This is a genomic window from Brachybacterium sp. AOP24-D1-21 (genome assembly GCF_052378665.1).
Taxonomy (GTDB): Bacteria; Actinomycetota; Actinomycetes; order Actinomycetales; family Dermabacteraceae; genus Brachybacterium.
The window spans coordinates 2,879,422-3,107,417 of sequence record NZ_JBQSXX010000001.1 but is presented as its reverse complement, the minus strand read 5'-3'; the positions used below and the strand labels follow the sequence as shown (position 1 = coordinate 3,107,417).

At 69.8% G+C, this 227,996-nt stretch carries 201 protein-coding genes and 3 tRNA genes (2 of these 204 only partly in view); 48 read left to right on the top strand and 156 right to left on the bottom strand.

All coding sequences use genetic code 11. From position 1 onward, the window contains the following. Positions 1–550: the 5' portion of a PHP domain-containing protein gene (locus ACT3UF_RS13950; protein WP_441444171.1), read on the bottom strand. Its footprint begins 335 nt before the window's first position; 550 of the gene's 885 nt are visible here — the first part of the coding sequence; its start codon is at positions 548–550; its stop codon lies off the left edge, out of view. 97 nt (positions 551–647) lie between these two features. Here ACT3UF_RS13950 and ACT3UF_RS13945 point away from each other — a divergent pair, with 97 nt between their 5' ends. Genes ACT3UF_RS13945 through ACT3UF_RS13930 form a run of 4 tightly spaced genes read left to right on the top strand, consistent with a single transcriptional unit; the run spans position 648 to position 5,345 of the window. Beyond that, positions 648–2,138, top strand: coding sequence for an aminopeptidase P family protein (locus ACT3UF_RS13945; RefSeq protein WP_441444204.1), 1,491 nt, complete (start codon positions 648–650; stop codon positions 2,136–2,138). Beyond that, positions 2,135–3,484: a magnesium transporter MgtE N-terminal domain-containing protein gene (locus tag ACT3UF_RS13940; protein WP_441444172.1), complete on the top strand. Its 1,350-nt coding sequence runs from the start codon at positions 2,135–2,137 to the stop codon at positions 3,482–3,484. Before ACT3UF_RS13945 ends, ACT3UF_RS13940 begins: the two co-directional genes overlap by 4 nt. 2 nt (positions 3,485–3,486) lie before the next feature. Next, on the top strand, positions 3,487–4,089 hold the full coding sequence (locus ACT3UF_RS13935) for a DUF1003 domain-containing protein (protein WP_441444173.1): 603 nt from the start codon (positions 3,487–3,489) through the stop codon (positions 4,087–4,089). Further along, positions 4,086–5,345: an Mrp/NBP35 family ATP-binding protein gene (locus ACT3UF_RS13930; protein ID WP_444501740.1), complete on the top strand. Its 1,260-nt coding sequence runs from the start codon at positions 4,086–4,088 to the stop codon at positions 5,343–5,345. Before ACT3UF_RS13935 ends, ACT3UF_RS13930 begins: the two co-directional genes overlap by 4 nt. Positions 5,346–5,529: 184 nt before the next feature. Here the strand turns inward: ACT3UF_RS13930 and ACT3UF_RS13925 are convergent, their stop codons facing one another. Further along, positions 5,530–5,943: a twin-arginine translocase TatA/TatE family subunit gene (locus ACT3UF_RS13925; RefSeq protein WP_441444175.1), complete on the bottom strand. Its 414-nt coding sequence runs from the start codon at positions 5,941–5,943 to the stop codon at positions 5,530–5,532. Positions 5,944–6,072: 129 nt separating this feature from the next. On the opposite strand from ACT3UF_RS13925, the gene ACT3UF_RS13920 reads away from it, so the two are divergent. Continuing rightward, positions 6,073–6,726 carry an O-methyltransferase gene (locus ACT3UF_RS13920; RefSeq protein ID WP_441444176.1) on the top strand — a complete coding sequence of 218 codons (654 nt, stop codon included), beginning with the start codon at positions 6,073–6,075 and terminating at the stop codon, positions 6,724–6,726. A 150-nt stretch (positions 6,727–6,876) separates the two neighbouring features. Here the strand turns inward: ACT3UF_RS13920 and ACT3UF_RS13915 are convergent, their stop codons facing one another. The 3 genes from ACT3UF_RS13915 to dapE form a co-directional block, all read right to left on the bottom strand. Continuing rightward, complete coding sequence (locus ACT3UF_RS13915) at positions 6,877–7,044, bottom strand: DUF3117 domain-containing protein (protein ID WP_010551467.1); 168 nt, start codon at positions 7,042–7,044, stop codon at positions 6,877–6,879. 342 nt (positions 7,045–7,386) lie between these two features. After that, entirely contained in the window at positions 7,387–8,214 is an 828-nt protein-coding gene (locus ACT3UF_RS13910; RefSeq protein ID WP_441444177.1) for a TIGR00730 family Rossman fold protein, read from the bottom strand. Positions 8,215–8,230: 16 nt separating this feature from the next. Next, positions 8,231–9,334 (bottom strand): succinyl-diaminopimelate desuccinylase, encoded by a 1,104-nt coding sequence (dapE, locus tag ACT3UF_RS13905; protein ID WP_441444178.1) that lies wholly within the window; start codon positions 9,332–9,334, stop codon positions 8,231–8,233. Positions 9,335–9,403: 69 nt separating this feature from the next. Here dapE and ACT3UF_RS13900 point away from each other — a divergent pair, with 69 nt between their 5' ends. Beyond that, entirely contained in the window at positions 9,404–10,300 is an 897-nt protein-coding gene (locus tag ACT3UF_RS13900) for a hypothetical protein (RefSeq protein WP_441444179.1), read from the top strand. 12 nt (positions 10,301–10,312) lie between these two features. On the opposite strand, the gene ACT3UF_RS13895 is transcribed toward ACT3UF_RS13900, so the two are convergent. Beyond that, positions 10,313–12,073 carry an FAD/NAD(P)-binding protein gene (locus tag ACT3UF_RS13895; protein WP_441444180.1) on the bottom strand — a complete coding sequence of 587 codons (1,761 nt, stop codon included), beginning with the start codon at positions 12,071–12,073 and terminating at the stop codon, positions 10,313–10,315. Between the two features lie 90 nt (positions 12,074–12,163). On the opposite strand from ACT3UF_RS13895, the gene ACT3UF_RS13890 reads away from it, so the two are divergent. Then, entirely contained in the window at positions 12,164–13,060 is an 897-nt protein-coding gene (locus ACT3UF_RS13890; RefSeq protein ID WP_441444181.1) for a hypothetical protein, read from the top strand. Positions 13,061–13,081: 21 nt separating this feature from the next. Here ACT3UF_RS13890 and ACT3UF_RS13885 read toward each other — a convergent pair whose 3' ends face one another. Then, positions 13,082–14,362, bottom strand: coding sequence for an MFS transporter (locus ACT3UF_RS13885; RefSeq protein WP_441444182.1), 1,281 nt, complete (start codon positions 14,360–14,362; stop codon positions 13,082–13,084). A 118-nt stretch (positions 14,363–14,480) separates the two neighbouring features. On the opposite strand from ACT3UF_RS13885, the gene ACT3UF_RS13880 reads away from it, so the two are divergent. From ACT3UF_RS13880 to ACT3UF_RS13870, 3 genes are all read left to right on the top strand, one after another. Beyond that, positions 14,481–15,167: an ArsR/SmtB family transcription factor gene (locus tag ACT3UF_RS13880; protein ID WP_441444183.1), complete on the top strand. Its 687-nt coding sequence runs from the start codon at positions 14,481–14,483 to the stop codon at positions 15,165–15,167. Between the two features lie 88 nt (positions 15,168–15,255). Further along, positions 15,256–16,239 carry a 2,3,4,5-tetrahydropyridine-2,6-dicarboxylate N-succinyltransferase gene (gene dapD / locus ACT3UF_RS13875; RefSeq protein ID WP_441444205.1) on the top strand — a complete coding sequence of 328 codons (984 nt, stop codon included), beginning with the start codon at positions 15,256–15,258 and terminating at the stop codon, positions 16,237–16,239. Between the two features lie 22 nt (positions 16,240–16,261). Further along, on the top strand, positions 16,262–17,212 hold the full coding sequence (locus ACT3UF_RS13870; protein ID WP_441444184.1) for a hypothetical protein: 951 nt from the start codon (positions 16,262–16,264) through the stop codon (positions 17,210–17,212). Between the two features lie 66 nt (positions 17,213–17,278). On the opposite strand, the gene pflA is transcribed toward ACT3UF_RS13870, so the two are convergent. The 6 genes from pflA to fdxA form a co-directional block, all read right to left on the bottom strand. Then, entirely contained in the window at positions 17,279–18,130 is an 852-nt protein-coding gene (pflA, locus tag ACT3UF_RS13865) for a pyruvate formate-lyase-activating protein (protein ID WP_441444185.1), read from the bottom strand. A gap of 4 nt (positions 18,131–18,134) precedes the next feature. Then, positions 18,135–18,395, bottom strand: coding sequence for an autonomous glycyl radical cofactor GrcA2 (gene grcA2, locus ACT3UF_RS13860; RefSeq protein WP_441444186.1), 261 nt, complete (start codon positions 18,393–18,395; stop codon positions 18,135–18,137). 59 nt (positions 18,396–18,454) lie between these two features. Further along, positions 18,455–20,581, bottom strand: a complete 2,127-nt coding sequence (locus ACT3UF_RS13855) for a pyruvate formate lyase family protein (protein ID WP_441444187.1) — start codon at positions 20,579–20,581, stop codon at positions 18,455–18,457. Positions 20,582–20,788: 207 nt separating this feature from the next. Continuing rightward, on the bottom strand, positions 20,789–22,141 hold the full coding sequence (locus ACT3UF_RS13850; RefSeq protein WP_441444188.1) for a citrate synthase: 1,353 nt from the start codon (positions 22,139–22,141) through the stop codon (positions 20,789–20,791). A 55-nt stretch (positions 22,142–22,196) separates the two neighbouring features. Then, positions 22,197–23,396, bottom strand: a complete 1,200-nt coding sequence (gene dapC / locus ACT3UF_RS13845; protein ID WP_441444189.1) for a succinyldiaminopimelate transaminase — start codon at positions 23,394–23,396, stop codon at positions 22,197–22,199. 3 nt (positions 23,397–23,399) lie between these two features. Beyond that, on the bottom strand, positions 23,400–23,729 hold the full coding sequence (fdxA, locus tag ACT3UF_RS13840) for a ferredoxin (protein ID WP_441444190.1): 330 nt from the start codon (positions 23,727–23,729) through the stop codon (positions 23,400–23,402). Between the two features lie 161 nt (positions 23,730–23,890). On the opposite strand from fdxA, the gene ACT3UF_RS13835 reads away from it, so the two are divergent. Next, positions 23,891–24,163: a putative acetyltransferase gene (locus ACT3UF_RS13835; protein WP_441444191.1), complete on the top strand. Its 273-nt coding sequence runs from the start codon at positions 23,891–23,893 to the stop codon at positions 24,161–24,163. Here ACT3UF_RS13835 and ACT3UF_RS13830 read toward each other — a convergent pair. From ACT3UF_RS13830 to ACT3UF_RS13795, 8 genes are all read right to left on the bottom strand, one after another. Then, a complete protein-coding gene (locus ACT3UF_RS13830) occupies positions 24,102–24,689 on the bottom strand; it encodes a CDP-alcohol phosphatidyltransferase family protein (RefSeq protein ID WP_444501738.1) in 588 nt (195 codons plus the stop codon). The two genes, ACT3UF_RS13835 and ACT3UF_RS13830, sit on opposite strands and share 62 nt — an antisense overlap. 4 nt (positions 24,690–24,693) lie before the next feature. After that, a complete protein-coding gene (locus tag ACT3UF_RS13825; protein WP_441444193.1) occupies positions 24,694–25,134 on the bottom strand; it encodes a hypothetical protein in 441 nt (146 codons plus the stop codon). A 4-nt stretch (positions 25,135–25,138) separates the two neighbouring features. After that, on the bottom strand, positions 25,139–27,061 hold the full coding sequence (gene typA / locus ACT3UF_RS13820; protein WP_444608390.1) for a translational GTPase TypA: 1,923 nt from the start codon (positions 27,059–27,061) through the stop codon (positions 25,139–25,141). A 94-nt stretch (positions 27,062–27,155) separates the two neighbouring features. Further along, positions 27,156–28,172 carry a hypothetical protein gene (locus ACT3UF_RS13815; protein WP_444608389.1) on the bottom strand — a complete coding sequence of 339 codons (1,017 nt, stop codon included), beginning with the start codon at positions 28,170–28,172 and terminating at the stop codon, positions 27,156–27,158. A 103-nt stretch (positions 28,173–28,275) separates the two neighbouring features. After that, positions 28,276–30,186, bottom strand: coding sequence for a dipeptide ABC transporter ATP-binding protein (locus tag ACT3UF_RS13810; protein ID WP_444608388.1), 1,911 nt, complete (start codon positions 30,184–30,186; stop codon positions 28,276–28,278). Continuing rightward, complete coding sequence (locus tag ACT3UF_RS13805) at positions 30,183–31,136, bottom strand: ABC transporter permease (protein ID WP_444608387.1); 954 nt, start codon at positions 31,134–31,136, stop codon at positions 30,183–30,185. Before ACT3UF_RS13805 ends, ACT3UF_RS13810 begins: the two co-directional genes overlap by 4 nt. Then, entirely contained in the window at positions 31,126–32,055 is a 930-nt protein-coding gene (locus ACT3UF_RS13800) for an ABC transporter permease (protein WP_444608386.1), read from the bottom strand. The genes ACT3UF_RS13805 and ACT3UF_RS13800 overlap by 11 nt, the downstream gene beginning before the upstream one ends. Positions 32,056–32,162: 107 nt before the next feature. After that, positions 32,163–33,824 (bottom strand): peptide ABC transporter substrate-binding protein, encoded by a 1,662-nt coding sequence (locus ACT3UF_RS13795; protein ID WP_444608385.1) that lies wholly within the window; start codon positions 33,822–33,824, stop codon positions 32,163–32,165. Positions 33,825–34,022: 198 nt separating this feature from the next. On the opposite strand from ACT3UF_RS13795, the gene pgi reads away from it, so the two are divergent. Then, entirely contained in the window at positions 34,023–35,720 is a 1,698-nt protein-coding gene (gene pgi, locus ACT3UF_RS13790) for a glucose-6-phosphate isomerase (protein ID WP_444608384.1), read from the top strand. A gap of 159 nt (positions 35,721–35,879) precedes the next feature. On the opposite strand, the gene ACT3UF_RS13785 is transcribed toward pgi, so the two are convergent. Next, positions 35,880–37,298 carry an MFS transporter gene (locus ACT3UF_RS13785; protein WP_444608383.1) on the bottom strand — a complete coding sequence of 473 codons (1,419 nt, stop codon included), beginning with the start codon at positions 37,296–37,298 and terminating at the stop codon, positions 35,880–35,882. Positions 37,299–37,757: 459 nt separating this feature from the next. Between ACT3UF_RS13785 and ACT3UF_RS13780 the strand changes: the two genes are divergently transcribed. The 3 genes from ACT3UF_RS13780 to ACT3UF_RS13770 all read left to right on the top strand — a co-directional run bounded on the left by ACT3UF_RS13780 (position 37,758) and on the right by ACT3UF_RS13770 (position 41,485). Next, on the top strand, positions 37,758–38,489 hold the full coding sequence (locus ACT3UF_RS13780) for a carbohydrate ABC transporter permease (protein ID WP_444608382.1): 732 nt from the start codon (positions 37,758–37,760) through the stop codon (positions 38,487–38,489). A 113-nt stretch (positions 38,490–38,602) separates the two neighbouring features. Beyond that, positions 38,603–40,195 carry a flotillin family protein gene (locus ACT3UF_RS13775; RefSeq protein WP_444601187.1) on the top strand — a complete coding sequence of 531 codons (1,593 nt, stop codon included), beginning with the start codon at positions 38,603–38,605 and terminating at the stop codon, positions 40,193–40,195. Positions 40,196–40,456: 261 nt separating this feature from the next. Further along, a complete protein-coding gene (locus tag ACT3UF_RS13770; RefSeq protein WP_441443499.1) occupies positions 40,457–41,485 on the top strand; it encodes an ATP-dependent 6-phosphofructokinase in 1,029 nt (342 codons plus the stop codon). Here the strand turns inward: ACT3UF_RS13770 and ACT3UF_RS13765 are convergent. The 8 genes from ACT3UF_RS13765 to ACT3UF_RS13730 all read right to left on the bottom strand — a co-directional run bounded on the left by ACT3UF_RS13765 (position 41,482) and on the right by ACT3UF_RS13730 (position 56,543). After that, positions 41,482–42,069 carry a DUF1731 domain-containing protein gene (locus ACT3UF_RS13765; RefSeq protein ID WP_441443500.1) on the bottom strand — a complete coding sequence of 196 codons (588 nt, stop codon included), beginning with the start codon at positions 42,067–42,069 and terminating at the stop codon, positions 41,482–41,484. The two genes, ACT3UF_RS13770 and ACT3UF_RS13765, sit on opposite strands and share 4 nt — an antisense overlap. Positions 42,070–42,093: 24 nt before the next feature. Next, positions 42,094–42,405 (bottom strand): NAD-dependent epimerase/dehydratase family protein, encoded by a 312-nt coding sequence (locus tag ACT3UF_RS13760; RefSeq protein WP_441443501.1) that lies wholly within the window; start codon positions 42,403–42,405, stop codon positions 42,094–42,096. An 8-nt stretch (positions 42,406–42,413) separates the two neighbouring features. Further along, a complete protein-coding gene (locus tag ACT3UF_RS13755; protein WP_444501735.1) occupies positions 42,414–43,664 on the bottom strand; it encodes an acyl-CoA dehydrogenase family protein in 1,251 nt (416 codons plus the stop codon). A gap of 40 nt (positions 43,665–43,704) precedes the next feature. Continuing rightward, positions 43,705–49,866, bottom strand: a complete 6,162-nt coding sequence (locus ACT3UF_RS13750; protein ID WP_444501734.1) for an Ig-like domain-containing protein — start codon at positions 49,864–49,866, stop codon at positions 43,705–43,707. Positions 49,867–50,066: 200 nt separating this feature from the next. Continuing rightward, complete coding sequence (locus ACT3UF_RS13745; protein WP_441443504.1) at positions 50,067–50,945, bottom strand: endonuclease/exonuclease/phosphatase family protein; 879 nt, start codon at positions 50,943–50,945, stop codon at positions 50,067–50,069. 4 nt (positions 50,946–50,949) lie between these two features. Then, positions 50,950–54,519 carry a DNA polymerase III subunit alpha gene (gene dnaE, locus ACT3UF_RS13740; RefSeq protein WP_441443505.1) on the bottom strand — a complete coding sequence of 1,190 codons (3,570 nt, stop codon included), beginning with the start codon at positions 54,517–54,519 and terminating at the stop codon, positions 50,950–50,952. Positions 54,520–54,639: 120 nt separating this feature from the next. Next, entirely contained in the window at positions 54,640–55,689 is a 1,050-nt protein-coding gene (locus ACT3UF_RS13735) for a hypothetical protein (protein WP_441443506.1), read from the bottom strand. 116 nt (positions 55,690–55,805) lie between these two features. Then, entirely contained in the window at positions 55,806–56,543 is a 738-nt protein-coding gene (locus ACT3UF_RS13730) for a hypothetical protein (RefSeq protein ID WP_441443507.1), read from the bottom strand. 32 nt (positions 56,544–56,575) lie between these two features. On the opposite strand from ACT3UF_RS13730, the gene ACT3UF_RS13725 reads away from it, so the two are divergent. Further along, positions 56,576–57,154, top strand: coding sequence for a GNAT family N-acetyltransferase (locus ACT3UF_RS13725; protein WP_441443508.1), 579 nt, complete (start codon positions 56,576–56,578; stop codon positions 57,152–57,154). Here the strand turns inward: ACT3UF_RS13725 and ACT3UF_RS13720 are convergent. The 22 genes from ACT3UF_RS13720 to ACT3UF_RS13615 form a co-directional block, all read right to left on the bottom strand. Next, a complete protein-coding gene (locus ACT3UF_RS13720) occupies positions 57,090–58,016 on the bottom strand; it encodes an RluA family pseudouridine synthase (protein ID WP_441443509.1) in 927 nt (308 codons plus the stop codon). The two genes, ACT3UF_RS13725 and ACT3UF_RS13720, sit on opposite strands and share 65 nt — an antisense overlap. Continuing rightward, positions 58,013–58,705 (bottom strand): signal peptidase II, encoded by a 693-nt coding sequence (gene lspA, locus ACT3UF_RS13715; protein ID WP_441443510.1) that lies wholly within the window; start codon positions 58,703–58,705, stop codon positions 58,013–58,015. Before lspA ends, ACT3UF_RS13720 begins: the two co-directional genes overlap by 4 nt. After that, positions 58,702–59,400 (bottom strand): DivIVA domain-containing protein, encoded by a 699-nt coding sequence (locus ACT3UF_RS13710; RefSeq protein WP_441443511.1) that lies wholly within the window; start codon positions 59,398–59,400, stop codon positions 58,702–58,704. The genes lspA and ACT3UF_RS13710 overlap by 4 nt, the downstream gene beginning before the upstream one ends. A 96-nt stretch (positions 59,401–59,496) precedes the next feature. After that, positions 59,497–59,787 carry a YggT family protein gene (locus ACT3UF_RS13705; RefSeq protein ID WP_441443512.1) on the bottom strand — a complete coding sequence of 97 codons (291 nt, stop codon included), beginning with the start codon at positions 59,785–59,787 and terminating at the stop codon, positions 59,497–59,499. Between the two features lie 8 nt (positions 59,788–59,795). Then, the gene (locus tag ACT3UF_RS13700; protein WP_441443513.1) at positions 59,796–60,284 is read right to left on the bottom strand and encodes a cell division protein SepF; all 489 of its coding nucleotides are present in this window, start codon (positions 60,282–60,284) and stop codon (positions 59,796–59,798) included. Positions 60,285–60,434: 150 nt separating this feature from the next. Continuing rightward, entirely contained in the window at positions 60,435–61,169 is a 735-nt protein-coding gene (gene pgeF / locus ACT3UF_RS13695; protein WP_444501733.1) for a peptidoglycan editing factor PgeF, read from the bottom strand. Beyond that, the gene (gene ftsZ / locus ACT3UF_RS13690; protein ID WP_441443617.1) at positions 61,166–62,506 is read right to left on the bottom strand and encodes a cell division protein FtsZ; all 1,341 of its coding nucleotides are present in this window, start codon (positions 62,504–62,506) and stop codon (positions 61,166–61,168) included. Before ftsZ ends, pgeF begins: the two co-directional genes overlap by 4 nt. Before the next feature lie 215 nt (positions 62,507–62,721). After that, a complete protein-coding gene (locus tag ACT3UF_RS13685; RefSeq protein WP_442331811.1) occupies positions 62,722–63,459 on the bottom strand; it encodes a cell division protein FtsQ/DivIB in 738 nt (245 codons plus the stop codon). A 404-nt stretch (positions 63,460–63,863) separates the two neighbouring features. Next, positions 63,864–65,384: a UDP-N-acetylmuramate--L-alanine ligase gene (gene murC / locus ACT3UF_RS13680; RefSeq protein ID WP_442331810.1), complete on the bottom strand. Its 1,521-nt coding sequence runs from the start codon at positions 65,382–65,384 to the stop codon at positions 63,864–63,866. Positions 65,385–65,419: 35 nt separating this feature from the next. After that, positions 65,420–66,508: an undecaprenyldiphospho-muramoylpentapeptide beta-N-acetylglucosaminyltransferase gene (murG, locus tag ACT3UF_RS13675; protein ID WP_444501732.1), complete on the bottom strand. Its 1,089-nt coding sequence runs from the start codon at positions 66,506–66,508 to the stop codon at positions 65,420–65,422. Beyond that, complete coding sequence (ftsW, locus tag ACT3UF_RS13670) at positions 66,508–68,067, bottom strand: putative lipid II flippase FtsW (RefSeq protein WP_441443517.1); 1,560 nt, start codon at positions 68,065–68,067, stop codon at positions 66,508–66,510. Before ftsW ends, murG begins: the two co-directional genes overlap by 1 nt. Next, positions 68,064–69,572, bottom strand: a complete 1,509-nt coding sequence (gene murD / locus ACT3UF_RS13665; RefSeq protein WP_441443518.1) for a UDP-N-acetylmuramoyl-L-alanine--D-glutamate ligase — start codon at positions 69,570–69,572, stop codon at positions 68,064–68,066. The genes ftsW and murD overlap by 4 nt, the downstream gene beginning before the upstream one ends. Continuing rightward, entirely contained in the window at positions 69,569–70,669 is a 1,101-nt protein-coding gene (gene mraY, locus ACT3UF_RS13660) for a phospho-N-acetylmuramoyl-pentapeptide-transferase (protein ID WP_444608381.1), read from the bottom strand. Before mraY ends, murD begins: the two co-directional genes overlap by 4 nt. Next, the gene (locus tag ACT3UF_RS13655) at positions 70,666–72,138 is read right to left on the bottom strand and encodes a UDP-N-acetylmuramoyl-tripeptide--D-alanyl-D-alanine ligase (protein ID WP_444608380.1); all 1,473 of its coding nucleotides are present in this window, start codon (positions 72,136–72,138) and stop codon (positions 70,666–70,668) included. The genes mraY and ACT3UF_RS13655 overlap by 4 nt, the downstream gene beginning before the upstream one ends. Positions 72,139–72,140: 2 nt before the next feature. Further along, positions 72,141–73,718 (bottom strand): UDP-N-acetylmuramoyl-L-alanyl-D-glutamate--2,6-diaminopimelate ligase, encoded by a 1,578-nt coding sequence (locus tag ACT3UF_RS13650; protein WP_444501754.1) that lies wholly within the window; start codon positions 73,716–73,718, stop codon positions 72,141–72,143. A gap of 2 nt (positions 73,719–73,720) precedes the next feature. After that, on the bottom strand, positions 73,721–75,556 hold the full coding sequence (locus ACT3UF_RS13645; protein ID WP_441443522.1) for a peptidoglycan D,D-transpeptidase FtsI family protein: 1,836 nt from the start codon (positions 75,554–75,556) through the stop codon (positions 73,721–73,723). A 2-nt stretch (positions 75,557–75,558) separates the two neighbouring features. Continuing rightward, entirely contained in the window at positions 75,559–76,077 is a 519-nt protein-coding gene (locus tag ACT3UF_RS13640; RefSeq protein ID WP_441443523.1) for a hypothetical protein, read from the bottom strand. A gap of 1 nt (position 76,078) precedes the next feature. Then, complete coding sequence (gene rsmH, locus ACT3UF_RS13635; RefSeq protein ID WP_441443524.1) at positions 76,079–77,074, bottom strand: 16S rRNA (cytosine(1402)-N(4))-methyltransferase RsmH; 996 nt, start codon at positions 77,072–77,074, stop codon at positions 76,079–76,081. A gap of 214 nt (positions 77,075–77,288) precedes the next feature. Further along, positions 77,289–77,720, bottom strand: a complete 432-nt coding sequence (gene mraZ / locus ACT3UF_RS13630) for a division/cell wall cluster transcriptional repressor MraZ (protein ID WP_299299844.1) — start codon at positions 77,718–77,720, stop codon at positions 77,289–77,291. A 543-nt stretch (positions 77,721–78,263) separates the two neighbouring features. Then, on the bottom strand, positions 78,264–78,662 hold the full coding sequence (locus tag ACT3UF_RS13625; RefSeq protein ID WP_441443525.1) for a DUF3040 domain-containing protein: 399 nt from the start codon (positions 78,660–78,662) through the stop codon (positions 78,264–78,266). A gap of 134 nt (positions 78,663–78,796) precedes the next feature. Continuing rightward, on the bottom strand, positions 78,797–80,089 hold the full coding sequence (gene dinB / locus ACT3UF_RS13620; protein ID WP_441443526.1) for a DNA polymerase IV: 1,293 nt from the start codon (positions 80,087–80,089) through the stop codon (positions 78,797–78,799). 55 nt (positions 80,090–80,144) lie between these two features. Beyond that, the gene (locus ACT3UF_RS13615; protein ID WP_441443527.1) at positions 80,145–80,630 is read right to left on the bottom strand and encodes an SAV_6107 family HEPN domain-containing protein; all 486 of its coding nucleotides are present in this window, start codon (positions 80,628–80,630) and stop codon (positions 80,145–80,147) included. Between the two features lie 157 nt (positions 80,631–80,787). Between ACT3UF_RS13615 and ACT3UF_RS13610 the strand changes: the two genes are divergently transcribed. After that, positions 80,788–81,630, top strand: coding sequence for a spermidine synthase (locus ACT3UF_RS13610; RefSeq protein ID WP_442331809.1), 843 nt, complete (start codon positions 80,788–80,790; stop codon positions 81,628–81,630). Positions 81,631–81,859: 229 nt separating this feature from the next. Here the strand turns inward: ACT3UF_RS13610 and ACT3UF_RS13605 are convergent, their stop codons facing one another. Then, positions 81,860–82,063 carry a cold-shock protein gene (locus tag ACT3UF_RS13605; protein WP_193104230.1) on the bottom strand — a complete coding sequence of 68 codons (204 nt, stop codon included), beginning with the start codon at positions 82,061–82,063 and terminating at the stop codon, positions 81,860–81,862. Positions 82,064–82,338: 275 nt separating this feature from the next. After that, a complete protein-coding gene (locus tag ACT3UF_RS13600; protein ID WP_441443529.1) occupies positions 82,339–83,313 on the bottom strand; it encodes a proteasome assembly chaperone family protein in 975 nt (324 codons plus the stop codon). Between the two features lie 153 nt (positions 83,314–83,466). On the opposite strand from ACT3UF_RS13600, the gene ACT3UF_RS13595 reads away from it, so the two are divergent. Continuing rightward, entirely contained in the window at positions 83,467–85,710 is a 2,244-nt protein-coding gene (locus ACT3UF_RS13595; protein WP_444501731.1) for a HelD family protein, read from the top strand. Positions 85,711–85,924: 214 nt separating this feature from the next. Here ACT3UF_RS13595 and nrdR read toward each other — a convergent pair whose 3' ends face one another. After that, on the bottom strand, positions 85,925–86,404 hold the full coding sequence (gene nrdR / locus ACT3UF_RS13590) for a transcriptional regulator NrdR (protein WP_442331807.1): 480 nt from the start codon (positions 86,402–86,404) through the stop codon (positions 85,925–85,927). Between the two features lie 28 nt (positions 86,405–86,432). Continuing rightward, positions 86,433–86,828, bottom strand: a complete 396-nt coding sequence (locus ACT3UF_RS13585) for a peptidoglycan-binding protein LysM (protein WP_441443532.1) — start codon at positions 86,826–86,828, stop codon at positions 86,433–86,435. A gap of 170 nt (positions 86,829–86,998) precedes the next feature. Between ACT3UF_RS13585 and lexA the strand changes: the two genes are divergently transcribed. Further along, positions 86,999–87,694, top strand: a complete 696-nt coding sequence (gene lexA / locus ACT3UF_RS13580; protein WP_441443533.1) for a transcriptional repressor LexA — start codon at positions 86,999–87,001, stop codon at positions 87,692–87,694. Between the two features lie 43 nt (positions 87,695–87,737). Here the strand turns inward: lexA and ACT3UF_RS13575 are convergent, their stop codons facing one another. Next, the gene (locus tag ACT3UF_RS13575; protein ID WP_441443534.1) at positions 87,738–89,759 is read right to left on the bottom strand and encodes an ATP-dependent DNA helicase; all 2,022 of its coding nucleotides are present in this window, start codon (positions 89,757–89,759) and stop codon (positions 87,738–87,740) included. A gap of 69 nt (positions 89,760–89,828) precedes the next feature. Beyond that, entirely contained in the window at positions 89,829–91,403 is a 1,575-nt protein-coding gene (gene hflX / locus ACT3UF_RS13570; RefSeq protein WP_441443535.1) for a GTPase HflX, read from the bottom strand. A 157-nt stretch (positions 91,404–91,560) separates the two neighbouring features. Between hflX and ACT3UF_RS13565 the strand changes: the two genes are divergently transcribed. Then, on the top strand, positions 91,561–92,178 hold the full coding sequence (locus tag ACT3UF_RS13565; RefSeq protein WP_441443536.1) for a class I SAM-dependent methyltransferase: 618 nt from the start codon (positions 91,561–91,563) through the stop codon (positions 92,176–92,178). A 40-nt stretch (positions 92,179–92,218) separates the two neighbouring features. On the opposite strand, the gene dapF is transcribed toward ACT3UF_RS13565, so the two are convergent. Beyond that, a complete protein-coding gene (gene dapF, locus ACT3UF_RS13560) occupies positions 92,219–93,067 on the bottom strand; it encodes a diaminopimelate epimerase (RefSeq protein WP_441443537.1) in 849 nt (282 codons plus the stop codon). 44 nt (positions 93,068–93,111) lie between these two features. Next, positions 93,112–94,092: a tRNA (adenosine(37)-N6)-dimethylallyltransferase MiaA gene (gene miaA / locus ACT3UF_RS13555; RefSeq protein ID WP_442331805.1), complete on the bottom strand. Its 981-nt coding sequence runs from the start codon at positions 94,090–94,092 to the stop codon at positions 93,112–93,114. A 176-nt stretch (positions 94,093–94,268) separates the two neighbouring features. Between miaA and ACT3UF_RS13550 the strand changes: the two genes are divergently transcribed. Then, positions 94,269–94,730, top strand: a complete 462-nt coding sequence (locus tag ACT3UF_RS13550) for a YbjN domain-containing protein (RefSeq protein ID WP_441443539.1) — start codon at positions 94,269–94,271, stop codon at positions 94,728–94,730. 112 nt (positions 94,731–94,842) lie between these two features. On the opposite strand, the gene miaB is transcribed toward ACT3UF_RS13550, so the two are convergent. From miaB to ACT3UF_RS13490, 12 genes are all read right to left on the bottom strand, one after another. Next, positions 94,843–96,453, bottom strand: coding sequence for a tRNA (N6-isopentenyl adenosine(37)-C2)-methylthiotransferase MiaB (miaB, locus tag ACT3UF_RS13545; protein ID WP_444608379.1), 1,611 nt, complete (start codon positions 96,451–96,453; stop codon positions 94,843–94,845). A 189-nt stretch (positions 96,454–96,642) separates the two neighbouring features. After that, complete coding sequence (locus ACT3UF_RS13540; protein WP_444501728.1) at positions 96,643–97,341, bottom strand: regulatory protein RecX; 699 nt, start codon at positions 97,339–97,341, stop codon at positions 96,643–96,645. Positions 97,342–97,344: 3 nt separating this feature from the next. Continuing rightward, positions 97,345–98,463 carry a recombinase RecA gene (recA, locus tag ACT3UF_RS13535; protein ID WP_441443542.1) on the bottom strand — a complete coding sequence of 373 codons (1,119 nt, stop codon included), beginning with the start codon at positions 98,461–98,463 and terminating at the stop codon, positions 97,345–97,347. 257 nt (positions 98,464–98,720) lie between these two features. Beyond that, entirely contained in the window at positions 98,721–98,945 is a 225-nt protein-coding gene (locus ACT3UF_RS13530; RefSeq protein ID WP_441443543.1) for a DUF3046 domain-containing protein, read from the bottom strand. A gap of 1 nt (position 98,946) precedes the next feature. Beyond that, positions 98,947–99,252: a helix-turn-helix domain-containing protein gene (locus ACT3UF_RS13525; RefSeq protein WP_441443544.1), complete on the bottom strand. Its 306-nt coding sequence runs from the start codon at positions 99,250–99,252 to the stop codon at positions 98,947–98,949. Positions 99,253–99,432: 180 nt separating this feature from the next. Then, positions 99,433–100,059, bottom strand: a complete 627-nt coding sequence (locus tag ACT3UF_RS13520; protein ID WP_444501727.1) for a CinA family protein — start codon at positions 100,057–100,059, stop codon at positions 99,433–99,435. Continuing rightward, the gene (pgsA, locus tag ACT3UF_RS13515) at positions 100,056–100,646 is read right to left on the bottom strand and encodes a CDP-diacylglycerol--glycerol-3-phosphate 3-phosphatidyltransferase (RefSeq protein WP_441443546.1); all 591 of its coding nucleotides are present in this window, start codon (positions 100,644–100,646) and stop codon (positions 100,056–100,058) included. The genes ACT3UF_RS13520 and pgsA overlap by 4 nt, the downstream gene beginning before the upstream one ends. A 159-nt stretch (positions 100,647–100,805) precedes the next feature. Further along, positions 100,806–103,706: a DNA translocase FtsK 4TM domain-containing protein gene (locus ACT3UF_RS13510; protein WP_441443547.1), complete on the bottom strand. Its 2,901-nt coding sequence runs from the start codon at positions 103,704–103,706 to the stop codon at positions 100,806–100,808. Positions 103,707–103,807: 101 nt separating this feature from the next. Beyond that, positions 103,808–105,502, bottom strand: coding sequence for a ribonuclease J (locus tag ACT3UF_RS13505; protein WP_441443548.1), 1,695 nt, complete (start codon positions 105,500–105,502; stop codon positions 103,808–103,810). Positions 105,503–105,537: 35 nt separating this feature from the next. Continuing rightward, positions 105,538–106,446: a 4-hydroxy-tetrahydrodipicolinate synthase gene (gene dapA / locus ACT3UF_RS13500; RefSeq protein ID WP_441443549.1), complete on the bottom strand. Its 909-nt coding sequence runs from the start codon at positions 106,444–106,446 to the stop codon at positions 105,538–105,540. Positions 106,447–106,501: 55 nt separating this feature from the next. Continuing rightward, positions 106,502–109,279 (bottom strand): asparagine synthase (glutamine-hydrolyzing), encoded by a 2,778-nt coding sequence (gene asnB, locus ACT3UF_RS13495; protein ID WP_442332495.1) that lies wholly within the window; start codon positions 109,277–109,279, stop codon positions 106,502–106,504. 172 nt (positions 109,280–109,451) lie between these two features. Further along, complete coding sequence (locus ACT3UF_RS13490; protein WP_441443551.1) at positions 109,452–110,183, bottom strand: HAD-IA family hydrolase; 732 nt, start codon at positions 110,181–110,183, stop codon at positions 109,452–109,454. Between the two features lie 74 nt (positions 110,184–110,257). Between ACT3UF_RS13490 and ACT3UF_RS13485 the strand changes: the two genes are divergently transcribed. Both ACT3UF_RS13485 and ACT3UF_RS13480 read left to right on the top strand, forming a co-directional pair. Then, positions 110,258–111,109, top strand: a complete 852-nt coding sequence (locus tag ACT3UF_RS13485) for an AzlC family ABC transporter permease (RefSeq protein ID WP_441443552.1) — start codon at positions 110,258–110,260, stop codon at positions 111,107–111,109. Further along, entirely contained in the window at positions 111,106–111,420 is a 315-nt protein-coding gene (locus ACT3UF_RS13480) for an AzlD domain-containing protein (protein WP_441443553.1), read from the top strand. The genes ACT3UF_RS13485 and ACT3UF_RS13480 overlap by 4 nt, the downstream gene beginning before the upstream one ends. Positions 111,421–111,529: 109 nt before the next feature. Here the strand turns inward: ACT3UF_RS13480 and ACT3UF_RS13475 are convergent, their stop codons facing one another. From ACT3UF_RS13475 to ACT3UF_RS13445, 7 genes are all read right to left on the bottom strand, one after another. After that, positions 111,530–111,958, bottom strand: coding sequence for a hypothetical protein (locus ACT3UF_RS13475; RefSeq protein ID WP_441443554.1), 429 nt, complete (start codon positions 111,956–111,958; stop codon positions 111,530–111,532). Between the two features lie 13 nt (positions 111,959–111,971). Continuing rightward, entirely contained in the window at positions 111,972–112,757 is a 786-nt protein-coding gene (gene dapB / locus ACT3UF_RS13470; protein ID WP_441443555.1) for a 4-hydroxy-tetrahydrodipicolinate reductase, read from the bottom strand. Between the two features lie 136 nt (positions 112,758–112,893). After that, positions 112,894–114,228, bottom strand: a complete 1,335-nt coding sequence (locus ACT3UF_RS13465) for a M16 family metallopeptidase (protein ID WP_441443556.1) — start codon at positions 114,226–114,228, stop codon at positions 112,894–112,896. Between the two features lie 59 nt (positions 114,229–114,287). After that, on the bottom strand, positions 114,288–116,237 hold the full coding sequence (locus ACT3UF_RS13460) for a serine/threonine protein kinase (RefSeq protein WP_441443557.1): 1,950 nt from the start codon (positions 116,235–116,237) through the stop codon (positions 114,288–114,290). Between the two features lie 356 nt (positions 116,238–116,593). Then, the gene (locus tag ACT3UF_RS13455; RefSeq protein ID WP_441443558.1) at positions 116,594–118,849 is read right to left on the bottom strand and encodes a polyribonucleotide nucleotidyltransferase; all 2,256 of its coding nucleotides are present in this window, start codon (positions 118,847–118,849) and stop codon (positions 116,594–116,596) included. Positions 118,850–119,062: 213 nt separating this feature from the next. Then, the gene (gene rpsO / locus ACT3UF_RS13450; RefSeq protein WP_441443559.1) at positions 119,063–119,332 is read right to left on the bottom strand and encodes a 30S ribosomal protein S15; all 270 of its coding nucleotides are present in this window, start codon (positions 119,330–119,332) and stop codon (positions 119,063–119,065) included. Positions 119,333–119,485: 153 nt separating this feature from the next. After that, positions 119,486–120,502: a bifunctional riboflavin kinase/FAD synthetase gene (locus ACT3UF_RS13445; protein WP_441443560.1), complete on the bottom strand. Its 1,017-nt coding sequence runs from the start codon at positions 120,500–120,502 to the stop codon at positions 119,486–119,488. A gap of 393 nt (positions 120,503–120,895) precedes the next feature. Between ACT3UF_RS13445 and ACT3UF_RS13440 the strand changes: the two genes are divergently transcribed. Then, positions 120,896–122,431, top strand: a complete 1,536-nt coding sequence (locus tag ACT3UF_RS13440) for a L,D-transpeptidase (RefSeq protein WP_441443561.1) — start codon at positions 120,896–120,898, stop codon at positions 122,429–122,431. Positions 122,432–122,544: 113 nt separating this feature from the next. Here ACT3UF_RS13440 and truB read toward each other — a convergent pair whose 3' ends face one another. From truB to rimP, 7 genes are all read right to left on the bottom strand, one after another. Beyond that, on the bottom strand, positions 122,545–123,498 hold the full coding sequence (truB, locus tag ACT3UF_RS13435; protein ID WP_442331946.1) for a tRNA pseudouridine(55) synthase TruB: 954 nt from the start codon (positions 123,496–123,498) through the stop codon (positions 122,545–122,547). Beyond that, positions 123,495–123,995, bottom strand: coding sequence for a 30S ribosome-binding factor RbfA (gene rbfA / locus ACT3UF_RS13430; RefSeq protein ID WP_442331945.1), 501 nt, complete (start codon positions 123,993–123,995; stop codon positions 123,495–123,497). Before rbfA ends, truB begins: the two co-directional genes overlap by 4 nt. After that, positions 123,992–124,162 carry a hypothetical protein gene (locus tag ACT3UF_RS13425; protein ID WP_442331944.1) on the bottom strand — a complete coding sequence of 57 codons (171 nt, stop codon included), beginning with the start codon at positions 124,160–124,162 and terminating at the stop codon, positions 123,992–123,994. The genes rbfA and ACT3UF_RS13425 overlap by 4 nt, the downstream gene beginning before the upstream one ends. Positions 124,163–124,223: 61 nt before the next feature. Next, the gene (gene infB, locus ACT3UF_RS13420) at positions 124,224–127,118 is read right to left on the bottom strand and encodes a translation initiation factor IF-2 (protein WP_442331943.1); all 2,895 of its coding nucleotides are present in this window, start codon (positions 127,116–127,118) and stop codon (positions 124,224–124,226) included. A 95-nt stretch (positions 127,119–127,213) separates the two neighbouring features. Then, positions 127,214–127,519, bottom strand: coding sequence for a YlxR family protein (locus tag ACT3UF_RS13415; protein WP_442331942.1), 306 nt, complete (start codon positions 127,517–127,519; stop codon positions 127,214–127,216). 140 nt (positions 127,520–127,659) lie between these two features. Further along, positions 127,660–128,646, bottom strand: a complete 987-nt coding sequence (gene nusA / locus ACT3UF_RS13410; RefSeq protein WP_441443567.1) for a transcription termination factor NusA — start codon at positions 128,644–128,646, stop codon at positions 127,660–127,662. Position 128,647: 1 nt separating this feature from the next. Beyond that, positions 128,648–129,274 (bottom strand): ribosome maturation factor RimP, encoded by a 627-nt coding sequence (gene rimP, locus ACT3UF_RS13405; protein WP_441443568.1) that lies wholly within the window; start codon positions 129,272–129,274, stop codon positions 128,648–128,650. 125 nt (positions 129,275–129,399) lie between these two features. Between rimP and ACT3UF_RS13400 the strand changes: the two genes are divergently transcribed. Then, positions 129,400–130,482 carry a DUF4439 domain-containing protein gene (locus ACT3UF_RS13400; RefSeq protein ID WP_441443569.1) on the top strand — a complete coding sequence of 361 codons (1,083 nt, stop codon included), beginning with the start codon at positions 129,400–129,402 and terminating at the stop codon, positions 130,480–130,482. 24 nt (positions 130,483–130,506) lie between these two features. Here ACT3UF_RS13400 and ACT3UF_RS13395 read toward each other — a convergent pair whose 3' ends face one another. After that, positions 130,507–132,291: a proline--tRNA ligase gene (locus ACT3UF_RS13395; RefSeq protein ID WP_441443570.1), complete on the bottom strand. Its 1,785-nt coding sequence runs from the start codon at positions 132,289–132,291 to the stop codon at positions 130,507–130,509. 150 nt (positions 132,292–132,441) lie between these two features. On the opposite strand from ACT3UF_RS13395, the gene ACT3UF_RS13390 reads away from it, so the two are divergent. After that, a complete protein-coding gene (locus ACT3UF_RS13390) occupies positions 132,442–133,893 on the top strand; it encodes a hypothetical protein (RefSeq protein WP_444601204.1) in 1,452 nt (483 codons plus the stop codon). An 87-nt stretch (positions 133,894–133,980) separates the two neighbouring features. Here ACT3UF_RS13390 and ACT3UF_RS13385 read toward each other — a convergent pair whose 3' ends face one another. The 13 genes from ACT3UF_RS13385 to rpsB all read right to left on the bottom strand — a co-directional run bounded on the left by ACT3UF_RS13385 (position 133,981) and on the right by rpsB (position 146,349). Then, a complete protein-coding gene (locus tag ACT3UF_RS13385) occupies positions 133,981–134,706 on the bottom strand; it encodes an AAA family ATPase (RefSeq protein ID WP_444608378.1) in 726 nt (241 codons plus the stop codon). 138 nt (positions 134,707–134,844) lie between these two features. Further along, on the bottom strand, positions 134,845–135,696 hold the full coding sequence (locus ACT3UF_RS13380) for a GNAT family N-acetyltransferase (protein WP_441443573.1): 852 nt from the start codon (positions 135,694–135,696) through the stop codon (positions 134,845–134,847). 3 nt (positions 135,697–135,699) lie between these two features. Continuing rightward, a complete protein-coding gene (gene ispG, locus ACT3UF_RS13375) occupies positions 135,700–136,860 on the bottom strand; it encodes a flavodoxin-dependent (E)-4-hydroxy-3-methylbut-2-enyl-diphosphate synthase (protein ID WP_441443574.1) in 1,161 nt (386 codons plus the stop codon). 116 nt (positions 136,861–136,976) lie between these two features. Next, positions 136,977–138,320 (bottom strand): M50 family metallopeptidase, encoded by a 1,344-nt coding sequence (locus tag ACT3UF_RS13370; protein ID WP_444501722.1) that lies wholly within the window; start codon positions 138,318–138,320, stop codon positions 136,977–136,979. 2 nt (positions 138,321–138,322) lie between these two features. Continuing rightward, positions 138,323–139,528, bottom strand: coding sequence for a 1-deoxy-D-xylulose-5-phosphate reductoisomerase (gene dxr, locus ACT3UF_RS13365; protein WP_444608377.1), 1,206 nt, complete (start codon positions 139,526–139,528; stop codon positions 138,323–138,325). Beyond that, complete coding sequence (locus tag ACT3UF_RS13360) at positions 139,525–140,073, bottom strand: DivIVA domain-containing protein (protein WP_441443577.1); 549 nt, start codon at positions 140,071–140,073, stop codon at positions 139,525–139,527. The genes dxr and ACT3UF_RS13360 overlap by 4 nt, the downstream gene beginning before the upstream one ends. A gap of 97 nt (positions 140,074–140,170) precedes the next feature. Beyond that, positions 140,171–140,614 (bottom strand): DivIVA domain-containing protein, encoded by a 444-nt coding sequence (locus tag ACT3UF_RS13355; RefSeq protein WP_441443578.1) that lies wholly within the window; start codon positions 140,612–140,614, stop codon positions 140,171–140,173. A gap of 18 nt (positions 140,615–140,632) precedes the next feature. Next, positions 140,633–141,949 (bottom strand): 23S rRNA (adenine(2503)-C(2))-methyltransferase RlmN, encoded by a 1,317-nt coding sequence (rlmN, locus tag ACT3UF_RS13350; RefSeq protein WP_441443579.1) that lies wholly within the window; start codon positions 141,947–141,949, stop codon positions 140,633–140,635. Beyond that, positions 141,946–142,845, bottom strand: coding sequence for a phosphatidate cytidylyltransferase (locus tag ACT3UF_RS13345; protein ID WP_441443580.1), 900 nt, complete (start codon positions 142,843–142,845; stop codon positions 141,946–141,948). The genes rlmN and ACT3UF_RS13345 overlap by 4 nt, the downstream gene beginning before the upstream one ends. A 38-nt stretch (positions 142,846–142,883) precedes the next feature. Further along, positions 142,884–143,450: a ribosome recycling factor gene (gene frr, locus ACT3UF_RS13340; protein ID WP_441443581.1), complete on the bottom strand. Its 567-nt coding sequence runs from the start codon at positions 143,448–143,450 to the stop codon at positions 142,884–142,886. Between the two features lie 133 nt (positions 143,451–143,583). Next, positions 143,584–144,336, bottom strand: a complete 753-nt coding sequence (pyrH, locus tag ACT3UF_RS13335; protein ID WP_441443582.1) for a UMP kinase — start codon at positions 144,334–144,336, stop codon at positions 143,584–143,586. Between the two features lie 133 nt (positions 144,337–144,469). After that, complete coding sequence (gene tsf, locus ACT3UF_RS13330; RefSeq protein ID WP_441443583.1) at positions 144,470–145,294, bottom strand: translation elongation factor Ts; 825 nt, start codon at positions 145,292–145,294, stop codon at positions 144,470–144,472. A 101-nt stretch (positions 145,295–145,395) separates the two neighbouring features. Next, a complete protein-coding gene (rpsB, locus tag ACT3UF_RS13325) occupies positions 145,396–146,349 on the bottom strand; it encodes a 30S ribosomal protein S2 (protein ID WP_441443584.1) in 954 nt (317 codons plus the stop codon). A 568-nt stretch (positions 146,350–146,917) separates the two neighbouring features. On the opposite strand from rpsB, the gene ACT3UF_RS13320 reads away from it, so the two are divergent. Further along, a complete protein-coding gene (locus ACT3UF_RS13320) occupies positions 146,918–147,652 on the top strand; it encodes a peptidoglycan DD-metalloendopeptidase family protein (protein ID WP_441443585.1) in 735 nt (244 codons plus the stop codon). An 81-nt stretch (positions 147,653–147,733) separates the two neighbouring features. Here ACT3UF_RS13320 and ACT3UF_RS13315 read toward each other — a convergent pair whose 3' ends face one another. The 25 genes from ACT3UF_RS13315 to ACT3UF_RS13195 all read right to left on the bottom strand — a co-directional run bounded on the left by ACT3UF_RS13315 (position 147,734) and on the right by ACT3UF_RS13195 (position 172,026). Further along, positions 147,734–148,723, bottom strand: a complete 990-nt coding sequence (locus tag ACT3UF_RS13315; protein WP_441443586.1) for a tyrosine recombinase XerC — start codon at positions 148,721–148,723, stop codon at positions 147,734–147,736. 136 nt (positions 148,724–148,859) lie between these two features. Continuing rightward, positions 148,860–150,092, bottom strand: coding sequence for a DNA-processing protein DprA (dprA, locus tag ACT3UF_RS13310; protein WP_441443587.1), 1,233 nt, complete (start codon positions 150,090–150,092; stop codon positions 148,860–148,862). After that, positions 150,089–151,630 carry a YifB family Mg chelatase-like AAA ATPase gene (locus tag ACT3UF_RS13305; protein ID WP_441443588.1) on the bottom strand — a complete coding sequence of 514 codons (1,542 nt, stop codon included), beginning with the start codon at positions 151,628–151,630 and terminating at the stop codon, positions 150,089–150,091. Before ACT3UF_RS13305 ends, dprA begins: the two co-directional genes overlap by 4 nt. Continuing rightward, positions 151,630–152,160, bottom strand: a complete 531-nt coding sequence (locus tag ACT3UF_RS13300) for a YraN family protein (RefSeq protein WP_441443589.1) — start codon at positions 152,158–152,160, stop codon at positions 151,630–151,632. Before ACT3UF_RS13300 ends, ACT3UF_RS13305 begins: the two co-directional genes overlap by 1 nt. Positions 152,161–152,350: 190 nt before the next feature. Beyond that, a complete protein-coding gene (locus ACT3UF_RS13295; protein WP_441443590.1) occupies positions 152,351–152,653 on the bottom strand; it encodes a DUF2469 domain-containing protein in 303 nt (100 codons plus the stop codon). Further along, positions 152,650–153,492, bottom strand: coding sequence for a ribonuclease HII (locus tag ACT3UF_RS13290; RefSeq protein WP_441443591.1), 843 nt, complete (start codon positions 153,490–153,492; stop codon positions 152,650–152,652). Before ACT3UF_RS13290 ends, ACT3UF_RS13295 begins: the two co-directional genes overlap by 4 nt. Continuing rightward, a complete protein-coding gene (lepB, locus tag ACT3UF_RS13285; protein WP_441443592.1) occupies positions 153,489–154,262 on the bottom strand; it encodes a signal peptidase I in 774 nt (257 codons plus the stop codon). Before lepB (ACT3UF_RS13285) ends, ACT3UF_RS13290 begins: the two co-directional genes overlap by 4 nt. Positions 154,263–154,292: 30 nt before the next feature. Further along, a complete protein-coding gene (lepB, locus tag ACT3UF_RS13280) occupies positions 154,293–154,871 on the bottom strand; it encodes a signal peptidase I (RefSeq protein WP_441443593.1) in 579 nt (192 codons plus the stop codon). A gap of 8 nt (positions 154,872–154,879) precedes the next feature. After that, positions 154,880–155,230, bottom strand: coding sequence for a 50S ribosomal protein L19 (gene rplS, locus ACT3UF_RS13275; RefSeq protein ID WP_010551346.1), 351 nt, complete (start codon positions 155,228–155,230; stop codon positions 154,880–154,882). Between the two features lie 332 nt (positions 155,231–155,562). After that, positions 155,563–156,285 (bottom strand): tRNA (guanosine(37)-N1)-methyltransferase TrmD, encoded by a 723-nt coding sequence (gene trmD, locus ACT3UF_RS13270; RefSeq protein ID WP_441443594.1) that lies wholly within the window; start codon positions 156,283–156,285, stop codon positions 155,563–155,565. Between the two features lie 8 nt (positions 156,286–156,293). After that, positions 156,294–156,878: a ribosome maturation factor RimM gene (gene rimM / locus ACT3UF_RS13265; RefSeq protein WP_441443595.1), complete on the bottom strand. Its 585-nt coding sequence runs from the start codon at positions 156,876–156,878 to the stop codon at positions 156,294–156,296. Further along, the gene (locus tag ACT3UF_RS13260) at positions 156,875–157,693 is read right to left on the bottom strand and encodes a hypothetical protein (protein WP_441443596.1); all 819 of its coding nucleotides are present in this window, start codon (positions 157,691–157,693) and stop codon (positions 156,875–156,877) included. Before ACT3UF_RS13260 ends, rimM begins: the two co-directional genes overlap by 4 nt. 208 nt (positions 157,694–157,901) lie before the next feature. Further along, positions 157,902–158,144 (bottom strand): KH domain-containing protein, encoded by a 243-nt coding sequence (locus tag ACT3UF_RS13255; protein ID WP_345082588.1) that lies wholly within the window; start codon positions 158,142–158,144, stop codon positions 157,902–157,904. Position 158,145: 1 nt separating this feature from the next. Then, positions 158,146–158,625 carry a 30S ribosomal protein S16 gene (gene rpsP, locus ACT3UF_RS13250; RefSeq protein ID WP_441443597.1) on the bottom strand — a complete coding sequence of 160 codons (480 nt, stop codon included), beginning with the start codon at positions 158,623–158,625 and terminating at the stop codon, positions 158,146–158,148. Between the two features lie 293 nt (positions 158,626–158,918). Beyond that, positions 158,919–160,031: an amidohydrolase family protein gene (locus tag ACT3UF_RS13245; protein WP_442331935.1), complete on the bottom strand. Its 1,113-nt coding sequence runs from the start codon at positions 160,029–160,031 to the stop codon at positions 158,919–158,921. Positions 160,032–160,147: 116 nt separating this feature from the next. Next, on the bottom strand, positions 160,148–161,059 hold the full coding sequence (locus ACT3UF_RS13240) for a DUF559 domain-containing protein (RefSeq protein ID WP_444598963.1): 912 nt from the start codon (positions 161,057–161,059) through the stop codon (positions 160,148–160,150). A 541-nt stretch (positions 161,060–161,600) separates the two neighbouring features. Continuing rightward, positions 161,601–163,211 (bottom strand): signal recognition particle protein, encoded by a 1,611-nt coding sequence (ffh, locus tag ACT3UF_RS13235; protein WP_441443600.1) that lies wholly within the window; start codon positions 163,209–163,211, stop codon positions 161,601–161,603. 176 nt (positions 163,212–163,387) lie between these two features. Further along, a complete protein-coding gene (locus tag ACT3UF_RS13230; protein ID WP_444598961.1) occupies positions 163,388–165,733 on the bottom strand; it encodes an HD domain-containing protein in 2,346 nt (781 codons plus the stop codon). Continuing rightward, the gene (locus ACT3UF_RS13225) at positions 165,723–166,061 is read right to left on the bottom strand and encodes a P-II family nitrogen regulator (protein WP_441443602.1); all 339 of its coding nucleotides are present in this window, start codon (positions 166,059–166,061) and stop codon (positions 165,723–165,725) included. Before ACT3UF_RS13225 ends, ACT3UF_RS13230 begins: the two co-directional genes overlap by 11 nt. Further along, the gene (locus ACT3UF_RS13220) at positions 166,058–167,440 is read right to left on the bottom strand and encodes an ammonium transporter (protein WP_441443603.1); all 1,383 of its coding nucleotides are present in this window, start codon (positions 167,438–167,440) and stop codon (positions 166,058–166,060) included. The genes ACT3UF_RS13225 and ACT3UF_RS13220 overlap by 4 nt, the downstream gene beginning before the upstream one ends. Positions 167,441–167,763: 323 nt before the next feature. Continuing rightward, positions 167,764–169,323 carry a signal recognition particle-docking protein FtsY gene (gene ftsY / locus ACT3UF_RS13215; RefSeq protein ID WP_444501718.1) on the bottom strand — a complete coding sequence of 520 codons (1,560 nt, stop codon included), beginning with the start codon at positions 169,321–169,323 and terminating at the stop codon, positions 167,764–167,766. Between the two features lie 166 nt (positions 169,324–169,489). Then, positions 169,490–169,645, bottom strand: coding sequence for a hypothetical protein (locus tag ACT3UF_RS13210; RefSeq protein ID WP_441443605.1), 156 nt, complete (start codon positions 169,643–169,645; stop codon positions 169,490–169,492). A 123-nt stretch (positions 169,646–169,768) separates the two neighbouring features. Next, positions 169,769–170,194 (bottom strand): nucleoside-diphosphate kinase, encoded by a 426-nt coding sequence (gene ndk, locus ACT3UF_RS13205; protein ID WP_441443606.1) that lies wholly within the window; start codon positions 170,192–170,194, stop codon positions 169,769–169,771. 63 nt (positions 170,195–170,257) lie between these two features. Further along, positions 170,258–170,677, bottom strand: coding sequence for a DUF4233 domain-containing protein (locus ACT3UF_RS13200; protein ID WP_444591943.1), 420 nt, complete (start codon positions 170,675–170,677; stop codon positions 170,258–170,260). After that, positions 170,677–172,026 (bottom strand): bifunctional folylpolyglutamate synthase/dihydrofolate synthase, encoded by a 1,350-nt coding sequence (locus tag ACT3UF_RS13195; RefSeq protein WP_442331921.1) that lies wholly within the window; start codon positions 172,024–172,026, stop codon positions 170,677–170,679. The genes ACT3UF_RS13200 and ACT3UF_RS13195 overlap by 1 nt, the downstream gene beginning before the upstream one ends. Positions 172,027–172,255: 229 nt before the next feature. On the opposite strand from ACT3UF_RS13195, the gene ACT3UF_RS13190 reads away from it, so the two are divergent. Together ACT3UF_RS13190 and ACT3UF_RS13185 are read left to right on the top strand one after the other, a co-directional pair. After that, entirely contained in the window at positions 172,256–173,035 is a 780-nt protein-coding gene (locus tag ACT3UF_RS13190) for a hypothetical protein (RefSeq protein WP_444501715.1), read from the top strand. Continuing rightward, on the top strand, positions 173,032–174,642 hold the full coding sequence (locus ACT3UF_RS13185; RefSeq protein WP_442331920.1) for a WXG100 family type VII secretion target: 1,611 nt from the start codon (positions 173,032–173,034) through the stop codon (positions 174,640–174,642). The genes ACT3UF_RS13190 and ACT3UF_RS13185 overlap by 4 nt, the downstream gene beginning before the upstream one ends. Positions 174,643–174,694: 52 nt before the next feature. Here the strand turns inward: ACT3UF_RS13185 and ACT3UF_RS13180 are convergent, their stop codons facing one another. Both ACT3UF_RS13180 and ACT3UF_RS13175 read right to left on the bottom strand, forming a co-directional pair. Continuing rightward, a complete protein-coding gene (locus tag ACT3UF_RS13180) occupies positions 174,695–175,138 on the bottom strand; it encodes a hypothetical protein (RefSeq protein WP_441443611.1) in 444 nt (147 codons plus the stop codon). Positions 175,139–175,194: 56 nt separating this feature from the next. Beyond that, on the bottom strand, positions 175,195–176,619 hold the full coding sequence (locus ACT3UF_RS13175) for an S-layer homology domain-containing protein (protein WP_442331919.1): 1,425 nt from the start codon (positions 176,617–176,619) through the stop codon (positions 175,195–175,197). A 233-nt stretch (positions 176,620–176,852) separates the two neighbouring features. On the opposite strand from ACT3UF_RS13175, the gene ACT3UF_RS13170 reads away from it, so the two are divergent. Next, entirely contained in the window at positions 176,853–177,272 is a 420-nt protein-coding gene (locus ACT3UF_RS13170; protein WP_444608376.1) for a hypothetical protein, read from the top strand. A 54-nt stretch (positions 177,273–177,326) separates the two neighbouring features. Here ACT3UF_RS13170 and ACT3UF_RS13165 read toward each other — a convergent pair whose 3' ends face one another. From ACT3UF_RS13165 to ileS, 3 genes are all read right to left on the bottom strand, one after another. Then, complete coding sequence (locus tag ACT3UF_RS13165) at positions 177,327–178,802, bottom strand: hypothetical protein (RefSeq protein ID WP_442331917.1); 1,476 nt, start codon at positions 178,800–178,802, stop codon at positions 177,327–177,329. Continuing rightward, the gene (locus ACT3UF_RS13160; protein WP_442331916.1) at positions 178,799–179,560 is read right to left on the bottom strand and encodes a hypothetical protein; all 762 of its coding nucleotides are present in this window, start codon (positions 179,558–179,560) and stop codon (positions 178,799–178,801) included. Before ACT3UF_RS13160 ends, ACT3UF_RS13165 begins: the two co-directional genes overlap by 4 nt. Before the next feature lie 207 nt (positions 179,561–179,767). Further along, positions 179,768–183,064: an isoleucine--tRNA ligase gene (ileS, locus tag ACT3UF_RS13155; protein ID WP_444591942.1), complete on the bottom strand. Its 3,297-nt coding sequence runs from the start codon at positions 183,062–183,064 to the stop codon at positions 179,768–179,770. 483 nt (positions 183,065–183,547) lie between these two features. Here ileS and ACT3UF_RS13150 point away from each other — a divergent pair, with 483 nt between their 5' ends. Both ACT3UF_RS13150 and ACT3UF_RS13145 read left to right on the top strand, forming a co-directional pair. Next, positions 183,548–183,805: a hypothetical protein gene (locus tag ACT3UF_RS13150; protein ID WP_444501711.1), complete on the top strand. Its 258-nt coding sequence runs from the start codon at positions 183,548–183,550 to the stop codon at positions 183,803–183,805. Between the two features lie 156 nt (positions 183,806–183,961). Beyond that, positions 183,962–184,234, top strand: a complete 273-nt coding sequence (locus ACT3UF_RS13145) for a 2Fe-2S iron-sulfur cluster-binding protein (RefSeq protein WP_441445107.1) — start codon at positions 183,962–183,964, stop codon at positions 184,232–184,234. Between the two features lie 69 nt (positions 184,235–184,303). Here the strand turns inward: ACT3UF_RS13145 and ACT3UF_RS13140 are convergent, their stop codons facing one another. The 6 genes from ACT3UF_RS13140 to ACT3UF_RS13115 form a co-directional block, all read right to left on the bottom strand. After that, positions 184,304–184,528 (bottom strand): hypothetical protein, encoded by a 225-nt coding sequence (locus ACT3UF_RS13140; protein WP_441445106.1) that lies wholly within the window; start codon positions 184,526–184,528, stop codon positions 184,304–184,306. A gap of 208 nt (positions 184,529–184,736) precedes the next feature. Then, positions 184,737–186,668: an ABC transporter ATP-binding protein gene (locus ACT3UF_RS13135; protein ID WP_442331914.1), complete on the bottom strand. Its 1,932-nt coding sequence runs from the start codon at positions 186,666–186,668 to the stop codon at positions 184,737–184,739. Beyond that, positions 186,668–187,474, bottom strand: coding sequence for an SDR family oxidoreductase (locus ACT3UF_RS13130; RefSeq protein WP_441445104.1), 807 nt, complete (start codon positions 187,472–187,474; stop codon positions 186,668–186,670). Before ACT3UF_RS13130 ends, ACT3UF_RS13135 begins: the two co-directional genes overlap by 1 nt. A 53-nt stretch (positions 187,475–187,527) precedes the next feature. Further along, positions 187,528–188,436 carry a cation diffusion facilitator family transporter gene (locus ACT3UF_RS13125; protein ID WP_442331913.1) on the bottom strand — a complete coding sequence of 303 codons (909 nt, stop codon included), beginning with the start codon at positions 188,434–188,436 and terminating at the stop codon, positions 187,528–187,530. After that, on the bottom strand, positions 188,433–188,828 hold the full coding sequence (locus ACT3UF_RS13120) for an ArsR/SmtB family transcription factor (RefSeq protein WP_444605741.1): 396 nt from the start codon (positions 188,826–188,828) through the stop codon (positions 188,433–188,435). The genes ACT3UF_RS13125 and ACT3UF_RS13120 overlap by 4 nt, the downstream gene beginning before the upstream one ends. Positions 188,829–188,945: 117 nt before the next feature. Next, a complete protein-coding gene (locus ACT3UF_RS13115; protein WP_444608375.1) occupies positions 188,946–190,226 on the bottom strand; it encodes a dicarboxylate/amino acid:cation symporter in 1,281 nt (426 codons plus the stop codon). Between the two features lie 181 nt (positions 190,227–190,407). Between ACT3UF_RS13115 and ACT3UF_RS13110 the strand changes: the two genes are divergently transcribed. The 5 genes from ACT3UF_RS13110 to ACT3UF_RS13090 all read left to right on the top strand — a co-directional run bounded on the left by ACT3UF_RS13110 (position 190,408) and on the right by ACT3UF_RS13090 (position 195,575). Beyond that, positions 190,408–191,202, top strand: coding sequence for an ABC transporter permease (locus ACT3UF_RS13110; RefSeq protein WP_441445092.1), 795 nt, complete (start codon positions 190,408–190,410; stop codon positions 191,200–191,202). An 82-nt stretch (positions 191,203–191,284) separates the two neighbouring features. After that, positions 191,285–192,070: an ABC transporter permease gene (locus tag ACT3UF_RS13105; protein ID WP_441445115.1), complete on the top strand. Its 786-nt coding sequence runs from the start codon at positions 191,285–191,287 to the stop codon at positions 192,068–192,070. Continuing rightward, positions 192,067–193,068, top strand: coding sequence for an ABC transporter ATP-binding protein (locus tag ACT3UF_RS13100; protein WP_444608374.1), 1,002 nt, complete (start codon positions 192,067–192,069; stop codon positions 193,066–193,068). Before ACT3UF_RS13105 ends, ACT3UF_RS13100 begins: the two co-directional genes overlap by 4 nt. Positions 193,069–193,178: 110 nt before the next feature. Next, a complete protein-coding gene (locus ACT3UF_RS13095; protein ID WP_441445090.1) occupies positions 193,179–194,474 on the top strand; it encodes a hypothetical protein in 1,296 nt (431 codons plus the stop codon). Positions 194,475–194,516: 42 nt separating this feature from the next. Continuing rightward, complete coding sequence (locus ACT3UF_RS13090; protein WP_442331922.1) at positions 194,517–195,575, top strand: lipoyl protein ligase domain-containing protein; 1,059 nt, start codon at positions 194,517–194,519, stop codon at positions 195,573–195,575. Positions 195,576–195,598: 23 nt separating this feature from the next. Here ACT3UF_RS13090 and ACT3UF_RS13085 read toward each other — a convergent pair whose 3' ends face one another. Beyond that, the gene (locus tag ACT3UF_RS13085; protein WP_444501708.1) at positions 195,599–196,369 is read right to left on the bottom strand and encodes a metallophosphoesterase family protein; all 771 of its coding nucleotides are present in this window, start codon (positions 196,367–196,369) and stop codon (positions 195,599–195,601) included. 107 nt (positions 196,370–196,476) lie between these two features. Between ACT3UF_RS13085 and valS the strand changes: the two genes are divergently transcribed. Then, a complete protein-coding gene (valS, locus tag ACT3UF_RS13080; RefSeq protein WP_441445088.1) occupies positions 196,477–199,149 on the top strand; it encodes a valine--tRNA ligase in 2,673 nt (890 codons plus the stop codon). Positions 199,150–199,299: 150 nt separating this feature from the next. Then, entirely contained in the window at positions 199,300–199,791 is a 492-nt protein-coding gene (locus ACT3UF_RS13075; RefSeq protein WP_441445087.1) for a hypothetical protein, read from the top strand. A 211-nt stretch (positions 199,792–200,002) separates the two neighbouring features. Here ACT3UF_RS13075 and ACT3UF_RS13070 read toward each other — a convergent pair whose 3' ends face one another. Beyond that, positions 200,003–201,301, bottom strand: a complete 1,299-nt coding sequence (locus tag ACT3UF_RS13070) for a WXG100 family type VII secretion target (RefSeq protein WP_441445086.1) — start codon at positions 201,299–201,301, stop codon at positions 200,003–200,005. A 157-nt stretch (positions 201,302–201,458) separates the two neighbouring features. On the opposite strand from ACT3UF_RS13070, the gene ACT3UF_RS13065 reads away from it, so the two are divergent. Beyond that, a complete protein-coding gene (locus ACT3UF_RS13065; protein WP_441445085.1) occupies positions 201,459–201,935 on the top strand; it encodes a hypothetical protein in 477 nt (158 codons plus the stop codon). A gap of 91 nt (positions 201,936–202,026) precedes the next feature. On the opposite strand, the gene selB is transcribed toward ACT3UF_RS13065, so the two are convergent. From selB to ACT3UF_RS13050, 3 genes are all read right to left on the bottom strand, one after another. After that, entirely contained in the window at positions 202,027–203,814 is a 1,788-nt protein-coding gene (selB, locus tag ACT3UF_RS13060) for a selenocysteine-specific translation elongation factor (RefSeq protein WP_441445113.1), read from the bottom strand. Further along, positions 203,814–205,157: an L-seryl-tRNA(Sec) selenium transferase gene (gene selA / locus ACT3UF_RS13055; RefSeq protein WP_441445112.1), complete on the bottom strand. Its 1,344-nt coding sequence runs from the start codon at positions 205,155–205,157 to the stop codon at positions 203,814–203,816. Before selA ends, selB begins: the two co-directional genes overlap by 1 nt. A 58-nt stretch (positions 205,158–205,215) precedes the next feature. After that, positions 205,216–205,310 (bottom strand) — tRNA-Sec (locus tag ACT3UF_RS13050). A 75-nt stretch (positions 205,311–205,385) separates the two neighbouring features. On the opposite strand from ACT3UF_RS13050, the gene selD reads away from it, so the two are divergent. Continuing rightward, positions 205,386–206,411 (top strand): selenide, water dikinase SelD, encoded by a 1,026-nt coding sequence (gene selD / locus ACT3UF_RS13045; protein ID WP_441445084.1) that lies wholly within the window; start codon positions 205,386–205,388, stop codon positions 206,409–206,411. Between the two features lie 63 nt (positions 206,412–206,474). Here the strand turns inward: selD and nrfD are convergent, their stop codons facing one another. The 8 genes from nrfD to ACT3UF_RS13005 form a co-directional block, all read right to left on the bottom strand. Continuing rightward, a complete protein-coding gene (gene nrfD / locus ACT3UF_RS13040) occupies positions 206,475–207,590 on the bottom strand; it encodes an NrfD/PsrC family molybdoenzyme membrane anchor subunit (RefSeq protein WP_441445083.1) in 1,116 nt (371 codons plus the stop codon). Continuing rightward, positions 207,587–208,588, bottom strand: coding sequence for a 4Fe-4S dicluster domain-containing protein (locus tag ACT3UF_RS13035; protein WP_441445082.1), 1,002 nt, complete (start codon positions 208,586–208,588; stop codon positions 207,587–207,589). Before ACT3UF_RS13035 ends, nrfD begins: the two co-directional genes overlap by 4 nt. Beyond that, positions 208,585–211,881: a formate dehydrogenase-N subunit alpha gene (gene fdnG, locus ACT3UF_RS13030; RefSeq protein ID WP_441445081.1), complete on the bottom strand. Its 3,297-nt coding sequence runs from the start codon at positions 211,879–211,881 to the stop codon at positions 208,585–208,587. The genes ACT3UF_RS13035 and fdnG overlap by 4 nt, the downstream gene beginning before the upstream one ends. A 122-nt stretch (positions 211,882–212,003) precedes the next feature. Next, complete coding sequence (locus ACT3UF_RS13025) at positions 212,004–212,918, bottom strand: hypothetical protein (RefSeq protein ID WP_441445080.1); 915 nt, start codon at positions 212,916–212,918, stop codon at positions 212,004–212,006. A 203-nt stretch (positions 212,919–213,121) separates the two neighbouring features. Further along, positions 213,122–213,490, bottom strand: a complete 369-nt coding sequence (locus ACT3UF_RS13020; RefSeq protein ID WP_441445079.1) for a chorismate mutase — start codon at positions 213,488–213,490, stop codon at positions 213,122–213,124. Next, positions 213,487–214,827 carry an ATP-dependent Clp protease ATP-binding subunit ClpX gene (gene clpX, locus ACT3UF_RS13015; protein WP_441445078.1) on the bottom strand — a complete coding sequence of 447 codons (1,341 nt, stop codon included), beginning with the start codon at positions 214,825–214,827 and terminating at the stop codon, positions 213,487–213,489. Before clpX ends, ACT3UF_RS13020 begins: the two co-directional genes overlap by 4 nt. A 335-nt stretch (positions 214,828–215,162) precedes the next feature. After that, a complete protein-coding gene (locus ACT3UF_RS13010; RefSeq protein WP_441445111.1) occupies positions 215,163–215,810 on the bottom strand; it encodes an ATP-dependent Clp protease proteolytic subunit in 648 nt (215 codons plus the stop codon). Positions 215,811–215,907: 97 nt separating this feature from the next. Next, complete coding sequence (locus tag ACT3UF_RS13005; RefSeq protein ID WP_441445110.1) at positions 215,908–216,483, bottom strand: ATP-dependent Clp protease proteolytic subunit; 576 nt, start codon at positions 216,481–216,483, stop codon at positions 215,908–215,910. A gap of 477 nt (positions 216,484–216,960) precedes the next feature. On the opposite strand from ACT3UF_RS13005, the gene ACT3UF_RS13000 reads away from it, so the two are divergent. Continuing rightward, positions 216,961–217,806, top strand: a complete 846-nt coding sequence (locus ACT3UF_RS13000; protein ID WP_441445077.1) for a C40 family peptidase — start codon at positions 216,961–216,963, stop codon at positions 217,804–217,806. A gap of 68 nt (positions 217,807–217,874) precedes the next feature. Here ACT3UF_RS13000 and ACT3UF_RS12995 read toward each other — a convergent pair whose 3' ends face one another. From ACT3UF_RS12995 to ACT3UF_RS12985, 3 genes are all read right to left on the bottom strand, one after another. Further along, positions 217,875–218,456, bottom strand: a complete 582-nt coding sequence (locus tag ACT3UF_RS12995) for a dihydrofolate reductase family protein (protein ID WP_441445076.1) — start codon at positions 218,454–218,456, stop codon at positions 217,875–217,877. Positions 218,457–218,589: 133 nt separating this feature from the next. Beyond that, positions 218,590–220,185: a trigger factor gene (tig, locus tag ACT3UF_RS12990; RefSeq protein WP_441445075.1), complete on the bottom strand. Its 1,596-nt coding sequence runs from the start codon at positions 220,183–220,185 to the stop codon at positions 218,590–218,592. Between the two features lie 83 nt (positions 220,186–220,268). After that, positions 220,269–220,342, bottom strand: a tRNA-Pro gene (locus ACT3UF_RS12985). Positions 220,343–220,480: 138 nt separating this feature from the next. Between ACT3UF_RS12985 and ACT3UF_RS12980 the strand changes: the two genes are divergently transcribed. After that, positions 220,481–220,554, top strand: a tRNA-Gly gene (locus tag ACT3UF_RS12980). 95 nt (positions 220,555–220,649) lie between these two features. Here the strand turns inward: ACT3UF_RS12980 and ACT3UF_RS12975 are convergent. Both ACT3UF_RS12975 and ACT3UF_RS12970 read right to left on the bottom strand, forming a co-directional pair. Then, on the bottom strand, positions 220,650–221,294 hold the full coding sequence (locus tag ACT3UF_RS12975) for a response regulator (RefSeq protein WP_441444713.1): 645 nt from the start codon (positions 221,292–221,294) through the stop codon (positions 220,650–220,652). Beyond that, a complete protein-coding gene (locus ACT3UF_RS12970; RefSeq protein ID WP_444598955.1) occupies positions 221,291–222,025 on the bottom strand; it encodes a sensor histidine kinase in 735 nt (244 codons plus the stop codon). Before ACT3UF_RS12970 ends, ACT3UF_RS12975 begins: the two co-directional genes overlap by 4 nt. 119 nt (positions 222,026–222,144) lie before the next feature. Between ACT3UF_RS12970 and ACT3UF_RS12965 the strand changes: the two genes are divergently transcribed. The 5 genes from ACT3UF_RS12965 (at position 222,145) to ACT3UF_RS12945 (ending at position 227,109) form a co-directional block, all read left to right on the top strand. Further along, positions 222,145–222,891, top strand: coding sequence for an ABC transporter ATP-binding protein (locus ACT3UF_RS12965; RefSeq protein WP_442332145.1), 747 nt, complete (start codon positions 222,145–222,147; stop codon positions 222,889–222,891). After that, the gene (locus ACT3UF_RS12960) at positions 222,888–223,682 is read left to right on the top strand and encodes an ABC transporter permease (protein ID WP_441444717.1); all 795 of its coding nucleotides are present in this window, start codon (positions 222,888–222,890) and stop codon (positions 223,680–223,682) included. Before ACT3UF_RS12965 ends, ACT3UF_RS12960 begins: the two co-directional genes overlap by 4 nt. Positions 223,683–223,807: 125 nt before the next feature. Beyond that, positions 223,808–225,364: an Ada metal-binding domain-containing protein gene (locus ACT3UF_RS12955; RefSeq protein WP_444608373.1), complete on the top strand. Its 1,557-nt coding sequence runs from the start codon at positions 223,808–223,810 to the stop codon at positions 225,362–225,364. Beyond that, a complete protein-coding gene (locus ACT3UF_RS12950; protein ID WP_441444719.1) occupies positions 225,361–225,873 on the top strand; it encodes a methylated-DNA--[protein]-cysteine S-methyltransferase in 513 nt (170 codons plus the stop codon). Before ACT3UF_RS12955 ends, ACT3UF_RS12950 begins: the two co-directional genes overlap by 4 nt. Positions 225,874–225,885: 12 nt before the next feature. Next, positions 225,886–227,109, top strand: a complete 1,224-nt coding sequence (locus tag ACT3UF_RS12945) for an aminotransferase-like domain-containing protein (protein WP_441444720.1) — start codon at positions 225,886–225,888, stop codon at positions 227,107–227,109. Here ACT3UF_RS12945 and ACT3UF_RS12940 read toward each other — a convergent pair. After that, the gene (locus ACT3UF_RS12940; protein WP_441444721.1) at positions 227,084–227,827 is read right to left on the bottom strand and encodes a class I SAM-dependent methyltransferase; all 744 of its coding nucleotides are present in this window, start codon (positions 227,825–227,827) and stop codon (positions 227,084–227,086) included. The genes ACT3UF_RS12945 and ACT3UF_RS12940 overlap by 26 nt on opposite strands. 61 nt (positions 227,828–227,888) lie before the next feature. Further along, positions 227,889–227,996, bottom strand: partial view of a hypothetical protein gene (locus tag ACT3UF_RS12935; RefSeq protein WP_441444722.1) — the 3' portion only. Its footprint extends 1,404 nt past the window's final position; the window shows 108 of its 1,512 coding nt (coding positions 1,405–1,512); its start codon lies beyond the right edge, outside the window; it ends in the stop codon at positions 227,889–227,891.

Here is a 227,996-nt window from a genome sequence, read left to right as displayed (position 1 = left end):
GCGGCGAGGGGGCATAGTAGGGCACGTAATAGGGGCCGGAGGGACGCAGCACCTCGGTGAAGGCCGCAGAGCGGTCCGGGACCACCCCGGCGGCCACGAGCGCGTCCGCGATGTGCGGGCGACCGATCACGGTGGTCTCGCCGGCGACCTGGGCGGTGACGTCCTCCCAGCTGAGCGGGTGGTCCACGGAGATCAGCTCGACCATCCGCCGCGCGCGCTCGACCCGTGAGGCGCGGGCGCTGGCCATCTCCTCAGCCAGGTCGGAGTCCGGCGAGGGGTCCACCAGCAGCGCGAGGATGTGCACGCTCGAGCTCTCGTGCTCGCTCGAGACCTCGATCCCCGGCACAGCCGCCAACCCGCTGGCGGCCACCGCCGCCGGCAGCTCGGACCAGCCATCCACGGTGTCGTGGTCCGTCAGAGCCAGCACGTCCAGGCCTGCTGTGCGGGCCTGCGCGAACAGCTCCCCCACTCCCGTGGTGCCGTCGGACCACGAACTGTGGGAATGCAGATCGATGCGCTGGCTGTCTGGGGAGTCTGACCTCTCACTCATACGACCAGGGTAGACCGCGACATGAGAACATCGTGGTGTGAACACCGAGAGCGTCAAGAGCACCCAGAACACCGAGAGCGCCGAGAGCGCCGAGCGGATGAGGGACCTCGCCTGCCGAGGAGATTCCCGCTCCCAGCGCCCCAACAATGAAGCCTTCCGAGAGTTCATCTCCTCCGGCTGGGACGAGACCGTCCCCGATGCCGCCCGCCTCGAGTCTGCGGACGCCACCCCGGCGCGCCGGGATGCGCTGGTGCGCCGCCTGCCCGGTACCCGCCTGGTGCTGCCTGCCGGTGTGCTCAAGGTGCGCTCCAACGACACTGACTACCCCTTCCGGCCCGATACCGCCTTCGCGTACTTCTCGGGCCTCGGCACCGATGAGGAGCCGGACAGCGTGCTCGTGGTCGAGCCTTCTGCCGAGGACCCCGAGACTGCGGAGGCGACCTACTTCTTCCGTCCCCGCGCCGGGTTCGACACCGATGAGTTCTATGCCGATTCCCGCTATGGCGAGATGTGGGTGGGACGTCGGCCCACTCTCGTCGAGGCCTCGCAGCGCCTGGGCATCGAGGTCCGTCACATCGAGGATCTGCGCGATCACCTTGCGAAGGATGTCGGCGCCCAGCTGTCGCTGAGCGTGATGCCGGGCGTGGACGCCGCCGTGGAGTCGATGGTCGAGGAGATCCGCGGCCAGAACGGCCTGCCCGGCGGGGACGAGGCCCTGGGCGAGCATGCCGCTCTCAAGGAGGCCGCGAGCGAGCTGCGCCTGGTCAAGGACGAGTACGAGATCGGGCAGCTGCAGAAGGCGGTCGACGCCACCATCCGCGGCTTCGAGGACGTCATCCGCCACCTGCCGGAGGCCGTCGGCCATCCGCGCGGCGAGCGCGTGATCGAGGGAGTCTTCGCCGCCACCGCACGGGCCGACGGCAACGGCGTCGGCTATGACACCATCGCCGCCGCCGGCGACCATGCCTGCACCCTGCACTGGACACGCAACCACGGCGTCGTGCGCGGGGACGAGCTGGTGCTGATCGACGCCGGGGTCGAGGTCGATTCGCTGTACACCGCCGACATCACCCGCACCCTGCCCGTCGCCGGCACCTTCTCACCGGTGCAGCGGAAGATCTATGAGGCGGTGCTGGCAGCCTCGGACGCCGCCTTCGCAGTGGCCCGTCCCGGGCTGCGATTCCGTGAGCTGCACGCCGCGGCGATGGAGGTCCTCGCCCATACGCTCGAGGAGTGGGACCTGCTGCCCGGCACCGCGGAGGAGTCACTCTCCCCCGAGGGCCAATGGCATCGACGCTGGATGCCCCACGGCACCAGCCACCACCTGGGGATGGACGTGCACGACTGCGCCCAGGCTCGCCGCGAGATGTACCTCGACGCGGAGCTCGAGCCGGGCATGGTCTTCACCATCGAGCCCGGGCTGTACTTCAAGGAGAACGACCTGCTGGTCCCCGAGGAGCTGCGCGGCATCGGGGTGCGCATCGAGGATGACGTGCTGGTCACCGCCGACGGCGTCCGGAACCTCTCCGCCGCCGCACCTCGCGGCGCCGACGAGGTGGAGCGCTGGATCGCCGAGCTGCGGCAGTGAGCACCACGGCTCAGCCGCGCTTCTACGCGGCCCGGCTCGCCGGCACCTCGGTCTTCGATCCCATCGGAGACGTGGTGGCGACGGTCCGTGACGTGGTGGTGGTGCCGCAGTCCCGCACCAGCGCGCGGGCCGTCGGCCTGGTGGTCGAGGTGTCCGTCAAGCGCCGGGTGTTCCTCCCGATCACCCGGGTCACCTCCATCTCCCCCGGCCAGGTGATCTCCACCGGGGTGCTCAACGTGCGACGTTTCGAGAAGCGCACCGGCGAGCTGCTGGTGATCGGTGAGCTGCTGGATCGGGCGGTGACGCTCCTCGACGGCACCGGCGAGGCGACGGTGCTGGACATCGCGCTGGACCAGAACCGTCACCGCGACTGGGACGTCTCCCGACTGCACCTGCGCCGCCGCCGCGTGGGCAGCTCGCTGAGCCGGCTGGTCACCCGCGGCCAGACCCTCACCGTCGAGCTGTCCGAGGTCTCGGGGCTCTACGGCACCCAGGCTGAGCAGTCCGCGCATCTGCTGGCCGCGTCCTATCAGGATCTGAACCCTGCCGACCTCGCCGAGATCATCCAGGAGCTCGAGCCCAAGCGCCGGATCGAGCTCGCCGGTGAGCTGGCCGACGAGCGCCTCGCCGACGTTCTCGAGGAGCTCCCCGAGGACACCCGGGTCGAGGTGGTCACCGGGATGGACGCCACCCGCGCGGCGGACATCCTCGATGCGATGGATCCCGACGACGCCGCGGACCTCGTCCAGGAGCTCCCCGAGCATGTCGCTGCGCACCTGCTGAACCTGATGGAGCCCGAGGAGGCGGAGGACGTCCGCCGCCTGCTCGCCTATGACGAGTACACCGCCGGCGGCATGATGACCACCGAGCCGCTGATCGTCGCGCCGGAGACCCCGGTGGCGCACTGCCTGGCGATGATCAGCCGCGAAGCGGTCCACGCCGCTCTCGCCTCGACCGTGCACGTGTGCCGCTCCCCGCTCGAGACACCCACCGGGAAGCTGCTCGGCATCGTCCACTTCCAGCAGCTGCTGCGGGAGCGTCCGGACCGCCCTGTCGGCGAGATCATCGATCCCGACCGGGTCGCGGTCGAGCCCTCCGCCCCGCTGTCCACCGTCACCCGCGAGATGGCGACCTACAACCTGGTCTCCATCCCGGTGATCGATGAGGACGGCCGCCTGCTGGGCGCGGTCACGGTCGATGACGTGCTCGACCATGTGCTGCCCGATGACTGGCGCGAGCAGGACGAGCCGCCGCCCGCCACCGGACAGATCGATCTGTCGGAGATCGCCCGGGCCACCGCCCGGGACGCCGAGGCCGCCGCCGCGGACCGCACGAAGGGAGAGTGAACATGGCAGAGCGCAACCCCGCCCCGCTCGATGATCCGGCACCCCGGCGCCGGCCGCTGCTGCGCAACCCCTTCCGCGGAGACACCTTCGGGCGCGGTGCGGAGGGCTTCGCCCGGATGATGGGCACCCCGGCGTTCCTGGTCGGCATGACCATCTTCTGCGCGGTGTGGCTGACCTGGAACTCGCTGATGCCGGAATCGGCGCAGTTCGATCCCCGGGCCCTGAATTTCACCCTGCTGACGCTGATCCTCTCCCTCCAGGCCTCCTACGCCGCGCCCCTGCTGCTGCTCGCGCAGAACCGTCAGGACGACCGTGATCGCGTGCAGGTCGAGCAGGATCGCCAGTCCAACGAGCGCAACCACGCCACCACCGACTTCATCACCCGAGAGATCGCCTCGCTGCGCCTGGCGCTGAACGATGTCGCCACCCGCGACTTCGTGCGCGGCGAGCTGCGCGATCTGCTCGACGATCTCGAGGCGCCTCCCGCGCCCGCCCCCGACGCCGACGCTCTGCGCGCGATCCTCCGTGAGGAGGTCGAGGCGGCGCTGGTCCGCCGTGACGCAGGCGACGGCGCCACGTCATCGAAGGAGCAGCATCCTCAATGAACGCTTCCGACCCCATGAATGCATCAGACCCAGTGAACGCGTCCGACCCCCGGAACGCCTTCGAACAGCCCGCTCCCGCGCACACCACCGGCGAGCAGCCCACCGAGCATCCCGGTGACGGACAGAGCGCTGAGGATTCGCGCGTCGCGCAGATCCGCGAGGCCCTGAACGGGGTGATCGACCCCGAGATCCGCCGTCCCATCACCGAGCTCGGCATGGTCGGCTCCGTCGACGTCGATGCCGAGGGCGTCGCGAAGGTTCATGTGCTGGTCACGATCGAAGGCTGTCCGATGCGTGATCGCATCGAGCGCGAGACTGCGGAGGCGACCGCGACCGTGCCCGGACTCTCGCGGGTCGAGGTCTCGACCAGCGCGATGACCGAGGAGCAGCGCAGCGAGCTCACCAAGCGGCTGCGCCAGGGCCGCCGCCAGATCCCCTTCAACCAGCCCGGCTCGCTGACCCGGATCTTCGCGATCTCCTCCGGCAAGGGTGGGGTCGGCAAGTCCACGGTGACCGCGAACCTCGCCGCGGCGATGGCGGCCGACGGACTGCGCGTGGGGGTGATCGATGCAGATATCCATGGCTTCTCGATGCCCGGCATGTTCGGCATCACCGACCAGCCCACCAAGGTCTCCGATCTGCTGATGCCTCCGGAGGGCCACGGGGTGGCGGTGATGAGCATCGGCATGTTCGTGCCCGAGGGGCAGGCGGTCGTCTGGCGCGGACCGAAGATGCACCGGGCGATCGAGCAGTTCGCCTCGGACGTCTTCTGGGGTGACCTCGACGTGCTGCTGCTGGACCTGCCGCCCGGCACCGGAGATGTGGCGATCTCCGTGGCCCAGCTGCTGCCCAGTGCCCAGATGGTCGTGGTGACCACGCCCCAGCAGTCCGCCTCGACGGTGGCCGAGCGGGTGGGCTCGCTGTCGACCTCGACCGAGCAGGAGGTCGCCGGGGTGGTCGAGAACATGGCCGGGCTGACCCTGCCCGACGGCACCGTGATGGATGTCTTCGGCACCGGTGGCGGGGATCGCGTCGCCGCGACGCTCGCCCGTGCCGTGGGGCACGACGTGCCCGTGCTGGGCCGGATCGCGCTGGATCCCGCGCTGCGCGAAGGCTCGGACCGGGGCGTGCCGCTGGTGGTCTCCGACCCCGATTCGCCGACCGCGATGGCACTCAAGGGTGTGGCCCGAGCGCTCGTGCGCAAGCCTCGCGGGCTGGGTGGGATGAAGCTGCCGCTGACGGTCGCCCGGTCCTGACAGGGGCACTCGGTCTTCAGGCCCGGGGCCGTCGGCTCCGGGGTGTCAGTTCAGGGGCGTCAGTTCAGGGGCGCCAGATCCGGCTGCGGAGTCCGCTCAGGTGGATGCTGCCGTCAGCTCAGGCGGCTGCCGCCGTAGGCTCAGGTGGATGCCGCCGTCGGCTCAGACGGATTCTGCCGTCAGCTCAGGTGGCTTCGTCGTCGAAGGGCGCCCGCTTCGGGGCCTTGTCCTTCGCCGACTTCGAGCCGGACTTCGCACCCTTCTTGGCGGCACCTGCTGCGGCGCCCCCGGCGGCGATGCTCATCGCCTCCTTGCCGGGCAGCAGCTCCTCGAGGTCGGTGTCACCCCAGGCCTCGCGGATGATGCGGCGAGGATCGTACTGGCGGGGGTCGTACTTCCGGAGGTCCTCGATGGCGATGCCCATCTCGTCCTCGACGGTCGAACGTGAGTCGTCCACCCAGCGGCGCGCCTGGCGCACCCACGAGATCAGCTGCCGGGTGACGTCAGGAAGACGCTGCGGCCCGACGAACACCAAGAACACGATGAGCAGGACGACGAGCTCCCACCCACCGAGGCCGATGAATCCGGTGCCGCCCATTGTCCACCTGTACGTCTCGAGGTCCGCTGATGCCTGACATTATTGCATCGCGCACCGCGCGGGGCTCACAGGAGCGGCGGCTGTCGTAGGATCGGCCAGAACATAAGAGTGAACGGAGAGGATGCACAGATGTCGTCGGGAAAGGTGGCCAGCTGGGCCCATGGGGAGGAGTTCGTCGATGAGGCGACCCTCTTCTCCGACGATGGCATCCTCGCCCGAGCCAGGGATCGTGGCGCCGAGCTCGGCGCCACCCCGGTGCTCCCGGGCGCCGGGGCGCTCATGCGGGTGCTCGCCGCGGCGGTGCATGCACGCTCTGCAGTCGAGATCGGCACCGGCAGCGGCGTCGGCTCCCTCTATCTGCTCTCCGGCATGCACCCGGAGGGAGTGCTCACCACGATCGACCCCGAGGTCGAGAACCAGCGCGCGGCCCGCGAGGCCTTCGCCGAGGCCGGGATCCGCTCCCCCCGGGTGCGGACCATCGCCGGGCGTCCCCGTGACGTCGTCGGCCGCCTCACCGATCATGCCTACGACCTGGTGAGCTTCCCGGCCCATGCCCCACATGCGCTGGACCTGCTCGAGCACGCCCGCCGGCTGCTGCGGCCGGGCGGCGTGCTTGTGATCCCCCATGCGCTCTACCACGATCGAGTTGCCGACCCGGCGGCGCGGGATGCGACCACCCAGGCGGTGCGCGCACTGCTGAAGGGGATCACCGATTCCGAGGACCTGGTGGCCACGCTGACCGGCAGCGGGGACGGGGTGCTCGCCGCAGTGCTGCGCGGCTGAGACCCGACCGCAGGCTCCCGTGTGAACGCCCGTCCCCGGAACGCACTGCACCGCACGGCACGGCACCGCACGGCCTGATGAACACCGCCTGAGACAACAACAACAGCCCCGCACCGAATGGTGCGGGGCTGTGGTCTGGGATGGCGAGTTCTACTTGATGACGCCCTCGAGGGCATCCCGCAGCTCCACGGCTTCCGACGCGGCGATCTCGACGACCAACCGGCCGCCCCCCTCGAGCGGGACTCGCATGATGATGCTGCGTCCCTCTTCCACGACTTCGAGCGGACCGTCCCCGGTGCGCGGCTTCATAGCAGCCATCGCGTGCCTCCTTGGTGTGTCACTGCCCTTGCATGGCTCCCCCGGACGGGGCCTCGGGCAATGCGCGTACGGTGGCCATTATCTCAGGTCTCGGGACCTTTTCGCACGTCGGGTCCGGCGAGGCCTCGCCGGGAGGTCGATACCGTCCCCGAACCGGCCCATGGCGACCCCCACCATGAGCGCTCCCACCAGCACTGCGACGAGCAGCAGGAGCAGCACCATCGGACTCGCTGCACTCATGCGCCAGCCCCCTCCCGCTCGTCCCTCGCAGTTCGTCGACCGACGGAGTTCATGAGTCGGTCTCCTCCCACTCGTCCCTCGCAGTTCGTCGACCGAAGGTGTTCATCCCTCCGCTACGACCTGACGCGCAGCCTCTGCGCGGGCGACGTGCGTGGCGGCCGATCGCCGGAGGGCCTCCTGCTTGTCGGCGGACTCGACCTCCGCCGCCTCGCGCAGCACCTCGAGCGCTTCCTCGGGAGTGTCCACCACGCGCATCAGGTCGATGTCGGCAGGATTGATCATCCCGCCCTCCGCCACCGCCGTGCGCAGCCAGTCCAGCAGCCCCTGCCAGTAGGAGCGGCCCACCAGGACCACGGGGAACAGGTCGACCTTGTGGGTCTGCATGAGGCACAGGGCCTCGAACAGCTCATCGAAGGTGCCGAAGCCTCCCGGCATCACCACGAAGCCGCTGGAGTACTTCACGAACATCGTCTTGCGGGCGAAGAAGTAGCGGAAGTCGACACCGAGATCGACGTACTGGTTCAGGCCGGTCTCGTAGGGCAGCTCGATCCCGAGCCCCACGGAGACGCCTCCGGCCTCCTTCGCGCCCCGGTTCCCCGCTTCCATGATGCCCGGGCCGCCACCGGTGATCACCGCGTAGCCCAGGTCGACCACGCCCTTGGCGATCTCCACCGCGCACTGGTAATAGGGGTCGTCCTCGCCCAGCCGGGCGGAGCCGAAGATGGAGATGGCGGGGCCGAGCTCGGCCAGTGCCCCGAAGCCCTCGACGAACTCGGACTGGATCCGCAGCACCCTCCAGGGATCGGAGTGGACCCACTGGCCGTTGCCACCCTCTTCCAGGAGCCGCTGATCGGCGGTCCGGTCGGGTCGTTGGGAGCCGCGCATCGTGATCGGGCCCTTGCGGTATTGCTCTCGTTCCTCAGGCGTCATGGAGCGAGCGTAGCTCTCAGACGGCCAGGAATCGGCGCAGCCCCACCAGGGCCGCCTCGAGATCCTCCAGCGGCACGTGTTCGTCATCGGTGTGGGCGAGCAGCGGATCGCCGGGGCCGAAGTTCACCGCAGGGGTGCCCAGCGCGGAGAAGCGGGCGACGTCGGTCCAGCCCTGCTTCGCGGCCAGCGACACGCCCTCGCCGAGAGCCGCGAGGAATCCGCGAGCCGCATCGTTGTCCAGACCGGGCAGCGCGCCCCCGGCCGCATCGATCACGACGATCTCCAGGTCCAGGCCTTCGAGGACCTCCTGCACGTGCGCCTCGGCCTGCTCGACGGAGGTGTCCGGGGCGAAGCGGTAGTTCAGCACGGCGCTGGCCCGATCTGGGATCACGTTGCCGGCGATGCCGCCGGTGATCGAGACGGCGTTGAGGCACTCGCGGTACTCGAGCCCATCGATCACGGCGCGCCGTGCCTCGTAGGCGGCGAGGCGTTCGAGCACGGGGGCGAGATGGTGGATCGCGTTGTCGCCGACCCAGTCCCGGGCGGAGTGGGCGGCGACGCCGCGGGTGGTGACCTCGAGCTTCATCGTGCCCTTGCAGCCTCCCTCGACCCCGGCCGAGGTCGGTTCGCCGAGGATCGCGAAGTCCGCCTCGAGGTAGTCGGGATGCTCTACGGCGATCCGGGTCAGGGCGTTGTCCGCCGCCGCGACCTCCTCGTGGTCGTAGAAGATCCAGGTGAGATCCACAGGGGCGGTGGCTGCTTCGACGGCGAGCTTGAGGAACACCGCGACCCCGCCCTTCATGTCGCAGGTGCCCCTGCCCACCAGCTCCTCGCGACCCTCACGGACCCGGCGGGTCGAGGGCAGGTTGTCCGCGAGCGGGACGGTGTCGAGATGGCCGGCCAGCAGCACGCGCTGGGCAAGGCCCCGGTGGGTGCGGGCGATGACGGTGTCTCCATCACGCAGCACCTCGAGATGGGGCGCGTGCACGCGCAGCGCCTGCTCGACGGCATCCGCGAGCGCCTGCTCGTTCCCGGAGACGGATTCGAGGTCGACGATCGCAGCGGTGAGGTCGACGATGTCGGCGCGGGGGTCGAGGGCAGGGGCGGCCTGGTTGCTCATGGCGGTCATCGTGCCACGTCCGGGTATGGCAGGATCGCTGCGGTCATCCACCCACCGCGAAGGAGTGCTGTGCAGCTCGACGGCGAGGAACTGCGCACTCGCGCGGAGTCGGACGGCAGGGTGATCGCCGGGCTGCTCGACGTCTCGCAGCGCACCCGCTGCGCCGGCTCGAGCGACGAGCAGATCGCTGCGGGGAACCTCGCCGCCGCGCGGCGGGCAGTGCTCGAGTCCCGACCCGTCCCCCAGCCGGAGGAGCTCGAGAGCGCGGAGGCCGTGATCACCGCTGATTCCCGCACGCAGCGCCTCACGGGACATGCCTCCCGCGCCGAGTGTGCGCTCATCCTGGTCGGCGCGGTGTTCCTGGTCGCCGGTGGGCTCGGAATCCTGTTCAGCTCGGAAGTGCTCTTCGCCCTCGGTGCGATCGGGCTGGTCCTCGGCGGCGTGATGCTGCTGGTCCAGTGGTGCTGGCGCCGGCTGATCGCACGGCGACGGGTGACGGTGCTGATCGACTGGGCCGCGGGGCGGGACGGGCAGCTCGCACGCGGGCTGCCGCCGGTCGGGACCGTCGATGCGCCCTCCCTCTGGGAGAGCCGAGCCGCCCGGTCCGTCATGGCCTGGACGACGGCGTTCGGCGGGCTCCTGCTCGTGATCCTGGCGTGGGACGCCTGGCCCGGGTTCTCACGGGCGATCGCCGATGGGAGGGCGCCGGGCTGGGAGGAGCTCGAGGTCGAGAGTTTCCTCCTCTGGCCTGCGCTGCTCATCACGGTGCTCGGCGCCGCGTATCTCCTGGGGCGGCGTCCGATGCGCATGATCGTGGGCCGCCGTCGACACGCTCTGGAGTGGCTGCCGACCTCGGATCATGCCCGGCCGGATGACGACGAAGACGATGCTGATGAGGCTGCTGAGTGGGATGACTCGGACGACTCAGAGGAATGGGACGACACAGAGAGCCTCGACGACGAGTAGGTCACGCAGCGCTCAGTCCTCGGCGAGCGCTCCGCCGGCCCGGGCCAGCCTCAGCGCGATCGCCTCGGCATGGCGCAGCAGCTGGGCGCCGGTGCCGGGCTCGGCGGTGATCGAGGAACCCGGCTGGGCGGTGCTGACGGGGACTCCGACCAGGAGCCTGCGTTCGTAGACCGTGCCATCCACCCCGACCGGCGCATACAGACCATCCACGGCGATCGAGCCGGTGAGCATCCGGCGCCGGGTGCCGCGGGAGGCCCAGAAATCCTTCTGCGCCTCCCCCCGCTCGCGCCAGGCGCCCAGCAGGGCGCTGCGGTAGGCGGGCAGATCCACCGGCGGCAGGTGCGCCTCGAGCACCCCGTCGCACAAGGTGGTCTCACCCTCGGCGCCGTGCACCGCGAAGCGGCCCGCCTCGTCGTCGATGTCCAGGTGCATGCGGGGGCCGGTGAACTCCAGCAGTCCCGCCTCGGCCAGGGCGAGCACCTGCCGTGCCCGCAGCACGGGCGGGCCCGAGGCCCAGGAGGCGAAGGCGTTGCGCAGATGGCCGTCGATGTCCTGCCGTACGGACTCGGTGGTGTAGGCGCCGAGATCGGTGAGCCGGTTGACCTGGATCCGCAGGGCGATCAGCACCCGATAGATCAGCACCCAGGCGGGATCGGGCTCGGCCGCGGCTCGCAGCGCCTCCTCGAGCACCTCCCGGGTGCTGCGCGCGGGATGCGGGTTCTCTCCCCCGCGTCGGCCGAAGGGGAACAGCAGCGGGAGCAGTGCTTCGTCGCGGGCGAGCTCGGGGAATCCGCCTCTGTGCAGTGCTCTGCGCAGCTCCGCGAACATCAGCGGCATCACGTCGTGCTCGTGGTCCACGCCGGCGGCGCGCACTGCGAGCTCGAGCACCCGCTCCCCCGTGAGCACCTCGGGAAGGTAGGGCTCGGGCATCTGCGCGCCGAGATCGGGCTTGGGCCGGTAGACCATGCCGGAGCGGGAGCCGACCACCAGGAGCGGCTCGCCGCCCCCGGGCACATAGCGCAGGCCCGACGGGGCGGTGTGATCCGACTCGAAGCGGCCGCCGGCAGCGGCGGTGAGCATCCCGATCGCGTCGTAGAAGTTCAGGCCCATGCCCTGGACGGCGACGGCCTCCCGTCCCAGCAGCGAGGCGTAGTCCACCTCGAGCGGGTTCGCGGGACCGAGATGGACCAGGCCGTGACGCTCCGCGGCGTCGGCCAGCTGCTGCGAGCGGGGGCTGAGCGCGGTGGGAAGGTGCCCGAGCGCGAGCGCGACCGCGTCGGCGCGCAGCACGCGCCCGTCGGACAGCCGCACGCGCTGTGGCCCGTCAGCCTCCCCGGTCACGTCGACCGCTTCGGCGGCGTGCTCGACGATCCGCAGCCGGGCGGGATCGGCGTCGGCCTTCGCCGTCTCGAGCACATGGGCGAGGTAGCGGCCGTGGGCTGCGCGGGAAGCGAAGTCAGTGGGCGCGAGCCCCTCACCGGCGAGGTGGTCTGCGAGAGTCTCTGTGCGTGAGGCAGGGAGCACCGCGTGGCACGATTCGTCGGGGTACATCGTGGTCTGGCGGGTGGTGGTGTTCATCAGCAGCACCTCGGACTGGTCGTGCCGCCAGACCGCACCGCCGCGCCCCACCAGCGGGTCGATCAGATGCACCGTGAGCGCGCCGCGCCACTCGGAGCTGGTCGAGGCCGCGACCAGGCGCTCGATGATGGCGGTGCCCCGCGGTCCTGCCCCGACGACGGCGACGGTACGGACGGGATCGGTGGCTGCGGTCATCCCTCAAGTATGGCGCGGCCAGCACACGGCTCTGGACGAGATTCCGTCCTCATGGCCCCTGCGGGTCCGCCGATCTGGGACCATGTCGGCATGTCCACTCCCGCGCCACCGCCGAGGCACCTGCCTCGATCCGAGCCGGCGAATCCCAGCGGTCCGTTCGGCGGGCGTCAGGCTGCGAGGCTCCGGGCGATCGTCAATGCCGATCTGCTGCCCGAGGAGCGCGCTTCGGCCGACGCACTGGTGATGACCGCCTGGCTCACCACCGCACAGCGGGCGCAGTACGCGCCGTCACTGCGCGCCGGCCAGCACACCGAGGAGTTCGTCCAGCGCCTCGCCGATGAGCGCCGGGTGGTGCTCGAGGAGGGCGCCGATCCGGTCGCCGATGAACTCGACTCTGCGGCCCAGGCCGAGCAGGACGCCCGGCAGCTGCCGCTGCGGCTGGTCGAGGCGGTGCTGCTGCTGGTGGTGCTGGGGTGCTTCGTGGCCACGGTCGTGCTGAGCATCCGCTCCGAGGGGTCCGGGATCTCGGATCGTCTCCCGGATCAGGCGCTGCCGCTGCTCGGGACGCTCGTCGTGGCCGCGCTGCTCGCTGCGATCATCGGGAAGATCGCGACCCTGCGACGGGACCGGATCCTGCTGGACTGGGCGGCCTCGCGCCCCGGACAGCTCGGCCGGGGGCTGCCGCTGCGCCGCCCGCTGCAGGGCGAATCTGCCGGACCCGCGCTCGTGCAGGCCCTGGGCCCGGCTCTCCTGGTCGGCGCCGGAGTGCTGGCGATCGTCAGCGGAGCGGCGATCCTGCTGATCACCCTCATGCTCGGAGACGAACAGGGACTGGGCGAGTACGCACCCTGGATGCTCGGGGGCGGGGTGGTCGCGCTGGTCGCCGCGGTGCTCACGATCTATCTGCGCCATCGTCGGCTGCTGAAGGTGGCCCGTCGCGCGCGGGCCGCGGAGTGGATCGGGCAGACCTCCGAGCTCGACGCCTGACCGGTCAGGGAGCCGACGCCGTCACTCCTCAGCGGCCAGTCCCTGTTCGCGGGCATAGCTCTCCCACTGCCCGGCGACCGGGATCCGGCGCAGATCGCGTCCCAGCAGCGAGATCAGCGCCCCCAGCAGGGTGATGCTCGCGAACATCAGCATCGTGGGCAGGGGCCCGACGACCTCGAGGCCCCAGCCGGCGAGCACTGGCCCCAGCGGCATCAGCCCCATCGAGACCAGGCCCATCAGCGCACCGATCCGCCCCTGCATCGCCACCGGGGTGAGGTGCATGAAGAAGCCTTGCGTCGCAGCGTTCAGCGGGGCCAGGCCGAGTCCCATCAGCGCATACGCAGCTGCGATCCAGAGCATCCCCGGGGCGAAGGGGATGAATGCCCCGACCATGGCCATCAGCAGCAGCGGCGTGATGACCACCGCCCCGGTGGGAACTCGGTCCACCAGGCGCGGTGCGGCGATGGCTCCGAGCAGAATCGACGCGGCAAGCACCGTATTCAACAGGCCGATCCGCGCCGCTGACACACCCCCGGAGGCGAGGTTCAGCAGCACTGCGAGGATCAGACCGTTCAACCCGAGGTTCACAGCGACGGCGACCCCCATCAGCTGCAGGCGGATGCGCTGGGAGAGCACCCAAGAGACGGCCTCGCGCAGCTCATCCCGTACTCGGGTCGGTGGCGAAGGCTCAGTGCGGGGGTAGTACTTTCCGCGCATCGAGAGGGTGGCGAGGACGGAGCCGAGATTGCCCAGCAGCTGCATGAGCGGCGGGCAGAGAATCGACAGGCCCAGCAGCGCGCCGCCGAGCGGGCCGGCCCCCATCTCCACTGCGGCTTCGCGACCTTCGTTCACCGCGAAGGCGCGGGGCAACAGGGCCGGCGGCACGATCTGCTTGAGCATCGCGTTCGAGGCACTCCCGAACAGGGTCCCTCGGAGCCGATCCGCGAACGCGAGGGCGGCGAGCGTGATGAAACTCCCCCACCCTGCCGCGAGCACCGTGATGAGCACGGCCTGCACCACCACCCCCGTCACCCCGGCGAGCAGCCGTAGGCGCCGCCGCTCGTAGCGGTCCGCTAGCAGCCCGCCCGGAATCATCCCGACCAGGACCCCCAGACCCTGTACGAGCCCCACCAGCCCGGTCGCACCGAGTGAGTCCGTGACCATCAGGGTGATCAAGGGGAAAGCGAACGTCCCGATCCCGGCGCCGAGGTCGAGGCAGAGGTCCCCCACCAGCCAGCGGTGGTACTCGAGGTTCGCACGCAGTGTCGGCGTCGGCGCGGGCGTGGCGGCAGTGGTCGTCATGACCGGAATGTTACTTACACAAGACATGGTGCGCAATAGATCTTGCGCAAGTGATGTTGTGCAAGATCTCTAGCGCACGGGCCAGTGCGCATCACGCGATTCTCCGTAGACTGCGGAGATGAGCAGCGACGCGCCGACGGGCGAGGACGAGAGGACACCGCTGGTGAGCTCGGCAAAGCCGGAATACGCGACCCGCGACCAACTGCGGGCGATGGCCCATCCTCTGCGTCTGGAGATCATGGAGCGGGTGGGTCGCAGGGGCACCGCCCGCGCCGCGGATATCGCCGCCGATCTCGGTCTTCCCGCCAACTCGGTGAGCTACCACCTGCGGATCCTGGCGCGCGGAGGCGTCATTGAGGACGCGCCGGAGGCTGCCCGTGATCGGCGTGACCGAGTATGGCGCCTCGCTCAGACATCCTTCAATCACGGTGGCAGCAGCGCTCGCTCCGTGAATGACCCCGACAGCACTGACACGGAGTACCTCGCCGCGTCCGGAGCCACGGCCCTGGCCGCCTTCGAGTGGATGCGTTCGGCCTTCAGTGCCGAGATCGCCCGCTCCCGGGCCGAGGATGTGTCCCCGGAGGACGGGCTGGGAACCATGCACGGCACCTCACTGCGCCTGTCCAGGGAGCAGATGCGTGAGCTGAATCGCCTGGTCTCCACGAAGGTTCGGGAGTACAGCCAGCTGAACCGCGATGAACACGACGCAGACATCCTGGGCGATCCCGATTCCGACGGTGTCGCATTGACGTTCCGGGTCCTCTGGGCGGCCGTCGGAGAGCAGTCTCCAAAGCGGGATAAGTAGCCTGCACCTGAGTGTGCTTTTCACCCCGCCGCGTGGTTGCGACGGGCATTCCACGGTGCATGCTTCGTAGACTCTCCCCGTGACTACGCTGCCGACGTCCTCCCCCGCCACCCACGCCTGGGGCATCGGCCTCAGCACCCTCGCCGCGGACGGTTCCACCCTCGACACCTGGTACCCCGCCCCGCAGCTGGGAGCGGTTCCCGAGGCTCCTGAGAGCCACCCTCTGCATGCCCAGCTGAGCTCCGCAGCGCGCGCTGACGAGGTCCGCGGCACCGCCCAGGAAGCGGTGGTGCGCGTGATCGAGCTCGCTGCCGCCCCGATCGACGCCGCCGACGCCTACCTCCGCCTGCACCTGCTCTCCCACCGGCTCGTCCAGCCCAACGGCCAGAACCTCGACGGACTCTTCGGCGCGCTCACCAATGTGGTGTGGACGACTGAGGGGCCCTGCGCCGTGACCGGCTTCGAGGAGACCCGCCTGCGCCTGATCTCCGCAGGCCGCACCCCCACCGTGCTCAGCGTCGACAAGTTCCCCCGGATGGTCGACTACGTCATGCCCACCGGCGTGCGCATCGGCGACGCGGACCGGGTGCGCCTCGGCGCCCACCTCGCCGAGGGCACCACCGTGATGCATGAGGGCTTCGTGAACTTCAACGCCGGAACCCTGGGCGCCTCGATGATCGAGGGCCGTATCTCCCAGGGCGTCGTCGTGGGCGACGGCTCCGACGTGGGCGGCGGCGCCTCCACCATGGGCACCCTCTCCGGCGGGGGCACCGAGCGCGTCAGCATCGGTCGCCGCTCCCTGCTGGGCGCCGAGGCCGGTGTGGGCATCGCGATCGGCGATGACTGCGTGGTCGAGGCGGGGCTCTACCTCACCGCGGGCACCAAGGTCGAGGTCATCGGAGAGGCGGGCACCGTGGGGGAAGGGATGGAAGGGGCCCACGTGGTCAAGGCCCGTGACCTCTCCGGTGTGCCCAACCTGCTGTTCCGTCGGAATTCGCTGAGCGGTGCGGTGCAGGCGGTGGCCCGGAAGGGCCAGACCGTCGAGCTCAACGCCGCCCTGCACGCGAACTGACGGCGGACCAGGAGCACCCGGGATGACGGCGCGCGCCGGACGGCGAGCACGGGGTCGGAGCCGGTCTCTTGCCCGCCATCTCGTGGTCCCGCTGGTGATGGTGCTGCTCTTCGCGGGTATCGCGGGCGGCAGCTATGTCGCGCTGCAGCGCTACGGCTCGCCCGCCCATGAGGGTACCTGCGTGGCCGCCGGGCTCGGCACCACCCATCGCTACAGCACGGAACGGGTCGCCAACGCCGCCCTCATCAGCGCGACGGCCGTGGACCGGCAGCTGCCGCCGCGAGCGGCGTCGATCGCTCTGGCGACCGCCTATCAGGAGTCGCAGCTGCGGAACATCGACTACGGGGACCGCGATTCACTGGGACTGTTCCAGCAGCGGCCCTCGCAGGGCTGGGGCACCGAGGCGGAGATCATGGACCCGATCTACTCCTCCAACGCCTTCTATGACGTGCTGGAGACGATCCCCGACTACCAGAGCGCCGACATCAACGACGTCGCCCAGGAGGTCCAGCGCTCGGGCCATCCCGAGGCCTACCGAGATCACGAGACCGAGGGACGGCTGTACGCCTCGGCGCTGACAGGGCAGAGCGGCGCGAACCTGGTGTGCACCCTCGACTCCGTCGGCTCCGTCGTCTCCCCCGAGCAGGTCCGCGAGGAGCTCGCACGCCAGTTCCCCCGCGCTCTCGGGTCCGGCCGGGTCACCTCGACCCTGGCCGCGGCCTCCGGCGCGGCACCGCAGCTGCCGGCCGACGCCGGAGCGACCGCGCTGGTGATCGATCCGGGCGGCGACGACGCGATCGGCTGGGCCCTCGCGAACTGGGCCGTCGCCCGCGCGGCCGACGACGGCGTGGTCCAGGTGTCCTACCAGGGACGGGTCTGGGATCGCTCGCTGCGCGGGGACGAGGCGGCGAGCTGGACCGCGACCGGCGGCGGCGCGACAGACCGCGTGGTGGTACTGGTCAGCGGGCGCTGAACCGGCTGCGCAGAGCGTGATGCGCGTGCATGGCCTGCGGTGCGGACTGTACGCGCCGCGCCAGCCTCAGTGCACCGTGAGCCCGCGGGCGCGGAACTGGCCCCGCACCCGCTCCATGACCTCCCGACTGGGCGGCTGAGCATCGCGCAGCTTGTACTCCATCCCGAGCGTGTCCCACTTGTCCTGGCCCATGTTGTGGAAGGGCAGCACCTCGACCCGCTCGATCACGTTCTTCCAGCGCTCCACGATGTCCACGACCTTCTCGACGTTGTGCTCGCCGTCGGTCCAGCCGGGCACCACTACGAAGCGGAGCCAGATCGGGATGCCGCGGCGTGCGAGCCGGTCCCCGAAGTCGATGGTCGGCTGCAGCGTGCGGCCGGTGAGCGCCTGGTAGGACTCCTCGCTGCCGGACTTCACGTCCAGCAGCACCAGGTCGACATCATCGAGGAAGGCGTCGGACGCGACCGCGCCCAGGTAGCCGGAGGTGTCGATTGCGGTGTGGACGCCCATCTCCTTCGCCGCGCGCAGCACCTTCCCGGCGAAGGCAGGCTGCATCAGCACCTCTCCCCCGGAGAGGGTGAGCCCGCCGCCGGACGCGGAGAACACGCGCCGGTAGCGGCGGATGCGGCGCACGATCTCCTCCAGCCCCACATCCTGCCCGCGTCGCATCTCCATCGTGTCGGGATTGTGGCAGTACACGCACCGCAACGGACAGCCGGCGAAGAAGAGGGTCAGCCGCGTGCCGGGTCCGTCCACCGCGGTGACCAGCTCCCAGGAGTGGAGGGAGGCGACCTGGCCCTCCCTGACCGCGGTCAGCCGATCGGATCTCTCGAGCTCGACCTCAGCCATGCCCTCGATCCCCGCACCGGTGCGCCGGTTCCGGGCGGGTGTGGCCAGCAGGTCAGCGCTCTGCTCCATGCCCTCAGGCGCCCTGGTGGAAGGTGCGGTCCAGCACGTCCAGCTGCTGCTCACGGGTGAGCTTGACGAAATTGACCGCATAGCCGGAGACCCGCACGGTGAGGTTCGGATAGTCCTCCGGCCTCTCCATCGCATCGACCAGGGTGTCCTTGTTGAGCACGTTGATGTTCGCGTGGAACAGACCTGATTCCATCTTGTTCTTCGCACGGTTGGCCTTCATCGAGGCCAGGCGTTCGGCGTAGGTCGTGACGGGGCGGGTGGTCATGGCTGTCTCCTGAGTGGTGGTGGAGGAGTTGGCAGTGGCGGTCCGGTCGGCTCGGGTGGTCACTGCTCCCCCATCTCTTCATCCATCACGAAGCCGGCGTCGAGGATGCCGACCAGGTTGGTGACCTGCTCGCCCTTGGTACGACCCAGGCCCTGCGGGGTGATGGTGTTGGTCAGCGAGATGCCGTCGAGGGCATCGTGGTAGTCGAGCTTGCCGACGCTCAGCATCGAGGCGACCATTCCGTGGGTGTCGGCCCCGTTCTCGGGGTTCGCTCCAGGAGAGAAGGGGGTGCCCGCGCGGTGGCCGGAGGGGAAGGACCCCGTGGCCTTGCCGTAGACGACGTTCGAGGTGATGGTCAGCACCGACTGGGTCGGGATCGCCTCGCGGTACATGGGGATCGCGGTGATCTTCTGCATCACCGTGTGCACGATCGTCGCGGCGATGTCGTCGGCGCGGTCGTCGTCGTTGCCGTAGCGGGGGAAGTCGCCCTCGGTGAGGTAGTCGACCACCAGCCCGGTCTCATCGCGCACCGGGGTGACCTTCGCGTGCTTGATCGCCGAGAGGGAGTCCGCGACGATCGAGAGGCCGGCGATGCCGCAGCCCATGGTGCGCACGATCTCGCTGTCGTGCAGCGCCATCTCCATCGCCTCGTAGGCGTAGCGGTCGTGGCTGTAGTGGATGATGTTCAGCGCCTCGACGTAGGTGCCCACCACCCAGTCCAGCATCTGTTCGTACCGGTTCCAGACCTCGTCGAAGTCCAGCGGGCCGTCCCCGGAGATGGGTGCGAACTCGCCCTCGGTGGTGATCTGCTTCCCGGAGACCTCGTCGCGGCCGCCGTTGATGGCGTAGAGCAGCGCCTTGCCGGCGTTGACCCGGGCGCCGAAGAACTGCATCTGCTTGCCGACCTCCATCGGCGAGACGCAGCAGGCGATCGCCGCATCATCGCCCCAGCGGTCACGGATCTGCTGATCGGACTCGTACTGGATCGAGGAGGTCTCGATCGAGATCGCCGAGCAGAACTCCTTGTACCCCGCCGGCAGCTCGGGGTCCCAGAAGATGGTGATGTTCGGTTCCGGGGCGGCTCCGAGGTTCCGCAGGGTCTGCAGCAGCCGGAACGAGGTCTTGGTGACCTGCGCGCGGCCGTCGGCGGAGAAGCCGCCATCGGACCAGGTCGCCCAGTAGGGATCGCCGGAGAAGATCTGGTCGTAGTCGATCGTGCGCAGGAAGCGGACGATGCGGAGCTTGATCACGAGCGCATCGATGTACTCCTGGGCCTGCGACTCGGTGATCGTGCCCGCGGCGAGGTCCCGCTCGACGTATACGTCGAGGAAGGCGGAGAGGCGGCCGATGGACATGGCGGCGCCGTCCTGGCTCTTCACTGCGGCGAGATAGGCCATATAGGTCCACTGCACGGCCTCCTGCGCGTTCGCGGCAGGGCGGCGCAGGTCCAGACCGTAGGACTCCCCCAGTCGCATCAGCTTCTTCAGTGCCCTGATCTGCTCGGAGTGCTCCTCGCGGTAGCGGGCCCAGTGCTCAGAGAAGGGCTGGTCGGCCACCGCATCCTTGGCGCGCTGCTTGTCGGCGATGAGGAACTCGGCGCCGTACAGGGCCAGGCGGCGGTAGTCGCCGATGATGCGGCCGCGCCCGTAGGAGTCCGGCAGCCCGGTGATGATGTGGCTCGAGCGGGCGGCGCGGATCCGCGGGGTGTAGATGTCGAAGACGGCGTCGTTGTGGGTCTTGCGGTACTGGGTGAAGATCTTCTTGACGTCCTCGTCGACCTCCTTGCCCGCTTCCTTGATGGCGGTCTCCACCATCCGCCAGCCGCCGGCGGGCATCATGGCGCGTTTGAGCGGCACATCGGTCTGCAGGCCGACGATCACGTCGTCGTCCTCGCTGATGTAGCCGGCAGGGAAGGCGTCGACGTCCGCGGGGGTATGGGTGTCGACGTCGTAGACGCGGCGACGGCGCTCCTCGGAGAGATAGTGAGTCTCGAGGTGGTCCCAGACCCGCAGCGTCTTCTCGGTGGGGCCGGCCAGGAACGAGGCGTCCCCGCCGTAGGGGGTGTAGTTGCGCTGGATGAAGTCGCGCACCTCGATCCGCTCCTGCCAGGGACCGGGGGCGAAGCCGTCCCAGGCGTCCTGGCCTGCGGCCTCGGTGCCGGGGCGATCGGTGGTGGCAGTCGTCATCGGGTCCTCCTCGCTGGGCGGAAGGGCCTCGGCGCTGCGGGCCCTTCACGGATGCCTTCAGGCTAGGGCGAGGAACGCTGCGGGAGCGGGCGGAAGGTCCCGACGAGAACGCCCTGAACAGCGACGCTCCTCACGGGGAGGGGTCGCACGGTCAGGGCGCTCAGGTGCGGGCGGTCTCGGGAGACCGGTGACCTCAGAGGCGAGGGATCAGCCGCGCTTCTCGATGTCGGACTGGAGGGCGGCCAGGCGCAGCTCGCTGGTGCCGGTGCGGTCCTCCATCGCCGTGTAGTCCCGCTCGGCATGGCCGGTGTAGATCTGGCGGGGGCGACCGATCTTGGTCTCCGGGTCGTGGACCATCTCTTCCCACTGGGCGATCCAGCCCGGCAGGCGGCCGATGGCGAACAGCACCGTGAACATCTCCGTGGGGAAGCCGATCGCCTTGTAGATCAGGCCCGTGTAGAAGTCGACGTTGGGGTAGAGCTTGCGCTCGACGAAGTAGTCGTCCTTCAGCGCGATCTCCTCGAGCTGCATCGCCAGCTCGAGGCGGGAGTCGTTGACGCCGAGGCGCTCGAGGACGTCGTCGGCGATCTTCTTGACGATGCGGGCGCGGGGATCGTAGTTCTTGTACACCCGGTGGCCGAAGCCCATCAGCCGGATGCCGTCCTCCTTGCGCTTCACCTTCTCCATGAAGTCGCGCGGGTCCATGTTCTCGGCCTGGATCTGGTCGAGCATGTCCATCACCGCGGCGTTGGCGCCGCCGTGGGCGGGACCCGAGAGCGCGCCGATCCCGGCGGAGATCGAGGTGAACAGGTTCGCCTGGGCGGAGCCGACGAGTCGGACCGCGGAGGTCGAGCAGTTCTGCTCATGGTCGGCGTGCAGAATCAGCAGCTGCTCCATCGCGCGCACCACGACCGGGTCGGCGATGTAGTCCTCCACCGGGAACCCGAACGTCAGGCGCAGGAAGTTCTCGATCAGCGAGAGCCGGTTGTCGGGATAGAGCAGCGCGTGACCCTGGGCGATCCGATGCGCGTAGGCAGCCATCGTGGGCATCTTCGCGAGCAGCCGCACGGCGGAGATCCGCACCTGCTCCTCGTCGAAGGGATCCAGCGAATCCTGGTAGAAGGTCGACAGCGCCGAGGTGCCGGCCTGGAGCACAGCCATCGGGTGCGCATCGCGCGGGAAGTTGTCGAACATGCGCTTGAAGCGCTCATCGAGCAGGGTGCGGTGCTCGACCTTCGCTTCGAAGTTGTCGAGCTGGCCCTTGGTGGGCAGCTCGCCGTTGATCAGCAGGTAGGAGACCTCGAGGTAGCTGGACTTCTCCGCGAGCTGCTCGATCGGGTAGCCGCGATAGCGCAGGATCCCCTCGTCGCCGTCGATGTAGGTGATCGAGGACTTGGCATTCGCGGTGTTCATGAAGCCGGGGTCGTAGGTGACCTCACCGGTCTCCTTGCGCAGGGGGCCGATCGCGATGCCGGAGTTCCCCTCCACTGCGGGGACGATCGGGAGATCGAGGGTCTTCTCCCCCAGGTTGAGCTGAGCGGACGTCGTCGTGTGATCCATGGGCTCTCCGTTGTGCGTGGTCGGATCGGTACGGCGCGCAAGGGCGCCGGAGGTGTCAGAGGCGCTCGAGGCGCCGGGCGGCGGCAGCGATCCGCTCATCGGTCGCGGTGAGGGCGACCCGGACGAAAGTCCCGCCAGCAACACCATAGAACATCCCAGGGGCCACCAGAACACCGCTGTCTGCGAGGCGCTGGACACTGGTCATCGCGTCCTCACCGAAGGTGGTCCAGAGGTACAGGCCAGCCTGGGAACCGTGGATCGTGCCGCCTGCAGCCACCAGCGCGGGCTCGAGCACCGCGCGACGAGCGCGATAGATCTCACGCTGCGCAGCCGGGGCACGATCATCACCGAGAGCCGTGACCATCGCCGTCTGGAGCGGGCCGGGGAGCATCATCCCGGCCTGCTTGCGCACCGCCACCAGCTCGCCCACCAGAGCGGGGTCGCCGGCCACGAAGGCCGCCCGGTAGCCGGCGAGGTTCGACTGCTTGGACAACGAGTACACGCACAGCAGCCCGTCCAGCGAGCCGCCGTTCACTCGCGGGTCCAGGACCGACGGCACCTCGTCCACGGTCCAGGGCAGCAGCGCGTAGCACTCGTCGGAGGCGACCACGATCCCGTGCTCCCGCGCCCAGGTGACGATCGCCGCCAGCTGGGCCACGTCCAGCACCTCACCGGTGGGGTTCGACGGCGAGTTCAGCCACAGCAGGCGGATCCGCGCGGCGGCACCCGGCTCCGGCAGCGCGGCATCCCCGTATGCCGCCAGGGCAGCGAGGTCCAGCGGCATAGACTCCGCACCCACGAACCGAGCGCCCATGTCATAGGTGGGATAGGCGATGTGCGGGAACGCCACTGCCTCCCCAGGGCCGATGCCGAGCTGGAAGGGCAGGTGCGCCACCAGCTCCTTGGAGCCGACGGTGGGCAGCACGCCCTCGATGCCGAGAGGGGCGGGGGCACCGCGGTGACGATGCACGAAATCCACGATCGCCTCCCGCAGCGCGGGGGTGCCGATCGTGGTGGGGTAACCGGGGCTGTCCGCGGCGGCGGCGAGGGCCTGCTGCACGGAGGCGGGCGTCGGATCGACGGGGGTGCCGACGGAGAGGTCGACGATGCCGTCCGGGTGGGAGGCGGCGCGCTGCTTCGCCGGGGTCAGGGCGTCCCAGGGGAATTCCGGCAGCCGCGCGGCCAGACTGCGACGGGCTGCCGGAACGGCAGGAGATGCGGAGACGGCAGGAGATCCGGAAGACGGAGCGGCCACGGCTCAGGCCAGGGGGTTCGGCTGCAGCGGGAGGGCTTCGATGATGGGGTGGTCCTTGTCGATCACACCCATCTTCGCCGCACCGCCCGGGGCGCCGAGATCGTCGAAGAACTCGACGTTGGCCTTGTAGTACTCGGCCCACTGATCCGGGGTGTCGTCCTCGTAGTAGATCGCCTCGACGGGGCAGACGGGCTCGCAGGCTCCGCAGTCCACACACTCATCGGGCTGGATGTAGAGCATCCGGTTGCCCTCGTAGATGCAGTCCACGGGGCACTCGTCGACGCAGGCACGATCCTTGACGTCGACACAGGGCAGAGCGATGACGTACGTCATGAGCGGCTTCCTTCCGTCGGAGACTCCCCCATTCTGTCATCCCGCCTGCGCCGCGTGCCCTGCGACGAGGCGGCGGGCCACGGAGGTGATGGGACGCACATCCGGCGATCGACACCGGCCGAGCTGACGGCAGCGGCAGCGGCAGCGGATAGCCTCGAGTGATGGCTGAGCATGATGATGACCGGGTCCGCGCCGGTTGGGCGCCCTTCCTCCAGGACGGGCGGCGCGTGGTGCTGCGCTATGCGATCGACCGGGAGTCGTCCCCGCATGGGGAGTCGATGAGCGATGCGCTGGGGACGATCCTCGCCACCGACGAGCTGTCGGTGGAGGTGATGACCAAGCGTGGCGCGATGACAGTGCTGCGGGCGTTGGTCATCGCGGCGAAGGAGGTTCCACCGCCTCCGGTGCGACGGCGGGGGCCCGCCGCGCCCTGAGGATGTAGTCGATGCCTGAAGCCGTGTGCAGCACGACCCCGATCCAGAAGAGCACCTGCGCGGCGGGCACCAGGGACGGGGCCCAGGCAGCGGCCGCCACCAGCAGGAATACAGAGCCCATCAGCACGAAGGTGCGGATCTTGCCGAGCCAGGAGACGGAGATCCGGCCGCCCAGGGCCGCCTGGGTGGCGAGCACGACCATCGCCACGTCGACGATCAGGATGATCGCGAGCGCAGCCCAGGGCAGCAGGTCGGCGACAGCAAGGCTGAGCACGATCGCGACCAACCCCACCCGGTCGGCGATCGGGTCGATGATCGCTCCGGTGCGGCTGGTCTGGTCCAGTGCGCGGGCCAGCAGCCCATCGATCCAGTCGGTCGAGGCCCACACCAGCAGCAGCACCACCGCGAGGGTGTCGGGACCGTCCAGCAGCAGCAGGCTCACGGGGCCCAGCAGTGCGAAGCGCAGCAGCGTGACCAGGTTGGGGATCGTCGCCCAGTCAGGTCGGGGGCGCTTCGGAGCGGTCATCTGCTCAATTTGCCCGAGTACGGGCCCTGCGCACAAGGGTGATCAGGCCTGCGATCAGGAAGGGGATCACGAGGCCGAGGCCCTGGACCACCCAGCCGGAGTACTGGGGCTCGGTGCCCAGCATCGCCGGCATCAGCACGCCGCCGCCCAGGCCTTCGCCCAGGAACGGCATCGCCAGCAGGCCCCACAGGCTGCCGAGCACCAGCAGCGGGAGCCGCGACCCGGTCGCTGCCCACAGGAACACGCTGGTGACCACTTGGAACAGCGCCCCGAACAGCAGACCGACGGGCAGGCGGAGACCTGCCACCGGGAGCTCCACCCGGTGGAGGGTGATCATCAGCAGCACCGAGACGATCGCGAGCACCACAGCCATCGCGGCCTGGGTGAGCCGGGCGGCGAGCGAGGTGGTGTCCACTCGCCGCACCGGCTGCTGCTCGACGGTCACCAGGTCACTTCCCCGACTTGGCCTTCGACGTCGCACGACGACGCTCGTTGGCATCGAGGACCACCTTGCGGATGCGCACGACCTCGGGGGTGACCTCGACGCACTCGTCCTCGCGGGAGAACTCGAGGGACTCCTCGAGGGTCAGGCGGCGCGGTGGCACCAGGTTCTCGAAGGAGTCCGACGACGCGGCACGCATGTTCGTCAGCTTCTTCTCCTTCGTGATGTTGACGTCCATGTCCTCGTTGCGGGAGTTCTCCCCCACGATCTGGCCGGCGTACACCTCGGAGGTGGGCTCGACGAAGAAGGAGCCGCGCTCCTGGAGGTTGATCATCGCGAAGGGGGTGACGCTGCCGGCGCGGTCGGCGACCAGGGAGCCCGTGGCGCGGAACTCGATGTTCCCCATCCACGGCTCGTAGCCGTCGTTGTAGGAGGCGGCGATGCCATTGCCGCGGGTCTCGGTCATGAACCGGGTGCGGAACCCGATCAGGCCGCGCGAGGGCACCACGAACTCCATGCGCACCCAGCCGGAGCCGTGGTTGCTCATGGTCTCCATGCGGCCCTTGCGGGACGCCATCAGCTGGGTGACGGTGCCGAGGTACTCCTCGGGGACGTCGATGGTCATGCGCTCCACGGGCTCGTGGGTCTTGCCGTCGATCTCACGGGTGAGCACCTTCGGCTTGCCGACGGTGAGCTCGAAGCCCTCGCGGCGCATCTGCTCGACCAGGATCGACAGCGCCAGCTCGCCGCGGCCCTGCACCTCCCAGGCGTCGGGGCGCTCGGTGGGGAGCACCTTGAGGGACACGTTGCCGACCAGCTCGGCTTCCAGACGGTCCTTGACCTGGCGGGCGGTGAGCTTGTGGCCCTTGCCGTTCTTGCCGGCCAGCGGGGAGGTGTTGATGCCGATGGTCATCGAGATCGCCGGATCGTCGATGGTGATCAGCGGCAGGGGCCGCGGATCGTTCAGATCCGCGAGGGTCTCGCCGATCATGATGTCGGGGATGCCGGCGACGGCGACGATGTCGCCGGGGAGGGCGGCGCGGGTCATCGGCTCGCGCGAGAGGCCCTTGGTCTCCAGCAGCTCGGTGATCTTCACCTGCTTGGTGGTGCCGTCCTGGACGCACCAGGCGACCTGCTGGCCCTTCCTGAGCTCACCGTTCTTGATGCGCAGCAGGGCGAGGCGGCCCAGGAACGGGGACGCGTCGAGGTTGGTGACGTGCGCCTGCAGCGGCACCTCGTCGTCGTAGACCGGAGCAGGGATCTGCTCGAGGATGGTCTTGAACAGCGCTTCGACGGTCTCCTCCTCGGGGAGGGTGCCGTCGGCCGGCTTGGTGATCGAGGCGCGACCGGCCTTGCCGGAGGCGTAGACCACGGGGACATCGAGGACGGCATCGAGGTCGATGTCGTCCATCTCCTCGGAGAGGTCGGAGGCCAGGCCCAGCAGCAGGTCGGTGGCCTCACCGACGACCTCGTCGATACGGGCGTCGGGACGGTCCACCTTGTTGACCACGAGGATCACCGGCAGCTTCGCGGCGAGCGCCTTGCGCAGCACGAAGCGGGTCTGTGGGAGGGGGCCCTCGGAGGAGTCCACCAGCAGCACGACGCCGTCGACCATCGACAGTCCACGCTCGACCTCGCCGCCGAAGTCGGCGTGGCCGGGGGTGTCGATGACGTTGATGGTGATGCCGTCATGCTCGCCGATCTCCGCGGCGGACGGTCCGGTGTACCGGATCGCCGTGTTCTTGGCGAGGATGGTGATGCCCTTCTCGCGCTCGAGCTCGCCCGAGTCCATCGCCCGTTCGCCGTGCTTGTCGTGGTCGCTGAACGCGCCGCCCTGGGTGAGCATGGCGTCGACCAGGGTGGTCTTGCCGTGGTCGACGTGGGCGACGATGGCGACGTTTCGCAGGTCGGTACGGTGCTGGAGAGTCATACGCGGAAGCTCGTTTCGGGTTGCGCGGTGGGTCGAAGACCGAGCAGCGCCCGGCCGCACCCCAGGTGCGACCCGCTCCAGGGCCCAGGCGAGTCTATCCGCCAGCGGGCCGCCCGCCAGGGGCTGGGGATGAGACCTTCGACGCGCTGGCACCGAGCACGAGGGTCACAGGGATGGCCAGCACCACCCCGAAGATGAGCGACCCGACCATCGGCTGGGAGAAGTACGACGGAGGATTCTCCCCGGCCACGTACGACCTGACCGTGATCCCCGGATCGAAGAAGAACTGCCCGGTGAGCAGAGTGGCGAGGAAGAACCAGGTGAGAGCCACGGCGACGGGGTCGGCGATCTGGAGCGCGCGGTCGAGCAAGGGCTGGCGGCTCCGCGCCCTGCGCGGTCCGCCGGCACGGCGGGACGCTGTCTCCTTCGCCGGCGCCCTGGTCGGCTCCGCCTCCTGCGGCGCCGCGTCCCCAGCCTCGGCGTCCCGCTCTCGCCGTTCCTCTGCCTGTGTCGCCTCTGTCTGTGTCGCCTCTGCCTGTGTCGCCTCTGCCTGCTTCGCGCGAGCCTGGGAGGCGAACAGGGCGATGAACATCCCACCGAATCCGATGACCAGGAGGGCCAGGGTGATCGCGACGACCTCTCCCTTGAGCAGGGCACCGACCATGTCGCCGCCTGTCGCCCGACTCTCCGGGAAGGCGAGGCGCGGCAGCAGCAGCGCACCGCACAGCATGCCGAGTCCTGCCCCGGCCACGATCCCGGCCGCCCGCCGGAAGCTCATCCACCGCACCAGCACGGGCCAGAGCAGATGGAACCCGAGCGCGATGACGAGATGGAGGACGAGACCGCCCACGAACCCGCCGCCCGAGTGGTGGGAGGTCCTGGGGCCGGGTGAGTACGACCAGGCCGCGCGCCGGGCCCGGCGCATCCGCGCGTCGTTCTCCTCCTGCCGGGTCAGCGGCGGGACCGTCTCCTCCGCCCCACCGCCGGCGGCCCGGCGGGCCCGCGCCCGCGCGGCCTCGCGGGCGATCGCCTCATCGGTGCCGTCGACCTGCCCGTCAGCGGTGGCCCCGGTCGAGCGATCGGGGTCGAACGAACCCCTGTCATCCCCCATGCGTCACCCTCGAACCTCCGACCACGTCACTCGGCATCCCGCCCTGCCAGCGTCTGTTCTCACCGTTCTCCCGGCGCCGTGGACCGCGGCCCGACCGCTCTGCTCAGACGTGCCCGGCGCTCGCGAAGGGGTCGATCGGGCCCTCGTCGATCTGCGGGCCGTCGGCCTGCTCGTCGTCGGCCTCGACCACGGGGGCCTCCACATCGATCGTCTCCGAGCCCGCGAGCGGGATGGAGCGCCCCGGGATCGCCGCGAGCAGGCGCTTGGTGTAGTCCTGCTGCGGGGAGTGGAACACCTCATCGGTGGTGCCCTGTTCGACGACCTTGCCCTTCTCCATGACCAGCGTGTTGTCCGCGATCTGCCGCACGACAGCGAGGTCGTGGGTGATGAAGAGGTAGGACAGGCCGAGCTCGGCCTGCAGGTCGTTGAGCAGTTCGAGCACCTGGGCCTGGACCAGCACGTCGAGTGCGGAGACCGCCTCGTCGCAGATCACGACCTCCGGATCCAGGGCGAGGGCACGGGCGATCGCGACGCGCTGGCGCTGACCGCCGGAGAGCTCGTTGGGGTATCGCCGCATCATCGCCGCGGGCAGCGCGACCTTGTCGAGCAGATCGCGAACCTTCGCCTCCCGGCTCTTCGCATCCCCGATCCCGTGCAGGCGCAGCGGCTCCTCGATGGTGCGGAAGATCGAGTACACCGGGTCCAGGGTGCCGTAGGGGTTCTGGAAGATCGGCTGCACGCGGCGGCGCAGCGACTTCAGCTCCTGACCCCGGTAGGTGGTGACGTCCTTGCCCTCGAAGAGGACCCGCCCCGAGGTCGGCGCGAGCAGCTTGAGCACCATCTGCGCGACGGTGGACTTGCCCGATCCCGACTCCCCCACGATCGCGGTGGTGGTGCCGCGCTCGATCTGGAAGGAGACATCATCCACCGCGAGGAACGGGGTGGAGCGCCACGGCACGCTGCCGCGGATGGGGAACGACTTCGTGAGCTTCTGGACCTGGATCACGGCATCCGGGTCGACCTCCCCGTAGCCGAACTCCGGCGACTGCGCATCTGCAGACGCGGCATGCACGGTCTGCGCACCCCCCGAGGTGGACGGTGCGCCGCCGGTGTGGGCGTGCTCCTGCGCGCGCTCGCGGATCTCGGCGCGCTCCGCTCCGGAGACCAGGCGCCGGGAGGCGAGGGAGGGTGCCGCTCCGATGAGCCGCTTGGTGTAGGGGTGCTGCGGGTTCTGCAGCAGCTCGAGCGCGGGTCCGGTCTCGACGACCCGACCCTTGTACATGACCACCAGATGCTGAGCACGCTCCGCGGCGAGGCCCAGGTCGTGGGTGATCAGCAGCACGGCCACACCCAGCTCCGCGGTGAGGGAGTCGAGGTGATCGAGGATCTGCTGCTGCACGGTGACGTCCAGCGCGCTGGTGGGCTCATCAGCCACCAGGAGCTTCGGCCGTGCCGCAAGGCCCATCGCGATCAGAGCGCGCTGCTTCATACCGCCGGAGAATTCATGCGGGTACTGCTCGGCGCGACGGGCGGCATCGGAGAGCCCCGCCTCCTCGAGCAGCTCGACCGTGCGCTTCTTGGCGTCGGCCCCCTTGGCGATCCCATTGGCGACGAGGGTCTCCCGGATCTGGGAACCCACCTTCCACATCGGGTTGAGATTGCTCATCGGGTCCTGCGGAACCAGGCCCACCTGGTCGCCGCGCAGCACACGGATCTCCTTCTCGGAGATGTGCGTGATGTCGCGCCCCTCGAAGAGGATCTGCCCGCCGGTGATCGTGCCGTTCTCGGCAAGCAGGTGTGCGATCGCCATGGCGGTCGTGGACTTGCCTGACCCGGACTCGCCGACGATCGCGACCGTCTCCCCCGGATACACCTCAAGGCTTGCGCTGCGCACGCCCTTCACCGGGCCGTTGGAGGTGGAGAAGGTGATCTCGAGATCACGGATCTCCAGCAGCGGCTGGTCACGGCGGGCGGGAGCCCCCGCCGCAGAGGGGGTCATGGAGGTCGTGGTCATCGCTTCCTCGCCTTCGGGTCCAGGGCGTCGCGCACCGCATCGCCGAGCATGATGAAGCTCAGCACGGTGACCGCGAGGGCCAGGGAGGGGTAGAACAGCATGGATGGCTGGGTCCGCAGCGCGTCACGGGCGGCGGAGATGTCGCCGCCCCAGGAGACCGCGCTGGTGGGCAGGCCCACTCCGAGGAACGACAGCGTCGCCTCGGCGACGATGAAGACGCCGAGGTTCACGGTCGCGGTGACGATCACGGGAGCGATCGCGTTGGGGATCACGTGCTTGAGCAGGACGGTCGGGCTCGAGGCTCCGAGCGCCACGGAGGAGGTGACGAAGTCCTGGCTCTTGGTCGAGATCACCGCACCGCGCATGATGCGGGCGATATTGGTCCAGCCGAAGACGCTGAGCACGGCGATCACCGTCCAGAGGTTCATCTCCCCCAGTCGGGTGGCGACCACGATGGCACCGAGGATCAAGGGGACCGCGAAGAAGATGTCGGTGATACGGGAGATCACTTCGTCGAACCAGCCGCCGAGGTACCCGGCGAGCGCGCCGATCGTCCCGCCGATGAGGGTCGAGCCGATCATCGCGAAGAACCCGATGATCACCGAGGTGCGAGCGCCCCAGAAGGTGCGCGCCATGATGTCGTAGCCCAGGCGCGAGGTGCCGAAGGGATGCTCCCCGCCAGGCGCCTGGTTCGCGCGGCTCAGGTCTCCGAAGCGCGGGTCCTGGCTGGTGAACACCTGGGGGAAGGCCGCGACGAACAGCACGAACAGGATCAGCAGCGCGGAGATCACGAGCACGGGGTTGCGGATCAGGCTGTGGAGCGCCTCGCTCCACAGGGAGCGCGGCGTGCCGGTGGTGTCGGCCGCATCGACTTCCTGCAGCGGAGTCTCGTCCAGCGGTGCGACCCAGTGCTCCGACCGGGGGCGGGTGGGAGTGGCGTCACTTGGCATAGCGGATCCTCGGGTCGAGCACGCCGTAGAGCAGGTCCACGACGAGATTGGACAGCAGGAAGATGATCACCAGCAGCGTCACGAGCGTGACGATCATCGGGGCCTCGCCGGCATTGATCGAGCTGAACAGCAGCGTTCCGATGCCGGGAACGTTGAACACGCGCTCAGTAACGATCGCGCCGCCCATGAGTGCGCCGAGATCGGCACCGATGAAGGTGACCACGGGGATCAGCGAGTTGCGCAGGATGTGCTTGGAGACCACGCCACCGCGGGAGAGACCCTTCGCCGTCGCGGTGCGCACGTGGTCGGCGCCCGCAGACTCCGCGATCGAGGTGCGGGTCAGGCGCAGCACGTAGGCGAAGGAGACACCGCCCAGCACAAATCCGGGCAGCAGGAGGTTCACCCAGGACGGATCCCGGCCGACGTTGATCGGAGAGATCCCCAGCTGCAGCCCGAAGACGAACTGCGCGAGGAAGCCGAGCACGAAGGTCGGGGTCGCGATGAGCAGCAGGGAGACCATCAGCAGCGTGGTGTCGATGAGCTTGCCCTTGCGCAGGCCCGAGATCACGCCGGCGACGACGCCGAAGACCGTCTCGACGATCACGGCGATGATCGCGAGCCGGAAGGTCGTCGGGAAGGCTGCGACGATCTGGTCGAACAACGGGCGACCGTTGAAGCCGACGCCGAGGTCGAAGGTCAGCACGTTGCCGAGATAGATCAGCCACTGGACCAGGACGTGCTTGTCCAGGTTGTACTGCTCGCGCAGCTGCTGCTCGACCGCCGGGGAGATCGGCTTGTCCCCGGCCAGGGCGAGGATCGGGTCACCCGAGGTGTAGAACGCCATCAGGTAGACGATCAGGGTGGCGCCGAGGAAGACGGGGATCATCTGCAGCAGCCGCCGCGCGATGTACCAGAGCACAGAGGTTCTCTTTCGTCAGTCGGGACGAGGTGGCCCGGAGATGCCGGGCGTGCAACAGCGGGAACCGGACCAGGCCGGTTCCCGCTGCTGCGCGGTGGGTCAGCAGATCACTTGGTGATCTCGTGGTACAGCGGCACCGTGTCCCAGCCGTACTCCACGTTGGAGACCAGGGTGGAGTAGCCGCCGATGGTGTTCTGGTACCAGAGCGGAAGGACCGGCAGGTCACGGATCAGCAGGGCCTCCGCCTCCTTCCACAGGGCGATCGCCTCATCCTCGCTCGCGGCGGCGAGGCCGTCGGCGAGCAGCTGGTCGAACTCGGGGTTCTTGTAGTCGCCGTCGTTGCTGCCCTTGCCGTCGGCCGCAGCGGAACCGTAGAGCGGGCCGAGGAAGTTGTAGGCCGAGGGATAGTCGGCCTGCCAGCCCGAGCGCCAGGTGCCCAGGAGGTCGCGGTTGCGGATCTGCTCACGCATCTCACCGAAGGCCGGGAACGGTGTCGGCTTCGCCTCGATGCCCAGCACGTTGGCCAGCGAGTTGCAGACCGCCTCGACCCAGTCGGCGTGCGGGCCATCCGCGTTGTAGGCGAGGGTCAGCGGGCCTGCGAAGGGCGTGATCGCCTCGGCCTCGTCCCAGAGGCGCGTGGCCTCGGCCTCGTCGAACTGAAGGACCTCCGCACCGGGGAGATCGGTCGCGCCGCCGCCGGGGATCACCGGGGAGACGAAGTCGGTGGCGGGGGTGCGGGTGCCGAAGAACAGGTTGTCGCAGATCGACTGGCGGTCAATCGCCCGCGAGAGCGCCTGACGGCGGAGCGAGCCGGCCTCGCCCTCGAAGTTCGGGTCGTAGCCCGGCAGCGTGATCGACTGGAAGACAGCGCCGGGGGCGTTGACGGCCCGGTCCCCGAGGTCCGACTCGAAGGTGGCCAGCGCCGAGCCCGGCAGCTGGTCGACCACGTCGACGTTGTCCGACTGCAGGTCGAGGTACATCGTCTCGGGATCCTGGTAGACGGTGAAGTTGATCCCGGAGTTCTTCGCGGCGCGGGGGCCGTCGTAGGACTCGTTGGGCACCAGCACCAGCTCCTGATCGTGGGTCCAGGTCTCGAGCTTGTACGGGCCGTTGGCCAGGGGTGCCTCGCCGTAAGCGGCGATATCGTCGAAGGCCGTGGGGGGCAGCGGCATGTAGGCGGAGTAGCCGAGGCGGGTCGGGAAGTCGGACTGCGCCGAGACCAGTCGGGCGGTGAAGGTCGTCTCGTCCACGACCTCGAGGCCGGAGAGAGTGGCATCAGCGGCGACGCCCTCCGCGGAGAGCTCCGCGTAGCCCTCGAAGGGCTCGAAGAAGTACTGGCCGAGCTGCGCGTTGGCGGCGTTCGCGCCGAAGTTCCAGGCGTTGACGAAGTCCTGCGCGGTGATCGGGGTGGAGCCGTCGGAGTACGTCAGTCCCTCACGGATCTTGATCGTCCAGTTCTGGTTGTCCTCGGACTCGATGGACTCCGCGATGTCGTTCTCCGCGGTGCCGTCGGCCGTGTAGTACACGAGGCCCGCGAAGATCATCGTGATGATGCGACCGCCGCCGACCTCGCCGGTGTTGGTCGGGATCAGCGGGTTCTCGGGCTCAGTGGTGTTGGCGTAGATCGGCTCGCCGGTGCCACCGGCGTCACCGCCTCCCCCATCGCTTCCGCCGCTGCCACCTTCGTCGCCCCCGCAGGCGGCGAGGGTCAGGGCGGCGGCACCACTGGCAGCGGTGCCCAGCATCATTGATCGGCGCGAGATGGCCATGAGAACTCCTGTGAAGGCTCGAGAGCGTGACCCGCACATCCGTGTGCGGACCGATCCAGTCTGCACCAACGGATGTCAACAGCATTCCATCTGCTGGTAACACTTCGGTCTCGGACCTCTTTCAACCATCTGCCCGGCGCGGAGGGAACACCCGGCAGGACCTCCACACGAACTCCGTTCGCAGTGTTCAATGGCCCCATGACTGCTCCTACCTCGCCCGCCGCTCCCATCGATCCCACCTCCACCGACGCCTGGGCCGAGCTCGAGGCGCACAACCTCGAGCTCGAGGGCTCGCTGCGCGAGTGGTTCGAGACCGACCGCCAGCGCGCCGAGCGCTTCACGCACGACGCGGCCGAGCTCCACGTCGACCTCTCCAAGAACCTCCTCACCCCCACGACCATGGAGCTGCTGCTGCAGCTCGCCCGCGAGGTCGGCGTTGAGGAGCACCGCGATGCGATGTTCGCCGGCGCCCACATCAACACCACCGAGGACCGCGCCGTGCTGCACGCCGCACTGCGTCGCCCCGCGGGCTCCTCCCCGTCCCTCGAGGTGGATGGACAGAACATCGACGAGGACGTGCGCGGCACCCTGCACCGGGTCTACGACTTCGCGGACAAGGTCCGCTCCGGGGAATGGACCGGCGTGACCGGCAAGCGCATCAAGACCGTCGTCAACATCGGGATTGGCGGCAGCGACCTCGGCCCGGTGATGGTCTACGAGGCGCTCAAGCCGTTCGCCCAGGACGGGCTCGAGGCGCGGTTCATCTCGAACATCGACCCCACCGACGCCTACGCCAGCACCCAGGACCTCGATCCGGAGACCACCCTGGTCATCGTCGCTTCGAAGACCTTCACCACGCAGGAGACGCTCACCAACGCACGCCTGGTGCGCCAGTGGCTGCTCAGCGGCCTGCGGGAGAGCGCAGGGCTCACCGCCGAGCAGGAGCAGGAAGCCGTCGCCAAGCACTTCGTCGCGGTCTCCACGGCGCTGGACAAGGTCGAGGCCTTCGGCATCGATCCCGAGAACGCCTTCGGGTTCTGGGACTGGGTGGGCGGGCGCTACTCGGTGGACTCGGCGATCGGCACCGTGCTCGCGACGGTGCTGGGCCCGGATGCCTTCGAAGAGCTGCTGGCCGGCTTCCACGCGATGGACGAGCACTTCGCCACCGCGCCGGCGGAGCAGAACGTGCCGCTGCTGATGGGCCTGGTGAACGTGTGGAATGTGAACTTCCTGGAGGCGGAGACCCATGCGGTGCTCCCCTATTCCCAGTACCTGCACCGCTTCCCTGCCTATCTCCAGCAGCTGACCATGGAGTCCAACGGCAAGTCCGTGCGCTGGGACGGTTCGCTCGCCACGACCGAGACAGGTGAAGTCTTCTGGGGCGAGCCCGGCACCAACGGTCAGCACGCCTTCTACCAGCTGATCCATCAGGGCACGCGGCTGATCCCGGCGGACTTCATCGCCTTCGCGACCCCGAACCACGCTCTGGTCGATGGTGAGCAGGACGTGCACGAGCTGTTCCTGGCGAACTTCTTCGCACAGACCAAGGCGCTGGCCTTCGGCAAGACTGCCGAGGAGGTGCGCGCCGAAGGCACCGAGGGCGCGCTGGTCGCGGCCCGCGAGTTCTCCGGTGACCGCCCGACCACCTCGATCATGGCCCCGAAGCTGACGCCGTCGGTGCTGGGCCAGCTGATCGCACTCTACGAGCACATCACCTTCGTGCAGGGCGTGGTCTGGGGCATCAACTCCTTCGACCAGTGGGGCGTGGAGCTGGGCAAGCAGCTCGCCAAGGGCCTCGCCCCGGCGGTCGCCGGGGATGAGCAGGCGATCTCCGCCGAGGACGCCTCGACCGCCGGGCTGATCCGCTACTACCGCGAGCAGCGCCAGCAGGGCTGACCCGCAGGCCGCACGCGCGGCGGTCCCCACGACGAGGAGGGCGCCCCCGGAGAATTCCGCGGGCGCCCTCCGTCGCAGCACGTCGATCGGGCCAGAGCCCCACCGCCTGATCTCCTACCGCTCCTCCGTCGCAGCACGTCGATCAGGCCAGGTAGTCGATCAGGCCAGGTAATCGACCTCGCGGGTCTCCTTGCCGATCAGCAGCGCGATGGCCGTGATGATCGCGGCGAGGGTCAGGTAGCCGCCCACCAGCCACAGCGGCCCGTCCAGCAGCTGCCACAGCGCGATCATCGCGTAGGGCGCGGGGGCCGCTCCGATGACCGAGGCCATGTTGTAGCTGACTGCGCTGCCGGTGTAGCGGACGTCCGCTGCGAACATCTCCGGCAGGAACGCCGCCATCGGACCGAAGGTCAGACCCATCAGGGTGAAGCCGAGGATCAGCGTCGCCATCACCCCGGCGGTCCCGGCCTGCACCAGCGGCTCGATCAGGAACCCGAAGATGCCGATCCCCGCGGTGACGGCCAGCAGCAGCTTCCGCCGGCCGAGGCGGTCCGCGAGCGGGCCGGAGACGAGGGTGAAGATGCCGAAGAAGACGACCCCGATGATCAGCATGGTGAGGAACTGCGGCCGGTCGTATCCCAGGCCGGGTGCGAAGCCCGCCGCGTCGAAGGACTTGCCGGCGGCCTCCGCGGCGGCGCGGGCGGTCAACTCGTCGGCGGCGGTGGTGCCGACGACCATGAGGAACGCGGTCATCAGGTAGAAGAGCACGTAGGTGGCGACCATGGCGATGGTGGCGAGGACCAGTGGCTTCCAGGCGGTGCGGAACACCCGGGCGATCGGCACGGCGGCGACCCGCTGCTCGTCGATCACCTTCTGGAAGGCCGGGCTCTCCATGAGCTTCAGCCGCACCCAGAGGCCCACGATGACCAGCGCGGCGGAGAGCAGGAACGGCAGGCGCCAGCCCCAGCTCATGAACTGGGCGTCGGTCAGCTGCAGGCTGAGGACCACGAACAGCAGGTTCGAGAGGATGAATCCGATCGGGGCGCCGAGCTGCGGGAAGGTGCCGTAGAGGGCGCGCTTGCCGGGCGGGGCGTTCTCCGTCGCGAGCAGCGCCGCCCCGGACCATTCTCCGCCCAGTCCGATGCCCTGGCAGAAGCGCAGCAGCACCAGGAGCGCGGGGGCGAGCACGGTGAAGCCCGGAGTCGAGGCGGTGGGCAGGATCCCGATGAGGAAGGTCGCGATGCCCATTACCAGCAGGCTGGCCACGAGGGTGGTCTTCCGGCCGACACGATCGCCGAAGTGACCGAAGATCAGGGAACCCAGCGGGCGGGCCACGAAGGCGACGCCGAAGACCGCGAAGGAGCTCAGCAGCTGGTTCGCGGGGCTCTGCGTGGGGAAGAACAGGGCCGGGAACACGAGGGACGCCGCCGTGGCATAGGCGTAGAAGTCGAAGAACTCGATCGTCGTGCCGACCATCGAGGCGGTGATGACGCGCCCACGGGTGTTCGCCGGGGCGCCCGCGGGCGCCGAGCCGGGTGCCGGAGCTGCGGGGGGAGACGAGGGCAGTGCAGTATTCACGACGAGCGACCCTAGACCCGGCGTCCCGGCATTCGGACGTTGTAGTCATATCTTGAGACAGGCGGCACGAGACGGCGCGCGCCGCGCTGGTGGGCACACACCCCCGCCCCACCCCGGAATTCACGCTCTGTTCACCGGAGGGCCACGCGAACTCAGGGTGTAGCACTTTCCTGGGCCGCGCTTCAGCACAGTCCTGCAACGCCACTGGCAATCGACGGCACCCTACATACGTCCTGCAGGAACGCGTCGACGATGTGAGCGTCGGCCGCGGCTGCGGCCGCCCCTCCGAGGTAGGAGGGAATGCTGTCGCTGTCAAGGAGGACCGCGCATGTCACGCCACCCTGTCTCCCGTTCGAGCTTCACCCCGACCCGTCGTACCGTCGCGCTCGGCGGCACCACCGCCCTCGCCGCCGCTGCCCTGGCCGCCTGCAACCCCGGCGGATCCCGCTGCTGTGGGCCGTGCTCGGCTCCTTCAAGAGCCCCTCCGAGCTGGCCCAGCGCCCGCCCACGCTGCTGCCCCAGCAGTGGCATCCGGAGAACTACGTCGAAGCGCTCACCGGGTTCGACATGCTGCGCTATCTCACCAACAGCGTGATCGTGGTGGTGGTCGCGACGGTCCTGACGCTCGCAGTGAACTCGATGGCCGCCTATGCCCTCTCGCGCTACAACTTCCGAGGCCGGGACCTGCTGTTCCTGGTGACGCTCGCGACGATCATGGTGCCGCTCCAGGTCATCCTCATCCCCGTCTACCAGGTGACCGCGTCGCTGGGGCTGACGAACTCGCTGTGGGGCGTGATCCTGCCGGCCATCGCCACCCCCACCGGGGTGTTCCTGCTGCGCCAGTACATGCTCACGATCCCTGACGAGCTGATCGACTCCGCACGGGTGGACGGGGCGCGCGAGTTCGGGATCTTCTGGCGCGTGGTGCTGCCGCTGTGCAAGCCGGCGCTGGCGGTGCTGGCGATCTTCTCGGTGCTGTGGCGATGGAACGACTTCCTGTGGCCGCTGGTGGTGACCAATGAGCGCACCCGCACCCTGCCGGTGGCGCTGCAGCGCTTCGCGAGCCAGGAGGTGGTGCCCTTCAATCTGGTGCTCGCGATCTCGGTGGTCTCGATGATCCCGGTGCTGATCTGCTTCCTGGTGTTCCAGAAGCAGATCGTCCAGGGCATCGCCGCCTCCGGCATGAAATGACCTCCCGGGTGCGGAGATCACGAGAGGGTCTCCGCTCCCGAGACGTGCCTGCGGGAACACGGTTTCAATGGAAGAATGCTCGCGGCAAGCCTGTACTTACCTGAGGGGGACTCATGGAACTGTTCGTACCCGTCGTCGGCGTCATCGTCGTCGTGGCGGTCGTCCTGCTGATCGCGCTGATCGTCCTGATGCGCAGCTACCGGATCGCTGCGCCCAACGAGGCGCTGATCATCACCGGCCGCAACGCGAAGACCAGCCCGACCGGCGACATCGATCTCGAATCCGGCAGTGCTCGGGTGATCATCGGCGGCCGCGCGATCGTGCGACCGATCTTCGACCGCGCCTTCGTGCTGAGCCTGAGCTCGCGCCAGATCCCGGTCGAGGTCGACGGCTACTCGATGAACGGCATCTTCCTGCGCCTGCGCGGGGTGGCGCAGGTCAAGGTCGGTGGCAACATCGACGACGTCCGCAAGGCTTCGCAGCGCTTCCTTGATCAGCAGCAGCAGATCGACCACTACACCCAGGAGATCCTCTCCGGCACCCTGCGCGCTGTGGTCGGCACCCTGAGCGTCGAGCAGATCATCCGTGACCGTGCGTCCTTCGCCTCCCAGGTGCAGGCCGAGTCCGAGCACTCGATGAACAACCAGGGTCTGGTCATCGACACCTTCCAGATCTCCGCGATCGAGGATGACGGCTCCTACCTGCGTGACTGGGGCCGTCCCGAGGCCGCGCTGGTGGCGAAGCACGCCGCGATCGCCGAGTCGAACGCGAATCGTGAGTCGACCCAGGCCAGCAACCTCAACCTCCAGCAGGAGGCCGAGTCCAAGCAGGCCTTCGACCTCCGCAATGCGGAGATCAAGGAGGAGACCGACGCTCGGCAGGCCGTCGCCGATGCGTCCGGTCCGCTCGCCCGTGCTGCCCAGCAGCAGCGGATCATCGAGCAGGAAGAGATGATCGCGGTCCGCAACAACGACCTGCGCGAGAAGCAGCTGGTCGCCGAGGTTCACAAGCCGGCCGAGGCCAAGCGCTACGCCGAGCAGCAGGATGCGGACTCCAAGAAGTACACGCGCATCGCCGAGTCGGAGGCCCAGCTGACCGACGAGCGCAACCGCGCCGAGTCCCGCAAGGTCACCGCGGACGCCGAAGCCCACGCCATCGAGGCCCGCGGCCGCGCCGAGGCCGAGGTCGAGCTGCAGCGTCGCTCCAAGGACGCCGAGGCTGTTCGGCTCGAAGGCCAGGCAGAGGCCGACGCCCTGCGTGCCAAGGGCGAGGCCGAGGGTGCGGCGATCCGCGCCAAGGGCGACGCCGAGGCGGAGACCACTCGTGCTCGCGCCGAGGCCTACAAGCAGTTCAACGACGCCGCGGTGCTCAACCAGGTGCTCGAGGTCCTGCCTGCCGTCGCGAACGAGCTGGCAGCCCCGTACTCGAACATCTCCAACCTGTCGGTGTTCTCCACCGACGGCGAGGCGAAGATCGGACAGAACATCTCGGTGGGCCTCGCCCAGGTGCTCGACATGGTCAAGTCCACCACCGGGGTCGACTTCCAGGACACCCTCAAGCGCGCCGCCGACGGCGGTCGCGTGGTGCGTGAGCAGGCCGAGCACACGGAGGGCGCCTCGCGCACCGTCCCGTCGGCCGCTGCTGGCACCGACGCTGAGTCCGGCTCCGGCTCTGACGCCGACGCCGGCTCCGACAGCAAGGCCTGATTCGTCGGAGCGATTCTCCTGAGCGCCCCGGTCCCTCCACGCGGAGGGGTCGGGGCGCTCTGCTGTCCGGGCAGCTCCGGGCGCTTCGCTGTCCGGGAAGCTCCCTGCTCCGCAACCTGCTGTTCACCACCAGGTTTCCCGGGGTCTCAGCAGGCCGGTAGTCCTTCCTCTGCCGCCTCGAGGAGCTCTAGGGTGGAGCCATCTGGCGAGACGGTACGCACCGTTCGCCGCCCCACGCGAGTCAAGAAGAGGCCCTCCCCCATGAAAATCGGAATCCTGACCTCCGGCGGCGACTGCCCCGGCCTGAACGCCGTCATCCGCGGCGCGGTGATCAAGGGCGACAAGTACTTCGAGGACGAGTTCATCGGGTTCAAGGACGGCTGGCGGGGCGTGATCGAGAACGAGTGGATGACGCTCCCCCGCCGGCGGGTGCGCGGCATCGGGCGCATCGGCGGGACCATCCTGGGGACCTCGCGTTCCAACCCCTTCGCCGACGGCGAGGACGGCGCCGAGCTCGTGCGCCGCCATCTGGACGAGAATGACATGGACGCGATCATCGCGATCGGCGGCGATGGCACCCTGTTCACCGCGAACCGGCTCTTCGAGGCAGGCATCCCGGTGGTCGGGGTGCCGAAGACCGTCGACAACGACCTCGACGCGACCGACTACACCTTCGGCTTCAACACGGCGGTGGAGATCGCCACCGAGTCGTTGGACCGGCTGCGCGTGACCGGGGACTCCCACCATCGCTGCATGGTCGCCGAGGTGATGGGGCGCAGCGTGGGCTGGATCGCCCTGCACTCGGGGATGGCCGCGGGAGCGCACGTGATCTGCCTGCCGGAGTTCCCCCTGTCCCTCGACGAGATCTGCGCGCATGTGAAGTCAGCCTTCGACCGTGGCCGAGCCCCGCTGGTGGTGGTCGCGGAGGGATTCGTCCCCCGGGATGCCCCCGAGGACTTCATGAAATACGACCTCGACGAGTTCGGGCGGCCGCGCTTCGGCGGGGTGGCCGAGGTGATGGCCCCGCTGATCGAAGAGCGGCTCGGCATCGAGTCCCGAGCCACAGTGCTGGGCCACATCCAGCGCGGCGGCGAGCCGACCGGCTATGACCGGGTGCTCGCCACCCGGCTCGGCACCGCTGCCGTGGATCTCGTCCATGAGGGCGGCTTCGGTCGGATGGTCGCGCTGCGCGGCACCGAGATCGTGAACGTCCCGCTCACCGCGGCGATCGACAGCGTCAAGCGGGTGCCGGAGCCCCGCTGGCGCGAAGCCGAGGTGCTGTTCGGCTAGCGCAGGAGCGCCGCCACAGCGTCCTCGAGGTGGGGGTACCGGAACTGGAAGCCGACGTCGTCCAGCACGCGCGACGTGGCGTGGCGTCCGGTGAGCCCCAGTGCGGGGTCGGTGCGCAGCAGCGCCGCGCCCAGCCGCAGCAGCGGCGCCGGGGTGGGGAGGCCGAACGGCCGGCCGACGGCTCGGCGCAGGGTGCGCATCAGCTCGGCGTTCTGCACCGGGTGCGGGGCAGAGGCGATGACGATCCCGGCGGGCAGCCCCGGCTGTTCGAGTCCGAGTGCAGCGAGCACGATCCGCACCCAGTCCTCGACGTGGATCCAGCTCACCCATTGCCGCCCGGTGCCGACCGGTCCGCCGAGACCCCAGCGGGCCAGCAGCAGCAGCCGCTCGAGTGCCGGGGTTCCGGCCTCCAGCACGATGCCGGTGCGCATCACCACCACGTGGTCGCAGTGCGCTCCGTCCAGAGCGCGCTCCCACCGCTCGGCGACTCCGGTCATCTGCGGGAGCCCGACAGGTATGGGGCTCGACTCGTCCAGCCGTTGCTCGCCGGCGTCGGACCAGATCGCTGTCGTGGAGGCTTGCACCCAGTGCTCGATCGGTCGCTCGAGCTACTGGGAGGCGTCGACGAGCGCGGTGGTCGCCTCGACGCGGGAGCGGGTGAGGTCGGCGATGTTCTCCGGCGTGGGCCGTGCATCCACCAGTTTGCCCGCCAGGTTGACCACCGCGGTTCCCGGGGCGTCCAGTTCGCGCACCCAAGGGCCCACGGTGCGGCCGTCCCAGGGCACTTCGCGCACCCCGCCGCGCTGGGCGGGTGGGTGCGGTGAGCGGGTGAGGACTACGACGTCATGGCCTCGCTCCGCGAGCGCTGTGCTCAGTGCGCGGCCCAGGGTCCCGGAACCGCCGGCGATGACGATGCGCATCCCTCTGCTCAGCTCTGCAGCGGCGTGTGGTCGGCACCGATCTCGCCGAGCAGTGCCTTGGCATAGGAGGCGTGCACGGACTCCTCGTCGGAGGGGTGGTACATCCCGGCCCGCACGTCCCGGGAGAGTCGCTCGAGCTCGCTGCGGCGGAAGTACTGGGCGCCGCCGCTGGCGCGGAGCACCTGGTCCACCGCCCTGATCGCTGTCTCGGTGGCCCGGGACTTCACCCCGGAGAAGTGCAGGAACCAGCGCGGGCCGTGGTCCGTGAGACCCGGCCCCTGCACCCCCGTCCCGAGGGCGTCGAGATCGGCCATCACCTTCTCGATCTGCAGGATCACGCCGTCCACCCCGATCGCGGCATCGGCCAGGCGCCAGCGGATATCGGGGTCATCCGCGTGGACGATGCCCTTGGTGGCGTTGCGGCGGGTGGTGGCGACCTGGGTGCCGACGGCGAGCGCACGCTCGGCGATCCCGGTGTACACCGAGGCGATGAGCAGCTCGAAGGCGCCGAAGATCCCCATCACGAAGAGATCGGGGTTCGGGCCGACGGGGGTGGTGGTCAGCACCCGGTCCGCGCCGACGGGCGCCGCGTGAAGCCTGGTGGTGCGGGACTGTGAGGCGCGCATGCCGTGGGTGTCCCAGTCGTCGAGCACCTCGACGGAGTCGCTGCGCTCGATCACGCCGAAGACGAGTCGCGGATCCGCTTCGGTGGCCTCGGCGACCCTGCCGTGCACCACCAGCCGGTCCCAGACCGGGGCAAGGGAGGTGAAGATCTTGGTGCCGGAGAGGCGGAAACCTCCGCCGGACTGCACCTCGGCGCGGGTCGCGGAATCGAAGAGCATCGCGTCGTTGCCGGGTTCGGAGATCCCGAAGGCGAACAGCTTCTCCGCTGCGGCGTCCTCGAGGACGGTGCGCACGGAGTCCACGCCGAGCCGGTGGGCATGCAGCGCCGCACCGGTGACCACCAGGTGCATGTTCATCGACAGGGCCGTGGCCGGTGCCGCCTGGGCCAGGCGGCGCTGGATCCGTGAGGCCTCCAGCAGGGAGGCACCGAGCCCGCCGAGCTCAGTGGGCACCAGCAGGCGAAGATAGCCACGTGCCCGCAGATCCGCGAGGTCGTCCTCCGGGAAGGTGTTCTCCCGGTCATGGGTCACCGCGCGTTCGCGAAAGGTGCCCAGCAGCGCGTCCGGCAGGAAGGCGTCAGGGGCGAGGGCGGGGTCTGCGGCGTCGGGGGTGGCGGAGGCGGCGGAGGCGTTCATGACCCCACGCTAGAGCACCCGCGCTGAAGACGTCTGCCCCTCAGACGACGGCGAGCGCGCTGTACTTCCCCTCCGCGTCCACTCCCCGGATGAAGAACTGCACCTCACCCGTGGGATCGTAGGGAAGGGTGAAGGCGCCGGTGCCTCCGATTGAGGTCCAGGCGTATTTCTCGGTACTGCGCCATTCATAGTTCACTGCCCCGAAGTCCGTGGACTGAGGCATGATCCTGTCCCCGGTCTGGAAGGGGGCGCCTCTCTCGATCGTGATGCTGATCGGTTCGTACGGCACATCGCCCCAGGCGGGGGTGGTGAAGGTATGGGTGACGGTCTCGCTCTTCAGGCCCTTCTCGTTCACCGCATAGGCCGTGACGGTGTAGGTGGTCGATTCGGCGGGTTCGCACGTGGTGTTCATGTTCGATGAGCTCACGACTGTCCGATTGCAGGACAGGCCCTGCGGCTCGACCACGACGTGCTTGAACGGAACACCTCCGGAATCCGCCGGTCTGGTGAGGTAGACAGCGATCCGGCAGTTCCCCGGTGAGTGACAGATGAACCCGGAGTCGTCGGCCTTGATCACCGGCGTGCCGGGCTTCGCGTACGGGGTGACGGAGGCCGTGGGGGCGGAGGGGGCGCTCTCTCCGCCCGCGAAGCGGTTGCGGGCCTGCACGGTGAAGCGATACGCGGTGCCGTTGTCCAGTCCGGTGATCCGCACCGCTTCGATCTCGCCGTCCACCGTCTTGGATCCGCCGTCCCAGCGGATCACGTACTCCTTGATCGGGGTGCCGTTGTCCTCGGCGTGCTCCCAGGACACCGCGGCGGTGCCGTTCGGTCCCTCCCCCTCTCCTTCGCTGGGCAGGGTGGCGGTGACCTGGGTGGGTGCCTCGGGCACTGCGAAGGGGACCACTTCGTTCGAAGAACTGGAGACCGCGCCGCGGCCCACCACATTCACGGCGGTCACGGTGAAGCTGTAGCTGGTGTTGGGATCCAGGCGGTGGAAGGTGTGCGACGTGGCATCTGCATCTGCCGTCTCGCTGGTCCCGTCCGAGCTGGTGACGATGTACGAGGTGATGTCCTCGCCGTTGGCGGTGTCGTCATCCGCCGCCGGCCAGCTGACCTTCATCCCGCCGCCGAGCGGATCGTTGACCCGTTCCGCGGTGACCTTCCCCGGCAGCTTCTTGGGCACGCCCGCCGGGTGCTCCGGAACTGACCAGTCGGACCATTCCGAGGGCTGCTCGGACAGGTTGCTGGCGCGCACCCGGAAGCGATGGACCTCGCCGTTGCGCAGGGGCTCCCAGAGCACCTGCATCGTCGCGGCGTCCACGGTGCGCTCCTTGAGCGCTCCGCTCTCGCTGATCTGCATCTGGAGCGTGTACTCCTGGAGCGCAGATCCCTTGTTCACCGGGGCGCGCCAGTCGACCGTGAGACCGCCATCGCCGCGGGTGACGGCGGGCGCTCCCGGCGGCTCCGGCCGCACATCCGGGGTGGCGGGTGCCGAGGGCGCCGAGATCGGTGAGTCCCCGACCTCGTTGTGCGCGATGACCTGGAAGGTGTATTCGCTGCCGTTGGCGAGGCCGGTCAGGGTGCAGGAGGTCGAGGGGCACTCCCGGGACACCGCCGGGCCGGTGGCCGAGGTGACGGTGTATCCGGTGATCGGGGCGCCGTTGTCGTCCCCGGCGGTGAACACCAGCTCGACGCTCCCGTCCCCGACCTGGCCGATCCGCGGGACCGACGGGGCCGCGGGCTTGCCGCGCACCGTCGCGAGGATCTCGCCGCTGACCCGGCGCTCCGGGTCCCCGGTCTGGTCATCCACGATGTAGGACGCGCTGAGCACTCCGGCGAAGTCCTCGTCCGGGGTGATCACCACCTGGTCACCGCTGATGTCCACCGATCCCTCGCCGTTGATCAGCTGCGCCGAGACCAGGGTGAGCGGATCACCGGGGAAGGGGTTCGAGTCGTTGGCCAGCACCGGCAGGGAGGCGGTGCGGCCGGCGTCGATCTCGGCGTTGTCCAGCACTGCGGAGGGCAGGGGGCGCTTGCTCCCGCCGACGAGGAGCTGGAAGTCGGCAGACACCGGGTCGGTGCTGCCATCGGTCACCGTCACCGGGACCTCCACGCTGGCCCCGCGCACCGCCTCCGCCGAGGCGCTTGCCGTGAGGGTGCTCCCGTCGACCGCGATGCTCACCCCGACGGGCAGCTCGGCCCCGGCGAGCGCGAACCGGAGGTCGTCCCCGTCCGGGTCCTCCGCGGCGGCGGTCAGATCGAAGGTGGTCGCCGCACCGCCCTGCTCGAGCTCGAGCGAGGCACCGCGGAAGGTGGGTGGAAGGTTCGTGTCCCCCGGCAGCACCTCGATCGGGATCACCAGCTGACCGGACGCGGCGGTGGCATCACCGGCTGGCCCGTCGGAGACCTCCAGGGAGATCGAATCCCGGCCGGCGAAGTCCTCGGCGGGCCGGTAGCTCAGCGTGCTCTGGTCCACGACCAGCTGACTCCCGTCGGTGTGCTCCGCACTGACCGTGGCCGCATCGAGGATCTGCGCGCCGGCAGCGCCAGGACGCACCCTCACCAGCAGCGGGTCGCTCAGGTCGATGCTGAGCTCGCTGCCCGCGACCACCTCGAGGGTGCCGCCGGCCCATACCGGGGCGATCATCGAGGTGCCAGGCACCCAGACATAGCCGGTGGAGGACTGCCCGTCGACGTCGGTGATGCGGTAGCGCAGCCGCTGCTGCTGCGCGGAGGGCACCAGGGTCAGGATCCCCGACTCGTCCAGTACGGCGTCCTCGCCGCCCTCGCTACCCTCGCCGACGTCGCCGTCGCCGAGCAGCTCGACCTCGAGGTCGTTGATGCTGCCGTCGGGATCGCGGTCATTGGCCAACACATCGACCTGGATCTCGGTCATCTCGGGGTCCAGGACATCTCTGGGGTCCACGAAGTCATCGATCGCGACCGGTGCCCGCAGCGGTGCATTCGGATCCACCCGCACGGTGAGGGTGGCGGCGCTGCTGAGCTGCCCATCGGAGATCTCGTGGAGCACCGGATGGGTTCCCGCCTCGGCAGGCGTCACCACCGTGATCAGGTCCGTGCGCTCACCCTCTGCCTGTGGAACCACCTCGAGGTCGGTGGTGGCGGAGACGGTCTCATGCAGCAGCGTCAGGGCGTCGCCCTCCGGATCGGAATCGTTCTCGAGCACCTGGGCCTGGACCTCGCGCTCGGGCCGGACGTCGATCACGTCGTCCACCGCGTAGGGCGGCTGGTTCTGCTCGGACGGGGCGGCGGTGCCGATGAGCACCTCGGCGGTGCCCACGGCGCCGGAGCGATCCATCACCTGGTAGCGGAAGCGGTCGGTGCCCACCGATCCCTCGAAGGGCACATACTCGATCCAGTGACCGGTGGCGCTGGTGACCTCGCCGAGCTCGGGGACGGGGTCCGAGATGCCCATCAGCATCACCGAGTCGCCGTCGGGGTCGATGCCGGTGGTGGAGACCGGGATCCGCACCGGGGCGCCCGCCACGGCACGCGCGACCAGGTTCTCCGGGCGGGGCGGGGCGTTGGAGGCATCGATCGGGACGATGCGCACGGTCAGCCGGGCCGCGCCGCTGCGTCCGGTCTCATCCACCACCTCGTAGGTGAGGGTCGCCTCGCCGCTCGCGTCGGGTGCGGCGGAGAAGCGGATCTGCTGATCATGGAGCTCGGCCTGGCCGAGGTCCTCGGATCCCGCGATGTCGGTGAGGTCGCCGAGGTGAAGGTCCGAGTTCGTGGGAGAGAGGTCGTTGTCGAGCACGTCGACCAGGACCATGTCACCGGCGCGCACCACGGCCTCGTCCGGGGCGCCGACGGGGTTGGCGAACTGGGTGTCGGTGCGGGCGAGCATCACCCGGATGGTGCCGGTGGAGCTGCCGGTGGAGTTGGCGACTTCGTAGGTCAGCGGCACCGGTTCCTCGGTGACCTCCGCCCCGGGGGATGCCTCGACCCGCACCAGGTGGTGGCCGACCACGGTCGCCTTCAGCCCGCTGCCCTCGGGGAGCTCCACCGAGCCCAGCACCAGCACCCCTCCGGTGGGGTCCACATCGTTCTCGAGCGGATCCAGCAGGGTGTCGCCCCCGGTGGTGACCAGCCCCATGTCATCCACGGCGACCGGCAGCATCGCATCGCGGCCCGGCGGGACCACGTCGATCCGGATCAGACCGCGCGAGCTGGCCGCCGGAGCGGAGACCGTGTAGCCGACGTAATAGGTCCCCTCCGCTCCGCTGACGCTCACGGAGCCGGTGACCAGGTCCGCGTCGATCTCGAGCCCCTCGACCTCGTCGACATGGGTGAGCTCGAGGGAGCCGCCTGCGGGGTTGATGTCGTTGGCCATCGGCGCGAAGGTCGCAGAGCGGCCGGCGACCACCTGCACATGGTCCGTGGTGGTGATCGGCTCGAGCTCCGTATCGGTCACCGACTCCACCTCGAGGACGTCCTCGGAGGTCTTGCCATGCTCGTCACGGAACGTGAGGGTGATCTGCTTGGTGCCGATCACCAGGCCGGCGTCGTCGAGGGTGACGGTGCCATCGGCACGAAAGCTGAGGAGGTCCTCGGGGGCGATGCTCGCATCGGCGAGGTAGAAGGCGTCTCCCTCCGGGTCCTCCCAGTAGGGCAGCACGTTGAGGGTGACGGTGCTGCCGGAGAGCACCTGCACCCGGATGGCCTGATCGGCGGGGACCGGGGCAGTGTTCTGCGAGGGTGGGTGCACGGTGAGGGTGACGGTGGCGGTATCGGTGCCGCCGCGGCCGTCCTCGACCTGATAGGTGAAGGTGGCGGTGCCGCTCGCGGAGTCCTCGACCGCGATCTGCAGCTGCGTGCCGCCCCGGATGGGGGTAACGGTGCCGATGCCCGGCTGCTCGCCGCTGAGCTCGGCGAGCAGCACGTCCCCGTCGGGGTCGCTGTCATTGCGGGTCACCGGCAGCACCACGTTCGCTCCGGCGCGCACCCCGTACTCGTCGTCGTTCGCGGTCGGGGGGCGGTTCTCCTGGTCGCGGTCCGCCTCGACGTCGGTGATGGTGGAGGTGACCGTCTCGGTCTCCTTCTCCTTGTCGTTCTGCTGGATGTCCTGCGTGATCACCCAGTCATCGACCATGGTCATGTCATCCCGGATCATCCAGGAGAAGCCTTCGACGTGGTCGTTGAGCACCACCAGGTCGCGATTGACCCGCAGCACCAGCTCGGAGGAGGCCGTCGCCTCCGGCACCACGCCGGAGGCCGGCTCCGCTCCCTCGCAGAGGCGGAGGTAGCGCTGTGAGCCGTTCCAGGCACCGTAGCTGCAGCCGGCGACCTGGGCGGGTGCGGCCGGGGTGCCGGTCCCGCCCGCCGGGTGCGCCACCGGTGTGCCGCCGTCCATCGGGACCTGGAGCAGCGAGTCCGTGGTCGCGAGCACCACCTGGTCGGAGTCACCGCCCGGCTGCTGGAGGGCGACGCCGCTGGCATCGGCGACCCCGCTGGAGGTGAGGTCGACGGTGCGCAGCTCGGTGCCGAGGCGCAGCAGTCTCTGCTCCCGATCCAGCACCACGGGCTGCTCCGCGACCGCGGTCAGGGCGACCGAGCCCTCCCTCGTGGAGATCCCGCTGACGGTGATCGGGTCCCGCGTCTCGGGTTTCGCGGTGTCCACGCCGCGTGGGAAGGTGTGGAGCTGGTCGCCGTCGAGCACGAACACGGTGCCGGAGGTGGTGACGGTGACCTCCACGGCGGAGCCGCTGGCCTCGTGCACGGGCTCGACTCCTCCCGGGGTGAAGGCGGCGGCCTGCTCCGGGGTGAGGATCCAGACCCTGCCATCGGCGGCAGCGATCGCCACCCGGTCCCCGCCGAGCGCGAGGGAGGACTCCGGTGGGAGCTCGACGACGCCGCCGCGCAGCACGGAGGCGGTGTTCAGGACGCTGTAGCCACGGGCACCGACGGCGAGGACGACGTAGCCCGACTGCACGATGTCGAGGTCGTCACCCCTCAGCGAGAGGCGGGCGTCGAGCTCCTCGGCGTCCACGTTCAGGCGGCCGACGAACCCCTCAGAGCGATTGGTGACCCAGACCCCGCCATTGGAGACGTCGATGTCGGAGGACTGCAGTCCGGGATAGCGCAGCGCGAACGCTGTGAGCACGAGGGCGAACAGGGTGATCACGGCACTCGAAGCAACCGCTGTGCGGCGTCGACGTGCGGCTGCGGCCCTGGCGCTCACTGCGGTGTTCCTCCCCCGCCGCAGTGCATCCCCGGAGGCCCCCCGTCCGGGCGCCTGCCTGCGGCCGTCACATCGTACCGCTCGGTCGGGCGCCGCGGACAGCACCGCCCGCGATGTCTACCCCGGATCGCTCAGCAGCTCATCCCCCAGCAGCTTCAATCACCAGCAGTTCGCCCTTCAGCCCTTCACGCACCTGCACCTCAGCCGGTCATGCGCACCGTCGCGACCACGGGGCGATGGTCCGAGGAGCGTCGGGTTCCCACCTCGACGCTGCTGACCTCGATCTCGCCGCGCACCCAGAGCGAGTCAATGCGCCGCACGGGAAAGCGGGCCGGATGGGTCGCGAGCCTCAAGCTGCGCAGCGGCGTCATGACCACGTCGAGCTGAGCGTGAATCTGTGAACGCGGGCCTACCCTCCGAGCGGACTCCACGACTCGAGCCGTGGACGCGCCGTCTCCTGAAGCCGCCTCCTGGGCAGCATCTCGCCATAAGGTCTGGGCAGCATCTCGCCATCCGGTGGCGGCGAGAGCGGCCAGCTCCGGAGCGGAGGGATCGGCGTTCATGTCCCCCATCAGCAGCGCCGGACCCGTGAGGTCCGCAGCGAGGCGGATAATGCCCTGCACCTGGGCGGTGCGGTGCGCGCGGCCGGCATTGTCGAGGTGGGTCACCAGCACGTCGAGCTCCTGCTCCCCCGGCCCACGGATCCGCGCATGGAGCACGCCGCGGGGCTCCGTCGGCGGCGCGCAGCCAGGGTGGGCGGGCAGCAGGGCGAGGGAGTGCCTGAGGATCTCGTGGCGGGTCAGCAGGGCGAGCCCGTAGCGGCGGGGCGGCTCACTCTCACGGGCGGGCGGCAGCTCGAGAGCGGCACCGAAGCAGACCTGCATCCCCAGCAGCTCCCCGAGTCGTGCGGCCTGATCCTCGTGCCCGGAGCGGGGTCCGAAGCCCTGGTCCACCTCCTGCAGGCCGATCACCTCGGCATCGAGCGCCGCGATCTCGCGGGCCGTGCGCGCGAGATCCACCCGGCCGTCGTCGCCGAGCCCGTGGCGGATGTTGTAGGTCGCCACCCGCCACGTGCTCATCGCATCACTGCAGGCAGCTGGGGCCCAGCAGCGTCTTCAGCGAGGCGTACAGCGCGGCCGAGGGGTTCACCGAGAGCCGCTTGTCCAGCTGCATCAGGGTGGTGCGGCCCGGCTCCTGCAGGCGCAGCCGCACCTCGCTGGCGCCGGGATTGTCCTCCAGCACCCCGCGCAGCTCGCTGACCACACGCTCGGTCGCGCGGGTCGCCGGCAGGGCGATGACCACGGGCCCGTCGGCCCCTCCCCCGGTCTCGGGGACGGTCATCTCCATCACCCGCAGCTCCGGCATGCCCTTGGAGGTGTCCACCCGCCCCTTCATCGAGACGATGAGATCCTCAGCGAGCTCCCCGGCGACCGTCATATAGGTGGAGGGGAACAGCAGGCAGTCGATCGAGCCCTCGAGGTCCTCGACGGTGACGATCGCCCACATGTCACCCTTCTTGGTGGTCTTGCGCTGCAGGGTCGTGATCAGCCCGGCGATGGTCACCATGGCGCCGTCCTCGACGGCACCGTCATCGGCCAGGGCGCTGATCGTGGTCGAGGAGTTCTGGGCGACGACATGCTCGAGCCCGTACAGCGGATGGTCGGAGACGTACAGGCCCAGCATGTTCCGTTCGAACGCGAGCTTCTCCTTGCGGTCCCACTCGGGAAGATCCGGGATCGTGATGGTCGCTGCGGAGCCGGTGGTCATGTCTCCGTCGTCCGCGCCGCCGCCGAACACATCGGCGAACAGGTCGTACTGGCCCTGAGCCTCCTTGCGCTTCACATCGACCACGGAGTCCACGGCGTCCTCATGGATCAGCACCAGCGAGCGACGGTTCGCGCCGAGCTGGTCGAAGGCACCGCCCTTGATGAGGGACTCGATGGTGCGCTTGTTGCACACCGACAGCGGGACCTTGTCCAGGAAGTCGGTGAAGGAGGTGAAGGCGCCCTTCTCCTCGCGGGTGCGGATGATCTCCTCGACCACGTGGGCACCGACGTTGCGGATCGCCGAGAGCCCGAAGCGGATGTCCTCGCCGACGGCGGAGAAGTACAGATCGGACTCGTTCACATCCGGCGGCAGCACGGTGATGCCGCGGTGGCGGCAGTCGCCCAGGTACAGGCCCAGCCGGTCGCGGTTCTCCTGGGTGGAGGTCAGCAGCGCGGCCATGTACTCGGTGGGATGGTTCGCCTTGAGGTAGCCGGTCCAGTAGGACACCACCCCGTAGGCGGCGGAGTGCGACTTGTTGAAGGCGTAGTCGGCGAACGGCATGAGGGTCTCCCACAGCGCCGTCACGGCGGCCTTGGAGTACCCGTTGTCCTGCATACCGGCCTCGAAGGAGGCGAACTGCTTGTCCAGCTCCGACTTCTTCTTCTTGCCCATGGCGCGGCGGAGGATGTCGGCCTGACCGAGGCTGTAGCCGGCGACCTTCTGCGCCGTCTGCATGACCTGCTCCTGATAGACCAGCACGCCGTAGGTCTCGCCGAGGATCTCCGAGAGGGGCTCCTCGAGCTCCGGGTGGATCGGGGTGATCTCCTGCAGCCCGTTCTTGCGCAGCGCGTAGTTGGTGTGGGAGTTCATGCCCATCGGGCCCGGACGGTACAGCGCCGAGACCGCGGTGATGTCACCGAACTGGTCGGGCTTCATCTGCCGCAGCAGGGTGCGCATGCCGGAGCCGTCCAGCTGGAAGACGCCCAGGGTGTCGCCGCGCTGCAGCAGCTCGTAGGTCTTCTGGTCGTCGAACGGCAGGGTCTCCAGGTCCGGCGGGACCTTCCCGTTGCGCTCCATATTCGCGATCGCGTCGGAGAGCACGGTGAGGTTCCGCAGCCCCAGGAAGTCCATCTTCAGCAGGCCGAGGGTCTCGAGCGTGGGGTACTCGAACTGGGTGATGATCTGGCCGTCCGAGGGGCGGCGCATCATCGGGACGATGTCCTTCAGCGGGTGGCTGGACATGATCACGGCGCAGGCGTGCACGCCCCAGCCACGGGTCAGCCCCTCGACGCCCCGGGCGACCTCGACGACCTTCTGGACGTCGGGATCCTCGTCATGCAGCCGGCGGAACTCCCCCGCCTCGGCGTAGCGCTTGTCCTCGGGGTCGAAGATCCCGTTGACCGAGATGTCCTTGCCCATCACGGTGGGCGGGAGGGTCTTGGTGAGCTTGTCGCCCATCGCGAAGGGGTAGTCGAGCACGCGGGCGGCGTCCTTGAGCGAGTTCTTCGTCTTCATCACGCCGTAGGTGATGACCTGGGCGATGCGGTCATCGCCGTACTTGCGCTCGACGTACTCGATCACCTCGCCGCGGCGGCGATCATCGAAGTCGACATCGAAGTCGGGCATGGACACGCGGTCGGGGTTCAGGAACCGCTCGAACAGCAGGCCGTGCTCGAGCGGGTCGAGGTCGGTGATGCGCATCGCGTAGGCGACCATCGAGCCGGCGCCGGAGCCACGGCCCGGGCCCACCCGGATGTCCTGCTCCTTGGCCCACTTGATGTAGTCCGAGACCACCAGGAAGTAGCCCGGGAAGCCCATCTGCAGGATCACGGAGACCTCGTAGTCGGCGCGCTTCTGCACATCATCGGGGATGCCGGAGGGGTAGCGGTACTCCAGGCCCCGCTGGACCTCCTTGACGAACCAGGACTCCTCGTCCTCCCCGGGCGGGGTGGGGAAGTTCGGCATGTAGTTCGCGCCCTCGTCGGTGGTGCGGAACTCGACCTCGCACATCTCGGCGATGGTCAGGGTGTTGTCGCACGCCTCAGGGAACTCGCGGAACAGCTCGCGCATCTGCCGCGCCGACTTCAGGAAGTAGCCGGAGCCGCCGAATTTGAAGCGGTTGGGGTCGTTCAGGCGCGAACCGGAGTTGATGCACAGCAGCACGTCCTGGATCTGCGCATCGTCCTCGGTGACGTAGTGGAGGTCGTTCGTGGCCACGAGCGGGGCGCCGATCGCCTTGCTCACCTCCAGCAGGTCCTTGGTGACCCGCTTCTCGATGTCCAGGCCGTGGTCCATCAGCTCGATGAAGTAGCTGTCCTTGCCGAACATGTCCTGGAACTCGCCAGCGGCCTTGACCGCCTCGTCGAACTGCCCCAGGCGCAGGCGGGTCTGGACCTCGCCGGAGGGGCAGCCGGTGGTCGCGATCAGGCCCTCGGAGTACTTCGAGAGGATCTCGCGGTCCATGCGCGGCCACTTGCCCATCTGACCGTCGAGCGACGCCTCGGAGGCGAGCCGGAACAGGTTGTGCATGCCCGGGGTCGACTTCGACAGCAGGGTCATGTGGGTGTAGGCGCCGCGGGCCGAGACGTCATCGCCGGCGGCCTGCTGCTCCTTGGTGCCCCACTGCTGGCGGGTGCGGTCATGGCGGCTGGTCCCCGGGGTCACATACGCCTCGACCCCGATGATCGGCTTGACGCCGGCATCGGTCGCGGCCTTGTAGAACTCGTAGGCGCCGAAGAGGTAGCCGTGGTCGGTGATCGCCACCGCGCTCTGCCCCTGCCGCTTCGTCTCGGCGACGAGTTTGTCGATCTTCGCAGCACCGTCCAGCAGGGAGTAATCGGTGTGCACATGCAGATGCACGAAGTCATCAGAGTCCGCGGAAGCCATACCCACCAGAGTAGCCGTGGAGCCTCCGACCGAGGGATTCAGGGAGGGGTCGGAGAGGTCACCCAGCACCTCCGGCGTGTCGCCCGGCCCGCACCGGGCGCGCCGGGCGCGCACCGGGGCTCACCGCGGTGCGGAGACCTCCGCGTGGGTGCGCAGGATCCCCTCGGTGGTGCCCTGCGGAGCACGGCCGATCCCGCATTCGGTGGCCACCCCGAAGGGCTGGTTCAGCGCGGTGGACGCTGCGGCGATGCGCCGCCGCGCCCCCTCGGAGCCGTCCTCGCGGTGCACCAGCCCGAGGTACAGCTCGTCCAGCCGTGGCAGCTGCGCGAGCGGAGCGAAGTACGCCGCATCGTCCCGCTCGATGGGCACCGGCAGATGCAGCCAGGTCAGCTGCCGGGCGGCGCTGTCCACCAGGGCGTCGGCGAGCTGCACCAGCGTGGCGGCATCGCGCGGTTCGACGAAGTGCCGCTCCCCCGCATCGCCGTAGCAGAGGTGCACCCCGGCCTCGACATCCAGCGGCACCGCATCCACCAGCGCCGCGAGCCGGGTCACGATGCCCGCCAGCAGATCCCCACTCCACCAGCCCTCCATAGGGCTGCCGTAGCCGGAGGCACCCTCGAGGATCCCCAGCTCGCTGGCCACGTCCCACTGGATCGCGAGGTCCTCGTGCGGGATCGCCTCGAGGATCTCCTCGAGCTCGCGCAGCAGCGCTTCGGTGTAGATCGGCTCGATGGCGGCCCTGTCCGCACCGGTGAAGAAGGAGGAGATCACTGCGACCGGTGTCGGCAGGGAGACCTGGAAGCGGATCCCCTGCGCGATCACGCCCTGCTCGCGCAGCCGGGCGAAGATCGGATAGGAGTCCTTCGCCGCGGCGGCGTAGCCGAGCGGCGGCAGCGTGATCCCGGCGGGGTCGACGCCGTCGGCCAGCCGCAGCGGCCGCGCATCGATGCCGGCGCCGAAGGGGATCGGCTGCTCGCCGACGCGTTCGATGCCTGCGGCCTGGCCGAGGACGTCCGGCTGGAACATGATCCAGTGGAATCTCTTCCCTACCTCGCCGTCGGGGATGCGCCGGACATGGCGGCCGAGGATCTCCGCCACCGTGCGCATCGTCTTCTCGGCATCATCGAAGTTCACGCTGCCCGTGAGGAGGGCGCCCTGGGGTTCGGTCATGGGGACAGCCTACGGAGGTGGGAGCTCCGGTGCCGGATGCTCCAGCGTCTCGCACTCAGCTCTCGCGTCTCGAGTCTCGCGCTCGGCACGTGCGTCTCAGGAGCCGCTCATGCCGCTCAGCTCCTGGTGCCGTCTCCCTCGGCCTGCTGCTCCCGCCGGGTCTCCTGGAGCAGGGAGTCCAGGTAGTCGTGGACGTCCTCGAAGCTGAGCGAGCGTTCATCGCGGCGCGGCGGGATGCCGCCGACGAAGGCACCGCCGTGCCAGGCCATCGAATCATCCGGGAGCGTGGGATCGTCAACGCGCCACAGATCGATCGGGATCGCATGGGCGACGAGATCACGGGCGACCTCCTCGGCCTGGGCCGGGCTCCCTGAACGCTGCAGCACCGAGACCAACAGCGACTGCGCCGCCCAGGCCACGGCATCGTCCCGGGAGTCCTCCCCCGGGTCCACGGATTCCTGCACCAGGGCGGCATAGCTCGCGGCCAGCTCGTCGGCCCCATCCTCGAAGTGGTCCTTGGCGACCCGGAGCGCGACCCGCGGGACCAGATCCCTGGCTTCCCAGAGGACCGCCGCGCCGACCAGCGCCATGCCCACGCCGGTCGGGAAGTCCGGGTCCAGCGCCATCGGCGTGGATGGCGCCTTGCCGGCGCGACGGTCGTCATCAGCCGCGAGATAGGTGCGCACCGCCTCGGCGACTGCCTCACGGGCCCGCTCAGCATCGCGCAGCGTGACCTCGGCACCGGCCGGATCGATGCCCAGGCGGCGGGCGACCCGGAGGAACGGGAAGTCGGGACGGTCCAGCGCCGCCTCGTGGGAGGGCGTCAGCGCACGGGAGATCTGCTCATCGTTCATCCTTCGACGCTACCGCCTGCCAGACTGTGCGCGTGCCCGCCACCGCTGTGATCCGCCTGCGCCCGCTGCATGTGGCCGATGTCCCGGTCTTCTCTTCCTGGGGCCAAGACCCACGCTTCGTCGAGCACGCCGGGTGGAGCCCCGGCCTCCCCGATTCCGAGCTGCGCGCGTTCTGGACCGGTCTGGTGAACACCCCGCCACCTGAGCTGCTGCGCCTGGGCGCCGTACGGGATCAGGTGCTGATCGGCTATGTCGACCTGCACGGCGTCGGACCGTGGGAGCGCGAGCTCGGCTATGCGATCGGCCCCAGCACCTGCTGGGGGAAAGGGCTCGGCACCGCGGTCGCAGGGGCCGCTCTCCACTACGCCTTCGACGTGCTGGGCCTGGAGTCGGTGTGGGCGGAGGCACTGCCCGCGAATGCAGCATCGCTGCGGATCCTGCAGCGGATCGGGATGCGGAGCACCGGCAGCGGAGAGCAGGAGGAGTTCCTCGGGGGGACCGGGCGCTATGAGCAGTTCCGGATCACCCGCCGGGAGCATGCCCGGCTCAATGACCCCGCAAGGCCTCCAGCGCCGACTGCAGATCTGCCGGGTACTGCGAGACGAACCTGACCTCCTCGCCGGTGGCGGGGTGGATGAAGGTCAGCTCCATCGCGTGCAACCACTGGCGAATCAGGCCCACCCGCTCGGCGAGACGCGGGTCCGCGCCGTACAGCGGGTCGCCCACCAGCGGGTGATGCAGCGCGGCCATATGGACCCGGATCTGATGGGTGCGTCCCGTCTCGAGGCCTACCTTCAGCAGGGTCGCGCCCTGCAGGGCTTCGAGCGTCTCGTAGTGGGTCACCGAGTGCTTGCCGTCGCTGCGCACCGCGAACTTGTAGTCGTGCTGCGGGGAGCGCCCGATAGCGGCCTCGATGGTGCCCGCCGGCTGCTCCGGGGTGCCCTGGCAGACCGCGTGGTACACCTTGCCGACCTCGCGGGCACGGAAGGCATCCTTGAGGGTGGTGTAGGCGCGCTCGGTGCGTGCCACCACCATCAGCCCGCTGGTGCCCACGTCCAGGCGGCTCACGATGCCCTGCCGCTCCGCGTCGCCGGTGGTGCGGATGCTCACGCCCGCGGCGGCCAGATGGCCCAGCACGGTGGGGCCGGACCAGCCGGCGCTCGGGTGCGCCGCCACTCCCACGGGCTTGTCGATCACCACGATGTCGTCATCCTGGTGGATCAGGCTCATGCCGTCGGCGATCTGCGGCCGGACCTCGACCGCGGGCTTCTCGTCCGGCAGCTCGACGTACACCATCGCGCCGGGCTCGAGCCGGGTGGAGCGGGCCGGGACCTGGCCATCGACAAGGACGCCGCCGTTCGTCACGAGCTCTGCGGCGCGGGTGCGGGAGAGACCCAGCATCCGTGAGATGCCCACATCGATCCGCTCCCCGGCGAGCCCCTCGGGCACCATCAGCGTGCGGGAGGAACTCATTGCTTCTCCTGCACGGTGTCATCGTGAGTCGGCTCGGTGTCGTCATGAGCCGGCGCAGTGTCGTCGGCGGCGCCAGCGGCTGGCGCGGTGGCGTCGCCAGCTGGCGCGCCACCTGCAGCTGCGGTATCGGCAGCGGCGTCGCGACGTGCCGGATCCGCGTCGACCCCGAACAGGCCCAGGGCGACGATCAGGATCGCGCCGCCCACCACGGCCATGTCGGCGACGTTGAACACCGGCCAGTTGGGCAGTTCGAGGAAGTCGACGACGGCGCCGCGGAAGGGCCCCGGATCGCGCAGCAGGCGGTCGTGGATGTTGCCCAGCGCGCCACCCATGATCAGACCGAGGGCGACGGTGTACCAGGGCGAGCGGACCGCCTTGACGGCGAAGACGATCACGCCGATCACGATCGCGATCTGCAGGCAGGTGACCACCGGGGTGATCTCCGAGCCCATCCCCCAGGCCGCCCCGCTGTTGTACAGCAGGGTCAGCTGGAGGATCTCACCGATGAACGGCTGGGGATCCAGCAGGGGCAGCGACTCCACCGCCCAGTTCTTGGTGATCTGGTCGATCACGGCGAGGACCGCGCCGATCCCGGCGATGGTGCCGAGGACTGTTCCACGGCTCAGACGGCGACGAGCGCCGGACCCCTGGGGCCCGGCGCTCGTCGGCGTGGAAGCAGGGGTGTTCACAGACCGAAGTTCGCCTGCTTGTCCTGCGTCTCGCTGCTGTCGAGATCGCTGAGCTGGTTCTCGAGGTAGTTGCGCAGACGGTTGCGGTAGTCGCGCTCGAAGTTGCGCAGGCCTTCGATGGTCTTGTCGAGCTCTGCCTTCTTGGTCTCGAGGTCGGCGAGCGTGGTGCGGGACTTCTCCTCGGCCTCGCCGACGATGCGCATGTGCTCGCCGTTGGCCTCGCTGATCAGACGATCGCGCTCGTCCTCACCGTTCTTGACGTACTCGTCGTGCAGACGGTTCGCCAGGGCGATGATGCCGGCGGCGGACTGATCGGGGCTCTCCGGCGCCGGCGCGGCCACGGGGGCGGGCTGCTCGACGGCCTCGTCCTCGACCACGGCCTGCGGTGCGGTGGCATCGATCTCGACCTCATCGTCGGCGCCGATGGGCGTGGTATCGATGATCGCGTCCGTCTCACCGGTCGCGGAGACATCGCCGACGGGTGCCGCTGCACTGGTGCCGGTCTCGAGCTCGGCGATGCGGTTGTGCGCCTCCTCGAGCTCCTTCTTCAGGCGCTCGTTCTCAGCGAGGAGTTCCTTCAGGCGAGGTTCCACGTCGTTGTCGAGGAAGTTGTCGACCTCGTCCATGTCGTAGCCCTCGGAGAACCGGACCGGCGTGAACCGCTGATTCTGTAGGTCTTCGGGCATCAGAGCCATGGGTCACCTTTTCTTAGTGCGGGAGTTCAGATGCGCGGTGGGCGCGGCGCGTTCAAGCCTAGCGGATGCTGCAGAGGTTCCTGGACCGGAGCCTCCTCACATCGCCATTCCGCCGAGCACCCGCAGCAGGATCCATCCGAGGACCAGCAGGATCATCAGGCTGAGGTCGAGCGCCACCGCGCCGATCCGCAAGGGCGGGATCAGGCGGCGCAGCCCCAGCACAGGAGGGTCGGTCAGCGTGTAGACGACCTCGAACAGGACCAGCATCAGCCCCGAAGGCCGGTACTCCCTGGCATAGGACTGGATCCACTCGAGCACGAGGCGAGTGATGAGCAGGAGGAGATACACCAGCACTGCGAGGTACAGCACTCCTGCGACGATCTGCACGGGAACGCTCAGCTCTGGTTGTAGAAGCTGCCCTCGTCGGCCGAGGTATCCCCGTCGACCTGGACGAACTCCGGGGAGAGCAGGAACACCTTCGAGGTGACGCGCTCGATGGTGCCGCGCAGGCCGAAGACCAGCCCGGCCGAGAAGTCGACCATGCGCTTGGCGTCGCCGTCCTGCATGTCCGAGAGGTTCATGATGACGGGGACGCCGTCACGGAACGACTCGCCGATCGCCTTGGCGTCGTTGTAGGACCGCGGATGGATCGTGGTGATGCGGTGCATCGACTCCTCCACTGCCGGGGCCATGGCCACCACGTTCGAATGCTGACGGATCGGGGTCACCTGGGCCTCCCGTTCTGGTGCGGCCTCGGGGCCACGCTCGGTGCGGCGGGACGGTGCGGCAACCTCGTCATGGCGGAGCCGTTCGTCCTCGTAGTACTCGTCATCGACCTCGTTGGCGAGGCCGAGTGCGACCATGGCGTTGCGCCAGGTTCCCATCGCAGATCTCCCAGTCTGTTGTTCACGCTGACCAGGGCTCCAGGGAAGCACGGGGAGTGCGCGGGAGCCCTTACCCGTTGAAACTACCGCAGGGATTTCCTCGACCCCGGGAGGTGCCCGGCGTGTCGTGAGCGTGTCTGGGCGGGCGCGTCACTCGCGGCGCAGGATCCCGGCGAAGCGCCCGGTGGTTGCCTGGCGGCGGTAGGAGTAGAAGCGTTCGTCCTCCAGGGTGCACGGATGGTCCGCGTCGATGGCGGAGGGCGGGATACCCGCCGCGGAGAGCACCTCGATCGCGCCCGCGCGCAGTTCCACGGAGGGCGTGCCCCAGGAGGTGGTTGCCCAGGTGGCGGGCAGCAGCCGTGCCGACTCCTCCCGCATCGCCGCGGGCACCTCGTAGCAGGCACCGCAGATCGCGGGCCCGATGCTCGCCGTGAGATCCGCCGGGCGGGCCCCGAACTCTGCCATCGCCTCGATGGTCCGCTGCAGGACTCCGGCCAGCAGTCCCACGCGCCCGGCATGGGCTGCAGCGATCGTGCCGGAGACGGGATCGCTCAGCAGCACCGGCAGGCAGTCCGCGACCATGATCGCGAGCCCCACATCCCGGCGATCGGTGACCAGGGCGTCGGCGGTGACCACCGGCGCGGTTCCCGTCGGTGGAAGCACGTGGACGTCCGCGGAGTGGACCTGATCCACGAAGATCAGCGGCACTCCGAGCTCAGTCTCGAGCAGCTCCCGGTTGCGGGTGACGGATCGCTCCTCGTCCCCGACGTGGCGCGCGAGGTTCAACCCGGCGTGCTCACCCGTGCTGACCCCGCCCTCACGCCCCGTGAACAGGGCACGGGCCCCGCGAAGTCGCGAGGCCCGTGCAGGAAGTGCTGAGGTCACTTGAGGAAGGACGGCAGATCGAGGTCGTCATCGTCGGACGGCGGCTCCTCGATGTGCGGGGGGCGTGCCGGCTCGCGCTCGGGGGCTCGCGGTGCGGGCTGCGGCGCGACCCGCTCCTGCTGCGAGTACTGCCCGCCCTCGGTATCCGCCGCGTCGAGCACCTCGGTCTCGGGCTCGGTCGCGCTCGGTCGCGACGGGGAGAAGGCCTGCTGCGGCAGTCCCCAGGCCCCGGGCGCACCGGAACCGGCCGCTCCGGCGCTGGCCCCGTGGGCGGTGCGCTGCTCCTGGTGGGGAGCGCGCGGTGCCGCTGCGCGGGGCTGCTCGGCGCGCGGCTGCTCGGCACGGGGTGCCGGGCGATGCTGCGGGGTGACGTCCTGTCGCTGGGCCGGACCGCCGCCCTCGAAGCCGGCCGCGATGACCGTCACGCGCACCTCATCGCCCAGGGCGTCGTCGATGACGGAGCCGAAGATGATGTTGGCATCGGGGTGGGCGGCCTCCTGGACCAGGCGGGCCGCTTCCGAGACCTCGTACAGGCCGAGGTCGCTGCCGCCCTGGATGGAGAGCAGCACGCCATAGGCGCCGTCGATCGAGGCTTCGAGCAGGGGGCTGGACACCGCGAGCTCGGCGGCCTGCAGGGCGCGGTCCTCGCCGCGGGCCGAGCCGATGCCCATCAGGGCGCTGCCGGCGCCCTGCATGACGGACTTGACGTCGGCGAAGTCCAGGTTGATCAGACCCGGGGTGGTGATGAGGTCGGTGATGCCTTGGACACCGGAGAGGAGGACCTGGTCCGCGCTCTTGAAGGCGTCGAGCATGGAGACCTGCTTGTCCGCGATGGAGAGCAGGCGGTCATTCGGGATCACGATGAGGGTGTCGACCTCGGCCTGGAGTGCGGCGATGCCGGACTCCGCCTGAGTGGAGCGGCGACGGCCCTCGAAGGTGAAGGGGCGGGTGACCACACCGATGGTGAGGGCGCCGAGGCTGCGGGCGATCTTGGCCACGACGGGGGCGCCGCCGGTGCCGGTGCCGCCGCCCTCTCCGGCGGTCACGAAGACCATGTCCGCGCCGCGGATGACCTCTTCGATCTCCTCGGCGTGGTCCTCGGCGGCGCGCTTGCCGACCTCGGGATCGGCGCCGGCGCCGAGTCCGCGGGTGATCTCCTTGCCGACGTCGAGCTTGACGTCCGCGTCGGACATCAGGAGTGCCTGGGCGTCGGTGTTGATCGCGATGAATTCGACGCCCTTGAGGCCGGACTCGATCATGCGGTTGACGGCGTTGACACCTCCGCCGCCGACGCCGACGACCTTGATGACTGCGAGTGAGATCTGGGTTCCGGCCACGTGTTGGTCCTTGCTCTTGTCGTTCATCCGAGGAGGGGGCCTGCGTCGCACCTGGTCGTGGACTTCCGAAACCCTATACCTCGAGTTGAGGTTCGGACTTCGGGGCGCTTCTCCTTTCCCTTGACGCTATGGACGCAATCACCTGCACGCAAACACCACGTGCGCGTGTCGGCGTCCGAGGGCGGGCGAGATCATCGCCACGACCCCAAATTACGTCAGAGGGTGACCGGAGCCACCGGGGAAGAGACATCGATGATGGTGCCGGGCTGTCCGAGCAGCGCCTGGACCACCTCGGCCTTGAGCTCCGCGTCGCGGGCATCTCCCCAGACGACCGTCTTGGTGCCGCCGTCCTCGAGGGCGAGCAGCACCGTCACGTCGCTCAGGCTGGAGGCGGTGACCTCCTGGACCGCTCCGCGCAGCGGTTCGGGCATCCCTGCCATGACATCGGTCATCGCTGCGGCCGCACCCTCGGGATCCGCGGACCCTCCGGAGACGACGAGTGGAACCAGCGCGGTCCCCTCGCCCGCGGCGGGCGGCAGCTCCTGCCCTCCGGCGTCGACCACGGCGGTGGTGCCGTCGGCCTTCGTGAGCAGTCCGATCGGGACGGCTTCGGTGATGCTGACCCGCACGCCGTCCGGCCAGACCCGTTCGACCTCGACCGAGTCGACACCGGGGATCTCGGAGACGTCCTCGGCGATCGCTCCGGTGGCCAGCAGCAGCATGCTGCCGTCGGCGCGCGCGGAGGCCGCGGCCTGGACATCCTGCTCCTGTACGTAGCCGGTCCCCTCGACCGCGATCTTCTGCACCTGCAGCGCGGGCAGGAAGATCGCGGTGACGCCCGCGGCGACCAGCACCAGCACCGTGATCAGGACGCCGGCGATGATCGCGCGGCGGCGACGCCTCCAGGGCCTTCCCGCCACCAGCTCGCGGAATCGTTCGGAGGCCTGCACCACCCGGCCGCCGCCCTCTGCCCCCGCAGCCGGCGACCCCGCGGCGGGCGCGGAGTGCTCCGGAGGGCGGACCTCCGAGGTCTGGGGGCGGCCGACGGTGCGCCCGCGAGGAGCCGGAGCTGATGCCGGTGACTGTGCCGGCGAGGGGGCAGAGAGAGCAGACCGCGCCGAGGGCGCCGAGGGCGACGGACGCCCCGAGCGTGCCGAGGACGACTGGCGAGCAGCGGACGCGGGGCGTGCAGAGCGGACAGACGGCGCAGACGGGGCCGACGGGGCAGAAGGGCCCGTCGGAGCGGACGACGCTGGGGTCGCGGGCGGCGGGGTGGGCTTCTTCGGTCTCGGGGTCGGCGCGGGGGCGGCGCGCCGGGCGCCCTGCCGTGGCTTCGGGGCGGTGGGGCGGCGCGCCATCAGCTGCCGTCCTCGAGCTTGCGCAGAGCGGCCATCAGCGGGGGCGTCATCTCCACGATGTCGCCGGCACCGAGCATCAGGAGCAGGTCCCCCGGCTGGGCCTCGGCGACCGCCTGTTCGATGAGCTCCGTCCCCGCGGCGACCGGCGTCACGGACGCGGCGGCGAGGTCGGTGAGGGTCCGTGCGTCGACCGTGGGGTCCGGGTCCTCGCGGGCCGCGTAGACGGGCAGCACCCAGGCGTGATCGGCGGCAGACAGTGCGGCGGCGAAGTCGATCGCGAAGTCGCGGGTGCGGGAGAACAAGTGGGGCTGGAACACGACGAGCACGCGGCCCGGGGCCGTCTGCGAGGCGACGATGCCGCGGGCGGCGGCGATGGTCGCGGCGACCTCCCGGGGATGGTGGGCGTAGTCGTCCACCACGGTCACTCCCCCGACGGTCCCGGCCACGTCGAAGCGGCGTGAGGCGCCGGTGAAGGTCGCGAGGCCTGCGGCGAGGGCGGCCGCGGAGGAGTCCGGGGCGGCCGCTGCGGTGGCGGCGAGGGCGCCCAGAGCATTGAGCACGTTGTGGTGGCCGGTCACCGACAGCTGGATGGTCAGCGGGCCATGGGGGGTGTCGATCTCGACCTCGGCACCGAGGGGGCCGCTGCGCTCCTCCCTCAGCGACCACTGGGCGTCCGTCTCCGTGCCGTAGTGCACCACGGTGATGCCGCGGGCCCGGGCACGCGCGCCGAGCGCTCGGGCGCCCGGGTCGTCGGCGCACACCACGAGCGTGCCGCCAGGGGCGAGCTGCGCGGTGAGGGCGTCGAAGGCCGCGGTCAGAGTGGCGGCGTCGCCGTGGAAGTCGAGATGGTCGGGCTCGAGGTTCGTGACCACCAGGGAACGCGGGGTGAAGGCGAGGAAGGAGCCGTCGGACTCATCTGCCTCGACGACGGCGAGGCCGGTGCGCGGGGACGACGTGGTCGGGGACGCGCCGAGTCCTGCGTTGCGTCCCAGATCGGGGACCGCGGCTCCGAGCGCCCAGGCCGGGTCGATTCCCGCACCGCGCAGGGCGGACACGGCCATCCCGGTGGTGGTCGTCTTGCCGTGGGTGCCGGCGACGGCGACCAGGTCATGCCCGCGGAGCAGTCCGGCCAGTGCGGCGGCGCGGTGGATGACGGGGATCCCGCGATCGCGGGCGGCCAGCACCTCGGGGTTGTCGGCTCGCACGGCGGTGGAGACGATCACCAGGTCGAGGTCCGCAGCGAGCAGGGAGGCGTCGAAGCCGATGCCGATGCGGGCCCCGGCCTCCCGCAGCGGAGCGATGAACTGGCCGTCCTGGGAGTCGGAGCCGCTGACCTCGAGCCCGGACTCGAGGGCAAGACGGGCGACGGCGCTCATGCCTGCCCCGCCGATGCGCACCACATGCACCGAGCGCACCTCGAGATCGGTGGGCCAGTCCGGCCGGGTGATGACGTCCCCGGCACGCAGGATCGTGCGGGGCGTCGCCTGCGGGGAGGAAGCGTTCTCGAGGCCAGAAGTCATGAGGTCACCGTAATCCGCTCGCCGGGTGTCCCGGGTCAGGCTCGGCGTGCGACCCCGGTCACCACGTCGGCCATCACCTCGGCGGCATCGGTGATGCCGAAGGCGCGGGAGGCCGCCGCCATCGCGGACAGCCGGTCGCGGTCGCGCAGCAGCGGCAGCACCTGGTGGCGGAGGTGGGCCGCATCGAGCTCCCCATCGGCGACCATCAGGGCGCCGCCTGCGGCGACCACCTGCTCGCCGTTCAGCGCCTGCTCACCGTTGCCGATGGGCAGCGGCACCAGCACTGCGGGCAGGCCGACGGCGGTGAGCTCGCAGACCGTCCCGGCACCGGAGCGGGTCAGTGCGAGATCCGCGGCGGCGTAGGCATCCTCCATCGCGCTGACGTACTCGACCACCTCGTAGCCCTCGAGCTCGGGCAGCCCTTCGGCCTTGCCGCGACCGGTGACGTGCAGGATCTGCGCGCCGTCCTCGATGAAAGCGGCAGCAGCGTCGGCCACCGCCGTGTTCAGACGCTGGGCCCCGAGGGAGCCACCGGTGGCCAGCAGCACCGGGCGGGCGGGGTCCAGCCCGAATCCGCGCACGGCCTGTTCGCGGCGAGCTGCGCGGTCTAGGTGGGCGATCCCCTCTCGCATCGGCATCCCGATGCGGCGCGCACCTGGCAGGCTCGAGCCCTCGAAGGCGGTGAGCACGGCGGCGGCGCGGCGGGCACCGAGCCGGTTGGCCAGGCCCGGCCGACGGTTCGCCTCGTGGACCACCAGGGGGCGTCGCAGCGAGGCCGCGGCGAGGTAGGCGGGCGGGCAGACGTAGCCGCCGAACCCAGCCACCACGTCGATCTCCCGCTCCCGCAGCAGGGTGCGGACGCGGCCCAGGGTCGCGCCGAAGCGGCCAGGGAATCGCAGCGCGTCCCCGTTCGGACGGCGCGGGAAGGGCACCTTGTCGATCGTGACCAGCTCGTAGCCGGCTGCGGGCACCAGATCGGCCTCGAGCCCCTCCCGGGTGCCGAGCACGATCACCTCCGCCTCGGGGCAGCGACGGGTGATCTGAGCGGCGGTGGCCAGCAGCGGGGAGACATGCCCGGCGCTGCCGCCCCCGGCCAGCAGAATGCGGGGCGTGGTGGTGGACATCATGACTTCCGGGAAGAGGGAGCGGAGCCGCGGCCCGAGCGCCGCGAGCGGGAGGAGGATCGCTTGACGGGCTTCGCCGCCGGCGCGCCCTTGGTCGTGGTCGCGCCCTTCGCTGTGGTCGCGCCCTTCGTCGCATTCGAGCTCTTCGTGGCCGACGTCGCGCGCTTCGTCGTCGCTGCGCTCTTCGCCTGCGCGGCGCGCTTCGTCGCCTTCTTCGCGCCCCGGGGGGTGCGGCGGGTCGCGGCGGGTGCACCGGATGCAGCGCGCTCACGCGGCGCCGGCAGCACGCTGATCGAACGGCGCACCGAGCTGAGTCGGGCTCCGATCGCCTCTGCGGCGCCGGGCTCTCGCCGGGCGAAGGAGAGCAGCACGCCCAGTGCGGTCATCGAAGCGAGCAGAGCGGAGCCACCGGCGGAGATGAATGGCAGCGGCACGCCGATCACGGGCAGCAACCCGGTGACCACCATCATGTTCACGAAGGCCTGACCGAGCAGCCAGGCGCTGATGCCGGCCACGGTGATCTGCATGAAGTGGTCATCCAGGCGGGTGATCATGCGGAACATCAGCAGGGCGAGGACCGTGAACAGCAGCAGCACGCCGAGGGTGCCGATCAGCCCGAGCTCCTCGCCGATGATCGCGAAGATGTAGTCGTCCTCGGCGGCGGGCAGGCGTCCCCACTTCTGGCGGGACTGCCCGAGGCCCACGCCCCACCATCCGCCCTCGGCGAGCCCCATCAGGCCCTGTTCCGACTGCAGGCAGGAGTCGCCCGGGCAGGTGCCGTGGAGCCAGTTGTTGATGCGCGCCATGCGGTTCCCGCTGGTGACGGTGAGCGTGATGACTCCGACCAGTCCCGCCGCTCCGGCGGCCATGAACCAGCGGCGCGGTACTCCTGCGACCCAGACGGCGCCGGCGACCAGCATGCACATCACCAGCGTGGTGCCGAGGTCATGGCCGAGCACGACGAGCCCGAGAGCGGCTGCGACGCCCGGGGCCAGCGGGACGATGAGGTGGAAGGGTCGATGCAGGAGCGGGCGCTTCATCGCCAGCAGCGCACCGATCCAGACGGCGAGGGCGAGCTTGAGGAACTCCGAGGGCTGGAGGCGCTGGGAGCCGATCTGGATCCAGTTGCGGTTGCCGTACGCCTCGACGCCGAGGCCCGGGACGTGCACCAGGCACTGCAGCAGGAGGCCGACACCGAACAGGATCCAGGCCGCCTTGCGGTAGAACCCGGGCGGCATCAGAGCCGCGGTGACCAGCGCTACCAGGCCCATCCCGGCGAAGGTGCCCTGGCGCAGCAGGCCGGCGAAGCCGGAGTCGCCGCGGGAGATGTTCCCGACCGAGCTGGAGGACAGCACCATCACCAGGCCCACGCTGATCAGCAGCGCTCCGACCACGATGAGTCCGTAGAAGTCCAGTGCCGGGGACTTCAGCCAACTGCCGATGCCGTCTCGGACGCGGCCACTGATGTTCCCCAGCGGGTGCTCCTCATCAGGGCGCACCACGCCGGCGGAGCGGCGGGCGTCCCCGCGGGGTTCCCGTCGGGTCTCCTCCATCGTCATGCGCGCTCTCCTGGCAGTCGGGCGACGGCCGCCGCGAACAGATCCCCCCGCTCCGCGTAGTCACGGAACTGGTCGATGGAGGCGGCGGCGGGAGCCAGCAGCACCACGTCCCCCGCGGAGGCGAGGGCGCGGGCGGCCTGCACCGCGTCGTCCATCATCCGGGTGCGCCCGGCGACATCGTCAGTGTCGCCCGGATCGATGCGCCGGACGGGGACCTCGGGTGCGTGTCGTGTCAGGGCGGCGGTGAACGGAGCGTCGTCGGCGCCCAGGAGCACCACGCCGACCAGGCGGTCGTGCGCTCCCGCGATCAGCGCGTCGAGATCGGCGCCCTTGGTGTCGCCGCCGGCGAGCCAGACCACCCGCTCGGCGGAGCGCAGTGACGCGGCGGCCGCGGCGGGGTTGGTCGCCTTGGTGTCGTCGACGAAGCTGATGCCGTCGATGGTGGTGAGGTGCTGGGCGCGGTGGCTGCCCATCCGATAGGCGCGCAGACCGTCCCGCACCGCGCGGGGGTCGACGCCGTGCGCGCGGGCGAGAGCCGCGGCGGCGAGGGCGTCGAGCACGAGATGGGGCCCGGCGCCCTGCGGGCCCAGGTGAGCGAGATCGGCCAGGGTGGCGAGCTCCGCGGCGGCGTGGCGTCGTTCGGCGAGGAAGGCCCGGTCCACCAGCACGCCGTCGATCACGCCCAGCTCGGAGACCCCGGGCGGCCCGAGTGTGAGGCCCACGGCGCGTGCCCCGTCGACCACGTCCGCCTCCTCGACCAGGTAGAGGGTGGTCGGATCTGCGGCGTTGTACACGCACGCGGTGCGCACGCCCTCGAAGATCCGTCCCTTGGCCGCGGCGTAGGAGTCCGCGCCGCCGTGCCAGTCGAGGTGATCGGCGCTGACGTTCAGCACCACTGCGGCCTCGCAGTCCAGGTGCTCGGTCCAGTGCAGCTGGAAGCTGGAGAGCTCGAGGGCGAGCACGTCATATCCCTCGGGGTCCAGAGCGGCCTCGATCACCGGCAGTCCTACGTTGCCGCAGGCGACGGCGCGCAGCCCGGCATGCTGCAGGATCGATTCGAGCATGGTGACGGTGGTGGTCTTGCCGTTGGTGCCGGTGATGCCGAGCCAGGCGGGGCCGTCGGCCGTCTGCATGCGACGAGCCAGCTCGATCTCGCTCCACACCGGAATCCCGGCGGCCTGCGCCGCGGCCAGCAGGGGCTGATCAGGGCGCCACCCCGGGGAGGTGACCACCAGGTCGATCTCGGTGTCCTGGGGCAGCTCGAGCGTGTGCTCCCGGCCCAGGCGGAACTTCACCCCGAGCACCTCGAGGATCTGAGCACGCTCGCGCAGCTCGGGGGTGTCGGTGCCGTCGACCACGAGCACGTGGGCGCCGCGCTGCATGGTCTGGTCCGCGATCGCGTATCCGGAGACCCCGAAGCCGGTCACCAGGATCCGCAGTCCGCTGACGTCCAGTCCCGGCCAGGACCGCTCGAGCACGGGGATGCCGGGGGCGCCGGTGGTCATGACGTGAGCCTGGGCAGGGCATCCAGGTAGAAGATGCCCAGACCGATGCCGGCGAGGATCCCGGCCACGATCCAGAAGCGCACCACGATGGTGACCTCGTTCCAGCCCTTGAGCTCGAAGTGGTGCTGCAGAGGTGCCATCCGGAACACCCGCTTCCCGGTGAGCTTGAAGCTGGTGACCTGGATGATGACCGAGAGCGAGATGATCACGAACAGCCCGCCGATGATCGCGCCGAGGACCTCGGTGCGGGAGACGATCGTCAGGCCGGCGATCGCGCCGCCGAGGGCGAGCGAGCCGGTGTCGCCCATGAAGATCTTGGCGGGCGAGGTGTTCCACCACAGGAAGCCGACGCAGGCGCCGATGATCGCCGCGCACAGCACCGCGGTGTCCAGCGGGTCCCGGGCCTCGTAGCAGTGCACCACTCCCCCGGCGTCGAGGTCGATGTTGCAGACCTGACGCCACTGCCAGAAGCTGATGATCAGGTAGGCACCGGTGAAGATGATCGTGGCGCCGCTGGCCAGACCGTCGAGCCCGTCGGTGAGGTTCACGCCGTTGGACCAGGCGGCGACCAGGAAGTTCGCCCAGATCGCGGAGAGCAGGAAGCCGACCACGCTGCCCAGGAAGGCCAGGTCCAGCCAGGGGATGTCGCGCACGAAGGAGATGTGGGATGAGGCCGGGGTGGCGCCGTTCTCGTCCGGGAACAGCAGTGCCAGCACGGCGAAGGCGGTCGCGACCACGAACTGCCCGAGGAGCTTGTAACGCGGCCGCAGCCCGGTGCTGTCCTGCTGGGAGATCTTCAGGTAGTCGTCGAGGAAGCCGACCACCCCCAGGCCCACGGCGAGGAAGAGCACCAGCAGCACCGAGACGCTGGGTGGGGTCCAGAGCACCAGGTGGGTGAGGAAGTAGGCCACGAGAACCGCGAGGATGATCGCGACGCCGCCCATGGTCGGCGTCCCGCGCTTGGTGGCATGCGAGGTGGGGCCGTCGTCGCGGATGAACTGGCCATAGCCGCGCCGCTCGAGCACCTTGATGAACAGCGGGGTCCCCAGGATCGAGAGGGTTCCGGCAATAGCGCCGGAGATGATGATCGCGATCACTGGTCGTCTCCGTTCTGCGTCTGGCCACCGAGGTCGCCGCGCCGGGAGAGGCGTTCGACGAGGGGGGCGGCGATATGCCGCAGTCCTGCATCACGCGAGGACTTCAGCAGCACGGCATCGCCCGGCTGCACCGTACGTTCTAGCACAGCGATCGCCTCGTCGACGGTGTCGAGGTACTCGGACTCCCCGCCGAAGCTGCCTTCGAGGCTCGCCCCGTGGTGGATCGGGGCCGCGCCGTCGCCGATCGAGTACAGCTGCCCGATGTTCAGGCGCACGGCGAGCCGGCCGATCTCGTCGTGCAGCCGCACGGTGTCAGCGCCCAGCTCGAGCATCTCGCCGAGCACGGCGATGGTGCGGTGGCTGCGGCCGAGGTGGGCGAGGGTCTTCAGCGCCTGCCGCATGGAGTCGGGATTGGCGTTGTAGGCGTCGTCGATGATCAGGACGCCGGCCGCTTCGAGCACCTGCATCCGCTGACCGGAGGCGAGGGTGGCACCCTCGAGCGCCTCGGCGGCCGTGGCGGGGGCGACCCCGGCGGACAGTGCGGCGGTGAGCGCTGCGAGGACGTTCGCGCCCTGGTGCTCGCCGAGCAGATCCGGGTGCACCGCGTACCGGCCGGCGGCGATGGGCTCGCCGCGCAGCGTCGTGAGTCCCTCGGGGACCACCAGGTCGAAGCGCACGCGGGCGCGCTGGTCCAGGGAGAGGTCCGCACCGCGGACGTCGCCGGTGGTGAATCCCCAGCTGACGACGGGGGCGGCGGAGCGCTGGGCCATGGCGGCGACCAGTCGGTCCTCGGCGTTGAGGATCACGCGGCCACTCGGGACGAGCGCCTCGATCAGCTCGCCCTTGGCCTGGGCGATCGCGTCGATGCTGCCGAACTCGCCGATGTGGGCGGAGCCGACGTTGAGGACCAGCGCGATGTCGGGCCGGGCTATCGCGGTGAGCTCGGCGATGTGGCCGATCCCGCGGGCACCCATCTCGAGCACCAGGTAGCGGGTCTCGGATGTCACGCGGAGCACGGTCAGGGGCAGCCCGAGCTCGTTGTTGAAGCTGCCGGCGGGTGCCACGGTGGGCCCGTGCGCGGAGAGGATCGTGCCCAGCAGGTCCTTGGTCCCGGTCTTGCCGGCGCTGCCCGTGACGGCGAGGACCACCAGCTCCGGGTTCTCCTCGCGGGCTCGTTCGAGCTGGACGCGGGCGAGTGCGGTGAGTGCGGACCGCACGTCCTGGACCTGCACCGCGGGCAGGCCGCGGTCCTCGGTGACGAGCGCGAGCGCAGCACCGGCACGCTGGGCGGCGTCGAGATAGTCGTGGCCGTCGACGTGCTCACCGTGGAAGGCGGCGAAGAGGTCACCGGGCGTCACATCCCGGGAGTCGATCTGCGCGGTGCCGGTGACCAGCTCATCACCCGTGGCGCCTCCCACGAGGGTGCCGTCTGTCAATGCGGCGAGGTCCCGTGCCGTGATCTGGAGCATGCTCAGCGTCCTTCATCCATGTGGTCGGCGTCGGCGCCTCCGCGCGTGGTCGGTGCACCTCGCAGTGCATCCCGCAGTCGGAGGCGATCATCGAACGGCTGGACGATACCGCCGATCTGCTGTCCGGTCTCGGCTCCCTTGCCGGCGACGAGGATGGTGTCGGACACGTCCGCCAGCGACGCCGCCAGGAGGATCGCCTCCCCGCGCCCATCTACCTCGTGGACCTGCGCGTTCGTGCCATCAGGGATGCCCTGGAGCACCTCGCGGCGGATCGAGGCCGGGTCCTCGGTACGCGGGTTGTCATCCGTGACGATCACCACGTCCGCGAGGCGTGCAGCGATCTCTCCCATCGCCGGTCGCTTGGTCCGATCGCGATCGCCACCGGCCCCCATCACGACCAGCAGCCGCCTGGTGCCGGGGACCGCGCGCAGCGTGTCGAGGGCCTGTTCGAGGGCGTCAGGGGTGTGGGAGTAGTCCACGACCCCGCGGACAGGGCCCTGGGTCACCGACTCCATCCGGCCGGGAACCGTCCCGGCCTCGCCGAGCGCCCGCACGACGTCGGGGCCGGTGTGCCCCAGCGCCGCCAGCAGCAGTTCAGCCGCCAGGGTGTTGGCGACGTAATGGCGTCCCGGCAGTGCGGCGTGCAGCTGCCTCGTGCCCCCGGGCCCGTCGACGACGAATGTCGAGCCGTAGCCGTCCGGGCGGATGTCCCGCGCGCGGTGGTCCGCGTCGATCTCCGGACGGGTGGTGTAGGTCGTCACTGGGATCTCGGACTCGCGGGCGAGCCGCTGACCCCAGGCGTCGTCGACGCAGATGATCCCGCGGCGTGCATGGGCCGGGGTGAACAGGGTGCGCTTGGCCTCGTAGTAGTGCTCCATGGTGCCGTGGAAGTCGAGGTGGTCCTGCGTGAGATTGGTGAAGCAGGCGACGTCGTAGATCACCTCGTCGGCTCGGTGCAGCACCAGGGCGTGGCTGGAGACCTCCATCGAGACCACCGAGACCTCATCCTCGACCATGCGGGCAAGGAGCCCGTGCAGCTCCGGCGCCTCGGGGGTGGTGCGCACGGTCGCGATCTCGTGATCCGTGCGGTGGGCATCGCGGTAGCTGGTGCCGCTGGTGCCGATCGCGCCGGCGGGCACTCCGAGCTCGAGCAGGGTGCGGGTGATCGCGGTGGTGATCGAGGTCTTGCCATTGGTCCCGGTCACACCGACGGTGGCGAGCTTCGAGGCGGGACGGCCCTGGACGAGGGCCGCCGCGGTGGCGGTGGCCGCGCGGGGGTCCTCGACCACCAGGGCCGGCAGTCCCGCGGCTTCGCACCGGTCCCGCCCGGCGGCATCGGTGAGCGCCATGACAGCTCCCTGGCGCGCGGCCTGGTCGGCAAATTCGGCGCCGTGGGCGTTGGCGCCGGGCAGGGCGCACCAGAGGTCCCCGGCCTCCACGGCGCGGGAGTCGAGGGTGACCCCGCGCAGCGTCAGATCGTGGCCTGGCGCCAGGGTGTGGAGGGCGCGGGCAAGGTCCGCCGCGCTCGCACCGTGAGGGCGGCGCGGGCGGGCGGGTTCGGGGACGGGCTCTGCCGGCACGGTCACTGCTCTCCCCACTCGTTCTCGAGCTCACGGCCGGTGACGCCGGTCGGCGCGATGCCCTGGTTCTGCAGGGCGAAGGTGGTCAGCTCCGAGAACGCGGGTGCGGCGGCCCGACTGCCGGAGATGAAGGTGTTCAGGCCGAAGATGAACACGCCGACCACGATCTCCGGGTCATCGGCGGGGGCGAAGCCGATGAAGGAGGCGGTATAGGTGCTGTCCCCGACCTGCGCGGTACCGGTCTTGCCCGCGACTGCGTAGCCGGGCACCGCCGCGCTGGAGGTCTCGTCATCGACCGAGTTGTCCATCAGCTGCTGCATGGTGTCCGCGGTCTCGCTGGAGACCACGCGAGTGCTCTCCGGCTCGCCGAGCGGGCGTACGGAGCCATCGTCCTCGCGGATCCCAGCGATCAGCGAGGGCTGGACCCGCACCCCGTCATTGGCGAAGGTGCCCACCGCGGAGACCATCTGCAGGGCGTTGACGCTGTATCCCTGGCCGAAGGCGGTCGTATAGCGGGTGCGGCCGGTCCACTCCGCTGCCGGGTGGACGAGGCCTGCGGACTCTCCGGGCAGCTCCACGCCGGTCCGCTCCCCCAGCCCGAAGGCCCTGAGGTAGTCGTGACGGACCTCGGGGGTGAGGGTCTCGGAGATCTGCACGGTGCCGACGTTGGAGCTGTTCTTGAGCACGCCCGCGAGGGTCAGCTGCTGGTCCGGATGGTGGTGCGAATCCTTGATGCGGTGGCCGTCGAACCACTTCTCATAGGGGATGTCGTACTGCGTCTCGGGGGTGACGGTCCCCTCTTCGAGCGCGGCCGCGATCGTGAACAGCTTGCCGGTGGAGCCCGGCTCGAAGACGTTGGAGATGGAGCGGTTGCCCCGGTCCTGCTCCTCCGCGTCTCCCGGCTTGTTGGGGTCGTAGCTGGGGTACTCCGCGAGCGAGAGGACCTCGCCGGTCTTCGCGTTGTAGACCACGGCGCTGCCGCCGGTGGCTCCCCACTGCTGGACAGCTCCGGCCACGATCTGCTGCGCCTTCCACTGCAGGTCGCGGTCGATGGTGAGCACCACGTCGTTGCCGTCGACGGCCGGGGTGGTCTGCTGCTTCCCGGTGGGGATGATCTGCCCCTGGGCGCCGCGCTCGTAGGTGGTCTTGCCGTCGGTGCCCCGCAGCTCCTCATCGAAGGAGAGCTCGGTGCCGGCCAGGGCCGTGCCGTCATCGCCGACAAAGCCCAGGACGTTGCCGCCGACCGATCCGGCCGGGTAGATCCGATCAGCCACCGGGGTGGAGCCGATCCCAGGGATTCGCAGGGACATAGCCGCGTCCCGCACCTCGGGGTCGACGTTCTTCTGCAGGTATGAGAATCCGGCGTCGCCGGTGAGCGCCTCCTCGGTCTCCGAGACCGTCCATCCCAGCACCGGGGCGAGCGCTGCGGCGGCGGCGTCGACTCCGGTCACATCCGCGGTCTTCGAGGTGGCGAGGTACTCGTCCACCTGCATCTGGTTGACCCACAGGTCGTAGCGCTGCACGGAGCTGGCCAGGGCGGTCCCGTTGCGGTCGGTGATCTCGCCGCGAAGGGCGGGGATGGTGCGGGTGACGGTGCGCTGCTGCACCGCCTCCTCGGCGCGTGCGCTCGCATCGAGACCCTGTACCCAGATCAGGCGACCGGACAGGGCGAGCACCGCGACCATGATCAGGCACACCAGCAGGCGGTGCCGGGTGGAGGGCTCGCCCAGACGAGCCTGCGGGAGCCGAGCTCGCGCGGTGCCACCGGATCGGGGACGACGGGAGCCCGCTGCGGAGCGGGGGGTGTTCTTCCTGCCGTTCCTGCGCGGTGACGTCATCCTCAGGCCCCTTCGTTGCCCATGCCGTGGTAGGCGTCGGGCTCGTCGTAGATCTGAGCCGGCGGCACGGCGACCTCTGCGGGTACCGCTGCGAGCTCAGGGTTGGCCTCAGTCTGCGCCGTCGGAGACGTCTCTCCGATGATCTGGCCCGTGTCGAGGTCGATATATGCCGGATCCGACACCGGGACCATGCCGATCTCGCGCGCCTGACGCTCGAGCTCCTGGGGCGTGCCGAGGCGTTCATTGGTCTCCGCGAGCGCCTGGCTCTCCTCGTTGAGTCGCTGGGACTGGCCCTGCAGGCGGTTGATCTCGTAGCTCGCGTCCGACATCTGGATGTTGAGGTAGAGCAGCGCTGCGAGGGTCGCTGCGACGATGAGCGTGCAGAGCATCGTGAACGGCATCGAGCTGCCGGCAGCCTTCGGGGTCGCGACCACCGTGAGGCGCGGGCGCGGGGCGGAGGCCGGCTTCGCTCCGCGGACCGGGCGGATCGCGGGCGCATGAACGGCTGTGGTGCTTGCCATCTCAGTGTGCTCTCTCAGCGGGTCGGGTACGGGTCAGTGCGCGGAGGCGGACGGAGGCGGCACGGGAGTTGCTGCCGCGCTCGGTGTCATCAGCCTGGAGTGCGCCGCGCACGATCGGGACGAAGGACGGCTTGTGCTCCTCGAGCTCCACCGGCAGTCCGGGAGGGGCCGAGGATCGGGTGCGTCGCGCGAAGGCCGTTTTGACCAGACGGTCCTCGCCGGAGTGATAGGACTCCACGACGATGCGGCCGCCGACGTGGAGGCAGTCGAGCGCCGACTCGATGGCGGAGGCGAGGATCTCGAGCTCCTCGTTGACCGCGATCCGCAATGCCTGGAAGGTGCGCTTGGCGGGATGGCCGCCGCTGGCCTTCGAGGAGCCGGGGATCGCCCGGTCCAGCAGCTCGACGAGTTCGCCGCTCCGGGTCAGCGGAGCGATCTGTCGCTGCTCGACGATGCGACGGGCGATCCGCTTGGCGAAGCGCTCGTCGCCGAGGTCGTGGAGGATGCGGGAGATCTCGGCCTCGGGCAGATCGCGCAGCAGATCCGCGGCCGTCGGTCCCTCAGAGGCCGTGTCCATCCGCATGTCCAGCGGGGCATCGACCGAGTAGGAGAAGCCGCGGTCGGTGGTGTCGATCTGAAAGCTCGACAGGCCCAGATCCATCATCACGCCATGCGCGCCGGGGAGGCCCAGCTCCTCGAGCACCCCGGGGATCTCGTCATAGGTGGCGTGGACGAGCGTGGCCCGGTCCCCGACCCCCTCACGGTCCAGCCGGCGCCGTGCGAGCTCGAGAGCCTCGGGGTCGCGATCGATGCCGACGAGTCGTGCGTGGGGAGCAGCGTGGAGGACGGCGGTGGCGTGGCCGGCCATGCCGAGCGTGGCATCGACGTACACCGAGCCGGGCTCCTGGAGAGCCGGGGTGAGGAGCTCGACCGAGGTGGCCAGCAGGACGGGGACGTGCCGTTCTTCTGCCGGCAGGTCGCGCTGTGTCTCGTCCATGTCACCTCTCCCCTGGGTCCTGTACGTGCTGTTCGTGAAGAGCGGACCCCTGCGGGTCCTCCCTGTCTGTCTTTCCTGCCTGCCTGTCGACCCGCATCCTGCTCGCGGTGCCGTCCTGCCAGATTCCTCGTCGTTCCCGACCCGCCACCGGGGAAGTTGCGTCGGGGCGGGAACGACGAGAGGTCTCACAGGACGGAGAACCCTCGGGTCGAGCTCAGAACAGGCCGGGGATCACCTCTTCGGAGGTCTCCGCGAAGCCCTGCTCCTTCTGTTCGAGATAGGCGTCCCAGGCCGGGAGCGACCAGATCTCGAGGCGGTCGAGCGCGCCGATGACGGCGCATTCCCGGTCCAGATCCGCATAGGTGCGCAGATGGCCCGGGATGGTGATGCGGCCCTGCTTGTCCGGGATGACGTCCTCCGCGCCGGACAGCAGCACTCGCAGGTAGTCGCGGGTGCGCTGATCGGTGGTGGGGACCCGACGGGCCTCCTCGAGCTTCTGGCGGAACTCCATGAGCGGGTACACGGCGATGCAGTGCTCCTGTCCACGAGTCATGACCAGCCCCGAAGCGAGCTCGTCCCGGAACTTCGCCGGAAAGATCAGGCGTCCTTTCTCGTCCAGCTTGGGCGTGAAGGTGCCGAGGAACATCAGCGCCCTCCTTCACTCACCGAGCCTCACGATCCAGAACCCATCTCCTTCCAACACGCTCCACTTTACCCCACTACCCCCCACCAGATGCCACATATGCGGGAGATCTCCTCCCCTTCTCCACGAACGCCGCAGGTCACAGCCGTGGGGCGAGGTGGGGGGAATTTCCCGTGCGGCGCGTCTCAGGCGGTCTTCTCGGGGTGCAGTCGCCAAGACTGCGAGCACTCTCAGCAGAGAACTGGCAGGTCAGAGAGCCACGACCGGCCAAGGGGCGTGGTCGTGGGGGCCTGTGGAGGGAGAGGGAGGTGCGCGGTGGAGCGATGTGGGGAATGGGGCGGAGATCATCGTCAGGCGCAGCCCGACCGGCAGGTACGACCAGCCTCAGCGGCGAGACTGGAGGACGCCTCGGCACCGCCGGTGCCGGTGCCGGCAGGACTTCACCCGGCTCCGGACATGACGATGCCCCGGCTCATGAGAGCCGGGGCATCGGAGTCTTTGGGCACATCTGTGGGCACAGCAGTGCCGTGCCGTGGTGGGGAGAGGTCAGAGGCGGGGGTCGTCCCCCGCGCGCTTCTCCCAGCGCTCCTCCAGCTTGCGCATGAAGGTGCCGTCGCCACCGGAGGTGGTCGGGCCGGAGCCTCCACCCCCACCGCCGGGCGAGTCGTTGCCCTCGGAGGAGCCACCGGGAGCGGTGACCGCGTAGACCGCGCCGGTCAGCATGCCGATGAAGGCGATCACGCCGAGCCAGACAGCTGGCAGGCTGACGGCGAGCACCAGCACTCCCAGGCCTACGACGACAGCTCCCAACCCGATGAGGATCCGACGCCCGCTGCGGCGCGGCGGCGGCTTTGGCGCGAAAGCTCGCGCGAGACGCGGATCGTCGGCGAAAAGCTGACGCTCCATCTCGTCGAGCATCTTCTGCTCGTGTTCAGACAGCGGCATGATCCCGCTCCTTGTCCCGTCCTCTCGCGCCGGTCGGCGCACCGTTCACCGTGTGAGAAGGCATTGCCCTCATCGGCGGTCTCCCCAGTTTAGAGCGTGTTCCTGGGTTATGGGAACTTTCCCTCCGTTAGGTCTCAGAACAGACCATCACTGGGCTCTCCCGAGCCGTGCGGAGCGCCCTTCTCCGGCGCCGCGCCCTCAGCTCCTGACGCGGTGCGCTGCGACCCGCCCTCCGCGGGACCGAGGGTCGAGCCGCGGCTGAGGCTGTGGGCGCCGAAGCGCTCCATCGCCTGGTCCATCGCAGCTTCGAGGTCGTGCCATCCGGCGGACCGTGCCGACAGCTCCGCCTGCATCGGGACCCCGGCAGCCGGCTCGAGGTGGGTCGCCCGCACCCCCGCCAGGCGGACCCGCGGCAGAGCATCGCGTTCACGGTCCCACAGGGTGACCACCTGTTCGCGCAGCCGTTCCCCGCTCGCCGTCGGCAGATCGAAGGTCGAGGAGCGTGTGATCGTGGTGCCGTCGGGGGCGCGGAGCTTCAGCACCACCGTGCGGGCGACGAATCCTCCGCGACGCAGTTGCCGCGCGACGTCGTCCGCCATCTGGGTGATGCGCCTGCGCACCTCCTGCGCGTCGGTGAGGTCCGCGTCCCAGGTGCGCTCCGTGCCCAGTGAGCGGTCCCGCGTCCGATGGCCGAGCCCCGTGCGGTCGCTGCCATCAGCCAGGGCCGCGACCTCCCGTGCGCGTGGCCCTAACGCTCGCGTGAGAGTGGTGGACGGGATATCTCGGAGCTGACCCACGGTGCGCACCCCGATCCGCTCGAGCGCGGACTGCGCCTTGGGGCCGATCCCGGAGATCACCGACACCGGAAGCGGGGCGAGAAAGGCTGCGGTGTCATCCGCAGGGACGATGAGCATGCCGTCGGGCTTCGCCTGGGCCGAGGCGATCTTCGCCACCGCTCGGGAGACCGAGCCACCCACCGAGCTGGGCAAACCGAGCTCGTCACGGATCCTCCGCCGCAACAGGTCCGCGATCTGCTCCGGCTCCCCGAAGAGGCGGCGCGCTCCGCGCACATCCAGGAACGCCTCGTCGACGCTGATCTGCTCGACATCCGCGACGACGTTGCCCAGCAGCGCCATCACCTCGGAGGAGATCTCGCGGTACACGTCGATGCGGGGAGGGACGATGACGAGGTCCGGGGCCAGGCGCCGCGCCGAGGCCATCGGCATCGCCGAACGGATCCCCCGGGTGCGTGCGGGATAGCTGGCTGCAGCCACCACGCCTCGGGCCCCGGCGCCGCCGACCACGACGGGCAGGCCCCGCAGGCTCGGGTCGTCCCGCACTTCGACGGAGGCGAAGAAGGCGTCCATGTCCAGGTGCAGGATCCCGGGGATCTCATGTCCGGGATCCTCGTCCGCGCGCAGGTTCATCAGCACCTCCCTCGAGCTCGCACTGTACCGGGGCTGGAGACGACCGCTCGGTCCCTCAGCCCGCAGCCGTGAGATCTGTGATGTGCGCGGGAAGATCCTCGAGCAGTCGCTGGGAGATCTGCGTCAGGTGGCAGGCGGTCTCCTCGAGGTGCCGCTCCAGCAGGTCCGGGTCCGGCTGAGCGGAAGGATCCCGATCCAGCCGTGTTCGCTCCGAGACCAGCGGGGCCAGGCGCTCAGCACGCTCGATGTCCTCCCCGCCGAGCCGCGCGAGCGCGGTCCACACGTTCAGCGGCAGAGGCCGGCGGCGCTCCCGATTGGCTCGCGCCACGAGCACCCCGGCGCCGCGCAGCGCAGCGCGATGGGCGAGCTCGAAGGCCTCTCGCGGATCCTCCTGGACCGCCGCCCGAGCCTGCTGCAGCAGGTCCCGTGCACGTTCGAGATCCGCCTGGTCCTGGTCGAGCCGGGCCAGGCGCAGTCGCAGCGAGGGTGCACTGACGGAGAGGACTGCGGCTCCTCGGCGGCGGGATGTCGTCGGTGTCATCGGGCTCCTCCTCCTGGTGCACGGCGGACGGCGCTTCCTGCATCGCCCTGGTACCGAGAACGCTAGAGGCGGGGTGTGACATTCGACGCCGCGCCGGGGCTGCTGTGGACCACCGGCCACTGGGGAGGAACGGTCGACGATCTCCTAGAGTGGGGCGATGTCCCGACGTGACCGCTCGCGCCGCGCTGCCTTCGAGCAGCTCGGACCGCTCGATGCCCTGATCCCCATCTCCACCGGGAGCGCCCGGTTGACCCTCGAGAACGATGGATCGGTCCTGCTGGATGTCAACGGGGTCCCCTCCTCGCACCTCCACCCGGACCCCGAGCACCTGGTCTTCGAGTACATGCGGTGGATGCTGCTGGTGATCGACCGACATCTCGAGGGCCATGAGAGCGCAGGCACCGGGCCAGCGATCCAGCTCGCGCATCTCGGCGGCGGCGGCTGCTCTCTGCCACGGGCGATCGCCTCCCGGCATCCGCGCTCACGCCAGATCGTGGTGGAGATCGACGAGCTGCTCGCGCAGCACGTGCGGATCTGGTTCGACCTCCCCCGCTCCCCACAGCTTCGAGTGCGCACCGAGGATGCCCTCAGCGCCCTGACCTCCTGGCGCGAGGACCGCTTCGACGTGCTGGTGCGGGATGTGTTCTCCGGCTCGCTCACGCCGCCGGAGCTCATCACGGTCCAGGCCGCAGAGCACGCGGACCGGGTGCTCCGCAATGGCGGCATCTACCTGGCCAACTGCGCCGCCCCGCCCGGGACCGGGCTGATGGCCGACGAGGTCGCCACTCTGTCCGCTGTGTTCCCGCATGTCGGCGTCATCGCCGAGCCGGCGCACCTCTCGGGCAAGCGGCGGGGGAACTGCGTTCTGCTCGCCTCACGTCGGCCGCTTCCTGAGGCCATCGACCGGGATCTGCGCTCCGATGCCGTCTCGGTGCGTCTGGCCCGCTCGACGCAGGTCGACGCCCTCGCCCGGGCCGGACGGGTGCTCGGGGCGGCCTGACGTGGTCTGGGCCGCCTGACGCACGCGGAGCTGCCGGACGTAGGCGCGACTGCCGGACGCGCTCGGAGCTGCGCGACGTACGCGCGACTGCCGGAGGCACTCGGGGCCGATGAGGCGCCCAGGGCCCTCACCTGCCCGCAGGCGTGCGGCCCCGCCCAGATGACAGCGAACCGGGCAGGAGCGCAATGCTCCTGCCCGGTCCGTGAGAGTTTCGCGGGGACGCCGTCGGTCAGACCGGGCGGACCTGCTCGGCCTGCGGGCCCTTATCTCCCTGAGTGACCTCGAACTCCACGCGCTGACCTTCGTCGAGCGCGCGGTAGCCATCCATGTCGATCTTGCTGTGATGAACGAAGACGTCTGCGCCGCCTCCGTCGATCTCGATGAATCCGAAGCCCTTTTCGGCGTTGAACCACTTGACCGAGCCCTGTGCCATACCTGTCACCTTCTGTGTCGTCCTTCATCGATCGCACGACGCGATCGCGGTGCCGCGTGAAGCCGTCCCCCGCCGAAGCGGGTGGCGCATTGGTGCATGCCGTACTGCTGTGCCGAGGCACCGTCGTCGGACTGTCCTGCTGGACCTGCATCACCGCAACGCCGCCATTCTGTCACGACCGTGGCCCGGTTCACACGGACTGAGGCAAGACGTGATCACGAAGACGTAACGAACTGGGTCACGAGGTGGCATCTGCTACGCGCGGGACGCGGCTCTCAGCCGGGGAACGGCTCGTCCGGGGAATTCCCGTCGTGGTCGGCGAGGAAGCGCTCGAAATGCTCGCCGATCTCCTCCGCGGTCGGGAGATCCATCGTGGTCGCGAGCGGCGACTGGTCGCTCTCGCTCATCGCGTCGTACTGCTCCTCGAGGGCGCTGACGATCTGGCGCACCTCCGAGTTCTGGGCGAGGGTCCCCTGCAGCGCGACCGTGGCCGCATCGGTGAGGTCACCGAGGTGCACCAGCGGAAGATCGAGCTCAGCCGCTTCGCTGACACGGCGCAGCAGCGCCAGCGCGCCAGCCGGGAAATCGGTGCGCGTGAGGTAATGCGGCACCTGTGCCGCATAGCCCATCGCCGGATGGCCCGCCCGCCCCAGCCGGTGCTCCAGCAGAGCGCTGAACGCGGCCGGGATGATCAGTTCGCCGGGCTCCTCGTCCCCGCTCTCCGGAGCGGTGCCGGGCGCTGGCGTGGGGCGAGTGTTCGGCCGACCCAACAGCGCGGGGTCGTTCGCATGGGCGAACAGACCGATAGGTCGGGTGTGCGGGACCGCCATCGGCACCGCCTGCATGCCCACCACCCGCTCCACATCGAAGAACTCGACCAGATCGATCAACGCCTCCGACAGCCGGCGCCACTGGAGATCCGGCTCCGGGCCGTCGAGGAAGAGGAAGGGACGATCACGTTCGTCATACATCAGCGACAGCGTCAGCTCAGGCAGCTCGACATCCACGTAGGAAGTGCCGTCGAAGGTCGCGCGGGGGCGGGCACCTCGGTAGTCCAGCAGCTCATCAGTGTCGAAGGACACCAGTCGCAGATGGCGCAGCTCGTCACGCAGATAGGTCGCCGCGATGCGGCAGGCATTGCCCGCATCAACCATCCCCGGCAGGGCGTGGACCAGGGTGAGGCCCGATCGCGGAACGGCCTCGAGCACTTCGGTGGCTTCGAAGCGGTAGAGATCTCGGGGGTCGCGCATCGCGGTCTCCTCCCTCGCGGCCGTCTGGATGCTGGTGACCTGATGGCACGCGCACCCAGGCCCGTCCACCATAATGGACCACCGTGCTTCGCCGACCCGGGGTCCGCCCGGTGAAGGCGCGGCGCGAGGATGCAAAGGTGGAGAGGCAGAGCTGTGGACGACGCTGAGGGACAGATCGCCCGGGAGATCGCGCGCGAGCAGGCGTATGCCGACCGGCTCTACACACGACTCGACGAGCTGATGGTCCAGGTCGAGAGCAACCTGGATCAGATCCAGGGATCTCAGCACGCCTCGACCCACCAGAACCGCTCCGAACGGGACTCGTTCATGGCGCTGTACGAGGACCGTCTGGCGCTGCTGCGCTCGGTCGCCCGCAGCGTGGTCTTCGGACGGTTGGACATGGATGACACCGCCCGTCACTACATCGGCCGCATCGGTCTGTTCACGGCGGAGCGCGAGCAGCTGCTGGTGGACTGGCGCGCCCCGGCTGCGGCCGCGTTCTACCGCGCGACCAGCACCGAGCGGCTTGAGGTGCGGCTGCGCCGTCATCTGATCAATCGTGGTCGCACCGTGATCGGTCTCGAGGACGACGTCCTGGACCAGACCGTCCTGGATGATCCCGACCACGACGTGGTCCTCCAGGGCGAGGGCGCACTGCTGGCCGCGGTCTCCGGCAAGCGCACCGGGCGCATGGGGGACATCGTCGCGACCATCCAGGGCGAGCAGGACCGGATCATCCGCTCCGAGAACCGCGGGGTGATGGTGGTCCAGGGCGGCCCCGGCACCGGCAAGACCGCGGTCGCGCTGCACCGCGCCGCCTACCTGCTCTACACCCATCGTCGCCGCCTGGAGCACACGGGTGTGCTGATCATGGCGCCGACGCCGGGGTTCCTGCGGTACATCGAGCGGGTGCTGCCGAGCCTCGGCGAGTCCGGGGTGGTGATGCTCACCCCCGGCGAGCTGTTCCCCGGGGTGGAGACCTTCCTGCACGATGACGACGAGGTGGCACGTCTCAAGGGCGACAGCGCGATGGCCGAGCTGCTCTCGCGAGCGGTCAAGCAGCGTCAGGTGGTCCCTCAGGAGGACGTCCAGCTGCGCATCGACGGCACCCCCATCACGCTGACCCGAGAGGTGATCCGCGCCGCGCGCAGGGAAGCTCGCGCCACTCACAAGCCGCACAACTCCGCGCGCGCCGTCTTCGTGCGCGCTGCGATGGACCGGCTCGTGGACAAGTACGAGAAATCGCTCCGCAGCCAGGGCCACACTGTGATCCCCGAAGATCGGGCGGACCTGCTCGCAGATCTCCGCAACAACCCCGAGGTCAAGCGTCAGCTGAACCTGGCCTGGCTCCCCTACACCCCGCAGGGATTCCTCCGGATCCTGTTCTCCCGCCCCGAGCGTCTGCGGGCGGTCGCCCCCCACAGCCTCGCAGACCGGGTCGAGCTCCTGGTGCGGCCCAAGGATGCACCCTGGACCGTCGAGGACGTCCCCCTGCTCGACGAGGTCGCGGAGCTCCTCGGAGAGGACTCCGCACCGGCCGAGGCGCGGGCCCGCGACGATGCCGAGCGCCGCAAGGCCGACGTCGACTACGCCCGCAGGGTCATCGAGAACGTCGACACCTCCGGGATGATCCGGGCCGAGGACCTCGCAGACCAGGTCAGTCAGGTCAGAGACGGGCGGACCCTCGCCGAACGCGCCTCCTCGGAGCGCAGCTGGACGTACGGGCATGTCGTGGTCGACGAAGCCCAGGAGCACTCGCCCATGAGCTGGCGCGCGCTCATGAGGCGTGCGCCCACGAAGTCATTCACGGTGGTCGGGGATGTCGCGCAGACTTCCTCCGCCGGCGGCACCGACTCCTGGTCGGCCGCGCTCTCGCCCTATATCCAGGATCGCCTGCAGATCGAGCACCTCACGGTCAACTACCGCACCCCGAGCCGGATCATGGACCGTGCGGTGGCGATGGCCCGCGCGCACAACCTGCCGGTGACAGAGGTGAGCTCGGTGCGCGAGGGAGATCGTGATCCCCGCATCGAGCGCACCGAGGAGTCCTCGCTCACCGCCCGGACCGCTGACGCGGTGGTGACGGTGCACCAGGAGCGACTGGGACGTCTCGCCGTGATCGTGGCCGACGAGCGCATCTCCGCGATCGCCGCCGAGCTCCGCTCCCGCAGTGGGCTGCCGAAGGTGGGCGTGGGATCCGCGGGCGTGGACGACGAGATCGCCGTCATGTCGGCGCAGGACGCCAAAGGGCTCGAGTTCGATGCTGTCGTGCTGGTGGAGCCCGCTGAGCTGATCGACGCCCACGGGGCCGGGGATCTCTACGTGGCGATGAGCCGATCCACCCAGCATCTCGGAGTGGTCCATGCGCGCGCACTTCCTGCCGGCATGGCCGGCTGAGGACCACCCCGTCCGCTCACCCGCTGACCGTCCAGCAGACGAGGATCGGCGGCCGTGGCTTCCCCTCCACGACCGCCGATCAGGTGTGCGCTGCAAGAGCGCACGAGGGATATCTTAAGCACAGGAACAGGTGCTCAAGCGCCAGATCCACAAAATCTACGAAACCCGCACGATCCGGCGGCGGATGCATCCCTGCGATCCCGCTCAGCTCGGCTCAGACGGAGGTCTCCTCGACACCCGCCCCATGCAGGCCCTCGGCACGCAGACGTGCGATGGCGGCCTCGAAATCCTCGAGCGAGTCGAACGCCTGGTACACGCTCGCGAAGCGCAGATAGGCCACGACATCCAGTTCCTGGAGGGGCTGCAGGATCGACAGGCCGACCTGATGGGCATCGATCTCCGCGAGCCCGCTCGAGCGAATGTTCTCCTCGACCCGCTGGGCGAGCATGGCCAGCTGGTCGTCGCTGACCGGACGCCCCTGGCATGCCTTCCGTACTCCGGAGATCACCTTCGCCCGGCTGAACGGTTCGCTGACCCCGGAGCGCTTGAGAACCGACAGCGACGCGGTCTCCGAGGTGGAGAAGCGCCGCGAGCAGTTGGGGCACTGGCGGCGCCGACGGATCGTCGCACCGTCATCGGACGTGCGCGAGTCGACGACACGCGAATCGGAGTGGCGACAGAACGGACAGTGCATCCACTCAGGGTACCGGCATCGGATCCGCTCAGCGGATCGCATCCCCTGAGACGGGCAGCTCGATCTGCTGGCCCGCGGTCACACGGCCGGTGGGCAGGTGGTTGAGGGTACGCACCTCAGCGACGAACTCCTGCTCGCTCATGGCCTCCGGAGCGAACTCCTCGGCATAGCCCCAGAGGGTGTCTCCCGCCTCGACCGTGATGGTGACGGGCTGCTGGGAGTCGGTCCCTGCCAGCGCCGCAGGAAGATCCACCGTCAGCAGCACGGCGGCAGCCACGAGCAGTCCCAGCAGGAAGGCGAGGCCAGCGAGGAGGAAGCGTCCCCGACGGGTGGGGACGAGTCGAACGCGTGCTCGATCTGCACCCTCGACGCGCTGCTCGCGCTGCGCCGGAAGAGAGAGGACCGTGGCGGTTCCAGTATTCATATCCGAACTCCTGTTCGATCGAATGTATGTGCGACTGTAGCCCGACGTTCCGGCGACACGCAAGGGAAACATCGAACACATGTTTGGCTTCTGCCTCACGCCGCCCTACGCTGGGTCACACCACATACGGAACCGCGAGGGTCCGACAGACGACGCCAGGAGGCCTCACGATGACGCCGAGCACCCCCAAGCCGATCCGGTCCCGCGGCGAGGCTCCCGCCGATGAGCGCACCGAGGGGCTCAGCCGGCGGCAGAGGCTGATCCTGGAGACGATCAACGCGGCGGTCGCCTCACACGGCTATCCGCCCACCATGCGCGAGATCGGCGATGCCGTGGGGCTGACCTCCTCCTCGTCGGTGGCCCATCAGCTGCAGTCGCTCGAACGCAAGGGCTTCCTGCGCCGCGATCCCAAGCGCCCGCGGGCGATGGAGGTCGTGATGCCAGAGGCGGATGACGCCCCCGCGCCCCTGCCGGTGACCGAGCTCAGCCCGAACTCCGTGACGGTGCCACTGCTGGGGAGGATCGCCGCCGGTGTACCGATCACCGCCGAGGAGCAGATCGAGGATGTCTTCACCCTTCCCCAGCGTCTGGTGGGCGACGGCGACCTCTTCCTGCTCCAGGTGGTCGGGGATTCGATGATCGACGCCGCCATCTGTGACGGCGACTGGGTGGTCGTCCGCTCGCAGAACACCGCGGAGAAGGGCGAGATCGTCGCGGCGATGATCGATGGCGAGGCCACCGTCAAGACGTTCGTGCAGCGCGACGATCACGTCTGGCTGATGCCGCACAACCCGGCCTTCGCACCGATCCTGGGCGACCATGCCGAGATTCTCGGGAAGATCGTGGCGGTGCTGCGCGCGATCTGAGCCCCCGCTCGATCCGGTGCCGGGGCTGCAGCGACGCCCTGCGTCAGCTCTCGGAGAGGCGACGCAGCGCGCTGAGCGCGACCTCCGGGTCCGTGGTCGGCCACAGCGGGGGCATCGACTCCCGCAGATAGCCGCCGTAGCGAGCGGTCGAGAGACGCGGATCCAGCACCGCGACCATCCCGCGGTCCGCCGTGGAGCGGATGAGCCGCCCGGCCCCCTGTGCCAGCAGCAGGGCCGCATGCTGGGCCGAGATCGACATGAAGCCGTTCCCGCCCCGCTGTCCGATCCGCTCCTGGCGGGCTGCGGTGAGCGGATCATCAGGCCGGGGGAAGGGGATCCGGTCGATGGTGACCAGGCGCAGCGAACGTCCGGACACATCCACGCCCTGCCACAGGGTGAGGGTTCCGAACAGGCTCGCATCCTCCTCGTCACGGAAGGTGCGCACCAGGTTCGCCATCGAGTCCTCTCCCTGCACCGCGATCGTCAGGTCGAGCCGAGCTCGCACATGCTCGGCGGCGAGCTCAGCTCCCCGCCGCGAGGAGAACAGGCACAGCGCACCGCCCTGAGAAGCCTCGACCAGCTCCGTGAGGTGGTCGAGCATTGCCGTGGAGGGCCCCTCACGCCCCGGCTGCGGAAGATGACGAGCGGTGTAGAGGATCCCCTGCCGGCGATATTCGAACGGGCTGCCCACATCGAGTGCGGCCCAGGCGTTGGCGTCCTCCCGCGGCGGCAGCTCCGCCGGGTCCATCCGCGCGGCGCGAGCCAGCCCGACCTCCCCGGCCGCGGGTTCGAAGCGGCCCCCGAGGGCCAGGGTGGCGGAGGTGAGCACGGCAGTGCGGTCCTCGAGGATCGCACCGCGCATCGCACCCGCGACGCTCAGCGGAGCCACCTGGATGCTCGAGCGCCCGGTGGCCTGGGAATGCGAGATCGAGACCACGTCATCCTCATCGGGAGCGGCGAGCCGTTCGCAGACGTCGATGATCTCCTGGAGGTTGGCGCGAACCGTCTTGCGCGCGCCGGCGGAGGATTCGTCCCCCGCATCCTTCGCGTCCGAGTGGGCGGTGCGGGCCTCGACCCGGAGCTGGGTGACGGCGTCCCCGAGCCGCGCCGGGAGATCACCGATCACGCGCCCGTCGGGAGACAGCTCGAGGGCTTCGCGCAGCTCTTCGGAGGCGTCGTCCAGCGCCGTCCCGGCCACCCCGAGGCCACGCAGGTCCCGCACCGTGCCTCGGAGCATGCCGGGGGTGAGCACATCGGTGACGGCGCTGGTCACCCGGGCGGAGAGATCGTGCGCCTCGTCGAAGACGACCACATCGTGGTCGGGGATGATCCCGTGGTTGTCGAAAGCATCGATCGCGAGCAGGGCATGGTTGGTGACCACGATGTCGACTTCGCGCGCGAGCTCTCGGCTGCGCTCGGCGAAGCAGTCCTCCACCATCGGGCAGCTGCTGCCGATGCACTGATTGCCGGTCACGGAGACCTGGCGCCAGGCGCGGTCCGAGACGGCATCCTGGAGCGAGTCTCGGTCCCCGCTGTCCGTCTCCTCCGACCACTCGCGCAGGCGCCGCACCTGGTCTCCCAGGCGCTCGCTCCCGGTGCGGGCAGGATCGGTGGAGGCCTCGGCGAACAACGCCCCCGGATCCACGTCGACCGGATAGCCGCCGGCGATCTTGTGCTTGCACAGATAGTTGGCCCGCCCCTTGAGCAGCGCATAGGTGGGCGTGCGCGACAGATGCGGGGCCACCGCCTCGACCAGGCGCGGGAGGTCCTTGCGGACGATCTGGGTCTGCAGCGCGATGGTCGCGGTGGAGATCACGACCGGACGCCCGCTGACCAGTGCGTGACGCAGGGCCGGCACCAGATAGGCGAGCGACTTGCCGGTGCCGGTGCCTGCCTGCACCAGCAGATGGCGGCCGCCGGACATCGCCAGATCCACGGACTCCGCCATTGCCTGCTGGCCCGGACGGGGCGCTCCGCCGATCGCTGTCACGGCGGCGTCCATCAAGGTGGACAGGGGGATCTCACCAGCCGCCGGGGACGCGGGATGGTCGGTGGCGGCGGTCATCCGGTCAGGGTATCCGCGTCCGGTCCCGCGCCGTCTCAGGCTCTGCCCGACAGGCCGCTCTGCTGCGGCTCAGGCCACACCCCGGAGCTCGGCGGCGAGTGCCTCCTCCACGCGGGCATGGAGCCTGGTGCCCTCCATCAGGTGCTCCTCGGCGAGAACCTCGCCGGTGGAGTGGACCCGGGAGATGAGATCTCCGCGGGAATAGGGCACCACCAGGTCGATCTCCACGGCAGGACGGGGCAGGCGCTCAGCGATCAGCTCGCGCAGCTCCTCCATGCCCATCCCGGTGCGGGCAGAGACGACGATGCTCGTGCCGACCTGGCTGCGCAGCCGCGCGATGGTCTCCGGCTCCGCGACATCGGCCTTGTTCAGCACCACGATCTCGGGGACGTCGAAGCCCTCCAGCTCACCGAGCACAGCACGCACCGCGGTGATCTGCCCCTCGGGGTCCGGATGCGAGGCGTCGACCACATGCAGCAGCAGGTCCGAGCCTCCGACCTCCTCGAGGGTGGAGCGGAAGGCCTCGATCAGCTGCGTGGGCAGATGCCGCACGAAGCCGACCGTGTCCGCGTAGGTGAACTCGCGACCGTCCGGGGTGGTCGCTCGCCGCACCGTCGGGTCCAGCGTTGCGAACAGCGCGTTCTCGACCAGCACACCTGCGCCGGTGAGGCGGTTCAGCAGGGAGGACTTGCCTGCATTGGTATAGCCGGCGATGGCGACCGCCGGCACTCGGTGGCGCGCGCGATCCGCTCGCTGGGCAGCCCGTCCCGGCGCCATCGCCTTGATCTCGCGGCGCAGCTTGGCCATGCGGTCGCGGATGCGTCGCCGGTCCAGCTCGATCTTCGTCTCACCCGGACCGCGCGAGCCCATGCCCGCTCCGGCACCGCCCACCTGGCCGCCGGCCTGCCGGGACATCGACTCGCCCCAGCCACGCAGTCGCGGCAGCAGGTACTCGAGTTGCGCCAGCTCGACCTGCGCCTTGCCCTCGCGGGACTTGGCATGCTGGGCGAAGATGTCCAGGATCAGGGCGGTGCGGTCGATGACCTTCACCTTGACGATGTCCTCGAGCGCGCGGCGCTGGCCCGGCCCGAGCTCACCGTCAGCGATCACGGTGTCGGCTCCGTTCGCGGCGACCAGGTCGGCGAGCTCTGCGGCCTTGCCCTTGCCCAGGAAGGTCGCCGGGTCGGGGTGTGCACGGCGCTGCAGGACGCCGTCGAGCACCTCGGAGCCGGCGGTCTCGGCGAGCGCCGCCAGTTCCTGCAGGCTGACCTCCGCGTCCTCAGCGTTGCCCGAGGTGTAGAGGCCAGCGAGGACCACCCGCTCGAGGCGCAGCTGGCGGTACTCGACCTCGGTGACGTCCTCGAGCTCGGTGGACAGGCCCGCGACGCGTCGAAGAGCCTGCCGGTCGGCGAGGTCGTACTGCTCACCGTCGGCGTCAGAGCTGAAGGTGACGGAGGAGACCGAGGCGTCCGCGCGCGAGAGGATCCGCTCGGTGAGGGCGTCACGGGGACGGGACGAGGCCGTCGGGGCGGACTCTGCGGGGCCATCCGCGCTGTTCGAGTGCTCCGCGGCCCCGGTCCTCCCCGTGCTGGTCCCGTCGACGTCGGAGTCGGAGTCGGGTTCGGGATGGAAGGCGATGGGCACGGTCGGGGTACTCCTTGGCGTCGGGGAACTGCAGTGATCCCAGAGTCCCACGTCCGCACCCGCCGGTCGAGTGATTTTGCGCAGGGCGGAGCAGGCGTGAGCGTGGGCCATGACGCTTCTGCTCGGCACTCCTCCTCTGCCTCCGTATCCTGCAGGGGTGGACGAGCACTACTTCACCCCCTCCCCTGCGGCCGCAGATCGCCGCTTCCCCTTGCCGGTGCGCCTGGCGGGTCGTGAGCTGGACCTGGTCTCGAGCACCGCGGTCTTCAGCGGGCACGGCCTGGACAAGGCCACCGCAGTGCTGCTGGGCCGACTCGACGAGGTGACCCAGCCGCCTCCTGCCGCGACGATCCTCGACCTCGGCTGCGGCTGGGGCCCGATCGCTTTGACCGCCGCCATGCGACACCCGGACGCGCAGGTGTGGGCGGTCGACGTCAGCGAGCGAGCGCGTGAGCTGACCATCGAGAACGCACGCCGCGCGGGACTGAGCAATGTGCAGGTGATCTCCCCGGACGAGATTCCAGAGGATCTCGCTGTGGATGCGATCTGGTCGAATCCGCCGATCCGCATCGGCAAGCCGGCGCTGCGAACCCTGCTGCTGGAGTGGACAGGCCGGCTGCGTCCCCAGGGCACGGCGGCGCTCGTGGTCGGCAAGAACCTGGGAGCAGATCCGCTGGCGCGCTGGCTCGGCGAGCAGCTGCCGAACCGGACGGTCGCGAAGGTGGCAAGCGCGAAGGGCTTCCGGATCCTGGAGATCGGCCCGACGAACACCTGAGCCCGGCCGCGCCGTTCTTCCGGAGTGTGGCGCGGACCGGTCAGATCAGCGTGTTCCCGTCGGCCACCAGCTGGGCGGGGCCGGTGAGCGTGATCTCGCCGGTCGCGGTCCAGCCCACCTGCAGGCGCCCGCCGGGGACGTCCACGGTCCAGGGCTCCCGGGAATCATCGCCGGCGCGGTGGGCGGCAGCGACTGCTGCCGCGGCGACTCCGGTCCCGCAGGAACGGGTCTCCCCCACTCCGCGCTCGTGGACCCGCATCGCGATATGCCGTGGACCGCGCGCGCTGACCAGCTCGATGTTGGCGCCGCCGGCCGGTTCGGGGTCGAGGGCAGGTCGGTGGCCGAGGTCGAGCTGCTCGAGCACGACGTCGGCAGGGAGGAAGGCGACCGCGTGCGGGTTTCCCATATCGACGTCGGTCACCTCGAGGCGTCGGCCTGCGATCTCGACGGCGCGGTTCCCGGAGCTGATGCGCGAGGTGCCCATGCCCACCTGGACGCTCCAGGGCGCGCCCGGGGTGGTGGGGCGGTGGAGGATCTCCACCGAACGCACCCCGGCGCGGGTGAGGATCGCGAAGCTGTCCTCGCGGACATGCCCGGCGCGCTGCAGATGCGCGGCCAGCACTCGGACTCCATTGCCGCACATTTCGGCGATCGAGCCGTCGGCGTTGCGGTAGTCCATGAACCACTCGGGGGCATCGGCCGGGATCTCGAGACCGGCGCTGCGGGAGCGGACGGCGCGGATCACGCCGTCGCCACCGATGCCGGCGCGGCGATCGGCGAGCGCGGCGACCGCGGCGGCGTCCAGGTCCAGCGCGCCCTCGGGATCATCCAGCACCACGAAGTCGTTCTCGGTCGCGTGCCCCTTGGTGAAGTCGATGCGCTCGTCCATGCCCCGAGCCTACGACCATGGCCCGTGCCGATGACGCCCCGACCCTACGACTGCGAGCGCTGCGGCGCGATGATGGACGATTCGATCTGCCGCAGCGCATGCTCGACCAGGTCTGCCCCGAGCGCGGCATCGAGCCAATGCACCCGCGGGTCACGACGGAACCAGGTGTCCTGCTTGCGCACCAGACGCCGGGTGCCCGTGATCGTCCCTTCGATCGCGTCGGGGCAGCTCATGGTGCCGGCGAGCACGGCGAGCCCCTGCTCATAGCCGATCGCCCGGCGTGCGGTGAGACCCTGGTCCAGCCCTCGGTCGCGCAGCGCGCGGATCTCCTCCATGAGCCCCTGGTCGACCATCCGCTGCACTCGGGCGGCGATCCGTGCATGCAGCAGCGGACGCTCCAGGCGCAGGCCCAGCTGGATGGTGCCGGGGTCGAGGTAGCGGGGCTGCGGGAGGAACGCGGCGAAGGGACGTCCGGTCAGCTCCCCGACCTCGAGCGCCCTGACGATCCGCCGGGTGTCGTGGTGGCCGATCGTGCGCGCCGCCTCCGGGTCCGTTCCGGCCAGCTCGCGGTGCAGGGCCTCGGGCCCCTCCTGGGCCGCACGCTCCTCGAGACGGGAGCGGACCGCTGGGTCCGTGGGCGGGAACTCGATGTCATCGAGGGCGGCGCGCACGTACAGCCCGGAGCCGCCCACCAGGATCGGCACCCTCCCCCGGTCGCGGATCTCTGCGGCAGCCGCGCGCGCATCGCGCTGGTAGGCGGACACGCTCGCCTCCTGGGTGACCTCCAGGACGTCCAGCAGGTGGTGCCGGACCCCGCGGCGCTCCTGCGCGGTGACCTTCGCCGTGCCGATGTCCATCCCCCGGTACAGCTGCAGCGCGTCGGCGTTGATGACCTCGCCGTCCAACTGCTCTGCGAGCGCGATCGCGAGATCGGACTTGCCGGTGGCGGTGGCGCCGACCACCGCGATCAAGGGGCTGCGGGAGGCCGCTGCAGCGGTCCCGGGCTGAGCGGCGTGGGCATCCATGGGAGGCACCCTATCGGCGCCCTGCATCGATGGTCAGCGGGATCACCACCGCGAGGCGGGACCTTCCCACGAGGAGGGAGTAGGGTGATCCGCGATCCGAGACCTCGGATCGCTCTGATCCCTACGTCGAACGCCTGAGGTTGGAAGTGACTGCACCGAACGAGTCCCCTGTTCACATGGACACGGACTCTGCCGAAGGTCTGGCGCCCCTGTCCCTGTCACGGGTCGAGGACAGCCTCACCCGCTATGGCTACGCCTACGTCGAGGATGATGAGCATCCCGATATCGTGCGTGCCCGGTTCGACGACTACAGATTCCAGTTCATGATCTCCGGGGACGAGCACGGCGTGCTGCAGACCCGAGGCCGGTGGAGCCATTCCGTGGATGTCTCCCGCAAAGTGGAGATGATCAAGCTCTGCAACGAGTGGAACATGAACCGGATCTGGCCCAAGGTCTACGTCCGCCGCGAATCGGAGGGCCTGCTCGGCGTCTACGGCGAGCTCGCCGCGGATTTCCGTGCCGGTGCCCTGGATTCTCAGATCGACAACGCGATCAAGTGCGGGCTGAGCACCGTGATCGCGTTCTTCCACAGCCTTGAGGAGCGTCTCGGCCCCGAGCTCGACGAGCTCGACAGCTGACGCGCCGCCGGTTCACTGCCGGCCATCGTCATCTGGTCACAGTGCTCGATCCGGTCGCGATGCTCGATCTGGTCGCGGTGCTCGCTCTGATCCCTCGCACCGGCCGCAGTGCTCAGGCGCGCCGCAGCCCCGGAATTCCGAGGGTGACCGGGCCATTCGCCGTCGTGCCGCCACCGGTCCCGCAGGAGCCTCCGGCATCGAGCCCCTGCACGCCGGCCTCCCAGGCGTCTCCCGAACGGGTGCGTCGCACGGAGAACCGCTCCGGACCGAGCGCAGCTTGCTCCGCCGTGCCGTCGACCAGCGCGCTGTCCGCGATGAGGTAGAAGGGCGCGGCATGGGTCACGGTCGCCGTGACCAGATCCCCGGGGCGGGGACGCTCCGCGTCCGTGATCCCCTCGGGCAGCGAGAAGTGGACCAGCCGGTGATCGCGGGCCCGGCCTGAGAGCCGCCGGGTCTGTGCATCGCGGCCGCCCTCCCCTTCGGCCACCAGGATCTCGACCGTGCTCCCTCCGAGCTTCTGGTTCTCCTCGTGGGCGAGCCGGTCCTGGAGCGCGGTCAGGCGCTCGAACCGCTCCTGGACGATCTCCTTGGGGATCTGGTCGTCCATGGTCGCCGCAGGGGTGCCGGGGCGGATGGAGTACTGGAAGGTGAAGGCGCTCGAGAAGCGGGAGGCCTCCACGACGTCGAGGGTGCGCTGGAAGTCGTCTTCGGTCTCCCCCGGGAAGCCGACGATGATGTCGGTGGTGATCGCCGCCTCCGGGATACGTTCCCTGACCTTCTCCAGGATGCCGAGGAACTTCTTGCTGCGGTAGGACCGCTTCATCCGGCGCAGCACATCATCGCTGCCGGACTGCAGCGGCATGTGCAGCTGCGGCATCACGTTCGGGGTCTCTGCCATCGCGTCGATCACGTCGTCGGTGAACATCGCCGGGTGCGGGGAGGTGAAGCGCACCCGCTCCAGCCCGTCGATCTCACCGCACGCGCGCAGCAGCTTCGCGAAGGCGCCGCGGTCACCGAACTCGACGCCATAGGAGTTCACGTTCTGCCCCAGCAGGGTGACCTCGATGGCACCGGAGTCGACCACATCGCGCACCTCCGCGAGGATCTCCCCTGGGCGGCGGTCCTTCTCCTTGCCCCGCAGCGAGGGCACGATGCAGAAGGTGCAGGTGTTGTTGCAGCCCACGGAGATCGAGACCCAGGCGGCGTAGGCGGATTCGCGTCGGGTGGGAAGGGTGGAGGGGAACACCTCGAGCGACTCGAGGATCTCCACCTGCGCCTCGGCGTTGTGTCGGGAGCGGTCCAGCAGCACCGGCAGCGAGCCGATGTTGTGGGTGCCGAAGACGACGTCGACCCAAGGCGCCCGCTCGACGATCGTCTGGCGGTCCTTCTGGGCGAGGCAGCCGCCGACGGCGATCTGCATGCCCGGGTTGGCGTCCTTGCCGGGGCGCAGCGCACCGAGGGTGCCGTAGAGCTTCTTGTCCGCGTTCTCGCGGACGGCACAGGTGTTGAACACGATCACATCGACTTCGCCGCGGCGGGCGTCGGCGCTCTCCGGTGCGGCGACGTAGCCGGACTCCTCGAGCATGCCGGTGAGGCGCTCGGAGTCGTGGACGTTCATCTGGCAGCCGAAGGTGCGCACCTGATAGGTGCCTCGCGCGGTCGCAGGACCGTCGAGCGCGGAGGAGTGCAGGTCGAGTGTCGGGGTGTGGGAGCTGAGGGACATAGTGGTGCCAGAGTACGTCTCCCACTCCTCAGTCGGCATCCCCGCGGCACCTCGATGCGGGCAGCGACCTGGAGGTTCGTCGCTGCTGGAGGAAGGTCACAATGCCATGACAGACCCCGACACCGCTGTCGGCTCCTCGGGAGGCGAGGAGGTCGGCGGGCGACGCGGTCCCCCCTCGGGTCGCCAGGCTCAGTCCGCCGGCTCCTGCGCGGCAGCACGGAGCTCTGCGGAGATCACGTGGATCGCGAGGCTGCCCGGGTACCCCTTGCGGGTGAGCAGGGCATCCAGCCGCCGTGAGAGCCGTCGGCGGTGGGCGCCGTCGCGTTCGGTGCGCAGCTGCTCACGGTCCCGATGGCCGATCCTGGACTGCACCAGGTCCCGGCAGCGCTGCTCCTCATCACCGGAGTCCTGGACGGAGGACAGTGCCTCCTCGATAAGCTCGGTCGCGACGCGCTTCTTCTCGAGCTCGCGGCGCAGCGCCTCATCCCCCAGGGCCCGCAATACCCGCCTCTGCTGGACCCACTCGTGGGCGAAAACGGCATCGTCGATCAGGCCGGCCCGGTCGATGCGGGCCATCGCCTCATGGGCGATCGCCCCCGGGACTTCCCGCTGGGTGAGGCGCTCCCGCATTTCGCCAGCTGACCGGCGGCGTGTGGACAGCAGTCGCATCAGGTACCGGCATTCGTGGACCACGGCCCGTTCACGCTCGGCGTGCTCGGGGTCCACGACGGGGCGGGGACGGTCCAGAATCTCCTGGGTGCGTTCGGTCAGCCGGGTACGGGTCCGCGCCTCCCGGGACGGGGCGGGCGGTGAGGACTTCTGGTCAACAGCGGCGGCGCCGGCGACCGGGTGGTCGTCGGCGCCGCCGCGTGCGTGCTGAGGTGCCATCGATCAGATCGTGGCGGGGACATCCTCGTCGAGGAACTCGTCCTCGCCGAGGGGAGCCTCGGTCGCCGGCGCCTCGGGCTCGGCGGCGTACTTGCCCACTCCGAGGGTGCGGAGGATCTTCTCCTCGATCTCCGCGGCCAGGTCCGGATTGTCCTTGAGGAACTGTCGGGAGTTCTCCTTGCCCTGCCCCAGCTGATCCCCCTCATAGGTGAACCAGGCACCGGACTTGCGGACCAGGCCGTGCTCGACGCCGAGGTCGATCAGGCCGCCTTCGCGGGAGATCCCCTCGCCGTAGAGGATGTCGAACTCGGCCTGCTTGAAGGGCGGAGCCATCTTGTTCTTCACGACCTTGACCCGGGTGCGGTTGCCCACGGCGTCGGTGCCGGTCTTGAGAGTCTCGATGCGGCGGATGTCCATACGCACCGAGGCATAGAACTTCAGCGCCTTGCCACCGGTGGTGGTCTCCGGGCTGCCGAAGAACACGCCGATCTTCTCGCGCAGCTGGTTGATGAAGATCGCGGTGGTGCCCGAGGCGGAGAGCGCACCGGTGAGCTTGCGCAGCGCCTGCGACATCAGGCGAGCCTGCAGGCCGACGTGCGAGTCGCCCATCTCGCCTTCGATCTCTGCCTTGGGCACCAGTGCGGCGACCGAGTCGATGACGACGATGTCCAGTGCGCCGGAGCGGATCAGCATGTCGGTGATCTCCAGGGCCTGCTCACCGGTGTCCGGCTGGGAGACCAGCAGTGCGTCGGTGTCGACGCCGAGCTTCTTCGCGTACTCCGGATCCATCGCATGCTCGGCATCGATGAAAGCCGCGATGCCGCCGTTGCGCTGCGCGTTGGCCACGGCGTGGAGGGCGAGCGTGGTCTTGCCGGAGGACTCCGGGCCGTAGATCTCCACGATGCGCCCGCGGGGCAGACCGCCGATACCCAATGCTGCGTCCAGCGCCACCGAGCCGGTGGGGATGACCTCGACCGGCGGGCGGGTGTCGTCGCCCAGGCGCATGATCGAGCCCTTGCCGAACTGCCGATCGATCTGCGCGAGTGCGCTGTCGAGCGAGGAGCTGCGGTCCTTTGCGGACGACTTCGTGACCGGGGGCTTGGATGACTTCGGTGCAGCCATGTGCTTGTTCCTTCCTGAGGGCCGGGAGTACCGACGCGGTGACCAGTGCGGCCACACTAGGCGCCGACCCCGACATTCGACCGCTGTCCGTGACCCCTGTGGATGGAGGGGCGCTGGGGAGGAGAGGTCGGTGTGTGGAGCGGGTGCTGGGAGGACCGTCGAGGAACAGACTACCGAACAGACGTTCGAACGCGAACCAGATCGCGGCGTGTCGTGCGGTGTGTCGTGAACGGATCTGCTCGAGAGCTCGGGCCTGCTCAGCGCCGCCGCTGCGCGAGCGGGATCTCCCACCGCGCGGAGTCGGGGACGTCCATGGCATCGCACAGGGCTGCCCACACCGAACGCACGGGGACCCCGTGCTCGAGAGCCTGCTCGGCGGTCAGTCCGCCGATCTCCTCGAGCACGAGGTCCTGGGTGTATATGCGTGCGAGTGCCGGCCCGAAGACATGGTCGGCCAGCTCGGTGAACTCGCTGCGTCGCACCTCAGCGAGCGCCGACCAGCGGCTTCGTGCCGTCGACCAGACCCTCGGGGACGGTATCGGGGATCGTCACCTGCTCAGCGATCGCGATCCTCTCGGACACCTCGCGCAGCACGAAGGACAACGGGAGACCGAGCGCATCGGTCACGGAGACCAGCAGCTCGCTGGAGGCCTCCTTCTGGCCGCGCTCGATCTCACTGAGATAGCCCAGTGACACACGGGCGTCGGAGGATACCTGCCGAAGCGTGCGGCCCTGGGTACGGCGCGCGTCGCGCAGCACGTCTCCCAGCTCCTGGCGGAACAGAATCATGGACCTGCCTCCTTTCCTCTGACTGTGGGTGAACTGATGGTGCACCTCGGGAATGCGGTACGTCGATGTCATCACAGAAGGCACAACGCCCGCACCCGAGAAACTGTTCCCCAGAGTGTAGTGGGCCACGCCCGATCATTCCCTGGAGGGTGTGCATGGCGGGACGATGGGGAGGAGCGATCAGCGCTGACTGGCTGAGCTGGGCGGCTGCTGCTCCGCGAGCGCCTCGTCCAGCAGCACGAGTGCGGCATCGACGGTCCGGGACCGGATCTGGGCTCTCCCCCCGCTGAGACGGAGTTCACGGGTCACGGTTCTCGCGCCGCGCTGGGCGAGGCCCAGGAACACCGTGCCCTGGGCGACCCCCCTCTCGTCAGGGCCGGGGCCCGCCACCCCGGTGGTGGACACGGCGATATCGGCGCCGTACAGGCTGAGCGCTCCTTCCGCCATCGCGGTCGCGACCTCTGCAGTCACCGCACCGGTGGCGGAGAGCAGGTCAGGGTCGATCCCGAGCACGCGGGTCTTGGCCTCGTAGGAATAGCAGGCCGCTCCCCCGGCGATCGCCGCACTGGCCCCGGGCGCGTCCACCAGGCGGGCCACCAGTCCGCCGGCCGTCAGCGACTCGGCGGTCGCGATCCACCATCCCCGTGCCGAGGCGCGGGCGATGAGGGAGGCCGGATCGACGGGTCGTTCCTCCTTGCTGCCGGACCCGGTCCCGTTCCCGTTCCGGCCAGCGGTTCCAGCGCCGCTCCCGGTGTCTCCCCCTTGGACGGCTGCGTCGTGCGACGACGAGCCCGGCGACGTGCTCATGCGTTCCCGGCCAGGGCCTCACGACGCAGCCGCAGGCCGTCCTTGAGGTTGACGACTCCGGACCAGACGGTCAGCACCACGGCCAGGAGCACCAGCGCGAGGCCGATCCAGCGGGCCGGGGTCCACCACAATTCGAAGGGGATCAGGCAGAAGGTGATGGCGATGGTCTGGACCATCGTCTTGGCCTTGCCGGCCATGTTCGCCGGCAGCGCCCCGTACTTGAGGATCGTGAAGCGCATGATCGTGATGCCGAACTCGCGCACCAGGATCAGGATTGTCATCCACCACGGCACGTACTCCCACACCGAGAGCATGATCAGCGCTGCCCCGGTCATCGCCTTGTCTGCGATCGGGTCCATGATCTTGCCGAAGTCGGTGATCAGGTTCCGGCTGCGCGCGAGATAGCCGTCCGCGAAGTCCGTGATCATCGCGAGCACGAACACTCCGGCGACCAGCAATCTGCCGGGCACCGAGTCTGCGTACAGGATCGCGAGCACCACCAGCAGCGGGACCATCGCACACCTCACCATGGTGAGGATGTTGGCGATGTTCCAGAGCGGGACCTCTTCGGTGCGCGGGGTGGTCATCGGGGCTCCTGGCTGTGGGGCGGGGTCCGCATCGGTGATGCGGGCTGAAGGTGGAGGTGGGCGGTCGAGGCTGAACGATCGCTGGTGAGGTGGGCGGACGGCGGGGTGGGTGGACGGCGGGGCGAGTGAACGGAGTGGCTTGCGGGGTCGCTCGCCGGCTCAGCGGCCGGTGAGGCTCCAGACGTCCTCGCTCTGCTCCTCGTCCCCGTCATCGTGATAGTCGATCGCGGGCTCGGAGCCGTCATCGGCCAGCGGATCGTTCGCGTAGCGATCATCCCCGCCGTGACCCTCGGCGACCGGCTCCGGATCCTCCTGTTCGAGGTCGACGGCCTGATCGGCGGCATAGGGCTCATCCTCGCCATCCGCCGGGACGTCCTCGCCGCGGATGCGGGCGATGGCGGTGCCGAGCTCGTCGGGATGGACCAGCACGTCGCGGGCCTTGGATCCCTCGGAGGGGCCCACGATCTCGCGGGACTCGAGCAGATCCATCAGGCGACCAGCCTTCGCGAAGCCCACCCGGAGCTTGCGCTGCAGCATCGAGGTGGAGCCGAACTGGGTGGTGACCACGAGCTCCGCTGCCTGCAGCAGGACGTCGAGATCGTCGCCGATGTCGTCGTCGATCTGCTTCTTGGCCGCGACGACCTGGACGTCCTCGCGATAGTTGGGCTTCATCTGGGTCTTGACGTGGTCGACGACCTTGTGGATCTCGGACTCGTTGACCCAGGCGCCCTGAACACGCATCGGCTTGGCCTTGCCCATCGGGTGGAACAGGGCGTCGCCCTGACCGATCAGCTTCTCGGCGCCGACGGAGTCGAGGATGACCCGGGAGTCCTGCAGCGACGAGGTCGCGAAGGCGAGACGGCTGGGCACATTGGCTTTGATGATGCCGGTGACGACGTCGACCGAGGGGCGCTGGGTGGCCAGGATCAGGTGGATCCCGGCAGCTCGTGCGAGCTGCGTGATGCGCTGGATCGACGCCTCGACGTCGCGCGGGGCGACCATCATCAGGTCCGCGAGCTCGTCGACCACGACCAGCAGGTAGGGGTACGGGGCGAGGCGGCGCTCGCTGCCGGCGGGCAGCTTCACCTCTCCGGCCCGGACGGCCTTGTTGAAGTCGTCGAGGTGCTTGAACCCGAAGGCGGCGAGGTCGTCGTAGCGGGCGTCCATCTCCTTGACGACCCACTCGAGGGCTTCGGCGGCCTTCTTCGGGTTGGTGATGATCGGAGTGATCAGGTGCGGGATGCCCTCGTAGATGGTGAGTTCGACGCGCTTGGGGTCCACCAGCACCATCCGCACCTCCTCCGGCGTGGAACGCATCAGGATGGAGGTGATCATGGAGTTCACGAAGCTGGACTTGCCGGCTCCGGTGGCACCGGCGACGAGCAGGTGGGGCATCTTGGCGAGGTTCGCGACGACGTAGCCGCCCTCGACGTCCTTGCCCACGCCCATCACCAGCGGGTGCTCGTTGCGGCGCGCCACGGAGCTGCGCAGCACGTCGCCCAGCGCGACCGTCTCGCGGTCGGTGTTGGGGATCTCGATGCCGATGGCCTTCTTGCCGGGGATCGGCGAGAGGATGCGCACGTCGGCGCTGGCCACGGCGTAGGAGATGTTCTTGTCCAGGGCCGTGACCTTCTCGACCTTGGTGCCCGGAGCGAGCTCGACCTCGTAGCGGGTCACCGTGGGACCACGGGAGAAGCCGACCACCTCGGCATTGACGTTGAACTGCTCGAAGACCTCGCCGAGTGCGGCGACCACATGGTCGTTGGCCTCGGAGCGGGTCTTGTGGGGCGGACCCTCCAGCAGGAAGGAGGAGTCCGGCAGCGTGTAGACGATGTCTCCGGCGAGCTCCAGCTGTTCGCCGGCGCGGGGAAGGTCGCCCATCGGTGGCGGGACCAGCTCCGCCTTCTCCTCCTGTGCCGGCTTGGTCGGCACAGCCTTGGTCGGGGTGGTCCTGGCGGCGGCGGACTTCGCGGCCGAAGGCAGCGGCGTCGTGGCATCGGGGCCCGCCGCGCCCTTGCCCGGGAAGGTCTTGGCGCGGTGGTTCTCGTCCTCGACCACGTCGTAGACATCCGCGGCGTCGGCGGGGGCGCTGCGGCGCTGGGCGGTGCGGCGGCTCTTCTTCTTCGCCGTCGCCGCCGTCGCGGCGTCCTCGTCCACGCCCTGTTCGAAGGCCTCGTCGCCGACGTAGCCGAAGTTCTCGTGATCGCGCTCGGCCGCTTCGGCCTTCTCCCGACGGCTGCGACGGCGGGGCCTGCCGGTGGTCTGGGCCTCGGTCGCCTGCTCGTGCATCGCGGGGTCCACCCGGCGGGGGCGCAGCCCGAAGGCGACCCGCTCCGCGTCCTCCTCCTCGCTGCGGCCCACGGCGACGTCGTAGACGTCGCGCAGGCGCGAGGGGATCGACTCGACCGGGGTGGCGGTGAGCACGAGGATCCCGAAGGCGATCAGGAGCGAGTGGATGACGACCACCGCGACCGGCGGGAGGAGCGCCTCGAGCGGGGCGGCGGCCAGGAAGCCCAGCACCCCTCCCCCGCGGGCCAGCGCGTCGATTCCGTCCGCCGGAGCGGGCAGCCGTGCCGAGACCGAGGCGATCGCCGAGATCGCGGTGAGCAGGATCGCGATGCCGATCGCGATGCGGGAGTTGGCGCGCACCTGATCCGGGCGTCGGAACATGCGCAGGGACCAGCCGGCGGCCAGCAGCGGGATCACCATCGAGGAGATCCCGAAGGTGCCGGCCACCGCGGTGTGCACGGCACCGAGCACCGGTCCCGTGGACTGCCACCATTCGACGACGGCGACCAGGATCGCGATGAGCAGGAGGAACAGCGCATAGCCGTCACGTCGCTGCTCAGGGGCGACCTCCCATCGCTGCACGCCGATCGAGCGGATCATTCCGCCGACCATGCGAGCGATCGCCAGATAGCCGGAGCGCACAGCGCGCACCGGCAGAGGGAGCGTCGAGGGGTCGTTCGCCCCGGAGCCGGTGGTGCGCGAGGTGCCGGCAGCAGCGGTCCGAGAGGAGCCTTTCGACGCACGTGCGGGGGAAGACGTACGTGTCGCCATGAGCCCGATGCTACATTCCGCGCCACCCCGCACTCGGGAGGCGGGGCCCCCGGCCTCGTCACACGGGCGGTCTCAGAGCCGGCTCGCCCCGGACGGGAGGGTCAGGACTCGATGACGACGGGGACGATCATCGGTCGTCGCCGCAATCGCCGGGAGACATAGCGTCCCACCACCCGACGCATCACCTGCTGCAGCCGATAGGTGTCCCTGCGCTCGGACTGCTCTGCGATCGCGTTCTCCAGCGCCGCGACGATCTCCGGCCGGATCTCCTCGAAGACGCCGTGGTCCTCGGCCATCCCGCGGATGTGGATCTCCGGCCCGACGATCAGCGCTCCAGTCTCGGCACTGACCACGGCGAACAGAGAGATGAAGCCCTCACCCCCGAGCGTGCGACGGTCTTGGAGGTCGGCCTCGGAGATCTCGCCGACGCTCGAGCCGTCCACATACACATAGCTGTTCGGCACCGCGCCGACCGTGGCGGCGATGCCGTTCTTCAGATCGATGACATGTCCGTCCTGGGCCAGCACGATCCGCTCGCGCGGGACCCCGGTGAACTCGGCGAGCTTCCCGTTCGCGATGAGATGGCGCACCTCGCCATGGATCGGCATCACGTTGCGGGGCCGCACGATGTTGTAGCAGTACAGCAGCTCCCCGGCGCTGGCGTGCCCTGAGGTGTGGACCGTGGCGGAGCCCTTGTGGATCACCTCGGCGCCGAGCGCCATCAGCCCGTTGATCACCCGGAACACGGAGTTCTCGTTGCCCGGGATGAGGGACGAGGCGAGGATGACGACGTCACCCGGGCCCACGCTCACCTGGTGGTCGCCCTTCGCGATGCGTCCCAGCGCCGCCATCGGCTCGCCCTGGCTGCCGGTGCACATCAGCACGACCTGTTCCTCGGGGAGGCTGCCGATCTGTTTCGCGTCGATGATCGTGTCCGGCGGGACGTGGAGGTAGCCGAGCTCGGCGGCGATGCCCATGTTCCGCACCATCGAACGGCCGACGAAGGCGACTCTGCGGCCATGGCGCGCGGCGGCGTCCAGCACCTGCTGAACACGGTGGACGTGGCTGGAGAAGGACGCGACCACGATCTTCTGCCGGGCGCGGGCGAAGATCGCCTCGAGGGTGGGGCCGATCTCCTGCTCCCCGACGGTGAACCCCGGGACCTCCGCATTGGTGGAGTCCGTCATGAAAAGGTCCACGCCGGCCTCGCCGAGCCGGGCGAAGGCGCGCAGATCGGTGATCCTGCCATCGAGCGGCAGCTGGTCCATCTTGAAGTCGCCTGTGTGGAGCACCGTGCCGGCCGGGGTGGCCACGTGCACCGCGAGGGCGTCGGGGATCGAGTGGTTGACCGCTACGAACTCGCAGTCGAAGGGCCCGAAGTCCAGCTGCTGTCCTTCCGCCACCACGGTGGTGACGGGACGGATCCTGTGCTCCTTCAGCTTCGCCTCGAGGAAGGCGAGCGTGAGCCTGCTGCCCACCAGGGGGATGTCGGGCCGCCGCCGCAGCAGGTAGGGCACCGCCCCGATGTGGTCCTCATGGCCGTGGGTCAGGATGATCGCCTCGACGTCGGCCAGGCGATCGGCGATGAGATCGAAGTCGGGGAGGATCAGGTCGACGCCGGGCTGGGAGTCCTCGGGGAAGAGCACTCCGCAGTCGACGATCAGCAGACGCCCGTCGAACTCGAGGACGGTCATATTGCGGCCGACGTCTCCGAGCCCGCCGAGCGGCGTGATCCGCAGAGTGCCGGGCTCGAGCTCCGGCGGCAGGTCGGGACGCTGGGAGAAGGCAGTGGACATCGGCAGCTCCGCGCTGGTCAGAGGGGTGATTCTGCTCAGAGCAGGCCAGCGGCGTCCAGTGCGTCCGAGAGCATGCGCAGCTGGTCGGTGTCGGCCGGGACGTGCGGGCCGCGCATCGCAGCATGCGGCAGCACGCCCTGCAGGTGGAGTGCGGCCTTCGCGGCCACGGCACCGGGCATGTGGTTCATGATCGCTTCGACCACCGGGACCAGCGCGCGGTGCGCGGCGAGCGCGGCGGGCAGATCGTCCCGATCCACGGCCTCGACCATCTCCCGCTCGAGATCGCCGGCGACCTGGCCGACCACGGACACCATCCCGGCAGCGCCGATGGACATCCAGGGCAGGTTCAGCCCGTCCTCGCCGGAGTAGTAGACGAGGTCCGTCTGCGCCATGACCCGGCTCGCCTGCTGCAGATCAGCCTTGGCGTCCTTCACTGCGAGGATCCGCGGGTTCTCGCCGAGGCGCAGCAGGGTTTCGAAGCTCAGCGGGGTGCCGGTGCGGCCCGGGATGTCATAGAGCATCACCGGCAGGTCCGTGGAATCCGCGATCGCGGTGGTGTGCGCGATGATCCCGGCCTGGCTGGGCTTGGAGTAGTACGGGGTGACCACCAGCAGCCCGTCGATCCCGAGCTTGGCGTGCTCCCGCGCGAGGTCGATCGAGTGGGCGGTGTCGTAGGTGCCGACCCCTGCGACCACGGTGACCTCGGGGCCGACGGCATCCCTCACCGCGCGAGCCAGCTCGAGCTTCTCGACGTCAGTGAGGGTGGGCGCCTCCCCGGTGGTGCCGGAGACCACGATCATGTCGTTGCCGTGCCGGGCCACATGGTCGGCCAGCTTCTGCGCGGACTCCAGGTCCACGCCATGGCCGTCCTCGGTGAGCGGGGTGACCATCGCGGTCCCCACCGCGCCGAACGGTCGCGCAGAGCGCGTTTCGGTGCTGGTCATGGTCTCCTCCCGAGAATGTTCTGCTGCCCGGAGCCTAGACCAGGCCCGCGGCTGCTCACTGCTGTGACGCGATGCCGAGATCGACGAGGATCGCCAGCGGGGTGCGCTGACGGCCCTGGCCGAGCGGGTTGTCCGCGAAGGTCGCCTCGAGGTGCTCGTGCGGCGTCGACACGTCGGAGCCCAGGACATTGCGGCCGATGTCGTTGGCATCCATCACCACGGTTCCCACGAAGCTCTCGCGCAGCTCGGCGGGGATGTCCGCGCTGCGGATCGCCGCGGAGATCCGTGCGGAGACCGCATCCGGATCCTTCGGCGGCAGCTTGGCGGAGACGTTCGAGGGGAACGCCGAGTACGGGGTCGGTCCGTCGATCGCCCGCACGTTCGCGCCGACGACCTCGTAGAACAGACCCTTCCGACCGATCACCTTGCCCGCGGCGCCGGCCGCGGAGGCCGCGAGCACCCGGGGCAGTCCGACCTCGCGGATCGCGAGCTCCATCGTGGTGGGGTCGCCCAGGCCGATACCGGCCGGGGTGCGCGTGACGAAGCGGCTGAGCACCTTCGCCGAGCGGCGGGGCTTGACCTCCCAGGTGAACCAGGAGCGGCCCTGCGCGATCGCGATGATCTTCTCGCTGATCACGAAGTACCAGGGCGCTCCGGCGGGCACGGTCCCGGCGGGGAGTCCGGCGGCGAAACGTTCGACGCGCTCACGGGCGAGCTTCTCGATGTCGTCGCCGCGAGCCACCAGCTCGGTCTGCAGAGGCAGTCGACGCCAGCTGCGGCGGTCTGTCGTGGAGACGAGATCGAGCTGCTTGTCCGGGTTGGCGACGTAGTCGCTCTTGGGCGCCTCGGTCTCCTCTGCCTGGTCAGCCTCGCCGGGACCTGCCGTCGGGGCGGGCACGGTCGGGGCGGCCTGGGCACCGGTCTGCGCGGAGCCGCCGAGCGCGAGGGTGGCGCCCTCGGCATCGTCGAAGAAGGTGCGCATCCACAGCTCGACGTTCAGCAGGCGCCAGAACATCAGCGTGCCGTGGTTCTCGGGGTGGGCGATGTAGTCGTCGAACAGCGCCAGCACGCTGGGGGCGTCGAAGTAGGGACGCGAGGCGAAGGATGCCGAGGCGAACACGTCTCGAAGCTCCGGCGCGATCGTGCGGAACCACTCCCCCTCGGGGGTGGTGAAGCCGATCTTGTTGCGGCGCTTGGAGATCATGTCGGGGAGGATCCCGTCCATCGACTCGCGCAGGATCCGCTTGTTCCAGCCATCATGGATGATCGCGGATTCGTCGAGGGAGAACAGGAACTTCAGCAGCTCCTTGTCCACGAAGGGGACGCGACCCTCGATGCTGAAGCGCATCGTGTTCTTGTCCTCGTAGCGCAGCAGCGACGGCAGGGAGGCTTTGAAGGTGTCCTCGAGCAGTCGCTCCTTGAGGTCGTCCTGGATCGAGGTGACCTTCTCGTGGCTGTGCTCGGCGACGAAGCCGGAGTTCAGCAGCGCCTCGATCGGCACGGAGGTGCGGCCGGAGAACTTGGTGCGGGCGAGCTTGCGGAGGATGTCGCGGGAGCCGACGACCTCGCTCGCAAGCTCCTTGAAGCGCTTCTGGCGGCGCAGCTGGCGCAGGTAGACATAGAAGTACGGGTTGTACCCGGCCATCATCTCGTCGGCGCCCTGGCCGTCCAGCAGCACGGTGACGTGCTTGCTGGCCTCGCGCATCACCGCGTACTGCGCGTACGGGCCGGTGGAGATGATCGGCTCCTCCTGGGTGCGCACGAAGTCGTGCAGGTCCTCGAGGAAGGCCGCGGGCTGGGGCAGGATCTTGTGGGCGGTGATCTGCCCGCGGTTCTCCTCCAGCAGCGCGTCGACATAGCGCTCCTCATCGTTCGAGGAGTTCGGGAAGACGGCCGAGAAGGTGTTCTGCCGGGTGCCGACGGCGCTGTAGCGCTCGTCCTCGGGCTGCTCGCGCAGCTGGCGGGCGATCACGGCGGCGACCGCGGAGGAGTCCAGGCCACCGGAGAGCGAGGTGCCCACGGGCACCTCGGACTGCAGGCGCAGGCGCACCGACTCCTGGAAGCGCTCGCGGTACTCGTCCACGACCTGCTGGTCGTACGGGCGGCTGGGACGCGCGGCGATCTCGCGCAGCTCGTCCTTGAGCCGGGTGAAGGAGGAGGTCGCGGTGCCGTCGGCGCTGATCTCCAGCACCTCACCGGCCATCAGCCGGTTCACGCCCGCGAAGAAGGTCTGGGAGTCGTCGTCCTGGACGCGGAACTTCAGGTAGCGGTAGACCGCGCGGTCATCCGGCGCGGCCTCGAACACGCGGGCTGCCAGGAGCGAGCGGATCTCGGAGCCGAAGACGACTCTGGGGGTGCCAGCATCTGTGCCTGTGCCGGTGGCGGGGTCGACCCAGTAGTAGAGGGGCTTGATGCCGAAGTGGTCGCGAGCGACCGTGACGGTGCCGGTGTGCGCGTCATGGATCGCGAAGGCGAACATGCCGTTGAAGCGGTCGTAGGCGGAAGTGCCCCACTCCGCGTGTGCCTCGAGCAGCACCTCGGTGTCGGAGTCGGTCCGGAAGACGTGGCCGAGGCCCTCGAGCTCGGAGCGCAGGTCGAGGTAGTTGTAGGTCTCACCGTTGTAGATGATCGTGTAGCGGCCATCCGCCGTGGTCATCGGCTGAGCGCCGTGCTCACGGTCGATGATGGCCAGTCGGCGATGGGCCAGCCCGGTCTGGTCGTCGACGAAGAGTCCTTCGCCGTCGGGACCGCGATGGGCCAGCGCGCCGCTCATCCGGCGGGCGATGTCCTCGGTGTCAGCACCGAATCCGTAGGTACCGGCGATTCCGCACATGGGACGAGTCCTTTCGAGGGGGACGGCTGCCGCCCGCAGTCAGGGCGCTCGGCACAGAGAGGGAGGGGCATCAGGGACGCACCCGAGGACTCCAGGCGCGCGGACGGACCGGGTTCGGCCGCCCGAGCTTATCAACGGGTCAAGACCCGCCGAGGCAGGCGCGACGTGAAATTCAGCTGCCGCGGCGTGAGAGGACCAGCTCGGCCCCATCGACCCGGAGCTCGAGGTCGTCCAACGACGTGACCAGCGCATCTGCCAGCGGAGCGAGGTCGCTGGCCGGCGTGGTGCTGGTCACCGCGATGGTGCGGGATCCGGCCGCAGCACCGGAGTGCAGGCCTCCGATCGAGTCCTCGATCACGGTGGTGTCGGCGGGATCGATGCCGAGCCGCTCAGCACCCAGCAGGTAAGGCTCGGGATCCGGCTTGCCCTTGCTGACCTGGTCGGCGGTGACGAGACCCGCGGGGACCGGCAGGCCGGTGCGGGCCCAGCGCGCCTCGAACAGCGGCCTGGTGCAGGAGGTGACGATGGTCCAGGTGGCGCGACCGATCTGTGCCGCGGCCTCATCGAGCTCGCGCAGCAGCCTTTCGGTGCCCGGCAGCACGACGATCTCCGCGACATCGGCGATCTCGAGCTCTTCGATCCGGCGGTGAGCGGCGTCCAGCGCCGCCTCATCGAGCTCCGGCAGCAGCTCGCCGAGGACCTGACGGGCTGGCTTGCCATGCTGCTCCGCGCCGAAGGTGAGATCTGTGCCGAGCTCGCGCAGCAGCTGGTTCCAGGAGCGTTCGACCGACGGGCCCGAATCGATGAGGGTCCCATCCATGTCCAGCAGCAGCGCAGAGGTGCGCATCGGCAGTGCCTGCCCTTCCGAAGGGACAGCATGGGAGGGGACAGAAGAAGACGTCATGCCTCCAGAATCTCATACCGATCACGGGACAGGACGGCAGCATCCGCGCAGGTGACCGTAGAGTGTCGAGCATCATGACCACCGCTTCACCGACCTCGATGAGCCCCGGCCCCGCCATCGCCGAGCGTCTGCGCACCATCCGCCGGACCGGGCTGTCGATCGGGGTGGCCACCGGCCTGTACGGCATCTCCTTCGGAGCCCTGGCCACCGCATCCGGATTGGATGTCTGGCAGGCGATGGTGCTCTCGGCGGTGATGTTCACCGGCGGCAGCCAGTTCGCCTTCATCGGGGTGGTGGGCGGTGGGGGCTCGGCGATCGGGGCGGCGCTGGCCGCCGTGCTGCTCGGGATCCGCAACACCCTGTACGGACTGATCCTGGCTCCGTCCCTGCCCCAGGGCGGCTTCCGAGGCCTCGCCCGGGCGCACCTGACGATCGACGAGTCCGCCGCACTGGCGGCAGGCGGCACCACGACCACGGAGAAGCGGGCCGGGTTCTGGGCCGCAGGTGTGTGGGTGTACGTCTTCTGGAATCTGTTCTCGCTGGTGGGTGCACTGGCCGGACAGCATGTCGCGGATCCGGGGGCGTGGGGGCTGGATGCAGCCGCAGCGGGAGCGTTCATCGCGCTGCTGTGGCCGCGCCTGCGCAGTGGCGAGGCGGTCGCAGTCGCCGTGGCCGCGGCCTTCGTGGCGCTGGTGACCACCCCCGCGCTCCCCTCCGGGCTGCCTGTGCTGGCCGCGGCGCTGGTGGCGGTGGTCGCGGGGCTGCTGCCCTCGCGTCGGCGCCTGGTGCACCACGAGATCGAGGTCGACACCGCGCCGGATGCTGAGCCCGCAGAACACACTGAGCCCGCTGAGCCCGCTGAGCCCGCTGAGCCCGCTGAGGAGCCTGCGAGCGACGAGGAACGATCGGAAGGTGGATCACGATGAGCATGCTGTGGATCGCGGTGATCGCCGCCTCGGTGCTCTCGTTCGCACAGAAATGGGTGGGCTATCAGGCTCCCCCGGACGTGCTCGAGCGCCCGCAGGTCTCCCGGATCACGACGCTGCTGCCGATCGCGCTGCTGGGGGCTCTGGTCGCCACGCAGACCGCGACCAGCGGCAGCGACATCGTGCTCGATGCGCGACTGGCGGGCCTCGGCGCGGCGGTGGTGCTGCTGTGCCTGCGAGCACCGTTCCTGGTGGTCGTGGTCGGGGCTGCGGCGGTCGCGGCCGGTCTGCGGGCGCTCGGCTGGGGCTAGACCTCGATCGCTCGAGCCCCGGCCAGCCGCGGTGCTCACGACCCCAGACAGCGTCGTTGCTCAGCGGTCAGCGGTCAGCGATCAGCGATCAGCGATCAGCGATCAGCGATCAGCGATCAGCGATAGTGCTCTGCGGTCGGCGTCGGTGCTCGTCGATGGCGCGACGGGTGGCCATCCGGGCACCCTTGCGGTCCCGCATCGCGTCATAGGCCAGCGCGAGGCGGAACCAGGCGCGCCAGTCCTGCTCGTCACCGTCCTGGAGCGCGGTGCGGGCGGCCTCGAACTCGGCACGCGGGTCGTCGCCGTCGGCCTCCGCCGGCGGCTCGTAGCTCCGGGCCAGGCGCCCGGCGCCCATCCCGAACAGCATCTCCCGCCAGGTCACCCAGATGGTGAGCAGCAGCAGGATGCCGATGCCGAGGGCCAGGCCGTAGCCCACGGCGCTCCCGGCGCGCACGAAGCCCCAGGCGATCCAGCCCAGACCCCAGGCATAGGCCGCGGTGATCAGCACCAGCACGGCGACGAAGATCTTCTCTCTCATCGGCGGGGCCTGCTCAGCCGAGATCCATGTAGCCGTCCAGGCCCACGGTGAGCCCCGGATGTGCGGCGACCTCGCGCACGCCCAGCAGCACCCCGGGCATGAAGCTGACGCGGTCGAAGGAATCGTGACGCAGCACGAACTGCTCTCCCACCCCACCGAACTGCACTACCTCGTGGGCGACCAGGCCGCGCTGGCGCACGGCGTGCACGTGGATCCCATCGATCACCGCGCCGCGTGCGCCGTCCGGATCCTTCTCGGTGGCATCCGGCACCGCGCCCAGGCCGGCGGCGGCGCGGCCCCGGGCGATCGCGGCCGCAGTGTGACGGGCGGTGCCCGATGGGGCGTCGAGCTTGTTCTCGTGATGCATCTCGATGATCTCGGCGCTGTCGTAGTAGCGCGCGGCGACCTCCGCGAAGCGCATGGCGAGCACGGCACCGATCGCGAAGTTCGGGGCGATCAGCACCCCGACCTCGGAGTGCTCGGCGAGCTGGTCCCGCAGCGCAGCGAGCGACTGCTCGGTCCAGCCAGTGGTGCCGACCACCGCGTGGATGCCGTGGTCCACCAGCCAGCGCACGTTCTCCGCGGTGACCGACGGGACGGTCAGGTCGATCGCGACCTCTGCCTTCGCCTCGCTGATCGCTGCGAGGTCATCGCCACGGCCGATGCGCGCCACCAGCTCGAGATCGGAGGCGTCCTCGACGGCCTGACAGGCGGCGGCACCCATCCGGCCGGAGGCTCCCAGCACGGCGACCCGAGTGGGACGCTGCGAGGACGAAGCAGGGGACGGGGAGGCAGTCATGGGGTTCTCTCCTGAGTAAGCGGCGGAACGGGCGGCGAAGGTGGCGACGGGCGACGTAGGACGGAACGGGCGGCGAGGGACGGAACGGTCCGGGCGTTCGAGGACCGGGCTGCGGGGTACGGGGCTGTGCCGGCGCTCAGCTCTCGGGACCGACCTCGACGCGGGTGCTGAAGGAGTCGGAGAACCGGGCGGCGAGGGCACGGACATCCTCCACCCCGACCCGGCCGATCCGCTCGAGCGTCTCGTCGACGCCGGTGTAGCGGCCATGGACCAGCTCAATGGTGCCCAGGCGTCCCATCCTCGAGCTGGTGTCCTCGAGGCCGAGGGCGAAGGACCCGGTGATCTGCCCCTTCGCCCGAGCGAGCTCCTGCTCGTCGATGCCCGCGCTCCCCATCCGGGCCAGCTCCTCCGCGAGCAGCTCGACCACCTGGGTGGTGCGCGAAGGCCGGCAGGCGGCGTACAACCCGAACAGTCCGGCGTCCCGGTACCCGGCGCTGAAGGAGTACACCGAGTACGCGAGTCCGTGACGCTCGCGAACGTTCTGGAACAGGCGGGAGGACATCCCTCCGCCGAGGATCGACATCAGCACCGAGAGCGCATGGCGGTCCTCGCTGAGGGCGGTGAGGCCGTGTCCCCCGAGGTAGATGTGGTTCTGCTCGGTGGGGCGGTGCAGGCGGTGGGGCTGCAGGGCGGAGACATCAGTGAGAATGCCCGGATCGCTCTCGACCGAGTATTCAGGGCGGCTGCGCCACGTCGGCGCCACGCCCTCCTCGAGGTTCCAGCCGCCGCGTCGCAGCCCGGCCTGCAGGAGACCGGCCAGCTCCTCGTGCTCGATGTCGCCGACGGCGGTGACCACCAGGTTGTCCGGCCGGTAGTGCTCACGGAAGTGGGCGCGCACATCCTCGATGCCGAGCGCGGAGACGGTGTCCACGGTCCCGCCGACGGGGCGGCCGAGGGCTGTGTCCGGTCCCAGCACGTCGGCGAGGAACGTCTCGTACCCGACGTCGTTCGGGTCGTCCTCGGCCATCGCGAGCTCCTCGAGAATGACCTCGCGCTCGGTCACGAGCGCATCCTCCTCGAGCGTGCTCGCGGTGATCATGTCGGTGAGGACGTCCACGGCCATCGGCACGTCGGAGGAGCGGACCCGTCCGTAGTAGAGGGTGTGCTCCTTCGCGGTGACCGCGTTGGAGTCTCCGCCCACCTCGTCGAAGGCGGCCGCGATGTCCATCGCGCTGCGCCGACGGGTGCCCTTGAACAGCAGATGCTCGAGCACGTGGGTCGACCCGGCGTGGGCAGGGGTCTCATCACGGGAGCCCACCGGCAGCCACAGACCGATAGTCGCGCTGCGCACGCTCCGATCCGTCTGGGTCAGCAGCCGGACTCCTCCGGGCAGGATGCTGCGCCGCACGCCGGTGGCGGGATCGAGCAGCACATCGGAGGAGGGATCGTCATAAGCGAGGTCAACAGGCATCGATCGATTGTTCCACGCTCGGAGGGGTCGGTGGACCCAGCGGTCCCCCGGCCGCCGCCTCAGCCCTCCTCAGCCTCCTGGCGAGCGGCATCGATGTTCTCCTCGGTGCCGTACAGGGTGGGGGTGGCGAGATACACCGGATGGTCGTCATCCTGCACGGTGTACACGATGTCCAGCCGCAGCTTGTCCTTCACCGGGAGGTCGACCTCAAGGTACTCCTTGAAGGTGACCGAGCCTGACCACACCTTGACCTGGTCGAGGTAGATCTCCACGGTGCGCGAGGCGTCGGGATACTTGTCGGTGTCCGACAGCCCGAGGGTGAACGTGAGCCGGTCGAACTTCCGGCCCAGGTTGTAGGAGCTGCGGTGGACGTCCTCCCAGCTGTTGACCTGGGCTGTGATCGAGTTCGGGTGCACGGGTCCATCCATCGGCACCGGACCGGACTCGGTGGAGACCCCCTCCTCCCCGATGAAGGAGATCTGGGTGAGCGGGATTGAGGACGCCGCGCGCCCCACCTGCAGCGTCACCGAATCTCCGACAGGCTTCCCGGGCTCGGGGGTGGTGGCGATGACGTATCCGTCCTGACCGGGATCCTCGACCTCCACCTCCTCGATGGTGACCTCGACATCCTCCGGAAGGCCCCGCTCGGCCGCCTGGGACGTCTCCCCGATCACATCCGGCATCGTGGGCGCTTCGGTGGTCGGCGAGGCCGATTCCACCGGCTCCTCGGTGTCCTCGTCCTCGGTGGGCAGCTCCTGCGGGGTGCTCTCCGACGCGGCCGACGGCTCCGCCTCGGTGGTGGCCGCGCCTGCTTCCGCTTCTGCGCCGCCGTCGAGCATCCGATAGACGCCGACGCCGCCGATGCCGAGCACCAGCGCCACCAGCACCACGGCGACCAGCGCGGGGAGCACCCAGCGTCGCTTGCGTCGTGGCGGCTGTTCGGCCGCGGCCTGCGGGATGGTCGGCGCGGTGACCGGCGAGCTGTAGCTGGGCGAGCTGTAGCTCGGCGAGCCGTAGCCCGCGGGCCCGTAGCCCGGGGACCCCGGCCCCGGCCCCGGTGAGGCCGCGTAGGCCGCCGGTGCCTGCTGCGCAGAGGGGCCGGACTGCGGGTTCACACGGGTGGCGTCATCGATGACCCCGGTAGGCGGCAGGGCGATCGGGGCTGGGGGCGCACTGACGCGCGGAGCTGCCGGAAGCTGCTCGAGGTGGGGCTGGAGGCTGGTGAGCTCCTCGCTCACCTGCGCCATGGCCGGGCGTCGCGCAGCCTCCTTCAACATCATCCGCATCACCAGGTCCCACAGTGCATCCGGGATCCCCTCGGGGCGGCCCGGCAGCGCCTCCTGGTGCAGGCGGAAGACCTCCATCAGGCTGCCGCGGAACGGGGTGACCCCGCACAGCAGCTCGTAGAGCAGCACGCCGAGGGAGTAGACGTCGGAGCTGGGCTCGAGGTCCCGGGCACGGATCTGCTCCGGCGACATGTAGGCGCCGGTCCCCGCCTGCACGGTGACGGAGTTGTCCTCCCCGTCCTCGCAGATGCGGGCCACCCCGAAGTCGGCGACCTTCGGTGCTGGCGGGCTCTGCATCTCGTCGAGCAGGATGTTCGCGGGCTTGAGATCCCGATGCACGATCCCCTTCGCATGCACCTCTCGCATGCCCTCGGCGATCGCAGCCCCGAGACGAGCCACCTCGGCAGGTCGGAAGGTCCCCAGCTCACGCTTCACGACCGCGAGATCGCGGCCGCGCACGAGATCCATGACGATCGCGAGCGTCTCCCCCTCGACCACCATGTCCCGCACCGCCACGACATGCGGGCTGCGCACCTGGAGCATCACCGAGCGCTCCTGGATGAAGCGGCTGAGGATCTCCGGCTCACCCGCCAGCTGCGCCCGGAGGATCTTGACGGCGACCTCGTCGCCCTCACGGGTCCGGGCCCGGAAGACCTCGCCCATCCCCCCGGATCCCAGGCGCTCACCGAGCGTGTAACGGCTGCCCAGCGGCATATCGGTCATGGAATGGAGTCCTCACACGGGTGGCCCGGCAGTTCGGAAAGTTCGCCGCGGGCCGGCCTGCGCATCGCCGCCGCCATTGGACGACGCCCCCTGAGACATGCACCCGCGAACATCGGCAGTATACCGAGCAACGGGCCGCCGCCTCCCGGTGTCGAAGTGAACTCCACGAGAGCCGGACGCCCTGCCGGAGAGGGAGAAGGAGAGGGAGAGCCTGCCAGGCCGCGCGACCCTGTCGCAGGGAAGAGGGGCGACGCCGTCCCGGAGTAGAGGTGCGGCCCCGCCACAGAAAGAAGGAGGGGAGGCATCCAGTTGGATGCCTCCCCTCCCGGTGCCGTCAGCCGAGGCCGACGGGCGGATCACTCCGCGGTGTTCTCCTCAGCGGCCGGGGCGGAGTCGGTGGACTCCGCCTCGTCCTCGATCACACCGAGGGAGATCTTGCCGCGGGAGTCGATCTCGCGGATCTCCACTTCGATCTTCTGACCGACCTTGGCGACGTCCTCGACGTTGTCGACCCGCTTGCCGCCGTTCAGCTTGCGCAGCTGGGTGACGTGAAGCAGTCCGTCCTTGCCCGGGGTGAGCGAGACGAACGCGCCGAAGTCGACGACGCGCACGACGGTGCCGAGATAGCGCTCGCCGATCTCGGGAACCATCGGGTTGGCGATCGCGTTGACCGCGGAGCGCGCGGCCTCAGCGGAGGGGCCATCGGTGGCGCCGATGTAGACGGTGCCGTCGTCCTCGATGGTGATGTCCGCGCCGGTGTCGTCCTGGATCTGGTTGATCATCGCGCCCTTCGGGCCGATGACCGCGCCGATCTTGTCGACGGGGATGGTGACCGCGAGGACGCGCGGGGCGTACGGGCTCATCTCGTCGGGAGCATCGATCGCCTCGTTCAGGACACCGAGGATCGCCAAGCGAGCCTCATGGGCCTGCGAGAGCGCACCGGTCAGCACGGAGGTCGGAAGACCGTCGAGCTTGGTGTCGAGCTGGATGGCGGTGATGAACTCGCTGGTCCCTGCGACCTTGAAGTCCATGTCGCCGAAGGCGTCCTCTGCACCGAGGATGTCGGTGAGCGCCGCGTAGCGGGTCTCTCCCTCCACGGTGTCCGAGATCAGGCCCATGGCGATGCCGGCGACGGCGGCGCGCAGCGGCACACCGGCGTTCAGCAGCGACAGGGTCGAGGCGCAGACCGAGCCCATAGAGGTGGAGCCGTTGGAGCCGAGAGCCTCGGACACCTGACGGATCGCGTAGGGGAACTCCTCGCGTGTGGGCAGCACCGGCACCAGGGCGCGCTCGGCGAGCATGCCGTGACCGATCTCGCGACGCTTCGGGGAGCCGACGCGGCCGGTCTCGCCGGTGGAGTACGGCGGGAAGTTGTAGTGGTGCACGTAGCGCTTGCGCGTGACCGGCCCGAGGGAGTCGATCTGCTGCTCCATCTTGAGCATGTTCAGCGTGGAGACACCCATGATCTGGGTCTCGCCGCGCTGGAACAGGGCAGAGCCGTGGACCCGCGGGAGGACCTCGACCTCAGCGGAGAGCGCACGGATGTCGCGCAGGCCGCGGCCGTCGATGCGGACGCCGTCGGTGAGGACCTTCTTGCGCACGACCTGCTTGGTCAGCGCACGGTACGCACCGCTGACCTCCTTCTCGCGGCCTTCGAGCTGCTGGCCCTCGCCGGCGAGCTCTGCGACGACCTCATCGAGCAGCTGCTCGGTGCGCTCCTCGCGCTCGGTCTTCGCAGCGATCGACATGATCTCCGCGAGACGCCCGGTGGCAGCGGCCTCGACGATGTCGTAGGCGTCGTCCTGGAAGTCCAGGAAGAGCGGGAACTCGCGCACCGGCTTGGCGGCGGTGGCGGCCAGCTCCTGCTGGGCGATGCAGAGGCTGCGGATGAAGACCTTGGAGGCCTCGATGCCCTCGGCCACGACGGCCTCGGTGGGAGCGATCGCGCCCTGCTCCTTGATGAGCGTCCAGGCGTTGTCGGTGGCCTCGGCCTCGACCATCATGATCGCGACATCGTCCTCGACCATGCGGCCGGCGACGACCATGGAGAACACGGCCTCGTCCAGCTGCGAGAAGGTCGGGAAGGCGACCCACTGGCCGCCGCCCTGGGCGTTCGGCATGAGCGCGATGCGCGCGGCGCCGATCGGACCGTTGAAGGGCAGACCGGAGATCTGGGTGGAGGCAGAGGCGCCGTTGATGCCGACGACGTCATAGGCGTCGTCGGGACCGTTGGACATCACGGTGAGGACGACCTGGACCTCGTTGCGCAGGCCCTTGACGAAAGCCGGACGCAGCGGGCGGTCGGTGAGGCGGCAGGCGAGGATCGCGTCGGTGCCGGGACGGCCTTCACGACGGAAGAACGAGCCGGGGATGCGACCCGCGGCGTACATCCGCTCCTCGACGTCGATGGTGAGCGGGAAGAAGTCGAAGTGATCCTTCGGCTTGTTCGACACGGAGGTCGCCGAGAACACCATGGTGTCGTCGTCGAGGTAGACGGCGACGGCGCCGGCTGCCTGCTGGGCGAGACGGCCGGTCTCGAAACGGATCTCGCGGCGCCCGTAGGAGCCGTTGTCGATGACTGCGGTGGTTGCGGTGATTTCAGGGCCTTCCATGGCCATGTGGATCTCCTCTGGTAGGGGGTTGCCCTGCCGGTGCGGCCTTCGTCAGTCACGCGCGGTGCGCTGGTGGGGCTCCTCAGAGCCGTGCTCCAGCGGTCCGCAGGCCACTGCCGAGGACCGAACCTGGTCGGGGCGGGGTTCTCAGGGTGCCCGCAAGTGCGGGCAGATGAAACCGCCGCCCGCCCTGTGGGCGAGCGGCGGAGATGATCAGCGGCGGATGCCGAGGCGCTGGATCAGCGCACGGTACCGCGTGATGTCAGTGGCCTGCAGGTACTTCAGCAGGCGCTTGCGCTGACCGACCATCAGCATCAGACCACGACGCGTGTGGTGATCGTGCTTGTGGGTCTTCAGGTGCTCGGTCAGGTACTTGATGCGGTGCGTCAGGAGCGCGGCCTGGACCTCGGGCGAACCGGTGTCGCCCTCGCCGGTCGCGTACTCCGTGATGATCGCCTGCTTGGTGGCGGTATCGAAGGCCATATGGTTCTCCTCTGGTCGCTGCGCGGCGCCTTGGGACCGTCTGTCCCAGGCTCTCTGGACGAGCGTCCCCCGGTCGCAGCTGCCCGCAGAACGGGTGGTGCGCAGTGGGGGCGGATCGCTCTCCGCGGCCGAATTCACGGCCCGAGCAGGATATCAGTCGTCGACGGCGGGATGGGGGCGCTCCGCGGCGAGAGTGTGGCGGGTCACCTCGACATCCTTCGCCATCTGCTCGACCAGCGCCTCCGCGGAGTCGAACTTGAGCGTCGGGCGCTGGAAGTCGACGAACTCGAACCGCACGGTGTCCCCGTAGAGATCCAAGTCATGGGCTCCGTGAACGTACGCCTCGACCGCCCGCTGCGGAACACCGTCAGGCTCGAAGGTGGGGTTGGTGCCGATGGAGATCGTGGCGGGGGCTCCGGCGAGCGGCTCGACGCCCAGATGCGAGGGGTCCTGCTCGGTAACGGTGAGATACCCGGCGTAGACGCCATCCGCGGGGATCAGGCCCGCGGGCGCCGGCCCGAGATTGGCCGTGGGGAATCCCAGCTCCCGACCGCGCTGGAATCCGTGGTGGACCACGTCGGTGACGGTGTGCAGCCTGCCCAGCGCGAGGTTCGCGGCCCGCACCTCTCCCTCGAGCAGATCGCGCCTGACCGCCGAGGAGGAGATGCGTCCGCTGCCCGCCCCCTGCGGCCCGAGGTCTTCGACGGTCACGACCTCGAAGCCGTACCGCTCGCCGAGCTCGCGCATGGTGCTGATATCGCCTGCGTTGGCACGTCCGAAGAGCGCGTCCTCTCCCAGGACGACGCATTTCGCTCCCAGCCCCTCGACGAGGAAGCGCCGCACGAAGTCCTCAGGGGAATGCTGCGCGAACGGGAGCGTGAACTCGAGGTCGAGGACCCCGTGCATGCCCGCCAGCAGCAGCAGCCGGTCGCGGTCCTCGTGGCCGGTGAGGAGCGGGGTCTGCGCAGGGTCCCCCATGACATGCCGGGGATGGGGCCAGAAGGTGACGGCGACGGGGGCGAGCGAACGCGCCTCAGCATGCCTGCGGAGCTGGTCCAGCACGAAGCGATGACCGCGATGGACGCCGTCGTAGTTGCCGATCGACACTGCTGTCGCGCCGAGAGCGGCCGGCACCTCCTCGACGGAGTGCCAGATGGGGACGCGGGTCACGGCGCGGTCATGTCCTTCCAGGGCCGGGTGCGCTGTCGCACCCTGGGGCAGGGGGCGCCGGGGATCGGCGCTGCGGCGAAGAACGCCGGTGCACACTGTAGCGCCCGAGCACCGGCCCGCCGCCGAGTGCGCGACCCAGCGCACGAGCCAGCGCACGACAGAGTGCCACCGACACCCATTTTCCGACAGCCATTCCGAAAGCGTCACGAAACTGCCTGTGACTGGCACACAAAGATGCCGAGCTGTGACGAACCTCAGCCTCGCCCCCTCGCGCGCAGAGGCGCGCCCTCCGTTACCCTGAGGAACGAGGCGGCGCCGGGGACGGACCCCTGTGCTTTTCCGGGCTCGCGCGCGGAAGCAGTCACGACGGCCGCCGAGATCGGATCTGGATCCATGATGAACGTGACCGAGACGGCCGCGCTGGGCGGCCCGTCCCGACCCACTGGCCGCCAGGGCCGTCGGCGGGTCACCCTCATCCTGGTGGCCATCATCGCCACCCTAGCCGTGGTGCTCACCGGCGGTGCGCTCGCCTACGCCAAGCAGTTCGACGGCCGCGCTCTGCCCGGCACCACGGTGCTCGGCCAGGATGTCGCGGGGAAGACTCCGGAGGAGATCGCCGCACTGGTGACCGAGCGCGGAGAATCCGTCTCCGTCGCAGTGACCGCAGGCGAGCAGCAGCTCGACGTGCCGCTGGCCGATCTCGGGGTGACCGTGGACGCCGCCGCAACGGCCAAGGCCGCCGTCTCCCGCGACGATTCCTTCACCGGCGTGATCTCCTCGACCTGGTCGGGCGAGCACGCCGTGGAGCCCGTCGTCACCGTAGACGGGGCGAAGGTCGAGGAGTTCGCGAACACCCTGGTGCCCGCGGACATGACCACCCCGGTCGATGCCCAGGTGAGCTTCGATGAGGACCAGCAGACCTGGAACGCTGTCCCCGGCCGCAACGGCCAGGGCCTGGATCCTCAGACCCTCGTGGACGCGGTCACCCAGAACGCTCCCGCTCTGAAGGACTTCACCGTCGAGCAGCCGATCGAGGAGATCGCCCCGGCGATCACCACCGAGGAGGCCGAGGAAGTCGTCGGCACGATCGCGACTCTGCTCGAGCAGCCGATGTCGATCACCGGTGCCGATGACAAGGTCCATGAGGTCTCCGCGGAGCGCCGCAATGGCTGGATCTCCGTGGTCCCCGACGAGTCCGGCCAGGCACTGACGATCGCGGTCGACGAAGAGGCTGTGCGTGAGTGGGTCGTCGCCCGCGCCGACAAGGATGCGGTGAAGCCGGAGAACGGCATCGAGCAGATCGACGAGGAAGGCGAGGTCGTCAAGGTCATCTCCGAGAAGAAGGACGGTCTCGAGATCACCAACACCGACGCGGTGGTCGGGGAGCTGGTCACCGCGCTGCGGGGCACCACGCCGCTCGAGGCGGCCTTCGAGACCAAGAAGATCGAGTCCGAGGTCGAGCAGGTCGATGCCCCGAAGCCGGAGAAGGACGAGGAGAAGAAGGACGGCACCGATGACGAGGCCGCCACTCCCGCCAATCCCACCGGCGAGAAGTGGATCGACGTCGACCTCAGCAACAAGACGGTCACCGCCTACGTGGGTGACACCGCGGTGTGGGGACCGCGGTCGATGGTGGACGGCAAGGAAGGCAATGAGACCGTCACCGGCACCTTCGAGATCTACCTGCGCTACGACCGTCAGGACATGACCAACGCCGCCTACTACCCCGAGGGGCACGAGAAGTACTACCTCACGCCTGACGTCCCCTGGGTGCAGTACTTCCACCGCGGGTTCGGCTTCCACGGTGCGCCGTGGCGCTCGTCCTTCGGGTACTCCGGCTCCCACGGCTGCATCAACATGCCGGTCTCGGATGCCAAGTGGCTGTACGACTGGGCGAGCATCGGCACCAAGACCGTGGTCCACTACTGACCCGTCTGCACTGACCCGCCTGCCGCCGCGCGCAGCGAAGAAGGGCCCTTCCCGAGAAGATCGGGAAGGGCCCTTCTTCGTCGCTCTTCGTGTCGCTCAGCAACCTCAGAGCCTCAGCAGCGAGCGTCGTCCGGCACCACCAGGATCGGTCGCCAGCGCTCCTGCTCGCGTTCGAGGATCGCGACCAGGCGCCCGGAGCCGTCGAGCGCTGCGACCGGCCGCTCCTCCCCCGCAGCTGCCGGTGCCCCGGGCTGCCGCCAGAGCGGAGCCGTGGGCACCGTCGTCGTGGTGATCCGCTTCCCGGTGCCGAGTGCGGCGGCCTGCTCCGCGTCGACGGGCAGCGTGCCCAGCACCAGGGACGCGATCTCTCCGAGCCCGAGCAGCGGGAGCGCGACGTCATCGCCCTCGCCTCGCGCCGGCACCCTCACCGCGTCCGTCACGTTGAACGGCCCGACGGCGGTGCGGCGGAGTGCGGTCAGATGCCCGCCGACCTCGAGCGCAGCGCCGAGATCGCGGGCCAGCGCCCGCACATAGGTGCCCGAGGAGCAGTCGATCACAGCGTCCAGGTCGAGGTGCTCCCCCACCGCTCGACGCGCGGTCACCTCGAAGCGGGAGACCCTCACCGGCCGGGCCGCGAGCTGCACATCCTCTCCCGCTCGCGCGCGGGCATAGGCGCGCTTGCCATCGATCTTGATGGCGCTGACGGTGGAGGGCACCTGCGCGATGTCGCCGCGCAGCGGGCCCAGGTGCTCCTCGATGAGCGGCTGCGGCAGTGCGGAGGCGTCGAGCTGCTTGCCGAGCAGCTCGCCCTCCCGGTCATCCGTCGTGGTGGCACGGCCCAGCCTCAGCGTCGCCTCATAGGTCTTGCCGAGGCCCACGAGGTAGGTGAGCAGGCGGGTGCCCTGGCCGACGCCGAGCACCAGCAGACCGGTGGCCATCGGGTCCAGGGTGCCGGCGTGGCCGACCTTCTTGGTGCCCAGCAGCCAGCGCACCCGGGCGACCACGTCGTGGCTGGTCCGCTCCGGTGCCTTGTCGACCAGCAGGATCCCGTGCGGGCCAGAGGTCACGCCTGCTCGCGGCCGGTCTCGTCGTCGGCGCCCTGAGGGTCGTCCTGATCGGCGCCGTCGAGCTCCTCCGCCTCCTCCTCGCGGGGCTTGCGGTACGGATCCTCCTCCCCTGCATAGCTCGCGCCGACCTTGGTCTTCTCGAGCTCGGCGTCTCGGCCGCGGGCTTCGCTGAGCAGGTCTTCGATCACACGTGCGTTCTCGGGGATCGCATCGGCGATGAACTCAAGGGTCGGGGTGAGCCGCACGCCGGTCTGGCGACCGACCTCGCGGCGCAGCATGCCGGTGGCGCTGACCAGCGCGGCGGCGGTGCCCTCCCGCTCCTCGTCGGTGCCGAAGACGGTGTAGAAGAGGGTCGCGTGCTGGAGGTCGCCGGTCACGCGCACGTCGGTGATCGTCACGAAGCCGAGGCGCGGGTCCTTGACCCGGTTGTCGAGCATGGTGGCCACGATGACCTTGATGCGATCAGCGAGCTTGAGGGCGCGGGGGTGGTCTGTCATGGGATGTCGTTCTCCTGGTCTGGGGCGAGGGCTGCGAGGTCCTCGAGGTGGGGGCTGTCGTAGGGGGCCGGGCACAGATCCACCCCGTGGACGGCGAGACGCCCCGCGGCCTGCGCAGAGATGCAGGAGGCCGACGGGGCGCACAGCAGGGAGGACACCTCGGACATCGTGGTCTCCTCCCTCGCGGGTCACGGTCGGGCACCGCTTGGGCGCCCGACCGTCCCGGCATCAGATGCGGGGCTTCTCCTGCATCTCATAGGTGGTGATGAGGTCCTCGAGCTGGAGGTCGTTGTACGAGCCCAGGTTGATACCGCACTCATACCCGTCGCGGACCTCGGTGACATCATCCTTGAACCGACGCAGGCCGGCCACTTCGATGTTCTCGGAGATGACCACACCCTTGCGGGTGATGCGAGCCTTCGCACCGCGCTTGATGATGCCGCTGCGCACGATCGAACCGGCGATGTTGCCGAACTTGGAGGAGCGGAAGATCTCGCGGATCTCCGCCGAGCCGAGCTCGACCTCCTCGTACTCCGGCTTGAGCATGCCCTTGAGAGCAGCTTCGACCTCGTCGATGGCGTTGTAGATCACGCTGTAGTACTTGATCTCCACGCCCTCACGATCGGCGTAGTCAGCGTTCAGGCCCTCGGCCCGCACGTTGTAGCCGATGATGACCGCGTTGGAGGCCACCGCGAGGTTGATGTTGTTCATCGTGATCGCGCCGACGCCGCGGTCGATGATGCGCAAGTCCACGCCGTCACCGATCTCGATGCCCAGCAGCGACTCCTCGAGGGCCTCGACGGCACCCGCCGCGTCACCCTTGAGGATGAGGTTGAGGGTCTCGACCTTGCCATCAGCCATGTGCTGGTTGATGTCCTCGAGGCTGATGCGCTTGCGCACCTTCGAGAGCGATGCGGCACGCTTGGCGGCCTCGCGCTTCTCGGCGATCTGGCGGGCGGTGCGCTCGTCCTGGGCGACCAGGAAGGAGTCACCGGCGCCGGGCACCGAGGTCAGGCCGAGCACCTGGACCGGACGGGACGGGCCCGCCTCGGTGACGGTCTCGCCGTTCTCGTCGATCATCGCGCGGACACGGCCGTGGCCGGAACCGCAGACGATCGCGTCGCCGACCCGCAGGGTGCCCTGCTGGACCAGCACCGTGGCGACCGGACCGCGGCCCTTGTCGAGGTTCGCCTCGATGGACACGCCGCGCGCGTCCTTATCGGCGATCGCGGTGAGCTCGAGAGCGGCATCCGCCGTGAGCAGGACCGCCTCCAGCAGCGCCTCGATGTTGAGGTTCTCGCGGGCGGAGACGTCGACGAACATGGTGTCGCCGCCGTACTCCTCTGCGATCAGGTTGAACTCCGTCAGCTGCTGACGGATCTTCTCCGGGTTGGCCTCGGGCTTGTCGACCTTGTTGACCGCGACCACGATCGGGACGTTCGCCGCCTGGGCGTGGTTGAGCGCCTCGATGGTCTGGGGCATCACGCCGTCATCCGCAGCGACCACCAGGATCGCGATGTCGGTGACGTCCGCGCCACGGGCACGCATGGCGGTGAACGCCTCGTGGCCCGGGGTGTCGATGAACGTGATGGCGCGCTCTGCGCCGTCGTGCTCGACCTCCACCTGGTAGGCACCGATGTGCTGGGTGATGCCGCCGGCCTCGCCCGCGCCGACCGTCGCCTTGCGGATCGTGTCGAGCAGGCGGGTCTTGCCGTGGTCGACGTGACCCATGACGGTGACCACCGGCGGACGCGGGAGGCGATCCTCGGAGTCCTCGCCAGCGAGCTCGGCATCGAGGTCGATGTCGAACTGTCCGAGCAGCTCGCGCTCCTCGTCCTCCGGGGAGACGATCTCGATCTTGTACCCCAGCTCGGTGCCGAGCAGGTCGAAGGTCTCCTCGTCGAGGGACTGGGTGGCGGTGGCCATCTCGCCCATCGCGAAGAGCACCGTGATCAGCGATGCGGGATTGACGTCGATGAGGTCGGCGAAGTCGGAGAGCGAGGCACCGCGACGCAGGCGGATCGGCGTGCTGCCATCACCGCGCGGGATCGAGACGCCGCCCGGTGCGGGCGCCGACATCTGCTCGAATTCTGCGCGCTTCGCACGCTTCGACTTGCGGGAGCGGGCAGGCTTGCCGCCGCGTCCGAAGGCACCCTGGGTGCTGCCGCGACCTCCGCGACCGCGAGGACCGCCGCCGGGACGTGCGGGACCGCCACCGGCAGGAGCGCCGCCGGGACCGGGACGGCCACCACGGCCGCGGCCGGGGGCGCCGCCCTGGTTGGCATCGGCGAGACCGCCGGAGGAGTGCTGACGCATGATCCCCGGGGTGGGCATCCCGGGACGGCTCGCCGGACGCGGTGCGCCAGCGGTACGGGGAGCGCCTCCCTCACGCGGCGGACGTGCACCGGCCTGGCCTGCCTGGTCCGCGCCGGGGCGCGGCGGGCGCTGGCCCGGGCGGGGCATGCCCTGCGAGCTGGCGAAGGGATTGTTCCCGGGACGGGGCGCGCCGGGACGGCCGCCTCCCTCACGGGGCGGACGAGCGCCGCCGGGGCTCGGCTTGCGAGCACCCGGACGCGGCATGCCCTGCGAGCTGGCGAAGGGATTGTTGCCGGGACGTCCGTTGCCGGGACGAGGAGCGGGACGCTCTCCACCGGGCTTGGGAGCGGCAGCAGCGGGCTTCGCAGCACCGGGCTTGGGGGCGTCCGCAGCCGGCGTCGGAGCCTGCTCTTCTGCGGCAGGGGTCTCCGGAGCGGGCTGCGCAGCAGGGGCCTCGGCAACCGGCGTCGGCGCAGCTGCCTCTGCCGGCGCGGCAGGTGCAGAAGGTGCCGGCGCGGGCTCAGGCTCGGCAGGCTTCTGCGGAGCGGGCTTGGCGCCGGGCTTGGGTGCAGCACCGGGCTTGGGAGCGCCGGAGGGCTTGGGGGATGCACCGGAGTCGCTCTTCGTCGCGGAGGCGTCTGCCCCGTTCTGGACGGGGAGCTCCTCACGCAGACGGCGTGCTACCGGCGCTTCGATGGTGGAGGAGGCGGAACGAACGAATTCGCCCATGTCCTGCAGCTTCTGCAGAACGACCTTGCTCGGGTGTCCGAGCTCTTTAGCGAGCTCGTGGACGCGGACCTTAGCCACATTTCTCCTGTCTCGGTCCGGCCGACAAGAGGGCGCGGACCATTAATTCCTGAGGGTGCTCATTTGCGAGTACTCATCGGATGTCCATGGTTCTTCTACCTGTTCCACGTGCGGTTGGGATCGAAGGTCTCGAGGTCCCGGGCTAGGTGCCCGGTGTCGACAGCGCCGCGGAAGGACCGGGCGAAGCCGCCTCGCCGCAGGGCGAGGTCGAGACATGCTGCATCGGGGTGGAGCCACGACCCGCGGCCCGAAGCCGATCCGGGAGGATCGACGCGGACGCGTGGGGTGACGCCGTCGGGAGAGGACTCCCGGACCAGACGCACCAGCTGCTCGCGCGGGGCCACCTGACGGCAGCCGACACACGTGCGCTCGGGGACGTGAGCGGCAGAGCGACTGATCACTCCACCTCCTGAGTTCCGAGCACGTCCGCTCGGGCGGATGCTCGATCGTCGGACGATCTGCGGCACCACTCGGCGAACAGCCTCCCCAGTGTAGCGGAACAGGTCCGACTCATCGTCAGTGGGGAGGCGTGGGACACACCTCAGGCCGCAGGCGGCGGTTCGGGCGCGTTCTCCGGGCGGATGTCGATCTTCCAGCCGGTGAGCTTCGCGGCCAGGCGGGCGTTCTGCCCATCCTTGCCGATCGCGAGGGAGAGCTGCGTCTCGGGGACCACCGCACGGGCGGCCCGGCCCACCTCATCGATCACGGTCACGCTGGTGACCCGCGCCGGCGAGAGCGCGTTGGCGACATAGCGGGCGGGGTCCTCGTTGAAGTCGACGATGTCGATCTTCTCGCCGCCGAGCTCGTTCATCACCGCGCGTACGCGAGCGCCCATCGGGCCGATGCAGGCGCCCTTGGCGTTGATGTCCGGTGCCGTCGCATAGACCGCCATCTTGGTGCGGTGCCCGGCCTCGCGGGCCAGGCCGGCGATCTCGACCGAGCCGTCGGCGACCTCCGGGACCTCGAGCGCGAACAGCCGCCGCACCAGGTTCGGATGGGAGCGCGAGAGGGTGATCTGAGGGCCCTTGGGACCGCGACGGGCCTCGGTGACGTAGGCACGCAGGCGCCGACCGTGGGAGTAGTCCTCCCCCGGCACGCGCTCATGCGGAGGCAGCACGGCCTCGACCTCACCGAGGTCCACCAGCACCATCCGCGGGTCACGTCCCTGCTGAATGATGCCGGAGACGATGTCATCGGCGCGGTCGGCGTACTCGCCGAGCACCGCCTCGTCCTCGAGATCGCGGATGCGCTGGAAGATCACCTGGCGGGCCGTGGAGGCCGCGACGCGCCCGAAGTTCTCGGGAGTGTCGTCCCACTGCTCGACCACGTTCCCCTCGGCGTCCCGCTCCCGGGCGATGACTGCGACCTCACCGGTGCTCTCATCGATCTGCACCTCCGAGTCCCGCACCGGGTGGTCGGTGTGGAGATATGCCGCGTGGAGCGCGGAACGGATCGCGTCCAGCAGCACCGGCAGGCGGATCTCGCGCTCGCGCTCAAGGGCCCTCAGGGCACCCATGTCGATGTCCATCTCAGCTCTCCTTCATTTCGGCAGTGTGGTCCGTGGCAGCGGTGTCTGCGGCAGCGGTATCCGTGGCAGCGGTCTCGGCGTCGGCGATCAGCTGCGCGAGGTCTGCGGGCGGGTCGAACTCGATCTCCACCTTCGCGGTGGTGACCTCGGAGAGCGGGATGCGCAATCTCTCGACGGTGCCCTCGGGCAGCTTCAGGGGCCTTCCGCGGTCGTCGCGGCCGGGCTCCTGCCGCAGGAGCAGCAGGTCCCCCTCGAGCGCCAGCATCCGCGCACGGTAGGTCGTCCCGTCGGCAGTGGACAGGGACACGATGCGTCCGCGCGAACGGCGGAAGTGCCGTGGCGCGGAGAGGACGCGTTCCACGCCCGGGGTGGTGACCTCGAGCAGGACGGGGGCGCTGCCCAGCAGTGCATCGTCGGCATCCACCAGCTCGGACAGCTCGCGGGAGGCCTCGGCGACGGTCTCGAGGTCGACGCTGCCGAGCTGGTCCTCGGGGAGGTCCACGATCAGCCGCACCTGCGGCATCGCACCGCCCCCGCGGATCTCGACGTCCTCGAGCACGAGCCCGTGGGTGTCCAGCACCCGGGTGGCGGTCTTCCGCAGGATGGTCTGGTCGTCGAGTGCGCTCATGGCCCTCGCCTCCTCCTGCTATGGGTGTCTGTGGTGCCCGGGACGATGCCCGGAGCGTTGGCACCAGGATAGTGGCCGCGCATCGCCCGCGCCCACCTCAGCCGCTGCGATGCGAGAATCCTCCTGTGTCGCTCATCGCTCGTTCCCGCTCCGCCGCCCCCTCTCCCGCGCGCCGCACGGTGCTGCGGGCCGCGGTCGGTGCGCTGGCGATGCTGCCCCTGGCGAGCTGCGGCCGGGTCACGCTCGGCGGTCCCCAGGAGTACACCCCGCCCCCGCCGGGGATCGACGACCTCTACCGCATCGATCTGCTGACGCTCCTGGACCGGGTGATGGCTGGCACCGATCACGTCGTGCAGGCGTTCGAGACCGAGCCCGGGGAGCCGGCGCTGTCTGCGGCGCTCACCACGCTCAGCGCCGCCCTTCCCATCCAGCGCACCGCCCTGCTCACCGGCGCTCAGCTCGAGCGCGAGCGCGAGGCTCAGGAGGATCCTGCGCCGGGGCAGACAGCTCCTCCCCCGCCCGCGGACGCTCCCACCGACGTCGCCGGTCTGCTGGCCGCGCTGGAGGAGCTCCGGGACCTGGCCGCCGCCGCAGCCCGACAGGTCTCGGGCTCGCTGGCCCGCCCGGTGGTCGCGATCGCGGCGCACACGGTCTGGATCACCCTGCGGCTGCGCGCCGCCACGGGCACCGGAGAGGCGACCCCCGCCCCGACTGCGGAGGAACTCACGCCGAGCCGCGAGGTGCCCTCCACGGACCCGCCGTCCGTCGGTGCACAAGCCGACTACCACGCCGTGATCGAGCAGACCCAGCAGGAGGAGTGGTTCGCGGGCTACCTCCACGAGGTGCTGGCCGCACGGGTCGAGGACGAGGCCCGGCAGCAGCACCTCGACCAGGCCGAGCTCCATCGCACCCGCGCCGAGGAGCTGGGGCGCATCGCGGAGGAGGACGGCGCCCCGGTGGTGGCACGGCAGGCGGTCTACGCGATCCCCGGAGGGACGCTCGATGCAGAGCTCACCGGTGAGCTGCCGACACTGCTCTCGGAAGGCCTGCTGCTCAATTACATCGCGCTGGTCGGGGCGGCGCCCTTCGAGCGCCGGCCGCTGCCCATCGCGGCCGCCCTCACCGAGGCAGGGCGATTAGCCGCGCTGGTGGACCGGATGGAACCGCTGCCGAGCCTGACGGTCGAGGACCAGCCGGTCAGCGACTGAGCCCAGGCGCCGACCGACGTTCCCTCACGCTCCGCGCACCTCGGCGACCACGGCGCCGACGACCTCCTGCGGGGAGACCTCGCGGATCTCGCCGCTCGCGCGATCACGCACTTCGACCACTCCGTTGGCCAGGCTCCTGCCGACCACCACGGAGGTGGGCACGCCCAGCAGCTCGGCATCCTTGAACTTCACGCCCGGGGACACCTTGGGACGGTCGTCGTAGAGGACCTCGAGGCCGCGGGCCTCGAGCTCCGAGGCGATGCGCTCCGCCTCCTCGAAGATCTCCTGGCCCTTGCCGGTGGCGACGATGTGCACATCCGCCGGGGCGAGCTGCCGGGGCCAGACCAGGCCCTTCTCATCGTGGAACAGCTCGGCCACAGCAGCGACGGCGCGGGTGACCCCGATGCCGTAGGAGCCCATCGTCACCACGACGGTCTTGCCGTTCTCGTTGAGCACGGTCAGGTCCAGCGCCTCCGCGTACTTGCGGCCGAGCTGGAAGATGTGCCCCATCTCCATGCCACGGGTCAGTCGCAGCGGGCCGGAGCCGTCGGGTGCCGGGTCCCCGTCGCGCACCTCGGCGACCTCGATGGTGCCGTCGGCGGTGAAGTCACGGCCGAAGACGAGGTCGTAGACGTGCTTGTCCTTCTCGCCGGCGCCGGCGACCCACGAGGTGCCGGGCACCACGCGCGGGTCGACCAGGTAGCGGATCCCGGACTCGGACTCGAGGCCCAGGCCCTCAGGGCCGATGTAGCCCTTCTTCAGGACGGGGTGCTTCTCGAAATCGGCCTCGGTGAAGGGTGCGGCGAGCGCGGGTGCGACCGCGGTCTCGAGCCGCTTGGGGTCGACCTCGCGGTCACCGGGCAGGGCGATCACGAGCGGCTCGGTGGTCCCGTCGGGGAAAGTCAGCAGGTAGACGAGGTGCTTGAGCATCTCGTAGCGGGTCCACTCCCCCGACTCCGCAATCGGGCCCTTCCCGGGGAAGGCCTGGTTGGAGTACTCGGTGAGCGCGGCGATGGTGCTCGCTCCAGGGGTGTCCTCGATGTGCATCGCCGGCAGCGCGGCGATCGCGGCGTCGTCCAGGGCGGGTGGTGCCACGGTGGTGACCGCCTCGACGTTCGCGGCGTAGCCGCCCTCGGAGACGACGAAGGTGTCCTCACCGACGGGCGTGGGGTGGAGGAACTCCTCGGAGCGGGAGCCGCCCATGGCGCCGGCGTCGGCCTTGCAGATCACCGTCGGCAGGCCCAGCCGCTCGAAGGTGCGCTGGTAGGCACCGCGCTGCTTCTCGTAGGAAGCGTCCAGGCCCGCATCGTCGATGTCGAAGGAGTAGGCGTCCTTCATGATGAACTCGCGGGTGCGCAGCAGCCCGGCGCGGGGCCGGGCCTCGTCACGGAACTTCGTCTGGATCTGATAGAGCATCGTGGGCAGGTCCTTGTACGAGGAGTACAGGTCCTTCACCGTGAGGGTGAACATCTCCTCGTGCGTGGGTGCGAGGAGGTAGTCGTCCTGCTTGCGATCCTGGAGTCGGAACAGGGTGGGGCCGTATTCGTCCCACCGTCCGCTGCGCTCATAGGGCTCACGGGCCTGCAGTGCCGAGAACAGCACCTCCTGCCCGCCGATCGCGTCCTGCTCCTCGCGCACGATCTGCTCGACCTTGCGCAGCACCTTCAGTCCGAGCGGGAGCCAGGTGTACACCCCCGCCGCGCCACGACGGATGTAGCCCGCGCGCACCAGGAGCTTGTGGCTCGCGACCTCGGCGTCGGCCGGGTCCTCCCGCAGGGTGCGGACGAAGGACGAGGACAGACGGATCATGGGCAGGCCTTTCACACAGGGCGGTTCGGGGCGGGGCCACCAAGGGCTCACGCGCGCCCATCGTACTGGGCGGGACGGGCCGTCCGACGCCTCGTGCTGGTCACGGTGGTCCGTGCCGCCGGCTCCAGGGACGCTCGGTACCCTGACGGGATGCACCGGCGAGGACAGCGGGTCCCGGGCGCCCCCGGGACCCCGGGCACAGAGCCCAGGAATGCGGACGCGGAGACTCTTGCCCTCGGGCCCCGTTCCTCCCGTCGGCAGCTCCTGCGCGGGACAGGCGCAGCGGCCGCGCTCGGCGCGGTGGCCGCTGTCGGTGCTGTCGGCGCCGGGTCCCTCGCAGTGCTGCGTCAGGCACGCGCCGACGCCGATCCCCGCACGGTGATCCCGCTGTGGTCCGAGACCGTCGCCTATGACAGCGATGCCCGGCGGATGCTGGTGGGAGGGCGCGGCCTGAGGCTCGACATGGCCCCGGGCACACGGCTCGCCGCGAACCTGCCAGGTTCCTCCCCGATACGGGAACGGGCGATGGCGTTCGAGGTCGGCACCGCCGGCTGGCGTGCCGGTCTCGCAGAGCGCCTCGGCGCGCAGCCGCTCCTGCTCGACCTTGCCACGACGTCGCTGCAGGATCTCTGGATCCTCAGCGATGCCCTGCCGGCGCCGGTCGCGGGATGGAGCCGGTCGTGGCGCTTCATCTGGCCACGGGATGCTGCCTTCTGCGCGGTGGCGCTGGCACGGATCGGCCAGCTCGACCGGGCGGAGGATGTACTGGCTCACCTGCAGTCCCTGCAGGCGACCGATGGCTGGTTCGAGGCCCGGTACGAGCCGGGCACCGGGCGGGCACCGGATGGCCGACGGCGGCAGTTCGATGGCACCGGGCTGCTGCTGTGGGCGACCGCCGAGGTCGCCGACGCCGCAGACGCCGCTGACGCCACTGATGCCGCTGACGAGTCCCGTCGCGATGCGTTGCTCGAGCGGCTGTCCCCGATGATCGTCCGGTCCCTCAGTGCGCTGCGCTCGGCCACTCGCGAGGGCACCGGGCTGCCACCGGTCTCCCCCGACTACTGGGAGCGGCGCGAGCGGTCGGTGACGCTCGGCATCATGACGGCGACCTTGACCGGCCTGCAGGCGGGGGCCCGCCTCACCGACGAACCGGGAGCTCACCGCGCCGCCGAGACCTTCACCCTCCTGCTGGAGGAGACCTTCGGCCGCAGTGGCTATCAGCGCTATCGCCTGGGCGGCGGCGCTGATTCGGCGCTGGCCTTCCTCGATGCGACCGGCGTCCACGACGTCGCATCCCGGGTGCACCTGCTGGGGTTGCGGAGCGAGCTCTCCCGCCCCGGTGGTGGAATCGCGCCGGGGGCGTCGTGGCGCGAGGACGGCGTGAGCTGGACGCCCTCGACGAGCCTGCTGGCCCTCGCCCTCGCCCGCGCCGGGGAGCCCGACGCGGCGATCGAGATCCTCCTCTGGCTCGCCGAGCATCGCACCGCAGCCGGGTCACTGCCGGAGAAGGTGCTCTTCGACGGACGCCCCGCGGAGGTGGCGCCACTGGCCTGGACTGCGGCGAACGTGCTGCTCACGCTGGATGCGCTCGCTCTGCGCTGAGGCCTGGACAACAGGTCTTGGACGGCGGGGGCCGGCCGAGGGCATGTGATCGACGGACACCGGCCCCCGCGTGCCGGCTAGCCGATCTCAGCTGGAGGTGTCCCCTCTCTCGGGCCGCTCTGCCATCGAGCCCAGGCTGTGAGAGCTCAGGCTGTCGAGAATCTGCCCCGCTGCGTCTGCGGGAGCTGCGGTGGAGAGCTCCAGGCACAGCGCGTCCGCAGGCGGGGGCAGCATCGGCAGCTCGAGCAGCCCGCTGAGAATCTGCCAGTCGGTGAGTTTGTGCCGCTCGGCGCGTCCCGGGGCATCGACACGTGACTGAAGCACCTCGGGGGACGCGGCCATCCAGACCGGGACGAACCTCGCCCCACGTCGCTCAGCAAGGCTCCGCAACCGCTCCACATGCGCCGCGCCCTCCTCATTGTCGAGCAGCCAGACGGTGAACACGTGGCTGAGCTGGGCGGGAGCCGCCTCGGTGGCATCGAGGACGACCTCCCATACCCGCTCGCGCAAGGCGTCGGTCTGGGCGAGCTCCACCCCAGCCTCGCGGTGCATCCCCATCGGGACGAAGACCGCGTTGTTCACCAGGTGGTTGTCCACGACAATCGCCCCGCTGCGGCGCTCGAGCTCACGGGCGAGGGTCAGCTTGCCGACGGCCGGTGGGCCGACAAGCAGGAACAGCCGTGGCGCCGGGGCCTCCGGACCGTCGTCATTGCCGCTCGCAGGTGCAGATGCAGGTGCAGGTGCAGGTGCAGGTGCAGGTGCAGGTGCAGGTGCAGGTGCAGAGTCTGCGCTGGGGCCGGGTGCGGTGCTCATCGAAAAATCGTACGCCGCGATACCCCGCATCTGTCACCAGCGCACGACGGCCCGGGCGCGCGCAAGCGGAGCGCGGGCGCGGGCGGCAGCGCAGGCGGTCAGGCGGTCAGGCGGTCAGGCGGTCAGGCGGTCAGGCGGTCAGAACAGGATGGTGGTGAGCTCGCCGACCTGGTGGAAGCCGGAGGCGGCGTAGGCACGCCGGGCGGGCTCGTTGAAGTCGTTGACATAGAGCGAGACCTGCGGGGCGTGGTCACGGCGCACCTGGCGCACCAGCTCCGCCATCCCAGCCCGTCCGAGGCCTCTGCCCCGCTGGTCACGCCGCACCCACACCCCGTGGATCTGGGCGGTCGGGCCGAACAGCGAGCCGACGTCCGCTTTGAACAGCACCTCGCCGTCCTCGATGACGACATAGGTGCGGCGATTGCGGATCAGCTCCCCGATCCGGGCCCGGTAGGAGCGGCCGCCGTCACCGGCGAGCGGATCCACCCCCACTTCCTCGCGGAACATCGCGACCGCGGCGGGGAACACGATCTGCTCCTCGCCGGGGACTGCGGGACGCAGGCCGACCGGCGCGAGCTGCGGTGCGTCGACCGGATCGCCGGCGAGCAGCAGCGGCTGGCTCCAGCGGTATTCGCGGACGTCGGCCCCCCAGGTCGGAGCGAGCGGCTCCCAGAGACGCTGGACCGCCGCCCGGTCTCCGACCACGGAGCTCGCCCGTCTCGCCCGCGCGGCCATATGCCGTCCGAAGTCGTCCAAGGCGCGGTCGGTCGCGGACAACGGCGAGAGATTCACGCCGTGCCACAGCAGTCCTTCGGGCTGCTGTTCCTCCCCGGCCAGGGAGAACTCCTGGGACAGTGCAGCGGAACGTGCGGATTCCTGCAGCCGCGCACCCGCGAGCGCGTTGATGACGGGCTCGGTGAGCGCGAGCGCGAGCGCGGCGTCGAAGCTGCCGGAACGGACCGCGCGGACCCGTCCGCCGCGCCAGAACACGGGTCAGCCCACGGAGATGGACGGGGCGCCGGTGGAGGATTCGTCCTCTTCCATCTCGGCGGCGATCCGGTTGGCCTCGGCGAGCAGGGTCGGCACGATGTCCGCCTCGGGGACGGTCTTGATGACCTTGCCCTTGACGAAGATCTGGCCCTTGCCGTTGCCGGAGGCGACACCGAGATCGGCCTCACGGGCCTCCCCCGGACCGTTCACGACGCAGCCCATCACCGCGACGCGCAGCGGGACCTCGAGGTGCTTGAGCCCCTCGGTGACCTCGTCCGCGAGCTTGTAGACGTCCACCTGGGCGCGGCCACAGGAGGGGCAGGAGACGATGTCCAGCTTGCGCGCCTTGAGGTTCAGCGACTGCAGGATCTGGATGCCGACCTTGACCTCCTCGACCGGAGGTGCGGAGAGCGAGACGCGGATGGTGTCGCCGATGCCCTCGCCCAGCAGGATGCCGAAGGCGACGGAGGACTTGATGGTGCCCTGGAAGGCGGGCCCCGCCTCGGTGACGCCGAGGTGCAGCGGCCAGTCACCCTCTTCGGAGAGCTGACGGTAGGCGTCGACCATGATCACGGGGTCGTTGTGCTTCACGGAGATCCCGAAGTCGTGGAAGTCGTGCTCCTCGAACAGGGAGGCCTCCCACTTCGCGGAGGCCACCAGCGCCTCGGGCGTGACCCGGTCGCCCTTCATCATGCGCTGGTCGATGCTGCCGGCGTTCACGCCGATGCGCAACGCGGTGCCGTGATCGTTCGCCGCCTTCGCGATGTCCTTGATCTGGTCGTCGAACCGGCGGATGTTGCCCGGGTTCACGCGCACCCCGGCGCAGCCGGCCTCGATCGCGGCGAAGACGTACTTGGGCTGGAAGTGGATATCGGCGATCACTGGGATCGGGGACTTCGCAGCGATCGCGACCAGCGCGTCGGCGTCCTCCTGGCGGGGACATGCCACACGCACGATGTCGCAGCCCGCCGCGGTGAGCTCGGCGATCTGCTGGAGGGTCGCGTTGATGTCATGGGTCGGGGTGGTGGTCATCGACTGCACCGTGATCGGTGCGTCGCCACCCACATAGAGGCTGCCGAGCTTGACCTTGCGGGTCTTCCGCCGGGGGGCGAGCACCGGCGGCGGCTGCTTGACGGACGGGATACCGAGGCTCACAGAAGTCACCCCTCCATTATGGACTCGTCAGCACGGCCGCGCGAGGCGAGGTGCGACACCTCCACCGCTCCTGCACTCCCGCCGTGGCACGGCGCACACCCCGCCCCCGGCTCCGCAGTGCCCCTTTACGGGAACAGCGTGATGGGCTTGACGATGTCCGCATACAGCAGCAGCACCGTCATCAGGATGAAGACGATCGCCACCGCGTTGGTCAGCGGGAGCATGCGGGACATGTCCACCGGCCCCGGATCGGGGAGCCCCCGCAGCCGGGCCAGCAGCCGCCGCGCCCCCTCGATCAGCGCCCCGGCCACGTGACCGCCGTCGAGCGGCAGCAGCGGGATCAGGTTGAACACGAACAGAGCCATGTTCAGCGAGGCGAGCATCGAGATCATGGTGCCGGTCTTCTCGCGCAGCTCGAAGCCGGGCTGATCGGCGGAGGCGACCTCGCCGGCAAGACGGGAGACGCCCACCACACCGAGGGGGCCGTTGGGGTCGCGCTCGGCGCTGCCGAAGGCCGCCTGGCCCACCTCCCACAGTCGCACCGGCAGGGTGATGACCAGCTTCCCGGTCTGGGTGAAGGCGGACCAGGCCATCTCGGGCACCGCTGCCGGGGACTGCGGCACCAGGTCCGGGGTGCCGGAGACACCGAGGAATCCGACCTGCTCGGTGACCAGGCCGCCGTCGGCATCCAGGACCACGGCGCCGTCCTCGTCCAGCACCGGGCGGGCGTCCACGATCATCGTCGCCTCGAGGTGCAGGGCTTCGCCGTCGCGCTCGACGACGACGTCGACGGTGCGGTCCTGCGCGCCCCTCACTGCGGTGGTGACATCGGACCAACGCGTGATCTCGTGCCCGTCGATCACCTGCAGGGTGTCGCCGGGACGGATCCCGGCCGCCAGCGCGGGGGCCGGCTCCCGGCCCTCGCAGGAGACGTCGGCCGGAGCGTCGGCGGGGACCACGCATTCGGAGACGGACTGGACCGTCGGGGTCACCGCCGGCAGTCCGATCCCACTGACCAGCACGACCATCAGCGCGACGGAGATCAGCAGGTTCATCGTGGGACCGCCGAGCATCACCACCAGCTTCTTCGGCACCGAGAGGGCGACGAAGGTGCGATGGGCGTCCTCCGGGCCGTACTGCGAGGACTCGTACTGCTTCGCCTCCTCGGACAGCTCGGTGATCTGCTGGAGCAGTCCGGTGGAGTCCTCGCGGATGGTGCCCTCGGGCTCCCCCTTGTGCGGCGGGTACATCCCGATCATGCGGATGTAGCCGCCCAGCGGGATCGCCTTGAGACCGTATTCGGTCTCCCCGCGGGTGCGGGAGAACACGGTGGGCCCGAACCCGATCATGTACTGGGTGACTCGGACGCCGAACAGCTTGGCGGGAACCAGGTGCCCGACCTCGTGCAGGGCGATGGAGAGGGCGAGCCCGGCGGCGATCACCAGGATGTCGAGCAGGAACAGCAGCACGCTCAGCGCTCCTGCGAGGAGATCAGCGTCTGGGCGGTCCCACGTGCCCAGGACTCGACGGCCAGCAGTCCTGCGACCCCGTCGGCGTGCGCGGCACGCGGACGCTCCGGGCGCTCGAGCACCTCGCGGATCAGCGCGGTGATGCCGAGGAAATCGAGGTGCCCCTCGAAGAAGGCGTCCACCGCCTCTTCGTTGACGGCGTTGTAGACGGCCATCGCGCCACCGCCCTCCCGGTGCGCAGCGCGGGCCAGAGCGATCGCGTCGAAGGTGTCCTCGTCGACCGGTTCGAAGGTCCAGGACTGGGCTGCGGAGAAGTCCAGCGCCGTGGCGAGGCCGGGGAGCTTCTCCGGGTGCGCGAGCGCCCAGCCGATGGCGTGGCGCATGTCCGGCGGGCTGGCCTGAGCGATCGTCGCTCCGTCGATGAGCGTGACCATCGAGTGCACGATCGACTGCGGGTGGACGACCACCTGCACCCGATCCTCCGGCAGGTCGAACTGGAAGCAGGCCTCGATCACCTCGAGCGCCTTGTTGACCAGGGTGGCGGAGTTGGTCGTGATCACGCGGCCCATCGACCAGGTGGGGTGGTTCAGTGCCTGCTCCGGGGTGACGCCGGCGAGCTGCTCGCGAGTCCACCCGCGGAACGGGCCTCCGGAGGCGGTGACCACCAGATGGTCGATCTGGTCATGGCGCACCCCGGCCAGGGCCTGCGCGATCGCGGTGTGTTCGGAATCGACGGGAAGGATCTGTCCGGGCGCCACGGCCTCGGTCACCAGGTGACCGCCCACGACGAGCGATTCCTTGTTGGCCAGAGCGAGCCGGGCACCGGAGGCGAGCACGGCGAGGGTGGGCAGCAGACCGACGGAGCCGGTGATGGCGTTGAGCACCACGTCCCCGTCACCGAGGGATCCCGCGAGGTCGATGACGGCGTCCTGCCCGGCTGCGATCCGCGGCGCGGGGAGGCCGGCGTCGCGGCAGGCGCGTTGCACCGCACTGTCGACCTGGGCGGCGTGGGCAGGGTCGGAGACCACCAGATGCTCTGGCCGGTGGGCGAGGACCTGCTCGGCCACCAGCTCCGGACGGGTGCCGCCGACGGCGAGGCCGTGGACATGTGCGATGTCCGGGAAGCGGTGCAGCACGTCGAGCGCCTGGGTGCCGATGGATCCGGTGGACCCCAGCAGGACCAGCCTCCGCGCGGGGGTGCTGGTCACGGAACGGAAGCCATCACGTCCGCGACATGGTCGAGGTAGACGTCCACCACGGCCTCGCGATAGCCGTCGGGACCGCGACGACGACCGAAGGCGGCGCGCCGCACGTCATCGACGCTCATCGGATGGCCGTCGGTGAAATAGGCGACGAGTTGGTCGCACAGGGCGTCGACATCTGCCTTGTCATAGGCGGCCTCCCCCTGTGCGGCCGGAGCGAAGCGATCCCCTGCAGGGCGTTCGAGGCGCTCCTTGAGCACCTCGGCCCGCTCGGTGAGCTGTGCGACCCAGGAGTCCTCGCCATGCTGGGTGATCGCGTCATCGCGGGCCTGCAGCGCGAAGGCATCCGAGAGCCGGTCCAGGGCCTCGTCCACCACGCGCATGTCGTAGCCGCCCCGCTCGGTGCCGAAGCTGGCCGCGGTGATGTCGCCCCCGCTGAACGAGGGGTCACGACCCTCATAGGCGGTGCGCGCGCGGGAGAGGAACTCGTCGACCTCGCGCATGTCGTATCCGACGCTGAAGCGCGAGACACGCTCGAACGATGTGCTCACCAGGTAGGTCCTTCCTCGGTGCTGACGGGGTCCCACTGTAACGGCGTGGGAGGGATGGGTCGGGGAGGCGTGCGGGGCAGTTGCCGCTGCGCCGCGCTCAGCGGCCGCGCAGGAGGCGGGAGAGGAAGCCCCTCTTCTCGGCGGGATGCGGGACGGGGTGTCCCGCTCCCCGCGCGGGCCCGGACTGAGCGGGAGCAGACTGTGCCGGAACAGACTGCGCGAGCCCGGACTGTGCAGGGTCCCTTAGTGCGGGGTTCCCCGCGGGCATGGCGTCCTGTGCAGGCGCGGCCTGCGCTGCGGCGCCGTCGGCAGCGAGCGCAACGAAGCGCGGTGCGAGCACATCGTCGAGGAAGGCGTCGACCTCGGCCATCTCGTAGGCCTCACAGAACCGGGTCGGGGTGAAGCGCATGTCCAGCACGCTCTCTGCGTTGACCGAGCCGTCGCCGGTCTTGAGCGCCTGCTCGCAGCGATCGAGGAAGTCATCGACCTCGGCCATGTCGTAGCCATCACGGAATCGGGTCGGGGTGAAGCGGACGTCCATCAGCTGTGCTCCTGGGAATCAGTCGGTGGCGGCCGCGATGGCCTCGACGCGGGCGACCCGCGCCTCACGATCCTCGCGGCGGGTGTCGGACTCGATCACTTCGGCCGCCAGCTGGCCGCAGGCACCATCGATGTCGGAACCGCGGGTGTCTCGGATGGTGGCGGAGATGCCGTTGTCCCGCAGGATCTCCACGAAGCGCTTCTCCACCAGCGGGTCCGACGCTGTCCACTTCGAGCCCTTGACCGGGTTCAACGGGATCGGGTTGACGTGCACCCAGTGGGCGCCGCCCTTGGCGATCAGCCGATCGGCGAGCAGCTGCGCCCGGTGCGCCTGGTCGTTGATGTCGCGAATCAGGGCGTACTCGATGCTGACCCGGCGTCCGGTGGTCTCGAAGTACTCCCAGGCGGCGTCGAGGATCTCGTCGATATCGAAACGGGTGTTGATCGGCACCAGCTCATTGCGCAGCGCATCGTCCGGCGCGTGGAGGGACACCGCGAGCGTGACCGGGAGCTTCTCCGCGGTGAGCTTGCGGACCGCGGGAGCCAGACCCACCGTGGAGACGGTGATGTGGCGAGCTCCCATGCCGAAGCCCTCCGGGGCGGGAGAGTTCAGACGCCGGCAGACGGTCGCCACGGGGCGGTAGTTCGCCAGCGGCTCCCCCATCCCCATGAACACGATGTTGTTCACGCGGCCGGTCCCGCCGGGCAGCTCGCCGCGGGCCAGCATCCGGTTGGCGATGCGCACCTGCTCGAGGATCTCGGCGGTCGAGAGGTTGCGCGTCAGGCCCATCTGGCCGGTGGCGCAGAAGGGGCAGTTCATGCCGCAGCCTGCCTCCGAGGAGATGCACAGCGTGTTCCGATCGCTGTAGCGCATCAGCACCGATTCGACCATGGGCCCGTCGAACAGCTGCCAGAGGAACTTCTGGGTCGCGCCGTGGTCGGCGGACTGCCGGGAGACCTGCGTCAGCAGCGGGGGGAAGAAGTGGTCGACAAGCTCCTGGCGCCCCTCCTTGGGCAGATCCGTGAGGTCCTCCGGATCGGTGGTGAAGTGCTCGAAGTAGTGCACGGAGAGCTGCTTGGCCCGGAAGCCGGGCAGGCCCATCGCCTTGACTGCCTCGACGCGCTCGGCGAGCGTGAGGTCGGCGAGGTGCACCGGCGGCTTGCCCCGGCGGGCGGGCTTCATCTGCAGCTGGCCAGGAGCCAGAGCGATCTTCTGCCCGGGGATCGCCTCACGGGAGAGGTCGGGATTGCGGGACAGCGCAACCGGCTCCGGGGCGGGCTTCCCTCCAGCACCGTTCTCGGTGGTTTTCTCCGGCGAATTCTCGGTGTTCTTCATGGCAGCAGTACCTCCAGCATGACGTAGGTGGTGGGGGCGGCGAGCAGGATCGAGTCGACCCGGTCCAGCACTCCCCCGTGGCCGGGCAGCAGATGGCCCATGTCCTTGATGCCCAGGTCGCGCTTCAGAAGCGACTGGGCAAGATCTCCGCAGGTGGAGACGACCACCAGCACGGCGCCGATGATGAGTCCGACCTCCACGGGGAGATCCAGGGCGAGGGTCCCGACGGCGGTGACCGCGGCGGTGCCCAGCAGAAGGGATCCGACGAATCCCTCCCAGCTCTTCTTCGGGCTGATCCTCGGTGCCATCGGATGCTTTCCGAACAGCACCCCGGCGATATAGCCGCCCACGTCGTTGCCGACCGGTCCGAGCACTGCGAGGAGCACCAGCATCGGACCCTGCTCACGGGCGAAGAGCAGCAGCAGGAAGCAGCCCAGGAAGGGAACCCAGGCCAGGGCGAAGACGCCGCCGGCCACGTCGCGCAATGCACTCAGGCCCATCGACTCGCTGACCCGCCACAGGATCAGCACGCAGACCGCGGCAGCGGTCGCCACCAGCAGCCCCTCGGCACCGAACACCACGGTGGAGACCACCATCCCGATCACGCCCACCAGGAGCGGGGTCGGTGGGAGCCGCAGCCCGCCCTCGGCGAGGGCACGGGTGAGCTCGAGAACGGCGAGGACCATCGCCACTGCGGCGACCACCGGGAAAGCCTGGGGCAGCACGAACACCGCCACGATCAGGATCGCTCCCAGACCCACCCCGACCGCGATCGCTGCGGGGAGGTTGCGTCCCGGCCCGCGCCGTTTCGCGTGCTCCTCGGAAGGTACGGCGATGACCGCCTCGTCCGGGGACGAGGCGGTCATCGCCGGGGCTGGCGCAGGTTCAGTGCTCACGGGCTGCATTCACCAGTTCTGAGATCGCGAGACGCGACTCAGACGGTCTCGAGCTCGGTCTCCTTGAGGCTGAGCGCCTCATCGATCAGTTCGATGTACTTCTTGGTGAGCGACTCGAGCTCCTTCTCAGCGCGGCTGCCCTCGTCCTCGCCGATCTCCTTGTCCTTGACCAGCTTCTCGATCGCCTTCTTGGCGTTCCCGCGGGATCCGCGCACCGAGACCTTGCCGTCCTCGGCCTTGTTCCGGGCGAGCTTGACGTAGTCCTTGCGACGCTCCTCGGTGAGGGCCGGCAGGACCACGCGCAGGTTGTCGCCGTTGTTGGTGGGGTTCACGCCGAGGTCCGACTCGCGCAGCGCCGACTCGATGGCGGTCGTGGCGGTCTTGTCGAACGGGGTGACGATGACGGTGCGGGCTTCCGGGAACTGGAGCGAGGCCAGCTGGTTCAACGGGGTCGGCGCGCCGTAGTAATCGGCGGTGATCCCCTGGAACATCGCGGCGTTCGCCCGACCGGTGCGGATCGCGGTGAACTCGTCCTTGGTGACCTCCACGGACTTCTTCATCTTGGCCTCGGCGTCCTTCAGGATGCTCGGGGTGTCGTCGCTCACGGGGTGCTCCTCAGTTCTGAGTGGGTTTGCCTTGTCCATTGTCCCGCACCGTCAAGGGCCTGGGCGAGGCCCGCGGGGTGCGGAGCTCCCGGCGTGTCGGTGCCTCGAAGCACCGGGTCGCGCCGGGCCGATGTCACTTGGTGACGACCGTGCCGATCCGGTCGCCGCGCATTGCACGGGTGATGTTCCCGGGCGTGTCCAGTCCGAAGACCATCATCTGCTGACCGTTGTCCATGCACAGGCTGAACGCGGTGGAGTCCACGACCTTCAACCCGCGCTGGAGAGCATCGTTGTAGGTGACGTGATCGAGCTTCTTCGCGTCGGGGTTCGTGCGGGGGTCGGAGTCGTACACCCCGTCGACGCCGTTCTTCGCCATCAGCACCTCTTCGCAGCCGATCTCCAGCGCCCGCTGGACGGCGACCGTGTCGGTGGAGAAGTACGGCATCCCGGCACCAGCGCCGAAGATGACGACGCGGCCCTTCTGGAGGTGGCGGACTGCGCGCAGCGGGATGTACGGCTCGGCGACCTGGCCCATCTCGATCGCGGTCTGCACCCGGGTGGAGACTCCTCGCTGCTCCAGGAAGTCCTGCAGGGCGAGGCAGTTCATCACGGTGCCGAGCATGCCCATGTAGTCGGCACGACGCCGGTCCATGCCGCGCTGGGAGAGCTCCGCACCGCGGAAGAAGTTGCCGCCTCCGACGACGATGGCGCACTCGATGCCCTGGGCGACGCCCTCGGCGATCTCGCCCGCGACTCGGGCGACGACGTCGGGATCGACGCCGACGGCTCCTCCGCCGAATGCTTCTCCGGAGAGCTTCAGGAGGACGCGACGCCCATCCTCTCTCTTCGGGAGAACGGGTATCGGTGACGTGAACGTCTGGGTCATGTCGGTCCTTCCGCGCTGGGTCCTCGGTGATGATACCGGCGCGGCCCCCCCCCTGGTGGGGGGCCGCGGGGCGGTGGCCACGCTCACGCGCGGCCGACGGGATCGGACCCTGGAAGGTCCGGCCCCGGTGTGGTCAGCTGCCGACGCGGAAGCGGACGAAACCGGTGATGGTGCCGCCGGCCTCCTCCACGATCTTGCCGACGGACTTCTTCGGATCCTTGGCGAAAGCCTGGTCCAGGAGGCAGTTCTCCTTGAAGAAGCCGTTCAGACGACCCTCGACGATCTTCTCAATCGCCTTCTCGGGCTTGCCCTCGTTCTTCGCGGTCTCCTCGGCGATGCGACGCTCGTTGGCGACCTGGTCCGCGGGGACCTCATCACGGGAGAGGAAGGCGGGGGTGAACGCAGCGATGTGCATGGCGACGTCGCGCGCGACCTCTGCACCGGCCTTGTCGGTGGCGACCAGCACGCCGACCTGCGGGGGCAGGTCCTTGTTGGTGCGGTGCATGTACGAGGACACGGACTCGCCGGAGACGCGACCGATACGACGCACCAGGATCTTCTCGCCCATGGTGGCGCCGGCGTTGGTCAGGGCCTCGCCGAAGGGGGTCGAAGCCAGGTCCTCGGGCTCGCTGGCCCCGGACTCGACGGCCGCGGCCACGGCCTCGTCGCCCAGGGCGACGAACTTGTCGTTCTTGGCCACGAAGTCGGTCTCGGAGTTGAGCTCGACGAGGGTGCCGGTCTGGCCGCCCTCGGTGTCGCGGATGTCGACGGCGATGAGGCCCTCGGACGCGGTGCGACCTTCACGCTTGGCGATGCCCTTGAGACCCTTGACGCGGATCAGCTCAACGGCCTTGACCTTGTCGCCGTTCGCCTCGTCGAGCGCCTTCTTGACGTCGAGCATGCCCGCGCCGGTGGACTCGCGGATTTCCTTGATGTCTGCTGCCGTGTAGTTGGCCATGTTCCTCTTCCTTGTCAGAGCTGCTGCGGGAGGGGCGGGGGCGGCGTGCGCCTCCCCGTGGAGGGGCCCGGGAGCGACGCTGTCGTTCCCGGGCCCGTGGGTCACTCGGCGGCGGGGGCCTCGGAGGACTTCTCCTCGGTGGACTCCTCGGCGGGAGCATCCTCGGACGGAGCCTCAGCTGCGGGGGTCTCCTCGACTGCGGGGGTCTCCTCTGCGGCGGGGGTCTCCTCAGCAGCGGCGACGGACTCCTCGGCGGGAGCGTCCTGCTGCTGGACCTCGGACTGCTTGAGCAGCTCCTGCTCCCACTCGGCCAGGGGCTCGGCCGCGACGGCGGAGACGTTCTTCTCGCCACCGGTGCTCTTGGCGTGGCGCTCCTGCAGACCAGCAGCCACGGCGTCCGCGATCACGCGGGTCAGCAGGGTGACGGAGCGGATCGCGTCGTCGTTGCCCGGGATCGGGTACGTGATCACGTCGGGATCGCAGTTGGTGTCCAGGATCGCGACGACCGGGATGTTGAGCTTCTGAGCCTCATCGACCGCGAGGTGCTCCTTGTTGGTGTCCACGACCCAGAGGGCCGAGGGCGCCTTGCCCATGTCGCGGATGCCGCCGAGGGTCTTCTCGAGCTTGTCCTTCTCGCGGCGCATCATCAGCAGCTCCTTCTTGGTGCGGCCGGAGGCGGCCACATCCTCGAAGTCGATCTGCTCGAGCTCCTTGAGGCGGTTCACACGCTGCGAGACCGTCTGCAGGTTCGTGAGCATTCCACCGAGCCAGCGCTGGTTCACGAAGGGCATGCCCACACGTGTGGCCTGCTCCTGGACGGACTCCTGAGCCTGCTTCTTGGTGCCGACGAACAGGATGGTGCCGCCGTGGATGACGGTCTGCTTGACGAAGTCATATGCCTTGTCGATGTACGTCAAGGTCTGCATGAGGTCGACGATGTAGATGCCGTTGCGCTCGGTGAAGATGAAGCGACGGACCTTCGGGTTCCACCGACGGGTCTGGTGACCGAAGTGGACGCCGCTCTCGAGGAGCTGGCGCATGGTGACTACTGCCATGATGATGCCTCTGTTCTCCGGGCCTGGGCTCGCACGGCGCGCCCGTGGGCGTCCGCAGTCATCGCGCAGGACCTGCATTCTCGGTTGTTCCCCCACCACCGGACGGTGTGGGGCCTGGTGCCCGGGTGCCGGCCGCCTCGGAGCATCCCGCACACGAGGTGCGAGAACGGCCGAGGACCGTTGGCCGACGAGCCCTGATGGGCACGCGAAGTCATCCGGACGGACCGGATGCTGAGAAGAGTCTATCTGACGCAGCAACCTGCCCGAGCGCGTCGTGCGTCACCTCGCGACCGCGATGCATGCTCCTCACGGGCTCGTCAACGGCTCATCGCGGGCATGTCGCGGGCTCGTCCCTGTCTTGTTGCGCGGACTCGTTGCGGGGACTCGTTGCGGGGACTCGTTGCGGGGACTCGTCGTGGAGAATCATTGCAGGGACTCGTCGCGGAGAGTCTTTGCGGAGACTCGTTGCGGACGCTGGTTCGCCGACGGTTCCTCCACAGCGACGCGCCATCCACAGCACGACCTGGACGCGAGCGGCCGGCGGACACTGCTGAGGAGGATGGCGCTCATGGCCATCTCATTCCTCGCCCCGTCTCCGGCTGCCGTGCTGCGTCTGGGGCTGGTGAGTCTGCTGCTGCTCTTCGCGGGTGTCGCGCCCGCGCAGGCGGATGCGCCGCCGTGGCAGTGGCCGCTCCCCCCTCCCCATCAGGTGATCGCGCCCTTCGAGGCACCGGAGCATCGCTACGGTCCCGGCCACCGAGGAATCGACATCGCAGCGCCAGTCGCGGGCGTCGTGGTGCGCGCGGTGGCTCCTGGCACTGTCAGGTTCAGCGGGATGGTGGCAGGGCGCGGGGTCGTCTCGGTCACCCATGCGGACGGACTCATCTCGACCTATGAGCCAGTGACCGGGACTGTCGCGGCGGGCGATCAAGTGGACACAGGGACGACGCTGGGGACGCTCGTGGACAAATCGGAGCTCTCTCACTGCCCGGGTACCGAGTGCCTCCATCTGGGGGCTCGACGGGGCGAGGACTATGTGGACCCGTTGCTCCTGCTCGGAGGGCGCGGGCCGAGCGTCCTGCTGCCCTGGGCTGATGGGCGATCGGGTGTCGGCGGCGCAGGTGGCGTGCAGCCGCCGACGGGCCCAGGCGCGAGCCCCGTCGGCGGGACTTCCCCGCGACTGGTGCCCTCCGGGGTTCGCGGGGACGCGGAGACGGTCTCAGAGAACGGCAGCGGGACGTGGATCTCGGGAGGTGGAGTCCGCAGCCACCGGCCCGGCCTGCGACAGGCTTCCCGCGCCTGAGCGACAGGCTTCCGTCGCATGAGGACGTCGCATGAGCACGTCGTATGAGCGGAGATCATCGGCTGTCTGACCGGCGGCAGCTCACGCGCGAGGATGGGCCTGATCGATTGTCCGGCGCAAGCGCTCGGCACTGACGTGGGTGTAGATCTGTGTGGTCGCCAGGGAGGAGTGTCCCAGGAAGTCCTGCACGCTGCGCAGGTCTGCTCCGCCTTCGACGAGATGGGTGGCAGCGCTGTGCCGCAGGGTGTGCGGCGAGATGTGCCGGGATATCCCGGCCTCGGACGCGTGACGATCCACCAGGGTGCGCACCGCGCGATCGCCGAGCCGTCCGCCGCGCACACCGAGGAAGAGTGCATCGTCGGCGCCGGCCGCCGCGCCCGCGGCCTCGAGCAGCACCGGCCGACCAGCTTCCTGCCACTGCTCGATGGCCTTGAGCGCAGGGAGCCCGACAGGGACGATCCGCTCCTTGTCTCCCTTTCCGCGCACTCTCACGGTGCGCTGGCCGTGGTCGATGCCGGAACGGTTCAGGGCGACCAGCTCGGAGACCCGGAGCCCGGAGGAGTAGAGCAGCTCCAGGACAGCTGCATCACGGAGCCTCACCGCTCGTTCCACCGGGTCCGGGGGCGCGGCGTCCTGAGAAGTGGCGCCTGCGTGCTCGAGGGCGGGCTCCGGTGCGCTCAACCCATCGAGCAGCTCGCCCGCTTGGTCTCCGGTGAGCACGGTGGGCAGGTGGCGACCTCGCCGTGGTGCGCGCAGCCTTCCCCCGACGTCGTGCGGGATCCGTCCCGTCGCCGCGAGCCAGGAGGTGAAGGTCCGTGCCGCCGCCGCGGAGCGGGCAAGGGTGCTCGCACTCGCCCCGGTGTCGGCCCGCTCCGCGAGCCAGGAACGCAGCGCCGCGACGTCCAGTTCAGCCACGGGGATGCGTTCGGCATCCCGCAGATGTTCGACCAGCCCGGCGACCTCCTGGCGATATGCGCGCACGGTGTGCTCGGAACGTCCCCGTTCGAGGCGGAGGTGCGCGACGAAGTCCTCGACGACAGTCCCCTCTGCGTGCCCGGACTCGGTGCTCATACCCCTCAGTGTCGTGCATCCAGGTCCGTGCCGTGCACCCACGCGAAAGGCAGGCGTGGCGAAACGCAGACGTGGGAGAGGTGAGTGCGCCGCTGGCCGGGCGCGTCGAGATGCATCGTGTCGGGAGCGCGGTGGGTCAGGGGGCGCGCCGGACACGTTCCGCGGTCCGCACCACCAGCCCCAGCAGTCCCAACCGCGCCAGGGCCGCCTCCACCTCCTGAGCGGTGAAGCCGATCTCGTCCGTGAGCCGGGCTGGGGAGATGCTCGACCTCGGCGGCACGGCGTCCAGCACCCTTCTGTCTGCGGGACTGAGCAGGTCCAGCTCATCCTGCACCGCCCAGCTGCCTTCCCCGGCGGCAGGGCCACCGGGAAGCAGATCCAACAGATCCGCTGACTCTGTCACCAGCACTGCGCCGCGTTCCCTGATCAGGCGGTGGCAGCCGGCGCTGGCTGCGGAGGTGATCGGTCCGGGCACAGCTCCGACCGGCCGCGAGAGCTGATCTGCCAGCCGAGCCGTGGACAGCGCTCCGGATCTCCAGGACGCTTCCACGACGACCGTCGCCCGGGACAGGGCGGCGATCAGGCGGTTGCGGGCCAGGAACCGCCATCGGGTCGGGGCGGTGCCCGGGGGCGCTTCGCTGAGGAGCAGGTGCCGGTCTCGGATCCGCTCCAGCAGATCGGAGTTGCCTCGCGGATAGAGCCGGTCCAGGCCTCCGGCGAGGATGGCGAGGGTTGCTCCTCCGTCGGCGGCGAGCGCACCGCGGTGAGCGGCGGCGTCGATCCCGTACGCCCCGCCCGAGACGACGGTACCGCCACCGGCGGCGAAGGCGGCAGCCAGGGAACCGGCGGTGTCTTCGCCATACGGAGTGGAGGCCCGCGAGCCCACCAGGGCGATGCATCGTTCACCGGCCAGCTGGTCGAGCCGGCCCGGCCCCTGCAGCCAGAGGCAATGCGGACGCGTCTCCTGTAGGTCGTCCAACGCTGCAGGCCATTCGGCGTCCTGCGGCGTGAGGATCCTGATCCGTCGCCGCTGGGCATCGTCGAGGATCTCCTCGAGCACGATGGTCTCCAGCCGGGCCCGCCACCGCGAGAGCGCTCGCTCGGCGCGTGAACGGCTCGTTCCCGGGGCGGGATCCGAGGCCTGTGCGGGCAGCTGGCCGCCGAGGGCGCGGTGCAGATCTGTGCTGCTGCCGTGCCGGGCCAGATCGAGAGCCGCCACCGGTCCGAGGAGGGTGCAGGCGAGCATCGCGACCGAATCCGATGGCTCCGCGATCACGGACCAGGTGATCCGGGCCGCACCATCCTGCTCAGCCGATGCCCGGGCGCCGTAGCGGTCCGGCGCGCTCTCCGGTGATGTCGGGGTGGTCATCGTGGTTCTCCTTCGCGCAGGGTGAGGGCAAGTCCGATGTGCTCAGCGGTGGGGCGCAGCGCCCCTGCCAGGTCGGCGAGGGTCCAGGCCAGTCGCAGCACGCGATCGTGCCCGCGCAGGGTGAGCCGGCCCTGTGCCACGGCGTGGTCCAGCAGGCGGCGCTCGGACGGGGCTGGAGAGAACTCCTTCCGCAGCAGCGGACCGGGCAGGTGAGCGTTGGTTGACCACGCCCGGCCCTTGAAGCGGGCGAGCTGTCGTTCACGAGCTGTGGCCACCCGGGCGGCGATCACTTCGCTCGGCTCTGCGAGCTCCGCCTCGACCCGGTGGACATCGACGGGACGGACCTCGACCCGCATGTCGATCCGGTCCAGCACGGGCCCCGAGAGCCGTGCCAGGTAACGACGTCGCTGCAGAGGTGTGCAGCGGCAGAGGTCTCCTTTGCCGTAGGCCATCCCGCAGGGGCAGGGATTCGCCGCTAAGACCAGTTGGAAGCGTGCCGGGTAACGGGTGACCGCTCGGGCCCGGTGGAGAGTGATGTCTCCGGTCTCAAGAGGCTCCCTCAGCGCCTCCAGCACTCGCGAGGAGAACTCCGGTGCTTCATCGAGGAACAGCACCCCGGCGTGGGCACGGGAGATCGCACCGGGCAGGGCGAGTCCCGACCCTCCCCCGACCACGGCCGCGGTGGAGGCTGTGTGATGGGGATTCTCGAAGGGAGGGGATCTCAGCAGTCCGGCACGGGCATCAAAGCGGCCGGCCAGGGAGTGGATCGCGGAGACGGCCAGGGAGTCCGCGCTGCCGAGTCGCGGGAGAATCCCGGGAAGACGGGAGGCGATCATGGTCTTCCCTGCTCCTGGCGGGCCCGTCAGGAGCAGGTGATGCGCGCCGGCGGCCGCGACCTCGGCGGCGCGCCTCGCCTGGGCCTGGCCGATCACATCGGAGAAGTCCAGTGCGAGTCCGCTTTCCGCTGACGCCACCGGTTCGGGAGGCGTCGGAGTGCTCGGGTCTCGCACGGGAGAGGGCGGGACGTCGGCGCCGTAGCGGTGCAGGACGCTGGTGAGGTCGGCGGCGCCATCGATCTCGATCCCTTCCACCAGGCGCGCCTCAGGCAGGTTCTCCTCAGGGACGATGGCGCGGGTGATGCCGAGCGAGCGGGCTGCGAGCAGTGCGGGCAACACTCCTGGAATCGGATGCAGGCGCCCGTCGAGACCCAGCTCCCCCAGCAGCACGGTGTCCGCCGGCACATGGACGAGAAGGTCGCCCTGGGCATCGACCACCGCCATCGCGATGGCGAGGTCGAAACCCGAACCTCGCTTGGGCCGCCAGGCCGGAGTCATGTTGACCGTGATGCGGCGCGAGGCGAGCCGGACCCCGCTGCGGGCTGCCGCGGCGCGCACGCGTTCACGGGCCTGCAGGGTCGAGGAGTCCGGAAGTCCCACCAGGGAGAAGGCCGGCAGCCCCATCGAGACGTCTGCCTCGACCTCGACCAGAGTTCCTTCCAGGCCGGTGAGGCTGATCGAGAGGGTGCGCGCGTGTCCCATCAGGACACCGCCTCGAGATGCTCGAGGGAGAAGGTCCCATCGAGATGGGCGTGCACGGCCACCACATCGATCCGCACATCTCGATGCGGGGTCGATCGCTCCATCAAGTACTCACCCGCGAGGCGTCGCAGCCTTCGGAGCTTATCGGGGGTGACAGCGGCCTGCGGCACGCCGGTGACGAAGGAACGCCTGGTCTTGACCTCGACGAACACCAGCGTGGTGTGCGCGAGGGCGACGATGTCGAGCTCTCCCTGGCGCAGGTGCAGGTTGCGCTCCACGATCTGCCACCCGCAGGCCTGCAGATGCTCCGCAGCAAGGTCCTCCCCCGCCTGCCCGAGCTCGCGGGTGGACATGTCCCGCACGCGTCGTGGCTTGGGCACGGCGACCGGGCCGATGACCGGCGGCTGCGCTGCAGGGCCCGGGATCTGAGGCGGCCTGGGCCCGTCGGCTGCTGCCGAGGCGGCGGGCCGGGGGCGGCGGTCCGGGCGGCGCCCTGCCGAGGGATCAGGAGCTGTGGCGAGACTGTTCATGCCAGTCAGCCTGGTGGGAGCTCAGCGAGCGCGGTACCGGTGCGCGGATCTTGGGGATGACGGAGGGCTGTGGAGGAACGGTCGCGCGCCGCCGCGGTGCGGAACCGCTCGGATCACGCGCCCCTTCGCAGCAAGGCCCGGCGCAGAATGGCCCGGCGCAGCCCGGCTTGGCGCAGCCCGGACCCTCGGCTCAGGGCAGGGAGATGTCCTGCTTGTTGAGCTCCTCGATGTTGACGTCCTTGAACGTCACCACCCGCACCGAACGCACGAACCGGGTGGAACGGTAGATGTCCCATACCCAGACATCCGCCAGCCGCAGCTCATAGAACACCTCGCCGCCGCCGGAGCGAACCTGAAGGTCCACCTGGTTGGCGAGGTAGAACCGGCGCTCGGTCTCGACCACGTAGGTGAACAGGCTGACCACATCGCGATACTCGCGGAACAGCTGGAGTTCGAGGTCTGACTCGTAATTCTCGAGTTCCTGGGCGCTCACCGACGCTCCTTCCCCTCGTACAGGTGCCAATCGTCGTCCCACAGTACGCCAGCGGTGGTCGAGGCTGCTGCCGCCACCAGCGCTGGGTCAGACGGCTCCGGCTCGGTCGGCACAGGAAGCGCAGTCGGCACAGAGAGCGCAGTCGGTACAGAGAGCGTGCGCGTCGGCGACGCCGCTGGAACGGTGGAGCTCAGCCGCCAGCTGCGGCGATGATGCTCATGCGGACCGAGCCGGTCGATGGCTTCGCGGTGCACAGCGGAGCCATAGCCCTTGTTGGAGGCCCAGCAGTAGTCCGGTGCCAGAGCGTCGATCTCGACCATGTGTGCATCACGCGCGACCTTCGCCAGGACGCTGGCCGCCGAGACGCTCGCACAGTCGCGATCTGCGGCGACCCTCAGCTCGACCAGCGGCGCCGGTCCGGAGCCGGTGCTCAGCGCGGCGGAGAGCACATCGACGTCGCCGTCCAGCACGATCGCGTCGATCTCCAGCTCGAGGGCACCGAGCGCGCGCAGCGCGGCACGGGTGAGGGCAGGCATGATGCCGATCTCATCGACCTCTCCGGCACTCGCCCAGCCCACCGAAGAGCCTGCGGCGGTGGCGCGGATAGGGTCCACCAGCGCCTCGCGGCGCCGAGCGGTCAGCTTCTTGGAGTCCCTCACACCCTCGGGGAGTGCCAGGGCTCGACCGTCGACCACCTTGATCGCGCACGCGCCGACGGCGACCGGACCTGCGAGCGCACCGCGGCCCACCTCATCGATGCCGACGACGATGCGAGGCCCGGGCCCTCGACGGGCAGCCAGCGCGAGCTCGAGGTCGAGGGTGGGGGCAGGGCTGCTCACGGCGTCTCGGGAACGGTCGCGAAGGTCTCGCGGCCGTCGTTCAGGCGGTCCCAGCTGCTGGTGGGCCAGAAGATGACCTCGGCCCGGCCGGTGATGTCGGATTCGTCGACGAAGCCGCCGTCTCCCTGGGTCTCATGCCAGGCGGAGTCCGCGGAGGCGTAGCGGTTGTCGCCCATCACCCACACCTTCCCCTCCGGGACGGTGACATCGAACGCGACCTGGCAGGCAGAGGTCTGAGGGTTGATGTAGGGCTCCTCGAGCGGCGTGCCGTTGACCTCCAGGACACCGCCCTGCTCCTCGCAGACGACACGGTCGCCGGACACCCCTATCAGCCGCTTGACCAGGTGGTCCTGGGAGGGGTCCGGCGCGAGGCCCACCATGCTCAGCAGCATCATCACCCGCACCCGCGGGGTGGGGTTCTCCGTGGCGTCGCCCGGGATCCAATCATCGGGGTCCTCGAAGACGATGACGTCCCCGCGCTGCAGGTCGAACACTCCGGGACTGAGCTTGGAGACGAGGATCTTGTCGTTCTCCAGCAGGGTCGGGTTCATCGAAGCGGAGGGGATGTAGAAGGGCTGGATCAGGAAGGTCTTCACCAGCACGGCGATGACCAGGGCGACCGCCATGGTGACCAGGGTGTCGAGCCACAGCGGCATCCGCTGACGGCGGTGGGTGCGCTCGGAGTCGCGCTCCGCGTCGGAGCGGTCCTCACCAGGTGCGGGGTCCGCAGAATCGGACACAGCAGGGCGAGGTTCTTCGGACGCGTTCATCGCGGTGATCCTATCGGCAGATGCTGGGCGTCAGAGGGCACCGCTGCGAGTGAGAGGCCACACGATGCGATCCGCCTCCCCCACGACGCGGTCCAGCGGGACCATCCCACCGCCCGGAGCGCCGAGCAGGTGACGGGAGTCGGTGGAGTCGGCGCGGTTGTCGCCGAGCACGAACATATGACCTGCGGGGACCTGCAGATCGAACTCGATCTCGCTGGGGACCGTGCCCTCGGGCAGATAGGGCTCCTCCAGAGGGACGCCATCCACGGTGATCGCGCCGTTCGGATCGCAGCAGGTGACGCGGTCTCCATCGATCGCAATCACACGCTTGACCCAGTAGCGGTCGCCGTCGGACGCGGACGGGGCGAAGTACCCGATGCCGTCGAAGACCACGATGTCACCGCGCTCCGCGGTGCCGCGCTGCGATCGGTCCGCCAGGAGCACGTCACCGGGCTCGAGGGTCGGCGACATCGACGCCGAGGGGACACGGAACGGCTGGGCGACGAACTCCCGCGCCAGCAGTGCGATCACCAGCAGCAGCACGACGCAGACGGCGGCGGCCACCACCGAGTGGGGCCGCCGCCGTCCGTTCGCGTTGTCGCGGGACATTCCTGAGATCAGGAGTGGTCGCGCTTCTCCTTGATGCGGGCCTTCTTGCCCGTGAGGTTGCGCAGGTAGTACAGCTTCGCGCGACGGACGTCGCCACGGGTGACGACCTCGATCTTGTCGACGGTCGGTGCGTGCACGGGGAACACGCGCTCCACGCCGACGCCGAAGGAGATCTTGCGGACGCGGAAGGTCTCGCCCACGCCGTGGCCCTGACGGCCGATGACGTAGCCCTGGAAGACCTGGATACGAGAGCGGTTGCCCTCGATGACCTTCACGTGGACCTTGACGTTGTCGCCGGCGCGGAACGCGGGGACGTCCTCGCGCAGCGAGGCCTTGTCGAGCTCATCGAGCTTCTGCATGATGCTTCTCCAGCCCTCCGCCTCAGGTCGGACAGCTTCGTTCGTCGAGCTTCCCGAGATGCGGGAGGCCCGTCATGAACTGTCGATCCGGCGAGGAGCGAACTCCCCGTACCGGTGTGCTGGGACTCTGGCGGCGACTCCCATCGCCACGGAACATCCCGACCGCTTGCTGCGCCCCTCCCCTGAGGCAGAGGAGCGCGCGGTGCGCACAAGAGGTCATTGTGCCAGCGCGGGACCAGTCGCGGCAAGCCCCTGACCTCTCGTCGCCGCTGGTCACAGCGTACGGAACTGTCGTCTGCGTCACGCAGGCCGGGCGGCTGCGGGTGTCCGGGTCACTGGAGCAGGTCGGGGCGGCGTTCACCGGTGCGCTGGACGGACTGCTCACGACGCCAGGCGGCGATCTTCGCATGGTCCCCGGAGAGCAGGATCGGCGGCGCCTCCCGGACCATCCCGAGGGGATCGGTCCAGCTGGCGGGCCTCGTGTAGAGCGGGTACTCGAGCAGTCCGTCGGAATGGGACTCCTCGACGAGAGACTCGGCATTGCCGACCACCCCGGGGACCAGGCGCACCACCGCTTCGGTGATCGCGAGCACGGCGACCTCGCCGCCGTTGAGCACGTAGTCGCCCAGGGAAGCGAGCGCCACCTCGCAGCCGATATCGGCGAGATGCTCGTAGACCCGCTCGTCGATGCCCTCGTACCGGCCGCAGGCGAAGATGATCCACTCGCGCTGTGACCATTCCTGGGCGGTGGCCTGGACGAAGGGAGCCCCGGCAGGGTTGGGGAAGACGATCAGGGGCTCGACGTCGACCCCGAGGGATTCCTGGCCCTCGACGCGCACCCCGGCGAAAGCTGCTGCCCAGGGCTCGGGCTTCATCACCATGCCGGCGCCGCCGCCCAGCGGAGAGTCGTCCACAGTGCGGTGGCGGTCATGGGTCCACTGCCGCAGATCGTGCACGTGCAGGTCGACGAGGCCCTCGCGACGGGCCTTGCCGATCAGGGACAGCTCGAGCGGCGCGAGGTACTCGGGGAAGATCGTGATGACGTCGATGCGCATCGTCGGTCTCAGCGCTTCCCGCGCGGGGGTGCGGAGGTCTCCGGCTCCGGGCCCTGCTCGTCCTCGGGAAGGGCGTCGAAGAGTCCGCCGGGAGGATCGGCGATCACCACGCCCGCCTCGATGTCTACCTCGGGCACCAGCTCGTCGACCAGCGGCAGCTGGACCCGACGGCGGTCCAGGGTGCGCACCACCAGCAGGTCCTGTGCCGGGTAGTGCTCCACTCCCATGACGGTGCCGAGCTCACGGCCGTCCACATGGCGCACGATCAGGCCCTTGAGCTGGCTCGGGTACCAGGCCTCGGGGTCCTCGTCGGCCTCCTGCTCTTCATCCACCGCGATCGTCAGGTCCACGCCGCGCAGGGACTCGGCGTCGGTGCGATCAGCGACCTCGTCGAAGCTCACGTACCAGCGGTCCTGCTGGCGCCTGGATCGCCCCACGGTCAGCGTGCGGGCACGGCCGTCGACGTGCACGTCGAAGGCGGTGCCATCCTGCAGGCGCTCCTCGGGCTGGTCGGTGCGCAGGATCAGTGCGACCTCGCCGCGCAGTCCATGCGCTCTGCCGATGGTCGCGACGATGACGTCGAGTGTGCTCATGAGCCTTCTCCGTAGTCCATGCCGTCCTCGCGGGCGGCGTTCGCGCCGATGACGGCGCCGTTCTCGATCTCCCCGGGGTCCGGTGAGGAGTACCCGGCGTCAGTGCAGGCGGTGCTCAGCGCGGTCAGCGGCTGATCCAGGCCGTCCGACCAGGAGTCACCCGCCAGTGCGTCCTGGAACGGAACGCGGACCTGCTCGAGGGCTGTGGCCACCGCGTCATCGTCCACTGCCAGGATCTCCGCGGTCAGCAGGTCCGAGGTCTCCCGCACCTCGTCCATCCGATCCGCAGGGACCTCCCGGGCAGAGAGCCCCACCAGCTTGAACATGTTCGAGGTCAGCACATTGGCGTTGCCGAAATGGGTGAGGGTGCCGGGCGTGTCGAACACATCAGCACAGACCAGGGCCGCCGGTTTGGTGCCGTCGGCTCCTGGACCCACGGCCCAGCTCGCCGCGGCGGAGACTCCGCTGCAGCTGCCGGCCACTCCGTCCCAGGCGATGCGGAAGGCGTCGCCATCCGCCTCGGCGCCCCGCTCGGGCTCCGTGCGGAACCACTCTGACAGTGCCGCTGCGGCCTCTTTCGCCGCCGTGGGGGCTGCGTCGAAAGCACTGTCGATGTCGTCCCCGGTCATCTCATAGAAGAAAGGGTCCGTAGGTCCCGCCTCCGGGGCGGTCGCGGCTCGGTCCAGGGTGGTCCTGGAGAGCGGATCGGTGTAATCCGGATCGCCCCAGAAGGCTGCGCATGCCGCATCGAGGGCGGGGTCCTCGGTGAGCGTCTCCTCCACGGTGCCGGTGCTGGCGGCTCCGGTGCCGGGCACGGTCTCCTCGGTACTCGTGCCACCGGCTGCACATCCTGCCAGCAGCAAGGTCAGGCCCAGCAGGACGGCACCAACGCGGGAGGCGACAGCCTTCGGGTCGCGGGATCCGACCGCCTGTGGCTGACGCGACCCGGAAAGCCAGGAGCGGTGCTGCCCGGACCTCTCGGTCCGATAGGCAGCACCGCTCCGTGAAGTGGCTCGAGGCAACTCAGCGCCGGTCGACGTCGACGATGTCGACCCGCACATCGTCATCCGACAGGGCTGCGGTGACCGTGCGCAGGGCACGGGCGGTGCGGCCGGACCGTCCGATGACACGGCCGAGGTCGGCGGCGCCGACCCGGACCTCGAGGAGCGGACCGCGTCGCGTGGACTTCTCGGTCACGGCCACGGCCTCCGGGTCATCGACGATGCCCCGGACCAGGTGGTCGAGTGCGTCGGCGCGGGCGCTCATCTCAGGCCTCGTCGGTCGCCGCGGCGTCGGCGTCGGCGGTGGTCTCGCCCTCGGCCGGGGCCTCCTCGGAACCGGCCTCGACCTCTGCGGTCTCGGCGTCCTTCGCGTCCTTGGCCTTCTTCGCGCCCTCGCGGGACTCGGCGGCAGCCTTGTCGGCGTCGGCGATGAGCTCCTCGGCGGTCTTCTTGACCTCGGCGGTCTTCAGGGTGCCGGCGGCGTCGCCCTCGCCCTTGGCCTTCTGCCAGTCGCCGGTGATCTTCAGCAGCGCAGCGACCTGCTCGGTCGGCTGTGCGCCGACGCCGAGCCAGTACTGTGCACGCTCGGACTCGACCTCGATGACCGAGGGATGCTCGGTCGGGTGGTACTTGCCGATCTCCTCGATCACGGCGCCATCGCGCTTCTTGCGCGAGTCGGCGACGACGATGCGGTAGTACGGTGCACGGATCTTGCCCATGCGCTTCAGACGGATCTTGACAGCCACGTGGGTGGACTCCTTCAAAGATGTTCGGGTGAGTCCCGCCGCAGCCTGTGGGGTCATGCGGGCGCTGGCGGTTCTCGGGGTGTCGTGCACAGGCTGGTAGAGGGCCGGTCCATGCACATACAGGGGTTGATTATGCCAGGGATCCGGGTCGACGTTCCACCCCGATCCGTGTGCGCCGGGGCACACGCCTCGCAGCGCGTCACCCGCTGGCGCAGCCGTGCCCGCCCCGGTGCGCGGACACGCTGGCCTCGCGCCCGCCGTGGTGCACGGACCTCACCGCCTCGCGCACGACGTCAGGCGACGATCCTGCCGCCCAGCACCACCCGGCTGCGCTCCCGCAACGCGCGGTGGTCCTCACGCGGATCCCGCGGCACCACCAGCAGATCAGCCGGGGCCCCCTCCTCCAGCCCGGGCACATCGAGGAAGCGGCGCGGTGCCCAGGCGGCAGCGTCCAGGATCGTGGCGGCAGTGAGTCCGGCGCGGGCCAGCTCGTCGAGTTCGTCGTGGATGATGCCGTGGCCCAGCACTCCCCCGGCGTCGGTGCCGACCAGCAGCTGCACGCCGGCGTCGTGCGCATCGCGGGTGCGGTCGAATCGGCCCGCCCGCAGGCGACGCATGTGCGCGGCGTAGGCGGGGAACTTCCGCTCCCCCTGGCTCGCATAAGCCTCGAACTCGTCGACGTTCACGAGCGTGGTGACTACGGGCACGCTGGCCTCGGCGGCGCGGGCGATCGTCGCGTCGGTGAGCCCGGTGGCATGCTCGAGGCAGTCGAAGCCGGCGTCGAGGGCGAGCGACAGGGTCGCCTCGTCGAAGGTGTGGGTGGTGATGCGGGCGCCCGCATCATGAGCGGCATCGGCCGCTGCGCGGAAGTCCTCCGCGTCCCAGCACGGGGCCAGGTCGCCGAGGCTGCGGTCGATCCAGTCCCCCACCAGCTTCACCCACCCGTCGCTGCGGTGCGCCTCGCGAGTCACCGCGGCCGGGAGGGCCTCAGGCTCGACCTCGTCGGCGTAGCCGATCAGGTAGCGGCGGGTGCGGGCGAGGTGTCGGCCGCAGCGGATCAGCCGCGGCAGGTCGCTGTGCTGCTGGAGCGGAGAGGTGTCGATGATCGAACCGGCGTCGCGGATCAGCAGCACGCCGGTGTCGCGGTCCGTGAGCGCCTGCTGACGGGCCTGTTCGAGCGTGGTGCCCCCGCCGCCGTCGGCGATCCCGAGGTGGCAGTGCAGATCCGCGAGGCCGGGGACCGTGAAGCCGTCGAGCGCGAGGACCTCCTCGCCGGCCGGGAGCTCGGGGCGCTCATGATGAATCCGGCCGTCTGCCACCCACGCCTCCGGCAGCTCGCGGTCGGGGCCCAGCAGGACCGGCCCGCGCAGGTGCAGGGCCGGGGATGGGCCGACGGGAGTGCGCATGATCCGAGGGTATCTGAGCACCGGGGGCCACCTCGGGTCCGGCCATCCTGTCCCGTCCCGTCCCGTCCTGTCCCGTCCTGTCCGGCCGGGCGAGTGCTTCGTCGGCGCCAGGGGTGTCATCCGGGGCCTCGTCGGCGTTGCAGTGCATCGTCCAGGCGGGCGAAGAAGACCTGCGGCCGACGGTGGTCCGCGACCGTCACCCGGATGACCTTCCACCCCGACTCGTGGAGGACATCGTTCTTGTTGATGTCGTGCTGCCACGCTCTGCGATCGAGGCGGTGATCCTCGCTGTCGTACTCGATCGCGATCCTCTTCTCCGGGTAGGCGAGATCGATGAAGTACTCGATCCCCGTGGACGCTTCGACGACGGGGTGGTTCAGCGCGGGCTCCGGGTACCCGTGCCGCAGCAGCTGCAGTCTCACCTTGGTCTCCATCGGGGACCACGAGCGCTCACGCACGTGCGGGAGCGCGCTCCGCAGCGCCGGGGCGCCCCGGCCACACAGCTCCTCGACGATCTCTGCCATCTCAGCCATGCGGACCCGACGTTTCGCGCCGAAGCGATCGGTCGCCAGTGCGTCGAGCGCCACGACGAGATCCACCGGCCGCAGGCGCGCGGCGATGTCTTGCAGGGCGAGGAGCGGATGGACCATCGGCAGACCCTTATGGGAGATCTCCCGCTGAGCGAGAGCCGCGTGCACCACGACCAGCGATCCCGCCGTCGCGCCGGTGCCGCCCGGCCCCCTGCAGTGCAGAGCGGACCCGCCCACGAGGGTGAGCGGCACAGGCAGCGGCACGCCGAGGATCTCGGCCGCGGTCTGGTGGCTGAGCACCGCCCCCGGCCGGACGTGCGTCACGAAGAACCGGGCGAGCCCCTCCAAGGCCAGCTCGGCATCGGAGCGGGCCCACCATCCGGGGAGCACCCGGCGCATGGCGTGCGAGGCGAGGTCACGCCGATGCATACCGTCCTCGAGCAGGCGCGCACGGCTGTAGAAGACGCCCCTGCGCAGGTCCTCGGGTCGAAGTGACATTGCTCGAGCGTAAAGAGGAGAGGACCGGCCTGGGCCGGGCTCACCCCCGCTGTGGATGATGCACGGCTGTGGAGGAAGAGACAGGTGCTGGGGCCAGGTCGAGAGTGGCTTCGAGAGTCTCAGACCGGCCCGCCGGGGAAGAACGTGCCACTCTCCTGGAACCTTTCGGCCCGTGGGCGGGAGTGGACCAGCGGCGGACCCGGGCGTGGGCCCGCGGCGGACCTGGGCTTGGGCCTGCGGCGGACCTGGGCGCGGGCCCGAGAAGGGGTCGATCCAGGCAAGGCCCAGCCAGATGAAGAAACGTGCCAGATTCCTGGAACCTTTCGGCACGTGGCGGGCGCCGGGCTTGGCCAGGCGAAGATAAGTGCCGGATTGCTGGAACTTTTTGGCCCGCGGCGGGGCCAGAAAACCGCAGGCCCTTGTCGGGGGTCGGGCCCCGGCCGGGCTTGGTCAGATGAAGAAAGGTGCCAGTCTCCTGGCACCTTTCTTCATCTGGCCACGTCGACCCCAGCAGCCACGCCGAGCCCGGCAGCCGCGGCAGTCACTTGCCGCCGAACAGCTTCTGCATCTCCGGGGGGAGCTGATTGGGGTCGAAGTCGGAGAGATCCGGCTGGCCGGCCTGCTGGGCTCCTCCACCGGCGCCGCCGCCGAAGGCCGATCCGCCCTGGCCACCGGGACCGCCGCCTGCTGCGGCCCGCTTCGCGGCCTCGGCCTGCTCGCGTGCAGCCTTGGCGGGGTTCTTGGACTTGCCCTTCTTGAGCTGCTTCTGCGGGGCCTGCTTGCCGCGGGACTTCTTGCCCATCCCCATGCCGGGGCCGCCGGGCATCCCGGGCATGCCACCGCCGGCCATGCCCTTGCCCATCGTCTTCATCATCTGCTGGGCCTGCTTGAACCGCTCCAGCAGCTGATTGATCTGCTGCACGCTGGTGCCGGAGCCCTTGGCGATGCGGTTGCGGCGCGAGCCGTTGATGAGCTTGGGGTCGTTGCGCTCCTGCGGCGTCATCGAGCGGATGATCGCCTCGACCTTGCCGATCTCTCCCTCGTCGAAGTTGTCCAGCGCCTCGCGGTACTGGCCCATGTTCGGCAGCATGCCGAGCATCTTCTTGATGCTGCCCATGTTCTTGAGCTGCTGCATCTGGGAGAGGAAGTCGTCGAGCGTGAAGTCCTCGCCGGAGGCCAGCTTCGCGGCGGCCTTCTCCGCTTCCTCGTGGTCGAAGGCCTTCTCCGCCTGCTCGATCAGGGTGAGCACATCACCCATATCGAGGATGCGGTTAGCCATGCGGTCCGGGTGGAAGCGCTCGAACTCGTCGAGGCTCTCACCGGTGGAGGCGAACAGGATCGGGCGCTGGGTCACGCCGGTGATCGACAGCGCCGCGCCGCCACGGGCGTCGCCGTCGAGCTTGGAGAGCACCACGCCGGTGAAGCCGACGCCATCGCGGAAGGCCTCGGCGACGCGGGCGGCGTCCTGACCGATCATCGCGTCGACCACGAACAGGGTCTCGTGAGGATTGACGGCGTCGCGGATGTTCCGCGCCTGCTCCATCATCTCCTCGTCGATGCCGAGACGGCCCGCGGTGTCGACGATGACCACGTCATGCTGCTGGAACTGGGCGGTGGAGACGCCGTTCATCGCCACCAGCACCGGGTCTCCCACGCCGTTGCCCGGCTCGGGGGCGAAGACCGGCACCCCGGCCCGCTCGCCGACGACCTGCAGCTGGGTCACGGCATTGGGGCGCTGCAGATCAGCGGCGACCAGCAGCGGAGTGTGGCCCTCGGACTTCATCCACTTCGCGAGCTTGCCGGCGAGGGTGGTCTTGCCAGCGCCCTGCAGGCCGGCGAGCATGATGACCGTGGGCGGGTTCTTCGCCCAGTGCAGCTCACCGGTGGCCCCGCCGAGCACCTCGACCAGCTCGTCGTTGACGATCTTGACGACCTGCTGGGCAGGGTTCAGAGCCTTGGAGACCTCTTCGCCGAGCGCGCGCTCGCGGACGCGCCCGGTGAACTCGCGCACCACCGAGACGGCGACGTCGGCGTCGAGCAGGGCACGACGGATCTCGCGGATCGTCTTGTCGACGTCCGCTTCGGTGAGGCGGCCATGGCCGCGCAGACCCTTCAGCGACGCTGTGATGCGATCGGAGAGGTTGTTGAACACGAAGCGCTTCCCCTTGGTCGAATGGACCGCCTCAGTGTAGTGCGCCCGGCGCCGCCGCCCCAGGATGCGCGGTCAGGCCCACAGGAGAGAACCGCCACCCTGACCGTCCCGGCCCGGCGGCGGGTCCCGGCCCGGCGGCGGGTCATGATCCGGCGACGTCCCGACCGCGCGACCGCTCAGGTGCCCGCGGCCTCCATCAGCGCCGCGACGATCCGGCCGACCGTGGGCGGGTCCAGCGCTCTCCCGTGCTGGTCGGTCAGGTACAGCACGTCGACCGCACGCCGGCCCAGGGTCATCACGTGGGCGCTGCGCACCTGGATGCGGTGGTCGGCGATCACCCCGGCGACGTCGGCCAGCAGGCTGGGGCGGTTGCGCGCGTTGACCTGCACCACGGTGGCCTCCCGGGAGGCCCCCGGCAGCAGCGTCACCACCGGGGTGTCCTCGGTGGTGCGGGGCGGCGGGGCGGGCGGCAGCTCGAGGACCCGGGCGTCGGCCCGGTCGCGGTGGGCGAGCTCGCGGTCCAGTGCGGTGCGCAGCACGGAAGGGTGAGGGAGCTCCGACGGAGCACCGGCGACCCACCAGGTGTTCACGGCGACGCCGTCCATGGTCATCACCACCGCGCTGTGCACGTCCAGCCGCAGCCGCACCAGCACCCGCGCCATGGCGGCGAAGACCCCGGCGCCGTCAGGGGCACCCAGGCAGATCTGGGAGATCGGCTCGTCCTCGAGGTGCGCCGGGTAGAGCACCTGGGCACCACCGGCGCGCAGCACAGCGGCCCGCACCGCCTCCTGCGCGGGTCGCTGCGGGGCCAGCCGGGTGCGCGGAGCGGCGGCGGTGCCGCTGAGGGCGTCGCGGGCCACTGCTGTGAGGTGCTCGACGAGGTCCGCGCGCCAGGTCGACCAGGCCGACGGGCCGGCCGCGATGGCATCGGCCTCGGTGAGGGCACGGAGGATCTCGAGACCCTCGAGGCTCTCATCGACCGCGCTCAGCAGCTCGCGCAGGGTGGTGGGATCGGCGAGGTCGCGGCCGGTGGAGAGCTCGATCAGGGTGAGATGCTCCCGCACCAGGACCCCCACCAGTCGGGCGTCGTCCCGGTCGAAGCCGAGGTGGCGGGCGGCCTTCTCGGCCAGCGGCGCACCCTCGGCGGCGTGGTCGCGGCTGCCGGGCCGCTTGCCGAGGTCGTGCAGCAGGGCGGTGACCAGCAGCAGGTCGGGGCGGCTGACCCGGGACAGGAACCGCTGCGCCTCGAGCACGGTCTCGACCTGGTGGCGGTCCACCGTGAAGCGGTGCACGGCCGAGCGCTGCGGGCGGTTGCGGATCTCGGCCCATCCCGGCACCCACCGCTCGAAGATGCCCTTCACGTCGAGCGCTTCGTAGACCTCGGCGAAGTGCTCCCCCGCCAGGGCGTCGACCAGGACGTCCCGCTGGGCGGGCAGCAGCGGCGCGGCGGTGCCCTGGGCCATGCGGGCGAGCGTGGCGTCGGCCAGCGGCAGGCCGGTGGTGGCGGCGTGGCGGACCGCGGCCATGTCGCGCAGCAGGTCGCGGGAGTCCGGGTCGACGGAGACCTCTCCGGCCTGGACCAGCACGCCGTGGGGCAGCCGGGTCAGGGCCGGACGGCGCTCGGCGCCCTGCCCGCGGGTGGCGGCGCCGCCGGGGGCGATCGCGGCCTCGGCGGCGCGGACGGCGCGATGCAGCTCCCAGGTCACGGCGCGGGCGGCCTCGGCGAGCACGGCGTGGTGGTCATCGGCGTTCGGGTAGCCGGTGAGCGCTGCGACCGCGTCCTGGTCCGCCCGGCCCAGGCGGGTGCCGGAGGATCCCGTGACGGCCTGCAGCGCGTCGCGCGCGTCGCGCAGGGTGCGGGAGGCGTCATCGACCACCTCGTGGTCGTGATCGGCCAGCCAGCTCTCGGCGAGGGCGCGGATGACGGTGATGTCCCGCAGGCCGCCGCGGTCGGACTTCAGGTTCGGCTCGGAGGAGTGCGCGAGGGAGCCGCGGCGGCGGACGCGGTCGGTCGCGAGGTCGACCAGCTCCCCCACTCGGCGCCGGGCCTCGCGGCGCCACTGGCTGCGCAGGCGCCTCGCGGTGTCCTCGACGAGCTCTGCATCGCCCGCGATCACCCGCAGGTCCAGCAGGGAGATCGCGGCCCGCAGGTCCTTCCGGGCGACCTCCTCGCACTCGACGGGGCTGCGCACGGAGTGGTCGAGCGAGGTGCCCGAGTCCCAGATCGGATACCACAGCGCGCTCGCGAGCCGGGCCGCCTCCGCCTGGTCGACCAGTTCGGGATCCAGCAGCAGCACCAGGTCGAGGTCGCTGCCGGGACCGAGGGAGCGCCGGCCCAGGGAGCCGATGGCGGCCAGCGCCGCCCCGGACGCGGGGGCGCCGGCCCGCTCCCACAGCTCGCGCAGCCAGTCGTCCACGAGGTCGGACTGGGCGAGACGACGGGAGGGGCCGGCAGCGGGATCCGCGAAGCCCTCGTGGAGCACCTGGGAGATCCGGCGGGAGGAGAGCGCCTCAGAGGGCATCCGCACCCCGTTCACCGGTGCGGACTCGCACCAGGGTGCCGACCTCGGTGGTCCAGACCTTGCCGTCCCCGATCCGCCCGGTGCGGGCGCCGGCGACGATCAGGTCGATGATCGCGGGCTCGTCGATGATCTCGGCGAGCACCTCGAGCTTGATCTTCGGGATGGTGTCGATCGTGTACTCGGCGCCGCGGTAGACCTCGGTGTGGCCGCCCTGGCGACCGTAGCCGGCGACCTCGGTGACGGTGATCCCGCTGACCCCGTACTCGCGCAGGGAGTCTGTGACCGCCTGCAGCGCGTGCGGCTGGATGATCGCGGTGATGAGCTTCATCGAGTCTCTCCTGTGGTGACCGGGGTGGGGTCCGCCTCGACCGAGGGGGCGGCGAGGGGCGTCGGGGCCGGGTTGCGGGGTTCCGCAACCTCCGTCCCGGCGAAGGGGACGGGGGCGGGACGGTCACGGCGGGAGGACAGCGCTCCGGCGAGATCGTATCCGGACTCGGCGTGCTGGGTGATGTCGATACCCGCGCGCTCGTCCGCCTCGGGCACCCGCCAGCCCATCGTGTACTTGAGCACCAGGGCGATGGCGAGGGTGAGCACCCCCGAGATGGCCATCGCGGCGAGTGCCACGAGGATCTGCACCAGCAGCAGGCTCACGCCGCCGCCGAACAGCAGTCCGCCGTCGGCCGCGAGGACGCCGATGCCGATGGTGCCGACGAGGCCGCCCACCAGGTGGACGCCGACCACGTCGAGGGAGTCGTCGATCCCGAAGCGGTACTTGAGGCCGACGGCGAGGGCGCAGGCGAGGCCTGCGACCAGGCCCAGCACGATCGAGGTGAGCGGGGTGAGCGCGGCGGCGGCGGGTGTGATCGCGACCAGGCCCGCGACCACTCCGGAGGCCATGCCGAGGGAGGTGATGTGCTGGTCGCGGATCCGCTCCACGAGCGCCCAGCCGAGCATCGCCCCGGCGGTCGCGACGGTGGTGTTGACCCAGGCGAGGCCCGCGGTGGCGTCGGCCGTGCCGGCGGAGCCGCCGTTGAAGCCGAACCATCCGAACCACAGCAGGGCAGCGCCGAGCATGACCAGCGGCAGGTTGTGCGGCTTCATCGCCTCCTTGCCGAAGCCCTTACGGACGCCGACCACGAGCGCGAGCACCAGACCGGCGACGCCGGCGTTGATGTGGACGACGGTGCCGCCGGCGAAGTCGATCGGCTCGGCGATCGCAGCGAAGGGGCCGTCACCGCTGAGCAGTCCGCCGCCCCAGACCATGTGGGCCAGGGGTGCGTACACGATGAGCACCCAGATCGCGGCGAACACCATCCAGGTCCCGAGCTTGACGCGATCGGCGATGGCACCGGAGATCAGCGCGGTGGAGATGATCGCGAAGGTCATCTGGAAGCCGGCCGCCACCAGGAAGGGCACGCCGCTGCCGCCGAGCAGCGACTGCTCGTCGGTGCCTGCCAGGCCCAGGTGGTCCAGCGGGTTGCCGAAGAGGCCGCCGATGTCGGTGCCGAAGGCGATCGAATAGCCGGCGAGGGTCCAGGCCACGGCCACCACGGCAATGGCGCTGAAGGACATCAGCATCATGTTCAGCACGGTGCGGGCACGGACCATGCCGCCGTAGAACAGGGACAGGCCTGGCGTCATGAGCAGCACCAGAGCGGCGCTGGTGAGAATCCAGGCGGTCGCTCCGGTGTCGAGGACGAAGGGCATGGCAGCTCCTGGGAGTGAGGAGGACCGGTCCCGGGACGAGTACCTCGACCCCGGGCCGAACGGCCGTGCGGGCCGTGGCCTCATCGTGCTGCCGGGGCTGATGAGCGCCTAGGCCGGAAGGTCGCCGTGACCGTTCCGTGACCCACCGTCCCGCGCGCTGGACAGGGCCGAGCACGACGGACCCCCGCCGCGAGCGACGGGGGTCCGAGAGGAGGAGCCTTCCGGGCCGGTGCCCAGGCCACGGGCAGCGTGCACAGGCCACGGGCAGCCTGCTCAGGTGACGGTCGACGTGCTCAGCCCTCGAGCAGTCAGCCTTCGAGCAGTCAGTCTTCGAGCAGAGCGTCGACGAAGCCGTAGGCGTCGAAGGGCGTGAGGTCGTCCATGCCCTCCCCGAGGCCCACCATCTTCACCGGGACGCCGATCTCGCGCTGCACGTTGACGACGATCCCGCCCTTGGCGGTGCCGTCGAGCTTGGTGAGCACGAGGCCGGTGATGTTGACCGCCTCGGAGAACACTCGCGCCTGCTGCATGCCGTTCTGGCCGGTGGTGGCGTCGATGACCAGGAGCACCTCGGCGACGTGATCGCCGTGCAGGCCCTTCTCGGCCACCCGCCGCACTTTGCCCAGCTCGTCCATCAGCCCCTTCTTGTTCTGGAGGCGGCCGGCGGTGTCGATGATGACCACATCGACACCCTGGGCGATCCCCTCCTTGACCGCGTCGAAGGCGACGGCGGCGGGATCCGCGCCGTCCCGGTCCGAGCGCACGGTGTCCACGCCCACGCGCGAGCCCCAGGTCTGGAGCTGGTCGGCGGCCGCGGCGCGGAAGGTGTCCGCCGCGCCCAGCACGACGGTGCGACCGGCGGCGACCAGGACCCGGGCGAGCTTGCCGACGGTGGTGGTCTTGCCGGTGCCGTTGACCCCGACCATGAGCATCACCGAGGGCACCTCGGTGCCGTCCGGTGCAGTGCGTCGGGTGGCGGCCAGGCGGCGGTCCAGGTCCGGGTCCACCAGGGCCACGAGCTCCTCACGGAGCACCTCGCGCACCGCGGCGGCATCGTCGGTGCCGAGCACCTGGATGCGGCGGCGGAGGTTCTCGAGCATCTCGTCGGTGGCGTCCGGGCCGAGGTCTGCCAGCAGCAGCGTCTCCTCGATCTCGTCCCAGGTGTCTTCGTCCACGCTGCTGCCGCGGGTGAGCAGGGTGAGGATGCCGCGACCCAGGGCGCCGGAGCGGGAGAGCCGCTCGCGCAGGCGCACCATGCGGTCGGCCGGGGCCTCGGGGGTGTCGAGGGCCGGGGTGGCGGACGTGCCCTGCACCGGGGTCGCGGTCTCGCCCGCTGCCGGGGCTGCCGGCGTCTCCGCCTCTGCAGGGTCCACGGCCGGGCCTGCAGGGTCCGTCGAAGGCGCGACGTCAGCGTCGGTGGACGTCGTGCCAGTCCTGCTGGAGGTTTCAGCGGTGCGGGAGGCAGCAGCGGCAGGCGGCTCGTCGATGGCCGAAGGTGCGGGGGCGTTCTCCTGGTCGAAGGGAACATCCGCCGGTGCGGTGGACTCCGGAGCGCTCGCAGGGGTTGCGGCATGGGACTCGGAGGTCGAGCCCGGGGCCGCGGCAGGCGCAGGTGGCGTGGCCTGAGAGTCCTGTGCAGCGGGCTTCGTGGGAGCCGGTGACAGGGTGTCGGCCCAGGTCGGCGCGGCAGGCCGCTCCTTGACCGCGGTGGCGGTGCGGGAGGGCTGGGTATCGCTGCCATGGCCGGTGGGGTCCTGCGAGGCGGTGTCGTCCGAGGACTTCTTCCGCCCGCGGCTGCGGATATAGGCCCAGGCGCCGGCGCCGAGCACGAGCACGCCTCCGCCGCTGCCAGCGATCAGTGCGAGTAGGGCATCGGGATCCACGGGTCACCTCCGAGGTCGGGGAAGCCGACGAAGCGGCGAGGACAGCCGCCAGTCTAGGCCGCGAGCATCGGGCACCCTGGACAGTGATCTCCCAGGGACGCCTCCGCACTGCTGTGCGTCCCGGCGAGCCCCGGTGCTGACTGCGATTCAGCGCGCCGACGGGTGCTCACCGACGTGTGCGGGAGCTGTGCCGGGGGTCGCTCTCCTGCTGGTCATGCTTCGCGCGGCTCTTCAGATGCGGCAGTGCGACCACGATCAGGATCCCTGCGGCGAGCAGCACGGCAAGCACCAGAAAAAGGATGACGACGAAGGGCAGTTCCATGCTCGTCATTGTGCACGCCGCAGCGGGGGCGGAGCGGGACCGCGGGATGCGGCGCGCCTCACCCTCGCCGTGGCGTGCGGGTCCTGCGGTGCAGAGAGCCGGAGAGGTCCAGCTCAGGGAGGCTCAGCCCAGCTCGGGGAACCAGATCGCGATCTCGCGGGCCGCGGACTCCTCGGAGTCCGAGCCGTGGACGAGGTTCTGGATGACGGGGAGATCCCATTCGCGGGCGAGGTCGCCACGGATGGTGCCGGGGGCTGCCTCGGTGGGGTTGGTTGCACCGGCCAACGAGCGGAATCCGGGGATCGCGCCCTCCCCCTCCACAACGATGGCGACCAGCGGGGCGGAGCCCATGTAATCGACGAGCCCGGGATAGAAGGGCTTGCCCTCATGCTCGGCGTAGTGCGAGGAGAGCTCCTCCGCGGTGGCGGAGCGCTGGGTGAGGGCGAGGATGTCGTAGCCCTTGGCCTCGATGCGGCGGATGATCTCCCCGCGCAGGCTGCGCTGAACGGCATCGGGCTTGAGCAGGACGAGTGTGCGCTGTGCGGTCATGGCACCAGGGTACCCACGAGCGGGACCGTCGAAGTGCGGAGCAGCTCCGTGGGGCCGGGACGGTCAGGAGGTGGGGCCGTCCGGTTCCCGGGAACGGGCCGCCCACACTTCGGCGTCGACCGTGTCCTTCTCGCCGTCCAGCTGGTGGCCCTTGAAAATGCCATAGGCGTACAGCGCTGCGAACAGGATGCCCACCACCCACATCGCGGTCACCTGGATCCCGAGCAGGATGACCGGCAGCTGCAGCACCAGCCCCAGCCAGTACGGCCAGGCACCACGCCGGAGCAGCCCGGAGCAGAGCACCAGGAGGAGCATGGCCAGCAGGCTCCAGGTCCAGGTGAGCAGCCGGTCCCCGGGAGCGAGCTGGTGGGCAACGAGCGCGGCGAAGAACACCACGAAGGCCTCGATGACGAGGAGCGTCGAGGCGATCATCCGCTGTGCGCCATGGGGGCGCGCGGAGGGGGTGAGATCGAGGTCCATCATCACTCCTCCTCCGGCACGCCGAGCAGCTCTCGCACCTCGCCGACGAGCGTCACCGACCCGGCCACCACCACGCCTCCGAACTGGTCTCCGTCCATCTCCGCGAGATCCACGGCGGCCTGGATCGCATCCGGCAGGCTGCCCTGCTCGAAAACGCGGTCCTCGTCGTCGAAGATGTCGCGGGCGAGATCCGCGAGCTGGTCGGCGGGGAGCGCCCGCGGGGAGCTCGACTGGGTGATCACCACAGCGTCCAGAAGCGGTTCGAGCACGTCGAGGATCCCGGCGGCGTCCTTCTCCTGCAGGATCCCGATGAGGCCGATGGTGCGGGTGAAGCGGAAGTTCTCCCGGACCGTCTCGACCAGGGTCAGCGCCCCGGCCGGGTTGTGGGCGGCGTCCAGCAGGATCGTCGGTGCCTGCCGCACCACCTCGGCGCGGCCCGGCGAGGTGACGCTCGAGAGCGCGGCGCTCAGCAGCTGACCATCCAGCACGGTGCCGCCGTCCCCGAGCAGCGCCTCCGCGGCAGCGACCGCGAGCAGTGCGTTGCGGGCCTGATGCTCCCCGAGCAGGGAGAGGAAGAGCTCCTCGTAGCGGCCCGCGATGCCCTGGAGGGACAGCATCTGGCCCCCCACCCCGGGGGTGTGCGAGAGCACGCCGATCTGCTGGTCCTCGATGGCCGCCTCCGCGCCCAGTTCACCGATCCGTGCCCGCAGCACGTCGGCGGCGTCCTGGTAGGGCTGGGAGGCGATGATCGCGGTGGCCTCCGCGGTGAGGATGCCCGCCTTCTCCCCTGCGATCTCCGCGATGGTCTCCCCGAGGTACTCCTGATGGTCCAGGGAGATCGGAGTGATCACGGCGACGTCGGGGGTGACCACACCGGTCGCGTCCCAGGTGCCGCCGAGGCCGGTCTCGACCACGGCGACGTCGACCGGTGCCGAGGCGAACGCCTGGAAGGACATGGCGGTGAGGTATTCGAAGTAGGTCAGGGGCGGGCCTCCTGCGGCCTCTGACTCCGCGTCGACGATCGCCGCGAAGGGTTCCACGTCGCGGTAGGCCTGGAGGAAGCCCTCCTCGTCGATCGAGGCTCCGTCGATCGCGATCCGCTCGACGGGCGAGCGCAGGTGCGGGCTGGTGGTGCGTCCGGTGCGCAGACCTGCCTCACGCAGGATCCGCTCGAGGATCCGGGCGGTGGTGGTCTTGCCGTTGGTGCCGGCGATGCGGATGGAGCGGTACGAGTTCTGCGGGTCCCCCATCAGCTCCATCACCCGGGTGATGCGGCTCAGGTCCGGCTCGATCCGGTTCTCCGGGGCGCGCTCGAGCAGCGCCGCGTAGACCTCACGCATTTCGGGCGACATGGCCTGACGGGACGGCCCCTGGCGGGGAGATTTCTGCACAACGGCTCCTGCGGGGGCGACGGGCGAGCGGGCGTCGTTCAGTGTACGAGGCAGGGCTGGGACCGTTCCTCCCCACCGGGTGCCGGTCCACAGGAACAGTGCTGCCCGTCACCGGCATGCGGCCCCGCTCATAGCCTCAGCGCCAGAACCGGCGGCCGACGGGGTCGCGCCGGAGACGAGGAGGGGTGCGATGACCGAGGTGATCGCGACCGTGGAGCACGCTTCGCAATGGGCGCGCAGGGGAACGGGACCGGAGGCATCCTGGAATCCGGTGTATCGAGCGCTGGCCGAAGGCTCTGCACCGACTCCACTGCCACCAGCGGACCTCCCTGACGGCGCGAGCCTCGAGCTCATGCAGAGACAGCTCACGGCCTCTGCGCTGCTAGTCGTGGCGGTGACGGACGGGCAGCGGACGCGACGGCTGCGGATCGGTGTGGATCCCGCTGCCACGACCGTCGAACAGGCAGATCCGGACCAGCCCTCGCGGTGGTCCGAGCTCAGCATCCAGGACGTGCCCGCGAGGGTCATCCGGCTGCTCGAGGAGTCCGGGGTGGACCTGGACCCCGCCGAGCTGTCCATCGTGCGCGGCACCCACGCGCTCCGCCTCACCCCGGTGCAGAGCCGCATGGCCTACGCCGCACTCACCCGGGGCGCCCCTCCCGAGGGGGCGTTCGCCGCGATCCCGGATCTCGACGACACCCTGCGGGATGCGCTGACTGCGACCGGCCCGCGCATCTCCCTCGCCCTGACCCTCCACGATCCGAGAGGGCTGGTGACAGAGCGACCGGTGACCTGGTCCAGGCTCTGGGTGACCGGGCAGAAGGGCCTGTGTCGCCTGGACCAGCCCTCGGGCCCTTCCCTGGCCGTCCATCCGGTGGGTGGTGGCGACGTGCTCGGCACCCTCCTCCCACTTCTCGAGGAGGGCCTGCGATTCGCCGGCGCCTGCGCCGGGTCAGGCAGCGCGCGATGAACATCTTCTGGGGGATGGACACCGCGCAGCTGCGCGGTCACGCCGAGCACCTGCGCACGGCCTCCGACGAGGTCGAGGGCCTCACCGCTCGCCTCGGGAGCACAGTGCAGGGGGCGCCATGGACGGGCTCCGATGCGGAGGCGTTCCGGGCTCGCTGGATGACACTGGCCGCGAGTCGGCTGGAAGAGATGTGCGGCGAGCTCCTGGCCCTGGGCGATGACGCGCTCCACGAGGCGGATCAGCAGGACGTCGCCTCGAGCCCGGACGGCGCCACCGCTGTCCCGGATGCCGCCGCTGACCCGGATGCTCCGACGGATCCGAGCATCTCCGCGATTCCACCCGGGGACGCCTCGGGGACGAGCGGCAGGCACCTCCGCGAGGGCGGTCCCTGGATCCCGGAGTGGCTCGAGATCCCTGTCGACGGAGCGGCCTCGGGGCCGGCGGGCAGGGTCTCCGACGGAATCGGCTGGAGCGTCACCACCGGGATGGACCTGCTCGGCGACGGTCTGGATCGGCTCGGGGTGCGCACGGAGGGGTTCGCACAGTTCCAGCGGGACGCCGGCCACTTCGGGGAGATCCTCGAGGACTGGGCCACCGGCGAGCGGGTGCCGACCATCGCCGAGGTCGCCGCCGCAGGCCTGGTCACCGCAGGATCCGCCGGCACCGGAGTCTTCGAGGCCCTCACCGGCCAGGACACCCCGTTCCTGGATGACCGGCCCGGCGGCATCGTCGAGTCGGTGACCGTCGATGCGGGCCCGGCGCAGAGCCCTCAGACCCTGCAGGAGCTGGTCGAGCAGAACGATGCGCTGCGCATCGACAACCCGGGCGGTCCGCTGGAGCACGGGCAGATCGGCATTCAGGAGGTGCGCGGCCTCGAGGGCGGGGAGCCGGCGTTCATCATCCAGATCCCGCCCACCGAAGGAGCGAGCGTCCTGGATGCCCCCGGCGCCTACGGCGCGCAGGGGAACTCCCGCGACTGGGGATCGAATCTGCGCCTGGTCTCCGGCCAGCATCCGGCCGCGATGGATGACGTCCGGGCCGCGTTGGAGGCCGCCGGGGTGCCGCCGGGTGCGGAGGTGATGATCGTCGGCCACTCCCAGGGTGGCATCGTCGCGAATCATCTCTCCGCCGATCCCACCTTCAACAGCGCCTCCGGACAGCCGGGCACCTACGACGTGACGCACACCTTCTCGGTGGGCTCGCCGGTGCAGACAGTCGTCCCCGCGCAGCTGTCGACGCAGTCGGTGAACGTGAACCACGAGAGCACGATCGGGACCGGCGGGGCCAGCGGGGACCTGATCGCGGCGCTCGACCTGAACGGTGCGCAGGTCGACGGCGGGACCCTGGTGGCGGAGAACCGGCACGAGGTATCGCTGCCGGGCTATCCGGTCTCCTCGCTCCATCCCGTCACCGTGCTCGAGTCGAACCATGATTCGATGAGCCCGGGCGGTGGCGCCGAGGGTGGGTACTCAGGCAGCGTGGGCCGAGCCACCGCCAGCGATCCCACGCTCTCCGCGCTGCAGGAGGACCTCACGGGGAGGTATCTCGGGGAAGGGACCTACGTCGCACAGTCCCAGGTCGTGACGGTGGGGCGCGGCGCGCTGTGAGCGCCCCGTGCGGAGGCCCGAGCGGAACGCCGGTCGCCCAGCCATCCCGTGCTCAGCTCAGTCCGTACTTCTCGTAGAACGACTCGGCCGTCACCCGATCCCGTCGTGGATTCGGGATCGACAGGTCGGGGAGAAGATCCAGCGGGGTCAGCTCCTCCCCGCCATCGAGTGCTGCGGTGATCCCCCCGACCCTGAGGCTGCGAGCCTCCGGATCGTCGAGCTCTGCATGGATGACCGTCACGACCTCGCGCATCACCTGGTCGAAGAGCACGAGGCCACTGTCACGGTCCTCCGCCTCCAGGGAGACGGTGCCGCGCAGGAGGCGCTCGAAGTTCGCGCCATCGGCCATCTCGAGCTCCACTGCGGAGACGCCCTCGACCCCGGCCGCGGCCTCCTCTGCCGCGGCGAGGAGATTCCTGCGCCCGAACCCGCACCCGCCCAGCAGCAGTGCCGTCGCGGCAGCGGCCCCGCCCAGAACTCCACGTCTGCTCACCATGCTCATCCCCTCGTCGGAAGGTTCAGCCCTGAGCATGTCATGCACGGTGCCCGGAGTCAGTCGATCGTCATCCGGTAGATGAACGCCGCCATCGCATCCCGGTTGATCGACTGCAGCGGCCGGTAGGTCCCATCGGACCAGCCGGTGGTGATGCGCTCGTCCTCCGCCCAGGCGATCTCCTTGTAGAACAGCGAGCTGCGCGGCACATCCGTGAATGGAGACGTGCGCGGAGGCGTGAAGGCAGGCTCCCCGGCGGAACGGTAGAGGAACGCCGCCATCGCATCCCGGTTCACGGGCTGCAGGGGACGGAAGGTCCCATCGGACCATCCGGTGGTGATCCCCTCGGACTCGGCCCAGGCGATCTCCTTGAAGAACTGCGAGCTGCGCGGCACATCCTTGAAAGGAGACGTGCGCGGAGGCGTGAAGGCAGGCTCCCCGGCGGCGCGATAGAGGAAGGCGACCATCGCGTCGCGGGCGATCGGCTGCAGCGGTCGGTAGGTGCCGTCGGCCCAGCCGGTGGAGAGCTCCGTGTGCTTCATCCATGCGATCTCGGTGAAGAAGATCGAGCTGCCGTAGGGCACATCGGTGAACGGTGCGGCAGGGTCCTTCCCCCAGGGTGCTGTGATCGGGTAGCGGTCCTCAGGGGCGCCGGTCGGCGAGCCGAACCACAGCGAGAAGGTGCGGAAGAAGTTGCGGTTGCCGTAGGTCGCACAGACATCGTCGGGGACCGCGCCGGCACCTGCGGCGAGGGTGGCCTCGGTGGGGGTGAACGGCGTGTAGTTGTACAGCGCTGCCGTCGCCCGGTTGAAGATCTTCACCTCGCCGTAGCCGCAGAACTCAAAAGGGCTGTACTGGATGTCGTAGGTCCGCCCCGCCTGGTAGCGATCACCACGGGCAGGGTCGCCGTACTCCTGCAGGCGGGAGATGCCGTGGTAGATCTGGTGGACGAAACCACCGAACGCCGGATCGCAGGCCTGGAAGTCGGGGCAGCGGAAGCCGAGCGCCTTCTCCAGCTGCGTCGGCGTCGCATTCCGGGTGGTGATCAGTCCCTGCTCCTTCTGGAGCATCACGAGGATCACCTGCGGGTTCACGTCGCAGGCCTGGGCCACATCGGTGATGATCCTGCCTGCGGTGGCGTTGTTGGCCGCCGGGATCGCGGCGCAGTAGGCGGTGGCCGCTCGCTGCGGCGTGTCCGCCGTCAGATTCTTCAGGCAGTCAGCGCCATCGGTGCCGTCGACGCAGTTCGCCCCCTGCGCGTCGAGGAAGGAGTCGACTCCTGCACGGTCCATCGCGGTGGAGTCGAACATCCGGGTATCGGTGATGAGGAAGCCCGGAGAGAAACCGCCGAGCCCGGGCGGTGGCGTCTCGGCCCGGGCTCCTGGGGAGCCGGCGAGCACGGAACCCGCGAGCACGAAGAGGGAGACGGCGAGCAGCAGGACGCGGAATCCATGGGTGCGCTCGGGTGATGGTGGCGCTGTCACCGGACCTGCCGACGCCGCGGATGAGGGAAATGGCAGGGGGGCGGGGCGAACCATCATGATCTCCGATGTCCAAGGATCCCGAGGAGTGGATCCTCCGCTCAGGATAGGTCCGGAAAACCCGCTTGGAAAGCTGTGATGACCAGCTGATACCGACTTGCAACACACCGCCTGGGGTCGATCGTGGCGATCATGCGAGGTACCGTTGTGCTCCGCGGGCGATACCGAGAGGATCGATGCACATGAACCGCCGGATTGCACTGGCTGGAGGTGCCATGGGCCTGGTCTCGATGCTCACCGGCTGCGGGGTGCTCCGCCCCGGCAAGCAGGCTGTGGAGGACGCCATCGAGGGCGCCCCGGCAGTCACCGGCGCAGAGATCAGCTTCGGTGCCGGCGGCGGGCTGGGCTCCCTGATCTCCGGGAGCATCGAGCTCGACGTCGCTGCGGACCAGCTGCGTGACGCCTTCGACGAAGCCTGGGGCCTCGGCGTCGAGGTCCTCCACCGCAGGTACGGGGGCGACCGCGGGATCAAAGTCGCCAAAGTCGCCGGGATCGGCTCAGAGGGCGCCGAGGTCACCGCGACCGAGCTGGTCGATCTGGGTGAGTCGACGTTCGCCACCCTGGGCCACTTCTACGACCATTACGGGATCAGCTGACCCGTGCTCGTGGGTCGGCGTTGTCTGCTGCTGACCCGAGCCGCGCACCCGAGCTCACGGCGTGCGTCTGACATCGACCACGACGTCCTCATCCATGGACGTTCCCTCCCCGAAGTACTTCCCTTGCATCCGCTCCTCCTTCGCCGCGAGTGCGGGATCGTCACCGTTGTTCCGCACCGTCCCGTAGTACGCGGAATCCGGATCGTGGGCGGTGCCGTCCTCGTTCCACAGCACTGAGTTGTGCGCCTGGTGGTTGTCGCTCTCCGGGGTGTAGCCGTCCGACGGATTCGGTGTGCCGAAGGAGACGTCGCGGACGTTGGGTGCCGGATTGCCGTCCGGGTGAGCATGCGAGCTGCCTTCGAGGTCGAGGGTGGGGACGAAGTCCCCCTGGTTCCCGCCGTCCTCGACGTGCTGGATGTTGAGCACGTCGGTGTCCGAGTTCGCCGGGGTGTAGGTCTGGACCGGGGAGCCCACCGAGAAGATGTCGGTGACCTGGTAGCTGCCACCGTTGAAGGAGGGGTCATCGGCGAGCTGCGCGGCGACGAGACCTCCCTGTGAATGGCCGACGAACGCGATCTCGGAGCCCTCCGGGATCCCGGCCTCCTGCATCGCCTCCTTCACGGCGTTCGCTCCTGCGTTCTCCTTGCCCGCCATCGCGTAGAGGTTGTTGTCCCATCCGAACGGCTGCCCCTGCTCGTTCCATCCCTCGAGCGTGGCGTCCACGTCGGGGATCGGCGTCTCATGCCCGAGCACGCTGACCTTCTCCTGCAGCGGCGCGCCCTGAGTGGGAGGGACGTGGACGATGTACCGCTCGACGCCGTCGGCACCCGTCACCGTCTGGATACGGATCTGTGCCTCATCCAGAGGGTCATACTCTCGCGGGGGCTCAGTGCCGGGGATCGTCCGACGGCTCTCGTCGTTGTCGAGCACGAGGTCCTCGAGGCTCTCCGGAGCGTCGCTGTCGGTGATCTCGCGTGAGCCGAGGACCTCCACCTCTGTGGGGTGGTCGAGCTTCTCCCCCTCGACGAGCTCATCGACGATGTCCTGGGCGAAGATCTCCGCCCAGGGCCGGTCGGGATCGGAGGCGTCGCCGAAGGTGTCGTGGAACCGGTCTCGGAACCAGTCCTCGACGTCCTCGACCCTGTCCTTGAACCATTTCTCGACGTCCCCGGCCCGGTCCCGGAGCCAATCCCCGGCGTCCTCAGCCCGGTCCCGGAGCCAGTCCCCGGCATCCTCGAAGAGGTTCGCCAGGGGGTCCCCCGTCTCCTCTCCCGAGACTCTGTCCTGCTCGTCGGCTTCGCCGCGCAGTGCTCCAGCTTGCTCGGTCAGGAGCATCTCGAGGCGCGCCAGACCGGGCGCAGCGTGGTTCGTCCAGGTCGAGAGGAAGTCGTCGCGGTCAGGGCCGGTCCAGGACGTGCCCTGGACGATGCCGTCCAGGCGCTGCTGCAGGCTGCTGACCTGCTCGGCGCCGTTCGCACAGCGGTCCGCCTGTGCGCGGACCTCCTCGGGGACCATGCCGTAGAAGGTCATGCCACTATCTCCGTGCCGGACGCCAGTCCGGCGCCCTCCTCCAGAAGGGGCAGGACGGTGGCGAGCACGTCACCATCGGCGACCTGATGGAGGTCGTCGCTGAATCCGGTGTCGCCGTCGGCGCTGTACAGGCCGTGGACGCCCGCATTCCAACGACGCAGCAGGTGGAATCGCAGCATCGGAGCGTGCGTGCTCGGTGGGACGTGCATGCAGATATCGAAGGTGGCCCTGTCGCGGTCGCTCAGGAGGGCGTCGCGCAGCGGCTCGCTGAGATCGGTCTGTGCGGCGATGGCCGCATGTGCCGGTGTCCCTTCGGCGATGCGCGCGGCGATCGACCGCCGCTGCTCGAGCGTGATGGTGAGGGCGTTGTGCGGGCCTCGCGTCGTCATCTGTGGTGCGGCGGACAGTCGTGAAGAGGAGGAGAGCAGCGTGAGCACCAGGTGGGGGATCACGTCGGTGGGGGCATCCCACCATTCGTACGGGCCGTCCCCGATCCGGGTCAGCGCGATCGCGCCGTCGGCATCCAGGACGATGCGGAGCTCTTCCGTCTCTTCCGGGGTCGTGGCGGTGAGCACCGTGACCACGGGGGCGATCAGAGCACGCTGGGCGAGCCGTTGCTCCCCGGGGGCCAGGTCGGGTCGCCCCAGCGCGGCACCGTCGAGCTGGGGCAGCCAGGTGGGATTGATCCGCCGTGGTTCGCGCAGTCGGGCGAAGGCGGCGCTGAGCGCCGGTTCGAGGTGGGAGCGAAAACGTGTCATGAAGGTCCCCTGAGCTCATAGTGCACGCCGACGTCGATGCCGTCACGCTATCCAGGAGGGCCTGCTCTGCGCGATGGGGAGAAGTGCCCACCTCGGCGGATTGCCGCACCCCCGATCGCGCTCTCCGGCCCCGCGGCCGGGTCCAGCAGCGCAGCGGCCCCAGACCGGTCTGATCCGGTCTGGGGCCGCTCGAGGACGGAGGCAGTCTCAGGCGCGGGTCACGGATACCGTGACAGTTCCGCCGGAGACCTTCTCGCTCGCTGCGTGCGCACCCTCGGCCGGTCCGGCCGGCACAGAGACCTCGACCGCGAGCACCTCGCCGGCGACCAGCTCCCGATGCACGGCGACGGCAGCGGTCACGGACTCGTCGCCGTCCACGGTCAGTCGGATCCGGTCCGAGACGTCGAAGCCTGCCTCGCGGCGAGCCGACTGGATCGCGCGCACCACGTCCCGGGCCACGCCCTCGGCCTCGAGCTCAGCGGTCACCCGGGTATCGAGCGCGACGAAGTCCCCGCCTCGCAGCACGCCGACGGCCCGGCCCTCCATCGCCGCGGACTCGCCCGCGACCAGGTCGAGCGTGTACTCGCCCTCGGCGAGCTCGATGCCGCCGGAGATGACCACGCCGTTCTCGTCAGCGGACCAGTCACCGGACTTGGAGCCCTTGATGACCGTCTGCACCTGCTTGCCCAGGCGCGGGCCGGCGGCGCGGGCATTGACGCTGAGCCGCTGCTCGACGCCCATCCCCTGCGCCTCCTCGCTCGCGACGTCCAGCAGGCGCACGGCCTTGACGTTGAGTTCGTCGGCGATGATCCCCGAGAACGCCTCCAGCGTGCTCGGGGCGTGGTGGACCACGGTGAGCTCGGCGAGCGGCAGCCGCGCCCGCAGCTGCCCCTTCTTGCGCAGGGAGTTGCCCACGCTCGCGATCGCGCGCACATCGTCCATCTGTGCCACCAGCTCCGCGTCACGGGGGAACAGGTCCGCATCGGGCCAGTCGGTCAGATGCACGGAGCGCCCGCCGGTGAGCTGCTTCCAGATCTCCTCGGTGACCATCGGCAGCAGCGGGGCCGCCACCTGGCAGAGGGTCGACAGGCACGTGGAGAGCACGTCGATCGCCTGTTCGTCGCCCTCCCAGAAACGGTCGCGGGAGCGGCGCACGTACCAGTTGGTGAGCATGTCCAGGTAGTCCTGGACCAGCTCGGCGGCGTCCGCGATCGCGAGCGCGGTCATCGCCTCCTTCACCTCGCGCACGAGGTCGCCGGTGCGGGCCAGCAGGTAGCGGTCCATGACATCGCTGGAGTCGTAGCGGGTCTTCCCGAGGTAGCCCGTCGGCTTCCCGGCCGCGTCCTTCTGGCCCGCAGCATTGGCGTACAGCCCCAGGAAGTACCAGACGTTCCACAGCGGCAGCACCACGTGGCGGGTGGCGTCGCGGATCTTCGGCTCGTCGACCACGAGGTTCCCGCCGCGCAGGATCGGGGAGCTCATGAGGAACCAGCGCATCGCGTCGGCTCCGTACTTGTCGAACATCTCGCGCACGTCGGGATAGTTGCGCAGCGACTTGGACATCTTCTGTCCGTCCTCGCCGAGCACGATGCCGTGGCAGATCACCGAGGTGAAGGCGGGCCGGTCGAACAGTGCGGTGGAGAGCACGTGCATGACGTAGAACCAGCCGCGGGTCTGCCCGATGTACTCCACGATGAAGTCCGCGGGGTTGTGGGACTCGAACCGCTCGGTGTTCTCGAAGGGGTAGTGCATCTGCGCGAACGGCATCGAGCCGGAGTCGAACCAGACGTCGAAGATCTCCTCGACGCGGCGCATGGTGGACTGCCCGGTGGGGTCGTCGGGGTTCGGGCGCGTGAGCTCGTCGATGTACGGACGGTGCAGGTCCACCTCGCCGAGCTCGTTGCGCGGCAGGGTGCCGAAGGCCTCCTCGATCTCGGCGAGGGACCCATACACGTCGATCCGGGGATGGTTCGGATCGTCGCTCTTCCAGATCGGCAGCGGGGTGCCCCAGTAGCGGTTGCGGGAGATCGCCCAGTCTCGGGCGCCCTCGAGCCAGCGGCCGAACTGGCCGTGCTTGACGTTGCCGGGCACCCAGTCGATCTGCTCGTTCAGCTCGAGCATGCGCTCGCGCTGGTCGGCGACCTTCACGTACCAGGAGGAGACGGCCTTGTAGATCAGGGGAGTCCGGCAGCGCCAGCAGTGCGGGTAGGAGTGCACGTAGCTGGCCTCGCGCATGAGTCGCCCGGCCTGCTGGAGATTGCGGATGATCGGGCGGTTCGCCTCGAACACCTGCACCCCGGCGATCTCGTCCAGCTCCGTGCCGGCGAAATAGTCCAGGAACTGGGCGCCCTCGTCCACCGAGACGATCACGGGGATGCCGTACTCGGCGTTGACCTGCTGGTCGATCTCACCGTAGGCGGTGGCCTGGTGGACCACGCCGGTGCCGTCATCGGTGGAGACGTAGTCCGCGACGGTGACGATCCACGCGTTCTCGGTGCCCCACTTCGCCCGGTCCTCCGAATAGACGGTCCACAGCGGCTGGTAGGCGACGTGCTCGAGCTCGGAGCCGGCGTACACGCGCTCCTCGCAGGCGGCGAGCGCCTCCTCGGCGCTCTCGTAGCCGAGCTCCTTGGTGTAGGAGCCGAGCAGCGCGGTGGCCATGAGGTAGCGGCCTGCACCTGCGGCGGTGCCGTCGGCGGCGCCGAGCGGACCGGCGGGGACCACCGAGTACTGGAGCTCGGGACCGACGGCGAGGGAGAAGTTGGTGGGCAGGGTCCAGGGGGTGGTGGTCCAGGCCAGTGCCTTCACGCTGTCCAGGCCGAGCTGCTCGGCCTTCTCCCCGGAGAACGGGAAGGTGACCGTCACGGTCTGATCCTGGCGCTCCTGGTAGACGTCGTCATCCATGCGCAGCTCGTGCGCGGACAGCGGGGTCTGGTCCTTCCAGCAGTAAGGCAGCACGTAGTAGCCCTCATACGCCCGCCCCTTGTCGTACAGGGTCTTGAACGCCCACAGCACCGACTCCATGAAGGTGACGTCGAGGGTCTTGTAGTCGTTCTCGAAGTCGACCCAGCGGGCCTGGCGGGTGACGTAGTCCTCCCACTCCTTGGTGTACTTCAGCACCGAGGCGCGGGCGGCGTTGTTGAACTCCTGGACGCCCATCTCCTCGATCTCGGACTTCTCGGTCATCCCGAGCTCCCGCATCGCCTCGAGCTCGGCGGGCAGGCCGTGGGTGTCCCAGCCGAAGCGGCGGTCCACCTTGTTCCCGCACATGGTGCGGAAGCGCGGGATGACGTCCTTGACGAAGCCGGTGAGCAGGTGGCCGTAGTGCGGCAGGCCGTTGGCGAAGGGAGGACCGTCGTAGAAGACGAACTCCTCGGCACCCTCGCGCCGGGCGATCGAAGCACGGAAGGTGTCGTCCTGCCGCCAGAACTCCTGGATGGCGTTCTCGAGCGAGGGCAGGTTCGGTGAGGGGACGAGCGGGTCTCCGCTGACCGGGTAGACCATGGGACGGACCTCCGAGGCAGAACAAGGGTGAGAGCTGGGACAACACGCAGTCCGAGGACGCTTCCCGGCGCAGGGCCGGTGGCGCGGTACCACCTCGGTTGACGTCCGCTGCATCGCCGGTGGCGATCCAGGGGCCTCCCCTTGTTCCTCAGCTGTGACGGGCTGGTCCCGGCGGGTTCTACTAGGCCCGTGCCCGCGAACGGACAATGGGCGGTTCTTCCCGCGGCTCGCCGGTGATGGCCGGGTCGATGCCGATGGCGGTCAGTGTACGCGGCGGCCCGAGGACGGTCACGCGGCCGGGCGGGGAAGAGACGCGCGGAACAGCCCGGCTCCCCCTCCCTCGTCCCTTCCTTACGTGTCCCCTCCTTGCGCATCCCATTCGCGTCCCAGCAGATCCGGGTGAGATGCACAGCACCTGCCCAGCCGCGGGACGTCGAATACAGGCAGCGGCTCGACCTGCCGCTCCCCCATCGAGGAGGTCGCATGGATGAGGACACCGGTGCCCAGGATGCCGGCCCACGGCGCAGCCGGGCCACGGCGAGCGCCTCGGCACTCGGCGCGGCGGCCCTGCTCGTGCTCAGCTTCGGTCCGTCGGCGCTCGCGCTGACACCTTCCGTCCCGGGCACGCCGAGCGTGCGGGCCGCGATCTCGGCTCCTGTGTCTGTCGCTCCCGCGCCGATGACGGCGAGTCCCGGGAGCCTTCGTGAAACGGCCGACGCGGACGACGGCTCCCTCAGGTGAGCTGCCGCTGATGTCCCTCTGGGCTCTGCAACGCGCTGGGCGAGGCGCTGGGTGAGGAGGCAAGACTCACCTCGTGGAGGAGGCGAGGTCATGGAAGACTGAGAGCTCCACGATCCCGCCCCGCGTCACGGGGTGGTCGACGCAGAAGGAGCGAGGATGTCGCTGTTCGGAGAGCCCTTCACCGCCAAGTGCCTGAAGTCGGGCGTCACGCTCGAGATCGGCGAGGGTCAATCCCTCCTCCAGGCGCTGCTTGACGCTGACATCCCGATGGACTACTCGTGCGAGGGCGGCGTGTGCGGCACCTGCGTGGTGCCGCTGGTCTCCGGCGAGGTCGAGCACCTGGACGAGTTCCTGATGGACGACGAGCACGCGGACCAGATGATCACCTGCGTATCCCGCGGCGAGGGCGAGATCGAGATCGACATCTGAGGACGTCCCTCAGGATCCCTCTGACCGGGATCTCGCTGATCGGATCGGGATCTCCGTGATCGGAGTGCGTCAGAGCCGGGGACCAGCCACGACCCAGGCCACGCCCACCAGCATCATCAGCGCCGTCGCGGCACCGACCGCGAACGGCAGCGCGATGCTGGGGCCGGTGACCAGCAGGAGCAGCATTCCGGCAGCGGCGACGGCGAGCAGCAGAGCGAACAGCAGCGGCCTGCCCATGGCGGGCTTGGCCCCGGATCGTGCCTGCTCGACATGGCCGAGATGCGTCGTCGTCATCAGGGGGACCTCTCTGCTCGGATGCTCGAGAGGCCGCCGTCCGGTGGGGGTGCGGCGCCTCTCCATGGAGAGATCCTCCCCCGGGCGGCAGGTCTCCCACATCCTGCGCAGGGTGGAGATGTCCCTCCCCCTTTGGTCGTAGACCGGCACATCGGGTCGTAGACCGGCTCAGCTGGCCGTGGACCGGCTCAGCTGGCCGCGGACCGGCTCAGCTCCGCAGCGGCGGGGCCGGGTCCTCGGCATCGTCACTCGCCGCCCACGGCTGCAAAGCCTCGCCGTCCCCTGGTCCGGGCGCGGCGCTGTCCCGTCGGGCGTCCTGGATCGCGAGCTGCGCGAAGATCCCGCCTCGCGTCACCAGCTCCTCGTAGGTGCCGCGCTCGAGGATGCGGCCGTGCTGCATCACGATGATCTGATCGGCGTGCCGGATGGTGGAGAGCCGGTGGGCGATCGAGACGGTGGTGCGGCCACGGGCGGCGGCGTCGAGCGCACCGGACATCGCACGCTCGGTGGCGACGTCCAGCGCGGAGGTCGCCTCGTCGAGCAGCAGTACCGGCGGGTCCCGCAGGATCGTGCGCGCAAGCGCCAGACGCTGCTTCTCCCCGCCGGAGAACCGGTAACCGCGCTCCCCCACCACGGTGTCGTAGCCCTGCGGCAGAGACTCGATGTGGTCGTGGATCTGCGCGATCCGGCAGGCCTTCCGCAGCTCCTCATCGCTCGCCTCCGGCCGGGCGAAGCGCAGGTTGTCGGCGATCGAGGCGTGCAGCAGATAGGTCTCCTGGGTGACCACACCGATGCTCGCCGCGAGCGAATCCATGGTGATCTCCCGCAGGTCGTGACCATCCAGGGTGATCCGGCCGGAGCTGGGCTCATAGAGCCGCGCCATCAGGTAACCGGTGCTGGTCTTGCCCGAGCCGGTGGCCCCCACCAGCGCGGTGTGCTTCCCGGCCGGAACCACCAGGTCGATGCCGTGCAGCGCCGGCGCCTCCGCGCCCGGATAGGTGAAGGTGACGTCCTCGAAGCGGATCTCTCCGCGCACGGTTACCGGGTCCAGCGCCAGGGCCTCCGGCGCGTCGCTGATGAGGATCGGAGCGTCGAGGTACTCGAACACCCTCGCGAACAGCGCCAGGGAGCTGTTGACCTGGGTCGCGACGCGCAGCAGCCCGTTGATCTGGGGGAACAGGCCGGATTGCAGGGCGATGAAGGCGACCAGAGTGCCGATGGTGACGCCCTGGCCCTCGGGGTCGCCGAAGAGCAGGTGGCCGCCGAGCAGGTAGGTCAGGGCCGGGAACAGCGCCATCAGGGTCGTGAAGACGGCCATGTGCCAGCGGCCGGCCATCTCGGAGCGGACCTCGAGGTCCGCGAGCTCCCGCGAGTCGGTGGCAAAGGCCTGGCTGAGCGCCTGCGTGCGCCCCATGGTGACCCCCAGCAGGATGCCGGAGACGGACAGGGACTCCTGGATCCCGGCGGAGAGGTCCGCCGCCTTCTCCTGGCGGGTCTTCACGATCGCTCGTCTGCGGCGGCCCACCCGGCGGTTCATCCACACCGCGAAGGGCAATGCGATGAGGGAGAAAAGGGTCAGCCGCCAGTCCAGGGCGAACATCGCCACCAGCGCCATCGCCACCCCCGCCCCGGAGGAGACGATCTGGGTCATCACGGAGGTGACCACGGCCTGCATGGAGCCGATGTCGGAGAAGATCCGCGATTGGATCTCTCCGGTGCGGGTGCGGGTGAAGAATCCCAGCCCCATCCGCTGCAGGTGGGAGAAGACAGAGACCCGCAGGTCGTGCATCACGGACTGGCCCACCCGGGTGGAGAGCATCGACTGGGTGACCCCGAGCGCGCTCGAGATCACCGTCACCGCGATCAGCCCGCCGACGGACCATGCCAGCACGTCGGCGCGCTGCTCAGGCAGGGCGACATCCACGATCTCGCGGATCAGGAACGGGGAGACCACCCCAACGGCGGCACCGATCACGATCAGTGCCAGCACCCCCGTGAGGATCCCGCGATACGGGCGGAACAGGGACAGCACCCGTCGCAGGTCGGGGCGCTGGCCGGGGGCGAGCTTGAGGTCGTCGCGCATCCGGCCGCCCCCGCCGCCCATCCCTCCGCCGGGGCCGCCCATCCCGCCGTGGACCATCAGACTCCCTGGTGGCGGGCGACGCGGTGGGCGGCCGCCTGCGCGAGGGGACGGACGGTCACCAGATCGAGGTTCACGTGATGCGGGGCATTGAGCGCATAGGAGATGACGTCCGCGCAGTCCTCCGCGGTCAGCGGCTGCTCGACTCCGTCGTAGACGGCGTCGGCCGCGTCCTGGTCGCCGAGGCGGGTGAGGGAGAACTCCTCGGTGCGGACCATTCCGGGGGCGATCTCGATGACGCGGATCCTCTCCCCGTTCAGCTCGAGGCGCAGGGCGTTGGCGAGCATGTGCTCCCCGGCCTTGGCGGCGTTGTAGCCGGAACCGCCGGGGTAGGCCTCGTGACCGGCCACCGAGGTGACGAACAGCAGGTCTCCACGGCCGCTCTCCCGCAGTGCCGGCAGCAGGGCGCGGGTGACCCGCACCGTGCCCAGCACGTTGATGTCGTACATGCGCTGCCACTTCTCGAGGTCCGCCTCGGCGGCGGTCTCGACGCCGAGGGCGCCGCCGGCCACATGCACCACGGCGTTCAGGGAGCCGCCGAACAGCTCGGCGGCCCTTTCGACCAGGCGCTGGACGGAGTCATCGGAGGTGATGTCGACGGCGAGCACCTCGCAGCCGGTCTGCTCGGCGAGCTCGCGCAGCCGGTCCTCGCGGCGCGCGACAGCGAGCACGCGCCAGCCCTCGGCCACCAGGCGCACGGCGGTGGCGCGGCCGATGCCGGAGGAGGCGCCGGTGACGACGGCGGTCAGACGGGTGGGGTCGTTGCCAGCAGTTTTCGCAGCATTCATGGAGGTCGTAGAGGTCATGGCCCCAGCGTACGCGGAGCCCGACGCTCTCATCCGGCGGTCCGGCCTGCAGGTCACCAGCCGATCTCGAGGCAGCCGTGGTGGTCGGTCGGCTCGGTCTGGACGGTCGCATGGGCGATGTCGTGCGTGGTGCTGAGCAGCTCCTGGGCGGCGTCGAGGACCGGGTGCGGATCAGCTCCGGGCGCGGTCACCAGATGGACGGTGGCGACCTCCATCCCGGAGGTGAGGGTCCACAGGTGCAGGTCGTGGACATCGGCGACCCCGTCGAGGGCCCGCAGATCGTCCTCCACCTGCTGGGGGTCGATGTCTGCGGGTGCGGCCTGGCCCAGCACGGTGAGCACCTCGCGGGCCAGCAGCACGGCACGCACCGCGATGAACGCCCCGATCGCGAGCGCGACGATCGTGTCGATGAGGCTCGCTCCGGTCAGACGGATCAGCACCGCTGCGACGATCACCCCGACCGAGCCGAGGGTGTCGGCCAGGACCTCGAGATAGGCACCCTTGACGTTGAGGCTCTCCTTCGCCCCGCCGTGCAGCATCAGCAGCACCACCAGGTTCACGACCAGGCCGAGCCCGCCGACGATCAGCATCGGCGTGGTGTCGACGTGGACCTCGGCACCCAGCCGGCTGATCCCGCTGATCGTCACGAGGGCGGCGACGACCAGCATGATCAGGACCGCCAGCAGGGCGGCGAAGGTCTCAAGGCGGTAGTTGCCGAAGGTGCGCCGGCCATCACGAGAGGGACGCGCAGCGAACACCGTCGCGGCGAGCGCCGCGGACAGGGTGACCACGTCCGCAGCCATGTGCCCGGCGTCCGAGAGCAGCGCGAGGGAGCCCGAGAGCAGCCCGGCCGCCAGCTCGACGACGAAGAACCCGCCGATCAGCACCACCGCGACGATCAGCCGCCAGCGGTGCGCGGCCCCGGCGTGGCCGGTGGCGCCGCCCCCGTGGGAATGGCTCATGAGACTGCCTGCTCGACCGGCTCGTGGGGCGAGCCCGCACGCTCCTGCGGCGCGTCCACGGTGCGCCTCTCGGGATGCTGGAGCTCGCTGTGCTCGGTGTGGGTGAGGGCGACCTCGAGCAGCATCCGCACGTGCGGGTCGTCCAGACGGTAGAAGGCGCGCCGCCCCTCCCGACGCACGCGGACGATGCGGTGGGCGCGCAGCAGCTGCAGCGCATGCGAGACCGCGGAATCCGACTGCCCGGTGAGGGTCGACAGCTCCCCCACGCTCACCTCGCCCCCGCGCAGCGCGAACAGCAGGCGCAGGCGGCTGGGATCCCCCAGCAGGGAGAAGACGTCGGCGAGGTCGGCGATCTCGGCGGACCGCACCTCAACATCTGAACGATTGCTCATATGTTCAGTATGGCAGATGCTTCAGGTGCGAGCGGCTGACGAACAGAAGCGGGCCCGCCCGCACCTCGCAGGGTGCTGACGGGCCCGCTTTCACGACGGCCGAGCTCACTCGACAGCTCAGACGCCGTGCACCTGCGGATGGTGCTGCGCGGTCATGTCGCCGCTGATGCGTCCCTTGGAGAACCTGGTCATGAGCGCCGCGATCGCGCCGTCCCCGGTGACGTTCGTGGCGGTGCCGAAGGAGTCGATCGCGATGTACGCGGCGATCATGAGGCCCACGGCAGCCTCACCGAAGCCGAGGAACGAGGCGAGCACACCGGCGGCGGCCATGATCGCGCCACCGGGCACGCCCGGCGCCGCGATCATCACCACGCCCAGCATGAACACGAAGCCCACCAGGGCGCCGATGTTCAGCGGCATTCCGGTGACGATCATGATCGCGACGGCGAAGGTGGTGATCTTCAGCGTCGAGCCGGCGAGGTGGATCGTGGCGCACAGCGGGATCACGAAGTCGGCGATCGCGTCGGGGATGCCGTTGCGCTTGGTGCACTCGGTGGTCACCGGGATGGTCGCGGCCGAGGAGCTGGTGCCGAGCGCCGTCATGTAGGCGGGCAGCATCGTCCACAGCATCTTCAGGGGATTGCGGCCCATCGCCCAGCCGGCCGCGGCGTACTGCGCGAGCAGCACCACCACGGTCATCCCGAAGAACAGCAGGATCACGGTGAGGAAAGTGCCGATCACGGTCCAGATCTGGCCGTTCATGGTCAGCCCCAGGAACATGCCGAAGATGTAGAGCGGCAGCAGCGGGATGATGATCGCCTCGATGATGCGCACCACGATCGTGCGCAGCTGCACGAAGGACTCCTGCAGCGCACCCTTCTTCACGAGCGTGAGCCCGATGCCGAGGCAGAACGAGAGGACCAGCGCGGTCATCACGCCGAACACCGGCGGGATCTCGATCTCGAAGAAGGCCGCGATCGCGGAGTCCTCGGGGTTCTCGAGGGAGTCGATGCGCGCCCCGCCCAGCATCCGCGGCAGCAGGAACAGGGAGAGCGCCAGCGCGAACAGCCCGCACAGGATGGAGGAGAGGTAGGCGATCCCGGCGGTCGCGGCGAGCATCTTCCCGGCCCCGTGGCCGAGCTCCGCGATCGCCGGCGTCACCAGGCCCACGATGATCAACGGGATGAGGAACCCGAGGAACCCGGAGAAGACCCCGTTGAAGGTGGTGAAGATGCGGGCGAGCGCCTCGGGCATCACGAGGCCCAGCAGGATCCCCAGCACGATCGCGAGGAGGATCCGGGGAAGCAGTCCGAAGCGCTTCCGACGAGGTGCGCGCGCGGAGGGGTCGACGGCGGTGTCGGAGGGAGCGTCGGAGGAGGCGTCGGAGTAGGTGTGCATGGGCCGGCTCTCACAGGGGTCGGGTGGGGACCGGAACAGCGTAGACCCGGGCGGTGCGCACGCCGGCTGCGCCCTCGACCCGATCGCTCGCCACCCGGAGGGACAGCGCGGCCCGGCCCAGGTGGACACGGATTCCACGTTCACCTTGTGGCACCTCCCACAGCTCGCTAGGCTCGCGCGAGTGCCCACGTACTGGACGATCGCCGCTGCGGCCTTCCGCCAGTACTCGACCTACCGTCTGGCAACGGCCGCCGGGGTATTCACCAACTCGATCTTCGGCCTGATCCGCGCCTCGATCCTGTTCGCCGCGATCACCACCGCCGGCGGCGAGCTCAGCGGGTACACCATCGCCCAGGCGGCGACCTACGTCTGGCTCGGACAGGCGCTGCTGGCCCCTATCGAGGCCTTCGGCACCCGTGAGGTCTCCCAGCGCGTCCACCAGGGGGATGTGGCGATAGACCTGCTGCGCCCCACTTCCTTCCTGGGCCTCTATTACGCGCAGAAGCTGGGACGTGCCGCTTTCCTGCTGCTCGGCCGCGGCGTGCCGCCGCTGCTGATCGGCGCGCTGCTCACCGGCCTCGCGCTGCCGGAGGATCCGCTGTCCTACCTGCTCGGCGCGCTCTCCCTGCTGCTGGCGATCACGGTCGCATTCCTCGCGGACATGCTGGTGAACCTCGCCGCCTTCTGGCTGCTCGAGACTCGCGGTCTGACCGTGGTCTACACCGCGGTGATGAATCTGCTCTCCGGCTTCCTGATCCCGATCGTGTGGTTTCCGGACTGGTTGCTCACGATCGCCCGCGCCACGCCCTTCCCCTCGATGATCCAGACCCCGATCGACACCCTCTCCGGCCGGGTGTCCCCGCTGGAGGCGCTGCCGTTGCTGGGGACCCAGCTGGGCTGGATCGCGGTGCTCACCGCCGCGGCTCTGGCGATGCTGCACGCCGGGGTGCGGAGCGTGGAGGTGCAGGGTGGTTGAGCAGCCCCGTCCCTCGCCTGCGGATCGTGCCGCCCGGGCGGCCCGCCCCGATCCCCTGGACCGCCCCGTCTCCACAGCCCGGATGGTCCGCACCCTGTACGGCTCCCGGATCCGCTCACAGGCGACCTTCCGCACCAGCTTCCTCACCGACCTCCTGGGGCAGGTGCTGATCGTGGGCACCGAGTTCCTCGAGCTGTGGGTGATCCTCTCGCAGGTGAGCACGCTCGGCGGGATGACGCTCACGCAGGTCGCCGTGGTCTATGGACTCGGCGCCCTCGCCTTCGGGATCGGGGACATCCTCTTCGGGGAGATCGACGGGCTCTCCACCCAGATCAGGTCCGGAAAGCTCGAGACCCTGCTGATCCGCCCCGTTCCGGTGCTGCTGCAGATCTCGAGCCTGGATCTCTCGCTGCGCCGCATCGGCCGGATCGTGGTGGGCCTGGCGATGTACGTCACCGCCCTGGTGCTCGCCGGCTTCCAGCCGACGGGGGCCACGCTGCTGCTGGCCGTGCTCGCACCGCTCGCCGGCGCGTTGCTCTTCGGCGCCCTGTTCACGGTGGCCGGCGCCCTGCAGTTCTGGCTGGTCGACGGCCGCGAGTTCGCCAACGCCTTCACCTACGGCGGCAACTACGTCGCCACCACCCCCGGCGCCGTCTTCGCACTGCCGATGCGCGCCTTCTTCACCTTCGTCATCCCGGCGACGCTGATCGCCTACGCCCCCACCCTCGCGCTGCTGGACCTGCCCGGCCCGGCCCTGATCCCCGCCTGGGCCGGGTGGCTGGGCCTGCCGGCCACGGTCCTGGCCTGGATCGTCGCCGGTCTGCTCTGGCGCGCGGGAGTCCGCAGATACACAGGAGCCGGTGGATGAGCACCCCTGAACCGTCACCGCAGTCCCCCGCCGTGGAGCTCGCGGGGCTGCGTCGCGACTACCTTGTCCGCACTCCCGTCGCCGGCTCCCGGCGGCGACGACGGCAGCTGGTGCGCGCGGTGGACGACGTCACCCTGCGCATCGACCGTGGTGAGACGGTCGGGTTCGTGGGTGCCAACGGCGCGGGGAAGTCCACCACCATCAAGATGATGACCGGGATCCTGCAGCCCACCGCCGGCACGGTCCGGGTGCTGGGCCGCGACCCGGTGCCCGAGCGCCGTCACCTCGCCCGCGACATCGGGGTGGTCTTCGGCCAGCGATCCCAGCTGTGGTGGGACCTGCCGCTGCGGGACAGCTACCGGATCCTGGGGGCGATGCACCGGCTCACCGACCGTGGCCGCGAGCAGCGCCTGGGGCGTCTGGTGGAAGGGCTCGACCTCGGCGGGTTCCTGGACCGCCCGGTGCGGCAGCTGTCGCTCGGGCAGCGGATGCGCGGCGAGGTGGCGGCAGCGCTGCTGCACTCGCCCGAGCTGGTGGTGCTCGATGAGCCGACGATCGGGCTGGACATGGTCTCCAAGGAGGGGCTGCGCCGCTTCCTGCGCGAGGACCGCGCCGAGCGCGGCACCACCCTGTTCCTCACCACTCACGACATGGGGGACGTGGAGCGGTTGTGCGACCGGATCGTCGTGGTGAACTCGGGCACCGTCGCGTACGACGGGGCGCTGGCCTCCTTCCGTGCGCGCCTCGGTGCTCCCCGCGAGCTGATCGTGGATCTCGAGGAGCCCCTCGCCGCGCTCACCCTCCCGACCGCCGCGAGCACCCTCGCGGTGGAGGCCGACGGGATCCGCCACCGGATCGCGTTCTCGGGCGCCGAGCTGACGGTCCCGGCGCTGCTCACCGCGATCGGTGCCCAGGCCCAGGTGCGGGACCTGTCGCTGACCGAACCGGCGATCGAGGACCTGGTGCGGCAGATCTACGCCCGCGACGGGAGGCTCTGACCCGGGACACGCCTAGACCCTCCACCTGCGACGATGCACACTGTAGGAGGAGGATAATGGCCCACCACCACAGCCCGGACCGCCTGTGCCCGCCCTGGAGAAGGAGGATCATGGCCCGCTCGTACGCCACCGTCGGACAGATGCTCACCTATGCCGTGGATCGCTCCGCGCTCTCCCCCGATCTGGAGTCCTCGGCGGAGCGCCATGTGCGGGTCGAGGTGATCCTGCGGCACATGCTCGAGTTCGTGCTGATGTCCCCTCGCAGTCGGGACGCGTTCCTGCGCACGATCGCCCGCACCGAGCACACCACCGGCTCGATCGCCGCCGCCCCACGGCTGCGGAAGACCTCCCCCGATCTGCTCGCCGAGCTGCTGCCCACCGCAGGGGAAACCGACGACGGCGCCCGTCTGGGCATCGCTCTGCGCGTCGGCGGCCCGTTCTCCACCACCCGGCTGAGGGAGATGCGAGCGGCGCTCGGCCCCTCACCCCAGCACCTGCTGGTCGCGATCGCCCGACACACCGACCGCGCCGAACTCGACGGCGAAGTCCCCGACGGGGTCGTCGCCACCAGCTGGGCCCGAGTGGCCAGGCGGATGCCGAAGGCCGATCCCGGCCACGCCCACCTGTGGGAGACCCTCGGCGAGGTGGGTGAGAACGCCGGGCGGCCCGTCGTGCAGTTCCCCGTCGATGCGAAGAAGCTGCTGACGAAGACCTCCACCGCCCGCGAGTTCCGCGCCCACCTGGACGTGCTCCACCTAGCCAGCCGCACCCTGCTCGGCACGAGCCCGCACTTCTCGACCCGTCGCGGCCAGACCGGCGCCCACCTCCAGGCGGGTGTGGGACGGCATCGCACGGGCCTCGAGTTCGGAGAGGTCGAGCAGGGCACCCCGGTGCACTTCCTGCGCACGGGCGAGGACCCCGTCCCGCTGGGCATCGGCCGGATCGAGACCGACGAGGAGCGGGAGGCTGTCACGCAGCGCCTGGCGATGTTCTCCCGTCGCACCGCGTGGCGCACGGAGGCGGGGAGCCCGCCTGTCTCCGCTGAGCTGATAGGCGCGCCCGCGTCCCCCGAGCTGGAGGGAGCGCGGCTGCTGCTGTGGGCGCTGTTCAATCCCATGCTGCTGCGCGACCGCGGCTTCGAGCCGGCAGCCGCCAAGCGCCAGCCGGCACTGACCGCGACGTCGATGGGGATGCGGCTGCTGCACAGGGGGGACGAGTCCGGCACCGAGTACCGCCTGTGGGTGGGCGGGGAGCGCGAGTGGAAGAACCTCATCCCCCGCGTCACTCGTGAGGAGACCTCACGGCGCCCCGCCGAGACCTACGCGATCGCGCCGCGCAAGAGCCAGTCCACCGCGGATTTCGTCTGGGAGGTCCACCGCGCTCTGCGGTCGCTGACGATCCACTGAGGGACAATGGCAGGCATGGAAGAGCGCAACGACAGCACGGTGATGAACGGCCAGTACAAGGTGCGCGGCGGCAAGCTGGTCTCGGTGGACGTCACCGTCGCGGGCGGCCGGATCGCGACCGCCCACGTCTTCGGGGACTTCTTCCTCGAGCCGGATGATGCCCTCGAGGATCTCAACGCCGCGCTGGAGGGGATGCCCACCGACGCGACCGCCGCCGAGCTCGGCGCGGCGCTCACCACCCGGCTCGAGACCCGCCCGGACCCGGTGCAGATGATCGGCTTCTCCGTCGAGGCGGTCGCGATCGCGGTGCGCCGGGCGCTCGGACACGCGACCAGCTGGGACGACCTCACCTTCGACGTGATCGGCCCACAGGTGCTGCCGCCGGTGATGCACGTGGCGCTGGACGAGGTGCTGCCGAACGAGGTGATCGCCGGGCGTCGCAACCCTCACTTCCGGATCTGGGACTGGGACTCCCCGCTGGTGGTGATCGGCTCCTACCAGTCGCTGCGCAACGAGATCGACGCCGAGGGCGCAGCGAGGCATGGCATCGGGGTGGTGCGCCGCATCACCGGCGGCGGCGCGATGTTCATGGAGCAGGGCAACTGCATCACCTACTCGCTGGTGGTGCCCACCTCCCTGGTGGAGGGACTTAACTTCGAGCAGTCCTATGCCTATCTCGACGACTGGGTGATGGGCGCCCTCGCGGAGATCGGGGTGAAGGCTCATTACGTGCCGCTGAACGACATCGCCTCCGAGCAGGGCAAGATCGGCGGCGCCGCCCAGCGCCGCTTCGCGGGCGGGGTGCTGCTGCACCACGTGACGATGAGCTACGACATCGACGCGGACAAGATGAGCGAGGTGCTGCGGATCGGCCGCGAGAAGCTCTCCGACAAGGGCACCAAGAGCGCGAACAAGCGCGTGGACCCGATGCGCTCGCAGACGGGCCTGGCCCGTGAGCAGATCATCGCCGGGTTCCTGGACTTCTTCCGCGCCCGCTATGACACCGTCGACTCGGACTACACCGAGAATGAGCTCGCCAAGGCCCGCGAGCTGGTGGAGACGAAGTTCGGGACCGAGGAGTGGACCGCGCGGGTGCCGTGAGCGCTCGAGATGCGCGGTGAGGCTCAGCCACGCGGCGTGCTGAGCCCGAGCGCCGCGTGGTCCCCTCGGTACACCCCAGTGCGCAGCTCGATCTCGTACGCCTCGAGCTCGGGCATGCCGAGCGCACGGGCCGCCGCGATCTCGGCCTCGACGTCATAGGGCACCCGTACGAACTGGATCCCGAACGGTGCGTCCTTCCCGCCGTCCGGGTCGCCTTCGAGGATCGCGTAGGAGGGTGTCGGATCGTCGAGCTGATTGCCGACGCTGCCGACGTTCACCAGCGTCCCCTCCTTGCCGGAGCGCAGGAAGGGGTCATGGATGTCGCCGTAGACGACGACATCCGCGGGGCCGCCGTCCCCGGTGAACGGGGTGGGAGCGAACATCATCGCGAACTGCTCCGCACCGTGTTCGCGGTGCACCCGGGTGAACTCATCGACCGGCGAGGCGTGCAGCACCCGCACCCGTCTCCCGGAGAGCTCGAGGTCCAGGCTGCCGGGCAGGGCGAACAGCCACTGCCTGTCCTCCGCGGGAATCTCCTTCCGCCACCAGGCCTGGCCCTCGCTGCGCAGCTCGCCATCTCCGGCGACGAACACCTCCCAGTTCCCGCGCACGGTCGCCTCGCAGCGCTCTCGGGTCAGCGCCGAGCAGGCGGCGCCGCGGGGGCCCTTGCCCACTACATCGCCGAGGTTCAGGATCCGGGTGATGCCGCGCGCGGCGATGTCGGCGAGCACAGCGTCATAGGCGGTGAGGTTGCCGTGCACGTCGGAGACCACGGCGAGGCGTTCGAAGGACATCCCTCCACGGTACGGCCCGCCCCCGCTGCGCCCCGCCTCGTACGCGAGGGCGCTCACACTGTCGCCGCCTGCGTTGCACCCGAGCACAGACCTGGAACAATGTCCCCATGACCGACACTGCACCGCGCCCTGACACCGCCACGTCCATCCCCGATCGACCCTCCCTCGAGGGCCTCGAGGACAAGTGGGACGGCGTATGGAGCGAGCAGCAGCTCTACGCCTTCGACCCCGACACCACCCGCGACCAGGTCTTCAGCGTCGACACCCCGCCGCCCACGGCCTCGGGCTCGCTGCACGTGGGCCACGTGTTCGGCTACTCGCAGGCGGACATGATCGTGCGCTACCAGCGCATGCGCGGCAAGAACGTCTTCTACCCGCTGGGCTGGGACGACAACGGCCTGCCCACCGAGCGCCGGGCGCAGAACTACTTCGGCGTGCGCTGCGACCCCTCGCTGCCCTATGTGGAGGACTACACGCCCCCGCAGGAGGGCGGCGACAACAAGTCTTCCAAGCCCGGGAACCAGGTGCCCGTCTCGCGCCGCAACTTCATCGAGCTGTGCGAGCGCCTCACCGCGATCGACGAGAAGTCCTTCGAGGAAGTGTTCCGCACCCTCGGCCTCTCGGTGGACTGGAACTACAGCTACCAGACCATCAACGCGCACTCCCGCGCGACCTCCCAGCGTGCCTTCCTCGAGAACCTCGAGGCCGGTCAGGCGTACCAGTCCGAGGCCCCCACCATGTGGGACGTCACCTACCGCACCGCGGTGGCGCAGGCCGAGCAGGAGGACCGCGACCGCGACGGCGCCTACCACCGCCTCGGCTTCACCCGCACCGACGGCACCGGCGAGCAGGTCGTCATCGCGACCACCCGCCCCGAGCTGCTGCCCGCGTGCGTGGCTCTTGTGGCCCACCCGGACGATGAGCGCTACCAGGGGCTCTTCGGCAGCACCGTCACCTCTCCCCTGTTCGGGGTCGAGGTGCCCGTGCTGGCGCACCCCCTCGCCCAGCCCGACAAGGGCGCGGGCATCGCGATGATCTGCACCTTCGGCGACTCGAACGACGTCACCTGGTGGCGCGAGCTCGAGCTGCCCACCCGCTCCGTGATCGGCCGCGACGGCCGCTTCCTGACCGAGGCGCCGTGGATCACCACGCCCGAGGGCCAGGCGAACTACTCCGAGCTGGCGGGACTGACCGTGTTCAGCGCGCAGAAGCGCGTGGTGGAGATGGCGACCGAGTCCGGAGACCTCACCGGCGAGATCGAGAAGATCTCCCACCCGGTGAAGTTCTACGAGAACGGCGACAAGCCGCTGGAGTACGTCACCTCCCGCCAGTGGTACCTCACCAACGGAGGCCGTGATCAGTCCGAGGGCGGCCTGCGCGACGAGCTGATCGCCCGTGGCAAGGAGCTGACCTGGCACCCCACGTACATGGAGTCCCGCTACCGCAACTGGGTCGAGGGCCTGGCCGGTGACTGGCTGATCTCCCGCCAGCGCTTCTTCGGTGTGCCCTTCCCGATCTGGTACGCGGTGGGCGCCGATGGCGAGACGGACTACGACACCGTGCTCACTCCGTCGGTCCAGTCACTGCCGATCGATCCCACGATCGACGTGCCCGACGGCTTCGAGGAGTCCCAGCGCGGCGTGCCCGGCGGCTTCGTCGCCGACCCCGACATCCTCGACACCTGGGGCACGTCCTCGCTGACCCCGCAGCTCGCAGGTGGCTGGAACTCCGACCCGGAGCTCTTCTCCAAGGTGTACCCGATGGATCTGCGGCCCCAGGGCCACGACATCATCCGCACCTGGCTGTTCTCCACGATCGTGCGCTCCCACCTGCAGCAGGACTCGCTGCCCTGGAAGCACGCTTCGATCAACGGCTGGATCCTGGACCCGGACCGCAAGAAGATGTCCAAGTCCAAGGGCAACGTGGTCACCCCCATCGGTCTGCTCGAGCAGCACGGCTCCGATGGGGTGCGCTACTGGGCCGGTCGTGCCCGTCAGGGCGTGGACACCGCCTTCGACGAGGGGCAGATGAAGATCGGCCGACGCCTCGCGATCAAGATCCTCAACGCCTCGAAGTTCGCCCTCGGCTTCGGGGACGCCCCGGCCGATCCCGCCGGACGCCTCGCCGCAGATCCTGCCGTGGTGACCGATCCGCTGGACCGGGCGCTGCTCGCACAGCTGGCGGATGTCATCGAGCAGGCCACCGCCGCGAACGACGACATGGACTACGCCCGCGCGCTCGAGGTCATCGAGCCGTTCTTCTGGGCGTTCTGCGATGACTACATCGAGCTGGTCAAGGAGCGTGCCCACGGCAACTCCCCCGCCGGTGAGGCCGGGGCAGCTTCGGCCCGGGCCGCGCTCGCGATCACGCTCGAGGTGCTGCTGCGGCTGTTCGCCCCCGTGGTCGTGTTCGCGACCGAGGAGGTCTGGTCGTGGTGGCGGGGTGGCAGCGTGCACACCCAGGCCTGGCCCGAGGCCGCTCCCCTGCGGGAAGCGGCAGCCGGTCAGGACGCGGCGCTCGTGGACACGGTCGCGCAGGCCGCGATCACGCTGCGGCGCATCAAGTCCGATGCGAAGGTCTCACAGAAGACCCCGATCCTGTCCGTCACGGTCGTGGCCCCACAGGCGGCGCTCGCCCACCTCGAGGCCGCCGCCGGTGACCTCACGGCGCTGGGCCGCATCGAGAAGCTCGAGCTGGTCGCCGGTGAGGTCGAAGGGATCCTCACCCGCGATGTCGAGCTCGGCGAGCCGCCGGTCAAGCAGCCCCGGAACCAGGGCTGAGCCCGCGCAGGCTCGTTCTGCACAGTCGCAGTCTGCGCAGGCCCGGCTCAGTCTGCGCAGACCCGACTCGGCCTGTGCAGACCCGACTCAGTCTGTGCAGACCCGATCGTCGCCGGAGCTGAGTGGCCGGCGCTGTGAAAAGGAGACCCCATGGGCTTCGCCACCGTCCGGGCAGGATCCAGCTCCGGACTCATGTGGGCCGGTGCCGCGGTCGCCGCCACCGGAGTCTTCACTGCGCTGTTCGCCGTGGCCCTGATCGTCCAGGGTGAGGTGCTGGGTGCCGTGCTCGTGGTGCTGCTCGGACTGCTTGTGGTCGGGGTCGGGGTCGCCCTGTTCCTGCTCGCCCGCCGGGCCTGCGCACGTCTGGATGCCCGCGGGGTCGCCTGGTCCACGATGTTCGGAGCTCGCAGCTTCGTGCCCTGGGAGCAGGTCCACCAGGTCGTGGTCCCAGGGATGCACGAGCGAGGCGACTCGGTGCTGCTGTGGCTCCGGGACGGCTCCATGGTGCCGATCACGCCGCTGCGGAAGACGCAGAGCGCCGGCGACAGCACCGGCCCTCATCCGTGGTACGTGCGTGCCGGTGCCGCTGTGATCAGGGCGCATCAGCAGTGGCTTGCGCAGAACCCCGAGTCCGGGCGCTGAGCCCGCCCGGCCGGGGCTGCTGGGCTGAGCCGGCCAGGTCAGAACGGCCAGTTTTACTCGACGAAGTTCTTCGCCCCGTCGAAGATGCCGGAGGCGTCGTCGATGATGTTCTCGAGGTCGTACTCGCCCGTTCCGAAGGGCCTATATCTCCCGTGCGGAGATGCCCATGGGGGGAACTCCCCTGCCCGGTCTCGTCGTCACCGAGGAGCGCTCAGAAGGGCCACCGGTCCGCCACCCAATGTCCGGCATCGCGAGCTGCTCCGGAGGCATCACCGAGCGCGTCATCGATGTTGTAGTCACCGGGGGTGAAGGAGTCGACGATGGCGTTGGGGTGGATCGCGACCGAGAGGTTACCGGTACCTCCCCCGTAGACGGCGAACTCGCCACCGAGGCCGAAGGAGATCTCATCGGTCGAGACGGAGCCGCCGGTCGACGCGCCAGCACCGAAACCTGCCTGGCCGCCCACAGAACCCTCGCTGGAGAACCAGCCTCCGGGACTGGTCCGCTCGAACTTCACCGCACCCTCGGCGCCTGCGAAGGCCTCAGCTCCCGCGCCCCACTCAGCGCCGTTGACCTGGCCGTCCTCGTTGCGGGTCAGGTTCGCGTAGGCGTTGGTCTCGGCGTGGGCGCCCGCATAGCCTTCGACACCGATCTCGTAGCTCGAGCCCATCGGCCCGTGGAAGGTGTTCGAGATATCGCCGTAGACCCCCGCTCCGGCGCGGACGCCGGCGCTCGCCCCGTCAGGGCCGAGGCTGGCACCGCCCTCAGCATAGGCTTCCGCGCCGATGCGTCCGTCGGCCGAGATCAGGGGCTTGCCGTCAGGGCCGTAGACCATCTCGTCGAAGCCGACCTCGGCGCCGGCCCGAGCACCTGCACTCGCGGTGTAGTTGCCGTATTCGTCCTGGGTGGCGTGAGCGCCCGCACTCGCACGGGTCTCGGCGTAGCCGTCGAAGTACCCTCGCTCGTTGTCGATCTCCCTGCCGTCCCAGTGGGAGCCTCCTGCGTCAGACTGGCCGACCGGGCGTCCGTCGGCGGCCACCTGCCCCTCGCCGAAGTCCTCCCCGGAGCCGTACATGTGGTGATCACCCTCGGCGTCCCCACCGGTGAACCAGTCGTCCAGTCCGTCGGCCAGGTCACGGATGACGTCAGGGGTCAGCGGGAGGCCGATGAGCGGGCCTCCGAGGAGGGGCAGCTGGACGTGGAGATCACCGATCAGGTCGAGCAGGCCACCGCCGCCGCCGTCCACTGCCGACGCCTGGTCCTGCTCTTCGGCGTGCTGATCGAGCTGGTCGCCCTTGCCGCGGAGGGTGTCCGCCTGCGTATGGAGTCCGGGCTTGACCGTCCCGTGCCACTCGGCACGGAAGGCGTCTGCGTCGGCGCCGATCCAGGCTGCCGCATCGATCGCAGCGGTGACCCGCTCGGTCAGCTCGATGAGGGCCTGCGCACCCTGCCGGGATGCATCCCCGTGCTGTCGCAGCTGATCCGTGTCGCTGCCGTAGAAACCCGCCATGCCGCCCGTCCTCACTTCTGGTCCCCGAACATCACGAGGCTACCCAGTGGTCATCGCCGTGCCCATGGGGACAACTCCCCATGTGCCGACGATCGATGGTTCAGCACCGGGACAGTAGTGTGGCCGGGTCCGTCCCCTTTCACGTCGGAGAACCCTCTTGAGCATCACTATCCGCAGCGTCGCCGCCAAGGTGAACTACGCCGTCGGACCCTTCGTCATCCTGATCGGGATCGCAGCCGGCATCACGGCGATCATCCTGACGTGGGCCCTGGAGAGTGCCGGCTTCCTCATGCTGTTCCTCCCCTCGCTGCTGGCGATCGGCGCGGGCGTGTTCATCCTCTGGGCGGTGCAGCGCTCTGGGCTGCGGATCGACGGGCAGGGTTTCAGCTGGTGCGGGGCGTTCAAGGCTGCGCAGTCGTTGCGCTGGGAGCAGGTCCATCAGCTGCTGCCTCCCCCGCCCGGCAGCCCCCGGACCGTCGTGATCGCCCAGCTGCACGACGGCCGGCAGGTCGAGGTCAGGGCGATCTGGGAGTCTCCGACCTCACCTGCCGCGCTGCTGACCCCGGCCGACCACAGCAGGGCCCAGAACGCTCTGCTCAACGCTCATCAGGAGTGGCTCGCCGCACGGCGTTGAGGCAAGGCGGGCCCCCGCAGACGACCGTTTCCGTCCTCGAACCTGCGGAGACGGCCCGGCACATGCTGCGCTGCCCGGTTCAGCGCACAGCTCAGCGCACGACCTCGCGGTGGCCGGGATCCGGGCGGCGAGTCCAGCCGCGGCTGTCGAGATGCTCGAGCAGCGGTATCGCGACTCGGCGAGTGGTCGCGAGCGCCTGCCGGGCCTCGCTCGTGGTGAAGGGCTGCGGCAGCGCGGCGAGGGCGCGCATCGCCAGCGCGGGCGCCGCGGGCAGCAGGATCACCTCGTCCGGCAGGCGCAGCAGCCGTCCCTGCGCGGCTGCGGCCGCGAGCTCTCTCGGCCCGAGTCCCAGCGCGGCGAGATCGTCGGCCTCCGGCGCGGCGAAGGGTGATCGCGCGAGCCGCTCCTCGAGGGTGCGGACGCCAGCCTCGGCAGCGCCGAGATCCTGGCCCGACTCCGCATCGCGCACCCGACCCTCGTGCTGGACGAGTCCGGCAGCAGCCACCACCAGGTCGAGCAGCGCCTCGTCAGGCAGCGCAAGCGCATCGATCGCGGCCCTGCGCGGCAGCCCAGCGGTGAGCGGATCGGTGCGACGCTGCTGAGCGACGCGCTCGCCCAGCTGCTCCGCCCAGCCCGTCCTCGCCTCCGCATCCACCAGCCAGTCCCCGTGGCGGTGCACCGTCTCCGGCAGCGGGACCGGCAGCGTCATCCCGTAGCGGAGGAGGAGGGAGGCACGCACCGCGCCGCGGCGTCGCACTTCGAGGGCGAGGTCGCCGCCGAGCGGCATCTGTTCGAGCACTGCGCGCTGCCGGGCGCCGTCGCCGCGCCGCTCGAGGGAGGGAGGGTCGAGGTCGAGCGCCTGCACGCCGTTGCGCACCGAGTGGCTGCCGCTGCTGCGCAGCACCAGGTGGTCCCCGAGCTGGAGCGGGAGCGGGCGGTCCAGGGTGAGACGCGCGTGGTCGGGCCCCAGCGGGCGCACCCGCGCCCCGACTGCGGCAGTGCCGATGTGGGCCACCAGCTGCTGCGGGGCGTCCTCGAGGGATGTCCCGGTGCTGCGGCGCACGTCCAGGAGATGCGTGAGCTCCCAGGTGTCCGGCGTGAGCAGCACGTCGCCGCGACCGATCTCCTCGGTGCTCACCCCACGCAGGTTCACCGCGGCACGGCTGACCGGTCCCAGCTGAGGGACCTGGCCGCCGCGGCTCTGCAGGCCGCGCACCACGACCTCTCCGCTGCGATCAGCGCCGCACAGGGTGAGGCGGTCCTCGCGCCGCAGGGTGCCGGCGGCGAGGGTGCCGGTGACCACGGTGCCAGCTCCGGAGATCGAGAAGGCACGGTCCACCCACAGCCGCACCCGCTGCGCGGTGGAGGGTTCGCGGGCGGAGCCGACCGCGGCATCCAGCAGCGTGCGCAGCTCGTCGAGGCCCTGCCCGGCGACTGCGGAGATGCCGACGGCGGGCGCGCCTGCGAGGCCGGTTCCGGCGAGTTCGCTGCGGGCCTCGGCGATGACCTGCTCGACCCGGTCGGGGGCGAGGTCCATGCGGGTGATGACGATCAGGCCCTGGTCGATGCCGAGCGCCGCGATCGCATCCCGGTGGTCGCCGGACTGAGCCTGCCAGCCCTCATCCGCGGCGATCACGAAGCACACGATCGGGGCGGGGCCGAGGCCGGCGAGCATGTTGCCGAGGAAGCGCTCATGACCGGGGACGTCGACGAAGGACACCTCTCGGCCCGAGGGCAGCGCGGTCCAGGCGAAGCCGAGGTCGATGGTCAGCCCGCGCCGCTTCTCCTCGGCCAGCCGGTCCGGCTCGATCCCGGTGAGAGCTCGGATGAGGGTGGACTTGCCGTGGTCGACATGACCTGCGGTGGCGATGACCTGCATCATCGAGAAGTCTGCTGCAGGCGCCCGCGGGCCGCGGCCACGGCCAGGACGAGATGCGCATCCTCAGCGGCGGGCACGCAGCGCAGGTCCAGCAGGCAGTCGCCGTCCCGCACGGTGGCGACGACCGCCGGCTCACCGGTGCGCAGCGGGGCGGCGAGCTCGGGCTCGAGGGCGAGCGCCCAGCCGGGCAGCGGGACCTCGGCTCCTCCCCCGCCGCCGACCCGGCCCTCGTGGGCGAGCACGCGCCCGCCGAGCTGCACGGCGAGGCGCTCGGTGCGCTCGCGCAGGGCGGCCGGGTCCTGGCGCAGCGCCTCGAGCACCGGGGGGACGGGCCCTCCGAGGGTCGCCTCGAGCGCGGCGAGGGTGAGCTTGTCCGCGCGCACGGCCCGGGCCAGGGGGTGCCGGGCGAGGCGCGCGATGATCTCGGCGCTGCCCAGCAGGATCCCGGCCTGGGGGCCGCCGAGCAGCTTGTCCCCGCTGGCGATCACCAGGTCCGCTCCCCCGCGCAGGGCGGTGGCGGCATCGGGCTCCTCCGGCAGCAACGGTTCGGGGGCGAGCAGTCCGCTGCCGAGGTCCGCGATCAGCGGGACGCCCGCCTCGTGACAGGGGCCGGCGAGCTCGCGCAGGCCCACCTCGGAGGTGAAGCCGATGACTCGGTAGTTGCTGGTGTGGATGCGCAGCACGCAGCCGGTCCCGGGGCCGATCGCTCCTGTGTAGTCGGCGAGGTGGGTGCGGTTCGTGGTGCCGACCTCGCGGAGTTTCGCGCCGGTCGAGGTGATGAGGTCCGGCAGGCGGAAGCCGGCACCGATCTCGATCATCTCCCCGCGGCTGAGCACCACTTCGCCGTTCCCGGCCAGTGCCGTGACGGCCAGCAGCAGTGCGGCCGCGCCGTTGTTGACGACGAGCGCGTCCTCGGCCTCGGGACAGGCGACCAGCAGCGCCGCCCGGGCCCCGGCGCCGCGGCGGGAGCGGGCACCGGTGCCGAGGTCGAACTCGACGTCGGTGTATCCGGCGGCATCCTGCAGCGCGGTGCGTGCAGCCCCGGAGAGCGGCGCTCGGCCGAGGTTGGTGTGGACGATGACCCCGGTCGCGTTCAGAACCGGGCGCGAGGACCCGGCGGGACGACCTCCAAGGGCCGCGAGGATCTCCTCCTGCACCTGTTCGGGGGTGATCTCACCCGTCCGGGCGCGGTCCTGGACCGCGCGCACGATGCCGACCACCACGAGCTCGCTCAAGGTCGCTGTCGCGGCGACGACGTCGGGATGGGCCAGCAGCTGGTCGGTGCGCGGTATCCGACGACGCGGGTCCGGGCTCTCCTCGCCGGGCTGCGGGGGCACGGGCATGGGCACGGGACCTCCTGGTGCCGACGGGGCGGTGCCACCTGCGGGGGCGGCGAATGCATGGCGGAGGCGGACGGGAATCGAACCCGCCAGACCGAGATGCTCGGTCTCACCGGTTTTGAAGACCGGGGCGCCCACCAGGACACGTACGCCTCCGCGCACCAAGCTATCACCGCCGGACCAGGGACGACTCGCCCCGCACGGGCGTCTGCGGCGACATAGGCTCGATGCATGAACGAGAACCTGATCCGTCCCGTGTCCCAGCCCGCGATCCGTCTGACCACCATGGCGCACGGCGGCGGCTGCGCTTCGAAGATCCCGCCGGGTGAGCTGGAGGAGGTCGTCTCCGCACTCTCCGGGCAGCAGTACGAGCAGGTGATCGTGGGCCTCGAGGACGGTGACGACGCCGCCGCGGTGCGGATCGGCGGGCCCGATGGCACCACCGCTGTGCTCTCGACCGCGGATTTCTTCACCCCGGTGGTCGATGACGCCTTCGACTGGGGTCGCATCGCCGCCGCGAACGCCCTCTCGGATATCTACGCGATGGGCGGCGACCCGGTGGTGGCGATCAACCTGGTGGGCTGGCCCCGCGGGGTGCTCCCCTACGAGTTGCTGCAGGAGGTGCTCGCGGGCGGTCTTGCGATCGCGCAGGAGGCAGGGGTGCCGGTCATCGGCGGGCACTCGGTCGACGATCCGGAACCGAAGTACGGCATGGCGGTCACCGGCACCGCGCACCCGGACCGTCTGCTGCGCAACGACGCCGCCGAGGCAGGACTGCCGATCACGCTCACCAAGCCGCTCGGCGTGGGCCTGCTGAACAACCGGATGAAGAGCACCGGTGAGGTCTCCTCCGCGGCGATCGAGACCATGACGACCCTGAACCGCGATGCCTCGAAGGCGGCACTCGCCGCCGGCGCGAAGGCGGCGACCGATGTGACCGGATTCGGTCTGCTGGGACACCTGTTCAAGATGGGTCGCGCCTCCGGGGTGGGCATGGTGATCGACCGTGCCGCGGTGCCGCTGATCGACGGGGCCGCCGAGGCGCTGCGCGACGGCTACGTCTCCGGTGGGACGCGACGGAACCTCGAGTGGGTGCAGGCCAGCAGGGGGCTGCGCGCCGGGGCCGGCATCACCGAGGAGGATCTTCTGCTGCTGGCCGACGCGCAGACCTCCGGCGGGCTGCTGGTGATCGGTGAGGTCCCCGGCTATCCGATCATCGGCGAGACCGTGGAGGGCTCGGGCATCGACGTGCGCTGAGAACTCCTGCACTGAGGATTCCTGCGCTGACATTTCCTGCGCCGGGAACTCCCGCGCCGGAGCTCAGCCGGCGGTGGTGATCGAGTCGTCGGTGTTGCCCGTGGCGCGGCGCGCGGCGAGCCGTGCCTTCTGCGGCTCGATGACGCGGCGCGGGTCCTTCACGGACTCCAGCCCCGCGTACAGCACCCCGAAGCGGGTCAGCGCGGAGGAGGTCAGCAGCGCGACGCCGCTCGCGGCGGCGAGGTACCGGTTGCGGCCGCCGAGGAGGGTGCCGATGCCGCCGGCGATCGCGAGGCGCTCGGACCACTTCAGCAGCGTCCCGGCCCGCCCGGTCTCCAGCGGCTCGGCCTCCAGCGGATGCATCGACTCCTTCATGAGGTGCATGGAGATCACGTCTCCCACCACCCCGGCGCTGGCGAGGAGCCGGGCGGGACCGGCCTCTGCCACGGGGCTGGTGAGCATTGCGGCTCCGCCGGCGGCGAGGCTCGCGGAGGAGGTGAAGAGGTAGGAGAGGTGCTCGCGGCCCGCCTCCCAGGTCGGCACGACGGTGTTGCCCAGCAGCGCGCCGGTGTAGGAGGCCAGCAGCGGCGCGAGCACGCCCTGACCCAGCGAGGAGGGACCCTCGAGCCCGCTGAGCAGGTCACGCAGCACTCCCAACGGGAGCCTCTCCCCCGTCATCCGATCCACCTCGATCGCGCCGAGCACTCCGGAGAAGGTCGCGAACCCGCCGAGGATCCAGGTCCCCAGGCTCATCGGGGAGGTCACCTTGACGGTGCGCATCATGTTCAGGAATCGCTCGGGGCGGCCGAGGTCCTCGATCAGTGCGACGGTGCCCGCACCCACCGCGCCGAGGGCGATGAGGCGGGAGTTGCGGCGCAGCAGCGGGCGGCCGGTGCACTGCGCGCCGAGGGCGAGCAGACCGGAGCCGCCGGCGACCCCGCCGAGGAACAGGTAGATCGCGATCGGCTCCTTCCACGGCGGAGCCTTGACGACCTGTCGGCCGTAATAGGAGTCGAACTCATCGGACCGCTCGAACTCGACGTCCTCGACGACGGCGCCCTCGCGGGAGCCGTCCCCCATCCCGACCTCGGTGAGGCTGCGGCGGCGCCGTCCCCCGCCCCGGCGACGCTTCCGCGGGAGCTCGGGCGGGCGGTCGGCATCGAACTCGGTGATGCTCATCGGCGCCCTCCCAGGAACGAGAGCGCGGCCACGGCGACCATGCCCGCAGCGGCGATGCCCACCCGGGCGTAGGTGGCGGGCAGGGACTTGGTGGGGACCTGCGGGTCCGGTGGGAGCCCGTAGACCTCGGGCTCGTCCAGCAGCAGGAACACCGAGCCGGTGCCGCCGACTCCGTCCTTGGGGTTCGCGCCGTACAGGCGGGCCTCGGTCATGCCGCGCTCGTGGAGGTCGGTGACGCGCTGCTGCGCCTCCGTGGTCAGGTCCGGATGATCGCCGAACTTGATCGACTGGGTGGGGCAGGTCGCGGAGCAGGCGGGTTCCTGCCCGTCGACCATCTTGTCGTAGCAGAGGGTGCACTTGCTGGCGGTGCCCATCCGATCCACCTTGTCCCCGCGATGCGCGAAGGGTGAGATGGTGCCGTCGTCGCGGCGCTCGATGACCCCGAAGGGGCAGGCGCTCACGCAGGTGCCGCAGCCGTTGCAGACGTCCTCCTGGACCACCACGGAGCCGAACTCGGAGCGGAAGATCGCGCCGGTCGGGCAGACGTCCAGGCAGCCGGCGTTGGTGCAGTGCTTGCACACATCCGAGGACATCAGCCAGCGGAACTCAGGGGTGTCCGGCGGGGTGCGGTCCGTGCTCGACAGATCCCCGGCCGGAGTCGCGCCGCGGCGGCCCGAGGGCTTCGGGCCGATCCCGGGCATGCCGAGGCTGACGAGCTTGCGGCCCGATTCCCGGGCTTCCTCGATCCGCTCCTGCCCCTGCTCGATGAAGGCGACATGGCGCCAGGTGTTGGCGCCGAGCTCACCGGTGTTGTCGTAGCTCGAGCCGAGGATCTCCAGGTTGCCGTCGATGGGATTGCGGTTCCACTCCTTGCACGCCACCTCGCAGGCCTTGCAGCCGATGCAGATCGAGGTGTCGGTGAAGAAGCCCTTGCGCACGTGCTCGTGCGCCCAGCCGGCATCCGCGGCGGGCCCTTCAGGTCCGGAGAGCAGGCTCATCGGTTCTTCATCTCCTTCATCGAGCGTTCTCCGCTGGGGACCGCGCTGGCCTCCTCCGGCCCTCGCACCTCATGCGGGACGGAGCCGTCGGCGGGCCCGGCACCCGGGGCACCCTCGGCGCCGTCGACGGCCGGGTGCTCGGAGACGACCAGGCCGGCGCGGCGACGATATTCCTCGACCAGCTTCCCACGCTCCGGACCCCGCGGGCGGCGTCCCGGGAGGAGGGTGCACGAGTTGTTCTTGCTGTTCTGGATCTGCGTGTTGGCGTCGAGGTTCATCCCGATGAGGTCGTTGGCGCCGTCACCGCTGATGATCGCCTCGGTGCCCTGGCCCCAGTGGAACGGGAGCCCGATCTGGTGGACCGTCCGCTCCCCCACCTGCAGGGGGGTCATCCGCTCGGTGATCAGCACCTTCGCCTCGATCGCGCTGCGCGCCGAGATGATGGTCGCCCAGCCGTAGGGTTCCAGCCCGACCTCCTCGGCCAGCTCCGGGGAGACCTCGCAGTACATCTCCGGCTGCAGCTCCGAGAGGTAGGGCAGGAAGCGGCTCATGCCGCCGGCGGTGTGGTGCTCGGTGATCCGGTAGGTGGTGAACACGTAGGGGTACACCTCGCCGCCGGGCCCCATCGCCCCGGGCGAGCTGAGGTTGTCCTCATCGCGGAAGGTGACCCGGGTGGGGTTGGACTGCTGCGCATACAGCGGGTTGCGGATGTTCGACTCCGGGGACTCGTAGTGCGTCGGCATCGGGCCGTCCACCATCCCGGTGGGGGCGAACAGCCAGCCGCGGCCGTCGGACTGCATGATGAAGGCGTCGGTGCCGGAGAGCGCCGCGGCACCACCCTGGCTGGGATCCCCCGGATCGTCCGGACGCTTGGTCAGCGGGAAGTCGGGGACGTCGTTCCCGGTCCACCGGCCGGCCTCCTCGTCCCACCACACCAGCTTCTTCCGCTCGCTCCAGGGCCTGCCCTGGGGATCGGCCGAGGCACGGTTGTAGAGGATTCGGCGGTTCGCCGGCCACGCCCAGCCCCATTCGGCGGCCGTCTCATCCTGCTCCTGGCCGGGCGTGCGGCGGCGGGCCTGGTTGATGCCCTCGGCGTAGACACCGGTGTAGATCCAGCAGCCGCCGATCGTGGAGCCGTCGCCCTTCATCTCGCTGAACGCGGCGAGCGGCTGCCCGGCCTTCTCCCCGGTGAGGTGGCGGCCGTTGATCTCGGCCAGCACCGACTCGGCGTCGGGCTCACCATGGTCGTTGACCGGGTAGTCCCAGGTGAGGTCGAGGATCGCACGGTCACGAGGGTCCGTGGAGTCCTTGAGCTTCTCCCGGATGCGGCAGCCGAGGTCGTACATGAACTGCAGGTCGCTGCGCGCGTCACCCGGGGGCTCGACAGCCTGGTCGCGCCATTGCACCATGCGCTGAGTCTGGGTGAAGGAGCCCGCCTTCTCCGTGTGGTTCGCCGCCGGCAGGAAGAACATCTCGGTGGCGATCTGCTCCGGGGTGAGCTCCCCGGACTCGATCTCCGGACCGTCGCGCCACCAGGTGGCGGATTCGATCATGTAGAAGTCCCGCACCACCATCCATTCCAGATGCGACATGCCCAGGCGCTGGAGCCGCCCGTTCGCGGAGCCGACGGCCGGGTTCTGGCCGAAGAGGAAGTACCCGTCGACGCCATCCTCGAGCATCCGCATGGTGGTCTGGTAGGTGCCGTGGGCACCGGTCAGCCGGGGCAGGTGATGGAATCCCCAGTCGTTCTCCACCGTCGCGTTCTCGCCCCACCATGCCTTGAGCAGGTTGATGGTGTAGATGTCCGCGTTCGCCCAGAAGCCCTTCTGCTCCTTCTTGCCGATCCCGCGGGTGAACTCGGCGAAGTCGTCCTGTCCCACCTTCGGCATCGGCAGGTAGCCGGGGAGGATGTGATAGAGCGTCGGGATGTCCGTGGAGCCCTGGATCGTGGCATGGCCGCGCAGTGCCATGATGCCGCCGCCCGGGCGGCCCATGTTGCCCATGAGCAGCTGCAGGATGCCGGAGGTGCGGATCATCTGCGCCCCGCCCTGGTGCTGGGTCCAGCCCAGCGCGTAGGCGAACATCGTGGTCTTCTCGCGCCCGGAGTTCTCCGCGATCGCGGTGGCCAGGTACTCGAAGTCCTCCGGGGCGATGCCGCAGGTGTCCTGGACCATCTGCGGGGTGTACCGGGCGTAGTGGCGCTTCAGGATCTGGAGCACGCTGCGCGGATGCTGCATCGTCTCGTCACGCTCGGGCATCCCGCGGGTGATGCTGTCCTCATCACCGGCGTACGCCCACTTGCTGTTGTCATAGGTCGAGGTCTCCGGGTCGTAGCCGGAGAACAGGCCGTCGAGGTCCTCGGGGTCCCCGTACTCCTCGGAGATGAGCGTCGAGGCGTTGGTGAATGCCTGGACGTACTCCTTGAAGTACAGATCGTTCTCGAGCACATGCCGGATCACCCCGCCCAGCAGCACGATGTCGGTGCCGGAGCGGATCGGGATGTGCCGATCAGCGTTCGCCGAGGTGCGCGTGAAGCGAGGATCGACATGGATCACCCGCGCACCGCGCTTCTTCGCCTCGATCACCCATTGGAAGGCGACCGGATGGGCCTCGGCCATGTTCGAGCCCTCGATGACGATGAGGTCCGCATTGGCGAAGTCCTGGACCGACTGCGTGGCACCGCCACGTCCGAACGAGGTTCCCAGACTGGGAACCGTGGCGGAGTGTCATATGCGGGCCTGGTTCTCCATCTGGATGGCGCCCGCCGCGGTGAAGAACTTCTTGATCAGATAGTTCTCTTCGTTGTCGATGGTCGCCCCGCCGAGGCTGGCGATCCCCATCGTGCGCTTCAGAGGCCGGCCGTGCTCGTCCTCGTCCTCCCAGTGCTTGCGGCGGGAGGCGATGAAGCGGTCGGCGATCATGTCCATCGCCGTCTCGAGCTCGAGATCCTCCCACGCGGTCGCGTAGGGCCGGCGATAGCGGACCTTCGTCTGGCGGAGGTAGGAGTTCGCGAGCTGCTCGCTGGCGGCGCCCTTGGGGCACAGGCGACCGCGGGACACCGGGGAATCCGGGTTGCCCTCGATCTGGATGACCTTGCCGTCCTTGTGGAAGACACGCTGGCCACAGCCGACTGCGCAGTACGGGCAGACGCTGTCCGCCACCCCGTCGACGTCAGCGGTGCGCGGGGCGGTGGTGCGGGTCTTCGCCGAGGTGACCGCCTTGCCGCGGCCTGTCGGATCTGCCCCGCGAAGCTGCCGGATCACCGGCCAGTCGAGGAACGTTGTGCGAGCCATATCGGCATCCTACCTACCGCCTGCCCGCGGCGGGCCGCCTCACCACAGTTGCCCGCTGCCAAGTTCATACCTTCTCACCTGGGCAGATGGCCCTGGACCAGGGGGCGACGGCCCGCTATTCCTCAGAGCCGATAGATGTCGGGCCGCGGCAGGGGCATCGGCAAAGGCCACTGGTCCGGGATCGGCAGCGGACGCGGCAGCGGCTGAGGAAGCGGCCAGTTCTCCGGCAACGGCATCGGTTCCGGAAGCAGGCTGGGCAGCGAGCGCGGCTGAGGCAGCGGCCAATTCTCCGGCATGGGCAGCGGCGCGCGCTCCCCGATCGGCCAGCAGTCCGTCATGGGCGGTGGGAACAGCGGCGGCAGCGGTGGCGGAGTCGGGAAGCAGTCAGTGAGGATCGGCGGGATCCCGATGATCAGGTCGTCCGGATCGATGCGCGGCACCGGGCAGCGCGGGATCTCCAGCCTCGGCAGCGGCAGGATGGGGAACGGGAAGGGGCCGACGTCGAACGGTCCGTCCGGAACGGTCGGGACCGGCGGCTTGCCCCACGGCGGGGGGATCGGCCAGGTGAAGTCATCCCCCGGTGTCGGGAGCGGAGAGACCGGCGGCTTCCCCCACGGCGGAGTGATCGGCCACGTGAAGTCATCTCCCGGTATCGGGAGCGGAGGGAAGATCGGGGGAAGGATCGGGGGGAGCCCCTTGGGCAGGGGAAACGGCAGGGGCTGGCTCGGGATCGGCATTCCCGGCGAGGTGGGCGCTCGGCGTCCGTCACCGCCGCCGGAGGCCTCGTCCTGGGCATCGGCGTGACGGCTCAGCTCGCGTCCATCTGCTCGGAGCATGTGGATCATCTGCTCGATGAGCGGCCGGACCTCCCCGCCCCAGCGCTCGTGGAACGAGTCGGCATCAGGCCCGATCCATTCGATCCCGTCGATCAGACTCGCGCAGCTCCCCAGCAGCGACTCCACCGCCCCTGCCGCTGCACCGCAGGCCGTGCCATGCTGACGCAGCACCTCGACCTCGGCTCCCCAGAACCCGCTCATCGTCCGCTCCCCTGCTCATCGCCATCCGTCTAGGACGAGAAACTACGGGGCCCGCTTCCATCCGTCGATGGGGAGGACTATCCATGCACCCGCCTGCTGCGGCAGGACCACGGGCCTCAGCGGAGCGGCCCAGCAGGGGTGATCAGGCAGAGACGACCCGACGGGGGTGGCCCGACGGGGATGGCCCGGCAGGTGCGACCGGGTCAGTTCTGCGCAGAGCTCTCCGCGGGGCTCGCGCCGGAGCTCTCGTCCCGGATCCGCTCATGGTGGCGGATCACCTCGGTGACGATGAAGCGCATGAAGGCTTCGGCGAAAGTGGGGTCCAGACCTGCCTGATCAGCCAGGGCACGAAGCCGATCGACCTGCTCGCGCTCCCGCGAAGGATCCGCAGGCGGCAGTCCATGCTCGGCCTTGAGCACCCCCACACGCTGAGTGTGGGCGAAGCGCTCGGCGAGCAGATGCACGAGCGCGGCATCGATGTTGTCGATGCTGCGCCGCTCCTCCAGAAGCAGCTCGCGGGCACGGGTCTCGGGGTGGCTGCCTCCTGCAGGTCCCGGCTTCGCACCGGTCATGCCGTGCGCTCCTGGCGGGTCCGGGAGCTCTCACGGTCCGCGTCCTTGCCGGTGAGCATCAGCGGGGCGCGTCCCTGGGTGATGACGCCCTCGGTGATCACGACCTTGACCACGTCGTCGCGAGAGGGCACCTCGAACATCACCGGCTGCAGGGAGTCCTCCAGGATCGCTCGCAGTCCACGTGCTCCGGTCTCCCGCTGGATCGCCTTGTCGGCGATGGCCTCCAGGGCGCTGCGCTCGAAGTCGAGCTCCACCCCGTCCAGGGCGAACATCTTCTGGAACTGCTTGACCAGTGCGTTGCGCGGCTCCGTGAGGATGGTGATCAGGGCGTCGCGATCGAGGTTCGAGACGCTCGTGATCACGGGCAGACGGCCGATGAACTCGGGGATCAGTCCGAACTTCAGCAGATCCTCCGGCAGCAGCTTGGAGTAGATCTGCTCCTGCTCGAGGGGGGTATGCAGCTCGGCGCCGAATCCGATGCCGCGCTTGCCGAGCCGTGAACCGATGATGTCCTCGATGCCTGAGAAGGCACCCGCCACGATGAACAGCACGTTCGTGGTGTCGATCTGGATGAATTCCTGGTGGGGATGCTTGCGCCCGCCCTGCGGCGGCACCGCGGCGACGGTGCCCTCGAGGATCTTCAGCAGGGCCTGCTGCACACCCTCCCCGGAGACGTCGCGGGTGATCGACGGGTTCTCGGACTTCCGACCGATCTTGTCGACCTCATCGATGTAGATGATGCCGCGTTCGGCCTTCTTGACGTCGTAATCTGCGGCCTGCAGGAGTTTGAGCAGGATGTTCTCGACGTCCTCCCCGACATATCCCGCTTCCGTGAGCGCGGTCGCGTCCGCCATCGCGAAGGGGACGTCGAGCATCCGGGCGAGGGTCTGCGCGAGATAGGTCTTGCCGCAGCCGGTGGGACCCACCAGCATCACGTTGGACTTGGCGACCTCGATCTCGTCGCGCTCGGAGTCGGCCTCCTCCGCGAGGCTCACCGCGGCGCTCTTGGCCGGCGAGGCAGATTCGGCGGCGTCCTGCGCACGCACGCGCTTGTAATGGTTGTAGACGGCGACCGCGAGCGCACGCTTGGCGGGCTCCTGGCCGACGACGTACTCCTCGAGAAAGTCGAAGATCTCGCGGGGGGCCGGGAGGGGGGCCTGGTCCTGGGCGACCGGCTGAGCGGCCTGGATCTCTTCGGCGATGATCTCGTTGCACAGCTCGATGCACTCTTCGCAGATGTACACCCCGGGGCCGGAGATCAGTCGTTCGACCTGCTTCTGCGACTTTCCGCAGAAGGAGCATTTGAACACGTCGGACCCATCGCTCGTACGCGCCATGTCCGTGTCCTTTCATCGGGCCGTCAGCAGTGCTCTTGCAGAATCCTCGGGTCACGGCTCGAGCCCCGCGGACCCTCACCACGGTACCGCGCAGACGACCCCGGACGCGGTAGGCGACGCGCTCCGGGACGCCGCGCCCCGCAGGAGCGATGCTCGGCCCCCGAGGGATTGAGGCCGCGCCCCGCCGGATCGACGGCCGGCCTCCGAGGGAACCGTCGCCGCCCCGCGGGAACGACATCAGCCCCTGCCAGCGCTCGGGAGCGGGCAGGGGCCGATGGATCGTGACGCCGGTGCCGCCGCGGGGCCTCAGCCGAGGCGCCGGAAGCGGCGGGCGATCACTTCGAGAGCTGCGCGCGAGGCACCTTGCGGGACTCCAGCACCTGGTCCACCAGGCCGTAGTCGAGCGCTCCGGCCGCGGTGAGGATCTTGTCGCGCTCGATGTCGACGCTGACCTGCTCCTTGGTGCGACCGGAGTGGAAGGCCAGGGTCTCCTCGAGCCATTCGCGCATGCGCATGATCTCGTTGGCCTGGATCTCCAGGTCGGAGGCCTGGCCGCCGCCGCCCTCTCCACCCATGGCGGGCTGGTGGATCATGATGCGCGCGTTCGGGAGCGCGAGGCGCTTGCCCGGAGCGCCGGCCGCCAGCAGCACGGCGGCGGCGGAGGCCGCCTGGCCCAGGCACACCGTGGTGACCTCGGGCTTGATGTACTGCATCGTGTCGTAGATCGCGGTCAGCGCGGTGAACGAGCCGCCGGGGCTGTTGATGTACAGCGTGATGTCACGATCCGGGTCCTGGGATTCCAGGACCAGCAGCTGGGCCATCACGTCGTCCGCGGAGGCGTCGTCGACCTGGACGCCCAGGAAGATGATGCGGTCCTCGAACAGCTTGGTGTACGGGTCCTGACGCTTCATGCCGTAGGCGGTGCGCTCCTCGTACTGAGGCAGGACATAGCGCGACGTGGGAAGCGGGGCCGTCGGGGCCATCCGGCCGGCCTGGGCGGTGGGGAATGCGCCGATGGTGCGGGGGTCGAAGGTCACTGGGTCTCCTTGAGTCAAGGGTGTCGGTGGGTGCCGGGGCCGGTCAGTCGGCGGTGCCGCCGCCACCGGTGACGTCACGCGCACCGGTGACGATCTTGTCGATGAAGCCGTACTCGAGCGCCTCCTCCGCGGTGAACCACTTGTCGCGGTCGGAGTCGGCGGTGATCTGCTCGACGCTTTTGTCGGTCTGCTCGGCGATCAACTCGGCGAGGGTGCGCTTCATCGACAGGATGAGCTCGGCCTGGATCCTGATATCGGTCGCGGTGCCACCGAGGCCACCGAGCGGCTGGTGCATGAGCACGCGGGTGTGGGGCGTGGCGAAACGCTTGCCCTTGGTGCCGGAGGAGAGCAGGAACTGTCCCATCGAGGCGGCCATGCCCATCGCCACCGTGACCACGTCCGGCTGGATGTACTTCATGGTGTCGTAGATGGCCATCCCGGCGGTGATCGAACCACCGGGGCTGTTGATGTAGAGGTAGATGTCCTTGTCCGGGTCCTCGGCGGCGAGGAGGAGCATCTTGGCGCAGATCGCGTTGGCGTTCTCGTCGCGCACCTCGGAGCCGAGCCAGACGATGCGCTCGCGCAGCAGGCGCTGGTAGACGTTGTCGTCCAGCCCCATGGGGGTGTCGCCGGCCGCATTGCGGGGCGGGGAGGTCTGAGTGCTCTGCGGGGTCACGCGGGTCACGGTGTCTCCTTGATAGCGGAAATCGTCGATGACACGACTCTAGGCGCTCGGCGGGACCCTCGCGGGCCCTGTTCGCCGCAGGCGCACTGCACGAGCGGGACAGCGGGCCCTGCCAGCAGAGCGGACGTCACGCGCAGCCGGACGGGGCTCGCTCCACCGCGTCCCAGCCCTCGCCAGATCCCTCCGCTGTGTCCCGCCTCTCGCGAGATCGTCAAGTCGTGGCGAGATCGGGTCACGTCCGGCGATGCGCGTGCAAAAACCGTGTCAAGACCACGGTTCAGCTCTGCCAAGCACCCTTACCGATGCCCCGTCGCCCTCCTACGGTGGCTACATCGCCTCGAAGACGGTGGTCACAACAGCCTGCAGTACACCCCGGCCCACGCCGGGACCGGAAGGAACGAACCGCACATCATGGCCCAGCACAACTCGCATCGCATCCCCGGCCGCGCCCAGCTCCCGACCCACCACGCCCAGCGCGCGGCTCGTGGCCTCGGTGGAGCTGCCGTCCTCGGCACCGTGGTCCTCGGCACCGCCTTCGTCGGCGGCGCCGCCCAGGCCGCTCCGGCGGCGCCCGCCGCCCCGATCGCCAGCGCCCCGGCAGCACCTGCTGTCAACGCCGCCCCCGCGGCCCCCACGGCCACCGCTCCCACCGCTGTCCTGGACAGCTCGCAGAAGCTCCGCTGGGGCTCGCGCAGCGGTGCCGTGCAGGATCTGCAGTCGGCGCTCAACGACCACGGCGCGAACCTGTCCGTCGACGGCGTGTTCGGCAAGCGCACGCACTCCGCAGTGAAGGACTACCAGTCCTCCCAGGGCCTCCAGGTCGATGGCGTCGTCGGTCCCCAGACCCGCAGCGCGCTCAACGGCGGTGCCGTCTCCACCGGCGGCGCCTCGGCTCCCGCCGCCTCGTCCTCGAGCTCCTCCTCGAACACCAGCTCGATCGTCAGCGCCGCCCGTTCGGCCGTCGGCACCCCCTACAGCTGGGGCGGCTCCTCGCTCGGCGGCATGGACTGCTCCGGCCTGGTGAACTACGCCTACCAGGCTGCCGGCATCGACCTCCCGCGCACCTCGGGCCAGATCGCCAACGGCGGCCGCTGGATCTCGCAGTCGCAGGCTCAGCCCGGAGACATCGTCGCCTGGTCCGGCCATGTCGCGATCTACGCCGGCAACGGCCAGATCATCGACGCCTCCGGCTCCAAGCAGCGCGTCGTCGAGCGTTCCATCTGGGGCAACCCGATCGGCTTCGTGACCTACCGCTGATCCACAGCGCGCACGCAGAACGGCCCGGCCCCCTCTGGGGAGCCGGGCCGTTCGCATGGCCGCTCACCTCAGCGTGCCCGGTAGATCCTGCCGAACGCCGCCTCGGCGCCGGGGATGGGCCCGACCAGCTCCCATTCCACCAAGCGACCACCGGGCACGTCGAAGGCGCGGGTGCCATCGCCGAGCATGACGGGGGCCGAGAACACCTGCAGCTCGTCGACCAGGCCATGCTCGAGCGCTTGGCGGGCGATATCCGCGCTGATGATCTGCACGTCCTTGCCCGCTGCGAGCTGCTGAGCCCGGCGCACCGCCTCCACGACGTCCACATCCCATGCGGTCACCGCGGGATCGTCAGCGAGTTCCGCCGGGCGGTGGGTCAGAACTATCTCGGTGCCCGTCCATGCCCCGCCGTAGGCTTCGGCGGTGAGCTCATCGCGATGGTCGGCCTGTGCGCGGGCGGCGTCGTAGCCGCGGCGCCCGGAGAGGATCACGCCGACGGCAGCGGCGAGTCGTGCGAGCACCGACTCGTCCATCCTCGGGCAGGCCTCGAGCCACGCCATGTCGTGCTCGGGGCCGGTGATGAACCCGTCCAGGGACGCAGTGAAGCTCCAGGTGACCTTGCTCGTGCCGGATGCGGTCGACGATCCCATCAGGTACCTCCGGGGACGGCAGTCTCGGACCGTTGCGGGCCGGGTCGCCGAGTCTTCCATCGACGACGCCGGGCCGCCACCCCGATGGGTGACGGCCCGGCGTCGTCTCATGCCCCGCAGCGGGGGCGGCGAGTCACTCGGAGTCGGTCGCCTCGGCGGCCTCGTCCTTCTTCGCAGCGGCCTTCTTCGCCGGTGCCTTCTTGGCGGGAGCCTTCTTGGCCGGCTTCGCCTCAGCGGCGTCAGCGTCATCCGCCGCAGCAGCCTTCTTCGTCGGCGCCTTCTTGGCCGGAGCCTTCTTGGCGGGCTTCTCGTCGGCCTCCGCTGCGTCGGTGTCATCCGCCGCAGCAGCCTTCTTGGCCGGCGCCTTCTTGGCAGCGGCCTTCTTGGCCGGGGCCTTCTTGGCCGGGGCCTTCTTGGCGGGCTTCTCGTCGGCCTCTGCCGCGTCGGCGTCGGCGCCCTCGGCCTTCAGGCCCAGGTCGATGACGTCGCCAGCGGTGTTCTTCACGGTGACCTCGGCGAGGACGACCTCGAGCGCCTTGGAGCGCTGGACCTCGGAGAAGATCTGCTCGAGCTGACCCGACTGGGCGAGCATCTGCAGCAGCTGGTTGGACTCGATGCCGTACTGGGTCGAGAGCTGGGTCATGTAGTTCATGAGGTCGCTCTGATCGACGTTCACCTCGCGGGTGCCGTTGATCTCGTCGAGCAGGAACTGGGCGCGAACGGCCTTCTCGGTGTCCTCGCGGATCTCCTCGCCGTGCGGGTCGCCAGCTTCCTTGCCCTCGTTCTCGAGGTGGGAGAGGATCTCGTCCTCCACCAGCTGCTCGGGGACCGGGATCTCGAGCTCCTCGAGGAGCTTCTCGAGCAGGGCGTTGCGGGCCAGGCCCACACGGTTGCCCTCGGCGTCGGCGGCGGCCTGCTTCTTCAGGTCATCCTTGAGCTCGTCGATGGTGTCGAACTCGGAGGCCATCTCGGCGAACTCGTCGTCGGCCTCGGGCAGCTCGCGCACCTTGACGGACTGTGCGGTGACCTTCACCTGCGCGTCCTCACCGGCACGGTCGCCACCGGCCAGCTTGGACACGAAGGTGGTGGTCTCCTCGGCGGAGAGGCCGATGAGCGCCTCGTCGAGGCCCTCGAGCATGTTGCCCTCACCGATCTGGTAGGACACGCCCTCGACGGACTCGATCTCCTCGTCGTCGATGGTCGCGACCATGTCGAGGGAGACGAAGTCGCCATCCTCGGCGGGGCGGTCCACGCCCACGAGGGTGCCGAAGCGCTCGCGCAGCTCGTCCAGGCGCACCTCGACGGCGTCCTCGTCGACGGTCGGCTCGTCGATCTCGACCTCGTAGGTCGAGAAGTCGGGCAGCTCGATCTCGGGGCGCACGTCCTGCTCGACGGTGAAGAGCAGGTTGCCGTCCTCGGAGCCGTCCAGGCCGGGCACCTCGGTGATCTCCACCTCGGGGCGGCCGACGGGCTTGATCTCCGCCTCAGCAGCAGCCTGCTGGTAGAAGTCGGGCAGGGCGTCGTTGACGGCCTCCTGCATGATCGCGGGGCGACCGAAGCGCTGCTCGACGAGCTTGGAGGGGACCTTGCCCTTGCGGAAGCCGGGGATCTGCACCTGATCGGCGATCTTCTTGGTGGCGGTCTCGACGGCGGGCTTGAGCTCGTCGAAGGGCACCTCGACGGTGAGCTTCACCCGGGTGGGGCTGAGCTTCTCGGACTCGGTCTTCACTGGTCAGGTCTCCCTGTAGATGGACAGTAGGTGGACGTTTCTGATGGCGCCCCGGGCCCGCACGCGGGCGACCCGACGCGGAGTCGGGGTGACAGGATTTGAACCTGCGACTTCCCGCTCCCAAAGCGGGTGCTCTACCAAGCTGAGCTACACCCCGGGGGGCAACCTTGGAGATATTACCCGTTCCCACTGCGGAGTGCCTCGGTCTGGCCCGGGCGCTGTGAGCAGATGCATGTCGCCTAGGCCACTGCGGATGTGCTCTTGCATCGCTGATCTGGTTCAATAGAGCCGCAGCGCGGGCGTAGCTCAATGGTAGAGCCTCAGTCTTCCAAACTGATTACGCGGGTTCGATTCCCGTCGCCCGCTCCATGGCACGAGGCCGCGGCATCCACCGGATGTCGCGGCCTCGTCGCTTCTACGCTGGTCACCGCTCGGATGCCCTTCTCTCCGAGAGTGCCTTCGCTCTATCCGAGAACGCCTTCGCGCAGGGCTCGCAGCACCGCGCTGGTGCGATCCCTCGCCCCCAGCTTCTGCAGAATCATCGAGATGTGGTTCTTCACGGTGCCCTCAGCCAGGTGCAGGAGCTCAGCGATCTCGCGGGTGCTGTAGCCCTCGGCGAGCATGCGGAGCACGTCGGTCTCCCGGTCGGTCAGCGCCTGGATCGGGGCGGCCCGTTCCCGAGCCGGCACCCGGTCCGAGCGAATCGCGCGCAGCAGGCCCTCCGTGATGGACGGCGAGATCAGGGTGCCCCCGCCTTCGAGGGCACGCACGGCCCGGGCGAGCTGGTCGACGGTGACGTCCTTGAGCAGGTATCCGCGGGCACCGCTGCGCAGAGCCTGGAGCACCAGCTCATCGTCATCGAAGGTGGTGAGCACGAGGACCGGCACCTGTGAGCCCTGCGCATGCAGCTGCTCGAGCGCCCAGAGGCCGTCGAAGCGCGGCATCCGCAGGTCCATCAGGACCACGTCCACGGGATGCTCGGCGATTGCGGCCAGCGCCGTCTTCCCGTCGTCCGCCTCGGCCACCACATCGATCCCCGCCACCTGCAGGAGAGCACGAATCCCGTCACGCACCAGCGCCTGGTCATCGACCACGATCACTCGGGTCACGCCGCCACCCGCCCCGTCACCGCGAAGCCCGCGGTGCCGTCGACCGTGAGCTCGCCCCCCAGGGACTCGAACCGTTCGCGCAGACCGCACAGACCGTTGCCGAGCTCGGGAGCCCGGGCGCCGATCCCGTCGTCTCGCGCCACCAGCGACACCTGACTGCCGTCCTGGGCGAGGTCGATCTGCAGCCGCGAGGCCTCGGAGTGGCGGATCGTGTTGGTCACCGCCTCCTGGGCGAGGCGGATGAAGGCGACCTGCTGCTCCTCCCCCAGGTTCAGATCCGGGTCCACGGCGATGTCGACCTGGAGCCCGGGAATTCCCTCGACCATGCTGCGCAGCGCCTCCTGCAGGTCCACGGGCTGCGTCCGCAGCTCCCCCACCGTCGAGCGGACGTCGCGCAGCAGCCCTCGGGCGACGGCATCGGCACGAGCCACGTGCTCGCGCGCCCGGTCGGGGCCGACGTGCCGGGCGGCCTCCAGGTTCAGAGTCAGCACCGTGGGCTGGTGGCCGATCAGGTCGTGCAGCTCGCGGGAGATCCGCAGCCGCTCCGCGGTGCGGGTGGATTCGGCCAGCAGGATCCCGGCGGCTTTGAGGTCCACGTGTGCCTGGGCCAGTTCGGTGCGCATCCGCTTCTCCCGCAGCAGGGTGAGGGTGCTGAAGACGGTCGCCAGCTGGATCATCAGGTAGAAGCCGCTCGCGATGCCGGCCCAGCTCTCGGTGCCCAGTCTGCGCATGGCACCATGCTAGGCCGCTCCCTCTGCGCGCACCCGTGCCGATGGCCATGGTGCGCCGGGTAGGGACCGATGACGGTGGGCACAGGTGCTCCGGGCTCTGCCTCCGTAGCGTCGAGACCATGACACCTCTGAGCACGAAGAACCCCGCTGTCCAGGTCCAGCAGCTCACCAAGAACTATGGACGCCGCACCGTCGTCGACGGCATCAGTCTGACCACCGCTCAGGGTGAGACCCTCGGGGTGCTGGGCATCAACGGGGCCGGCAAGACCACGACGGTCGAGATGATCGCCGGGCTGCGACGGCCCGACGGAGGTCGCATCACGGTGATGGGCCTGGACCCGTTCCGCGACCGCAGGGTGCTGCGGCAGGTGCTGGGGGTCCAGCTGCAGGACGCGGAGCTGCACGATGCGCTGACCGTGAACGAGCTGCTCGCGCTCTACCGCAGCTTCTACCCGGATCCCAGACCGACCCGGGAGCTGCTGGATCTGGTGGAACTCGATGCCCAGCGCACCACCCGCTTCGCGAAGCTCTCGGGCGGCCAGCAGCAGCGCCTGTCCGTGGCGCTCGCGCTCGTGGGCAGGCCCCGAGTGGTGATCCTCGACGAGCTGACCACTGGGCTGGATCCGGCGGCGCGACGTCGCATGTGGCGCACCATCGAGCATCTGAAGGCCGACGGAGTCACGATCCTCCTGGTCAGTCACACGATGGAGGAGGTCGAGCGACTCTGCGACCGCATCGTGCTGTTGGATGCGGGCCGGGTGCTCGCCGCCGGCACCCCGGTCGAGTTCATCGAGGGTGCCGGAACCACCACTCTGGACGAGGCCTTCGTCCAGCTCACCGGACACGAGATGGAGACTGCCGAATGACTGCTGGAACCCCCGCTGCCCCCGCCCCGTCCGAGCTGCGTGGTCACCATCCCGGGCCTCGATCCTTCGTCGTCATGGTGATCTCCGAGTCGAAGATGGTGCTGCGCGACACGGCCGGGATGATCGTGCCGATCGGGATGCCCCTGCTGATCCTGCTGACCACCGCCGGTGGCACGGCCGACGTCGAGGTCGGCGGCGGTTTCACTGCTCTGGACGTGGGCGTCCTGCCCATCGTGCTGATCATGGTGCTGTCGATGATCGGGGTGGTCAACATGCCCAGCTTCCTGGCTCACTACCGACACTCCGGCATCCTGAAGCGCATGTCGGTCACCCCGGTGAGTCCCGTGATGGTGCTGGCCGCCCAGGTGCTCGTCTCCGTCCTGCAGTCCGCGCTCGGCATCGGGCTGGCGCTGGGGTTCACCGCCGTCGTGTTCGGCCTCAATCTGCCCTCGAACCTCGTCGCGGCCCTGGGGATCCTGGCGCTGTCTGCGGCCGCGATGTACGCGCTGGGGATGATCGTCGCGGCGGTCTCCCCCACTCCCAACTCCGCGGTGGCGATCGGTCTGGTCGGCTTCCTGGGGCTGGGCGCCCTGGGAGGGATGTTCGGTGGGCGCGAGGCGCTTCCCGAGCGGCTCGCCGTGGTCGGGGACCATCTGCCGTTCGGCGCCGGGGTGCAGGCGCTCCAGCGGGCATGGGTGGGAGCGCCGATGGAGATGGCTTCGCTGTCATCCCTGCTCGCCGCAGTGGTGGCTGGGGTGGTGGTCTCCGCACTGCTCTTCCGCTGGGAGTGATCGACGAACTGCGAGCCTGCGAGCGCCGTGCGGCCGGGCGCAGGGGTTGCTGGAAAAGGATCGGGGTCCATCACTCTGTCCGGATCCCGCTGGCGCGGCAGGCTGCAGAGGGGTTCACTGGAGGTATGGAGATGCTCACGGACGACCAGCGCTATGCGGCGATCGCCGCGCGCGATGCGCGGTTCGACGGCGTGTTCTTCACCTGCGTGCGCTCCACCGGGGTCTTCTGCCGTCCCTCGTGCCCCTCGCGCACACCGCGCCGGGACCGGGTGGAGTTCACCCCCAGCGCCGCCGCGGCGATCGAGCGTGGCTACCGGGCGTGCAAGCGCTGTGGGCCGCTCACCCCTCCGGGCGCCGACTCCGACGATCCTGCGGGTGAGCTCGCGCACCGGGCGCTCGCGCTCATCCACGCCGGCGCGCTGGACGCCGGACTGGACGGGAGCACGACCGTGAGCGAGCTCGCCGACCAGCTGCACGTCACCGAGCGGACCCTGCACCGGGCGTTGGTGGCCCGCACCGGCACCGGGGCGGTCGCGCATGCCCGCATGGCCCGGGCCCGCCGCGCCCATGCGCTGCTGCGCTCGACCAGCTGGCCGATGGGCGATATCGCGACAGCGGCCGGTTTCGGCAGCGAGCGCCAGCTGCACGAGACCGTCCGCCGGATCTTCGGCCGGGCCCCGTCGGCGATCCGTGAGCTCGCCGCACCTCGGCGCGGAACCGGGGGCGCGATGGGCGCCGCTCGCGCAGACGGCGTCGGAGACGAGGGTCGCGCGGACAGCATCGCCGTGGTCCACGCCGACCTGGCCGTGCGCCGCCCCTTCCATGGAGCCGGACTGGCGAGCTGGTTCGCAACCCGGGCGATCCCCGGGGTCGAGCACGTCGAGGACCTCGTCTGGACGCGTGCCGTGGCCCTCCCCCATGGGCCCGCAGTCCTGCAGGTCGACCTCGGAGCGGAAGAGGGACTACTGCCGCTGACTGCACGGCTGACGGACCTGCGCGACTATGCCGCCGCCGTCGCCCTGGCTCGGCGGATGCTGGACCTGGATGCGGACCCGCATGGCATCGATGCCGGCCTGCGGGCCGCGATGCCTGCTCTGGCCCCTCTCCTCGACGCGCGCCCGGGAGTGCGGATCCCCGGCACGCCGAGCCTCTCCGAGGCGCTGATGTGGGCGATCGTCGGTCAGCAGATCAGCACTGCCCGCGCCCGGGCTCTGATCGAGAGCGCCACCGATCTCGCCGGAGCCGAGCTGCCCGCGTCGCTGCACACCGGGCACGTCCACCGGCTCTCGGTGTCACCGGGCGAGGCCGGTGCCCGCGCCGAGGAATGGTTCCGGGGGCCCGGCGCACGCCGCCGCACCCTGGCCGGCGCGCTCACCGACCCACCGGATCCGCACCTCCCCCTGCCCGAGCTGCGCAACAGGCTGCTGGCCATGCCCGGGATCGGTCCCTGGACCGCCGATTACGCCCTGCTGCGCGGAGCCCGCGCGATCGATGTGGCACCGCAGCGGGACGTCGCCCTGCTCGCCGTCGCCCGTGCCCTCGAGCTGGCCGAGGACTTCCCCGCGCTCGATGCCGCTCTGCTCGCCGCCTCCCCCTGGCGCAGCTATGCGGTGATGCACCTGTGGCATCACCGTGACGACCTCCCTGCAGAACTCCGAACCCTTCGGAAGGACCGCTCATGACCACCACCCCGCTCCGCCCCGGCCGCTCCCATCGCCTCGTCGGGACCCGACTCGGCACCTACCTGCTGGCGGCAGACGCCGACGGACTCGTCGGCGTCTGGCGTCAGGACCAGAAGCACTTCCCTGCAGCGGCTCGGCTCGGCGCGGTCGCCGAGGCCCCCCACCCCGTGCTCGACGAGGCGGAGGCCCAGCTCCTCGCCTACCTCGCCGGGGACCGGGAGGAGTTCACGCTGCCGCTGGCCCCCGAGGGCACCGAGTTCCAACGGGCCGTCTGGGCGCACCTGGCCTCGATCCCCCGTGGCACCACCGCGACCTATGGGCAGATCGCCCGCGCCCTGGAACGGCCGCGTGCGGCCCAGGCCGTCGGTGCCGCCGTCGGCTCCAATCCGCTGTCGATCGTGGTGCCGTGCCATCGGGTGGTGGGCAGCACCGGGGCGATGACCGGATACGCAGGCGGGATAGAGACCAAACAGGCACTGCTGCTCCTCGAGGGCGCACTGCTCGCGTGACACCATGGGCCGATGACCGCGTCTGCTCCGTTCGAGCCCACCCGACAGCCGTTCCGCTTCCCCGTCGCCGCGCGCTACGCGGGCATGGAGTCCTCTCCGCTGAAGGACATCTTCGCCCTCGCCGCCCGCAAGGACATCGTCTCCTTCGCCGGCGGGATCCCGGATCCGGCGCTGTTCGCGCTCGAGGACGTCACCGCCTGCTACGACTGGGTGCTCTCCCACCAGGGCCACCGGGCGCTGCAGTACGGGGTGAGCGAGGGAGAGGTCGAGCTGCGCGAGCAGGCCGCACGCCGTCTCTCCCGTGATCTCCCGACCGACGCCTCCCAGATCCGGGTCACCTCGGGCTCCCAGGAGGGATTGTTCGTCATCGCCCAGGCCCTGCTCGAGCCCGGTGACGTGGTGCTGGTCGAGTCCCCCACCTATCTCGCGGCGGTGCAGGCCTTCGCTGTTCATGGCGCACGCATGATCGGGGTCGACACCGACGATGACGGGGTGATCCCGGAAGCGCTCGAGGAGGCCATCCGCACCCACCATCCGCGGATGGTCTACCTGATCCCGTCCTTCCAGAACCCCACCGGGCGCACCATGCCGGTGGCGCGTCGGCAGGCGGTGGCCGACGTGCTGCTGCGCACCGACGTGCCGCTGATCGAGGACGACCCCTACGGCGCGCTGAGCTTCACCGGCAGCACCTGGGCGCCGATCGCGTCCCTGCCCGGGATGAGCGAGCGCACGATCCTGCTGAACTCGATGAGCAAGCTGATGAGCCCCGGCGTGCGGATCGGGTGGATGCGTGCGGAGGGCCCGATCCTGGACACCCTCGCGGTCGCCAAGGCCGCGATCTCCATGCAGTCCTCCGTGGTGGACCAGCTGACGGTGGCGCGATATCTCGAGACCGCCGATCTCGACGCCCATGTCGCGACGGTCAGCGCGGTCTACCGCGAGCGTCGCGACGCGATGACGGCGGCGATCACCCCGGTGCTCCCGGACGGCGCGCACCTGACCCGACCCGAGGGCGGGATGTTCCTGTGGGCCGCGCTCGGCGAGGGATACGACGCCCAGCGCATGCTCGCCGAGGCGGTCGCGGCAGGCGTCGCCTATCTGCCCGGCTGGTCCTTCTTCGCCGACAACGCCGACCGCTCCACGATGCGGCTGAGCTTCGTCACCCACTCCCCCGCAGTCATCGAGGAGGCCATCGGCCGCCTCGGCGAGGTCATCGCGAAGCACACCCGCGGCTGATCGGGACTGCAGGCTTCTGCCAGAGCAGCGTCACCCGGAAGCCCTCACGCCTGCGGATCCGGACTCCGGGGAGCACCCGGCCGGCGCGCTCCCTCAGCTCGTCGAGCGACCAGGCCGGATCGGCCACCGGGACCGCGGCCGCGGGATCCGGACCGCGCGCCGGGCGCGGGTGCTTCACCAGGCCGATCAGTGGATTGGTGACGGCGCTCCCGAGGTCCCACAGCTGGTCGAGCGTGGTCACCGGCATCGTCAGGGTGACCACGAGCAGCCTGCCCCCGGGGCGCAGCAGGATCTTCGCCTGGTTCAGCGCCTGGTCGAGATCCATGTGATGCAGCGACGCGACCATCGTGATCGCGTCGTAGCACCCCGCGTGCTCAGGCCAGGCGGCATGCTCGGCGAGGGTGCGACGATGGATCCGCGCCTGCGGGATCGGCGCGACCTCGGACGCGGCGAGGCGCGCCATCTCCGGATCGGGGTCGATCCCGTCCACCCGACCACCGGGCCCGATCACGCCGGCGAGCGCCGTGATCAGATCCCCGCGCCCGCAGCCGACGTCCAGCGCCGTGGTGGCGGCGGCAGGCACGGAACGCAGGATCCAGCGGTGGAAGTGCGCGTTGTGGTTCCAGGGGTGGCGTGCGTTCAGCACCGTCAGCCGCCGACCCAGCCAGCGGATCAGCGGATTCTCGGTGGTCCGCACATTCCACGGGGTGCTCGTCATCGCCGCAGCTCCTCAGAGTCTCAAGTTCACAAGCGTCTCAGCGCCTCAGCGCCTCAGCATCTCAGCGTCGCAGTGCCCGCATGCGAGTCCAGGCCATGAGCGCCATCGCGGCGGTGAGGATCGCCGCGCCGCCCAGCAGCCAGGGCGGGCCGAGCAGTCCGAGACCGGC

Bases quoted from the DNA above. Each gene is read 5' to 3' on its own strand.
- ACT3UF_RS13945 (WP_441444204.1), top strand. From the start codon at position 648: ATGAGGGACCTCGCCTGCCGAGGAGATTCCCGCTCCCAGCGCCCCAAC.
- ACT3UF_RS13935 (WP_441444173.1), top strand. From the start codon at position 3,487: ATGGCAGAGCGCAACCCCGCCCCGCTCGATGATCCGGCACCCCGGCGC.
- ACT3UF_RS13930 (WP_444501740.1), top strand. From the start codon at position 4,086: ATGAACGCTTCCGACCCCATGAATGCATCAGACCCAGTGAACGCGTCC.
- ACT3UF_RS13925 (WP_441444175.1), bottom strand. From the start codon at position 5,943: ATGGGCGGCACCGGATTCATCGGCCTCGGTGGGTGGGAGCTCGTCGTC.
- ACT3UF_RS13920 (WP_441444176.1), top strand. From the start codon at position 6,073: ATGTCGTCGGGAAAGGTGGCCAGCTGGGCCCATGGGGAGGAGTTCGTC.
- ACT3UF_RS13915 (WP_010551467.1), bottom strand. From the start codon at position 7,044: ATGGCTGCTATGAAGCCGCGCACCGGGGACGGTCCGCTCGAAGTCGTG.
- ACT3UF_RS13910 (WP_441444177.1), bottom strand. From the start codon at position 8,214: ATGACGCCTGAGGAACGAGAGCAATACCGCAAGGGCCCGATCACGATG.
- dapE (WP_441444178.1), bottom strand. From the start codon at position 9,334: ATGAGCAACCAGGCCGCCCCTGCCCTCGACCCCCGCGCCGACATCGTC.
- ACT3UF_RS13895 (WP_441444180.1), bottom strand. From the start codon at position 12,073: ATGACCGCAGCCACCGATCCCGTCCGTACCGTCGCCGTCGTCGGGGCA.
- ACT3UF_RS13890 (WP_441444181.1), top strand. From the start codon at position 12,164: ATGTCCACTCCCGCGCCACCGCCGAGGCACCTGCCTCGATCCGAGCCG.
- ACT3UF_RS13885 (WP_441444182.1), bottom strand. From the start codon at position 14,362: ATGACGACCACTGCCGCCACGCCCGCGCCGACGCCGACACTGCGTGCG.
- ACT3UF_RS13880 (WP_441444183.1), top strand. From the start codon at position 14,481: ATGAGCAGCGACGCGCCGACGGGCGAGGACGAGAGGACACCGCTGGTG.
- ACT3UF_RS13870 (WP_441444184.1), top strand. From the start codon at position 16,262: ATGACGGCGCGCGCCGGACGGCGAGCACGGGGTCGGAGCCGGTCTCTT.
- pflA (WP_441444185.1), bottom strand. From the start codon at position 18,130: ATGGAGCAGAGCGCTGACCTGCTGGCCACACCCGCCCGGAACCGGCGC.
- grcA2 (WP_441444186.1), bottom strand. From the start codon at position 18,395: ATGACCACCCGCCCCGTCACGACCTACGCCGAACGCCTGGCCTCGATG.
- ACT3UF_RS13855 (WP_441444187.1), bottom strand. From the start codon at position 20,581: ATGACGACTGCCACCACCGATCGCCCCGGCACCGAGGCCGCAGGCCAG.
- ACT3UF_RS13850 (WP_441444188.1), bottom strand. From the start codon at position 22,141: ATGGATCACACGACGACGTCCGCTCAGCTCAACCTGGGGGAGAAGACC.
- fdxA (WP_441444190.1), bottom strand. From the start codon at position 23,729: ATGACGTACGTCATCGCTCTGCCCTGTGTCGACGTCAAGGATCGTGCC.
- ACT3UF_RS13835 (WP_441444191.1), top strand. From the start codon at position 23,891: ATGGCTGAGCATGATGATGACCGGGTCCGCGCCGGTTGGGCGCCCTTC.
- ACT3UF_RS13830 (WP_444501738.1), bottom strand. From the start codon at position 24,689: ATGACCGCTCCGAAGCGCCCCCGACCTGACTGGGCGACGATCCCCAAC.
- typA (WP_444608390.1), bottom strand. From the start codon at position 27,061: ATGACTCTCCAGCACCGTACCGACCTGCGAAACGTCGCCATCGTCGCC.
- ACT3UF_RS13815 (WP_444608389.1), bottom strand. From the start codon at position 28,172: ATGGGGGATGACAGGGGTTCGTTCGACCCCGATCGCTCGACCGGGGCC.
- ACT3UF_RS13810 (WP_444608388.1), bottom strand. From the start codon at position 30,186: ATGACCACGACCTCCATGACCCCCTCTGCGGCGGGGGCTCCCGCCCGC.
- ACT3UF_RS13805 (WP_444608387.1), bottom strand. From the start codon at position 31,136: ATGCCAAGTGACGCCACTCCCACCCGCCCCCGGTCGGAGCACTGGGTC.
- ACT3UF_RS13795 (WP_444608385.1), bottom strand. From the start codon at position 33,824: ATGGCCATCTCGCGCCGATCAATGATGCTGGGCACCGCTGCCAGTGGT.
- pgi (WP_444608384.1), top strand. From the start codon at position 34,023: ATGACTGCTCCTACCTCGCCCGCCGCTCCCATCGATCCCACCTCCACC.
- ACT3UF_RS13775 (WP_444601187.1), top strand. From the start codon at position 38,603: ATGGAACTGTTCGTACCCGTCGTCGGCGTCATCGTCGTCGTGGCGGTC.
- ACT3UF_RS13770 (WP_441443499.1), top strand. From the start codon at position 40,457: ATGAAAATCGGAATCCTGACCTCCGGCGGCGACTGCCCCGGCCTGAAC.
- ACT3UF_RS13760 (WP_441443501.1), bottom strand. From the start codon at position 42,405: ATGCGCATCGTCATCGCCGGCGGTTCCGGGACCCTGGGCCGCGCACTG.
- ACT3UF_RS13755 (WP_444501735.1), bottom strand. From the start codon at position 43,664: ATGAACGCCTCCGCCGCCTCCGCCACCCCCGACGCCGCAGACCCCGCC.
- ACT3UF_RS13745 (WP_441443504.1), bottom strand. From the start codon at position 50,945: ATGAGCACGTGGCGGGTGGCGACCTACAACATCCGCCACGGGCTCGGC.
- dnaE (WP_441443505.1), bottom strand. From the start codon at position 54,519: ATGGCTTCCGCGGACTCTGATGACTTCGTGCATCTGCATGTGCACACC.
- ACT3UF_RS13735 (WP_441443506.1), bottom strand. From the start codon at position 55,689: ATGACCGAACCCCAGGGCGCCCTCCTCACGGGCAGCGTGAACTTCGAT.
- ACT3UF_RS13730 (WP_441443507.1), bottom strand. From the start codon at position 56,543: ATGAACGATGAGCAGATCTCCCGTGCGCTGACGCCCTCCCACGAGGCG.
- ACT3UF_RS13720 (WP_441443509.1), bottom strand. From the start codon at position 58,016: ATGAGTTCCTCCCGCACGCTGATGGTGCCCGAGGGGCTCGCCGGGGAG.
- ACT3UF_RS13710 (WP_441443511.1), bottom strand. From the start codon at position 59,400: ATGGCTCTGATGCCCGAAGACCTACAGAATCAGCGGTTCACGCCGGTC.
- ACT3UF_RS13700 (WP_441443513.1), bottom strand. From the start codon at position 60,284: ATGGGAACCTGGCGCAACGCCATGGTCGCACTCGGCCTCGCCAACGAG.
- murC (WP_442331810.1), bottom strand. From the start codon at position 65,384: ATGACTTCTGGCCTCGAGAACGCTTCCTCCCCGCAGGCGACGCCCCGC.
- murG (WP_444501732.1), bottom strand. From the start codon at position 66,508: ATGTCCACCACCACGCCCCGCATTCTGCTGGCCGGGGGCGGCAGCGCC.
- ftsW (WP_441443517.1), bottom strand. From the start codon at position 68,067: ATGACGATGGAGGAGACCCGACGGGAACCCCGCGGGGACGCCCGCCGC.
- murD (WP_441443518.1), bottom strand. From the start codon at position 69,572: ATGACCACCGGCGCCCCCGGCATCCCCGTGCTCGAGCGGTCCTGGCCG.
- ACT3UF_RS13655 (WP_444608380.1), bottom strand. From the start codon at position 72,138: ATGCTCCAGATCACGGCACGGGACCTCGCCGCATTGACAGACGGCACC.
- ACT3UF_RS13645 (WP_441443522.1), bottom strand. From the start codon at position 75,556: ATGACGTCACCGCGCAGGAACGGCAGGAAGAACACCCCCCGCTCCGCA.
- ACT3UF_RS13640 (WP_441443523.1), bottom strand. From the start codon at position 76,077: ATGGCAAGCACCACAGCCGTTCATGCGCCCGCGATCCGCCCGGTCCGC.
- rsmH (WP_441443524.1), bottom strand. From the start codon at position 77,074: ATGGACGAGACACAGCGCGACCTGCCGGCAGAAGAACGGCACGTCCCC.
- mraZ (WP_299299844.1), bottom strand. From the start codon at position 77,720: ATGTTCCTCGGCACCTTCACGCCCAAGCTGGACGAGAAAGGACGCCTG.
- ACT3UF_RS13625 (WP_441443525.1), bottom strand. From the start codon at position 78,662: ATGCCGCTGTCTGAACACGAGCAGAAGATGCTCGACGAGATGGAGCGT.
- dinB (WP_441443526.1), bottom strand. From the start codon at position 80,089: ATGAACCTGCGCGCGGACGAGGATCCCGGACATGAGATCCCCGGGATC.
- ACT3UF_RS13615 (WP_441443527.1), bottom strand. From the start codon at position 80,630: ATGACACCGACGACATCCCGCCGCCGAGGAGCCGCAGTCCTCTCCGTC.
- ACT3UF_RS13610 (WP_442331809.1), top strand. From the start codon at position 80,788: ATGTCCCGACGTGACCGCTCGCGCCGCGCTGCCTTCGAGCAGCTCGGA.
- ACT3UF_RS13605 (WP_193104230.1), bottom strand. From the start codon at position 82,063: ATGGCACAGGGCTCGGTCAAGTGGTTCAACGCCGAAAAGGGCTTCGGA.
- ACT3UF_RS13600 (WP_441443529.1), bottom strand. From the start codon at position 83,313: ATGCGCGACCCCCGAGATCTCTACCGCTTCGAAGCCACCGAAGTGCTC.
- nrdR (WP_442331807.1), bottom strand. From the start codon at position 86,404: ATGCACTGTCCGTTCTGTCGCCACTCCGATTCGCGTGTCGTCGACTCG.
- ACT3UF_RS13585 (WP_441443532.1), bottom strand. From the start codon at position 86,828: ATGAATACTGGAACCGCCACGGTCCTCTCTCTTCCGGCGCAGCGCGAG.
- lexA (WP_441443533.1), top strand. From the start codon at position 86,999: ATGACGCCGAGCACCCCCAAGCCGATCCGGTCCCGCGGCGAGGCTCCC.
- ACT3UF_RS13575 (WP_441443534.1), bottom strand. From the start codon at position 89,759: ATGACCGCCGCCACCGACCATCCCGCGTCCCCGGCGGCTGGTGAGATC.
- dapF (WP_441443537.1), bottom strand. From the start codon at position 93,067: ATGGACGAGCGCATCGACTTCACCAAGGGGCACGCGACCGAGAACGAC.
- miaA (WP_442331805.1), bottom strand. From the start codon at position 94,092: ATGGATGCCCACGCCGCTCAGCCCGGGACCGCTGCAGCGGCCTCCCGC.
- ACT3UF_RS13550 (WP_441443539.1), top strand. From the start codon at position 94,269: ATGGACACGGACTCTGCCGAAGGTCTGGCGCCCCTGTCCCTGTCACGG.
- miaB (WP_444608379.1), bottom strand. From the start codon at position 96,453: ATGTCCCTCAGCTCCCACACCCCGACACTCGACCTGCACTCCTCCGCG.
- ACT3UF_RS13540 (WP_444501728.1), bottom strand. From the start codon at position 97,341: ATGGCACCTCAGCACGCACGCGGCGGCGCCGACGACCACCCGGTCGCC.
- recA (WP_441443542.1), bottom strand. From the start codon at position 98,463: ATGGCTGCACCGAAGTCATCCAAGCCCCCGGTCACGAAGTCGTCCGCA.
- ACT3UF_RS13525 (WP_441443544.1), bottom strand. From the start codon at position 99,252: ATGATTCTGTTCCGCCAGGAGCTGGGAGACGTGCTGCGCGACGCGCGC.
- ACT3UF_RS13520 (WP_444501727.1), bottom strand. From the start codon at position 100,059: ATGAGCACGTCGCCGGGCTCGTCGTCGCACGACGCAGCCGTCCAAGGG.
- pgsA (WP_441443546.1), bottom strand. From the start codon at position 100,646: ATGACCACCCCGCGCACCGAAGAGGTCCCGCTCTGGAACATCGCCAAC.
- ACT3UF_RS13510 (WP_441443547.1), bottom strand. From the start codon at position 103,706: ATGGCGACACGTACGTCTTCCCCCGCACGTGCGTCGAAAGGCTCCTCT.
- ACT3UF_RS13505 (WP_441443548.1), bottom strand. From the start codon at position 105,502: ATGTCCACTGCCTTCTCCCAGCGTCCCGACCTGCCGCCGGAGCTCGAG.
- dapA (WP_441443549.1), bottom strand. From the start codon at position 106,446: ATGACCAGCACCGAAACGCGCTCTGCGCGACCGTTCGGCGCGGTGGGG.
- asnB (WP_442332495.1), bottom strand. From the start codon at position 109,279: ATGTGCGGAATCGCCGGTACCTACGGATTCGGTGCTGACACCGAGGAC.
- ACT3UF_RS13490 (WP_441443551.1), bottom strand. From the start codon at position 110,183: ATGACGTCTTCTTCTGTCCCCTCCCATGCTGTCCCTTCGGAAGGGCAG.
- ACT3UF_RS13485 (WP_441443552.1), top strand. From the start codon at position 110,258: ATGACCACCGCTTCACCGACCTCGATGAGCCCCGGCCCCGCCATCGCC.
- ACT3UF_RS13480 (WP_441443553.1), top strand. From the start codon at position 111,106: ATGAGCATGCTGTGGATCGCGGTGATCGCCGCCTCGGTGCTCTCGTTC.
- ACT3UF_RS13475 (WP_441443554.1), bottom strand. From the start codon at position 111,958: ATGAGAGAGAAGATCTTCGTCGCCGTGCTGGTGCTGATCACCGCGGCC.
- dapB (WP_441443555.1), bottom strand. From the start codon at position 112,757: ATGACTGCCTCCCCGTCCCCTGCTTCGTCCTCGCAGCGTCCCACTCGG.
- ACT3UF_RS13465 (WP_441443556.1), bottom strand. From the start codon at position 114,228: ATGCCTGTTGACCTCGCTTATGACGATCCCTCCTCCGATGTGCTGCTC.
- ACT3UF_RS13460 (WP_441443557.1), bottom strand. From the start codon at position 116,237: ATGACCGATATGCCGCTGGGCAGCCGTTACACGCTCGGTGAGCGCCTG.
- ACT3UF_RS13455 (WP_441443558.1), bottom strand. From the start codon at position 118,849: ATGGAAGGCCCTGAAATCACCGCAACCACCGCAGTCATCGACAACGGC.
- rpsO (WP_441443559.1), bottom strand. From the start codon at position 119,332: ATGGCCTTCGATACCGCCACCAAGCAGGCGATCATCACGGAGTACGCG.
- ACT3UF_RS13440 (WP_441443561.1), top strand. From the start codon at position 120,896: ATGATGAACGTGACCGAGACGGCCGCGCTGGGCGGCCCGTCCCGACCC.
- rbfA (WP_442331945.1), bottom strand. From the start codon at position 123,995: ATGACAGACCACCCCCGCGCCCTCAAGCTCGCTGATCGCATCAAGGTC.
- ACT3UF_RS13425 (WP_442331944.1), bottom strand. From the start codon at position 124,162: ATGTCCGAGGTGTCCTCCCTGCTGTGCGCCCCGTCGGCCTCCTGCATC.
- nusA (WP_441443567.1), bottom strand. From the start codon at position 128,646: ATGGACATCGACATGGGTGCCCTGAGGGCCCTTGAGCGCGAGCGCGAG.
- rimP (WP_441443568.1), bottom strand. From the start codon at position 129,274: ATGAGCGCACTCGACGACCAGACCATCCTGCGGAAGACCGCCACCCGG.
- ACT3UF_RS13395 (WP_441443570.1), bottom strand. From the start codon at position 132,291: ATGATCCGTCTGTCCTCGTCCTTCGTCCGCACCCTGCGGGAGGACCCG.
- ACT3UF_RS13390 (WP_444601204.1), top strand. From the start codon at position 132,442: ATGCACCGGCGAGGACAGCGGGTCCCGGGCGCCCCCGGGACCCCGGGC.
- ACT3UF_RS13385 (WP_444608378.1), bottom strand. From the start codon at position 134,706: ATGAGCACCGCACCCGGCCCCAGCGCAGACTCTGCACCTGCACCTGCA.
- ACT3UF_RS13355 (WP_441443578.1), bottom strand. From the start codon at position 140,614: ATGGACGTCCGCTTCACCCCGACCCGATTCCGTGATGGCTACGACATG.
- rlmN (WP_441443579.1), bottom strand. From the start codon at position 141,949: ATGAAGAACACCGAGAATTCGCCGGAGAAAACCACCGAGAACGGTGCT.
- pyrH (WP_441443582.1), bottom strand. From the start codon at position 144,336: ATGACCCAGACGTTCACGTCACCGATACCCGTTCTCCCGAAGAGAGAG.
- tsf (WP_441443583.1), bottom strand. From the start codon at position 145,294: ATGGCCAACTACACGGCAGCAGACATCAAGGAAATCCGCGAGTCCACC.
- rpsB (WP_441443584.1), bottom strand. From the start codon at position 146,349: ATGGCAGTAGTCACCATGCGCCAGCTCCTCGAGAGCGGCGTCCACTTC.
- ACT3UF_RS13320 (WP_441443585.1), top strand. From the start codon at position 146,918: ATGGCCATCTCATTCCTCGCCCCGTCTCCGGCTGCCGTGCTGCGTCTG.
- ACT3UF_RS13315 (WP_441443586.1), bottom strand. From the start codon at position 148,723: ATGAGCACCGAGTCCGGGCACGCAGAGGGGACTGTCGTCGAGGACTTC.
- dprA (WP_441443587.1), bottom strand. From the start codon at position 150,092: ATGACCACCCCGACATCACCGGAGAGCGCGCCGGACCGCTACGGCGCC.
- ACT3UF_RS13305 (WP_441443588.1), bottom strand. From the start codon at position 151,630: ATGGGACACGCGCGCACCCTCTCGATCAGCCTCACCGGCCTGGAAGGA.
- ACT3UF_RS13300 (WP_441443589.1), bottom strand. From the start codon at position 152,160: ATGAACAGTCTCGCCACAGCTCCTGATCCCTCGGCAGGGCGCCGCCCG.
- lepB (WP_441443592.1), bottom strand. From the start codon at position 154,262: ATGAACGCGTCCGAAGAACCTCGCCCTGCTGTGTCCGATTCTGCGGAC.
- lepB (WP_441443593.1), bottom strand. From the start codon at position 154,871: ATGTCCCGCGACAACGCGAACGGACGGCGGCGGCCCCACTCGGTGGTG.
- rplS (WP_010551346.1), bottom strand. From the start codon at position 155,230: ATGCAGAAGCTCGATGAGCTCGACAAGGCCTCGCTGCGCGAGGACGTC.
- trmD (WP_441443594.1), bottom strand. From the start codon at position 156,285: ATGCGCATCGACGTCATCACGATCTTCCCCGAGTACCTCGCGCCGCTC.
- rimM (WP_441443595.1), bottom strand. From the start codon at position 156,878: ATGAGCACACTCGACGTCATCGTCGCGACCATCGGCAGAGCGCATGGA.
- ACT3UF_RS13255 (WP_345082588.1), bottom strand. From the start codon at position 158,144: ATGAGCGCCCGCGCCGACGCACTCGACCACCTGGTCCGGGGCATCGTC.
- ACT3UF_RS13245 (WP_442331935.1), bottom strand. From the start codon at position 160,031: ATGCGCACTCCCGTCGGCCCATCCCCGGCCCTGCACCTGCGCGGGCCG.
- ACT3UF_RS13240 (WP_444598963.1), bottom strand. From the start codon at position 161,059: ATGTCACTTCGACCCGAGGACCTGCGCAGGGGCGTCTTCTACAGCCGT.
- ACT3UF_RS13230 (WP_444598961.1), bottom strand. From the start codon at position 165,733: ATGCCCTCTGAGGCGCTCTCCTCCCGCCGGATCTCCCAGGTGCTCCAC.
- ACT3UF_RS13225 (WP_441443602.1), bottom strand. From the start codon at position 166,061: ATGAAGCTCATCACCGCGATCATCCAGCCGCACGCGCTGCAGGCGGTC.
- ACT3UF_RS13220 (WP_441443603.1), bottom strand. From the start codon at position 167,440: ATGCCCTTCGTCCTCGACACCGGAGCGACCGCCTGGATTCTCACCAGC.
- ACT3UF_RS13210 (WP_441443605.1), bottom strand. From the start codon at position 169,645: ATGGAACTGCCCTTCGTCGTCATCCTTTTTCTGGTGCTTGCCGTGCTG.
- ndk (WP_441443606.1), bottom strand. From the start codon at position 170,194: ATGACCGCACAGCGCACACTCGTCCTGCTCAAGCCCGATGCCGTTCAG.
- ACT3UF_RS13200 (WP_444591943.1), bottom strand. From the start codon at position 170,677: ATGATGGACCTCGATCTCACCCCCTCCGCGCGCCCCCATGGCGCACAG.
- ACT3UF_RS13195 (WP_442331921.1), bottom strand. From the start codon at position 172,026: ATGTCGCCCGAAATGCGTGAGGTCTACGCGGCGCTGCTCGAGCGCGCC.
- ACT3UF_RS13190 (WP_444501715.1), top strand. From the start codon at position 172,256: ATGACCGAGGTGATCGCGACCGTGGAGCACGCTTCGCAATGGGCGCGC.
- ACT3UF_RS13185 (WP_442331920.1), top strand. From the start codon at position 173,032: ATGAACATCTTCTGGGGGATGGACACCGCGCAGCTGCGCGGTCACGCC.
- ACT3UF_RS13180 (WP_441443611.1), bottom strand. From the start codon at position 175,138: ATGGTGAGCAGACGTGGAGTTCTGGGCGGGGCCGCTGCCGCGACGGCA.
- ACT3UF_RS13170 (WP_444608376.1), top strand. From the start codon at position 176,853: ATGCACATGAACCGCCGGATTGCACTGGCTGGAGGTGCCATGGGCCTG.
- ACT3UF_RS13165 (WP_442331917.1), bottom strand. From the start codon at position 178,802: ATGACCTTCTACGGCATGGTCCCCGAGGAGGTCCGCGCACAGGCGGAC.
- ACT3UF_RS13160 (WP_442331916.1), bottom strand. From the start codon at position 179,560: ATGACACGTTTTCGCTCCCACCTCGAACCGGCGCTCAGCGCCGCCTTC.
- ileS (WP_444591942.1), bottom strand. From the start codon at position 183,064: ATGGTCTACCCGGTCAGCGGAGACCCGCTCGTCCCCTCACCGAACCTG.
- ACT3UF_RS13150 (WP_444501711.1), top strand. From the start codon at position 183,548: ATGGATGAGGACACCGGTGCCCAGGATGCCGGCCCACGGCGCAGCCGG.
- ACT3UF_RS13145 (WP_441445107.1), top strand. From the start codon at position 183,962: ATGTCGCTGTTCGGAGAGCCCTTCACCGCCAAGTGCCTGAAGTCGGGC.
- ACT3UF_RS13140 (WP_441445106.1), bottom strand. From the start codon at position 184,528: ATGACGACGACGCATCTCGGCCATGTCGAGCAGGCACGATCCGGGGCC.
- ACT3UF_RS13135 (WP_442331914.1), bottom strand. From the start codon at position 186,668: ATGGTCCACGGCGGGATGGGCGGCCCCGGCGGAGGGATGGGCGGCGGG.
- ACT3UF_RS13130 (WP_441445104.1), bottom strand. From the start codon at position 187,474: ATGACCTCTACGACCTCCATGAATGCTGCGAAAACTGCTGGCAACGAC.
- ACT3UF_RS13125 (WP_442331913.1), bottom strand. From the start codon at position 188,436: ATGAGCCATTCCCACGGGGGCGGCGCCACCGGCCACGCCGGGGCCGCG.
- ACT3UF_RS13120 (WP_444605741.1), bottom strand. From the start codon at position 188,828: ATGAGCAATCGTTCAGATGTTGAGGTGCGGTCCGCCGAGATCGCCGAC.
- ACT3UF_RS13115 (WP_444608375.1), bottom strand. From the start codon at position 190,226: ATGCACACCTACTCCGACGCCTCCTCCGACGCTCCCTCCGACACCGCC.
- ACT3UF_RS13105 (WP_441445115.1), top strand. From the start codon at position 191,285: ATGGTCCGCACCCTGTACGGCTCCCGGATCCGCTCACAGGCGACCTTC.
- ACT3UF_RS13100 (WP_444608374.1), top strand. From the start codon at position 192,067: ATGAGCACCCCTGAACCGTCACCGCAGTCCCCCGCCGTGGAGCTCGCG.
- ACT3UF_RS13095 (WP_441445090.1), top strand. From the start codon at position 193,179: ATGGCCCGCTCGTACGCCACCGTCGGACAGATGCTCACCTATGCCGTG.
- ACT3UF_RS13090 (WP_442331922.1), top strand. From the start codon at position 194,517: ATGAACGGCCAGTACAAGGTGCGCGGCGGCAAGCTGGTCTCGGTGGAC.
- ACT3UF_RS13085 (WP_444501708.1), bottom strand. From the start codon at position 196,369: ATGTCCTTCGAACGCCTCGCCGTGGTCTCCGACGTGCACGGCAACCTC.
- valS (WP_441445088.1), top strand. From the start codon at position 196,477: ATGACCGACACTGCACCGCGCCCTGACACCGCCACGTCCATCCCCGAT.
- ACT3UF_RS13075 (WP_441445087.1), top strand. From the start codon at position 199,300: ATGGGCTTCGCCACCGTCCGGGCAGGATCCAGCTCCGGACTCATGTGG.
- ACT3UF_RS13070 (WP_441445086.1), bottom strand. From the start codon at position 201,301: ATGGCGGGTTTCTACGGCAGCGACACGGATCAGCTGCGACAGCACGGG.
- selB (WP_441445113.1), bottom strand. From the start codon at position 203,814: ATGCAGGTCATCGCCACCGCAGGTCATGTCGACCACGGCAAGTCCACC.
- selA (WP_441445112.1), bottom strand. From the start codon at position 205,157: ATGCCCGTGCCCCCGCAGCCCGGCGAGGAGAGCCCGGACCCGCGTCGT.
- selD (WP_441445084.1), top strand. From the start codon at position 205,386: ATGAACGAGAACCTGATCCGTCCCGTGTCCCAGCCCGCGATCCGTCTG.
- nrfD (WP_441445083.1), bottom strand. From the start codon at position 207,590: ATGAGCATCACCGAGTTCGATGCCGACCGCCCGCCCGAGCTCCCGCGG.
- ACT3UF_RS13035 (WP_441445082.1), bottom strand. From the start codon at position 208,588: ATGAGCCTGCTCTCCGGACCTGAAGGGCCCGCCGCGGATGCCGGCTGG.
- ACT3UF_RS13025 (WP_441445080.1), bottom strand. From the start codon at position 212,918: ATGAGCGGGTTCTGGGGAGCCGAGGTCGAGGTGCTGCGTCAGCATGGC.
- ACT3UF_RS13020 (WP_441445079.1), bottom strand. From the start codon at position 213,490: ATGACCGGTGCGAAGCCGGGACCTGCAGGAGGCAGCCACCCCGAGACC.
- clpX (WP_441445078.1), bottom strand. From the start codon at position 214,827: ATGGCGCGTACGAGCGATGGGTCCGACGTGTTCAAATGCTCCTTCTGC.
- ACT3UF_RS13010 (WP_441445111.1), bottom strand. From the start codon at position 215,810: ATGGCCCCGACGGCCCCGCTTCCCACGTCGCGCTATGTCCTGCCTCAG.
- ACT3UF_RS13005 (WP_441445110.1), bottom strand. From the start codon at position 216,483: ATGGGGCTGGACGACAACGTCTACCAGCGCCTGCTGCGCGAGCGCATC.
- ACT3UF_RS13000 (WP_441445077.1), top strand. From the start codon at position 216,961: ATGGCCCAGCACAACTCGCATCGCATCCCCGGCCGCGCCCAGCTCCCG.
- ACT3UF_RS12995 (WP_441445076.1), bottom strand. From the start codon at position 218,456: ATGGGATCGTCGACCGCATCCGGCACGAGCAAGGTCACCTGGAGCTTC.
- ACT3UF_RS12970 (WP_444598955.1), bottom strand. From the start codon at position 222,025: ATGCGCAGACTGGGCACCGAGAGCTGGGCCGGCATCGCGAGCGGCTTC.
- ACT3UF_RS12965 (WP_442332145.1), top strand. From the start codon at position 222,145: ATGACACCTCTGAGCACGAAGAACCCCGCTGTCCAGGTCCAGCAGCTC.
- ACT3UF_RS12960 (WP_441444717.1), top strand. From the start codon at position 222,888: ATGACTGCTGGAACCCCCGCTGCCCCCGCCCCGTCCGAGCTGCGTGGT.
- ACT3UF_RS12955 (WP_444608373.1), top strand. From the start codon at position 223,808: ATGGAGATGCTCACGGACGACCAGCGCTATGCGGCGATCGCCGCGCGC.
- ACT3UF_RS12950 (WP_441444719.1), top strand. From the start codon at position 225,361: ATGACCACCACCCCGCTCCGCCCCGGCCGCTCCCATCGCCTCGTCGGG.
- ACT3UF_RS12945 (WP_441444720.1), top strand. From the start codon at position 225,886: ATGACCGCGTCTGCTCCGTTCGAGCCCACCCGACAGCCGTTCCGCTTC.
- ACT3UF_RS12940 (WP_441444721.1), bottom strand. From the start codon at position 227,827: ATGACGAGCACCCCGTGGAATGTGCGGACCACCGAGAATCCGCTGATC.